Genomic DNA, 193,255 nt, shown 5'->3' with positions numbered 1-193,255 from the left:
CCGATGCGACAAACTCGCCATCTCCTACCAGGCCGCACTCCACCTCGCCGCCATCCTCATCTGGGCACGGCGATGACCAAAGAGACAGAACCTAGGGCCATGATCAGATATCCGACGGTCACGGCGTGGCGGGGCACCTTGGGCGCCACCTGCGCGGTGACGACCGTCGAACACGCCGAGACGATGACGGTGTTGACGACGAACAGCATGCTCGCCGCCGAGGCGGGGAGCTCCAGGGCGCGGGTGGTGTAGACGGCGACGAGGACGGCGAGGGCGGCTTGCGCGAGGACGTAGGGGATGTTGAGGGCCACCAGCAGGAGGTAGCGGCGGGTGTGGTCGGCCCGGGTCACGAGGGCGCTCGGCGGAGTGCCGTCCGGCTGGGGTGGGGTGGTGGTGAGCGCGGCGAAGCAGGCGGCGGCCAAGAGGTAGGTGGCGGCGTCGACCGCGATCATCCAGCGCAGCGAGCCGTTCCCGAACAGGGTCAGGGCGCCGACCGCGGCGGCGGACCCGGCGGCGAGGCCGACGTTGCGCAGCGAGCCGGTGAAGGCGAACCAGGCGCGCCGTTCTTCGGCTCGGGTGACGTGTGTGATCAGGGTGCGCTGTGCGGTGAAGTACATGTTGATGCCGGCCTGGACGAGGACGTACACGCCGGCGACGTGCCACGGCTCACGGGCGAGCAGGAACAGGGCGAACCCGGCGGCGGAGAGGATGTTCGCCCACACCACGACGCGTCGGGGGCCGACGCGGTCCATGAGGCGTCCGGCGAGGAACGTGACGGGCAGGGCGAGGGCCTGACCGATCGTCATCGCCGCGCCCACCCGCGCCAGGGGCAGGCCTTGGACGTCGGTGAAGTACAGCAGCCCCAGGGGCAGGAGCATGCCGTTGCCGACCGAGTCGATCAGGTTGCCGGTGATGAAGAGGCCGTGCCCGCGCATCGCGGGCAGGCCGAGGCGGTCCGCCGCGGTGCGCGTGCGCCGGGTGTCGGTGGCCGCGCTCACCGGGTCAGCAGGGCGGTGATCTTGCCCATGACCTCGGCCGCGGGGAAGCCGGTGGACTCGTGCAGCTCGGTCAGGGTCTTCACGGTCCGCTCTTCCTCACCCTCCGCGAGGGTGATCACGACGATGTCTCCGTGGGAGGCTCCGTCGATGACCAGCTCGTGGGCGGTGACCACCCTCACCCGTCGGCGGAGTTCGGCGACCACCGCCGACGGGATGCCGTCCCCGGCGAGGAACTCGACTGCCCAGCCCACGCGTTGTGCCGTTCCTTCGGGGACAGGGAGGCCGCGGGCCATGCGGGCGAGGGAGGCGAAGGTGTTGGTGTCGGACGCGGCGCAGGAGAGGGTGGTGGCGCCGCCGATGCGCGGGTTGATCTCCAGGACCACGAACCGGCCGTCCGTGTAGATCATGTCGACGTTCACCGATCCGCGCACTCCCAGGTCTCCGCAGAAGTCCGCCAGGGTGCGGGCCACTTCCGCGAACGCCGTGTCCGCCTCCTCGCGGGGGCCGCACCAGCGCAGGTCGGCGAAGGTGAACACCGGTTCTGCCCCGGCGCGTCCGGTCCAGCACAGGGGAAGGACCTGGTAAGAGCCGGGTTGCCCCACGATGTCCACGCTGCACAGGTCGCCTTCGACGACCTCTTCGACCACCGCCGACACCGCCGACACCGCCCCCGGCAGGGTTCCTGGAAGGGTTCCCGGCACAGCCGGGCCGGGTACGCGGTACGCGTCGAGGTAGGCGTCGAGGTCGGCGGGTGAGCGCAGGGTACGGATGCCCATGCTGGTCGAGTCCCACACGGGCTTGGACATCAGCGGATAGCCGATCCGTTCGGCCTGGGCGCGCAGCGCGTCCCGGTAGCCGGGCACCGGGAGGCCCCGCCCCGCCAGCAGGTCGGAGTCGACACGGAACCCGTCGGGCACCGACAGACCGGCCCGCCTGCAGAGTTGCTTGGTCTCCCACTTGTCCACCAGCAGCATCGTCGCCGCGAGCGGGGTCATGACCGTCGGGATGCCCACGGCGTCCAGCAGGGTCTTGGCCGCGGCGTCCCGTAGCGCGTTCTCGCAGGGCAGCGAGATCGACACCGCCGCGTCCGCCCCCCAGGCGGCGACCGCGTCCGCGAGTTCCCGCGGCGTCACCCCCCGATCGAGTCGTTCCCGGTGGCCGGGGAAGTCTTCGTCCCCGACGGTGCCGCTGGTGTGGAACAGCCCGGCCTCGATCCCGTCGGCCGCGAGCGCGCGCACGGCCTGTTGGACGTAGGGGTCGGCGCGCTGGATGCGTACCGAGCGTAAGAAGGCGATCTTCCGCACCGCTTCAGCCCATTTCCACTCGGGACCGGGCGGCCACCCGCTCGGCCAGCCCGCGCGCCTGATCCGCCGTTTCCGCACGGGCCACCACATGCCCGATCCGGCAGCTCGAATCCGCCGGCTCCGGCACCACCGCGCCGGGGCGCAGGTGCACCTCGCTGTGCGTACCGGGCAGGTCCGGGACGAACACCCGGCGCAGTTCTCCGCCGTGCTCGGGCAGCAGGAAACGGATGGAGGCGGCGTCCGTACGGGAGGGAACGGTGTCGGGGACCAGGCCGAGCACGGCCTGGAGGTGGGCCACGGCCTCGCTCACGCCCGTCGCGGCCTCGACGACCTCGCACAGGTTGTCCCCCGGCAGGCGGGCGCCGGTCTCGATCACGTACGGCGTCTGGGTGCCCGGCGGGATCTTCACCTCCGTGTGCGCGATGCCGTTGCGGACGCCGACGGCGAGCGCCGCCCGCGCCGCGATCTGCTGCACCTTCCTGACCAGCGGCGCGGGCAGACCCGACGGGCAGGTGTGCCCGGTCTCGATGCGGTACCGGCCCTCGGTGGTGTCCTTCGCGACGACCGGCAACGGGTAGGCCACCCCGCCGGAGACCACCGTGTCGCAGGAGTACTCCCCCCCTGGGATGTACTCCTGCAGCAGGACCCGCGTGTCGAGCTCCAGGCCGTGCGGGTGGGCGTGCGTGAACCGCTGGGCTGCGCGGACGGCATCGGCGAGCCGGTCCGGTGCCTCCGCGCCCTCCGGACGCTCCGGACCATCCATGCCGTCCGGGCCGTCGACCACGGACACGCCCCACGAGCCGCCCTGTTCCGCGGGCTTCACCACCAACGGCCGGCCCAGGCCGTGCTCCCGCGCCACCCGGTGCGCCTCGGCGGCGTCGTGCGCGACCGCCCAGCGGGGTGCGGGGATCCCGGCCGCCGCGAACGCCTCCCCCATCTCGATCTTGTTCCTGGCCGCCCACGCGAGCCCGGGATCGTTGCCGGGCAGCCCCATCCGGTCGGCGAGCAGCGCGGCGAGCGGGGTGAACAGCTCGAAACAGGCGGCGACACCGGCGATGGAGTGCTGCCGGCAGAAGGCGGCCATGTCCTCCGACGCCCGTGGAACGTCGGTCAGATCCGTCACGCACACCCCCGCCAGGGCGACCCGCAGCCGGTCCGGGTAGCCCTCGTGGACGTCCTTGTGGGTGGCCGCGTACAGGCGCACCCCCAGCCGGTCGGCCGCCTCGACGAGGAACCGTCCCGCGTTCCCCATCGGCTCGATCACCAGCACTCCCGGCCCGCGCGGGCCCGCCCCGTTTTCCATTCCTCAAGCAAAGCCGCCGGGCAGGGGCTGCGGCTATCGGCCTGACCAACGAAAAGAACTCGCCCCACGGCACGGCCCTTTGGAGCAACTGCCAACGAACCGGCCAGTAGGTGCTGGGTATTTGGTGCGCCCGCCCGATGGAACCGGACAGGCGTCCCGTGATCGGATCACCAGGCCGGGGAAACCCGCGCCGACACCCCGTACGGGAAGGCAACACCGTGACCAGCAGCCTGCACCAGGAGCTCGCCGCCCACATCGATCAGGGCGTCATTCCGCCCTACCAGTACTCGTACCCGCCGCGCTCCACGTACCGTCCGCTCCCGGAAGGCAAGTGGACCGTGCCCGACGTGTGGGCGATGGATCTCGCCAACTACCAGGTCCCCGAGCTCAACCTCTACCTGCACGTCCCCTTCTGCGACCGCAAATGCGGCTTCTGCAACCTCTACACGATCATCAGCACGGACGAGGACGTCTTCGACGCCTACACCGACGCGCTCTGTACCCAGATCCGCGATCACGCGGAGATCATCCAGGCCCGCCGGTTACGCACCATCTACATCGGCGGCGGTACCCCGGCGCTGCTCAAGCCCCGCCACTTCGAGCAGATCTTCGCCACCATCGGCGAGGTCTACCCCAACTGGCGTTCCACGGCCGAGGAGGTCGCCGTGGAAGCCACGCCTTCGTCGATCGCCGACGCGCCCGACGAGTTCAAGGCCCTCATCGACATGGGCCTCACCCGCGCCAACGTCGGCATCCAGTCCCTCGTCCCGCGCGAGATCCGCGAGGCCGGCCGCGGCGGTGAGGACGAGGACGTCATCCGCCGCGCCGTCCGCACCGCCCACGAACTCGGTCTGCCGGACCTGTCCACCGACCTGATCATGGGCTTCGCGGGACAGACCCCCGAGAGCTGGCGGCAGAGCGTGGACGAGCTGGCCGCACTGCGACCCACCACCATCAGCACCTACTTCCTCACGGTGCGGCCGGACGCCTGGTTCTCCAGGACCGGCGCCTACCAGTACATGTGGCAGCCCGAGCTGTACGAGCGCTACGACTACGCCCGCCAGGTGTTCCTCGACCACGGCTACGTCCAGGAGGGCTCCGTCCGCTACAAGAAGCCCGGTCGCGGCGGCTACGTCCAGAAGGTGCTCACCTTCCACGGCGTGCCCCTGCTCGGCCTCGGCGTCGGAGCCCGCTCGTACACCAGCGTGCTCGACTACATGTGCGGCAGCGTGAAGCCTTCGGCGGCCGAGGTCGCCGACTACATCACGCGGGCCAAGAACCACGAGCTGGCGCCCGTCACCGGCTTCGAGCTGACCGACGAGGAGATCGTCCGCAAGCGGCTCGTCCTCGACACGTTCGACCTCGACCTCACGGAGCTCGACCGCTTCGGCTACCAGAAGCACGCCGCCGAGTTCGAACCCGTCCTCGAAGCGGCCGAGTCCAACGGGCTGATCCACCGCCTCGGTCGACGCGTCCAGCTGACTCCCAAGGGCTTCAAGTACCGCGACGTGCTGTCCTGGATGTTCTACTCCGGGTCCGTCAAGGACCTCGACCGCGAGTACTACGAGAACCTCCACGCGGCGAACAAGCGCGCCCGGAAGAACATGGGGGCGACCCCGGTACGGATCACCGGGATCGACCTGCGCGAGCGCGAGGGAGTCGCGTGAGCGATCTGTACATCGCGGCGGGCGGCGGTGGGGACCCCCTCGGCACCCTCATCGCCGCCCGCGCCCTCACGGCCGACCGGGCCGAGCACGCCGACCCGGCCGAGCACACCGCCCCGCTCGACGCGACCCGCGACGCCCCGCTGATCGCCACGTACGCGTGGGAGCGCCCCGAGGTCGACCCGGCCGCGGGCGGCCCCCTGGGGGAACGGGACTTCTACGGGCTCGTCCACGAAGGCGAGGGGGTTCGGGGCGGCGGCTTCGCGGCCTTCACACCGGCCACCCTGGCCCGCCCGCCGGCCGGGTCCACCCTGCCCGCCCTCGCCAGGGACCTGCCTGCCCGGCTGCTCCTCCTCGACCCCGCCCGGGGACTCTCCGCCCTGTCCCGGCAGATCGGATCCATGGCCCGAGCCGCGGGCGGTCGGATCCGCATCGTCGACATCGGCGGCGACATCCTGACCCACGGCGACGAGCCCGGCCTGTGCAGCCCGTTCGGGGACGCCCTCACCCTCGCCGCCTGCCACCTCACCGGCATCCCCACCACCGTCCACGTCGCGGGGCCCGGTCTGGACGGCGAGATCGATGAACGGCCCCTGCTCGAACGCCTCGCCGGACACCGGCCCGTCGTCCCCGACCGGGACGCGGCGACCGCGGCCGCCCGCGCGCTGGCCTGGCATCCCTCCGAGGCGTCCGCGCTGTGGGCCGCGGCCATCCACGGCGCCCGCGGCAGCGTCCGTACCGCCCGCACCGTCATCCACCTCACGGACGCCTCCCCGGGCCTCTACTCCCTGCCGCTCCCCGACGCCATCGCCCACAACCCCGTCGCCCGGGCGCTGGTCGCCGAGCACCCGGCAACCCTGGATGCCGCCGCCGACATCTCCCAGCGGCTCACCGGCATTCCCGGGCTGGAGAGCGAACGGACCCGAACGCCCCAACAGGCCTCGCCCACCGGGAGGATCGCCTTCCTCGACCCGGAAACGGCCGTCAAGGCCCTCCGCGAAGCGGCCGACGGAGCCGACCACATCACACTCCGCCACGCCGCCCGCTCGCTCGGCCTCGCCTGGACGGACATCCCCGCCCTCCGAGCGGTCCTGACCACGGACACCCCCGTCCTGCGCCTCACCCCGTAGCGCCTGCCGCCGCCCCCACACGCACGGCGACATCGGCGCCCCGCCCACGTCAGGTGACACCGACCGTGTGATCATGCTCGGCATGAATGCGGTTGGGGGCGGAGTCCCCTTCGGCGGCGCGGTCGACGCCGTTCGGCAGCACGGGAGCTGGGCCGGCGTGAACCGGGAAGCGTATCGGCGTGAGGTGGACTACCTCGTCCGGTACGCGCACGACGACTGGCTCGGCTTCTCGGTCATCAGCGGATCCGTGGGCAGCATGCTCGGACGTGGTGCCTCGTTCGAGGAGCAGCTGGGGCTGCTCCTGCGGATCGTCTGCGACCTGTACGACGCCGGAGTGCGAGCGGGTGACCTGACGGAGTCGCCGACGAAGCCTTTCCTGGCGTGGCCGGCCGGCAGGGCCGAGGCCCTGGCTCGTATCGCGGCAGAGGTAAGGGCGTCCTGCCGCCTGCCGGACTCCGGTGACATCTGCTGGTTCGCGGCGCCGTGAGGCCGGCGGCGGTACTCGGGTGCCCGCGCCGCGCCGGTACGGCGCGCCCCGGATCGGATGCGGACATGAAAAGATCAATGGCGTAAGTGCCGCATGCTGTGGGGAGTACAGATGTCCGAAGGACTGGTCCTGAAGGTCGCGCAGCTCGAACAGATCTGGGCCGACGCCGAGGCGAAGCTCGACCAGAGGCGCCGCGAAGAGATCGCGGACTACATCGCGCGTGCCAAGCAGGCGCTGAAGGACGGCAATGCGCCGGCAGGGTACGCGGCGGCGGACCGGGCCCTCACGGGACTCAAGACGGCGCGCATCTGACGGCCGGCCGCTCGCGGAGGCGGGCTCGGGTGTCGAACGGCGTGCCACCATGCTGGGCATGGATGCTTCCGACCCGACAGGCATGGCTCATCAGGTGCACCGGCGGTGGCGTGGTCGGGAAGCACCTGACGGGGAGTTCATCGTGTTCGCCGACGGCTCCCTCTCCGTGATGCACCTGGTGCGTCTGTCCCCACCTGATCGGGTCGGCGACGTCCGGGCCGAGCGGTGGCAGTGGGTGGAGCTCCTGCGGGCGACCGAGTGGAGTGCCGGCAACTGGGTGGAGGTCGGCTCCGTGCTCTCCTCGCACCGCCATGCCGGAAGCCGTGCCTGGGCAGGCGAGTCGGCGGATCACGGCAGCATCGGCTGGGTCGCCCTGACCCGCGACGACGACGAAGGCACCTTGGATTGGATCGCGATCTCCAACCGGTCCAATCCCTTCTCCGAGGTCACCTTGGACGAGACGACCGTGACCGCCGTCAGCACCGCGGGCCGTGTCTGGGCCTTCCCCCGACACGCGCCGCAGCAGGTCGAGATCACCGCGGATCCCGCCCACCCGTGGCGTCGTTGACGGACGCGTCGTCCTGGAGGGGCCTGGTCAGGCGCCACCGGCCGTGGCCGTCTCCTCCTCCAGCAGACGGGTCGCCATCGCGCGCATCTCGATCTTGCGAATCTTTCCGGTGACGGTCATCGGGAACTCCTCCACGACATGGACGTAGCGGGGGATCTTGAAGTGGGCGAGCCGCCCCGCGCAGTACGCGCGGACGGCCTGGGCGGTCAGCGGCTCGGCCCCCTCCCGCATCCGGACCCACGCCATCAGCTCCTCCCCGTACTTCGGGTCGGGCACCCCGATGACCTGGACGTCCAGGACGTCGGGGTGGGCGTGCAGGAACTCCTCGATCTCGCGGGGATAGAGGTTCTCGCCTCCCCGGATCACCATGTCCTTGATCCGGCCGGTGATGCTCAGGTAGCCGTCACCGTCCATGACGGCCAGGTCGCCGGTGTGCATCCAGCCTTCCAGGTCGACGGCCTCGGCGGTCTTCTCGGGCTCGCCCCAGTAGCCGAGCATGACCGAGTAGCCCCGGGTGCACAGTTCGCCCGGGGTCCCGCGCGGGACGGTCCGGCCCGACTGCGGATCGACCACCTTGACCTCCAGGTGCGGGCCGACCCGGCCCACCGTGGAGACCCGGCGCTCGACCGAGTCGTCCACACGGGTCTGCGTGGACACGGGCGAGGTCTCCGTCATGCCGTAACAGATGGAGACCTCGGTCATCCCCATCCGTTCGATGACCTCGGTCATCACCTCCACCGGGCAGGGCGAACCCGCCATGATCCCGGTGCGCAGGCTCGACAGGTCGTACCCGTCGAAGCCGGAGTCGGCCAGCTCGGCGATGAACATGGTGGGGACCCCGTACAGGGAGGTGCAGGCCTCCGCCTCCACCGCGGCCAGCGTCGCCGTCGGGTCGAAGGCGGGCGCGGGGATCACCATCGCCGCTCCGTGGCTGGTGCAGGCGAGGTTGCCCATCACCATCCCGAAACAGTGGTAGAAGGGGACGGGGATGCACACCCGGTCCCGCTCGTCGTATCCGCACAGCTCGCCCACGAAGAAGCCGTTGTTGAGGATGTTGTGGTGCGAGAGGGTGGCTCCCTTGGGGAAGCCCGTCGTGCCCGAGGTGTACTGGATGTTGATCGGGTCGTCCGGGCCGAGCGCGGCCCGGGCCCGCGCCAGCGCGGCCGGATCGGCCCCGCGGCCGCGTTCCAGCAGCTCCTCCCACCGCGGCCCGTCGAACAGGACGGTGAACTCCAGCTCCGGGCAGCGCGGCCGGACCTCCTCGATCATCGCCGCGTAGTCGGAGGTCTTGAAGCGCTCGGCCGCGACCAGCAGCCGGATGCCCGACTGCCCGAGCACGTACTCCAGCTCGTGCGAGCGGTACGCCGGGTTCACGGTGACCAGGATCGCCCCGATCTTCGCGGTGGCGTACTGCACGAGCGTCCATTCGGCGCGGTTGGGCGCCCAGATGCCGACCCGGTCGCCCTTGCCGATCCCGAGGTCCAGCAGTCCGAGGGCCAGCGCGTCCACCTCGACGGCCAGCTCCGCGTACGTCCAACGGCGGCCGGCGGCCACGTCCACGAGGGCGTCCCGGTCGGGGAAGCGCCCTACGGTCCGGTCGAGGTTGTCCCCGATCGTCTCGCGGAGCAGCGGGACCTCACGACTCCCGGACGCACGACTCGACGCTGTGGACACACGTACCTCCTGCACTCGCTGCGGCGATGACGGCCAACGCGCGCCACCCATGATCCCCTCCCGGTGGGCCGCGGCACCAGATGCGCGGGGAGCACGGACCGGATACCGCAGGAGGTGAAGGGGACCGAGGAGCCGGACGGGGCGAGGTCCTACTGCGGCTTCGGCCCCTTCATCAGCTTGCTGAGCTGTTCCAGAGCGCCTTCCCGCATGCCCCGGACGTAGTCCCAACCGTTGTGGTCACCGCCCTGGATCTCGTGGATCGAGACCTTGATCGGGCCCTTGGCGAACTGCTGCTGGAACTTCTCCATCCGGTCGCGGCCGCCCTCCTTGGTGCCGTACTGGAAGAGGACGTCCACCTCGGGGCCCTTGGCGGCGATCAGCTTCGGTGCGAGCTTCTCGGGGTTGTTCGCGTCCATCTCCGCCTGGTGGCCCTTCCAGAGCGGGGAGTCCGGGACGATCTCGCCGCCGTTGGCTATGACGGCCCGGAAGCGGTCCGGCTTCTGCAGGAGCTGCTTGAGTCCGACGAAGGCGCCGGAGGAGTTGCCCATGAAGGCCCAGCCGTCGCGGGACTTGTAGGTACGGAAATTGGCGCGGGCGAGGTCGGGTACGTCCTCGCCGATCCAGGTACCCATCTTGGCCTGGCCGGGGATGTCGGAGCCGTCGTAGTAGTACTTGGCGTCCGGGTTGAGGATCGGCATGACCACGATGAACGGGAGGCTCTTACCGGCCGCGGCGCCCTCGGCGATGGCCTTGTGGAGGCCCAGCTTCGGCAGGGTCGCCCAGTAGTTGTCGGCGTTCCCGTTGCCTCCGGGCAGCGCGATCATGACCGGGAAGGCGCTCTTCGCGTACTCCGGGCGGTCGTACTCCTTGGGCGTCCACACCCAGACGCTGCCCTCGAAGCCGGACTTGGCTCCCTTCACCCGGGCCTTGGATATGCGGGTGCCGTCCTCCAGCTTGACCGTCTGCTTGAATTCGGTGAACGGACCGGCGGGGAGGGACACGTCCGGGTCCGCACTCGGCGCGGCGTCCTGCTTCGACGCGCCGGTCTCCTTGTCCTTGCCCGATCCCGTCGAGGGCTTCGCGTAACTGACGGACTCCCCGTTCCCGTCGAACCAGTCGGTCGTCCAGAGGATCGCCCCGGCGCCGGCGCCGGCGAGCAGGACCACGGCCACCGCGGAGCCGATCCACACCTTCTTGCGGGATCGACCGGGCTGCTGCGACTGCGGGTACTCGTGCACGAACTTCGCTCCGAACGGTGGGGCTGCCCTTCGAGCGGGCAGTACGGGTCTTCCGCCTCCTTGGATGTATTTCTCGACCCGTCAGGTTGCAAAAATATGCAACAAATTGTCGTTTAGGTTTCAAGCGGCGAGCCGGCCACCGAGTCCGTCACGCGGGGCGGATGCCGTCGCAGGCGAGGGGCAGGTGGCGGGGGCCGCGCAGCACCGCGTTCCGGCGGTACGGGGGCGGGTCCTGCAACAGCCGGGGGTTCTCCAGCCGACGGGCCAGCTCACTCAGGGCCAACTGGGCCTCCATACGGGCCAGCGGGGCGCCGAAGCAGCTGTGGATGCCGCTGCCCAGACCGAGGTGCTGGATGTCCCCCCGGTCGGGGTCGAAGCGGTCCGGGTTCTCGAACCGCTTCGGGTCTCGGTTCCCGGACGCGAGGATCAGCGAAACCGTGGCGCCCTTGGGGATGTTCACCCCGCCCACCTCGATGTCGGCGAGCGTGCTGCGCCGGGGCAGCAGGTGCACGGGCGGCTCGTAGCGCAGCAGCTCCTCGACGATCGGTACGGACAGCTGCGGGTCCTCGCGCAGCCGCTGGAGCACGTCCGGGTGGCGTAGCAGTGTGAGCATGCCGTTGGTGATCAGGTTGACCGTGGTCTCGTGACCCGCGATCAGCAGCAGCGCGGCGGTGCTGATGATCTCCATGGTGCTCATGGACCCGTCCGGTTCCTCGGCCACGGCCGCCAGTTGCGACAGCATGTCCTCGCCCGGGTTCTTGCGGCGTTCCTCGATCAGCTCGGCCAGGTACATGCCGAGCTCGACCTGCGCGTCGGCCGCGGCCTTGGACGTGGTGCCGGGGGCGGCGTCCGGATCGGGGTCCAGGCTGGCGGCGAGGGTGTCGGCCCAGACGTGGAAGCGGGGCTCGTCCTCGTGCGGCACGCCCAGCAGCCGGCAGATCACCGTCACGGGGAAGGGGTAGGAGAACTGCTCGACCAGGTCGATCCGTTCCAGGGAGCCGCCGTCGGCGATGCCGTCGATGAGACCGGAGACGATGCCACCGAGCTCGCCGCGCATGTCGTGGACCCGGTGCGGGGAATGCGGCGGCCCGAAGGGCCGGTTCGTGATGCGGCGGAGCCGGTCGTGGTCCGGCGGGTCGAGCCTGATGAACACCGGCGGCAGCTTCGACTCGTCGCCTTCGTCCTGCGCCAAGGGGTCGCTCGCCGACAGCGTCAGATTGCGCGGGTCGGAACTGATGCGCGGATCGTGCAGCAGGGCCTGGATCTCGTGGTAGGTGCTGACGACGTACGGCCCGTCCTCGTCATGGAACACCGGCGTCCTGCGCAGCTCCTCGTACAGCGGGTACGGGTCGGCGCGGTTGGCGTAGTCGATGATCTTCCGGAGCATGGCTTGGCTCATGGTGCGCCGCCTCCGTCGTCGTCCTCACGGGTCGTCGGCCGACTCCGGACCCGGTTTTCCCCAGCATGCACGGAGGCTCCGGAGGCTGCCTGCCGGGCGTCGGAACCGCAGGTCACGCCCCCGGACGGACAGGTCGCGCGCGGGGCGACGGCCGGGCCGTGGCGGGCGCCGCCGTGCACACCCTCGACAGCCGGTCGGCCTCTGCCCCATCATTCTTGCACTGACAGTGCAAGGAATTCGACGGGCCCGCGGTGGCCCGCGCTCGCCCCGCGGGGCCCGCCGCGTGCCCACCGGTCGACGGATGAAAGGCCTCCGCATGCGCACGTTCCTCCGCACCCTGGCCGTTCTGGTGGCAGCCGCCATGTCACCGCCCCTCACCGCCGTGCACCCGGCCGGAGCGGTGACCCCGGCGGCCCGGCCCGCCCTGTCCATCCCCGGAGATCCTCGCGGGGCCTGGCTGCCCCCGTTCACCGGTCACGCCGCCACCCCCCGACCGGTCATCGTCCCTGCCGTCCCGCAGCACCCGTTCATGGCCGCCAACGGCTCCAGCAATCTGCACGGCGACGCCTACCAGAGCGACACGCACGAGGGCCCCGGCCCGACCGGCCGCGAGCTCGCCGTACGCAGCAGGCTCCAGGGTGGGCTCTGCGGCTCGGTCACCTTCGACTCCCGGGGCCGGATCGTCACGGTCTGCATGACCCCCGGACTGGCTCCCCGGCTGATGTTGCTCGATCCGGACGACCTCGGGGCCATCGCCTCCCTCACGCTGCCCGGGGCGGCGGGCAGCAGCCCGACGGAAGTCTCCGGGGGCGGCTACTTCTACCTCGATGAGCGCGACCGGGCCGTCGTACCGACGAAGGACGGCACCATCCAGGTCGTGGCCGTCCGGCGCGACGCGCTCGTGACCGAGGCGCGGTACGACCTCAAGGCGGTGATCGGCAGCAGCGGCATCGTGTCCGCGCTCCCCGACTGGGCGGGAAGGATGTGGTTCGTGACCGGGAGCGGCGTGGTCGGCGTCCTCGATCCGGCGACGGGCGCGGTCTCCACCCACACGTTGCCCGGGGAGACGATCGCCAACAGCATCGCGGTCGACGAGTCCGGCGGTGTCTTCGTCGTCAGCGACCACGCCCTCTACCGCTTCGACGCGGCAGCCCAAGGCCGACCCGTCGTCACCTGGCGGGCCGCGTACGACCGGGGTTCGCGACAGAAGCCCGGCCAGCTCGGCCAGGGCAGCGGGACCACGCCCACGCTCATCGGCCCGGCGGACGGCCCGGGCGGAGGGTACGTGGCCATCACCGACAACGCCGACCCGCGGATGAGGGTGCTCGTGATGGCGCGCGGGAAGGCCGGCCCCGAGAAGGTGTGCGAACAGCCGGTCTTCGCCCCGGGGAAGGGCGCCGACGAGAACAGCCTCGTCGCCGTGGGCGGTGACCTCGTCGTGGAGAACAACTACGGCTACGTCGTCGGGGACCACGCGCTCCTGAAGGGGATGCTCGGCGGGCGTCAGGTCGACACCGAACCCGGCCTGGCCCGGGTTCACGTCGACTACACCTCCCGTACGTGCTCGCTCGCCTGGTCCGACGACCACGAACGGGTCCCGAGCGTCGTCAGCAAGGTCTCCCTCGCGACGGGCCTGCTCTACACCTTCACCCACCCGAGCGCCGACGAACTGCGGTCCGCAAGCGGTAAGGGTGCCACGGCGATGCCCGACGCCTGGTACCTGACGGCGCTGGACGTACGGACGGGCGAGCGGGTGTGGAGCCGGCTGGTCGGTTCCGGACCCTTCTTCAACAACCACTACGCGCCGGTGACTCTGGGCAGGGACGGCTCCGCCTATGTCGGCGTCGTCGGGGGCCTCGTCAGGATCACGGACTCCTGACCGGTACGGCCGGACCGCCACTCCCTCGCCCGACCCGCCGTCCGGGTCCGCTGCTGGGCCCGGACGTGTGACAGACACGCGCCCGCCGGTACGGGGCGTGAACCGCGCCCTCCGTCGGCGTTCGCGAGCAGGATGGCGAGGGTGACGATGCGCCGCCGCGCAGGCCACCTTCGCCGCCCCGTCGACGTCGATTCCCGCCACGGCACGGGTCCCATCGGCCCGCGATTCGTGGACACGTACGCAACGGGCCGAACAGGCGCGCCACGCGGCTCCCCGGGACGGTCGCGGCCTGCCACCCGTACGGTCGGCATCGGAACGGCGAGGAGGCGCCCAGCCCCGTACCGCTGGACCCCTGCTGCCCCGCACCCGCCCGCAACAGCCCTGTGGACCGGCCCGGAACAGCCGCTGAGCCGCTTCAACTCTTTCGACCGGCCGACGACTTCGCGCGGGTCACGTACGGCGGGTCTCCGCCCGCGCCGACGCGCCCGCCTTCCCGTTCGTTTGCGACAATGACACCCAGTGAGGTGGGGAGGGGCGCCGTGAACCAGCCGGCTCGACGACCGCGGTCCGAGGACCGCGCCACGGACGGCCGCGCCGAGCGCGGTCGGCAATCCCGGGTGAAGATCGCCGAGGCCGTCCTGTCGCTGCTCGACGAGGGGGAATCCACCTTCCCCGCGGAGCGGGTGGCCGAGCGTGCCGGTGTGTCCCGACGCCTCGTGTTCCACCACTTCGCCGACATGTCCGAGCTGGTGGAGACTGCCATCACCCGTCGGCTGGAGCAACTGATCGAGCAGATCATGCCGCTACCGACCACCGGGCCCCGGGCCACTCGGGTCGCGGCCCTGACGGAACAACGCGCACGGATCCTGGAGTGGATCACACCGGCACAGCTGACCCTGATGCGCCTGGCAACGCCGGGTGACCGCGTCACCGAGGTCACCCGAGAGGTACTGGACCTCGCCCGGGCGCGACTGGCCGAGGTCTTCGCGGAGGAACTCGAACATCTGCCCGCCCCGCGCGGATCCGAAGTCCTCCACGGATTGGACGCGGTGACGACCTGGGGCGCCTGGTACCACTGGCGCAGCAGCGGCCTGAGCGCCGAAGCGGCCGCCCGAACGATGGAGACGGCGGTGCACGCCCTGCTCGCCACCACGGACCGGCCTCCGTCCGGCCACGGGCCGACCCCCGCCCACTCCCGGTAGGACCGTTTCACCTTCACCGGTCAAAGGTGAACCAGCTGGTGCAGTCACGCTCCGACAGTTCCCGCTCCTCCTCCTGCGGCTGCGGCACGGCGGCACACGCCCGTGGACGGTGTCATGGGCGCGGGGCCGGAACCCCTGACAGCGCGCGGGCGCCGTACGTGGGCCGCGCTCTGGGCGGGGAGCACCGGGTGGGCCACCCCGCCTGCTTCCAGAGGTCGTCACGCACGGCCGACGGCGTCAGACCTTCCGTACGCCGCCACGTCGCCACCGGGCGGGTCGGTGTCGGCACGGGCGACCGGGTGTGCCAGGCGGCCGTGCAGCGCCGGACCGCCGACGGTCACCACGACGAACAGGAAGCCGGCCGTGATCAGCGCCGGTTCGGCGGACCACAGCCCCACGAGTTGGTCGACGATCAGGGCTACGGCCACGAGGAGCACCTTGCCCGCCACCAGGCCCAAGAACAGCCGGCGGTCGACGGGAGCCCGCCCGGCGCGGGCGAGCCGGCGACCGAGGAACCGTCCGGCCAGGCTGACGCAAAGCACCACGACGAGGACGCGCAGGGCGTGCTCCCAGGCGGGCATGTCCCCGCCGAGCACCCAGATGCCACCCACTGCCGCGCCTACGGCGGCGTAGGCGGCGGTGCGGCCCGTACTGCTCGGCCGGGAACACGCTTGGTCGCTGTAGACGGACATGTCTCACCTTTCGTGACGGACAGCAAGCAACGCTTACGAAAAAGCACAAAACAACTTGCACTTCGAGTGTCATATCTTTCGCTGCGAATCGTCAAGCCCCGACCTCGGCGACGCCGCCGGATCCTTCTCGTTGCGCCTGTCCGTGCCGGGCGCGGCCTTGGTCGACGCGGCCGGGGTGACGATGGTGAGCGTGGCCGCCACGCACCGTAGGCGGGGGCTGATGACCACGATGACGCGCCGCCGGCTGGACGACGTGCACGAGCGGGGCGAACCGCCGGCCGCGCTGCCGGCCTGCGAAGCGGTGTACGCGGGCCAGGTGGCCGACCCGGCCGGGAATGCCGGCCCGTCGGCCCGGGTGGGAGCGCCTGGCCGTGCTGGAACCCCGGGGCGGCGGCCGAGGTGCGCCTGCCGGTGCGGACGCCGGCCTGCGCGGGCCTCGTCGGCCTTCGGCAACGAGACCGCCCCCTGGTTGCCGCACTCCTGCTGAAGGAGCCGCGGCGAAACTGCTCCGCAATTGACAGTCGGGGCCGGACGGCGGCCGGGTGCGGTGATGATGAGCCCGACATGGCCGAAGCCGCTGCGGGGACGCGCCCATGTCCGCGGCCTTCGAGGTGGGGCGGACGGGGGCTGCGGGCTGCCGTGTTCACGCTGCTCAGCGGCATGTTGGCGATCGTCGGCCATCATCTCGCCTCGGAGGAGCCGGTGTCCTGGCGGCGGGCCGCCGCCGGTTCGTCGGTGGTCCTCGCGCTCTCCTGGCTCGCGGCCCGCCCGCGCCGGCCCGGGTGGTACGTGGTCACGGCCACCGGTCTCGCTCAACTGCTGCTGCATCGCGCCCTGTCCGTACCTCCGGCGGCCGGTGCCCGGCACACCGAGACGCACGGCGGCGCGCTGGAGATCGGACGTACGGCACACCACAGCACGGGGACGATGACGGCGGTCCACTGCCTGGCCGCATGCCTGATGGCCCTGCTCATGCACCGCACGGACCAGGTGCTCGGCCGCCTGCCGGAGACGGTGGGCCGATGGATCCAGGCAGCGGTCGCGGCGGCCGTCGCGGCCTTCGGTGTCCGCAGCCGGTCAGGGGTGCGGACGGGTTCGCGGACCGTGGGCGTGGCGCTCGACGGCTCGGCCGTGCGGCCGATGGTGACGACCATGCTGTGTCACGCGGTGGTGCGTCGGGGGCCTCCGGACCGGTGTGCAGGAGACGTTCCCCTGATCCTGACGGGGCCTTCGGCCGCAGGTCGAGTCCCGTCGCTCGTACCGAGAGGGTTCTCCATCATGACCGGAACACACATGCGTCCCCAGCTCCGCCGGCTGGGTATCGCGGCCGTCGGCGCCCTGGTGGTCGTGGGGGTGGCCGCCGGCCCGGCCGCCGCGCACGCCGAAGTCACGGCCTCCGACCCGCGCGCACTCGCCGAGAACGTGACGCTGTCCTTCTCCTCGGAGGCCGAGTCGGAGACGGCGGGCATCTCGGAGTTGCGGGTGGTGCTGCCGAAGGGCATCGCACCGGACGCCGTCACGCTGAAGGACGCGCCGAAGGAATGGAAACTGACGGCCACGCCGGACGGGTACGCGATCGGCGGCCCGGCGCTGGCGACCGGCACGGACGCCGAGTACAGCGTCACCGTGCGCCAGTTGCCCGACGAGAAGTCCCTGGCCTTCAAGACCCTGGAGACCTACGGCGACGGGAAGGTGGCCCGCTGGATCGAGGTGCCCACCGACGGCGAGAAGGTCGACAACCCCGCCCCTGTGCTGAAGCTCGAAGCGGCGGCCCCCGGTGCCGAGCCGCTCGCCCCCTCGCCGTCCGCGTCGCCGAGCGCGGTCCTTCCCTCCGCACAGCCGCCGGCCGCGGCCGCCTCGGCCGCTCCGGTGGCGGCCGCGAGCGAGCGGGCGACCGGCGAGCAGGCTGCGGGCAGCAGCACCGGGGCCGTCGTGGGCGTGATCGCGGCCGTACTCCTGCTCGCCGCCGCCGGCACCTTCTGGTGGGTACGCCGCAACCGTAGCCAGGCCTGACAGGACCGGTCGGGGCCGGTGTGCGGCGTATGCCGTGCACCGACCCCGACCGCAGGTCCGGCAGGTCCGGCAGGTCCGTAGCGGGTCACCCCGCCACCGACGTGATGCGGACGGTCTCGCGCACGGTGACCTGGTCGATGTCGGTGGTGCGGACCGTGATGTTCAGGGTCCACTCGCCGGGCATCGGCAGCCGGAGGTCGTAGGCGGCCCAGTAGCCCTTCTGGTTCTTGAGCTTGGCGTCGAGCGGGCCGATCCCCAGCTCTTCCTGGGTGAGCGTGAGGCGGAGTTCCGGCACGGAGGCGAGACCGCCGTCGGCGCTGAAGACGACGGCCTCGACCGTGTTCTCCCCGACGCGCCCCGGCGCCAGCGTGATCTGCACCGTGCCCTGGTGATTGGCGGTGCCCATGTCGAAGGGCACCGTGAGCACCTTCACCCCCGGATCCGCCGCGGCGGCCACCGCCGCGGCCCGCTCACCGGCGGCTCGGCTGGGCTGCGTGCCGGTGAGCACGGTGGTGACCACGAGGACCACGACACCGAGTACGGCTTCGACGGTCACCATGCGGCGCAGACCGCGCCGGTAGGTATCGGCCTCGGAAGCCGGCGGCTCCGCGGCGCCTGCGTCGTCGCTGTGGTCGCCGTGGTCGCTGCCGCCGCTGTCGTCGCTCGACGCGTCCCCGGCGGGCGCGTCGGGTGCGGTGTCGAGGTCCGCTCCCGCCGCGGCGGTGGGCGCGCCCACGGTCTGGGCGACCCGCACCCGCTCGGCGGCGGCCGCCCTCGCCCTCTTCCTGATCGGCGACGCCTCGTGGACGAGTCGGGCGGTCCAGCGGCGGGAGAACGAGGCCGCCCACAGCACCAGGACCACGACGGCGACCTTCACCAGGAGGGTCCTGCCGTACACCGTGCCGGCCAGCGCTTCCCACGAACCGACCTGCCGCCAGGACTGGTACACCCCGGTGCCGACCAGTACGGCCACGGCCCTGAAGGCCAGGGTGGAGAAGCGGGCGATCGCGGACGCGGGGATGTCCTGGCTGTCGGGTCCCCGGCGGCGCAGGAGGAGCAGCAGCGTGATCAGGCCGCCCAGCCAGACCCCCATGGCCAGCAGGTGCAGAACGGCGGCGGGCATGGCCAGCACCACCTGCCTACCGGCGGCCGCATGTTCCGCGAAGGCCCAGGTCACCGCCAGGGCCACGGCGAGCGCCGCGGCGGCCGGCCGGACCCCGCTCCCGAGTTCCGGCGGCTGTGCGCCGTCAGCACGGTCGAGCCGTCGGGTCGACCGCTTGAACCACACGGCGGCGACCGCCAGCAGTACGAGCCGTGCCACCAGAGCGCCGCCGGATCTGCCGGTGACGGTCCGGCCCAGCTGGGCCGGGTCGAACGCCGAGGTCACCGAGCCGGCCGTCTCGTAGGGAGCTCGCAGCAGCACCAGGGCCACCGTGGCGGCCGTCAGTGCCACCCACCCGACGGTCAGCAGCCTGCGCACCGGACGTGTCGCGCCCGCGGTGGGCCAACACACGAGGACGAAGGCGGCGGCTCCCACGAGGAGGGCCAGTCCGCTGTAGGCGACGTAGCGAAGGACCCCGTACAGGCGGCCGACCGCCGTCTCGTCCGGTGAGTCGGTCGCCACCACGGCGGCGGTCTCGGACGGCTGCCCGATGGAGAAGACGAACGCGCCGGAGATCGGATGGCCGTCGGCGGATACCACCCGCCATGCCACCGTGTAGGTGCCCTGGGGCAGCTTGCCGGACAGGTCCACCCGTGCGGTGTTGTCCTTGCCGTCCACGTGCTGCGCGGGACGCGGGTTCACGCGCTCGTTCTTCGGCGACAGCACTCTCAGCGAGTCGTCGGAGAAGCTGACCGACTCGGTGAAGGTGAGCGTGACGTGTTGCGGCTCGGTCTTCAGGACACTGCCGTCCGCAGGGTCGGAGCCGCTCAGTCCGGCGTGCGCGGAGGCCGTACTCGCCCCGACGAGGAGCAGGGCGAGTACGGCGGCGACCAGGACCAGGACGGTCAACGGCCTCTTGGTGGGAGGCGATCCACTGGGCATGTAGGCACAGTCTCCGAAGTGGCGGTCGTCGGAGGTGACACCGCCGCCCGGAACTCGGTGGTGCGAGGGAGCTTGTCGGACGGCGTGTGTCACCGGGGGCGACAGGGGCGGACTTTGGCGGGCCGGCTGGTGTGGGTGGAGAGATGTGGACGATAGTGCCGCCGGCCGGGTGACCGAGCCGTTTGAGCAACTTCGGCTAAAGACAGCGTGGAAGGCTCGACTCGGGTCGTTTTCCCTGTACGGGGCCCTTGCGACCGTCGAACGATCTGTGCAACCGCCCCCTTCCCCTCAGTTCTCGCGGGTCGGGAGGATCTCCTTCACCTTGGCGATGGCGAAGCCCCATCCCTGCGCCACGGTCGGCTTGCCGGGTACGGCCACTTCCTCCGGGTTGGTCAGCACGTCCAGCAGGACCGGGCCCGGGGTGTCGAGCGCCCGGCGCACACTGTCGTGGAGGTCGGCCGGATCGGTGACGCGGATCCCGGTGAGGCCGAGTGCGGTGGCGACGGCGGCGAAGTCGGGGTTGTCCAGCTCCGTACCGAATTCGGGCAGGCCCGCCTGCTCCTGTTCCAGCTTGACCATGCCGAGCCGGCGGTTGTCGAAGACGACCAACTTCACCGGCAGCCGGTACGTCGCCAAGGTCATCAGGTCGCCGAGCAGCATGCCGAGGCCGCCGTCACCGCAGAAGGCGACGATCTGGCGGTCGGGTGCCCACAGCTGGGCGCCGATCGCCTGGGGCATGGCGTTGGCCATCGAGCCGAGGTTGTACGAGCCGATCAGGCGCCTGGTTCCCCGCATGGCCACGAAACGGGAGAGCCAGACGGTGGCCATACCGGTGTCGGAGGTGAAGACGGCGTCCTCGGCCGCGTACGCGTCGACGGCGGCGGCCAGCGCCTCCGGCCGGATCTCGTGGTCCGGGTTGTCCAGTACCGCGCGCAGCTTGCCGGTCCAGCGGCGCTCGTGGCCCGGGTCGGCCAGCCGGCGCCCGCCCTCCTCCCAGCGCAGGAACCTCTCCCGGGCGTCGTCCAGATGCGCGCGGTCCGGGACCTCCTTCAGCAGCGGGAGCAGGGCGCGCAGGGTGGCGCCCACGTCGCCGGCGAGGCCCACGTCCACGGGGACCCGGCGCCCCAGGTGCTCCTCGCGGGCGTCGATCTGGACCACCTTGCAGTCCTTCGGATACCACTCCCGGTAGGGGAAGTCGGTGCCCAGCATGAGGAGTACGTCGCCGTGGTCGAGGGCGTGGGAGGCGGCGGGGTTGCCGATCAGGCCGGTCTGGCCGACCTGGAAGGGGTTGTCGCCCTCGAAGCCCTCCTTCGCCTTGAGCGTGAGCACCATGGGGGCGGAGAGCAGGTCCGCGGTCCGGAGGACTTCGGTGCGGGCGTCGCGGGCTCCGCGGCCGACGAGCAGGGTGACGCGGGAGGCCGCGTTCAGGAGTTCGGCGGCCTCAGCCAGGGCCGGCTCGTCGGGCCGGGTGACGGCCCGCTCCAGGGTGAAGCGCGCCGGGCGGTCGTCGGTCAGCTCCTGGTCGCCGAGATCGCCGGGCACGGTCAGTACGGCGACGCCGCCCCGGGTCACGGCGGCGCGTACGGCGGTCTCCAGCATCCGCGGCATCTGGTCCGGGGAGGTGACGGTGGCCCGGTGGACGGCGACGTCGCGGAACAGCAGGTCGTTGTCGACCTCCTGGAAGTAGTCGCTGCCCATCTCGGCGAGCGGTACCTGTCCGCAGATGGCGAGGACCGGGGTGCGGCTCTTGGCGGCGTCGTAGAGCCCGTTGAGGAGGTGTACGGATCCGGGTCCGACCGTACCCATGCACACGCCGAGGGTGCCGGAGAGCTGTGACTGCGCCCCCGCCGCGAAGGCGGCGGCCTCTTCGTGCCGACAGCCGACCCAGGTGAGGCCGTCGGTGGTGCGGATCGCGTCGGTCAGGGGGTTCAGTGCGTCGCCGACGACGCCGAAGACGTGCCGGACGCCCAGTTCCTCCAGTGCGTCGACGATCACGCGGGCCACGGTGCGTGCCACGGGAGTGTCCTTCCCTCGGTCTCAGTGGGTGAAGCGGTCGGGGTCGGCCGCCCGCCAGTCGGATGCCCAGGTGTCGGGCACTGATGCGAGCAGTTGTCCGGGGGTGAGCCATTCGTGCAGTTCGGCGTACGAGCGCACGGTGTACGGGTCGACCCGTTGGAGCAGTTGGTGGGGACGCAGCTCGGACGGGCCGTCGACGCCCATCGCCGCCATGATCCGAAGGGCGCTCAGGACGGTGGCCTTCTGGTAGCGCTCGACGCGCCGCGACTTGTCGCCGACGTCGACGGCACGGGCCCGCCGCCGGTCCTGGGCGAAGCCGCCCAGCCGGGCACCGGTGTTGAGGGCACGGACGGCGTTCGCGGACAGCGAGCCGAAGCTCATCGCCGAGACGTTGAGCAGGGCCATGTCGTAGGGCTTGGTGCAGCCGGGGCCGCCGATCCGGACCCGGGGCGGATCGACGCGCACCGGTCGCGGAGCCATGGACGGGGTGAGGTATTCGCTGCCGGCCAGGTCGAGATCGCGTTCGGTACCGAAGGGCTCGTCGTCGTCGGTGCCCTTGGCACGTTCGTAGACGATGCTGCGGGTGTCCCGGTCGAAGGGGCGGCCGTCGAAGTTCCGCTCGATGAAGTACTGCTGTATCTCCGGGCGGAGGGCCTCCAGGGCGAACCGCAGGCGCCCCAGCAGCGGGTAGTTCCGCAGGAGGGAGTGTCGGCGCTGCACGAGGTCGTGGACGGCCACCACCGCGAGCACCCCGAGCAGGACGAGGAGAAGTATGTTCAGCACACCGCACGTGTGTCCCGGCCCCCGACCGTCAACCGCGTCGGGCGATTCACACGGCGGGGGCGGAATGCCGGGTGGGTTCGGCGGGTACGCGAGGAGATCACCTGTTGTCTTGTGGAGGTCCCCTTGCTGTCCTCGCTCTCCGACACGATCTCGACGCACCTCGCCGTGGCCGACAGCCTCCTGCCGGTACCGACGCGGGCCGTCTACGACACGTCCGACCCCTACGCGGTCCGGTTCGACTTCATGCTGGACGACGAAAGTCCCACCCCGTGGCACTTCGAGCGGGACATGCTGGCCGAGGGGGTGCGCCGGCCCGTGGGAGAAGGCGACATCAGCCTCCGCCCCCGGTGGACGGGCGGACAGCACACCCTGGTCATGCAGCTGTGGGGAGACACACCGGCCGGCTACGAGTCGGCGGTGCTGATCGTGGACTGCGCGCAGGTGAGCTGCTTCCTGGAGCAGTCCTACGGGTTGGTGGCCCGGGGATCCGAGTCCTGGGACATCGACGGGTTCCTCGACAGCATCCGATGCCCGGAATGAGGCACGACGCCCGGGTGTCAGGCGTTTGCGGGTGGTCGGGTTTCCGGTGGCGGAGTTCGGGCAGCCGCCGCTCGGGGGATCCCACGCACGGCACAGGAGGTTCGCGCCATGGAAGACCAAGGCGGCGCCGGCGGCGCCCCGCTCCACCACCATGACCACGAGCACGACCACGAGCACGACCGCGACGAGCGGCGACGTCGCGGGGCATCCCCCACCGCACCCGGCCCCAAGGCGTCCGCGGAGGACGAGCGCACCGTACGGGCAGCGGACACGGACGAGGCGAGCCGCTTGGACCGGCCGGGGGCCGGCGACGGGCCCGCACCCGAACGGCGCCGTCCGGGGCGCGAGCACTGACCGCCCGCCACGTCCTCAGAGGATCGCTGCCAGGCCGGTCGGCCTGGCAGCGGCGTCACCGCGGCGGCCTCGGCTCCACTGCCTACACCGCCCGGGTCAGGGCCGAGACCGCCCGGGTCAGCCGGGCCATGTGCCCGTGACGCGCCGCGTCGCCACCGCACCGGAGCGGTCGACGGCAGCCTTGACGGCTGCGAAGATCGCGCCCTGCAGGGCCGCAGCGATCAGGATCTCCCGCCATGAGCGGTCCTCGTCGGTCGCCGCGGGCGCGTCCTCGGCCCCTTCGATCAGCTTCCAGACCTCCTTGAACACCAGTCCGGCGAGCGCGCCGCTGAGGGCGCCCAACGCCAACCCGACCGGCTTGTACGCGATCGCCGACGCCCTCATCGGTGCCTCCTCCGGTTGCCCCGCACCAGCAGGAACACGATCAGCGCGGCGCCGACCGTGATCAGTGCGGCCCGGCCCGCCTTGTCGAGGACAGGGTCGGGTGTCTTCTCCGCCGCCAGGTGCGCCACATGTTCGACCCCGCCCCGAATCCGGCCTGTCACCAGGGTGGCCTTCTCCGTTGCCTGCTCCTTCACGGCGGCCGTCTTCTGCCGGGCCTGGGCCGCTACGTCGGCCTTCGCGGCCAGGGCTTCGACGGTGCGGCCGAGTTGATCGCGGGTGTGCTCGATCCGTTCCCGCAGTTCCTCCGGAGAGGGTTCGTCGGCGGTGCGTCGTGCGTCGTGGGACCGGCCGGTCATCGGTGTGCCTTCTCCCTGATCTCGGCGACGTCGGCCTTCAGGCTCTCCATCGTCTGCTCGGGCGCCGGCGTACCGGCCTTCGCGATCTGCCGCTTGCCCGCCATCGCCACCACGGCGGCGCCCACGGCCAGCACGGCGGTGGCGATCAGCGCCGAGGCCCAGACGGGAAGCACCAGAGCCAGCGCCGCGATTCCCGCCACGACCAGGGCCTGGGCCGCCAGGACGCCGAGGAGCCCGGCTCCGCCGAACAGACCTCCGCCCGTCCCGTACCGCTTCGACTTCCGTGTCATCTCCACCCGCGCGAGCTGCATCTCCTGGTGCACCAGCTCCGAGATCTGCTGGGACGCCCGCGAGACCAGCACGCTCACCGAATCATCGGCGGGACGACTCCTCTGTTCGATCGTGGCCACTGCTCTCCACCTCGTTCTCACGTCGATCGGATGCGTCTCGTACCCCGTCGCCGCACGGGACGGAAGATCCCTCCATGCGGCGACGGTCCTCGTCGCTCCACGCCTTGGTGTCGCGGGGGCGCACATACGGCTCCTCGTGTTCGTCCAGGCCTCCCGCGATCGCCCGTTGGCGGGTCAGTTCCGCGTCGAACTCCAGACCGAGGAGGATGGCGAGGTTGGTGATCCACAGCCACACCAGGAAGACGATCACGCCCGCGACGGTGCCGTACGTCTTGTTGTAGGACGCGAAGTTCGCGACGTAGACGGCGAAGCCGGCCGAGGTGACCATCCAGATCGCCAACGCCAGGAAGCTGCCGGGGGTGACCCACGCGAAGCCGCGCCCCTTGGCGTTCGGAGCGGCCCAGTACAGCAGCGCGATCATGATCGTGACGAGGAGGACCAGGACCGGCCACTTGGCGATCGACCACGCGGTGAGCCCGGCGTCACCCACGCCGAGCGCCTCGCCGGCCCTTCGGGCCAGGCCCCCGCTGAAGACCACGATCAGCGCGCTCGCACACGCCAGGAGCATCAGCGTGACGGTCAGGGCCAGGCGCAGTGGAAGGATCTTCCACACCGAGCGGCCCTCGGGCACGTCGTAGACGGCGTTCGAGGCGCGGATGAAGGCCGCGACGTAGCCGGACGCGGACCACAGGGCGACGATCAGGCCGAAGACGGCCACTAGTGAGCCGAGTCCGCTGCGGCCCTGCAGCTGCGTCAGGGCGTCGCCGATCACGTCCCGGACCGAGCCGGGCGCCAGCTTTCGCAGGTCGTCCAGCACCCGCTGGGTCACCGAGTCGCCGGCGATGCCCAGCAGGGACACGAGGACGAGGAGGGCGGGGAAGAGTGCGAGCACCCCGTAGTAGGTCAGGGCCGCCGCGCGGTCGGCCAGCTCGTCGCTCTGGAACTCCTTCGCCGTGCCGCGCAGCACGGCACGCCAGGATCGTTTCGGCAGATCGGTGGGCCGGTCGGGCGCGCGGTCGCGCACGTGGCTGTCGGGACCGGCGCCGGCACCGGCGTGCACCCCGATGTCCGGACTCTCGTCTTCCGTGCCGGGGTCCGGCGTCGATTTCCGCTTCATGCCCTGCGGGTTTCCGCCTTGGCGGGACTCATGCGCCCGAGGCGCGTCTTTCGGATCCGGTCCGATCCACCCGTCGCCGTCGTCAGCCGTTTCGCGCTCCCATGGCCTCGGAGGGACCGGCGTTCCGCAGACGCGGGTATATCTGGCAGATAAGCTGGCAAATCCTTGTTTCATCGACCAAATGCGCGAGGGATGCAATTCTGGATGATATGCACGCCCGCTCGGCTGGAGGAGGATGAGATGAGCGCACCGAGGGACGAATGAGGCGCTGGACCGGCATGTCCAGGGCCTGCGGCAGTCGGTGAAGGAGGCCGGTCGTGGTCACATCCAAGGCGTCCCGGGTCGAGCCCGGTCCGGAGAGAGTGGCTCCCTCCGAGCCCGGCGGTCTGCTGGACGTGCTGAGCGTGGCCGCGGTGGTGCTGGACGCCAAGGGACGGATCACCTTGTGGAGCCCCCAGGCGCAGGACCTGTTCGGCTGGTCGGCCGAGGAGGCGCTGGGCAGCTACGCGGCCGAGCTGCTGGTCACCGACGAGTACGTCGACCTGGTACTCGATCTGTTCGCCAAGGTCATGGCCGGCGGCGGCGCCTGGGCGGGCGTCTTCCCCGTGCGGCACAAGGACGGCTCCTCGCGCATGGTGGAGTTCCGCAACATGCGGCTGCAGGACGAGCACGGCGGCGTGTACGCCCTGGGGATCGCTTGCGACGAGGCCGTGGTGCGGGGTGTGGAGCGCGACCTGGCCCTGTCGGTGCCCTTGGTGGCCCAGTCCCCGCTCGGGCTGGCGGTGCTGGACACCGACCTGCGGTACGTACTGGTCAACCCGATGCTGGAGCGGATCAACGGGATACCGGCACAGGAGCATCTGGGCCGTACACCCGGGGAGGCGCTGCCGTTCCTGGACACGAAGGTGATCGAGGCGTCCATGCGCCAGGTCCTGGAGAGCGGTGTACCGCTGCTGGACCAGTACGGCATCGGGCGGACACCCTCCGATCCCGGCCGGGAGCGCGCCTGGTCGGGCTCCTACTACCGGCTGGAGGACCCGCGCGGGCGGGTGATCGGGGTCGCCCTGGTGGTGGTGGACGTCACCGACAGCTACCGGGCGGCCGGGGAGGCCGCCGAGGCCCGACGGCGTCTGGACCTGATCGCCCGGGCGTCGGTGACCGTCGGAACCACCCTGGACCTGAAGCGCACGGCCCGCGAACTCGCCGACCTCGTCGTGGCCGACCACGCCGGCCTGGCCGATCTGGCCTCGGTCGACGTCCTCGACTCGGTCCTGGAGGGCGGCGTGGCCACCGCGCCCGGCCCCCGGACGGGGCGTGCGCTGTTCATGGCCCTGGCGGTGTCGGCGGCCTACGAGACGGCCTCCGTACGCGCCGCCGACCCGGTGGGCGAACGCACCACGTATGCGGCCGAACGCCTGGTCACCCGCTGTGTGAGCACCGGGCGTCCCGTCCTGGTCTCGCACATCGGGCGCGCGGACCTGGCGCACATCGCGCGGGACGAAACCGCCGCGACCCTCCTCGCCCGGGAAGGCGCCCACTCCTACCTGGCCGTGCCGCTGACCGCCCGCGGCCAGGTCCTCGGCGCCCTCGGCCTGCTGCGCACCCGCGATCCGCGCCCCTTCGACCACGACGACGTCACCCTGGCCGGTGAGCTGGCCACCCGTGCCGCCATCGCCATCGACAACGCCCGCTGGTACCAGCACGCCACCGACACCGCCCTGACCCTTCAGCGCCATCTGCTCCCGCAACCCCCGCCCCGGTCCGCCGGCCTTCGGATCGCCTACCGCTACCAGCCCGCCGCGGCGGCCAGCGGGATCGGCGGCGACTGGTTCGACGCGATCCCCCAGCCCAAGGACAAGACCGCTCTGGTGGTCGGCGACGTCATGGGGCACGGTGTCCACGCCGCCGCCACCATGGGCCAACTGCGGACGGCCACCCGTACCCTGGCGGACCTCGGTCTCGACCCGGCGCGGGTCCTGCGCCACCTCGACCACATCACCGCCGAGCTGGACCAGACCATCGCGACCTGCGTCTACGCCACGTGGGACCCGCACCGCTCCCGCTGCCGTGTCGCCCTGGCCGGCCACCCACCGCCCGTCCTCATCCGGTCGGGCCAGAGCCCCGAACTGCTGGCCCTTCCCGCCGGTGTGCCGCTCGGCACGGGTGGCCTCGGCGGTGCCGACTTCGAGACTACGGTGCTCGACCTGGTCCCCGGCGACAGGCTGGTGCTGTACACCGACGGCCTCGTCGAAACCCGCGACGATGCCTTGGACGAGCGACTGGATCTGCTCCTCGGTCTCCTCACCGGCCCCGGCCTCCCCCTGGAGGCGACCTGCGACCGGCTTCTGTCGGCCCTCCGGCACCCCGACGCGGCCGACGACGTCGCCCTCGTGATCGCCCACGTACGACCCCACCCACCCCTGTCCGCAGCGGGCCCGGCGACGGCTCCAGCTCGATGGTGACGACCTTCTCGGCGCCGTCCGTATGCGCACCGTGCCCGGCTTCCCGCGGTCGTCATCCGGCCAGGTCTCCGGCGTACAGCGGCCGGCGCCACACGTTGCGGCGGTGTACGGCGTCCAGGTCGCCCTGGAGCGGGCTGGGCGGTACCGCGAGGACGGGGCACGGGGCGTGGGCCAGGCAGTAGCGCGCCACCGACGGGCGCAGGGCCCGGAGCAGCGGTGTGCGTGCACCCGTACCGACGACGAGCAGGTCGCCGGGGTCGCGGACGGTGTCCACCAGGGCCGCGCCCGGCGTGCCCCGTACCGTCAGCCCGGCCAGTGTCACCCCGGGCGGGCCGTCGCCGAAGGCGGTGTCCAGGGTTTCCCGCAGCTGCTCCACGGCGGCTTCCCGGCAGCCCGTGAGCAGGGGCGTACCGCCGGCCGATCCCCTGGAACCGGGGCCGCCGAGCGGCGGTTGCCAGGCCAGGACGACCCACAGTTCCGCGTCGCGCGCCCGGGCCTCGGCCGCGGCCCGGTGCAGGGCCGTCAGACTTCCGAGCGACCCGCACGTACCCGCCACAACTCGTCCTCGCACCGTTGCCCGCCCCTCATGGCTCCTCGTCGGCTCTCGGCCTCCATGCAACGGTGGCGGCGGGCCTCCCGTCCGCTTCGCTGATGCGTCTCTGACGCCGGAACGGGAAACCCGTACGGCTTCCTGATGCCCCGGTCCGGCGTCCGTCAGCGCCGCGTACGGAACGGGCCGCCGCCCGTCAGGGTCGCGTCAAGGGGCCACCCGGACGGCGCGGGAGCGGGGATAGCTTCGAACGGACGCCTTCCGGGTCGCCTCCCCGCGCCGGGGGCGTCACCCATCGTTCGCGGTTTCCCCAGGGAGAGCCCCATGTGTCTGTTTCGGTACGAAGACGACCCCGAGCCCGAGGAACCCGTCCCGGCCGGGCCGCTGTACGTGCCCGTCCGGCCGGGAAACTCAGTCGGCTCGGGGACGGTGATCCGGCTGTTCCGCACTCCGTTGGGCGTGCGCACGGCCGTCGGTTTCACCCGCGTGGAGCGGCTGGCCGCGACCCTCGGCGAGGGCCAGGAGTACATCCGCCTGTCCGAAACCCTGCTGCGGGAACTGTGCGAGACGCTCGGCGCGGAGCTGGTCACCGTCGATCCGACGCTGTCGGCTCCCGCCGCGACGCCGACGACCCACCGGCCCGGCCGGCTCCCGGTCGGCTCCGCATGAGGGGGAATTCCATGACCACGGTCACCATGTCGAAGGTCGCCGCCGACGCGGACGACCTGTCCGTCTGGCCGGCCTCCGCGCGCCGCCTTCCGCACGGCGTGCTCGCCGTCGGCGGGGTGTGCCTCGCCGAGATCGCCGACCGCTTCGACACACCCGTGTACGTACTCGACGAGGGCGAGGTACGGGCCCACTGCCGGGCGTACCGCGACGCGTTCCCCGATGCCGATGTGCTGTACGCCGCCAAGGCCTTCCTGTCCCGGGCCGTGGTCCGCTGGATCGACGAGGAGGGCCTCGGGCTGGACGTCTGCTCGGCCGGCGAGCTCGAACTCGCCGTCACCGCGGGCTTCCCGGCGGACCGCGTCGTCCTGCACGGCAACGCGAAGTCCCCGCACGACATCGAGGCGGCGTTGCGCCTGGGGGTGGGCCGGATCGTCATCGACAGCCCCTCCGAGATCGCCCGGCTGGCCGCCGCCGTGGGCGTGGGCACGGGCGGCGCGCAGAAGGTGATGGTCCGGGTGGTCCCGGGCATCATGGCCGGTGGCCACGAGAAGATCCGTACGGGAACCGAGGAGCAGAAGTTCGGCCTGGCCGTGTCCGACGGCTCCGCCCAGCACGCCATCGCCCGGATCCTGGGCCTGCGCCGGCTCGAACTGACCGGCCTGCACTGCCACATCGGCTCCCAGATCACCGACGTCAAGCCGTACGTCGCCGCCGTGCGCCGCATGGTGGGACTGATGGCCCGCATCCGCGACACCCACGGCGTCGTCCTCCCCGAGCTGGACATGGGCGGCGGCCACGGCATCGCGTACCGCCCCGGCGAACCCGCTCTCGACCTCACCGCACTGGCGCGCCGGCTGCGTGCCGAACTGGCCGCGAGCTGCGCCGCGGCGAAGCTTCCCGTCCCCCGCCTCGCGATCGAGCCCGGCCGGGCCGTCACCGGGCCGGCGGGCGTGGCCCTGTACCGGGTGCTCGCCGTGAAGCGCACCGGCGAGCGCGTGTTCGTCGCCGTGGACGGGGGCATGAGCGACAACCCCCGGCCGGCCCTGTACGGGGTCCGGTACGCGCCCCGCCTGGTCGGCCGCCGAAGCACCGCCGAACCGCGTACGACCACGGTCGTCGGGCGGCACTGCGAAGCGGGCGACATCCTGGCCGCCGACGTGGAACTGCCCGGGGACATCCACCCCGGCGACCTGCTCGCCGTGCCGGTCGCGGGCGCCTATCAGCTCTCGATGGCCTCCGGCTACAACATGGTCGGCCGCCCGCCCGTCGTCGCCGTCCACGACGGCACGGCCCGCCTTCTCGTCCGGCGCGAGACCCTGGCCGACTTCCGCCGCCGGGACATCGGGGAGTAGCCGGGCCGGGACCGTTCCTCCGCTCCTGCCGCCGGTCGTCAGCCGGCGTGGACGTGGGGGCGGCGGCCGCGGTCCGGTTCGGCCTCGCGGATGACCTCGCGGGTGACGGGGGCGACCTCACCTTGGCCGAAGAGGAAGAAGCGCAGGAAGTTGGCCATCGGGTTGCCCTCGGTCCACTCGAAGTAGATGTGGGGCCGGCGGCCCGTCTCGTCCCGGATGTGGAGCAGGAGCGCGGCGAGGGCGTTGGGGACGGTGGAGCTCTCCAGGGTGAGCACCCGGTAGCGGTTGTGCAGCACTTCGCCGCGCACGCGCAGCCCGGATTCGAACTCGGACGGGTCCAGGACGGTGACCTCGACGAACATGAGGTCGTCGCCGGCCGGGATGTCGTTGTCGGCGCGGATCTGCCGGACCTTGTCCTGGTACTCGGCCTGGTCGCGGTTGTCGGGCTCGTTGGCGATGAGCCGTCGGCAACACCGCACGCCTGATCGGCGCCGGCCTGCGGGCACTCCTCGCCCTCACGGTGCTGTGCGGCGTCCTCTACCCGCTCGCCGTGACCGGTATCGCCCAGGTCGCCTTCAGCGGCAACGCGACCGGGTCCGAGATCAAGGACGAGCGCGGCCAGGTCGTCGGATCGTCCCTCATCGGGCAGACCTACAACCTGCCGGCGCGGAACCCCGACGATCCCGAGGAGGCCGCTCGGCCGGACCTGCGGTGGTTCCAGCCGCGGCCCTCCCACGGTCTGGGTTCCAACAGCATCAACACCCGGTACGCGCTGATCCTCTCGGGCGCCACCAACAAGGCCGCCGACAACCCGGACCTCGTCAAGCTGGTCGAGGACGCCAAGGCCGCGGTCGTCACGGACAATTCCACGCCCTCCTACCAGGTCGACCCGCGGGCCGTCCCGGCCGACGCCGTCACCTCGTCCGGCTCCGGCCTCGACCCGAGCATCTCCCCGGAGTACGCGAAGATCCAGGTCCATCGGGTCGCCGAGCGCAACGCCCTCGACGTCGAGCAGGTCGAGAAGCTCGTGAAGCAGCACACGCAGGGCCGCACCCTGGGCTTCCTGGGCGAACCCCGCGTCAACGTCCTCGAACTCAACATCGCCCTCAAGGCCCTGGCCGCACGCTGACCGCCACAGGGGCGCGGATCCGGAGGATCCCCGGCCGGGGCCCCTTGGGGGTGGGCCCCGGCGGCTGGGTGGGGTCGCGTGGTCTCAGTGCTCGCAGAGGGAGAATTCTCGTTCGTAGAGCTGCTCGTTGTGTTCGTTCACGAAGAACTTGCGTTCCCGCATGAGCTGTTCGCGGTAGTTCTTCGCCTGTTCGAGCGTCATGGTCGAGGTCTCGGACCACGGCTGTTGCGGGGGCACGTCGGAGGTCGAGACGATCTTCTCCGACGGGTCGACCAGGAAGAACGCGAGGATCTTGCGATATCCCGGGCGGGTGGCGTCGGCGAGGCGGAAGGAGCCGACGCGGTGTTGCAGGACGTTCGGGAAGGCCAGGCAGCGGCCCGCGGGGGTCGACGCCGATCCCAGTTCCTGGTTCAGCGCGTCCTCGTCCTCCAGGCCGTAGACCTCACGCAGACCGTTGTCGTCGTTCTGTTCGTAATGCGGGTCGTCGAGGGCCGCCCGGAAGCTCAGCCGGCTCTCGGTGATGTTCTCGCTGTCCCAGTAGTAGATGCCGGTCGAGACGATCCGCTCGTTCATCATCCCCTCGACGTGCCAGGAACCGCCGGAGTACTCGGGCTTGTCCGGGGTGAGGTGAATGGTGGCGAGCTTGACGATGACCTGGAGACCCCGGCCGCGCAGGTCGACGCGGGCGGATGCGTCGGGCGACTCGGGCGCGGTGAACTCCGGGGCGTCCGGGATGACCGGGACCCGGTTCTCCCACCACTGGTCGTGGGCCTCTTCCCAGGCGGTCCGAGCCGCCGTGTAGGCCGCGTCATCACTGAAGGCGGACTTGTTCGGGTACTCCGGTTCCGAGTCGTACCACCCATAGGGATCGGCCGCGATCCGCAGGGGCCGGGGGTGGCGCAGATCGGTGAGCACGTTCTCCAGCAGCGGGCGCATGCGCCCGAACAAGTCCGGCAGGACGGCTGCCAGTTCACGATGGTGCTCGGGGTGGATGTTGTTCACGTACGAACGGAAGGTGACGTCTCCGTCGTCGCTGACGTCCACGTCGGTGGGCAGCCACTGGAACTGCTCCGAGAACTCGTACTTCGAGTAGCGGTCCGTCGGGTTCCGCCAGGCCCGCTCGGGCGCGCCGCTCGCCTCTCTCACCAGGCAGAACAGTGAGGGATGCACCAGGTCCAGCACCTGCCCGTCGGAGCCGGGATGCCAGTCCAGTTCCGCTTCGGGGACTTCTTCCAGAACCCGGACCGCCTCACGCAACCGGTCCCTGAGCTTGTCGTCGATCAGCGTGTCCGAGTGCCACACCCCGTCGGCGGCGGACACCTCGATGCCCGTCCGTGCGTCCCGCAGCGCGGCGTAGTGCACGAGCTCGGCGAGTACGTAACGCACCTGCGCCTCGGTGAGGCCCTGGGCGACCGCTTCCTGCGTCCACCTGGCGACGATGGCGGGGTCGTTCATCTTGTCGAACCACCCGGGCTTCGCCCGAATGTGTGCGCTGCACTGCATCATCTGGACTTCCCGCAACGTTCGGGGGGTCGCGAACGATATGGACCGGGCTGTTTGAAAGGGCAGCGGGAAAGCAGACAGGCCAGACAATTCTCTTGGTCCTCCGAGTCGGTGTGCGGTGGCCGGAAGGATACTTCAGCGGACTGACACCGCGGTCGTGCTCCGGTCGTCGTCGAAGGACCCGAGAACCTCTCTGCTCGTGCCTACTGCACCTGGTCCGCGAGGGCTTGTGCCAAGGCCCCGACCCGGGTCGGCTCCAGCGAACTGCGCCCGCTCGCACCGACGCCGATCAGCAGGGCGGCGTCCCCCTCCCCGTCGAGCTTCAACCGGACGGTGGCGACGTTGCCGCTCCCGGTCATGACCGGCTCGCCGGCCTTCGCCTCGCCCGACTTCTTCATGTACGCGATCAGGTCGTCGGTGGACATCCCGGCGAGGTTCTGGGCCACCGGCGCGAGCGGGGCACTGGCCTGAGGCCGCCGTGTCGCGATGGTGTGCACCTCCACGTCCTCCGTGCCGAGGTGGAACGTGCAGCTCACCAGCGCGCCGGGATTCTCGGCCAGCGCCTCCCCCGCCTCGGCCCGCTTGCCGCCCTCACCCGTGGCGGCGGGGCCGTCGGCCTCCTTCACGGACCCCGGCCCACCGGTGGCGGTCACGCCCGCGGTCTTCGCCGCCGCGCCGATGTCGTAGGCCAGCGGGCACTTGTCGGTCCCCTTGGGATCCATGCCGTCGACGGTCTTGGTCAGCCCGCTCAAACTCAGCGGGGCCGCGCCGCCGCTCTGGCAGCCAGCCATCAGAGCGGCTGCTGTCGCGGCGGCGATCGCCAGGCCGTACCGGCGGTGTATCACGTGTGTGTCCTCACTGTTCACAGGGCGGTGGGGCTGCAACCGTGGCAATCGCCAAGGGTGTCGAGGGCGGAGGTGCGGCTCCGATCCAGCTCCGAGGTGAAGTATGTCGGGGCGCCCGAGCGGTCGGTGACACCGCCCGGGCGCTTCAACGGGGTCATGCCTCAGCGGAAAGCGGCGACATGGCGGGCGACCCAGTCGTCGAACGAGGCCGGGGCGCGGCCGAGGACTCGTTCCACGTCCGGGCTGATCCGCAGTTCGGCCGGGTTCGGGGCGGAGATGATGTCCAGGGTGTCGTCGGCGAGTTCGATCGGCACGAACCGGGCCATGCCGGCCTTGGCCTCGTCGCGGGTGAGTTCGTGGAACCGTACGGGTGAGCCGAGCGCGGCCGCGATCGCCTGCGCCTGCCGGCGCGGTGTGATCACCTGCGGCCCGGTCAGCTCGTACACCCCTCCGGCGTGCCGGTCCTCCAGCAGGCAGGCCGCCGCGACCGCGGCGATGTCCGCCGGATCGACGACCGGAACCCCCACATCGCCGAAGGGCGCGGCGACCGTCCCTCGGGCGCGGACGGACTCCGCCCAGGCCAAGGCGTTGGAGGCGAACCCTCCCGGGCGCAGGACGGCCCAGTCCGGGCCGGAGTTCCGCAACGCGTCCTCCACGCCGCGCATCGCGACGCGCGACGGGCCGAACGGCCTGGTCGCCACGCCCTGCGAGGACAGCAGGACGACCCGGCGGACCCCACTGGCCGCGGCCAGGTCGATGATGTCGGTCGGCCTGGCATCGGGGGCGTGCAAGTTGCCGGAGAGCAGGAGGAAGAGCGCCTTCGCCCCGGCCAACGCGGGTGCGAGGAGTGCCGGTTCGGCCAGGTCCGCCGACAGGTGTCGGACCCCGTCCGGCACCTGTCCCCGGTGCCGCGACACCGCCGTCACCTGCTCGCCCGCCGCTGCCAGGGCCTGCGTCAACGGTCGGCCCACATTCCCGGTCGCCCCGGTTACCACGATCATGTCCAGCTCCTGATTCGTTGTGCACTGCGGCCACCGACGCTAGGAGCCGGGCTTACTTTCCGTAAGGACATACCCAGAGGTAAGCTCCTGACATGGGGGAAGGCGCGCAGTTGAAACGGGTCGGGACGAGCCGGGGCCGTGAGGTGTTTCACACCGACTGCCCCGCGCGTGACGTGGTCGACCACGTGACCAGCAGGTGGGGTGTCTGGGTTCTGATCTCCTTGCGGAGCGATGACCTTCGGTTCTACGAACTGCGCGACAGCATCCAGGGCATCAGCGAGAAGATGCTCGCCCAGACCCTGCGCGCGTTGGTCCAGGACGGCCTGGTCCGGCGGGAGGTGGAGCCGACGACGCCGCCTCAGGTCACCTACGGGTTGACCGACTTCGGGCAGGACATCAGCGAGCCCCTGACGGACCTGTTCGACCGGATCACCGAGCGGCTGCCGCCGCGCGGTGACACACCATGACGACAGGTGCCGGTCGGGGAACTGCTCGCCGGGGTGGGAGCGGGGCGGGGCCGAAAATGACGTCCGATCTTCTGGCCGACGACCTACTCTGATCATCACCTCGGACGCAGCACCCGTGCTGCGCGTCCGCCGTGAGCGCCTCTTCCTCGTGCCCACCTGCGCGCGGCGACCCTTCGTTCCACGTGGCCCGGTCCGCCACGCGCACCGAACGCCGCCCGGAGGACGAGAGGGTCGCGCACGACCCCATCACACCTCCTCATGAGGCACCCCATGGACAGCGAGCGCATTCAGAACTGCCTGGACCTGATCCGCCAGGCACGGCAGCTACCCGTGGACGATGCTCGGCGCAGCCTGCTGGAACAGGCGGCCGGTGAACTCGTCCGCGACGGCCGGCTTCGACGCCGTGCCGAGGCACGCGCGGCACGGCGCGCGGCCGACGCGAAGCTGCTCGCCGCCACCGCGATGGGCGCCACCGACCGGGTCATGGACGCCGCGCTGCCCACCCGGACCGAGCAGGAGCCGGCCCTGACGGTCGGCGGCTACGTTCAGCTGCGCCCCGGACCGTCCACCACGCGCCTGCTGCAGGACCGTACGCCGGACGATGACGGGCGATCACGGCAGCTGAACCGCCCCCAACGCTGCTATGTCTGCAAGAACCACTACCGGCAGGTCCACGCCTTCTACCACGTGCTGTGTCCCGCGTGCGCCGAGGAGAATCTCGCGCACCGCACGGCTCGCACCGACCTCACCGGTCGTCGTGCCCTGCTGACCGGCGGGCGCGTCAAGATCGGCCACCAGGTCGGGCTGATGCTCCTTCGGGACGGCGCCGAGCTCACCGTGACCAGTCGCTTCCCGCAGGACACGGTGCGCCGGTTCGCGGCGGCCCCGGACGCCGCAACGTGGTGGCACCGGCTGCGGATCGCCGCCCTGGACCTGCGCGATCCCCGGCAGGTTCTCGCCTTCACGGACCAGATGCTCTCCGAGGGGCTACCGCTGGACGTCCTGATCAACAACGCGGCCCAGACCCTACGCCGCTCTCCCCAGGCCTACTCCGCGCTGGCCGCCGCCGAACCCACGCCTACGCCCACCCCCGTCTCGCTCACCGCGCCGCGGATATGGACCGCGCCAGGATTCTCCGTACCCGGTCCACGCACCACACCGCTGCCGTGGACGGCGGAACTCGCCCCACGATCGGGATCTCCCGACGCCCTCGACGGTGTCGGGCACACGGCCGACACGGCGGTGGCCGTCCCGGTGCCGCAGGGGGCCGTCGACGAGGCGGGTCTGCTGCCCGAGACCGCGGCGACCAACTCATGGACGCTACGCCTGGGACAGGTCGACCCGACCGAGCTGCTGGAGGTGCAGTTGGTCAATGCCATCGCGCCGTTCCTGCTCGCCGACCGTCTGCTGCCTCTTCTCGAAGCCTCCCCGCACCCCCACCGATATCTCGTCAACGTCTCAGCGGTGGAAGGCCAGTTCACCGTGCGCAACAAGAGCGGCGACCACCCGCACACCAACATGGCCAAAGCGGCCCTGAACATGCTCACCCGCACCAGCGCGGCCGACCTGGCCACCCGGGGCATCCACACCTGCAGCGTGGACACCGGCTGGGTCACCGACGAGAAGCCCTTCCCCGCCCGGGAGCGGCACGCCGCCACCGGCTGGCGCCCGCCGCTGGACGTCGTGGACGGCGCCGCCCGCGTCTACCACCCCGTCGTGCAAGGGCAGGCCGGGGCGCCCGTCCACGGCGTCCTCCTCAAGGACTATCGGCAGGTCCCCTGGTGATCGTCACGTCCGCGGCGGCGGATTGCTCCTCCGCCGCCGGGGGCAGGAGGAACTCCGTCCAGACGGTCTTGCCGTCCCGGGTGTAGCGGGTACCCCATCGCTCGGTGAGCTGGGCCACCAGGAAGAGACCGCGCCCGCCCTCGTCGGTGGTGCGCGCCCGTCGTAGATGGGGAGCGGTGCTGCTCCGGTCGGAGACCTCGCAGATCAGACCGCGGTCGCGGATGATGCGCAGGGTGACCGGCCCGCCGCCCCCGTACCGGTAGGCGTTGGTGACCAGTTCGCTGACGACCAGTTCGGCGGTGAACGCCACCTCCTCCAGGCCCCACCCGCTCAGCGTGGCCTGCGTCAGGTGCCGCGCCCGGGCGGCGGCGGTCGGTTCCGCGGCCAGTTCCCAGGAGGCGACCTGCTCCGGCGCCAACACGCGGGTGCGGGCGAGGAGCAGCGCGACGTCGTCCCGTGGGTGATCCGGCAGGAGGGCGTTCTGCACCGCCGTGCAGGTCTCCTCCAGCGAGCGGCCGGGCCGGGAGAGGGCCTCCCGTAGCCGCTCCAGTCCCTCGTCGAGATCGTGGCCACGGGCCTCCACCAGGCCGTTCGTGTACAGCGCCAGCAGGCTTCCCTCGGCGAGTTCCAGTTCGGCGGACTCGAACGGGAGTCCCCCGAGCCCCAGCGGCGGACCTTGGGGAAGGTCGAGGAGGCTCACCGCTCCGTCGGAGGTCACCACGGCGGGCGGCAGGTGGCCCGCTCGGGCCAGGGTGCAGCGTCGGGAGGTGGGATCGTAGACCGCGTAGAGGCACGTCGCCCCGACGATCTGCCGGCCCTGTGCGTGTCCGTCGGCGGGCTCCTGCTCGTCCGCCAGGCGGTTGACCAGGTCGTCCAGGTGGGAGAGGACCTCGTCCGGGGCGTAGTCGAGGCCGGCCAGCGTGTGTACGGCGGTGCGCAGCCGGCCCATGGTGGCCGCGGCGTGCAGGCCGTGACCGACGACATCGCCGACGACGAGGGCGACACGGGCTCCCGACAGGGGGATGACGTCGAACCAGTCGCCGCCGACGCCCGTGGCGGGATCGGCCGGCAGATAGCGGTGCGCGACATCGACGGCGCTGTGTCGGGGCAACTCCCGCGGCAGCAGGCTGCGTTGCAAGGTCAACGCGGCCTGATGCTGCTGGGTGTAACGGCGGGCGTTGTCGATGCACAGGGCGGCGCGCGAAGCGAACTCCTCCGCGAGCGTGAGGTCGTCCTCCTCGAACGGCTCGGGCCGCTCGGCCCGCCACAGGCTGAGGAGGCCGAGGAGCAGACCGCGGGCCGTCAGCGGTACGACGATCATCGAGTGGGCGCCCAGCCCGAAGGCGCGCCGCGTGCGCTCGGGATCCTGGAAGTACCAGCCGGGGCTGCTCAGCAGCACCGGTTCGAGGATGGGCTGCTGCTCGGCGAGGCACCTGGCCTGCGGGGTGCGAGGGTCGAAGTGGAAGACCTCGCCGGTGGGGTGCATCACCCGCAGCGCCTCCGGCACGACCGAGTGGACGGCCATCCGGCGGACCGGTCCACTCGTCCCCTCGGAGGTCTCCTCGCCGCGGGCCACCGTCTCCAGCAGATCAACCGAGACGGCGTCGGCGAGGTCGGGGACGGCCACGTCGGCCAGCTCCCAGGTGGTCCGGCCGAGGTCGAGCGTGGTCCCGATGCGGGCGCTCGTCCGGTTGAGCAGGGCGAGCCGGCGCCGGGCGCGGTAGCGGTCGGTGACGTCCTCGACCAATTGGGTGACGCCGAGGATGTCGCCGGTGGGGTCCTCGATCCGGAACGCCGACACGGACACCACCCGCTCGCGGCCGGGGTCGCTCCTGGTGCGACAGGGCTGCTCGGTGAAGATCAGGGGGTCGCCCGTCTCCAGTACGCCTCGCAGCCGGGTCTCGATGGGCTCCACGTCCGGGCCGAAGAGGAAGTCGCCGATGCGTCGGCCTCGCATCTGCGCCGTGGGAAGTTGTGCGAAGCGGGCCAGCGCCCGGTTGACCCGCAGGATGCTCAGGTCCGGGGCGTGGACGGCCAGACCGATCGGGGAGCGCCGGAACAGACCGTCCAGGACCGACCGGTCCGTCTCCCATCGGAGCACCTCCTCCGCGGGGGCGACGACGAGGAACCACTCCCGGGCCGCGTCGGCGCGGATGACGGCGCGGGCACGGAAGCCCAGCTCCACCCGCCGGCCGCTACGGTGCCGCACGGCCAGGACCCCGGACCGGCCCCCGTCGCGCGCACACGCGGCCGCGGCGGCCAGGACCGTCTCACGATCGCACGGATCGAACAACAATTCGAGCGCGGTGCGGCCCAGCACCTCTTCGGGCGGGTAGCCGAGGTGCTCCCGCGCGCGCTCGCTCCAGCCGACGATCTCTCCGTGGTCGTCCACCACCGCCGAGACCGAGTTGTGCAGCGCGAACGGGTCCTCCGGCACCTCGCCCGATCCCGGCGCTGGTGCGTCCATCGTTGCCACCCTTCGAACCGACCGAACGGACCGCACGGCGGACATTCCTCGCAACGACTACCCAGGGTGATGCGGGACCAGGGCTGAGCAGTCGGCCTCCCTTCAGTATCGCCGCGTCCCCGCACCTCGGCAGAGGGTCGTCCGCCGGCTGCGGTGCGACGGGCCCGGCGGGCGGGCGGTGCCGGACGGTCCGACCTGTCCGCCCCGAGGGATTCGAAGCGCCACCTCGGGGCATCCGTAACGAGTCCCGGCCTTTACCGACCGACAGGAGGCAGCCGTGACCACCTATGTGATCACCGTGCCCGGCACGTTCCTGAGGGACGTCGACGACGCAGCACGCTCCGAGCTGGAGAGGAGGCTGACTCCGCACCACACCGACCTGAGCGAGACCCAGGACGTGGAGCTCCTGACAGTCCACGAGGGCGGGACCTTCTCCGTCCGGCTCGAAGTCGAGGCCCCCGACCGGGCCACGGCCGAGGACGACGCCGTCCGCCTGGTGGCCGGCGCCCTCGAAGAGCTGGGGGTCGGGGCGCAGGACGCACCGCTGGGACCTCCGGCGGTCACGGGCGTCGACGCCGAGTTCTAGGCCCCCGGCGCCTGGCCCGCATCGGGCCGATCGCCCTCGACCGGAGCCGAGTCGAGCCCCGCACGACGGCCGGGCCGGTCACCTGCGAGGTGACCGGCCCGGCCGTCGTGCGGTCCTGCGGGTGCCCTGCCCGTACGGCTACTTGGGCATCAGGACGGTGTCGACGATGTAGACGGTGGCGTTGGCGGTGGGGACGTTGCCGCAGACCACGGTGGAGCTGTCGTTGACCTTGTAGGTCTCTCCGGAGCCGGCCGTGGCGATCCTGCCCTTCTCCAAGGTTTCGAAGGAGCCGTTCTCCAGCTGCTTCGGGGTGAGCTTCTGACCGACGACGTGGTACGTGAGGATCTTGGTGAGCGTGGCCTTGTCGGCGAGGACCTTGTCCAGGTCGGCCTTCGGGATCTTGGCGAAGGCGTCATTGGTCGGGGCGAACACGGTGATGTTCGAGGCGTTGTTCAGGGTGTCGACCAGGCCGGCCTGCTTGACGGCCGCGACGAGGGTCGAGAGGGCCGGGTTGTTCGACGCGGCCGTGGCCACCGGGTCCTTGGCCATGCCGTCGAAGGAGCCCGCCCCCTCCTTGGGCACGCCCGCGCAGGCGGTGCCGAACGGCTTGTCCATGGCCGTCGCGGGCGTGGACGAGGCCGTTGCCGGGTCGGATCCGTCCGCGCTCGCCGAGGCGGCGGGGGCGGCGTCCGAGGACTTGCCGTCCTCGGAGCAGGCGGTCAGCGCGAAGGGCAGCACGGCCGCGGTGGCGACGGCGAGGGCGGTGCGACGGAAACGAAGAGCGTTCATGATTTTCTCCATGGCGAATCGCGGTGTGTCGGGAAAGCGGGAATCAGGAATCAGGAAGGGCGAGAGGGGACTTGGGGCCGCGTAGGTGGATCAGGTGGCGGTGACGAAGACGCTGTGCCACCCGGCGGCTCCGTCCGGGATGGTCCGGGCGCGCTGCTCGGTCTGCACCTGGCCGGTGCCATCGGTCGCGCGCACGGTGAGGTTGTGACCTCCGGGTGTGGCTCTCCAGAGGAAGGACCACTGGCGCCACGTGTCGGTGGTGGCCTGCTCGGCGAGCTCGGCCTCCTGCCAGGGGCCGTCGTCCACACGGACCTCGACCCGCTGGATGCCGCGGTGTTGGGCCCATGCCACCCCGGCGACCGTCACGGTGCCCGCGGCGGTCCGGGCGAACGGCTTGGGGGTGTCGATGCGGGCCTGGGTCTTGATCGGGGCCCTGCGGGCCCAGGCGCGCTCGACCCAGTACGGGTCGTAGGAGTCGAAGGTGGTCAGCTCGATGTCCTGGATCCACTTGCAGGCGGATACGTAGCCGTACAGTCCCGGCACGACCATCCGGACGGGGAACCCGTGGGCGAACGGCAGCGGTTCACCGTTCATGCCCACGGCGAGCAGCGCGTCGCGGCCGTCCATGACGTCCTCGACGGGTGAGCCCAAGGTCATGCCGTCGACGGACCGGGCCACCAGTTGGTCCGCCCGGCCGCCCCGGGACGGGGGCTTGACCCCCGCCTCTTCGAGCAGGTCGGCGAGGCGCACGCCGAGCCACCGGGCGCTGCCGACATATGGGCCTCCCACTTCGTTGGACACGCAGGTCAAGGTGATGTCGCGTTCGATCAGAGGTCGCCCGAGCAGCTCCTGGAAGGTGTAGGTGCGGGGGCGGGTGACCCCCTTGCCGTGGATCCGCAACTGCCAGGTGGCAGCATCCACTTCGGGCACCACGAGCGCGGTGTCCACCCGGTAGAAGTCCTTGTCGGGCGTGGTGAAGGCGCTGATACCGGGGACACGGAGCACCGCGCGGGGCGGGATGTCCGCGGCCGGGGACGCGGGAGCGGGAAGTCTGACGGCCGCCCGGGAGGCGAGCGCCCCTTGGCCGGCGCGACCGGTCAGGGTCCGGCCGAGCACCGCGGCTCCGGTGGCGGCGACGGCCGTGACACCGGCGCCGATCAGGAAGCCGCGCCGGTTCCAGCGGCCCTGGCCCACGGCGGGCTCGCCCTCACCCTGCCCGGTCGCCGGGGCGGCGACGGTCAGGTGTCCGACGAGTACGTGAAGGACGGCCGCTCCGGCCAGGGCTCCGATCAACGAAGGCAGTACGTCGCCCACTCCGGCCGAGTCGGGCCTGGTGAGGGCCGCCGCCGCGCCGACCGCACCGAAGGCGACCACACCGGCCGCTCCCGTACGCCGGTGCCGCAGGGCGAACAGGCCCAGCAGGGCGGCCAGCGCCCCGATGACCGCCAGGATCCCGAGCTGGAGCACCGACTTGTCGTTCTCGCCGAAGGTTCGGATCGCGTAGTCCTTCAGCCACGCGGGGGTCCGGTCGATGGCGGCTCCGCCGACCACGGTGACCGGCCGGGCCTGCGGCCGCACGAGGGAGGCGACCAGCTCGCCCACGGCCAGGGCCGTGTACCCGGCGAGCAGCCCGCTCGTCGCGGCGAGTGCGCCACGTTCGACGGTCCTTCGGTTGATCCTCACGCAGGCCATTCGGCACGCCCGCCGAACCGGATGGGTCATGTCATCCGATCAAGTGAAGATCGGTTGCCGTGCTGACGTGGGAGTCCTGTCAGCACGGCCCGAAGGCCGGTCCTCCGCCGACAAGCGAGGACCGGCCTTCGGGTCGGTGCGGGTCAGGCGTTGACGCAGGTGTTGCCGAAGGACGGGTTGAGCAGCCCGATGACGCTGACGGTGTTCCCGCACGCGTTGACCGGAATGTGGATCGGGACCTGGATCAGGTTGCCCGACAGCACACCCGGCGACCCGATGGCAGCGCCCTGGGCCCCGGCGTCCGCCGAAGCCATCGACGCACCGCCGACCACGACGGCCCCGGCGGCCAGGACGAGGGCTGCGTTCTTCAGAACACGTGACATGGCGAGATCTCCTTGATCGGTACGCGGCTCCCCCGGTGCGGAGGTGCCGTGCGGCCCGGTGACCGGCCCGCACGCCCCATTCGTCGTCGGGCCGGGTCCCGGCTTGGCCTCCCGAGCGGTGTTCCCCCGAAGGGATGACCTCTGCCGCCGTTCGGCCGCACGGCCGGCGCCGAAGATGGACTGCCGGGCTAAGGCGTGTCGTTCGCGGCGTCGCGTGCTCGCCGCTGACGTCGTACCGCTCGCCGCTGCTGTCGAGCCGCCCGTCGGCGTGGCCCCGACGCCCGCCACCAGCGGATCAGGAGGGTCGCCGCCGAGGCGGCGAAGAGGGCGGCGGTGATCAGCAGCCAGCGCCCCAGGAAGACATCGGCCGGAAGTGCGGTGGCCGCCGTGTAGTGGTCGACCCGGCGCAGGACGAGCGGCCACCAGACCAGCAGCAGAAGGCCCGAGACGAAGGCCGGTACCCGCACGTAGTTGACGCTCGGCCTCGGCGCCCCCTGCCCCGGGTCCGCCCTCCCCTCGAACAGGAACTGCGCGGCCCGGTCGGTCAGCGAGTACAGGGGCAGCAGTACGAGATCGTGGAGCAGTGCCGCCCCGACGAACCACAGGGCCACGCCCATGGTGTCGCCCCGCAGCAGTCGTACACCGGCGTAGGCGGCGAGGGCGAAGGAGGCCAGTACGAGGACCAGGTGGAGCGGGGAGGCTCCGTAACGCCGTCGGAACGCCGGCGCGCCGCTCACGTCGCCTCTCCGAAGGTGACGCGGGTGACCCACTTGGTGTTGTGGACGCCGGGCGCGCCGGGGACGATCACGCGGGCCGGGTAGCCGTGGTCGGGCGAGAGGACCGCCCCGTTGACGCGTACGGCCAGCAGCGAGCGGTGGTCACGCACCTGGTTGTCCCGCAGGACGACCGAACTGAACGACCCGCCCCGCTGCACCGATTCCACCAGGGCCTGCGGGGTGTCCGTACCCCGTCCGACGAGGGCGGCCAGGTCGGTGAGCCGTACGCCGCTCCACAGTTGGTCGGGGGTCGACCAGCCCTCCACGCACGCGATGGGCAGGGCCGCCTCGTGCTGTTCCATGGCCAGCAACTCGGCGCGGGTGAGGACGACCTGGCGGCCCGACCCTCGTACGGTCAGCCGCCAGGCGGGGCCGACATCGCTCGGCCGGATACCGACGGATGCCGCGGTCTTGTTGATCTGGAAGCCGTTCGGCCCGGAGCCGGGGTCCTGGCCGTGCGGGGCGAGCAACGCCGTCCGGCGCCACCAGCCGCCCACGCTCTGCCCGGCCGTCACCACGAGCAGCGCCAGGGAGCCGAACCCGACCAGGCCCAGGGCGCCGCGGCGGGAGATGGTCGGCGGCGCCGGCCGGGGCGACACCAGCCCGGCAGCCTCTTGCGTACCGGCCTGCGGCTGCGCCGGCCCGGCTCGTACGGCGCGCAGTGCGCGCGGCAGTCGGAAGGCCACGTGCACGACGAAGGCTCCGATGAACACCCATGCCCCGTAGAAGTGCAGGACGTAGAAGGAGCCCGGGAAGATGTAGTGCAGCTGCACGTTGAGGATGCCGGTGACGAACTCGAAGCCGGCGCCGCCCACCAGCAGGAGCAGGGACAGACGCTCGATGCCGTGGCTGACGGAGCGCACGGGTGGCCATTCGAACAGCTTGGGGATGACCGACCACAGCTTCGCCAGCAGCACCGGCACGAGCACGATGCCCAGAACCACGTGCACGCCCTGTGTGAGCCGGTAGAGCCAGTACGGCGAGGTCGGCCAGGAGAACAGATAGAAGCCGAGCCACCCCTTGTCCGGCGTCTGGTCATTGATCCGCGCCAGGTCCGGGTTGTACGCGGCGTACGACAGCAGGCCGGTGACGAACAGCAGCGTGATCCCGACCAGCAGGACGAGCCCGAACACGGCGGTCAGCCACGGCCCCCGCAGCGGACTGCGCCAGAACTCCGGCCGCGTCGGCCCCGGCGGCGGCCCGGGAGACGGCCCCGGCGGCGGCCCGGGAGGCTCAGTCCGCTCGCCCTCAGTCGCGCCCACCGGGACACCTCCGCACATACAGGCTGTGAACGGACACACTCCGCTGAGGAGAACATGCCGTACCCCGAGGCCGACCGCTCCTGTGACACGCCCTGCCGATCCGTAGCGCGTGGGCTCGTCAGGAAGGCCCGCAACGGGTGCACGACGATAAAATGGGGGTGCTCCCGGGCCCAGGCGGGTCCCGGAAAGGAGGGGGTCTTGAACCGGTTCGCCCGGCTGGCCGCACGTCTGCTGGCCGCACCCCAGGGGCTCGTGTGGCTGGTGCCGTCCGGGGCCGGGGAGTCCGCGGGCGCGGCTCCCGAGTGCTGGCCGGCCGAGGCTCCCGTCGCACCGGACGTTCTGGAGTGCTGCCGGCGCGTGGCGGAACTCGGACGGCCGCTGTTCCTCGGGCACGCGGGGAGCGAACCCGGGTTCGCCTTCGCCGGCGTTCCGCTCGCGGGCAGCTCCGGAGAGCTGCTGGGCCTCCTGGCCGTGGTGGACCACGAGGCTCGCTCGTGGAACGCGGACGAGGTACGGGACCTGTCGGACCTCGCCGCCGCCTGCAGTGCCCAGATCCGGATGCGCGAGCGCACCGAGAGCGTACGCCGGTCCCAGGTGGCGGCGCAGGAGGCGGCCGAGGCGGCCGAGGGAGCGGCCGCGCGCATGCACACCCTGTTGGACCGTTCCCAGCTGCTGCTGCGGGCCGCCGAGGACCTGGCCGACACCAGCGGCCTCGACGACGTACGCCGTCGGGTCTCCGACCTGGTCAGCGGCGACCTCGAGCCTTCCTACATCGGCCTGGTCCTGTTGAGCCGAGGGGCGCTGCACCGCATCGCGGACCCGATCGGCAGTGCCCAGCCCTTCGAGACGGTCCCCGAGTCGTACGCCCTCGACTCGAACTGGCCGAGCGCGCGGGCCGTCCGCGAGAACCGAGTGGTCGTGGTGGACGACCGGTCCGAGATCACCTCCGGCTACGGTCCGGAGGCCGTCGCCGGATTCGACTCCTTGGGCCTGCGCACCGCCGTCTGCCTACCCCTGCGCGGCACGCGCGGCGTCCTCGGCACGCTCGTCCTGGGGTGGGCCGACCCGTACGCCATCGACACGGCCGCACGGGCCGTACTGACCACGCTCGCCGGTTACACCGCGCAGGCCGTCGAACGCGCCCTCCACCTCGACGACCGCGTCGGCGTCGCGCGCCAGCTCCAGGAGGCGATGCTCACCGACCTCCCCTCCGTGCCGGGCCTGGAACTGGCGGCCCTGTACCGGCCTGCCGCGCGGGACGACATGGTCGGGGGCGACTGGTACGACGCCTACCCCCTGCCCGGCGCCGACGGCACGGGCGACATGGGCGCCCTGGCCGTCACCGTGGGCGACATCACCGGCCACGACACGCGGGCGGCCTCGTTGATGGGGCAGGTGCGGAGCATGCTGCGGCAGGCGGACCACGACCACCCGGGAGAGGGCCCGGAGAAGGCTCTCAGCGCCCTGGAGCTGTCCTGCCGGCGCCTGGACCTCCCGGCGAGCGGCACCGTCCTCCATGTCCATCTCCGGCCCGCGCCCGGCGGCCGATGGCACATGAAGTGGAGCAACGCAGGCCATATGCCCCCGCTCCTCGCCACCCCCGACGGCGCGGTCGACCATCTGGCACCGCACGACCTGCTGCTGCATCCGGCGCTGCCCTGCGGCCCGCGCACGTGCGACAGCCGCGTCCTGGACCCGGGGAGCACGCTGCTGCTGTACACCGACGGACTCGTCGAGCAGCGGGGCCGTGACATCGAGGAGAACATCGACCGCCTCGTCCGTCGACTCGCCACCGCGACGTCGCAGGAGCTGCCGCTGGAGACGCTGCTGCGGTCCCTCCTGGACACGGTGGGGACGACCGAGCCCGAGGACGACACGGTCCTGCTGGCCTTGCGCATTCCAGCCGTCTGATGTGACGGCGCCGCCAAAACGCAGGGCGTTCGCGTTCATCGCGCGGCGCGCCCGGGTGCGGAGCCCCGGCCGCATGATGGCGGGGGGGGATGCCATCACGCGGCTCGGGCCCGCTCGGGAGTCCGCGCCGCTCACCGTCGCGGACTCCCGTCGAACCGCTTATGGCCCGTCCCCGGCGTCGTAAACGGTCGGAGCGCACGCTTACTGAATCCGAAGGCCGATCGCCACCGTGTTGCGGGTGAGCGAGAGGTCGGTGGAGCGATGGCGTCGGCAGTGGTACGAACAGGGTCAGCGGCATTGCTTCGACTGGTGAGCTTTACCACGCAGGACGCCGGTCCTGGCGCGACGTAAAGATCCAGCTTGGATTGGTGCTCGCTGCCGTCTCCGGCCGCCACAGCAGGCCCGGCTCGGGTGGGAACTCATCCGTGTCCGGCGCGGCAGTATAGAAACGCCTGTGGCCGGGGAGCGGAACCTCCGTCAGGACGCCCTCCCTCATCATCCACAGCCCGAAGCAGTCGTCCTCCTCGTCGTGGATGAGCACCTGCACGCTCTCCGGGTGCGGCCATGCCAGGGACTCCAGATGCCGAAGCAACCCGGACCGGGGGCGCATCCGCTCGAACTCGATCACCCATCCACCAGCGAACAAGCCGAGCGCCTTGAAGCAGCCCTGCCAGCTGCGCGAGTCGTCCCACCGAGTCAGCGGTTCCATGACCTCGTCCGCATGCGGCGCCAACACGATGACCTGCGCGATTCTGCTCATGCCGCAGTATCGGCGCAGACCATGCGCCGGCAGCAAACGAATTCGGAGACGACCGACGAGGGGATTACGGCCTGGACAGGACGTCCGGGCTCCCGGGCGGGGCGTGAAGCACGGGCCGGCGGGCAGGCGCGTCCTCGAAGGGATCCTCCGTGCTCGGGGACGACGGGGCGGAGGTGCCAGCGTTGCGATCGAAGGAGTTGTTCCGATGACGGAGAACATCTGGGCCTACCGCGTCGATGTCGACTACCTGGCGGCCGATCTCACCGGATACCGGGTCGAGGCGCTCGACGGCAGCATCGGCAAGGTCGACAAGCACTCCGACGAAGTCACCGACGCCTATCTGGTCGTCGATACCGGTGTGTGGATCCTCGGCAAGGAGGTCCTGCTGCCGGCCGGCCTGGTGACCCGTATCGACCATACGGCGGCGGTGGTCCACGTGGACCGCTCCAAGGAACGGATCAAGGCCGCTCCGGAATTCCACCGGGGCGAGCACCTGGGAGACGCGGGCCATCGCGAGTCCCTGGTCACGCATTACCTCTCCGGCATGCCGTTCGGCGTCCCGCCCGCCTGACCGGATACCGGCCCGGCGCCGTCAGGGAGCTGACGACCTGACAGAGCCCGGCCGGGGTGACTACGGGCTCCGGCCGGGCTCTGCGTGTGTGGGGTGGTGCTCAGGTCACATGTCGTCGCGCAGGCCCTCTTCGCGCGGGAGGCCTTCCTCGCGACGACGCGTCTCCTCGCGGCCCGGCTGACGGGACGGCCGGCCGGGCTCGGAGTGTGCCGGGTTCTGGCCGGGACGCTGCGGACGCTGCTGCTCCTCGCGACCCTTGCCAGGCTCCTGACGCTTGTCCTGCATACCGCCCATGACGGCAACTCCTTAGTGAGGGGGAGGTAGGAATTCCTCCTCCATCAAGCTGACACATCTCGTCACATCTCGCACTATTTCGACTACGGAGAGCGACGTTCGTCTCGCGTCGGACGGGGTGTGTAAGGGAGGGGAAGCGGGGCAGGCGACGTCCGTGCGGCACGCAGGAACCGCCGCGCACGACGTACGGAACAAGGAGGACCGACGGTGAATCCCTTCTCCGTCGTCCCCCGTTGACCGAGGAGTTGTTACGCGTGACTGAACATGTGTGGAGCTACCGGCCGACCGCGGGCCACCTGGCCGGTACGGACCTGACCGGTTACAAGGTCGAGGCGACCGACGGGACCATCGGCAAGGTCGACAAGCACTCCGACGAGGTCGGTGACGCCTACCTGGTGGTCGACACCGGTGTGTGGATCTTCGGCAAGGAGGTCCTGCTGCCGGCCGACACGGTCGTCAGGATCGACCCGGAGGAGCGGAAGCTCTTCGTGGACCGCACGAAGGAACAGATCAAGGACGCACCCGAGTTCCACCGGGACAAGCATCTCGGGGATCCCGGTTACCGCTCGGAGCTGGGCACGTACTACGGCATCGGCGGCCCCTTCGGCGGCCCCCTCGCCTGATCGCGCCGCCTCGCATGACGTCGGTCCCGACACCCCGCCCGGGTGTCGGGACCGACGTCATGCGGGCCGATCAGGCCTGCGGCCGCTCCCGCGTCCGGCCTTCTAGAGCCAGCCGTTGCGACGGAAGGCGCGGTGGAGAAGGCCTGACGCCACCACCATGAGGCCGACGGCGAGTGGATAGCCGAAGCTCCAGCCGAGCTCCGGCATGTGCTCGAAGTTCATCCCGTACACGCCGGCGACCATGGTGGGGACCGCGAAGATGGCAGCCCAGGCGGAAATGCGCCGCATGTCGTCGTTCTGCCAGGTGCCCACCCGGGCCTGCTGGGCGTCGAGTACCGAGTTGAGCAGTTCGTCGAGCGTCCGCACCTCGGTGTCGGTGCGGTGCAGGTGGTCGGACACGTCGCGGAAGTAGGGCAGGACCTTTGCCGGACGCTCCTGCTCGGCCAGGCCGCTCAGCAGGCCGGGCAGGACGGGAACCAGCGGCTGGACGGCATCCCGGAACTCGCGGACCTCTCGTTTCAGGGAGTAGATGTCCTCGGTGTGGTCGACGCGGGAGGAGGAGAAGACGCGGTCCTCCAGCCCGTTGAGCGCGGCGCGCACCGTCTCGGCGGCCCCGCTGTAGGCGTCGACGACGACGTCCAGGACGGCGTGCAGAACCGAGAGGGGGCCGAAGCGCAGCATCGACGGGTCGGCATCCAGGCGTCGGGCCGCCTCGGCGACCGGATCCACCTCGCCATGACGGACGGTGAGGACATAGCGGGGCCCGACAAAGACCATCAACTCGCCGGTTTCCACCGCCGCTTCCTCTTCGACGTACCAGAGGGTCTTCAACGCGACGGCCAGGACGTCGCCGAAGCGCTCCCTCTTCGGTCGCTGGCGCGCCTGAACGGCGTCCTCGACCGCCAGGGGGTGCAGGCCCAACTCCGCGGCCAGCTGCACGAACTCCGCCTCGGTCGGATCGACCAGTCGCACCCAACCGAATTCGTCTTCGCCCAGCCCGCGCAACCGCTTCAGCACCAGTCGGCACGCCTCGTCGTCCAGGCCGCACTCGACCGTTTCCGATCGGCCCGACCGCTCTTCGTACACCACGCATTCCATACGCCGCGCCTGCGCCGAAACCCCGATTTCATGCGTCGCTCCGGGCCGGTCACGGCCGGGTCGGACCGGGCCGGACCGGGTCGACTCACCCGGCCCGTGCGGAACTGCCTACGTTTGGAATCGCGAGCAGCGCGCAGAAGCGCATTCGACACCGACCTTACGGCGCACGGCAGGAGACGCATCATGGGCATCATCGCTTGGATCCTCATCGGGCTGCTGGCCGGCCTCATCGCCAAGGCGATCATGCCGGGCAAGGACCCGGGCGGCCTCATCATCACCATGCTCATCGGCATCGCGGGAGGCCTGCTCGGCGGCTGGCTCGGCAAGGTCCTCTTCGGCGTCGACTCCATCGACGGCTTCTTCGACCTGTCCACCTGGATCGCCGCCATCGCCGGCTCCGTCATCCTCCTGGCCCTCTACCGCCTCGTCACCGGGAACCGGCACTCCCACCGACACGCCTGATCCCAGGACGGCGAGCCGCCGCTCCCCTGACGAACGGCTCCTCCCCACACCGTGTGGGGAGGAGCCGTTCGCATGCACGGGGTGCCGATGCCCGGGGCGGAGCGGCGCTCACGGCGCTTCGTCCGTCTCCCGGTCCGACCGGGGCCATACGTACGGGAGGTCGTCCGGCACACCCGGGAAGCGCTCCCGGTAGAACTCCGGGTCCTTGCGCACCAGCGCGGACCGATGGCTGCGGTGGAAGTCCGGTGCGCCCAGCCACGGCGGCAGGTCCCCGTCGGCCGCCAGCTGCGCCTGGGTCCGTGGGATGCCTCCGGGCTGCCATGTCCCGAGGTCCCGGACCAAGGTCGCGGCACAGGTATCGGCGCGTCCCTCGGCGGTCCACACCCCGCAGATCTCCAGTCCGTACCGGACGAGGGCCTCCTCGCACCCGGCCCACATCCGCACCGCCGGGTGCCTGCGCCATCCGTAGCCGGGAACGATCAGGCCACGCAGCACCTGCACGGCCTCGACCCGCTGCTTGCCGAGCCTGCGCGCGTCCAGGGCGGACGCCGAGGCGTCGAACGACGGGAACGGAAGGAACGTCTGCACGGGGCCTCCCTCGGGTGCGGCGGTGCGACCGTACTCGCGACTCGAGCGGCGGGGCACGGTGCGAGCCTCGGCCGCCGTCCGGGGGCACGTCCTCGGACCGGGGCCGGTGTCAGGCGCGGGGCGGGCGCGTCGCGGTGTCCAGGTAGAAGGCGTCGATGCTCCGGACGGCCTGCTCGAACTCCTCCAGGTTGACGGGCTTCGTCACGTAGGCGTTGGCGTGGCCGGCGTAGGCCCCGGCCACGTCGTCGGGGGCGGAGGACGTGGTGAGGACGACGACGGGGATCGTCTGCAGGTCGGCGTCGTTCTTCAGGATGCGGAGCAGGTCGCGGCCGTTCATGCGGGGCATGTTCAGGTCGAGCACGATGAGGTCGGGGCGCGGGCTCTCGGGGTTGCGCAGGTGTTCCAGGGCGGCGACACCGTCGGTGGCCTGGACGAGGTTGCGGGCTCCGCGCTCGGCGAGTGCCTCTTCGATGAGCATGGCGTCGGCCATGTCGTCCTCCACGAGCAGGACATCGAACGGGCGGGCGGGGGCGTTCATCGTCGGTTGCTCCGTGGGTGCTTCGTCGGTGTGGTTGAAGAGCCCCGGCCAACGGCGCCGGGCGCCCTGGCGGGTCATGCCGCATGCGCGGCCGATCTGGGGGTATCCGGCTCCGGCGCGCGCGGCATCGGCGGCCGCCTCGCGTTGCAGGCGTTCCGCGGCCTGTTGAAGGTGGTCCAGCAGGTGCAGGCGGGCCAACGCCGCCACGCGGTCGTCCGCCGTCGGGGTGGAGAGGTCCGTCTGCAGGTGGAGGGCCAGGCGGCGGGCGAGGTCGGCGACAGCCGCGTCGGCGACGGCGGCTGTCTCCTTCGAAGTGGTCCGCAGGTGGAAGTTGATGCCTGGCATACCCGCACCCTAGGCCCCCGCTCCGGCACACGACAACAAATGTTGTCCGCCGCCCTCTACAGTGTGCGCTGCGCCCTGTGTTCAAGGTGGCCGTTTCGGGAGGGGATTCAGGGGATGACCGGCATGATGCGGCCGTCGCGTGCGCGGCGGCCTTCCGCGTGGACGACCCGGCGGTGGCTCCGCGTGGGGGTCGCCGTATCGCTGGCGGTGCTGGCCGTGCTCGGGGTGACCGGGGCATGGGTGTTGGGGCGTACGGCGACGATCAGTGACGAGCTCGTGGACGTGCGGTCCCCCGCGTTGGCCACCTCGTTCCGTCTGGAATCGGCCGTCCTGAACCAGGAAACCGGTATTCGCGGCTACGGCCTCACCGGGACCCCCGACTTCCTGGGTCCCTACCGACGGGGGCTCACGGACGAGAAGACGTACGTCGCGCAGCTCACGCGACTCCTGGAGGGCGACGGCGACACCCACGCGCTCGACGACCTCAGGACCGTCCAGGAGGCGCTCTCCGCGTGGCAGGAGAGGATCGCCGGCCCCGTCGCCGCCTCACCACCCGGGGCGGCCTCCGTGCCGGCCACCGAACGGGCCGCGGAGGCCAAGGCGGCGTTCGACGACGTGCGGGCGGCCATGGTCGAGCAGCAGGAACGGTTGCGCGTGGAGCGGGAGCGGACACGGGCCGACCTCGCCGCCACCATGAGGCTGCGGAACTGGCTGTTCGCGGCGATCGCGGCGGTGATCGCCCTGCTGGCCGCCCTGGTGTTCGAAGGACTGCGCCGCGGCATCAACCGGCCGCTGGAGCAGCTCGCCGCGGACGCCCGTACCGTCGCCGGCGGCGACTTCGACCACCCCATCGCCTCGGCCGGTCCGGCCGACCTGCGGCGGCTGAGCGGCGAGATCGACTTCATGCGCCGCCGGCTCGTACGCGAACTGGCCTTCAGCGAGGAGGCCAGGCGGCGCCTGGACGCGCAGACGACCGACCTGCAACGTTCCAACGCCGAGCTGGAGCAGTTCGCGTACGTGGCCTCCCACGACCTGCAGGAGCCGCTGCGCAAGGTGTCCAGCTTCACGCAGCTCCTGCAACGGCGCTACGGAGGGCAGCTCGACGCCAAGGCCGACCAGTACATCGCCATCGCGGTCGACGGCGCCAACCGTATGCAGACCCTCATCAACGACCTGCTCGAATTCTCCCGGGTGGGCCGTGTCCACCACGATCCCGTACAGGTCGACCTCGGCCTCGTCATGGAACGGACCGTGTCCGAACTGAGCGTCGGGATCGAGGAGGCTGGCGCGACGATCACGCACGATCCGCTGCCGTCGCTCGTCGCCGACCCCACCCAGATGGGCATGCTCTGGCAGAACCTGATCGGCAACGCGGTCAAGTTCCGCCGCCCGGACCGTGCGCCGGTCATCCACGTCACTGCCGCCCGGGAAGGGGAGTTGTGGCGGTTCACGGTGACCGACAACGGCATCGGCATCGGCCCCGAGTACGCCGACAAGGTATTCGTGATCTTCCAGCGGCTGCACACCAAGGACGTCTATCCCGGCAGCGGCATCGGCCTGGCGATGTGCAAGAAGATCGTCGAGTTCCACGGCGGCGCCATCGCCGTCGACCCGGAGTACCGGGACGGGACGCGCATCAGCTTCACCCTCGCTCCCGAACCGCCCCCCGAACCGTCCGCCATCGCCGAAGCTACCCGGGCCACCACGGAGCCGACGCCATGACCGCGACCCTCCCCCACGTCGGCGGCATCGCCGCCGACGAACCGGTCTACCGCATCCTCCTCATAGAGGACGACGACGCCGACGCCCTGCTCGTCGAGGAGCTCCTCCACGACACCGAGCTGCGTTTCGAGCTCACCACGTGCGCGTCGCTGGCCGAAGCCCGCTCGGAACTCACGGCCCGCGACGTCGACTGCATCCTCCTCGACCTCCACCTGCCCGACGTGTCGGGCACCGATGCGGTCACCGCCGTCCGCGCCATGACCGCGCACACCGCCGTGATCGTCCTGACCGGCCTGTCCGAGAAGCAGGCGGGCTCCGAGGCGATGGCCGCCGGCGCCCAGGACTACCTCGTCAAGGGCAAGGTCGAAGCCGAACTGCTGCGCCGCACGGTCCGCTACGCCGTCTACCGGAGCCACTCCGAGCGCGCGGCGGCCGAGGCCCAGTCGGCCCGCCAGCGTGCGGAGGAGAACGCCCGGCTGGAACGCGGGCTGCTGCCGCCGCCCCTCCTCGACACCTCCACCGTCACGGTGACCACCCGCTACCTGCCCGGCGCCGAACAGGCCCTGCTCGGGGGCGACTTCCTCGACGTGGTCGAGGACGACGACGGGCTGCTGCACGCCGTCGTGGGTGACGTCAGCGGACACGGTGCCGACGCCGCCGCCCTCGGCGTCTGCCTGCGCATCGCCTGGCGTTCGCTCGTCCTGGCCGGACACCACGGCACCGAACTGCTGCGTCTCATGGAACGCCTGCTGCTGGCGGAGCGAGGCACCCAGCCGCTGTTCGCCACGTGCACGCTGCTCACCCTCGACCAGCAGGCCGCCACCGCCACCCTCTACCTGGCGGGCCACCACGCACCGCTGCTCACCACCTCGGAGAAGACCCTGGAGGTGAGCGCCGGGCACGGCGTCGCGCTCGGCATCGTCCCCGGCCGCCACGACTGGCCCGCCACGGTCGTCCCCCTCCCGGCCAGCGGAGCGCTCACCCTGTACACCGACGGCCTCACCGAGGGACACAACGGTGACGCCGGCGGCCGGCTCGGCATCGAGGGGCTCCTCCCCCTGATCGACACCACACCGTCCGGGGACCCCGCCGCGCACCTGGACAGCCTCATCCGGCGGACCAGAGCGCTCAACGCCGGCAGACACACCGACGACCTCGCCGTACTCCGCCTCGGCTGGGACTTCCACCCGGGCTGAACCGCGGGGTGCCGGCTCAGCGGGGCCCGGGAGTCGAGTCCCAGGCTCATGCCTCGCCGTCACCCGCGTCGTCGGGTGAGCGTCAACGACCTTGGAGGGACTTGACGTTGTCGCCGAAGGTCCAGCCCTTCGAACCGTCCCAGTTGACCGACCAGGTCATGAGCCCCTTCAGCGAGCCACCGAACGCGTTCCACGACTGACTTACGAGGCTCGGCGCCATGTGGCCACCGCCCGCGCCGGGCTGGGCCGGCAGGCCGGGCACCTGCTTGTCGTAGGGCACCTTGACGGTGGTGCCCTGGATGACCAGACCGTTGTTCAGACAGGTGGTCTGCGCGGTGAAGCCCTGAACGGTACCGGCCTGGTAGGAGTCGCCGGAGCAGCCGTACATGCTGCCGTTGTAGTACTGCATGTTCAGCCACCACAGTCGGCCGTTGTCGGCGTACTTCTTGATGATCGGCAGGTAGGAGCCCCAGATCGAGCCGTACGTGACGCTTCCACCGGTGACGTACGCGGTTTCGGGGGCCATGGTCAGGCCGAAGCCGGCGGGCATCTGGGCCAGCACGCCGTCGATGATGCGCACGAGGTTGGCCTGGGAGGCGGACAGCGTATTGATGTTGCCGCTTCCGGAGAGGCCGGTCTCGATGTCGATGTCGATTCCGTCGAAGTTGTACTTCTTGAGGATCGGGACGACGGTCGCCACGAACCGGTCGGCGACCGTGCTGGAGCTCAGGTCGATCCCCGCGGCCGCGCCGCCGATCGACATCAGGACGGTCGCCCCGGCCGCCTTGGCCTGGCACATCTCGGCGGGGGTCGCGACCTTGACGTTGGCGTCCATGCCGTCCTGCCACAGGACGGTGCCGTCGGAGAGGATCACGGGGAAGGCGGCGCTCAGGACGTTGTAGCCGTGCGCCGCGATCCGACCGTCCGTGATGGGGACCCAGCCCATGCCGGGGTGGACCCCGTTCAGGGCGCCGTCCCAGTTCTCCCAGTATCCCTGCAACACCTTGCCGGGGGGCTTGGGCTTCGTGGGGCAGGTGTCGCCGGGCGGCGGTGTGGTCGTCGGGGTCGGGGTCGGTGTGGACGTCGGCGTCGGGGTCGGGGTCGGAGTGGTCGGCGTCGGTGTAGGTGTGGGTGTCGGTGAGGGGTCGGTGCCGCCGGGGCCCGCGAGCGACACGTCGTCCGCGTGGTACGCGGGCTGCCCGTACCAGCCGTGCAGGTAGACGGTCACCGAGGTGGTGGTCGGCCCGGTGGTGAAGTCGACGCTGAGCCGCCCGTACGACGGGGTGTTCGGCGTCCAGGTGGAGGGAGTACCGGTCAGCCCGGTGCCGGTGGCGCCCAGGTAGACGTAGCTGCCCTGGACGTAGGCGCTCAGCGTGTAGGCGGAGTTGGGCCGCACGCTGACGGTCTGGGCGCACCGGGCGTTGTCCAGGCCCGTCGGCGTGGCCTTGAGCGCTGATGCGCCTGCGTGGACGGGACTCGTGACGGTCGTGCCGGATCCGCCGGAGCAGCTCCAGTCGGAGAGCCCGTTCTCGAATCCGGAGTTGGCCACCGACTCCGCGGTGGCGGCACCGGCGGTGACGGAGCCGGTCACGGCGATACCGGCGCCTATGAGGGCGGCGACGCCCAGCCCGGCGAGGGAACGTATCAGGAGGGGCGCCCCCTGTCCGGTGTGGCGGGCCCGGCCTGTGTCACCGGACGGATGTGGAGTACGTGATCTCCGACGGAACATGCTGTGCTCCCTTCCCGCCGAGCGTCATGGTCGTGACCGGCGCGTGGGGGCGCGACGCTCGGCTCGGGTGAGGTGGGGACATGTGGGGCTGTGCCGGACCGGATCGTAGGAGCGGCGACCAGGCCCGTCAATAGGTCTGGACCAATACCGGGTATCGGGGTTCGGAGTCGGCGCCGATGCCGCCGGCCCAGGAGGGGATCCGCCCCGGACCATGACCCCGCCACCCGTCCGTCCCCGGTTGATCGTCCCCGGGCGGGGTAGCGGAGCGTCATGGCCACCGAGAACGCTTCCGCCCCCGCGACCGGGTACGTACAGCCCGACATCGACGTCCCGGCGCTCACCGAGGTGCTCGACGGCGGGTACGCCGGGATCCGCGACCTTGTCCGCACCAATCTCGCGACGTACTCCGCCATCCTGGAGGAGGCCGACGAGCTCGACATCGACGCGTTCCGTGAACGGGTGCGCGAGGTCGTCGTCGCGATGGCCGCGACGGGCCAGACCGGTATGGGCTTTCCTCCCGAGTACGGCGGGGGCGGTGACATCGGAGCCTCGATCGCCGCGTTCGAGACCCTGGCCTTCGGCGACCTGTCGGTCCTGGTGAAGACCGGCGTGCAGTTCGGACTCTTCGGCGGCGCGATCCTTCACCTGGGCACCGAGCGCCACCACAAGGCGTACCTCCCGGACCTGATCACCGGGAAGCTCATGGGCTGCTTCGCGATGACCGAGACCGGGCACGGCTCCAACGTCCAAGCGCTCGGTACCGTCGCGCGGTACGACGCCACGAGCCGGGAGTTCGTCATCACGACCCCCGACGAGAGCGCGCGCAAGGACTACATCGGCAACGCGGCCCGCCATGGCGAACTGGCCGTCGTCTTCGCCCAGCTGGAGGTGGCCGGCCGGTCCCACGGCGTGCACGCCTTCGTCGTCCCCGTCCGGGTCGACGGAACGCCGGCGCCCGGTGTCCGGATCGAGGACGACGGGCGCAAGATGGGACTCAACGGGGTGGACAACGGCCGCATCCGGTTCGACGGCGTACGGGTGCCGCGCGAGGCGCTGCTCAACAGATTCGCCGACGTCACCCCCGAGGGCCGCTACGAGAGCGCCATCGACGATCCGAACCGGCGCTTCTTCACCATGCTCGGCACCCTGGTGCAGGGCCGGGTCAGCGTCGCGGGCGCCGGGATCAACGTCGCCAAGGTCGCCCTGGCCATCGCCACGAAGTACGCCGTACGGCGGCGCCAGTTCGAGGCGGCCCCGGACGCCGAGGAGCAGCTGCTCCTCGACTACGGTCTGCATCAGCGCCGCCTGCTGCCGCTCATCGCCCGGACCTACGCCTTGCACACCGCGCAGGACGTCGTACGCACGCAGTTGCACGAGGTCTTCTCGGGCACCGACGACGACGCGCGGGCGCGGCGCCGACTCGAATCGAGGGCCGCGGGCATCAAGGCGCTCGGTACCTGGCACGCCACCCGGGTCGTCCAGGAGTGCCGCGAGGCGTGCGGCGGCGCCGGCTATCTCGCCGTCAACCGGTTCGCCGCCCTCAAGGGCGACAGCGACGTCTTCACCACCTTCGAGGGCGACAACCACGTCCTGCTGCAGCTCGTGGCCAAGGGACTGCTCACCGACCACGCGAGCGAGTTCGAGGACCTCGACCAGCTCGGCATGGTCCGCTACGTCACCAACCTCGCCGTGGAGACGGTCATCGAGCGGACGTCCGCCCACAAACTGCTCGAGCGGGTACGCGACCTGCTGCCCGGCGGCGACGAGTGGGATCGGGAGGCCGGGCTGCTCGACTCGGAGTACCAGCTCGCCATGGTCCGCTTCCGGGAGGAACACATGCTGGCCGGCCTGGCCCGGCGGATCAAACGGGGGATCGACCGGAAGCAGGCTGCCGGCGCCGTCTTCTCGCAGGTGCAGGACCATGTCATCGCGCTCGCGCGGGCCCACGTGGAGCGGCTGGTGACGGAGGCTTTCGTCGACAAGGTGCGCACGCTGCCCGAAGGGGGCGAGAAGGCCGCGCTCGCCCTCCTGTGCGACCTGTTCGCCCTGTCCACGATCGAGGCGGACCGGGCGTGGTTCATGGAGCACGGGCGGCTGACCGTCCAGCGTTCCAAGGCGATCAGCCGCGAGGTGAACGATCTCTGCCGCAAGGTACGTCCCCTCGCGGTCGACCTCGTCGACGCCTGGGGTATCCCGTCCGCGGTGCTACGGGCGCCCGATCTCGTGGGCCGAGCGGGGCCGGATCGGCCGTGACGGCGCGCCCAGGGCGCCGGAGCGCGGGCGATGCCCGAGGCTGGACAGTCGAGAGGATATCCATCGGTAACGGACATGAGGGACAGCCGTGGCTGCGAGCGGAGCACCACCCATGCGTCAAGGCGGTTCCGGACCCGGACCCGCACCCGGCGGCGGGCCGCCCGACTCGGCTCCCTCGGCCGGCGGTCACCGTTCGAGCATCGCGCTCCGGGTCAACGGCACGCATCGTGACCTCGATCTGGACCACCGCGTCACCTTGCTCGACGCCCTGCGCGAGACCCTGGAACTGACCGGGACCAAGAAGGGCTGCGACCACGGCCAGTGCGGCGCCTGCACCGTCCTCGTGGACGGCCGGCGCGCCAACAGCTGCCTCCTGCTGGCCGTGGCCCAGGACGGGAGCGAGGTCACCACCGTCGAAGGTCTCGCCGACGCGGACGGAACGCTGCACCCGCTCCAGCGGGCCTTCCTCGCGCACGACGCCTTCCAGTGCGGCTACTGCACACCGGGGCAGCTCTGCTCCGCCGTCGGTGTCCTCGGCGAGGCCGCCGACGGGCACCCCTCGCACGTCACCGACACGACGGCACCGGCCGGTCCCGTCACCCTGACCGCCGAGGAGATCCGCGAGCGGCTCAGCGGAAACCTCTGCCGCTGCGGCGCCTACAACGGGATCGTCGCGGCCGTCGCCGAGGTGGACGCCGGGACGAACGGCGCCCGTGCCTCCGCCGCTTGCCCACCGGCGGCCTCTCCGCGTCCGGATGTGATCGTGTGAAGCCCTTCGCCTACGTCCGGGCCACCAGCCTCCAGGAAGCCGTGGCTGCCCACGCCCGGCGACCGGGCTCCCGCTACCTCGGTGGCGGCACCAACCTCGTCGACCTCATGAAGCACGACGTCGAAACGCCGACCGCCCTCATCGACATCTCCGGGCTCCCGCTGGACCAGGTCGAGGAGCTGCCCGACGGAGGACTCCGTATCGGAGCCACCGTGCCCAACGCCGACCTGGCCGCGCATCCCCTCGTACGGAGCCGCTGTCCCGCGCTCTCCCAGGCCCTGCTCGCCGGTGCGTCCGGGCAGCTGCGCAATGTGGCCACCACCGGCGGGAACCTGCTCCAGCGCACCCGGTGCCCGTACTTCCAGGACGTGTCCAAACCCTGCAACAAGCGCGAGCCGGGCACCGGCTGCGGCGCCCGCGACAGCACGCACCGCGACCTCGCCGTCCTCGGCCACTCCGAGCACTGCGTCGCCACGCACCCCTCCGACATGGCCGTGGCACTCGCCGCGCTGGACGCCGTGATCGAGCTGTACGGCTCGGAGGAGGGGCCCCGGCAGGTCGCGGCGACCGCGTTCCACCGGTTGCCCGGAGCACACCCCGAGCAGGACACCGTCATCCACCCCGGGGAGATCGTCACCGCCGTGGTCCTGCCCCCTGCCGCCCCCGGGACCGTCTCGCTCTACCGCAAGGCCCGAGACCGGGCCTCGTACGCCTTCGCCCTGGCGTCGGTCGCCGCCGTGCTGGAACTCGCCGACGGCCGCGTACGGCACGTCGCCCTCGCCTTCGGCGGACTCGCCCACCGGCCCTGGCGTGCCACCGTCGCCGAACAGCTGCTGGCGGGCGCGCCGCTCACCGACGAGATCGTGGACCGGGCGGTGGACGCCGAGCTGGCGCAGGCGCGGCCGCTGCGCGGCAACGCGTTCAAGGTCGAGCTCGCCCGCAATCTCGCCCGTGACGCGCTCACGGGTCTGGCGCGCGCCGCCGGTGGGCAGCCCTCCGCACGGCTGCCCTAGGTCGTCCCTCGGATCCCGCCGTCCGTCGACCTGCCCCTTCCCCCTCACCCACGCACCCACGCACCATGCCGATCCGCGCCGATTCCACCAGACAGGGAGCGTCATGCCCGCCACGAACGCCCTCGGCAGCCCCGTGCCCCGGCGGGAGGGGCGCGAGAAGGTCACGGGCGTCGCCCGCTACGCCGCCGAGCACAACCCGCCCGGCTGCGCCTACGCCTGGCCGGTGCCCGCGACCGTCGCCGGCGGTCGCGTCAGCGCCGTCGACGACACCGCGGCCCTCGCCCTGCCCGGCGTCATCGGCGTCCTGACCCCGTTCGACGCGCCGCGCCTGGGCGCCTGTGACGATCCGACGCTGCAACAGCTCCAGGACCCCCGGGTCCCCCACCGCGGCTGGTACGTGGCCCTCGCGGTCGCCGACACCCTCGAAGGGGCGCGCGCCGCCGCCTCCGCGGTGCGGATCGCCTATGTGAGCGAACCGCACGACGTCACCCTGCGCGTGGACCACCCCGACGCCTACACCCCCGAGGAGGCCAACGGCGGGCACCCCGGGCACCGGGAGCAGGGTGACCCCGACACGGCCCTGTCCGCCGCCCCCGTCCGGGTCGACTGCGTGTACGCGGTGCCGCCCCTGCACAACCACCCCATGGAACCGCACGCCGCCACCGCCGACTGGGACGCCGGCCGGCGCCACCTGACCGTGCACGACTCCAGCCAGGGGGCGGGGCCCGTCCGCGCCGCTCTGGCCTCCCTGTTCGAGCTCCCGCCGGACGACATCACGGTCGTCTCCGAGCACGTGGGAGGCGGTTTCGGCGCCAAGGGCACCCCGCGCCCCCATGTGGTCCTGGCCGCGATGGCCGCGCTTCACTACGAGCGGCCCGTCAAGCTCGCCCTCCCCCGCGGCCACCTGCCCGCGACCGTCGGCCACCGCGCACCCACCCTGCACCGGATCTCGCTGGGCGCCCGCACCGACGGCACTCTCACCGCCCTCACCCACGAGGTCACCACCCACACCTCACGGGTCCGCGAGTTCGTCGAGCAGGCCGCCGTGCCCGCACGCGTCATGTACGCCGTGCCGGACGTGCGTACCACGCACCGCGCCGTCGCCCTCGACGTGCCGACCCCGTCGTGGATGCGCGCGCCCGGGGAGGCCCCCGGCATGTACGCCCTGGAATCGGCGATGGACGAACTGGCCGGCGCCCTCGGCATGGACCCGATCGAGCTGCGGGTACGCAACGAACCCGCGTCCGAGCCCGACAGCGGCCGCCCCTTCAGCAGCCGCCACCTCGTGGAGTGCCTGCGCGAGGGCGCCGAACGGTTCGGCTGGGCGAACCGCCGCACCGCGCGGCACGAGGGGCCGTACCTCATCGGCTCCGGGGTGGCCTCGGCCACCTACCCCGTACTCGTCGCGCCTTCCACCGCTCGCGCGCACGCCCGTCCCGACGGCGGCTACCTCGTCGAGATCAACGCCACCGACATCGGGACGGGCGCCCGTACCGTCCTGGCCCAAGTGGCCGCCGATGCCCTGCGGGTCCCCGTAGACCGCGTCGCCGTCGCCGTCGGACACACGGGGCTCCCCGCGGCGTCCCTCGCCGGAGGTTCCTCCGGCACGGGGTCCTGGGGATGGGCCGTCCACGACGCCTGCGTGGCCCTGACCGCGCGGCTGGAGAGGCACCACGGGCCGCTGCCGGCCGAAGGCCTGTCCGCGTCGGCGGACACCACGCAGTCGGCCAAGCAGAAGTCCCCGTACGCCCGGCACGCGTTCGGCGCGCACTTCGCCGAGGTCGCGGTCGACACGGTCAGCGGAGAGGTACGCGTGCGACGCCTGCTCGGCGTCTTCGCCGCCGGGCGCATCCTGAACCCGCGGACCGCGCGCTCGCAGTTCCAGGGCGCCATGGTCATGGGTCTCGGCATGGCGCTGACCGAACACAGCACCATGGACCCGGTGTTCGGCGATTTCACCGAGAGCGACCTGGCGGCGTATCACGTTCCCGCGCATGCCGACGTGCCGGACATCGAGACCCACTGGATCGACGAACACGACAAGCACCTCAACCCGATGGGCAGCAAGGGAATCGGGGAGATCGGCATCGTCGGCACGGCCGCCGCCATCGGCAACGCCGTCGCCCACGCCACGGGCCACCGCTTGCGCGAACTGCCCCTGACGCCGGACCGCGTACTGACCGCCCTGCGCGGAAACTCCTGAGCAGGTCACCGCACGGTGTCCGTGGGGCTGCGTCAGGACGGGCGTGACGACAGGGCGTCGAGGGCAGCGCGGAGCGACTGTTCGTACTGAGGGCGGGAGAAGACGAGGACGCCGAGCGAGTCGTGTTTCCAGTCCCGGCTGTTGTTGCGGAAGTCCGACCATGTCACGGTGGTGTCGGTGACCGTGATGTGCGCCAGGAGCGCCCAGCAGTCGTCGATTCCGCACGTGCACGACAACAGCAACGTTTCTCCCCGATCGGCGCCGTGAGGCACCCGGTCGGGTTCGCCGCCGAGCAGGTGCCGGGCGGACAGCGGAGCCGGATATGCGTACGCGCCGGCGAGCAGCGGCGCGGGGTCGGGTGCGAACTCCGCGACCCGCTCCTCCTGTTCCGCGAGCGCGTCGGGAAGCTCCGCCCTGCGGACGAGTTCCAGGAACGGAACGCCATCCACCAGGAATTCCAGAACAGGGGGCCTGTCGCCCCGGCCTTGCCCCCCGAAGAAATGGGGAGCCGCACGAAACTCGATCGCATACATGCCGGTCACATTAGCCGGTGATCGAACCGATTCGCGGGACACTTCAACGGTCGCCGAGAGGAGTAGCGACTACTCATGCGGGCCGCCCGGCAGCCGTGGTCACCTGCGGCGGGGCATCGAATCGCCCCGGACCCGGAAGACGTGGCAGCAGGGGGAAACAGGTCATGCAGGAACTGCCCGCCAAAGTGGGACGCACCCGACCGGTCCAGGTCCATTTCGACGACCTGGATCCACTGGGAATGGTCCACAACTCGCGCTACGCACTCTTCGTCGAACGAGCCATCACGGCCTTTTGGCAAGAAGAGGGATGGAGCATGGACCCCGATCGCTCGCGCTATCGCGACACCCATCTCGTCGTACGCGAATTCCTCATCCGGTACGAGGCTCCGATTCAGGGCACGGCGGGCGTGGACGTGTGGTTCCGGATATCACGGCTCGGCCGGACCAGCGTGGTGTACGAGTTCCAGGTGAGATCCGAGGAGGGCCGTCGTGTTCATGCTCACGGCCATCGGGTGCAGATCCGGGTGGATCCGGAAGCGCTGACGCCCCTCGCCTTCAGCGACGAACTGCGGGAAACCGCGCGTGGCCTCATGGAGGACCCGGCCCGGTAAGTCGGTTGCGACCGCCGCCCGGCTCCTGACACGGTGCGGTTTCCCGCCCCTGCCACGAGGTTCGCATGACGATCTACTTCTACGGCGCCGAGGAGGTTCCCTACGGCTGCTTCTCCAACTTCTCCGCGCACGGCGTGTACCTCGACGGACACCGGTGGCCGACCACGGAACACTATTTCCAGGCACAGAAGTTCACCGGGACGCGTCACGCCGAACTGATCCGCCGGGCCGGCACCCCGCTGCGCGCGGCGGAGCTGGGACGCGACCGGTCGAAGCCGCTGCGGCGTGACTGGGAGCGGGTGAAGGACGATGTGATGCGCCGCGCCGTGGCGGCCAAGTTCCGTACGCACAGCGACATCGGCGCGATCCTGCTGGCCACGGGAGACGAAGAGATCGTCGAGGACACGACGTCCGACCACTACTGGGGGCGCGGCCGGACGGGGACCGGCAAGAACATGCTCGGCCGGATCCTGATGCGTACGCGTGGTCGCCTCCGCGCCGAACTCGGTGAAGCGGGTCGGCGAAGCAGCTGACGGGGGTGCTCGCCGGGCCACGTCATCCGGCCGTGAGCCGCTCGTACAGGTCCTGCCCGAAGCGCGTCCGGTACACGCCGTGGACCAGGGTGCCCGGGGACGCGTAGCCGGTGTGCTCCGGGCGGCGGACCCGCCCGTCCCACTGCGTCACGTCCCGTACGAGGGGTGCAGGGCGTCCCAGGTACGCCTGTGCGGCGTCCGCCGGTGTCCAGGTCCCCTCGATCGTCGAACGCCAGAACGCGCGCCCCTGCCCGACCACCCACATGCAGAGGTCCTCGGTGCTGTCCTCGGACCAGACCGCTCCGTCGACCGTCACCCCCTCCGAGAAGTCGATCAAGGACTCGGCGGCCTCCAGGTAGGCCGCCGCGTACGCCTCCAGACGGTCCCTCGGCTGCGCCTCCAGCCATGACTCCAGGGCGGACAGGCTGGGCCGGGTCGTGTCCAGGACCTCCCAGAACCAGCCGGGAACGTCCTCGGTTCCCGTCGACCCCTCCGGTGGGATCACAGGCGTTCCTGCCATGCGCGTGCCTCCGTCTCCGGCCGGGACCGCGCCCGGCGCTCGTGTCGTGGTTCGGTGTCCGATCCACGCTCAGCCTTCCTGAGTTCCGGTGGAGCTCCGATGGAGTTTCCGGTGGACGAGCCTCTCATGGCCTCGGCCGACTCCGGTCCGCTCGCCGCCGTCCGGGATCCCGACCTCCCCGGGCCACTGAGTAGGCATTGCTCACGACGCCCGGGCTCGTACGCGTAAGACTCCGATCCGTGCGCCTGCCACGAGGCAGTTCGATCACCCGACCCGCGACCGACGATCGCGGGACAAATGCGAGGAGTGCGTTTCCGTCATGCGAAGAGGAAAGTTTCCCGTTGCGGTTCTGGCAGCGGCAGCCCTCTTGGGAGAAATGTGCTCCGCATACGCAGCCTGCTCCCTCTCCTACAGCCCCGACATGGGGTGGACCATCGGATGGATCTTCCTGGTCTTCTCGCTGAGCACGGCTCTCTCGGTGATTCTCTCCCTCCGCGGAGTCACCCTGCTGGGTCCCGCCTCTTTCGCCGCGGCGGGGTCGGGAGTCCTGGTCTCGGGGACGGAACGCGGCGAAACGACCTTCACCCTGATAGGGGTGGTGTTCATCGCCGCCGGACTGTCGTCCGTGTTCCTGATGATGCGCTTCGCTCGTCTTCCTCTCCACGGACTGCTGGGTGCGCGGTTGCTCACCCGCAGGGAGCCGAGGGAGCGTCGCACCAGGTTGTGTCGGTTCACCGATCTCGATCAACGCTTCCTCCCCTTGCTGGAGGAGACGGTGCACAAGTACTCGCTGGGAGAACTCCGCTCCGCGACACGGCTCTGCTGCGAAACGCGCTATGCGGACAATGGCGCACTGCGGCGTGGCACATACGCCGGGCCGGTTCCCGTGATCGAGGCGTGCATACTCACCGAGAAGCTGGTCATCATCGCGATCATGTACACCGAAGGCGCCGGGGTCGCCCTGGTGGGAAGGCTTCAGCAGACCATGCTGAGCGAGGTGTCCCACAGCGAGGGAGAGCACGAGGCGTATGTCAGGTCGGCGTGGCTCGATTCCACCGAGGCGTCGAGCTACCCCTTCCCTCTCGACGACGGTCCCGCCGGCGAGGAATTCGTGGCGGAGTTCCGGGCGATGCTCAGTGCCGCTCGGCACACCTGACGGGCCCTGCTCCCTCAGCGGAGCAGTCGCTCCGTCAACTCCTTGCGCGTGGTGATGCCGAGCTTGTGGTAGATGCGTTGCAGGTGGTTGTCGACGGTGCGCACGGAGATGGTCAGTGCGGCGGCGATGTCCTTGCTGAGCATGCTCCGGGAGGCGAGCAGCGCGATCTCGCGCTCTCTGCCGGTGAGCCGTACGGCGGCCTCACGGGCCATGAGAGCAGGGGTTCTGGCACCCTCGCAGCGGGCCGCGAGAGCCTCGGCGCGCACGGAAGCCGCATTGGCCCGGCGGGACTGCCCGGCCCCCCTCAGGACGGCGGCGGCGGTGCTCGCCGCCTCGGCCGCCGGCAGGTCCGCTCCCATGGCTTCCAGCGCGTCCGCGGCGGCGAGGAGCCCGTCCGGGTCGTGTGCGGCCCATGCGGCGGCCAGATCGGCGCGGGACCGGTGGAGGAGCCCGGTGCACTCCGCCGCGATCTCCGCCAGCCGCCCGGCCGCCTCACCGGCCTCGCCGGCCTCACCGAGCCGGACGAGATCGGTCAGCAGAATCCCTTCGGACGCCGTCTCGCCGCGCTCGAACGCTTCCTGCGCGGCCGCGGTCAGGACCGCGCGTGCGCGGGTGAGCTCACCTCGGGCGACATGCAGCCAGGCCTCGCCCAGTCTCTCCTCGGGGAAGAATCCCGTGGCGGGCAGCCGACCGCGTTCGGCCAGGGCCGCTTCCGCCGCGTCGGCGTCCCCCTGCAACGCGGCGGATGCCGCCAGACCCGCCAACGCCATCGACAGCATCACCGGGGTGTGCGGGCGGGACGATCGGGCGACCTCCGCGAACCAGCGCCGCGCCTGGGGCCGGGTGTCCGGCAGCCCATGCGCCACGCGCCAGGTAGAAGGCCAGCATCCGACGGTCCGCGGTCGCCGTCGCGTCCGGGAGGCCCGCGAAGGCCCGTTCACCCACCTCTCGGGCCTCGGCCAGGCGACCGCTCTCGGCCAGGGCGAGCGCGAGAACCGCCTGGTGGGCCACCTCCTGGGTGGCCGTGGCGCGGGTTTCGCCGGCGGTCGAGCTGAAAGCGATGGCACGTCGGATCCAGCCCTCGGCCTCCTCCCCCCGTCCGGTGACCGCGAGCGCCATGGACCTGGTCATGGCGGCCCACAACCATGTCTGGGCGTCCGGTGCGTGCGTGCCCTCACGTTCGAGGTCCGCGCTCAGGGCGAGGCTGTGCCTGACCTCTCCCACGGTGAGGGCGGCGGCGGCTTCGTTGACGAGCAGGACGCGGCGACCGAGGGGATCGGTGACCCGGCATCGGGCGGACTCGATGACATCGAGAACCTTCGCGTAGGACGTTCCCAGCCCCCACATGAGGTTCTGTGTCCGGACCACCAGCGCGGACAGGACCTCCTGTTCGGTCGCGGCCATGGCGTCGGCCCGGGACAGCACGTCCTCGGCCTGCTGGAAGTCACCGGCCTCGTACAGCGTCTTCCCCGACAGCAGCTCGATCCGGAAACCCCGATGGTCCTGCGGGATCGCCCGCAGGAGATCGAGCGCGCGCGGGTAGGCGTGGGCGTGCGCGGCCAGGACGGCCGCGCGGACGAGCAGGCCCGGGTCGGCCGTGCCCGTGGCCGCCAGCTCGAACGCGGCGAGGTGGATCGCGTCCTCCCGGCGACGTGCCCCCGTCCGCTTCAGCAGACGGACCTGCCGCAGCAAGGTGTCCCTGCGGCACCGGGCCGTCATGTCCGCGCGCAGTACCTCGCCGTGGAGAGGGTGGGCCAGCCGGACCGCTGTTCGTCGTTCCTCCTGGACGACGACGATCAGCCCCGCCCGCTCCAACTGGTCCAGCACCTCCGGTTCGGCGTCCTGTTCCAGGTGGGCCAAGGACAGCGGCTCGTACAGCGACAACACCTGCAATACCTGTCGGCCGGCGTGTGGGGCGACGGCGAGCCGGGAACGGATCAGGTCGGTCAGGCGCCGCGTGCCCGGCAGCCGATCCGCGGTCATGTCCCAGATCTCCCCGTCGCACGTCAGCACTCCGGCGTCCACCGCTCCCACCACCAGCTCCCGCAGGTAGAGCGGGTTGCCCCCACTGGTCGCCAGAAGGTGGTTGACCGCGCTCCTCCCGACGGGCCCCTCCAGGACCCGTTCCAGCGCCGTCGTGACCTGGTCCCGGTCGAACCCGGCGAGGTCCACCTGGCGGACAGCGTCCCCGTGCCCGAGCGCGGACACCGCCGGCGCCGGACCCTCCTCCGACCGAACCGTTCCCAGCAGGAAGATCACTCCGGCGTCCATCAACTGCCGCAACAGCATCGCCGAGGTCGCATCGAGGAGGTGGATGTCGTCGACCAGGATCACCATGCGGGGCCGCGCCGCGCCGGGCCGCGACAGCAGTGCGGCCACATCGGCGAACCCCGAGACCGGGTCGGACAGATCGGCGCCGTCGGGCAGCAGATGAGCGATGGCGCCCAACGGGACCGACGCCGCTGCCGCGGTGGCGACCGCCCGGCCGGCCCGGTACCCGAGCGCGATCGCACGGTCCAGGCACTCCTCGGCCAGCCGGGACTTGCCCACCCCGGCCGGCCCGAAGATCAGGAACCCGGCGCTGCGGGCTTCGGGCAGGACCTCGTCGAAGCCACTCAGCTCGGCCTCGCGCCCCACCAGCGGCCAACGCCGCAGCACACTGTTCCGGTTGTTCCGATGCATTCCTTCGCCCCCACTGAACGAGCACGGCCGAACTCGACGGGGCCGACGTGCGAGCCAGGAGAACACGGCCGCATGGGCTCCGCCAACTTCGTTCCGTACCGGCTACCGCTCCGTCCACCCCCGCGTGCACCGCCGCTCGTACGGGACGCGGCCGACGTCGCCGGTGAGGTGAGTAGCCCTTACTCACGCGCCTCGACACAGGTCACCGGTCCACTTGCCGCAGCAGCCGGCCGGCCGGCTGCCGAAGCGGCGGGGGCACGTTCCCGGGCGCGCAGGCGACAACGGGCATGCGAGGACAGCGATGAACACCGGGGACACGACGGAAACCGCACACCGACCGTGGCAGGTTCCCGGTTACACCCATCGCCGGGAACTGGGCGCCGGTGCCTACGGCAGGGTGGTCGAAGCTCTGGACGAGGCTTCCGGTACCCCGGTGGCGATCAAGTACCTGACCCACGGCGCGCGCACCGACTTCCGCGCCGAGGCCCGGCTGTTGATGGCCTTGCGGTCGCCGCACGTGGTACGGGTCGACGACTACGTGGAGCACCTCGACGGCGCCGCGATCGTCATGGAGTTGGTGGACGGCGTCTCGCTCAGGGCGCTGCTGCGCCAGGAGGGCCCCACGGGGCCCGAGGCGGCCCTCACCGTGCTCAAGGGATCGTTGCTCGGTCTCGCCGCGGCTCACGACGCGGGGTTGGTGCACCGGGACTACAAGCCCGAGAACGTCCTGGTGGACCTGGACGGCCGCTCCAAGCTGGTGGACTTCGGGATCGCGGTGGCCGCGGGGGACGCCTCCGGCATCGCCGGCACGCCGCCCTACATGGCTCCCGAGCAGTGGACCGGATCCCCGGTCGCCCCCGTCACCGATGTCTATGCCGCGACGGCCGTCTTCTTCGAGTGCCTCGTCGGCTCCAAGCCGTACCCGGGCACCACGGCGGTCGAACTGGCGGTACAACACATCGAGGCTCCGATACCCGACGACAGGGTTCCTGAGGCGTTGCGGCCGTTGATCCGCCGTGGCCTGGCCAAACGGGCCGTGGAACGGCCGCCGAGCGCCGCCGCGTTCGTCCGAGAGCTGGATGCGCTGGCGTCCGGCGCGTACGGCGAGGACTGGGAGGCGCGTGGGCGGCGCCGAATGGCCGCGCTCCGCGCCCTGCTGCCGATCCTGGTCCGCTCCCCCGACGACGCCCTGACCACGACGACGTCCCTCGCGGACACCACCCTCGCCACGACAACTGCCGCACCGTCGACGACACATGGCTCGCCGGTGGGATCCGGTCGGCCACGATCCCGGGGCGGTGCGGCGGGCCGAGGCAAGGTGACGGTCGTCGCGGCGTCCGCCGCCCTGCTGCTCGGCGGGGTCCTCACCCTGTCCGCGATCGCCGAACAGGACGATGCGGAGGCCGAGGTCACCGGCTCCGCCCCGCGCTCCCCCGGCGCTCCCGGCGCTCCCGGCGCCGCCGTCGCGACCGACTCACCCGGCGTGCCCGGTCGGCCGGGCTCGGCGGCCGACAGCCGCACCGCGGGGCCGAATTCCACCGTCGCCCCCACGACCGGGCCGTCGGGGACCGCTACGGGTCCCGCTGCCGGCAGTGGCGTAGGAGGTTCCACGGCGGCGGACGGTTCGTCGTCCTCCGCCGGTGCGGCGCCGGCCTCCACGGGACAGGTGGCACAGCCGACGCCCTCCACCACGAACGCGGCCCCCGGCACACCTTCCGTCGCACCGCCCGTCGCACCCCCCACCGTGCGGGTGCTGGCCGTGTCCCTCTCCCAGTACGGCTGCTACGGCAAGTTCGGCGGCCAGACCGTCGCCTCCGTCAAGACCGACGGCGTCGCCACCGGAACGCTGATCCTCACCTGGTTCCACAGCAACACCCAGGGGCCGGGCCCGATCGTCGCGACGGACCGCATCACCATCCCCGCCGGGCAGACCTCGTTCAGCCGGACGTACGCCCACAGCTTCGGAGTCGGCGACCCCTATCCCTACTGGGGTGTCCAGGTGTCGAGCAGCCCGGCGGCGGCGACGGGCAGCGGCACGTACAAGGTGCTCCACGCCGATGACTGCAACCCGATCCTCTGAGCCGGGCATGGAACACGGACCGTACGACGAAGAGGCGACCGTCTCTCTCCCCTTCTCGCTCCCCTTCTCGTCGCCGATCGAGGAGGCGACCAGCGCCACCCTCCTGGACCAGGCTGTCTGGGGCGTGCCGCCGTCCGAGGAGGACCCGCGCTCCCCGGCGCCCGCGATGTCGTCCGGCGGGCCCCCGTCCGGCGTGCCTCGGTCCGGCGTGCCTCGGTCCGGCGACACCGCACGGCTCACGGCGGCCTGGCACGGCACCGCTCCGGGGGGCGCGGGCGGACCGTACGCCGCCGGTGCCCGACGGAGCCGCAGGGCCGTCGGGGGCCGGCTCGCCGTGGCGGGGACCGCGCTCGCGGCCGCGCTGCTCCTCGTACGGCAGCAGACCGGCGATCCGCTGTCGGTGACGGGAGTCACCGTGCGTCCCAGCTCCTCGACCGCCGGTTGCGACAGCACGGTGACCGCGGCGGCGACCATCCGCAGCAACGGGGAAGGTGGCACGCTGCGTTACCGCTGGCGTCGCAGTGACGGCACCGTCTCCGACCCGGTGGGGCAGCGCATCGCCCCGGGAACCCGGCTGACCGAGGTGACGCTGCGCTGGACCTTCCACGGCCCCGGCTCCCTACGAGCCACCGCGGTGCTGGAGGTGCTGTCGCCGAACCGCGCCCGCGCGGAAACCAGCTTCACCTACACCTGCCCGTAGGCCCCGGCCATCACCTCAGGGGGTGGTCAGCGCTTCGACGAGTCGGGCGAAGTCGGAGCGCTGCCGGTCGGTCAGCCGGGCGTAGAGCGGCATCTGCATCTCGTCGGTGATCCGTTCGGCGCGTTGCCGTCGGGGGATCAGCGACGCGTCGAGGGGCTGCGGGTCCTGCCAGCCGTAGTGGGCCGCCTGCTCGACGCCGAGGTTGATGACCATGGCGGCTCGGGCGCTCAACCCGCATCGGCGCACCGCCGCCAGATGGCAGGCGCCACGGTGTTCGCGCAGGACGTGTACGCGCTGCATGGCAGCACCGGCGGGGTCGTCGTCGGGGCACGGTTGCGCGCGCCAGCCGGCGAACAGGGGCAGTGCGTCCGCGTCGGCGGAATCGATCAGCCGCTGCGCCAGGTGGTTGAAGTACTCGACGTCGACGTCGGCGCGGATGTGCGTACGCCCCCAGGCGCGGACGGCCTGCCCGTAGCAGGCGGCGGCCTCTTCCGCCGGCATCACGGGTTGTCCCGCCAGCCAGCCTGTCGTCACCAGCCGGGGGCCGAGGAAACCCTGAACCGCCTGGACCACCGCGACCGGTGCCTCACCGAGCACTCCGAAGCGGCCCCGACAGTAGAAGCCGCGGCCGGGGGCGAACCCGGCGCTCAGACCGATCTCCGCGGTCACCTCGTCGGACATGAACTCGTCGCCGAAATCGTGGAGGGGGCGGGCCACGGCGGCGATGCACGGGGAGATTTCCATGGCCCGACGGTCGCCCATCGTGATCTGTCAGGTCAAGAAGGTCTTTTCTGATGGAAGCCTTTAGATAAACTATCGAGTCATGCTCGATGTCCGACGCCTGCACATGCTCAAGACCGTCGCCGCCCGGGGCTCCATCACCGCGGCCGCCCATTCCCTCGCGCTGACCGCCGGCGCCGTGTCCCAGCAGCTGGCCGCCCTGAGGAACGAGGTGGGAGTCGACCTGCTGCGCCCCGACGGGCGCACCGTCGCCCTGACGGAAGCCGGTCGTGTCCTCCTCGAACACGCCGACCGGATCCTCTCCGCCGTGGAGGAGGCCGAGAGCGCCATCGCGGCCGTCAGGGGCACGGTCGGCGCCGCCGCCACGCTCGCCGCGCTGCCGTCCACCGTGACCAGGATCGTGGCCCCCGCCCTCACCGCACTCGGCGCGTGCCATCCGCAGCTCACCGTGACCTGCTCCATCACCGACCAGGCCCAGCTACGCGAACTCGCACTCGGCACCGTCGATGTGGTGCTGGGCCAGCGCTATCACCACGAGCCGGACGCGACGCCCCGGGGCATCGACGTCTCGCCGCTGCTCGACGATCCGCTGCTCGTCGTCACCGCGGCCGACCGAGACGACGACCGGCCCGTCGCCCTGCGGGATCTGTCCGCGCACGATCTCGTCGTCCCACCGCCGACCACGGACTGCGGGCAAGCCATCGTGCAAGGCTGCCGACGGGCCGGCTTCACACCCGTACCCCGCTACCTCACCGCCGACATCGCCGCCCAGCTCACGCTCGTACGAGCCGGGCTCGCCACCGCACTCGTCCCCCGCACGGCCATCGACCCGGCCGCACCCGGAATCCGTACGGCCGCCGTCACGGACCACCCGATCCGACGCCTCCTGTTCGCCGCGACCCGACACACGGGGAACGCGAACCCGACGACCGCCGCTGTCGTCGAGGCACTGCGGACGGCCGCCGACGAAGGACGGGCCTCCGGTCAGCCGGGCCCCTGGCCGCCAGGCGGGTGAACGGACCCGGCCGGATGTTTCAAGCGGCCGTGAGGGAGCAGGCGCTCATCACAGAATCGGGCAGAGGAGGTCGGTCGCATGTCGGACGCGAACCAGGACAAGGACGTCGTCGCGGTGATCCTCGCGGATCACCGGACCATGGAGGAGCTGTTTCGCCGGATGCGGAGCGTGGAAGCCGACCGCGCCGCGGCACTGGCGGAGTTCTCGACACTGCTCATCGCTCATGGAGAGGCCGAGGAGAGCGAGGTGTACGGCGCTCTGAAGCGATTCCACGACATCGAGAACAAGGAAGTGGATCACGGGGCCGAGGAGCACGCCGACGGCAACGAGGCCCTGCTCAAGCTGCTCGAGGTGGAGGACGTCGGCTCGGACGAGTGGGACGAGCGACTCGAGGAACTGGTCAAGGCGGTCACCCACCACCTCGACGAGGAGGAGCGGACGATCCTCAACGGCGCGCGGGAGAACGTCCCCGACGACCGCCGGGCCGAACTGGGCGCGGCCTTCCTGCAGGAGCGCAAGAAGCAGCTCGCCTCGGACTGCGGCAGCATCGAGAACGTACGCCGCATCGTGGGCGGCTGAGCGCCCCGGGAGGACGGGACTTCCGTCCGCATCTACGTCTGGGCGGTGAGGAGGCCCGCGGTGGGGCCGCTGCGCGTGATGCGGCCGGCTTCGAGGACGTGGGTGGCTTCGGTGTAGCGGGCGACGAGGTGGTGTTCGTGGGAGACCAGCACGAGGGCCATGTGGTGTGCGGCGCGCAGGCGGGTGAGGAGGTCCATGATGCCGGTGGCGGTGTCGGCGTCGAGTGCGGAGGTGACCTCGTCGCAGAGCAGGATGTCGGGCCTTGTGGCGAGTGCGCGGGCGATGGAAGCGCGTTGGCGTTGTCCGCCGGACAGCTCGCTCGGACGGCGGTCGGCGTAGTCGGCGGGGAGGTCCACCTGGGCGAGGAGCTCTGCGACGCGGCCCGCGCGGAGCTTCTTCGGCTGGTCGGCGTGCAGGCGCAGGGGCCGGGCCAGCTGCTCGCCGATGGTGTGGCGGGGGTTGAGGGTGGCGAGCGGGTTCTGCGGGACGAGCTGGATGCGGCGCTGCTGTTCGCGGGTGCGGCGCCGAACATCGGCGGGCAGCGGGCGGCCGTCGAGGGTGAGTTGGCCGGTGTGGGTGGGGTGGAGTCCCGCCAGGACGCGGAGCAGGGTGGTCTTCCCTGATCCGGAGGGTCCGACGATGGCGGTGGCCGTGCCGGGCGCCGCGGTGAACGAGGCCCCGATCAGTACGGGGATCCGCCGCCGGCCGGTGCGGAAGTAGGCGTCGACCGCCGTTGCGGTCATGCCTTCCCCCGGCGGGGTGCCCGGGCCTGAGCCCGGCGGGACGTCGGGGGTCGTGCGAGGGGTGGGAGTGCTCTTCGGGGTGAGGCGGATGGTGTGGTCCGCGCAGGCGGCGACGAGTTCGGGGTCATGGGTGGCGACGACGATCGCGAGGTTCCGGTCGGCGGCGAGGTGGCGCAGCAGGTGGGCGATCTCGTCGCGCAGGGCCGCGTCGAGTCCGGCGGTCGGTTCGTCCAGGAGGAGGACCTCGGGGGTCCGGGCGAGGGCGCGGGCGAGGGCGACGCGGCGTTGCTGTCCGCCGGACAGGGCGGTGGGCCTGCGGTCGGCGATCCCCGTATCGGTGGGCAGCCGGCACTCGGCCAGCAGCGTGCGGACGTTCTCCTCGCTCGGGTCGGCCGCGAGTTCGGGGATCAGGCGGCGGACGGTCATCCGGGGGTTGAGGGCGGATCCGGGGTCCTGGCCGACGTAGGCGACGGATGTGCGTCGCAGGTGGCGCAGTGCGTCGGGGGGCAGCCGGTGCGGGGTGTGGCCGAGGACGTCGAGCGTGCCCGCGGTGACCGTCGCCCCTTGGGGTAGGTGTCCGATCAGGGCGCGCAGGAGGGTGGTCTTGCCGCAGCCCGATGTTCCCATGAGGGCGGTGACCTGCCCGGCGTGGATCCGCGCGGTGGTGGCGGGGAGGAGTACGGGGCCGTCGGGAAGTCGTATCTCCAGGCCGGTGACGGTGATCAGGGGAGCCGCGTCGGTGGTCGCGGGGGCGAGCGTGCGCGCGGGGGCGAGGTCGCTCATCAGCGGGTCACCGCCTTCGTGGTGTCGGGTGCCAGGGAGACGGTGACGAGGTTGACGGTGACGGCCAGGAGGGCGATGGCCAGGCTGGGGGCGATGACGGCCCAGGGGTTGAGGAGGATGCCGGAGGCGTTCTCGCGGACCATGAGCGACCAGTCGGAGGCCGGTGGCTGGGGCCCGATCTGGAGGAATCCGGCCATGGAGATGACGTAGACGGCTTCGACGAACCGGAGCCCGAAGAGCGTCAGGACCGTCGCGCGGAGGTTGGGCAGGATCTCTCGCAGGGCGATGTACGGGGTGGACTCGCCGCGGGCCAGGGCCGCTTCGACGTATCCGGCCGTGGCGAGGGGGGACGCGGCCGCGGCGACGACGCGGACGGCGTACGGCACGCCCAGGGCGGTGGCGGCGGCGATCACGGCCCAGCGACCTCCGCCCGGCCAGGCGAGCGCGATCAACATGATGCCGAGCAGGGGTGGCAGGAGGATGGCGATGTCGGCGCTGCGCTCGACCACTCGGCCCACGGCCGGCCGGAGTACGGCGATACAGCCGATCACGGTGGCGGTGAGGGTGACGGCGACGGCGACCAGCAGCGCGCCCGCGATCAGCAGGGTCCCGCCGTGCAGCACCCGGCTGAGCACGTCCCGGCCGAGCTGGTCCCCACCCAGGAGGGCGCCGTCGCCGGGGGTGGCGAAGGGGGCGGTGACGGGGGTGTCGATGGAGTGCGGTGCGATCAGGGGTCCGGCGAGCGCCAGGAGCAGAGGCACGACGGCGAATACAACGAGGGCGGCGGCCGCCTTACCCCGACGGGCGGGCCGGTGGGCGACCGCGGGGAGGGTGGCGGTCATGCGCGGGCTCCCAGAGTGGCGTGGCGTATGAGGTCGGCGGCCAGGAGGACGAGGCTGATGACCGCGCCCGCGCATACGACGACCCCGGCGATCAGCGGGGTGTCGCGTCCGGCAACGGCTCCGGCCAGGACGGCCCCGATCCCGGGGTAGTTGAACAGGGTCTCCACCACGACCGCGCCGCCGAACAGCAGGCCGGTGGAGGTGGCCATGCCGGTGGCGATGGCCGGTACGGCTCCCGGGAGTTGGTGACGTAGCAGGATGCGGCCGAGGGGCAGGCCGTCCAGGTGGGCGGCTTCCACATGCGGGGTCGCGGACTGGTCGGCCAGTGCGCCGCGCACCACACGGGTGTTCCAGCCGGTCTGCGGGATGACCAGCGCGAGTACCGGCATGATCAGCATGGTCCAGGTGGTGGGGCGGCCGTCGCCGCCGGTCACCGTGACGGCCGGCAGCCAGCCGGTCCACAGGGACAGTACGAGCAGCAGCCCGGCCGAGATCACGAACTCGGGTACGGCGAACGCGACCGTCGAGCCGTGGCCGATGAGCCGGTCGGCCGAACGGCCGGGGCGTGCGGAGGCCCAGCAACCGAGCAGCAGCGACAGCACGACGGTGATCAGGAATGCGCTCAGGGCGAGGACGAGGGTGTTGGGCAGGGGGTCGGCGAGGAGTTCGGTGACCTTCCGGCCGCGGGCGGAGGTTCCGAGGTCGCCGGTGGGCAGCGCGGTCATCCAGTCGGCGAACCGCTCCCACAACGGCCTGTCCAGACCGAGGAGGTGGCGGCGTTCGGCGAGGTCGGCCGCGCTCTCGCCGCGTTCGGCGGACGCGGTCGCGGCGTCTCCCGGCAGGAGCTCGACCGCGGCGAACACCAGCGCGAGCAGGATGAGCAGCATGAGGACCCGCCGGGCGGCCGTCGCCGCGAGGCGGAGGCCGATGGCTGCGGCTCGGCGTGCGGCGGGGGCCGCCCCCGTCGCGGGGGCGGCCACCGGGCCCGTGTCGGCCGGTCGGCTCAACTCAGCCACACGCCTTCGAGTTGGACGCGCCCGTATCCGGCGAGCTTGGGCAGGTTCTGCACCTTCGCCGCGGCCAGGTCGATGCCGTCGGCCATGCCCCACAGCAGGTAGCCGGAGCGTTCGTGCTCGATCTGCTGGACTTCCTTGAGTGCGGCGGCGCGCCGGGTCGGGTCGTCGGTGGCGATGACCTTGCGGTACGAGGCGTCGAATCCGGGGTCGTTCCAGCCGGCCTCGTTCTGGCCCGCCTCGCCGACCATCGTCTTGGAGGCGAAGAAGACCACCGAGTCGTTGGTACCCCAGTAGGTCGTGTAGAAGTCGCCGGTCTTCCAGGTCTTGTCCCAGAAGGCCCCGGATTCCTGCTTGACGACCTCGACCTTGATGCCGGCCTCGCGGGCCTGGTTGGCGAACAGCGTCGCGGATTCGGCGAGGCCCGCGATGTCCTCGGTGGTGACCAGCTGGTAGGTCCTGGACAGGTCGAAGCCCGCGTCGGCCAGGAGCTGCTTGGCCTTGGCGAGGTCGCGCGCCCGCTGGGGGATGTCCTTGGCGAAGGCCGGGTCGCCGGTGCCCAGGATGTCGTTGGCGACGGTGCCGTAGCCGGACAGGACCTGCTTGACCATCGCGTCACGGTCCACGACCAGGCGCATCGCCTCGCGGACGCGGACGTCCTCGAAGGGGCTGCCCTTGGCGGTGCGCATGACGATCGGCATCGCCATGTCGTTCGGGCGTCGCAGCACCTGGACGTCCTTGCGGGACTCCGCGGTGCGGGCGGCGACCGCGCCGGCGTTGGAGGCGAGGTCGATCTGCCCGGCGAGCAGCGCGTTGGCCATCGCCTGCGGGGTCTCGAACATGGTGACCTCGACCGCGTCGAGGTGCACCGGGCCGCCGTGCCACTTGTCGTTGCGCACCAGGCGGGCGTTGCCGCCGCGGAACCAGTCCAGCTTGAACGGGCCGGTGCCGGGTGCCTTGTCGAGTTCGGAGTCCTTGGTGTCCTTCTTCATGACGAAGGAGGCGAACCGGGTCAGCATGGGGAATTCGGCGTTCGCGTAGTCGGATACGACGACGACCGTGTCGGTGCCCTCGGCGCTGATGTTGTCCGCCTGGATGCCGGGCAGACGGGCCGCGCCGGAGGGGGTGTTGCGCAGCCGCTTCAGCGACCACACCACGTCCTCGGCGGTGACCGGGGTGCCGTCGTGGAACGCCGCACCTTGGGCGATCTTGAACTTCCAGGTCTTCAGGTCGGCCGACGGCTCCCATGAGGCCGCGAGCCGCGGAGCGGTGTTCGTCTTGGCCCCGGGAACGGTCAGGGTGTCGAAGGCGAGGGCGAGGATGAGGTAGTCGCTCTCGTTGGCCTGGGTGCCGTGCGGGTCGCGGGTGGTGGCGCTCGCCCGGCCCAGGGCGCCGACGCGCAGGGTGCCACCGGTACGAGGTTTGCCCGCGTCCGCACCAGGGGCCGCGGTGCCCTTGGAATCCCCGCTGCCGCCCGTGCAGGCGGCGAGAATTCCGGCCACTCCGATGCCGGTTCCGGCCCACAGCAGCTGTCGTCTGGTGACGCCCACGTCTGTCCTCGTCTCAGGTTCGCACTCGGTGTTTCTTAGGCTTACCTAACCGAACTCGGCCGGAGTGCGCAAGCGACCCCAGTCGACCCGGACCACCGGAAGGAAGCCTTTCGTTCGACTCAAATCCGCTGGTCAGCAACGTTTTTGAAGTTGCGTCAGAGGTGCCTGAAGGTGACCAAAATTGGACTACGTTGATGTAGTCAAAGTCTTCGATTAGGGTTGCCTTACCGAAGCGACGGGGCTACGTTCCTGGTGTCCGGCAGTGCCCCGACCCGCCCCGGACCCGACCACTTTTCGCGTTCCCCACGCCGTTTTCGAGCCGGTGCGGCGATGCCGCACGCCCGCGCTCGCTCCGCCCTGCCTGGAAGGTGCCACCGTGCCCACCTGCCCTGCCCCGGTACGCCCTCTTGACGATGCCGCCGCAGCCGAACTGACCTCCACCGCGGCCGAGCTCCTCGCCCGACACGGCTCCGCCACGGCGCCCTCGCTCCTCGAAGCCCTGCCCGAGGCGTGCGCCGCGCTCAGCGACAACGTGCGCCATGCTCTGCGGCCCGTGGACACCGCGGACGGGCTGTTCGTCGTACGCGGCCTGCGCCTGGACGACACCGAACTCGGGGCCACCCCCGGCCACTGGTCGACCGTCGCGGACGCCGGCGCGGTGTGGGACGTGGTCCTGCTGCTGGTCTCGGCGCTGATGGGCACCCCGATCGCCTGGGACGGTCAGCAGGACGGCCGGTTCGTGCACAACATCGTGCCCTCGCCCGGACACGAGAGCGAGCAGACCGGAGCCTCCAGCTCCGTACTGCTCACCCCGCACACCGAGGACGCCTTCCACCCCGGCCGCGCCCACCTGCTCCTGCTCGCCTGCATGCGCAATCACGACCGGATCGCCACCACCGCGGCCAGCATCCGCCGGACCGAACTCTCCGACGACGACATCACCCAACTCACTCGGCCGGTCGCACCGATCCTGCCCGACGACGCCTACGAGCAGGCTCAGCAGTTCGCGGGCCGGCCCTCGCCCGTACCGACCCTCTTCGACACCCCCGAGGGCCTGACCATGCGCTTCGACCCCGCCTACACCCCGATGGACGAGGCCGACGAGGCGTGGCGCGAGGCGTACGGGCGGCTGGAGGAGGAACTGGCCCGGGTCTCGGTCGCGGTGAGCCTGGAACCCGGCGACGTCCTGGTCGTCGACAACGACATCGTCGTCCACGGCCGTGTCCCCTTCCGGGCCCGCTACGACGGCACCGACCGCTGGCTCAAGCGTGCCTCGGTCCGCGTCGAAGGACGTCCCACCCGCCCGCTCGCCGAGCACGACGAGCACGGCTACGGCCAGGCGGCCCTCACCGCGTGGACCGACTGACATCCAGCGCGTCCCCACCGCATCACCACTTCGAAAGGGCACACTCATGGACCGCGACGACACCACCCTGCGCGTACTGTCCACCAGTGACCTCGCCGGCCTGGACATCTCCCTCGCCGACGTCGTCGACACCGTCGAGCAGGCCTACCGCACCCTGGCGGCCGGCCGGTCGGACAACCCACGCAAGCTCACGGTCAAGCCGGCCGACGGCCACTCGGTCTCCTACGCCATGCTCGGCCGGGACGGGGTGCGCAACGTCGTCGCGATCAAGACCTCCTACAAGCACGGCCTGCACGAAACCCGCGATCGACAGCACTACTACACGACGCTGAGCATCTACGACGACATCACGGGGCTGCCCGTGGCGATGATGGACTGCTCGCGCATCGGCTCCCTGCGCACCCCGGCCGTCTCCGCGCTCCTCGCCCGCGAATGCGCCACCCCCGACGCCACCACGGCGCTGGTCATCGGCACCGGGACCCAGGGCCGCCTCGCGCTGCCGTTCCTGCTCACCACGCTGCCCCGCCTGGAACGCCTGCTGCTGTCCGGCACGCACCCCGACGGCATAGCCGCCGTACGCGCCGAACTCGCCCGCCACTTCCCCGACCGGGAGGTGGAGCTGGTCACCGATCTCGCGTCCGCCGCCCGCGACGCCGACATCATCATCGCCACCGCCGGTGACCACACGCCCGCCGCCGTCGAAGCGGGATGGCTGAAGCCCGGCGCGACCGCCGTCCTCGTCGGCCACGGCCTGGCCCCCTCCACCCTGCACCGTGCCGACCGGGTGATCGCCACCAGCGAGGCCCAGATGCGCGTGACCGGCACCGACATGGTCGACGCGGACGGCAACCTCCCGGCGGTGGACATCGAACTGCCCGTCGTCATCTCCGGCGTCGCGAAGGCCCGTACCGCCCCCGACCAGCGGATCTTCGCCTACAACAGCGGCCTGGTCGTGACCGACATCGCGCTCGGCCACCGCTTCGCGCAGCTCGCCGCCGAACAGAAGCTCGGAACCGAGGTGGCCCTGTGGCGCTGACCCTGCCCGTCCATCCCGACCCGCTCGCCGAACGTCTGCACAGCAGCGGGATCCTGTTCGAGCTGGCACACGGTCTGGGCGGCCCCTTCCACTACCTGCTCCCCGAGCGGTTCGACGCCAACCTGGCGGCCTTCCGCACCGCCCTGACCGTCGCCGGAGTCGAAGGCCGCGTCTACTACGCCAAGAAGGCGAACAAGGCCGGGGTGTTCATCGACCGCTGCGCCGACCGGGGAGCCGGCGTCGACGTCGCCTCCCTCGGCGAACTGCGCGAAGCCCTGGGCCACGGAGTGCGCGGCAAGGACCTCGTCGTCACCGGCCCCGCCAAGACCCCTGCCCTGCTACGGGTCGCGGCACAGCAGGGCGCACTCATCGCCGTGGACGCCCTCGACGAACTCGACCGCGTCCTGACCCTCGACGGCCCTCGAACCCCCAGGGTGCTGCTGCGCGTTCACCCTCCCGCACAACCGAACAGCCGCTTCGGTCTGGACGCGCACGACCTGGACGAAGCGATGCGCGACTGCGCGCAGGCACCGGACCAGGTCCGCATGGAAGGCTTCAGCTTCCACCTGTCCGGCTACGACACCCAGCAGCGCGCCGACCTCGCGGGCGACCTCATCGACCTCTGCCTCAAGGCACGGGTGCTGGGCCTGCAGGCCGACCGGATCAGCATCGGGGGCGGCTTCGCCGTCGACTACGTCCCCGCCGCCGCATGGGAGACCTTCCTCGACCGGCAGCGGCCCGGCGACTACCACGCCGCGAAAACCTTCACCGCCGCCGACTTCTACCCCTACCACTCCCCCGTCGCCGGAGCCGACGCCCTCGCGGCCGTCCTGGCATCCGGCCCGCACGGAAGGGGGCCGCGCCTGGCCGACCGGCTGCGCGAGGCCGGCGTGATGCTGCTGCTGGAACCCGGCCGGGCACTGCTCGACGGGGCCGGGGCCTCCGTCTTCACCGTGCAGGGCGTCAAGGACCGCGACGGGTACGGGATCGTCACCGTCGACGGCACCAGCCTGAGTCTGTCCGAGCAGTGGTTCAACAGCGAATACCTGCCCGACCCCCGGCTCGTCCCCACCCGGACACCCCCCGCGGCCCTCGACCCGTACCGGGCGTGCGTCGCCGGTGCCAGCTGCCTCGACTCCGACCTGCTCACCTGGCGCAAGATCGCGTTCCGGGCGCGGCCCGCCACCGGCGACCTGCTCGTCTACCCGAACACCGCCGGCTACCAGATGGACTCCAACGAGTCGCCCTTCCACGAACTCCCCCTGCCGCCGAAGGTCGTCATCGACCACCCCGACGACGCGGGCCGGCCCCGCTGGCGCCTCGACCGCTGACACGCCCCGCCCACCCCCCGCCTTCCATGGAGCCGATCGCCATGCCCGACGCCCTCACCCGACCGCCGGTCGTCAGCCGAATATCCGACCTCATCGGCTACACCCCGCTGTTCGAACTCGCCCGAGCCGACAACGGAGCCCGCCTCCTGCTGAAGCTGGAGATGTTCAACCCCACCGGTAGCGCCAAGATCCGCATGGCCCGCCAGATGGTCGACGACGCCGAGGAGCGCGGGGAGCTCCGCGACGGCGGCCACATCATCGAGTCCACCTCCGGCAACACCGGCCTCGGACTCGCCGTCGTCGCCGCGGAGCGCGGCTACCGCTTCACCGCCGTCGTCGACAACCACGCCGCCGCCGACAAGCTCCGCGGCATGAAAGCCATGGGCACCGAACTCGTCCACGTCGACGCCGACAGCGACGGCGACGAGCTCCACACCGCCGCCCGCGAGGAACTCGCCGAGGACATGGCCCGCGGCAAGGACAACACCTTCTTCACGGAACAGCACAACAACCCCAGCAACGCCGTCGGCTACTACGACGTCGGCCGCGAGATCGCCCAGGCGCTCGACAACCGGGTCCACGTCCTCATCGGCGCCGTGGGCACGGGCGGCGGCCTGTGCGGCACCGCCCGCGAGCTGAAGAAGACGGTCCCCGGCCTGTCGGTGATCGGCGTCGAGCCCAAGGGGTCCATCGCCTTCGGCCCGCCCGCCCACGACTACTACCAGTCCGGCACCGGCACTCCGGAAGGCGCCACCATCGGCCTGCTCGTCGACTACGACCTCATCGACGAGGGAGCCAAGGTCGGCGACATCGAAGCCTTCGCCACCGCCCGCGCCGTGGCCCGCCACTGCGGCCTGCTCATCGGCGGCTCCGCCGGCGGCGTCGTCCACGAAGCCCTGGCCCGCTTGTCCGAACTGCCGCCCGACGGTGTGATGGTCGCCTTCATCAACGACGGCGGCGAGAAGTACATGGACACCGTCTTCAACGACGACTGGATGGCCGAGCGCGACCTCCTCAGCCCCGCGACCGAACGCGACGTCGACGAACACCTCACCAAGCTCCGCAGGAACCGGTAACCCCCATGCTGACCACCCTCCTCCGCGACAGCCGCGCGCTCGCCACGCTCGCCGTCCCGCTCGTCCTCACCCAGCTGGCACAGGTCGCCCTGACGACCACCGACACGGTGATGATGGGCCTGCTCGGCACGACCGAACTCGCCGCCGGTGGCCTCGCCATCGTCATCTTCAACCAGATCCGCACCATGGGCGTCGGCCTGGTCACCTCCGTCGGCAACCAGATCGCCGCAGCGGCCGCCCGCGCCGAGCAGGAAGCGGACGGCAGCGGCGACCTCGCGAAGGGGGCGGCACACCACGAGGTCCGGGGCATCGTCCGCGCGAGCCTGGCCGTCGCCACCCTCGCCGGTACGGCCGGCGCCCTCATCATGATCGCCATCGGTCACCTGCTGACCTGGCTCGGCCAGGACGCGGCCGTCGTCGACCTCACCCGGACGATGATCTACGCCCTCGCGCCCGGCCTGCTGCCCTGCCTCTGGTTCCAGGCCGTCCGCCAGTTCACCGTAGGCATGCGCCGCCCCCAGGCCCTCCTGCAGATCACCCTCGCCTCCATCGCCGTCAACGCCGCCCTCAACTGGATGCTCATCCACGGCACCTTCGGGCTGCCCCGTCTCGGGCTGACCGGCGTCGGCATCGCCACCTCCACCGTGTACCTGCTGTCCTTCCTCGCCCTCTACATCGCCGCGAAGAAGGACAAGGAGCTGGCCCCCTACCTCACGCTCGACATCACCCGTGCCGACGCGGCCACCGTCAAGCGGCTGATCGGCCTCGGCGTGCCCATCGCCGCCACCTACGGCTCCGAAGCCGGCTTCTTCTCCGTCACCGCCCTGATGGCAGGCTCCTTCGGCCCCGACGCGCTCGCCGCACACACGGCGGTCAACCAGCTCGTCTACATCGTCTTCCAGGTCGCCGTCGGTCTCTCCCACGCCGCGTCCATCAACGTCAGCCGCGAACTCGCCCTCGGCAACCACGACGACGCCCGCCGCATCAAGAACACCGCCCTGGCCTGCGCCGGCGCCGTCATGACGGTGGTCGGCATCGTCTACCTCACACTGCCCCGCCTCGTCCTGGCCCCGTTCCTCGACACCGGGTCCGAGCAGGCCCTCACCCTCGCCACCCACCTGCTGGTCGTCACCGCATTCCTGCAGTTCTTCGACTGCGCGCAGAACATCGGTGTCGGTCTCCTGCGCGGCCTCGACGACACCAGGAGCGGCTTCCGCATCACCCTCATCGGCTACTGGATCATCGGGCTGCCCGCCGCCTGGCTTCTCGCCTACGCCCTCGACCTGGACACCCTCGGCATCTGGCTCGGACTGCTGACCGGTCTCGCCGCCACCGCCCTGCTCCTCCTGCGCCGTTACAACACAGCCCTGACCGCAGCCCAGCTCCACGCCACCCCGGCCACCGCCTGACCGACCCCGCGCACCGCCCGCTGCACGCGGCCGGTGGAGGGGCTCCGTGTCGGCTACGCGCCGGAACCGAACAGGGCGTGCAACGTGCTCCAGAATCCCGAGCAGCCCGAGGGCACACCCAGCAGTTGCCCCGCCGCGTACTCCACGTACTCGTGCAAGCCGTAGGCCAGTGCGAGGGTTCCCCCGGCGGTGGCGACCACCGTCACGGCGAGTGCGGTGGCGCCCGCCCTACGGGCGCTCCCGCGCGGACCCTGCGGCTGGGGCCCGAGCAGTGCCTCGACACGCCGCGGTACGGGCCCGCTCGTCGCCGACAGCAGCGGATAGCCCCCGCCCCGACCGTGAGGGGATCCTGCCAGCGCGGCACGGGCGACGGCCGCGGCCGCGATCCGCCGGTCGCCCACCACGGCTGCCGCGTCCTCGTCCGCCCAGCGTTCCAGGTGGAAGACCAGAGCGTCGCGCAGGCCGCGCAGGGCGGGATGGAGCACGGCGGCGAGGTCGGCCACGGCCGACAGCAGGTGGTGGCGGCCGGCCAGGTGGGACCGCTCGTGGGCCAGCAGGACCGCGCGCTCGCGCTCCTTCAGGGACCGCACCATCCCCGCCGTGACCACGACCCGGCCGCGGCGCCCCCGGTAGCCGGGAAGCGCGAACGCGTCGACATCGTCTCCCGGGATCACCAGCAGGTCGCCTTCTGCGGTGCCCTCCTGCGCCGAGAGCCATGCCCGCTTGAGCAAGGTGCGGTGCTGGAACCAGCGCCGCACCAGCAGAACCAGCTGGACGAGCATCGCCGCTCCGGCCGCACCGGCCACCGGCACGGCTGCCGGCCACTCCTGAAGTACTCGTGTGAGCGACAACTGTTCGAGCGAGGCGAGGAAGGGGACGTGGAAGAGACCGAACAGCATGGAGACCGTCGCACCGGCGAGCAGGACCGCGGCACCGGTGAGGACCCAGCACGCCCAGCGGGGCGGAAGCACCTGCGCGAGGCGCCGGGCCACGGCCGCCGCGCCCCAGGGGAAGAGCAGAACAAGGACGAGCAGGAGCAGCACGAAGGTCACGCGGGGTCTTCCTCGGCTTCCAGCAGCAGCTTGCGCAGCGTCTCCTCGTCGTCCTCGGACAAGGAGGACACGAACCGCTGCAGCACCAGGTCACGCCTGGGTTCGCTCTCCAGTTCGCGCCGCATCCGGCCGGCGACCAGCCCGGCGGCGTCCTCGACCGGCTCGTAGGCGAAACCGCGCCCCGCAGGTACCCGCCGGAGGGTGCCCTTCTCGTGGAGACGTACGAGGATGGTGGCCATCGTCGTCCTGGCCAGCCCCGTGCCCAGTGCCGCGTTGACCTCGTGTGCGGTCATCGGCTTGCCTGCCTGCCAGAGCACCGCCAGCACGTCCGCGACGAGCTCGCCGTGCGGACGTCTTTCATCCCGGCCCTTGCCCGCCATGTCCACTCCCGTCCCGCCACTTCTGAGGTATGCCTAATCTACCGGCCCGTCATGGCCGGCCGGACCCGTGCACACCTTGCGGGCCCGTTCTCAGGGGTTGTCGCGCTGGATGAGGCGGAACCCGCCCGAAGGCGCGGTATCGCCCGCCCTCCGCCGCAGGTAGGAGGAGGGCGAGGACTTCGACCTGCGCGCGCGAGCTGCGCCGACGAGCACCTCCAGAAGGGGGGATGCCTTGCGCAGCTTGCGGAACTCGTGCGGTTTCAGACCCGCTACCTGCGCGGCGGTGTTCCGGTCCGCACCCCGGCTCACGGCCAGTACGGCGACCCGGATCGCCGCCGGTGTCCTTCGGCCCGGGAGCTGCGCACCGTGTGCTCGGGCCAGGGCCGTCGCTGCTTCGATGGCGGCGGCGAAGGCGGGGTCCTGGGCCAGCCAGCTGTGCACCAGATGCTCGGGTACGTCGGCCCACACCGCGGCGGCCCGCGGGTCGAGGCCTCGTGCGGTGGCCTGCAGGAGGGCGGCCATGCGCGCGAGACGGTCGTCGCGTTCGTTGGGCAGGTCGTCCAGCGACTGCGCGAGTGTCCGCTCGGCTTCCTCGCCTTCGGTCAGCCAGCTGACGGCGTGCTCGGCGCGTCCGGCCGTGCTGTGCGGCGGTGGGGGTGGGCTGGGTTCGGGTGTGTGCGGCTCGTACATCGGAGGTCCCCGTCGTTGGCGGTGTGACGGCTTCGGGTTCCGGCGGGAGGCTGCGAGGGGGCCGGGACCGGGCCTGGTGCTATTCGGCGGCCGGCTGTCCGGCCGGCTCCGGCTCGGGGCGGGCGGCCGGAACAGAGCGTTCGGGTGCCAGGAAGAGGAACATCACCGGGACGACGTACAGGGCCCATACGGTGAGCTGGAGGAGGGTGAGGTCGGGCTGGAAGTTGAAGACGCCCTTGAGCAGCGTGCCGTACCAGGAGTCCGGGGGGATGGTGGCGCTGATGTCGAAGGCGAGGTGGTGCAGGCCGGGCAGGAGGTCTGCTTCCTGGAGGTCGTGGATGCCGTAGGCGAGGACGCCCGCGGCGACGACGACGAGCATCGCGCCGGTCCAGCGGAAGAACTTCGCCAGGTTGATCTTGAGCGCGCCGCGGTAGAAGAGCCAGCCCAGCACGACGGAGGTGGCCAGGCCCAGCAGGGCGCCGACGAGGGGGCGGACGCCGTCGCCGGTGGCCTGGACGGCGGTCCAGATGAACAGGGAGGTCTCCAGGCCCTCGCGGCCCACGGCGAGGAAGGAGGTGACGACCAGGGCGCCGGTGCCGACGGCGAGGGCGGCGTCGAGCCTGCCGTGGAGCTCGGACTTCAGGTGGCGGGCGGTGCGGCGCATCCAGAAGACCATCCAGGTCACCAGGGCGACGGACAGGATGGACAGGCTGCCGCCGAGGGCTTCCTTGGCCTGGAAGGTCAAGGTGGAGGAGCCGAACTGGAGGAGGGCTCCGAAGGCGAGGGAGAGCGCGACCGCGATGCCCACGCCGGCCCAGACGGGCGGTAGGCGGCGGCTGTTGCCGGTCTTGACGAGGTAGGCGACGAGAATGCAGACGACCAGACTGGCCTCCAGTCCCTCGCGCAGTCCGATGAGGTAGTTCCCGAACACGTCGGTTCCCTTCTGAGAGTGCGGTCCCCTTGCTGGGTCCGCGGGGGTCAGGCGAACAGCTCCCGGCCCCACCGGTCGTCCGTGGTGCGGACGACCGGGGGGATCGCGAAGATCGCCGAACCCACGTGCTGGGTGTACTCGTCGAGTGCGTCGTTGCGGGCGAGCGAGGTCCGCACGGGGATGAGGCCGGTACGGTCGTCGCGCTGGTGGGCCAGGAAGAGCAGGCCCGCTTCCAGGCGGCCGAGTCCGTCGCTGCCGTCCCGGGCGCCCTCACCGACCTCGCGGCCCGCGGTCATCCGCTCGGCGGCCCGGGTCCCGTCCCGCCGGAGCTGGATCAGCTCCGCCCGGTCCTTCGTCTTCACATCGAACGCGGCGAAGTGCGGCCGGTCCTGCACGGCGGTGGCGCCTTCGTGGGTGGGCCGGTTCACTTCGTCACGGCGGCGGCGAGCTTGGACAGTGGCTCGGCGAGCGCGTTGACGCCGTCGGAGAGCTCCTTGCGCTCGCTCTCGCCGACCTTGTCGTAGGCGGTGAAGTCGTAGCCGCTCGGGTCGGTGCGGAACTTGTCCAGCAGCGTGTTCAGCGCGGCGAACTGCTTGTCCAGCTCGGCGACCAGCTGCGGGTCGTTCTTCCGGGCGACCGGCTTGAGGAGTTGGAAGGACTTCTCGGCGCCCTCGACGTTGCCCTTGAAGTCGACCAGGTCGGTGCGCGAGTAGCGCTCCTCCTCACCGGTGACCTTGCCGGTGGCGACCTCGTCCAGCAGTTCCTTGGCACCGTTGGCCATGGAGGTCGGGGTGATCTCGGCCTGCCCGACGCGCTTGACCCAGTCCGTGAGGTCCGCGTCGAGCTGGTCGGCGAGCTGCTTCTCCCGGTCGCCGATCTTGTTGTCGGCCCACAGGGCCTTCTCCAGGCGGTGCCAGCCGGTCCAGTCCTTCTCCGGGTCCTGACCGGCCTCCAGGCCGTCCTCGCGGACGTCGACCTTGGGGTCGATGTCACCGAAGGACTCGGCGACCGGCTCGGTGCGCTCCCAGCCGATCCGGGACGGGGCGTAGGCCTTCTTCGCGGCTTCGACGTCGCCGGCGCGGACGGCGTCGGTGAACGCCTTGGCCTTCGGCAGCGTCGCGTCGGCCTGCTCCTGCACGTACGTACGGAAGGCCGCCACGGCCGCGTCCATCTCCGGGGACCGGTGGGCGGATTCACCGCCGGTGGCCTTGACCGGCCGGCGTAGGCCGTCGCCCTTCATACCGGGCTTGCACACGACCGTGTAGTCGCCGGACTTGATCTCTGCCGTGAGGCTCGCCTTGGTGCCGGGGCCGATGTTCTCGCGCTCGGTCACGATCCGGTCGTCCGGGTACAGGACGTAGACCTCGGTGACCTTGGTGCCGCGGTTGTCCACGTTCAGCGTGAGGTGACCGGCGGGGAACTCCTTCGTCGAGACCTCGCAGGCGTCGTCCTTCGCGACCACCTGGACCGTGCCGTCGCCGCCCTTCGTGTCGGTCTTCTGCGCGCAGCCCGCCAGTGAGACAACGGCGGCCATGGCGGTGCTGACGCCGACGATCAGGGGACGGGAGCTGGCGGGCATGGGGCCTCGTTTCGCGTGGCAGGGGGGCGCCCCGGACACGTCTCGCCGGGGGCTGCGGCGGAGTCTACATAAATGTAGTCGCTGAGGAAAGGCTGCCCTAAGTCCGCCGTGGCCAGGGGCCTCAGTCCGAAGGGGCCTCACCTTGGGCGGTCTCGACCCCGCGGTGCAGCCGGACGGCCCCGGACAGCGAGGAGGCGCCGGCAGCCGTGCACACGAGAACCGCCGCTACGAGGGCTGCGGTCAGGTGCCGCACGGGCGCCTGCACCAGCAAGGCCTTGACCCGGGCGGGAACCGGTCCGGTGGTTCCTCCGGCCGCGACTGCCGGGCGCCGAGGTCCGGCCCCGTGCGAGGTCGCGGCGAGCGCGGCCCGGCCGACCGCACGAGCGGCGAGCCTGCGGTCACCACAGCCGCGGGCGGCGGCCTCGTCGGCGGCGCGCTCGGCGGCGAAAGAGACCTCCGTGATCGCGGCGGCGAGGGCCGGATGGCACCAGCCGGCCAGCCGGGCGACGCCCAGAAAGAGGTGGTGACGCGCGGCGAGATGCGCCCGCTCGTGTGCCAGGAGCGCTTCCCGCTCCCGGGCGTCCAAGGCACGGAGCATGCCGGAGGTCACCACGATCCGGTCCGCCCCGCGCCGGGCCCCGGGCAGCGCGAAGGCGTCCGGGCGGTCGTCGTCGACGACGCACAGGCCGCCGGCTTCCGGAAGGCTCGCCACCCGCCGGCGAGCGCGACGCAGACATCTCAGCTCCGAGGCCGCACCTCGCACCGCGGCACACACGCCGACGACGACCGCCCCGGCCGCCAGTACGGAGGCACCGGACACCAGGGCCGGCGGGCCCACATGAAGCGGGTGAAGCAGATGCGCGAGCCCACCGAGAACGGGCACGCGGAGGGCGAGCGGCAGCACCAGGGCGCCGAGGCAGGCGACGACGGCCACGGCGAGAACCGCGCTTGCACCGGTGACCGCACACAGGGCGATGTCGGGGCGCACCCGTGCGACGATCCTGCGCGCCAGTAGCGGCAGGGCCCAGGGCAGCACCAGGGGAAGCAACAGAAGAGCGATCATCCGCTCCCCTCCTCGTCGAGCAGACGGCGCAGTTCGGCTTCGTCGTGCGCGGTGAGCCCCTTGACGAAACGGGCCAGTACGAGGCCACGGTCACCACCGCCCCCGTCGAGCTCCCGATGCATCCGACGGGCCGCCAGGCCGTGGGAGTCCTCGACCGGGAAGTACACGAACCCCCGGCGGCCGGGGCGCCGCCCCACCGCTCCCTTCTCCAACAGCCGGGCCAGCAGGGTCGCCACCGTGGTGCGTGCCAGGTTCTGCGATATCGCCTCCCCGACCTGCGCGGCCGACAACGGTCCGCCGGCCGCCCACAGTGCCGCGAGAACGCCGGCTTCGAGCTCGCCGGCGGGCCTGCGCTCGCCCTCGGTATCCGCCATGGAACGCCTCCACCCACGAATCGTCTACATTGATGTAGACCGACTACTGTCTTGTAGACAGAGTAGGCGGTCCCCGGCGACGGCACCGTCGCACGTCCCATACCTCCACAGCCCAGACCTCCGCAGCCCATTCCTCCGCAGCCCTCACCCCCGCACCAGCCCGGCAACGAAGGGTCACCCGCATGACACTCGCGCATCCGGCCGCCACACAGATGCACCTCGCCGTGAACCTGCTCGACGCGCAGTCGCTGCTCGCCGCCTTCGGCACGATCGGCATCGCCTTCGTCCTGTTCGCCGAAACCGGCCTGCTCATCGGCTTCTTCCTGCCCGGCGACTCCCTCTTGTTCACCGCCGGGCTGCTGTGCGCGGGCTCGACCACCCGGCCGGGTCATCTCTCGCTGCCCTGGGTTCTCACGGCCGCCGCGTGCGGAGCACTGGCCGGCGCGCAGACCGGATATCTCATCGGCAGAAAGGCAGGACCGGCCTTTCTGGCCCGGACCAGGTCCGCCAAGATCCGCGAAGGCGCCGAGCGCGCTGCGGACATCCTCCACCGGTACGGCCACGCCAAGGCGATCGTGCTCGCGCGCTTCCTGCCGATCGTGCGTACGGTGCTGAACCCGCTGGCCGGGGTCCTGGCCGTGCCGGCCCGCGTCTTCACCCTCTGGCAGGTACTCGGCGGCCTCCTCTGGACGGTCGGCCTGGTGCTGGCCGGATACGCCCTGGGCGCCTCGGTACCCGCCGTCGACCGCTACCTCCTGCCGATCATCGCGGCCGTCGTCGCCGTGTCCCTGGTGCCGATCGGCCTTGAGGTGCTCCGCTCCCGCCGGGCCCGGCAGACGGGTGAAAGCGCATGACCGGCCTCCGGCTCGGCGCCGGCTCGTTCGATGCCAACACCTACCTGGACATCGTCGAGACCGCGCACGACGCACCCGCCTGGCTCGACCACCTGATCACCGCCTACTCCGACTACGGACTCGTCGTCTTCGCGATCCTCATGCTGCTCGCCTGGCACCGTGCCCGGCATCTGAGCCCCGCGAAGGCCCTGATGGCCCTGGCGACACCTGTGCTGACGCTGATCGCCTTCGTCGTCAGCTCCGTACTCAAGCCGGTGCTCCACGAAAGCCGCCCCTGCCGATCCCTCCACGTGATCACCCTGGAGGCGTGCCCCGCGCCGTCGGACTGGTCCTTCCCCAGCAACCACGCCACCCTGGCGGCGGCCGCGGCCGTCGCGCTCTGGTTCGCCTCGAAGCGTCTGGGGGCCGTCGCCGTTCCGGCCGCCCTCGCCATGGCGGCCTCCCGCGTCTGGGTGGGCGCGCACTACCCGCACGACATCGCCGCGGGACTGGTCGTCGGATCCGTCGTCGCCGCCTTGACGGCCGTCCCGCTCTCCCGGCACGCGCAGACCTTGGCGGCACGCCTCGACCGAAGCCGCCTGCGGGCCCTCGTAGCCGCATGAACACCGCTCGGGGCCCTCGCGCCTCACCCTCGGACCCAGGCCGCCGGCATCGTCACCCGCTCACGCCGGCGGCGTCGGCGGCGTTCGCCTTCGCCGCTCTGACCGCGGCGCTGACGGCCGGCGGTCTCGCACCGCTTCCCGGTGACAGCTCACTGACGCAGGCCGCCGTGGACCACCGGCCCGGAGCCGTCGTCGCCGCTCTCCAGGTCGTGACCGCCACCGGAACCGGTTTCGCCCCCTACCTCCTCGCCGCCACAGCGGGATTGATCCTCGCGGGTCGGCGGCCGAGGACCAGGACCGCGCAGGTTGTCCTCGCGTGCGTCGGCTGGCTGGCGCTCGGACAGGCGGTGCGCTTCGGCCTCATGACCCTCATCGCCCGCCCACGCCCACCGGAGGCGGACTGGCTCACGCACGCCTCTCGCCACGCCTACCCCTCCGGCCATGCCACCACCTCGGCGATGGCCGCAGGCCTGATCGTGGCCGCCCTGATCAGCAGACGACCCCGCGGACACCGGGCCTGGATCGCGCTGACACTCGCCTGGGCCGCCGCTGTCGGCGCGAGCCGCGTCTGGCTCGGCGTGCACTGGACCACCGATGTCATCGCCGGCTGGCTGCTGGCCCTGACCTGGACGGCCCTGGCCGTCGCGGCAGCAGCCCGCATCCACACCGAGGGCGCGGCGTAACCTTCCGACCACGACGTGGTGCCTTGGCTGCTCTTCCTGCTCGCCACGCTGTTGTGCGCCACCGGTGCGGCCCCCCGGCGGCACTCGGCCCTCGCCGCGAACCACCTGCACGTCGACGGCGCCGCCCTGTTCGGGGGCACCTTCGCCATCAACCTGGCCGCCGCGCTCATCACATGGCCGGTCTTCGGCCGCCGCCGCGGGACGGCGCCCACCCGGGCGCCCGACCCGGTACTCGGTGCCGAACAGGTGGCCACTCCGGTGGCGATGGTGTTGCTGGTCCTCGGCACCACCGTCCTCTCGCTGGACACGGGCCTGTTCGCGCTCACGCCGGCAGCGGCCCTGGCCGTCGTGTTCCGTAGCACGGCCCAGCGGGCCGCGAAGGAGATCTCCCTCGGCGAGACGATCGCCGCGGTCGGTGTCTCGCTGCCGTGCTGCGCTGGGGCGCGGGGGTGTGCGTGATCGCCCCGGGCGCGGTCTGGCTCGCGGTCGCTTTCGGATCTCGCCTGCCGGCCGGCGTCGCCGGTACAGGGCAACGCCGACACCGGCCCGATCCGCACACAGGCGGGTCAGCGCACCCCGGAGCGCTCGGTGCTCGTCGCTTCTCATCCTCGGCCGGAAACAGAGCCCGGACGGTGGGCTCCGTCCGCGGGGCTCACGGCATCCGCACGCCGTGCCCACCCGCTGTTCAGGGGTGAACCCTTCCGGCGCGCCCGGCTCGCGGGAGGGGGCGGAAGCGGAGCGCACGCGGCGGATGTGCAAAGCACGGGATCGCGGGTAGGCGCAGCCCATGATCGCCTCAGTGCCCCTCGCGGCCTCCGCCTTCCCGTCCCTCTACCTGATCCTCGTCGGCGTGATCGTCGTCGTGCTGCTGATCGGCGCGTTCTGGTACGGCACCAGACGCGCGGCGGCCCGCAAGGACCCCGGTACGCACCCGTCGGAGCAGGGTCCCGCGGCCCGGGCCCGACGCGAGTCCTGGCAGACGCCCGACGGCGCCGGCGCCGATCCCGACCCCCGGCAGCGCCCCTGACCTTTCGCGAGCGACCAGGAGGAAGCCGTGCCCGGTACAGCCCTGACGCGCACCGACCCCATGCCACGCCTCATCGCCCTTCCCGGCGTCTACCGGCCCCAGGCCGACACCCTGCTGCTCGCCGACGCCCTCGCCCGCGAGCCCCTACGCCCGGGCGCGGAGGTCATCGAGATCGGGACGGGTACCGGAGCGCTCGCTCTGCGCGCCGCTGCCCGGGGCGCCGAGGTCACCGCGGTCGACATCGCGTGGCCCGCCGTGCTGGCCGCCCGGCTGAACGGATGGCGCCAGCGCCGTAGGCTGCGCATCCTCCACGGCGACTTCGCCACCCGAACCCGTGGCCGCCGCTTCGACCTGGTCCTGGCCAACCCGCCGTACGTCCCGTGCCCCGACGCCCGGCTGCCCACCCGGGGCGGCCGGCGCGCCTGGGACGCGGGCACGGACGGACGGGCCCTCATCGACCGGATCTGTGCGACCGCCCCGGCGCTGCTTCGGCCCGGCGGGGTCCTCCTCATGGTCCACTCGGGGATGTGCGGGGCACAGGAGACCCTTCGGCTGCTCTCCCGGCACGGAATGTCCGCGCGGGTCACCGAACGGGCCTCGGTGCCTTGGGGGCCGGTCCTGCGCTCACGCCGGGTCTGGCTGCAGGAGCAAGGCCTGGCGGAGGACGGCGATGACCAGGAGGAGCTGGTGATCGTCCGTGCGCAGTCCCTCTGAAGGCACTTCTGAACCCGGGCGGGTCCCGCAGGCTCCCGTCGGACGGGCCCCCCGTGCCCGGCGCCCCCGGCGCGTGGCCGTGGACCGCTCCGGGTCCGTGGACCGCTGCGGCCCGGTCCTGGTCGAGGGCCCGGTCGAGATCGTCCTGGAGGACGGGACGACCGCCCGGTCGGACCGGTTCATGGTCGCCGTGTGCACCTGCCGCCGCAGCCGTACGTACCCCTGGTGCGACACCAGCCACCGCCCCCGCGAGCGCGCGACCCCGGCACCCGAGGACAGGAACGAGCCATGACCGCACCCACCCGCACCGCCGTCCCCGCCGCCGGGGCCGCCCCCGCTCCCGTGCTGGTCGAAGGGCGCGGGCCGCTGTCGCGCGCGGTGGTGGACGCCCTGCGCGGCGGCCGGCCCCCCGCCCACACCACCGCGGCGCTCCTCAAGGCCGACCCGTGGGGCGAGGACCTCCAGCTCGCCCTCTACCTGCTGTACGAACTGCACTATCGCGGTTTCGCGGGCGTGGACGAGGCCCTGGAATGGGATCCGGACCTGCTGCGGCTGCGCCGCGCCCTGGAGGACCGGTTCGGCCACGCGCTGCGGTCGGAGACGGCGGATACCCCCGGGACCGTGGCAGAGGCGTTCGGCCCCCTCCTCGTCGAACCCGTGGACCTGAGCGGCAGCTTGAGCCACCACCTGGAGACCGAGGGCGAGCTGTGGCAGCTGCGCGAGTACGCGGCCCTGCGCTCCCTGTATCACCTGAAGGAGGCCGACCCCCACGCCTGGGTGATCCCGCGGCTCGGCGGCCGGGCCAAGGCGGCGATGGTCGCCATCGAGTACGACGAATTCGGCGCCGGGAACCCCGAGCGGATCCATGCCCGCCTCTTCGCCGACCTAATGGACGACCTAGGCCTGGACACGGCGTACGGCCGCTACCTGGACCAAGCACCGGCGCCCCTGCTCGCCACCGTCAACCTGATGTCGTTCCTCGGGCTCCACCGGGCCCTGCGCGGGGCGCTGGTCGGACACTTCGCGTGCGTGGAGGTGACGTCGTCGCCCGGCTCGCGACGGCTGGCCAAGGCCATGCGCAGGTGTGGGGCGGGCCCGGCGGCCGAGCACTTCTACGCCGAGCACGTGGAGGCCGACGCCGTCCACGAGCAGGTCGTACGTCATGAGGTCATCGGCGGGCTGCTGGCGGACGAGCCGCACCTCGAAGCGGACGTCGCGTTCGGTTGCGCCGCGACCGTGCTCCTGGAGGACCGTCTGGCCGCGCACATCCGCAGCGAGTGGAGCCAGGGTCGCTCGGCCCTGCGCACCCCCCTGCCCACCTAGTGCCGTGACCGGCAAGGTTCACCGGGTCGCGACGCCCGGCACGGCACCTCGCTGCGTTGTTGGACCACGCAAGTACGTCCGGTACGAGCCGTGGCCCTCCGCCTTGCGATGCACCGCACCGGACGCCGCAACCCGGCGAACCTTTCCGGCCACGGCACTAGGCCGTCTCTTCCGGATCGTGTCGGGCCCGGCCCGCATCGAGCAGGGGCAATGGAGGTCCGGCAGCCGGCGGGCGACACCACGCACCTCGCTGACCATCCGGTCGGCTGCCAGGGCCCGCACCACGCTGGTGCCCGCGTTGGCCGGTGGCACCGGTGACGGCGACTCTTATGACGCCCACCCGGCCCTTCCCGGCGAGCCGTGGCGTGACGGTCCTGCACGGCCACGGGCAGAGACGGTCGCGGCGCTGGTGAAGGTGCGCCGTACGGCCTCCACCCGCAACGCCTCCAGTACGGACTCCTGTCGCACGGCGCGATCCAGGAGCCGGTCGATGGCGGCCTGGTCCAGGCGGGGTTCGCTGACCGCGAGGACTCCGAGTGACCGCCACAACGACGCCTTGCCCTCGACCCCGAGACGCATGGCTTCGAGCTCGAGGACGTCACTCAGAGGTGAGCGCTTCACCAGGCGACCGTTGAGTTTGAGCCTGCCCGCCTTCTCCGCCAGCCGCCCCGCGACCACCCTGGGCCACTTCGCGGGCACGTCGAGAGCGCTCATGAACTCGCGCAGGCTGTCGCGGTCCTCGGTGATCTCCGCGGCGAGCTCGGCCAGACGCCGACCCGCGGGCGCGTTCCGGTGGGCCCGGGCCATGCGGCGGATCAGGGAGACCCCGCTGCCGGCGCCCGCGAGATGGTCGTTGAGGTAGATCGCCAGGAACCTCTGTGGCTCCGTAGGGGGCCGGGAACCGAGGCCTGCACTGGGGGGTCGAGGGTTCATGGCAATGCCGATCGCTCGGGTGTTCCGGTTGCCTGGCACGGACTCGCGCGACCTGCTCACGCACCGTGCGCAAGACCTGATTCCTGATACCTCACAGCGCGGCCCGTGGCCTCACTCCCCCGACCGGACCGGCGGACCTCGAACCGCACGATTGGCGCGTGCCCCCACCCACCGGACGCAAACCCTGCCGACGGACCCGGACCGGCCAGGGGCTCCTACGGCTGTCCGCGAGCACAAGCGGCGACGAGATGTGACGACCCCGCCTTCGAAGACGCCCGGCGGGAAGCCGAGGACGCTCAGGCCCCGGCCGGGGCGACGGCGAAGCGAGCGACGCACCCTCACAGAACACCGAGGCCGGCCCAGAGGCGTGCGTTCCGGCACAACCCACCGAAGCACTGACGCGGCCCACCGTTTCGTCCGCGTCGGTGGCCGAGCCCAGCCCGAGCCGAGGCTCGGGCTGGCACCGGCATCTGCGGCCCGATCGACCGGCGTCAGCGGCGCGAGCCCGCGGCATGTGTTCGGCCGCAGCCACGGAGCGATCGGTCAGGTCCACCCCACCGCCCCGTCAGGTCCGCGATGCTTGCTTCGTCGGCCGCGGCGGCGACGAGCGCGGCTCCGACGCCTCGCGACGGAGATACCGGGTGACCACCGTGTCCAGAACGGAGCCGCCCCGCCGCGTTCGCCGGACGGGATGCCGGCCCAAGAGAGAGGCCCTGGTCGCGCCCGGCGTGGGCCTTCGGGCGTACGGTCCGGACCCTCACCGTCGGCGCGAAGTGTGTCCTGCGAGCGGCACACGGCGGGATGTCGGCTTCCGGGCGGCGTCCCCACCCTCTTCTCGACACCCACCCAGGAGATCGACCATCTGGTCCAGCACTCTGCCGAAGTCCTTCCACGGCCCCGTCCGGTCCGCGCGGTCGGCGGAGGGGCCCGTACCACTGAGGGTCGATGCGGTCGGCGTCATGGTGCACCTCGTTGTTCCAGCCGGCCCTCGTAGGGCCGGTCGTGCGCGCCGCGGGCGGCGTACGAAGCGTCTTCCCCGGCACCGACGGTTCATGCCGTCACCCGGGTCCGCCCCGCTAGGACCCGTCACACGGCTGTCAGGGCAGGGCAGGGATGCTGCGCCCGAATCCGTCGGCCCCGGAATCGAAATGGAGCGGCGCCGGTGACCGAGGCGACCGACATGCGCACGACCTCGCGCGGATGCTGGGCCGGGTGGGTTCGGCGGGTCTGTTCGGCCGGTTCCGTTCTCGTGCGGCGCGGCCTCTTTCGGACATTCTGCGCTCGCTGTCCGCGGGGCGGAGCATGTGGGGCTTTTGCGGGCAGGCGAAGGCTGACCACAACCGTGCACCGCCTCCGGGCGCCCGGCTCCGGCCGAACGCCCGTACAACCAGGCGGTGTTCTCTTCAAGGAGGTTCCACACCATGCTGATCACCGTCACACGCACCGGTGGATTCGCAGGCGGGGAGAAGACGGGTTCCCTGGAGACGGAGTGCCGCGCGGACGGGCCCGAGTTGGAGCGGCTGGCCGAGCGCGTGCTCACCGCTGAGGGTCCCGTGGGGCAGGAACCCATTCCCGACGGCTTCCGCTACGTCGTCCGCGTCGACAGCAAGCTGGTCGAGTTACAGGATCCGCACCTCACCGAGGACCAACGGCAACTGATCGACGCCGTTCTGGCCACGGCCGCCTGAGCGGTCGCCCGCCCGGAGGCATCGGGCGGGCGGTGCCGTACCGGCCCCGATCGGGGGCGGTACGGCACCCGCGGCCTATCCGGCCGCACGATGCGAGGAGCGGCCGGACCGTGCCATCGCCTCCGCGTCATTCACTTCACCGAGCCATGCGGTACTCAGCCGCTCTCGCGCCACGGCCAGCGCTGCGTCTATGTCCTGTGTCCCGGTCGACACGCACAGCGTGTAGACCACGTCCTCCATCTGCTGCCGCACCGGACGGCGGGACCCCGCGGTACGGAGCTCGGACTCCGTCTCGTACTCCGCCACCAGACCTGCCAACACGGTGGGGTGAGTCATCATCACGATCTCGCTCCTTCACACACGTCGCCGTCACGGGCGGCCCGCCGCCCCCGACGCGTCGACTGCCCCGGCACGGGCGTCCCATGCACCACAGGCGTCCCTGCGCGGCGCGCAGGACAGTCCTCGGCAGGACGGCTCGGACGGCGTCCGCCCCAGCACCGGGCCGAAGTAGGGTGGAATCTCATGTCCCGCGAACGTGCCGAGCGCAAGGAGGCGGAATGCTCGCCAACCCGTTGGCGCTGGCGGCCGGAAGGCGTCATTCGGTCGGACGGCGCCGGGATGGAACCGTTCTCGCCGTGGGCAATACCGCGGCCGGTGAATGTCGCGTCGAGCGATGGGAGGACGTCGTCGCGGTGGCGGCCGGGCTGGTCCACGCTGCGACGAACACCGGCAGGTCTCATACGGTGGGACTCCGGTCGGACGGCACGGTGCTGGCAACCGGGTGGAACGGCGATGGGCAATGTGACGTCGCCGGATGGCGAGGCGTCACGGCCGTGGCCGCAGGTTGGCGCCGCACGCTCGGTCTCCTCGCGAACGGCCGCGTTCTGGCAGTCGGCCGGAGTTCGGAAGGACAGTGCGACGTGCAGCCCTGGCGCGAGATGGTCGCTCTCTCGTGTGGTGACTGGCACTCGGTCGGCGTCCGGTCGGACGGCTCCGCGCTGGCGGCGGGGAACAACCGACGACGGCAGTGTGACGTCGAAGGGTGGCGTGACCTGGCCGCCATTTCGGCCGGGTATCTCCATACCGTCGGCCTCCGAGCCGATGGGCGGGCAGTGGCGACCGGCGACCGGGCCACCGGGGCGTGCGAGGTCGATGGGTGGGAAGACCTGGTGGCGGTCGGCGCGGGCAGCTACCACACCATCGGGGTCACTGCGTCCGGACGGGTCCTCGCAGCGGGGGACAACAGCTACGGACAGTGCGACGTCGGCGGTTGGCGCGACATCGTCGCCGTGGCGGCCGGTTCCACGCACACCCTTGGCCTGCGTGCCGACGGCACCGTCGTGAGCGCGGGGAACAATGCCGACGGACAGTGCGAAGTCGATGCCTGGTCCGGAATCCAGCTTCCATGAACCTTCTTCCGCACCCGTCAACTGGGCCGGCGCGCCCCCGCGGTGGTCGATCGTGCCCGGAGTGGTGGAGAGGGTCCGCAGCATCCGGTTGGCGGTCACGCAGCGAGCCGACCGTCTACGCCGAGCGCTGCGAGGACCCGGGAAGGGACCCGGGACAAGGTCCTGTTCGGCGCGAAGACCGTGATCGCGGCGATGACGGCACGGGTCTTGGCGCGCCGGCTGCTTCGCACCGTTCACCGCGCTGGTCGCCCCGTTCCGCGGGCGCGGCAGAAGGCACGCATGCCAGGTGACGGGGCCCAGGAGGGTCATGGCGGTGCCGGCCGCCGGATCGGGGTCAAGACGGCCGGCACCGCCGGGGGTCAGCCCGGCCAGGTGCCGGTCAGGCGCCGTACGGCCACGGCGCCCGATCGATCGACCGAGGCCTTGACCACCGCGAAGATCGCTCCCTGGAGCGCCGCGGCAATCAGGATCTGCTTCCACGTGCGGTCTTCGTCCGTGGCATTCGGGGCGTCACCCTCCCCCTCGATGATCTTCCACGCCTGTTTGAACACGGCGCCGGCGACCATGCCGCTCGCCGCCCCCAGGGCGAGCCCGACGGGCTTGTAGGCGACCTTGGAGGCGTTCATCGGCGACGTCCACGGCTGCGACGGACCAGTACCAGCGTGATGATCACAGCGCCCGCGACCAGGAGCGGAGTGCGGTTGACGCGTGCGACCGTCGCGACCCGACCGGCCTTCTCCAGCAGTGGGTCAGGGGACTTGTCCGCCGCGTACCGGCCGGCGCGGGTCGCACTGTCGTACACCTGCGCGGCGGCCTGGGCGGTCTTCTCCAGGACCGGGTCGGGGGTCCTGTCCCGCACCAGGTGGGCGGCTCGTCCTGCCTTCTCACGGATCTGATCGGCGATCAGCGAGGCCTTCTCTGCGGTTTCATGCTTCATGACAGCGGTCTTCTCCTTCGTATGGGCCTTGATGCCGACCGTGGCGGCGGCCGGAGCAGCGACGGTCCGGCCGAGTTCGGCGCGCGTGCGTTCGAGGTCTCGCGCCGCGGTGCGGGGGGCGGGGCAGCTCGGGAGCGGAAGGACCGAGGTCGCCCACCGAGCCGTCCACCTCGGGCTCCGCCGCTCGCTTCACGCTCCCTCCTCGATGAGATGTGCGTGCCGTGGTAGAGGGGCGCCTACCCCGCCATCGCCTCCACACCCGCCCACGAGCCGGAGCTCCGCGCAGGGCGGCAGGGGAACACGTCGGAGGACCGACCGGATCAGAACGACGGTGGAGAACCTGGCTCCCCCATGTGGAGGGCCTGTTCGGGTGCAGTCGAGGCCAGGGCGGGACGGCGGCACGGCGGCGGGTAGGCGTGGTGTATGCACTCACGCACTCTCGACACCTCGCCCGCGGCCGGGCCGACCGCGGCTCTCGACACGGCCTCGGCCTGCTGGCTGAAGACCCTGGACCGGCTCGAACGGACCACGATGGCCGATCCGGCCATCCGGGCGCTGCAGCGGGGAATCCGCGCACTCCCCCTGGGGGGCCTGCGCGATCTGCTGCGCGGCAGACCGCTGGGCCACCCTGTGCACCCCGTGCTCGTGCAGGTTCCCATCGGATGCTGGCTGTCGGCCTCGGTACTCGACGTCGTACCCGGAACACAGCACGCGTCGACCACCCTGACCGCCGTCGGACTGGCCGGAGTCGCCCCCGCGGCGGTGGCCGGCTGGGTGGACTGGGCGGACCTACCACCCGAGCAGGCCCGGGTCGGCCTGGCCCACGCGGCTTCCAACGCCGCCGCGGTGGTCTGCTACGCGACATCCCTGACAGCACGCCTCCGCGGCCGCTCCGCGAAAGGCCGACTGTGGGCCCTGGCCGGAATGACGGCCGTAGCCGTCACCGGTGCGCTGGGCGGGCACATGGCCTACCGCCAGGCCCTCGGAGCGCATGCCGCCGGATGAGGGAGCTGCGCTCCCACTCCGACCCCTCACGCTTGGGGACGGGTCCGATCGGCGCAACGAGTCCTTTTCCAGCTGGATCGACCCCGACACAGCTCCGCCATATCGCAGGAGAATGCAGGCGGAATCTGCTGCCCAACCATCAGGACGAGAAACGAACGAAAATCGAGCGCATGCCCTCGGTGCGGTCGGGCACACGGTGCTTCGGAGGTTGATAACTATGGTTCCCCTGCTTCTTGTTCTTCTGCTGGTCCTTCTCCTCTTCGGCGCGGGTTTCGCGGTGAAGATTCTTTGGTGGGTGGCGATCGCAGTCCTGATCCTGTGGCTGATCGGTTTCGTCGCCCGACCCAAGGGAGGTAGCGGCCGCTGGTACCGCTGGTAGCCGTAGGACGGAGCGCAGTTCAGACACTGCATGGCGGTGGCCGGTCATCCCTTCCGGGAGCGACCGGCCGCCGCCATGTCGTCGTCGCCGGGACCCTCGCAAACCCGTGACGCGGCACAGGGCCTACCGACCATCCAACGATCGGCGGCCGCTCCGGTGCCATATGTCGATCCGGGTGCGTGAAGTCGCAAAGGCGGGGAAGGCGAAATCCAGGCGGATTGCAGCAGAACCGCCGAACACGATGTACGGAACAGGGAGGGTCGGGTGGAGCGTTCGCCTTTTCGCCGTCTCCCGTTGACCGGAGGAGTTGTTTTCGCGTGACTGAGCATGTGTGGAGTTACCAGCCGACTTCCGGCCATCTGGCCGGCACCGATCTGACCGGTTACAAGGTCGAGGCGACCGACGGCAGCATCGGCAAGGTCGACAAGCACTCCGACGAGGTCGGTGACGCCTACCTGGTGGTCGACACCGGCGTATGGATCTTCGGCAAGGAGGTCCTGCTGCCGGCCGGCACCGTCGTCAGGATCGACCCGGAGGAGCGGAAGCTCTTCGTCGACCGCACCAAGGAACAGATCAAGGACGCACCCGAGTTCCACCGGGACAAGCACCTCGGCGACGCCGGCTACCGGGCGGACCTGGGAACGTACTACGGCACCGGCACGCCCTTCGGCGGCCGACCCGCCTGATCGCCGTCCTGCGCGACGACGCCGGTCCCGACAACCAGAAGGGTGTCGGGACCGGCGTCGTCGCGCCGTTTCGAAGTCGATGGGGACCCGCGTCCGATCCTTCGACACCGACCAGGCCGGAGGGGATTCGACGGTTCCCGCCGTCAGCCGGGTGACCATGGCGTGGGGGTGGTGGTGGCCGTACGCCGGATGTTGCTCTCACTCGCGTACGCGATGCCGTCCGCGTCGACCAGCCCGTCGAGCCCGAAGGGCCCGCTGTAACCGTGGTCGACGAGGTGGCGGCCGAGCCCCCCCTTGCCCACCCGCTGACGGCCGAACGATCAGCCTGAGACGAGCACGGAGTCGTCGAGGGCACCCGTGCCCGGCAGGCGGTGGCGGGTGGCTATGAGGGCGGCGTGCACGTCCGTCGTACCGGTGGCCACGCAGAGCGCCCGCTCGACGTCCTCGATCTCCTTGCGCACGGGCGATTCGCCTTCCGCGGCGTCGATTACGGACAGTGCCCAGTAGCGGTTGACGAGGCCGGGGAGCACGGCCGGGTGTGCCATCAACATCGGTGCTTGCCTTTCGCCGCGGATTCGAATCGTGGCCGTCGCCTACCCTCCCGATCACCCTTGAACCGTTGAACCGGTCCACGGCGAGGCCGGGCGCCTCGGGCCGCTCGCGAGGGTCGATACGCCAAACCGACAGGCGTTACCCCAGGCGGGTGTCCAGGTACCGGAACCATGACGGGCTCTTGCGGCCGCCGAGGTTCACCGACCGGATTTCGTACAGGTGCAAACGGGTAGATTACGTACGAGTAGGGCGGACCGTGTCCGTATCACCCCGGGCCGCTCCGTGCGGAGGAGGCTTCGTGGAGCCGTGGCTGATGTGGCTGATCGCCGCAGCGGGGTTGGCCCTCGCGGAGGTGTTCACTCTCACCGCCTCCTTGGGATTGCTCGCCATGGCTGCGGCGGTCACCGCAGCGGCCGCCGCCCTCGGGCTCCCCGTGACGTGGCAGTTCTTGGTGTTCGCCCTCCTCGCCACGCTCAGCGTGCTCTTCGTCCGCCCCTTGGCGCTGCAACGTCTTTCACCGCGCGAGGAGGCACGGTTCGGCGTGGAAGCGCTGGTGGGGAAGCCCGCCTATGTGATCAGTGAGGTGTCCTCGCAGGGCGGCACGGTCCGCATCGGGGGCGAGGTGTGGACCGCTCGGGCCTACGACGAGACGTCGGTCATCCCTCCGGGAGCGGTTGCCGACGTGGTGGAGATCAGTGGCAGTACCGCATTCGTCTACCCCAGGGAGTGACGATGGAAGGCTGGGCCGTCGCCGGCGTCATTGTCGCGATCTTCGCCGTCTTCACCGTGGTTCGGGCCGTGCGTATCGTGCCTCAGGCGCGCGCCCGCAATGTGGAGCGGCTCGGCCGCTACCACCGCACGCTGAGACCGGGTCTCAACATCGTCATCCCCTACATCGACCGCGTCTATCCCGTGATCGATCTGCGGGAGCAGGTCGTCTCCTTCAAACCGCAACCGGTCATCACCGAGGACAACCTTGTGGTGGAGATCGATACCGTCCTGTACTTCCAGGTCACCGACCCGCGGGCGGCCGCCTACGAGATCGCGAACTTCCTCCAGGCCGTCGAACAGCTCACGGTCACCACCCTGCGCAATGTCGTGGGATCGATGGACCTGGAACGAACCCTGACCTCCCGCGACACCATCAACAGCCAACTCCGGGGCGTGCTGGACGAAGCAACCGGCAAATGGGGCCTGAGGGTCAACCGCGTCGAGATCAAAGCCATCGATCCGCCCCAGTCGATCAAGGACGCGATGGAGAAGCAGATGCGAGCGGAGCGGGACAAGCGCGCCGCGATCTTGGGAGCCGAAGGACAACGACAGTCGCAGATCCTCACCGCCGAAGGGGACAAGCAATCTGCCGTCCTGCGCGCCGAGGGGGCCCGAACGGCCGAGATCCTCCGGGCCGAGGGTCAGTCCCGTGCCATCGACGAAGTGTTCCAGGCTGTGCACCGCAACGACCCCGACCCCAAACTGCTCGCCTACCAGTATCTTCAGGCACTGCCCCAGCTCGCCCAAGGACCGGGCAGCACGTTGTGGGTCATTCCCGGGGAGGTCACCTCCGCGCTCCAAGCCGTCAGCCGAGCCTTCAGCGAAGTGCTCCCCGCGTCACCGGTCACCCACTCCACCCCTACGGAGGACAGAGCGAACCAGGCCGCCGCCGACGCCGCTCAAGCAGCCGAAGCCGCCGCACAGGCCCTTGCGGATGCCGCCGAAGCCGATCCCACGTCCGGGCCGCTGCCGTAGGCGGGACGACGTCGGGAGCGGATGCGTGGCAACAAGGCGCTGCCGGGCCTCGGGCACGGGCGCGGAGTGTGGACCGCGACCGGGTCTCGCTGCGGTGTGCGGGTGTGCGGGCAGCAGGTGCGCTCAGGTCGGGTTTCAGTCGGGCGTGGTGGTGCCGGTGATCAGGTCGATCAATCCTGTCAGCCCGCCGTCGGCCAGGGCTCGGCGCTGACGATCGGCGGGGGTACCGTCCCGGAGCAGTCGGTGGACCAGCGCGTCCACTTCACGCAGGTCGCCGGCCTCCTCCAGCGCGGGAGTGATGTGCTGGAGCAGCGAGCACAGGGCGTCGCCGCTACTGCGCGGGAGCCCGTCTCGGCCGACCAGGGTGCTGTTCAGGCCGTGCCGGGCAGCGTGCCAGTTGGCGGCGTGCAGAATCTCGGGCTCCCACGGAGTCAGTTCCACGCCGGCCTTCTCCTCGGCGATCGCGGTGGCGACCAGCGCCCGGACGACAGCGGCGAGCATGACGGCGTCATCGGCCCGAAGCTGCACGTCCAGGCACCGCACCTCGACCGTGGGATAGCGATCGGACAGCCGCGCCTGCCAGTAGACCTGGGCCCTGTCCGCAATCACTCCTGACGTCACCAACGCGTCCAGGCGGCGTTCGTAGTCGGGGTATCCGTCGAAATGCGGGGGTGGACCGCTCACGGGCCACCGGCCGAACACGATGGTTCGCCAACTCGCGAAGCCGGTGTCCAGCCCGTCCCACAGGGGCGAGTTGACGGACATGGCCAGCAGCGTCGGGAGCCACGCCCGGGTCCGGTTCAGTACGGCGACTGCGGTCTCCGGGTCGGGAACTCCCACGTGGACGTGCATGCCGCAGATCAGCTGCTCGTCCACCAGCTGCCCGGCCTCGACCTCCATCCGCAGATATCGCCGCGTCGGGGTCACCGGCACCGGCTGCGTCCCGCGCACCGGGGCCACTCCCGTGGCGGCGATGCGACAGCCGTTCTGCTCGGCGGCCGACGCCAGCGCATGCCGAAGACGCAGGAGATGACCACCGACCTCCTCCAGGCTCCAGCACACCGGTGTCGCCACCTCGACCTGGGCCTGGAGCAGCTCGTCCTGAACCTCGCCGCGCTCCGCGAAAGCTCCGAGACCGGCCGCGCGGCTCACGTCCTCCACCAGCGGTACCGGCACCCCCGTGACCGGATCCACCAGCAAATACTCTTCTTCCACGCCCAGACTGATCACGTCCTGCGGATACCCTGCCTCTCCATGATCACCCCCCGAGGCTTTCACAGGAGCGGTCCACTCGCGCCGCGCCGGCCGATGGGCACCGACTCGGGCGAGGCGCATGACGTAGGTCTGCGCGATCCCCGCACGGGCAGGCCACAGGGTCGCCGCTCCCGCGCCGTCAGGGGGTCGGGTTGCTGCCGAGGTACCGCTCCAGCCAGTCCGCGGCGGCCCGGCGGTAGAGCCTCCTGTTGTCCGCCCGCAGGAATTCATGGCCCTCGTCGCGCAGCGTCAGCTGTCGTGCCGGCACCCCGCGGCCGCGTGCCGCGCGGATGAATTGTTCCGACTCCGTCGGCGGCACGTTGGTGTCGTGTTCTCCGTGGACAGCCAGCACGGGCGCGCGCAGTTGATCGATGCGGCTCATCGGGGAAAGGGCGCGCAGCAGGTCCCGGTCGCGTGCGGGGTGGCCGTATTTGGCGATGGCCGACTGGGCGATCCACGGTTCGGTTCCGGCGAAGAAGGTGGCGAAGTCCGACATCCCGCAGACCGCGACCCCGGCGCGGAAGAGGTCCGGATGCCGGACGAGGGAGGCCATGGTGAGGTAGCCCCCGTACGAGCGGCCCATCACTCCCAGGCGTACGGGATCGGCGTAGCCGAGCGCCACCACGTGTGCGGCGCAGTCGGCGACGTCGTCGATCGCCGCGAACCGGCCGGCGCCGAGGTCGGCGTCCACGAAGGACCGGCCCCAGCCGGAGGAGCCGCGGACGTCCGGGGCGAACACGTCCAGGCCCCTGCCCAGGAGCTCGTGGTAGAGCGGGCTGAACACCGGTCGTTCCTGTTCCTCGGGTCCGCCGTGGAGGTGGATGACGCAAGGGGCCGGCCGGCCGGGATCCCGGTCGGGCGCGCGGTAGTACCAGCCTCCCAACGTCAGCCCGTCCCGCGCTCGGCAGCGCAGGGGCACCGGGCGGACCGGAGGCCGCCCGGGGGGTACGGCGTCCTCGTCGCGGGCCGACCAGCCGGCCCGCGCGGGCATGAGGCCTTGGTCCAGTTCCCAGATGCCGGGCCTGCGCCGGGACCCGGCGAGCGCGGCGAACAGGCCGCCGCGCTCCAACGGCGCCATGCGGGTCACCACCTCGTGCGGCAGGACCGGCCGGTGCCGTGGTTCCGCGCCGCCGTCCGCGTCGGTGACGGGGAGGCCCGTGCTCTCCAGTTCGGTGGCGCCGTGCACGTTCCAGGCCAGAAGCGCCCACCTGCCGTGGTCGGGCACGCTCAGCAGGTCGAGGGCGGTCTCCTCGCGTTCGACCGCTACGGAGACGCCCCTGCTCGCTCCCTGCTCGTCCAGCCGGACCCGCAGGAGGGCCGCGAACTCGCGGTCCGCGTCGCTGCGCAGCCACACCGTCCGCGCGTCGGCGGAGAACCGCCCGATCCAGGGATCCCCGTCGGCGACGTGCAGGGAGAAGGTGGTGCGGCCGGAGGCGGTGTCGAGCACGAGGGCCTCGCGTCGGCCGCGCGGCCCTCGGCGGACGAGTGCGAAGCGGCCGTCCGGGCTCGTGTCGCACACGCGCAGCGATGCCGCGCCCTCCTCGCCGTAGAGGAGTACGGGCGCGTGCGCGCCCTCCGGGTCGACCAGGTAGGCGGCCAGCCCACCGCCGCGGACCTGGACGAGGTCCGGGACCGGGCCGAGCGCCGCGGACGCCGACGGTGCCCGGTCGCGTCGCGGGAGGGCCCGGTGCGCCGCCGTGCCTTGGAGGAGGGTCGCCGTGGCGCCGCGTTCGGCCCGGTCCGCGCCGGGGCCCCGCACGCCGGCCGCCGGCGCACCGTCGACGTCGGACGGGAGGTGTCCCGCCCCGGTGTGCTCCGCCCCCGACACGGAAGGCCGGGCGACCGTGACCGCCAAGGCTGTGCCGTCGCGGGTCCAGCACCCGAGGTGTGCGGAGCTTCCGGGCTCGGCTCCGGCAAGCACCTGTCGTCCGGTTCCGTCCGGGCGCACCACCAGGACGCGGGTGTGCTCGCCGCCGCCCGGCGCCGATGTGTAGGCGATCCAGCGCCCGTCGGGGGACCAGGAGACCTCGGTCACCGGATCGGGGTCACCGTCCAGTGTGTGGGCTTCGGTCCCCCGGGCGGGCCCGCTCCACAGCTGGGGGACGCCGGCCCGGTCGCAGATGAAGGCCACGTGCTCACCGGTGGGGTCCGCCGAGGGATACCAGCATCCGTGGGCGGTGAGCAGGGTGGGTGGGTCGGCGCTGAGATGGTCGGGCATCCGCACCGGTACGGGCGCCGGCGCGGGCACCGGTACGGGCGCGGGCACGGGCGCGGGCGCCGGCGCCGGCGCGAGGGGCGCGGCGTCGGTGCCCCTTGTGTCAGGGGCCGCCGCGGTCCCGCCCGCCGTACCGGGCGCGTGATGCACGAGGTTCGTCCGCTCCAGGGGCATGGCCACCTCTCCCAGGCTTCCGCTTACCGGGTGTTCCCACCACTCGGTCCCGTCATTTCACCGGATGCCGTGCGCCTGGAGCCAGATCTCCAGTGTCGCCACCTGCCACAGGGTGTTGGCCCCGCGCCGGGCGCGGTGACGGTTGGGGGCCGCGAGCAGCTCGTCCACGAGCCGCTCGTCGAAGATCCCGCGTCGGCGCGCTTCGGGGGCCGTGAGGGCGTGCCGCACCCGGGCCAGCACGGGCCGGGCCATGTTGCGCACCGCCGGGACGGGGAAGTATCCCTTGGGGCGGTCGACGACCTCGCGGGGCAGTACCGTGCGTCCGACGTCCTTGAGCACGGCCTTGCCGCCCTGCGCGAGCTTCAGGCCCGGCGGACATGCCGCCGCCAGCTCCACGAGGTCCTGGTCCAGGAACGGCACCCTGGCCTCCAGTCCCCACGCCATCGTCATGTTGTCCACGCGCTTGACCGGGTCGTCGGGCATCAGCGCGTGCACGTCCATGCGTAGGGCGGCGTCGAGAGCGGTATCGGCTCCGGGGGTGGCCATGTGACGTCGGACGAAGTCCCTGGAAGCGTCGTGGTCGACGGCGAGGTCCGGGTGGATCATCGCGGTGAGGTCGGCGTGCGTCCGGTCGAAGTATGCGCGGGCGTAGGCCTCGTCCGCTCCGGATCGGGTGGCGGAGGCGATCTGCGGGTACCAGTGATACCCGGCGAAGACCTCGTCAGCGCCCTGGCCGCACAGGACGACCTTGACCTCCTTCGAGACCTGCTCGGAGAGCAGGTGGAACGCCACGGCGTCATGGCTGACCATGGGCTCGCTCATGGCCCCGATCGCGGCCTCCAAGGCTGTGGGCAGCCGGTCGGAGGTGATCAGGAACTGGTGATGGTCGGTCGAGAACCGCCGAGCGACGAGGTCCGAGTACAGGAACTCGTCGCCGTCCTCGCCGTTCTCCTCCTCGAAGCCCATGGCGAAGGTCGGAACGTCGTCGCGTCCCTCCTCCGCGAGCATGGCCACGATCAGGCTGGAGTCCAGTCCGCCGGACAGGAGCACGCCCACGGGAACGTCGGCGACCGTACGCCTGCGCACCGCCGTACGCAGCGCCTCGTGCACGGCCTCCCGCCAGAGGAACGGATCGTCCCCGAGTTCGGAACGCCTGGTGTACGAAGGCTGCCAGTAGCAGTGGTCGTGGCTGGTGCCGTCGGGCTCGACGACCCGGACGGTGGCCGGCGGGACCTTCCGTACGCCCGCCAGTACGGTGCGGGGTGCGACCACCGTGCCGTGCCAGCTGAGGTACTGGTGGAGGGCCACCGGGTCGATGGACGTGTCCACTCCCCCGCCCGCCAGCAGGGCGGGCAGCGAGGAGGCGAAGCGTAGGCGGTCGGCGTCCTCGGTGACGTAGAGCGGCTTGATGCCCAGCCGGTCACGGCCCAGGACGACACGGCCGGTTTGGTGCTCGGCGACGGCGAAGGCGAACATGCCGACGAGGAGCTCGACGCACTCCTTGCCCCATTCTGCGTACGCCTTGACGACGACCTCGGTGTCGGAGTCCGAGAAGAAGCGGTAGCCGAGCCTTTCGAGTCGGGCGCGCAGCTCGCGATGGTTGTAGACGCAGCCGTTGAAGACCATGGTGAGGCCCAGCTCCGGGTCGACCATGGGCTGGCCGCCGCGCTCCGACAGATCGATGATCTTCAACCGTCGGTGGCCGAAGGCGACCGCCGCCTGGGACCAGGAACCTCTACCGTCGGGGCCCCGCGGCTCCATCGCATCGGTCATACGTTCGACAGCGGCAAGATCGGGGCGCGCGCCGTCGAACCGTATCTCTCCGCTCAGGCCGCACATGAGGCACCTCCCCGGGCCTCGGCGCCTCGGGATGCCCGGGAGACTCCGCTCTTCTCGGAGGGCCAGGTCGCGTACACCATACGTCTGCACTCCTGTGCCGGTTCGGCCGGCACGTACGAGCCGGTCCGAACGGGCGATCGACATGTCCCGCACCTGCCCGCACCTGGGTCTTTCAAGCCCGGCGCCGGCGCGATCGGCGTGGCGGGCGCCGCCGCCGCGCCCCTGCCGCAGGGGCCTGCGTCCTGCCCGCCAGAACCGGCCGGGGCACGGGTTCCGAGGCCGGGGAGCGGATCTCGACGCGGCGGATCCAAGGGACACGGCCCCGCCTGACCGCTGTCCCGCAGGACGACGCCTTCCAAGCCGTCGTCGCGGTCGCGGTCGTCGCGGATGTCCCGGCCCTGGGAGCTGCTCGCTCCGCAGACCCGTGAGCGGCTGGTGCGGCAACGGGAGGCAGCGGATGAATCCATCATCTCACTGTGGGCATCAGAGGCATCATGACCCTTTTACTGCTGTTCCTGCTTCCTGTTGCGCTGTCCCTCGTCCTGTTGACGACAGCGAGCCATCACCATCGTGGTCGCCACCGCGACACCCGCTGACATCCGGAGCCACCACCCACCGTCCGCCGCCGCCGACCGTGCGCCTCCGACGGCTGCGGGTCGTTTCGGGCTCGGGCTCAGCGTTCGCACACGAGTTACGTCGCTTCCACACCTTCGCGCCCTATCCGGCGGGTGAGCGCGCTGGGCCGGGCCGGGGTGGGGTGGGGTGGGTGGGGCCGAGGGATGTGGATATGTCCGCGGTCATGGTCAGCAGCAGCCCTTCTCGATGTGCCGGCGCGGTCGCCGGTGCCCGGCAGGTCCCTGGCGAGGCGGCCTGCGAGTGCGTTCACCGGGCATCGACCGGGTGAGGACGCCGAGTGTGAGCAGAGCGAGCGCCGGCAGCACGGCGACGATGATTCCCATCGGCAAGGCGTCGGTGGCGCCACCCGCGCCGGCCAGCGGAGCAACTGCCCCGCCGATCATGAACTGGCTGAAGCCGAGCAGAGCGGCGGCCGACCCGGCGTGTGCGCCGTGGTCGGCCAGGGCCAGGGCCGCGGCGTTCGGCATGACGAGGCCCACGCTGGAGACCAGGACGAACAGGCCGATCAGGAGCGCGGGCAGGGGTGCCCCTGTCAGCACCGCGCCCAGGACCGCGGCGCCACCGGCTGCCGCGCCCAGCAGACCGGCGAGCAGCAGCACGCGGGCGCCGGCCCGGGCCACCAGCAGGCCGCTGATCTGGGCGGCCGCAACGAGTCCGGCGGCGTTGACGGCGAACACGGCGCTGTACTGCTGCGGTGACAGGCCGTGGATTTCCTGCAGGACGAACGGCGAGCCGGAGATGTAGGCGAACATCGCCGCGAAGACCAGGCCGTTGGCCAGGACGTACCCGGTGAAGACCCGGTCGCCGAGCAGCTGCCCGACGACAGCCGGCAGCGGCCGGCGTGACGCGGAGGACCGGGTCTCCGGCAGTCCTGCGGCGGAGGCCGCCAGCATCACGGCGCCGAGTACGGCCAGGGCCACGAAGATTCCGGGCCAGGCCGTGACGCGCAGGAGCTGGCCGCCGAGGACCGGTGCGAACACCGGCGCCAGGCCGGTGATCAAGGTCAGTGCGGAGAAGAGACGTGCGGTGCGGGTTCCGGAGGTGCGGTCGCGGACCATGGCGTTGGCGATGACGATGCCGAACGCCCCGCCGATGCCCTGGACCAGGCGTAGGCCGACCAAGGTCCGGACGTCGGGCGCCACCGCGCAGAGCGCGCTGGCGATCGTGTAGAGGGCGAGGCCCGCCAGCAACGGACGCCGCCGGCCGTAGGTGTCGCTCAGCGGCCCGGCGATCAGCTGCCCGATGGCCAGCCCGGCCAGGCAGGCGGTGATGGTGAGCTGGGTGGCCGCGGCGCCGGCGCGCAGGTCGCCGGCGAGGTCCGGCAGTCCGGGCAGGTAGCCGTCGATGGACAGTGGTCCCAGGGCCACGAGCGCTGCGAGCAGGACGATGAATCGGGTGTGCCGGCCGGCGGCGTCGTTGCTCATGGCTCAGTACGCCACGGTGATGCGGCGGCGGATCGCGGTGCCGCTCTCGATCGTGTCGGCCAAGGCGATCGCGTAATCGGCGTACGAGATGCGGCTGTTGCCGTCGTCGTCGGTGAGCAGGGTGTCCCCGGCGCTGCGGTAAGACCCGGTCCGCTCGCCCGCTCCGATGACTGCGGCGGGCGACACGTACGTCCAGTCGAGGTCGTGCACGCCGCGGTAGAGGTCGAGCGCTTCGGACTGGGCCTCGGCGTTGGCCTTCCACATCGCGGGGAAGCCCGGGTCGTCCATGACCCGGGCGCCGGTCGGCGTGCGAAGGCTACCGGCACCGCCGATGGTGACCAGGCGGGTCACGCCGGCTCGGCGGAGTCCGTCGATCAGCGCACGGGCGGCACCGACGATCGTGGCGCGGTCGTTCTCCTGGCCGATCCGGGGGCCGACGGCCGACAGTACGGCGTCGTGGGAGGCGGCGAGGCCAGCGACCGCGGCGGCGTCGGTGACGTCACCGGTGGTCACGGTCAGGGCCTTGTGCCCCAGTCCGTCGATGTGGCCGGCTCGGGTGACCGCGGTGACGGTGTGGCCGCGGCGCAGTAGTTCCTCGGTGGTGGGCCGGCCGATGTTGCCGCTGGCTCCGAACAGGACGATCTTCATGTGTTGCTCCTTGTTTCTGCTGGTCACAGGACGGGCTGGCCGTCGGCGACGATGGCCGCGGTGATGCCGCGCTCGTCGGCGGCGTGCTGGAAGCGCTGCTCGATGTCGGGTTGTTCGGTGTAGAACGGCGGGTTGTGGAACAGGCCGTAGTGCATGGCGCAGACGGTGCCGGCGCCGAGTGCGACGGCGGCCTCGACGCCCTGCTCGGGGGTCATGGTCGCCGGGACGTTGGCCGCGTAGCCCTCGAAGTGGGCGATGACGCCGTTGACCGGGACGAACGCGACGTCGAACGGGCCGTGGTCGCGGGCGATCTGCCACCAGCTGCCGTGCCACTGGGTGTCGCCGCAGTGGATGACCCGCCGGCCGGCGCCTTCGACGACCCAGGCGACCTGGTCACAGTCGTTGCCGCGCCAGTCGAGCGAGGTCACCGGGGTGACGGTCAGCTCTCCGATGCGGCGTGACCGGCCCAGGTCCTGGGCGACGGGGGCGATGCCCGCCTCGTGCAGCGCTGCCGCGCTCGGGGTGTGGCAGCCGATCGTGCCGGTGGCCGCGATCCGGGCGATCAGGTCGTGGTCGAAGTGGTCGGGGTGCAGGTGGGTGATGAGGGCGTGGGTGCCGGGCGGGGTGTCGACCGGGTCGACCGGCCGGTGCGGCGGCCCCATCACCGGCGCCAGCGGAGCGACGTTCTCGAGCGGGTCGATCAGCATGCGGGTGTCGCCGAGACGGATCTCGACGCCGGCCCAGGCCAACCGACGCACGGAAAGGGTGGGAGTCATGGGCAGCGACGCTAGACCGACCTTGTTGAGAAAGTCAACAAGAGAGTTTTGAATCTCAACACTGCGATGTAGAGTGGTGGCATGCGCACCTACGGGCAGTACTGCGGCATCGCGAAATCACTGGACACCATCGGCGACCGATGGACCTTGCTGATCGTCCGTGAACTGCTCGCCCTGGGTCCTTGCCGGCACACCGACCTGCGCAACGGGCTGCCCGGGATCGCCAGCAACCTGCTGGTCGACCGGCTCCGCGAGCTCGAGGAAGCCGGCCTGATCCTCCGCGAGGCCGCCCCGCCGCCGGTGGCCACCACCCTGTTCTCCCTCACCGAGCGTGGCCGCGAGCTGGAGCCGGTGCTGCGGGAGCTGAGCCGGTGGGGCGTGCCGCTGTTGCGCGAGCCGGGCGGCAACGACACCTTCCGCACCCACTGGCTGGACATGCCCGCCCGGGCACTGACCGACCACCGCCCCGACCAGCCGGCAATCGCCCTGCAACTGCACGCCGACGGCAACGAGGACCTGGTCATCGAAGTCAAGGACGGCTCGGTGCACACACATGCCGGCCGGGTCGACCACCCCACCGCGTCACTGACCGGACCGCCGCACCTGCTGGCCGCCACCCTGCTCGGCGACCTCGATCTGAGCGCCGCGGTACAGCAGGGCCTGCGGCTCAGCGGCGATCACGAGGCAGTGCTGCGCATCCTGCCCCGCTGATCGACCGGCCGCCCGCGAGCCTGCGATCTCAACCCCCTGGGGTCAGCGAGAAGACCGTGGCCGCGCTGGGCGCATTGACCAAAGCACCGGAGACGACCGAGCGGGCGCGAGGGCACCTCTACGGATTCCATCAGCTGACGGGGACCGCCGACTTCCAGCTCGACGATGCCGTCAGGCTGCTGCGAGAGGCGGACCACCAGACGCAGGCCCGCCAGGTCGAGTGGGAGGTCTTCGGTAGGAACGGCATCCCGGAACACTGGGCCTTCCAGAACGTCGAGGCGTACAACAACTCCTACTACCGGCCCTTCGCCGGTATCGAGCAGGACATCGTCGCCCAGCCGGCCGGCGGCCGCGACCACCTTCACGAGGCACGCCTGAAGGAGCTGCGCCGCACCAACGGGCACCCCGACCACACCTGGTAGCGCCACGGCGCGGGCGAGACACCGCAGGGGTGCGCCCGAAGCATGCAATGCGCCCCGAAACATGTGGCACCCATGGGTCGGACCCGCCGTGGCGGCGTGGCGGCCACGTGGAGGAGGTGACGCTCGGGCCCGCAGGGCGCCGAAAGGGGAGGGTGGGAGCGCCGCTGCGGGCTGTCAGGCGGCGAGGCCGCTCGGCTGCCGCCTGTCTCCAACCGTACGGCGAGACCAGATCAGCCGCCGGGTTGTCCCGGGGCGGCCGACTTCGATCCCCGCGTCACCGTCCTCGGTGCGGGGCATCAGCGAGGACCAGGTCAGCGCAGCCCACACCCCCGGCTGCCGGTCTCCTCGATGCGGTGGTCGCCGGCGGAGTGATCGATGTCGACGGCCAGGACGGGGATGTCGTGGTGGCGGGCGTCGGAGACGATGACGGCTCTGCCTCGCGCCGGCATGAAGACCGCCGAGCCGTGATCTTCTCCGCCCGCCCGATCCTGACGGTCCCCTGCCCTTTTCGCCGTGCGGGAGGCATCCCGGCAGGTGTGACCGCGCCCGCGACGGCCGGAGCGGTGGCCCAGCCGGTGGGCGGGCTCAGAGGTCGGGTCGGTGGCGGGGGTCCAGGACGAGGAGCTACTGGCCGCCTCGGGTTTCGACGGCGAATCCGGCGTAGCGGAAGGCTGCGGCGAGGGCGAGGCCGAAAGCGTGGCGGAGCCCTGGCATGTCCTATCCGTTGCCGGGCCGGCCGCGGCGGGGCCCGCGTCGCCGGGCGCGGACGCGGACGCGGACGCGGGGAAGCTGTTGGGGCATCCGGCCGACCATCACGCCGCGCGCGTGCCGCACCATGTGCACACCCTCGTGCCCCGCAGCCGGTCCGACGAACCCGGCTTCGGTGAGGACAGCGCGCACTGCGCTCAGGAACTCGCTGTCTGATCTTCGTCCACGCTCCGCACCGTAGGGGGCCCGCGGTCGGCCTGACCAGCGACAGTCCGTGCTTGATGCGGATGGCGAACGGGATCCGATTCGGCCCGGCCACACGGCTTGCCAGGCGCCGTGGGACCTTCGTCCACGCCAGGTTCACCACACCCAGGACTCGCCCCCGTGCGACTGAGCGCAGCACTTGATTCCTGCAACTTAGGTCTGGCGAAACCGGAATCTCGCGTCCTATAATTCAGGGCATGGAATCGGTCGAGTCACGGACCAGCTGGACTTTCGTCACCAACCACGCCCGGATCCTCGCGATGCTCCTGCGAGATCCGGAGGTGCGGATGCGCGAGATGGCGGCGGCCTGCCAGATCACCGAACGCGCTGTCCGCGCCGTGATCACCGATCTGGAGAGCGCCGGCTATCTCACCCGCGCCCGCCATGGTCGCCGCAACCACTACCAGGTCACCGACGGCACCCTCTTTCGCCACCCCGCCGAAGGACCGCACGAGATCGGCCACCTGATCAGGCTCCTCGCCGATCTGGAGCCCTCGCCGCCGCCGGCCACCGGGCAACCCGGCCCGGAGACCGCCCCGGACACCTTCCCGCGCCCCTGACCCCACGACACTCGCCGGCGCCCTGCGGTCGGCCCTCACGAGTCGACCCGATCGCTGAAGGGAGCGAAGCCATGACCCAGTCCGACCGCGAGCGCGATCCCCGCGAAGCCCTGCCCACAGTCGTCGTCGCCGTCCACCCCGGGCCACGACGAACCCGGGCCCAGGTCACCGGCGAGCTCGACGCGGACAACCATCACGATGTGCAGGCCACTCTCGACGAGGCCCTCGATGCCAGCACGACCGGCCTCGACCTCGACCTGTCGGCCCTGACCTTCTGCGACAGCGCCGGCCTCCACCTCCTCCTCAACCTCCACCACACCGCAACCACCACCGGCAAGACCCTCGTCCTGCACACACCCCGCCCCCAGCTCACCCGCCTGCTCGACGTCACCGGCACCACCGTCGTCTTCACCATCCACACCCCACCCGCACACCCCTCCGATCCCCATGACGGGCGTCACTCCGCCAAAGGCAGCGATGGGACAGGGCCTTCCCACCGCCGGCCCCACGCCGTCGACCCCGCCATCGCCTACGACGACGAACCCTGACGGTGAGTTGAGGTGGCGAGTGTGCGCGTCGAGCGCGGGGTGAAGAATGCACCCGCTCGGTGCAGGGCAGGGACTGTTCCGCTGCTCGGAGGGCGGCATCGACGGCCGCCATGCGCCGGGCGTGTCAGCCGTGGCCGATCGCCGCCGTTCTCACCAAGGGCTCCGCACCCGAACCCCGAGGGCCCGGACGCGGTCCTGGGCCTGCTGGTCGAGCTTCAGCAGCAGGTCCTCGCCGACCACCCCGTCGCGCCGCCAGATGGTGCAGAGGGTCTCCAGACCCGCTTCGGCGACCTCCGGCTCCGCGTCGGCCGCGGTCTGCACCAAGGCTTCGACGACCGGCCTGCCCCGCAGTCCCGCGACCGCCCGCGCCATCCGGGCCCGCTGCTCCGCGGGGACGGCCGGGTCGGCGAGCGAGCGCAGCAAGTCCGCCGTGTCGCGAGCGTCCTGGCAGGGCAGCACCCACACCACGTACACAAGCTGAGCGCCGAGCACGATCAGGTACTGGAGCGGCACGAGCAGGGCCACGGGCAGCAGCAGGACCAAGGGCAGCACGATCCACCCGCCGCCCTGGATCCGCGAGGCACCACCGGTCGGCGGCTCGAACCGCCGACCGGCCAGCAGAACGAGTACGAACATGGTCAGGAGCGTCAGGAGCGGCACCACGACCAGCCCCACTCCCAGCCCCGTGCCGAACGACGACCAGAAGGGATCGTCGCCCAGAACGGGCAGCACCAGGGCCGCGACCACCCAGCCGAGGGCGGCCGTCATGACGTAGCGCCGCAGGCAGACCAAGAGCCATCTTCCCGTGCTCATCGCAGCCTCTTCATCTCAGCAGCTCTTCGCACGGGCAGACATGATCCCCCATCACCCACGTGCCGCAGGTATCCCACACTGCCACGCCGACGCTTGATCCAGATATTCAAGGCGCAAACGTAAGTGGCACTTCAACGGTGAGACAAGTAGCTCCCGTCGGCTCATCTCCGACCGGCGGCAACCTGCCAGGTCTCAGTCGGGGCCAAGGGTGCCATGCCACGACATGCCCTGCCATGCCATGCGATACCGAGTCGGGTCCGCGTGCCTGCGGCGGGGCAACGCCCCGTGCGTGGGCTCCCGCTGGGACTACCGGGCGTCGCGCCGCCGGCGCGCGCGCTCGAACTCGGCGACATCGGACATCCAGGGACCGTGCTGTTCGAGTGCGGCGTAGCCGCCGCGGACGAAGGCGCTCACCAGATTGCGGTACCCGCCGATCCCGTCGACCAGTCCGTACTCGACCCGGTACTCCGGATCCGCCCCGCCCTCTCCCTGGCGCAGGGTCGTGATCCGAGCGATGGAGTCCGCATAGAAGTGGAGCTGGATCCCTTCGCCCATCTCCTCGTCCTCGATGGTGAACACCTCGTTGTCCGCGGCGGAGCGTTCGCCGACGAACTCCCAGAACTCCGCAGTGGCGGTGCGGGGACCGTCCCGTAGCCACTTCTTCTCGGCGCCCTTGTCATCGGTGAACGACAGGGCCGTCCTGCTCGTGCTCCCACCGGAGTCGGGGTGGTGGCCGGCAGCCTCCTCGTCATCCTCCAGGGGTGTGTTCCTGGAGCGGTGCGCGGCCTCCGAGCACATCAGGAAGCCCACGGTACGCACCGCGTCGTCGACGAGTTCGGGGTGTGCACGGCGCACGGCCGCTTCGACCGTCGCCTCCATCCGGCTCCAGTCGCGCTTGTCCGTGGCGCGCCTTCCCCGTCGCGGATCGCGGCCGATCCGCATCCCGGCGCACGCCTGCTCCGCGGTGGCGATCACCCGCATGACCTCGGGCAGCAGTGCGGGGTCCACGGCATCGGGCGTCCGCCTCGGAACCGTCGCGCCGTGCAGATACTGGCCCGTGTACTTCAGAATCGCGGCGTCGAGTGGACCGAGTACGGTTCCTCGCTCGGCGCGACGGCGGTCCGCGTAGTACTCCTGAGCTCGCTGCCCGTTCGACGTCTCCGTCGCCGCGCGCATCGCCGCGCATACCTGACCGCGCTCGAGCAGACCGGTGTCGGCCCCGTGGGCGACGAGCCGGCTGCTGTTCCACCGGATGCGCCGGAAGAGCGCGTCGACGTCGGCGGGTTCGGCAAGGAGGATCGGGTCCAGGAGCGCGACGGCCGCGTCCTCGTCGAGCCGGCCCCGGGTTCCGGCGGCATCGCACAGCGGAAGGACCGCACTCCACAGCAGCAGGTGCCTGGCGAGGTCCTCCCGGATCACCGCAAGATGGGCTTCGCCGATCGGGAACGTGAAGGTGCGGGGCTCGTGGTTGGCGTCGGCCCCGGCACCGAGCATGAGCTTCAGTTCGCCGTCCTCGCGGATCACGTTGGGTATCCAGCCGCTCATGCGCGTGAAAACTATGTCTTTCATGGACTCAGCCTTCTTCGGAACGGGACCGGCCGGCACCGTGATGTTGCGGCTGCTCCACCTCGCACGACCTGTTCACGAGTTCACGACCACCGCACGAATTCGGCGTCGAGGCGTGGGTCGGTGCGCACCCAGACTTCGCCGCCGGAGGCGGCGGCCTCGGCCGGAGCGTCGACCCGTTCGATACCTAGGAACTCGATCAACTTGAGCAATTCGGCCCGGTCGGCTCGGTCATCGTCGACACCATGCGAGTCGAAGAAGACGTAGTACCGGTCACTCGGGTCCACGCAGCCCGAATCTGCCCAGATCCGAGCGACTTCTTCGATCGCCGCGGCTTCCGTCGTGAACGTGGCGGCGCGGGCGGCACCGCGAGTCTCCGGTGAGGCGTCGAGATCGGCCAGGTCGGCGAACCACTGGCCGAAGCGGTCGAGACCGGCATATCCGTTCTCGAAGAACAGCATTGCGCTCGGAAGGTAGCGATTGCCCCTGTCGACCCGGAGGTATTCCGAGCGAGGCTGGTCCGCGTCCTGGATCCGGGAAATCACACCTTTCCCGGGCATGAGTACCAGACTCTGCCCCGACGCTTCGTCATTGATGGTGTAGGTGTCGGAATCTCGATCGCGGAAGAACGCCGAGAACGCTACGTAGGCCTCCTGAGGGTCACCCACGGAGACCTGTTGGTCGTTGCCGTCGCCGACAGCGAAGACGAACGGTTTCGGTCCGGGGTGGTAGGGGCGAGCCATATGCGTCCTTCGCTCACGTGTGACAGCTCCACCAGGGTAGTCGAAGCAGAACGGACGGATCTGCCGTCCATCGCCGGCGAACGGCCGGGAGAACCGGCAGGCCCGCCTCATAGCCGCGGGCCACGGGCAGGCCCTTGGATACGCACGCTGTATCCGACCTGACGGGCGCCGTGAGTACGCGGGGTTGCGCTGCTGCGGCAGATGAATCCGCCCGGCGTCACAGGGAGTGGTAGTAGTTGCCGACCGCGGACAGATAGCGGTGGTCGGCGGTCTCGCTGTCCGTGGTGAACCGGGGAGCGGCTTTGATCTGCTCCCGGCCCGGTGCGACCTTGACCGTCCGCGCGTCGGTGTCGATAGCGGTGACGACACCGGCGGGAATCAGGACACTCCGGCCGAACACCCACACGCCCGTGTCGACCACCAAGTGCTGCGTGCCGGGCTGGTCCTGCTGGCGGTCCACGTGGCCGACGACGCCGTCAGCGGCCTCCACGGTGAAACCCACCAACGACTGCCGGGACGTATAGCCGCTGTCCTGCCTGTACATCCACACGCTGCTCACAGATCTGTCCTCTCACCCTCGAACATCAGGCCTCGGGAGCCTCCTCGGCTCGTGTCTCTCCCCCTCGTTCCCTGGCAGGCCCCCGGCAATCGAGAGCTGCGGTGACAGTCGTCATCGAGACGGCCGTACGAGCCACGTGCTGTTGCCGGACCTGTTTACGAGAGTCTTCAGCGGCCATACGGGGTTTCGTAAGGCGTTGGCACCCAAGAGGGAGTGATCAGCTGTGTCTGGTGAGCAGAAGACCGAGGCGAAGGTCGAGCAGGCCAAGGGCAAGCTCAAGGAGGCCGCCGGCCGCCTGACGGGCAACGAGCGGCTGACGGCCGAGGGCCGCGCCGAGCAGGCCACGGGCGACGCCCGTGAGGCCAAGGAGAAGGTCAAGGACGTCTTCAAGCACTGATCGTCACGCGGCAGGGCCGGGACCGCAGGAACGGGGTCCCGGCCCTGCCGCTGCTGCGCGTACTGCCCCCGCGCAGGTCGAGCGGTGGGATCACGCCGGAGCGGCCCAGGTGCAGCAGGTGGGCGAGGCGCGCGGCGGCCCTTTCACCCACACATCACGTTGAGGCTGCGCCGACGCAGAACTCGTTGCCCTCCGGGTCGGCCATCAGGACGTGGTGTCCGTCGAACTTCTCCAGGATGGTCCCACCCGCCTCCACCAGGCGTTCGGACTCCGACGTGATCCGCACCCACCGTTCGTCGGAACTGCCGTGTCCTGGCACTCGGACGTCGATGTGCAGCCGGTCCTTTGCCGTCTTGGGCTCGGGGACCTTGAGGATGCAGAGGCGCGGGCCCAGGGCCGTCTTCCAGAAGACGGCAAGAACCTGCGTATCCGCACCATCCAGCGTCAGATCGATCGTGGCTGCCATGGAGGGACGGTACTGCGTACCTCTGACGGTCGGGCAGGGCCGAAGGAGCGGCTGTCAGCGAGGTGCCGGACGGGCCCCGGCCCGGCGGATCACGGGCCGGACCGGATCGCGGCGAGGGTGACGGTGCCGTGGAAGACGTAGGCACGCGGGCGGAGCGGCCTACGGAAGGTGCAGGGCGCCGGAGCGCCACGCACCGACCAGCACCACGGCCGCGCGTACTGGCGTGTTCGGCGGACTCGGTCGGCGCCGGTGTCAGAGTTGAGGGACGTACGGGGCGAGGCCGACGATGAGGATGGACCGTTCGCCCGGCCCGGGCTCGGAACCCGCGCGGACCGGGCCGACGTAGTGGCTGACTCTGTGGTCGTGGACGGCGTAGCCATCCAGTGGGTCGGTCAACGTGAAGTCGGCGTGGATGTCCGCCCACGGGTCCTCGGGCTGCAGACCTGCGCTGCCCGGTGTGGCGATGACGTTCTGCCCACCGGTGACGTTCGTCCGGTTGATCAGGTGGGCGAAAGTGAACGTACTTGCCGAGCCTCCGTCCTGGTGCAGGCAGTCGGGGGAGGAAACGGCGGCCTGGTCGGGACCGTCGACGCCGAGCTTGATCAGGTGGACACCGGCCCACAGCGGCCGTCTCCCCAAATTCTTCAGCGACAGGACCTGCTCGATGTCCCAGCGCAGGAGTCGCAGCAGCAGAGCGTTGCCGCGCAGCTCCTCGGGGATGTCGGGGAGCACACGCCGCGTGCGCGGGTACTCAGGGTTCTCCTCGCCCTGGGAGAAGTCGGTGACCGTACCGTGCACGGGGTCGGGGATTCCGGGAATCCAGGACAGTTCGTCCTTCCACGGCAGGTAGACGGCGTGGGAGTACCGGCGGAACCGATGCGTTCCGGGGGCGTACGGGTCGGGCGGCAGAGCCGCGAAGACCTCCCGCATCCGGGCAAGGTCACCGTGGGCGGAGCCGGCCGGGATACCGAGTCGCTCGGCGCCGTAGCGGGCGAACCCACGCTCCCGGAGACCGTCCAGGCCCTCCCCCGGACCCCCCGCGTCGGAGTGCGATCGCCGCCGGGTCTCAGCCTTTTCCACGTGTTCCTCCCACCGGTCCCCACACGGGGCATCCCGTCGCGCGACGGGCTCGACGCCGCCCTGCAATACGAGCCACAGGTCCTTACGGCGCACCCCTCGCATGCTCGAGGCTACGGGCAGTAGGGGTGCGAGCCTCCTACGGGTGGCCGAAGGTCAGAGGTGAGCAGCCTCTCGCCCCAGAACGTCACGATAGGCACCACCTGAAGCCAAGACGAGGCGGGTGCGGACCTGTCCGGGCCGATCGCGGACTGCAAGATCCACGTATCGGAGATCCGGGATCTCTCCCCCTGCTGGCTACGGCGACGGGTTGCGTCGCACGAGGGAGAGGTTGAGGGCCGTGGCGAACAGGCACCAAGCCGCGTACGGGACGAGCGCCGTTGCGGCCGAACGGTCGGTAGCAGCCAGACGGCGGACCAGGTGAGCGTTGCTCACGTCCAGTAGCAGGGTGCAGGTAAGGCCGGCCCGCGGGCTGCGACGGCGGAAGAAGAGATGGTTCCATGCCGCGTTCAGCACGAGGTTGGCCGCCAGGTCGGCTGCCAGAAGTGCGCGCTCACGGCCGCGCGTGCGGTGAAGTCCTCGGCCGGCGGACCAGGCGATCGCCGCGTAGAGCGGCGGCCACACCACCCCGAACGCCCAGGACGGCGGCTGCCACGACGGCTTGTCCAGGGCCCGGTACCAGGTGGCGTCCGCGTCGACCGCACGAGCGCCGGCAACCGCTGTCGCGGCCACGGCACTGACCGCATAGCTCCTCCACCCGTTGGAGGTGCCTGGTTGCCGGCGTTCGCTGATGATCCTCACGACGGTACGTATGCCCACGACGAACCGAGGTTCACGCGCCTCCCCGCCGGTTGCCGTGCGCAGCGCAGGTGGCTCAGGCGGGTGGCGCAGGAGCACCGTGTCCGACCGCGAGGGATGGTGTCGGGGCGCCGGTTCAGGAGCGTGCCTTGCTGTCGGCGTCTGGGTGCGGGCGGGAGAGGGAGCTGGGCCACCAGCTGCGGGGCCCGATGTCGATCACGAGGGCGGGAACGAGGAGGGAGCGTACGACGAGGGTGTCGAGGAGGACGCCGAAGGCGACGATGAAGGCGATCTGGACGAGGAAGGCGAGCGGGATGACCATGAGGGCGGCGAAGGTGGCGGCGAGTACGACGCCGGCTGAGGTGATGACACCGCCGGTGGTGGTGAGGCCGCGCAGGACGCCCTGTCGGACACCGTGGGTGAGCGCTTCCTCGCGGACCCGGGACATGAGGAAGATGTTGTAGTCGACGCCGAGGGCGACCAGGAACACGAAGCCGTAGAGGGGGACGGAGGCGTCCGTGCCGCTGAACCCGAGCAGGTGCTGGAAGACGAGCGCGGAGACGCCGAGCGTGGCCAGGAAGTTCAGGGCGACGCTGGCCACCAGCAGGACGGGGATCAGGACGGAGCGCAGGAGCAGGACGAGGATGAGCAGGATGATGACCAGGACCACGGGGACGATGAGGGTGCGGTCCCGGGCTGCGGTCTGTTCGGTGTCGTACTGCTGGGCGGTGTAGCCGCCGACCAGGGCTTCGGCTCCGGGGACGGCGTGGACGCGTTCGCGCAGTTCGCGAACGGTGTTCTTCGCCTCGTCGCTGTCGGCGGCGCTGGTGAGGGTGGCGTCGATGCGGATCCGACCGTCGACGAGCAGGGGCTCGCCGCCGGGGCGCCCGGAGGCGGAGGCGGTGACGGGGGTGGCGGAGGCGACGCCGTCGACCGCCCGGGCGGCCGCCTGCACCTCCTGGGCCTTGTCGGCATCGGCGATGATCACCGCGGGTTGGCCGGAGCCGCCGGGGAAGTGCCGGCTGAGGGTTGCCTGGGCGGCGACGGAGGGCGCGTCCTTGACGAAGATCTCGTTGAGGGGAACGCCCTGGGAGGACAGGGTGGGCGCGAAGGCCGCCAGGGCCAGCATGAGCAGGGTCGTCGATGCCCAGACCCGGCGTGGTGCCCGGTCGATGAGGGCGGCGACGCGGCGCCAGATCCGGTGGCCTTCCGTCGTGGCGTCGGCCGGTTTGGGCGTGGCGGGCCAGAACGCGGCGCGACCGAGGAGGGCCAGGACGGCGGGCAGGAACGTCAGGGTGGCCAGGAGCGCGCAGAGGATGCCGATCGCGCCGACGGGGCCGAGGGCCCTGTTGTTGGTCAGGTCGCTGGCGAGGAGCGCGAGAAGGCCGAGGGCCACGGTCGCGGCGCTGGCGGTGATCGCCCCGGCGGAGCGCCGAACCGAGGCGACGGCTGCGGCCATGCGGTCGCCCCGGATCGCGAGTTCCTCCCGGAACCGGGCGGCCAGCAGCAGCGCGTAGTCCGTCGCCGCTCCGATGACCAGGATGGACAGGATGCCCTGGACCTGGCCGTCGACGCGTACGACACCGCGGTCGGCCAAGGCGTAGACGACGGCGCAGGCGAGGCCGAGGGCGAAGACGGCGCTGATGATGATCACGAAGGGCAGCAGGAGGCTGCGGTAGACCAGGAGCAGGATCAGCAGGACCGCGCCGAGCGCGACGCCCAGCAGGAGGCCGTCGATGCCGGCGAAGGCGTCCGCGAGGTCTGCCTGGGTGGCTGCGGGGCCTGCGATCTGGGCGGTCATGCGCGGTACGGCCTGGGCTGCCGCGCGTACCTCGTCCAGGACGGCGGGCAGTTCCTCGCCGAGGTCGGGAGCCAGGGGCACGATGGCCTGGAGGGCCGTGCCGTCCTTCGAGCGCAGAGCGGGTGACGGCTGTCCCGTGATGCCGGTCGTACCGGCCAGCGTGGCGACGGCCGTGGTCGCTTCCTGCTGCTGCGTGTCGCTGACGGCGCCGCCGTCGGACGCCTGCCAGACGATGATCGCGGGCACCGACTCGGAGCGCTCGAATGCCTTGCGAGCCTTGAGGACCTGGGTGGACTCGGCGCTCTGCGGGAGGAACGCCGCCTGGTCGTTGGTGGCGACCTCGCCGAGCTTTCCCGCGTAGGGGCCCAGCGTTCCCCCGATGCCCAGCCAGACCACCAGCAGCAGTACGGGCACCAGCCGGCGGACCCAGCGTGGTGTGCGTGTCACGGACCATCACTCCAATCACTCAATGACAAAGTATCTCAATCATCGAGAGATTATATGCTGGTGCCATGCGCAGTGCAGACCAGCCCCACTCCCCGCACGAACTTCCGCTCGAGGACCCGATCGGGTTGCAGAGTTTCGCCGTGCTGCTGCGCGCGATGAATGCCGATTTCAACCGCATTGCTCAGGAATTCGCCCATGCGCAGGGCCTGCATCTGACGGATGTACAGGCGCTGATCGCCCTGCTGGACGCCGATCGTGACGAAACGGCGGGGCCGATGACGCCCGGACGTCTGGGCGCCCAGATGAACCTGACGTCCGGCGCGGTCACCGCGTGCCTGGACCGGCTGGAGAAGGCGGGCCACGTGCGCCGAGTTCGCGCGGTCGACGACCGGCGGGTGGTCCACCTCCACTACACCCAGGCGGGCCGGGAGGCCGCGCGCGAGTACTTCCGCCCGCTGGCCCGTTCCACCGACGCCACTCGTGCACGGTTCAACGCCGATGAATTGCACGTCGTGGTGCGGTTCATGGCCGAGATGAACCGCCAGCTCGCCTGCGTACGCAACTGACCGTCGGCGAGCCGGGGCAACCCGGACAAGGAGTCGCCTCAGCTCCCGCCGATTCGCCGTGCCGGAAGCAGGCAGGCCCCGGGCGCGGAGACGGACACGGCGGGCTCCGTGCCGGGGCGTCGCCTTCCGCGCGGGGTTCTCGACCGATGGGCGGCGAACGTGGGGCCGCCCACCAGGGGGCGATTACGTCGACACCGCGGTTGCCCGGCTCCGCGCCGAGCGCAGCTCCACCCCCTCCACCCGGCCTCGACGCCCTGCGCCCACAGCGCGATCCGGATGCGGCCGGGTTGGGGCTCGGCGAGGGCGCTCAGGAGGCAAGACCTCTGGGTGTCCCCCGCCAGGAGCGGGTCGCGGTCCGCGGTGAGGCGCCTCAGCCTGTGGGGGTCGAGAGTCGGGCAGCGTTCCGGTATGCGGCGTTGATGCGCTGAGCCTCTTCGAGCTGGTCTTCCAGGATGATGATGCGGCAGGCGGCCTCGATGGGGGTGCCTTGGTCGACGAGTTCGCGGGCGCGGGCGGCGATGCGCAGCTGGTAGCGGGAGTAGCGGCGGTGGCCGCCGACCGACCTCAGCGGGGTGATGAGGCGGGCTTCGCCGATGGCGCGCAGGAAGCCCTGGGTGGTGCCGAGCATTTCGGCGGCCCGGCCCATGGTGTAGGCGGGGTAGTCGTCGTCGTCGAGACGGTCGAAGGAGTCGTCTGCTGTCATTGCACCTCTCTGTGGAACGCGTGGAGGGGCCCGGGAGCATGTGGCTCCCGGGCCCCGAAGGAACTGCTACACCATCTGCCGGCCCTGGTTCTGCGCCGGCCTTCTGTTTCCGCCTGCCCGACCTGAGCTTCGTCGGGTGTGCGGGGATCGCGGTTGCTCGACCGGAGACCACCTCACTATCGATGTCCTGCGGTACCCGGACTCGCGTGGCGTCCGGGCGATCCTGATGGCGCCTCGTCCCTCCGTTCTTCCCTCGGTGATCAACTGCTTACCCAACGGGGGACTGCGTGCTGCCGATACTGCGTACTGCTGATACTGCGCACCGCGGGTGCTGCCCCTGCTGGTACTGCTCACTGCCGCGGCGGCCCCTGATCACTGCGGGCCACCCGGTCCGGTCACCAGTCCCGTCGCCGTCCTGCAAACCATCCTGGCTTCGCGACTCCGTCACCGCACCGTCCTACGCACTGCAACTGCGGGTAATGACGTACTGCTGCCCGGCAGTTCGTCTCTGCCGAGCCCTTCGACCTCTTCGGGCTACGAGAGAAACCATAACCACACCACCGGCGAATGTCTACTTCGGCGAGCATAGATTTCCCTGCGTGATGTCGAGAGGTAATCGGCTGCGGACAGGAGGGGCTACTACGAGCGCCGCAGGGCTGTCCCGGTCGGCGCTGCGTACGAGAGCGGGGCCGGCCCCGGACGGACGATCAGAGACGAGGTGCCCCGACGGCCACGGAGTACGTCGCAACCCCACTCGGCGGCAGCAGACCCGCGCTTCCCTCGACGGTCACGCCCTCCCCGTCGTCGGCGATGCCGCACGGAGCGTGGTCCTGGTGGTCTCGGAGCTCAAGCAGCGGCGGGCTCAGGACGGCGCAGTTCGGCCTGGCCGAAGAGGAGCGCGTAGCCCTCGGGGAGCTGGTGCAGGATGCGGGCGAGGAGCTCGGGTCCGGCGATGCGAGTGACAGCGGCGAGGACGGCGCCGGTGTCCCAACGGACTGTTGCCGGGGTGGCGCCGGTTCGGGCGGCCAGGTCCTTGACGAAGCCCCAGCCCGTGAGCGGCTGCCCGTCCGGCACGGAGGAGGTGAGAGCGAGGGCGGCTTCGACGGGCAGGCACTGCGCCAGGTCGATGCGTTCGTCACCGGTCAGCCGACGGCCGAGCGCGCCCAGAACGGTGCGGACGGCTTCCTCCGCGCGTTCACGGGTCGGGTAGGCGCCCTCGTAGCGGACGCGTTCCAGCATCTGGTCGAAGGTCGTGACGGGGGCGGACCGGTCCGGTCGAGGCTGGTCGTACATAGTGCTGCGGTCACCTTTCTCGTCGAGGTCTCAGGTGTTCGGCCCGTTCAGGTGGGCTGGGGGTGGCCGAAGAGGAGGTCGTAGCCGGGTGGGAGCTGGAGGATGACCTCGCGGGTGAGGACATCGCCCGCAGCGGCGGCCGCGGTGGACAGGACGGCGCCGATGTCCCACAGGGCGGTCTTCTCGGTGGCGCCCTCGATCCAGGCCGCGGTCGCACGGACGAACCGTTCCGGTGAGAGCGGCTCCGCCGCCTGCAGCGGGTTGAGGAGGATCAGGGCGTACGTCTCCGGGAGTCGGGCGGCCAGCTCGGCCCGCACCGTGCCGACCAGGTGTGCGCCGAGCAGGGCCAGCACGACGCGGGCGACCCGGTCGGCTTCCTCCACGGTTTCGTACTCGCCTCGTTCCTGGACGTGGGCCAGGAACGACTCCCTACGTATCGACATCGCAGCACCTCCGAGAAGGGGTGGAGAGGTCAAAGGGTGTGCGGAGGGCGGGTGCCGGAGGGGGATCAGCTCTCCCGCCCTCCGCGACCGGCCGAGGGGGCGGTTCAGCCGGAGATCTGCTTGCGGCCGGATCCGGCGCCGATGCTGACCTTGCGAGGCTTGGCGCGCTCGGCGATCGGGATGCGCAGGGTCAGGACACCCGCGTCGTAATCGGCCTGGATGCGCTCGGTGTCCAGGGTGTCGGCCAGCATGATCTGGCGGGAGAAGACCCCCAGGGGCCGCTCGGAGAGTTCCATCTTCACGGAGTCGGCCTTGGCGACCGGGCGGCGCTCCGCCTTCACGGTCAGCATGTTCCGCTCGACGTCGATGTCGATCGCCTCGGCGCTCACACCGGGCAGGTCGAAGGCGATCACATACTCGTCGCCGTCGCGGTAGGCGTCCATCGGCATCACCGACGGCTTCGACCAGGTCCCCGACGCACCCGACAACTGCTGGACGATCCGGTCCATCTCGCGGAACGGGTCGGTGCGCATCAACATCGCGAAACACCTCCAGTTGGTTCAGGCAGAAACTGCCAATGCGCTTCAACGTGCCTCCGTTGTAGCATGTCATCGAAACGATGACAAGCAAGGCGTCATCTGGAGGATGACAGAGCGACGGAGAGCCCCATGAACGAAGCCACCGCAGCCGCCGAAGCCGCCACATCGGCCGCACCGGTCCCCTTCCTCGCCGCCGCTGCGGCGCTGGAAGCCATCAACCGGTCCGTGAAGGACGCCCAGCGAGCCCCCGCCTCGACGCCGATCACCGCAGAGCCGCTCCCGGCCGACTCGGATCCGCACCCGGCGCTGGCCGCCCTGCTGATGCTGCGTGAGGTGCGAGAGCAGCTCGCCGGCTGGGAGAGCGGGCTGATCGAAACGGCCCGCGGACAGGGTGCGAGCTGGGCCGACCTCGCCGGCCCTCTCGGCGTCGCCAGCCGACAGGCCGCCGAACGCCGATACCTGCGGCTACGCCCCGGGGCGGCCGGGAGCACCGGCGAGGAGCGTGTCCAGGCCACCCGCGACGCGCGGGCCGCCGACCGCACCGTCACCACCTGGGCCCGCGACAACGCAGCCGACCTGCGCCGCCTCGCCGGCCAGGTCACCTCCCTCACCGGCCTGCCGGCGGGCGCCGAGGGAGCCGTGGGCGCCCTCAACCAGGCACTCGGCGGCGACGACGCCGCCGGTCTGATCGGACCCCTGGCCGGCACCCGACCCCATCTGGGAGCCGGCGACGCCGAGCTCGCCGATCGCATCGACGCCATGACCCGCCACACCGACCGCCTCCGCCAGGACAGCAACGACCAGCGCAACCCCTGAACCCGCCCGCGCCGCCCCTACGGCGTACGGACCGCCGCCCGAGGAGGTAATCCGTGCCCGAGGCAGACTCGTCCGATCCGGCCCGACCAGCAGCCCGCAACACCGCCCGGTGTCGGTCGGGCGGCCGTCGTACGACCGGTCGGCGAGATCGGCATGGACCGCGCCGCGGGCAGGGTCGGTGCGGAGCTTGATGAGGATCCGCCAGTTCTTGAGATGGGCGAAGCCGTGCTTGACCGGTGCCTGTCCGATCTTGACCGGTGCCTGTCCGATCGCGAGGACGCGATCGGCTTCCTTCTGGTCCGGGGTGAGCTTGTGAGTGCGGCCGGCCGGCCGGGGTAGACGGCTGACCGGTCCGCCATCGGCGCGGCCAAAACTCAGGAGAGGACACGATCAGCGTGAGCGACGCCGAGCACCGGAAGCAGACCCCCGACGGAGCGGCCGAACTCCTGGTTCGCTGCCTGGAGAACGAGGGCGTCGAGGTGGTGTTCGGCGTACCCGGCGAGGAGAACATCCGTTTCACCAACGCCCTCGCCCGCTCGGAGAAGATCCGCTACGTCCTCACCCGGCACGAGCAGGCCGCGTCTTTCATGGCGGAGATGCACGGCCGACTCACCGGCTCGGCGGGTGTGATGTCCGCGACGCTGGGGCCCGGCGCGATCAACCTGATGCTGGGCGTCGCCGACGCCATGACGAACAGCACGCCCGTCGTCGCGATCACCGCGCAGGTCGGCAAGGAGCGCAACTACAAGGAGTCCCACCAGTTCGTGGACCTGGTGAGTATGTTCGCCCCGGTCACGAAGTGGTCGGCGGAGGTCCCGGCCACCCAGGCCATCCCCGAGATGGTGAGGCGCGCGTTCAAGACCGCGGAGTCCGAGCGGCCCGGCGCCGTCTATCTCGCCGTACCCGAGGACGTCGACACGGCGACGGACGGCTCGAACCTGCGCCCGCTGCGCAGGAACGTCGTGCAGCCCGAGGCACCGTCCCCGCAGCAGATCAAGCGAGCGGTGGAGCTGCTGCGGGAGGCCCGCCGGCCGGTGATCCTCGCCGGACACGGCGCGGCCCGCGGCGGCGCCGCGGAGTCGCTGGCGGCGTTCGCCACCGCACTCGACGTGTCGACGGCGACCACCTTCCACGGCAAGGGCGTACTGCCCGACGACCACCCGTGCGCGACCGGCACGTTCGGCTTCATGCGGCGCGACTACACCAACTTCGGGTTCGAGGAGGCCGACGTCGTCATCGCCGTCGGCTACGAGCTGCAGGAGTTCGACCCGTCCCGGATAAACCCGGACGGTGACAAGAAGATCGTCCACATCCACCGCGTCCCGGCGGAGGTGGACGACAGCTACTCGGTCGACGTCGGCATCATCGGCGACATCTCGGCCTCCCTCGACGCCCTCGTCACCGAACTCGACGGCCTGCGCTGGGCCATCGACGACGAGGACACCATGGCCACCCGCGCGCTGCTGGCCAAGGAACTCGAGCGGGGCGCCGCGGACGAGCGCTACCCGCTCGCCCCGCAGCGCGTCGTCGCCGACACCCGCGCCGCGCTCGGTCGCGACGACATCGTGCTGGTCGACACCGGCGCGCTGAAGATGTGGATGGCCCGGCTCTACCCGACGTACGCGCCGAACACTTGCCTCATCTCCAACGGCTTGTCCACCATGGGCTTCTCGCTGCCCGGCGCGCTCGCGGTTCAGCTCGCCAGGCCGCAGACGAAGGTGCTGGCGGCGGTCGGCGACGGCTCGTTCCTCATGCACTCCCAGGAGATCGAGACGGCGGTCCGCGAGAACATTCCGCTGACCGTGCTGATCTGGGAGGACAACGGCTACGGGCTCATCAAGTGGAAGATGGACCTGGAGATCGGGGAAAACTCCAACACCGAGTTCGGCAACCCGGACATCGTCGAGTACGCCCGCAGCTTCGGCGCGAAGGGCTACCGCATCGAGTCCGCCGGGGACCTGCTGCCGACGCTCCGTGAGGCACTGGCGGACCCGGGCGTGTCGATCATCAACTGCCCGGTGGACTACGCCGAGAACATGAACCTCATCGAGCACCTCGGGCACCTCGACTCGGCGCTCTGACCCGCCCGCGGCGCGGCCCGACCCCCGTACGGGCCGCGCGGCGGCCCTGCCGCAGGGGCGGGGCCCCTCGGGTCTCCGGCATCGCGTGGCATTTCCGCGGCGCGGGGTAGATGGGCAGCGTGAGGTTCGGCCGGTCGAGGAGAGGAACGATTGTGATGCGTGCTCGGAGCATAGGTGCGGCAGCCGCCACGGGGTTGGCGCTGGTGGCCGCCCGCGACCTGGTGCAGAAGAAGCACGCGCTGCTGAGGAACTTCCCCCTGGTGGGACACGCCCGGTATGTGCTGGAGACGATCGGCCCCGAGCTACGGCAGTACATCGTGACGTCCAACGACGAGGAGCGTCCCTTCAGCCGTGACCAGCGCAGCTGGATCTACGCGTCGGCGAAGGGGGAGAGCAACTACTTCGGGTTCGGTACCGACAACGACATCGAGCACGTGCAGGGTCATGCATACGTGAAGCAGCGTACGTTCGCCGGTGCGCTGCCCGATCTGAGCGACCCGCAAGCGGCGTTGCCCTCGGCCAAGGTGCTCGGCGGACCGCGCGGCCGTGCGAAGGCGTTCCGCCCGGCGAGCGTCATCAACATCTCGGCGATGAGCTTCGGCTCGCTGTCCGGCGCGGCCGTCACGGCGCTCAACAAGGGCGCGGCGCTGGCCGGGACGATGCAGAACACCGGCGAGGGCGGCCTGTCGCCCTACCACCTCAACGGCGGGGACCTTGTCCTCCAGATCGGTACGTCGTACTTCGGCTGCCGCAACGAGGACGGGACGTTCAACCTCGACAAGCTCAAGTCACTGGTCGCGGGCGCGCCCGTCAGGGCGATCGAGATCAAGCTCTCGCAGGGTGCGAAGCCGGGGCTCGGCGGCATGCTGCCGGGCGCGAAGGTGACCGACGAGATTGCCGGGATCCGCGGCATTCCTGCGGGGAAGGACTGCGCTTCGCCGTCGCGGCACACCGCGTTCCGCGACGTGGACTCGATGCTCGACTTCGTGGAACTGTTGGCCACGGAGACCGGATTGCCGGTCGGGATCAAGAGCGCCATCGGGGAGATGGACTTCTGGGAGGAACTCGCCACGCTGATGGAGCGGGGTGAGCGAGGGGTCGACTTCGTGACCGTCGACGGTGGCGAGGGCGGCACTGGGGCGGCTCCCCTGATCTTCGCCGACTCGGTGTCCCTGCCGTTCCGCGTGGGCTTCTCCCGCGTCTACGGCGTGTTCGCCGAGCGGGGCCTGACCGACGACATCACCTTCATCGGCTCCGGCAAGCTCGGCCTGCCCGAGAACGCCGTCGTCGCGTTCGCCCTAGGCGTCGACATGATCAACGTGGGCCGTGAGGCGATGTTGTCCATCGGCTGCATCCAGGCCCAGAAGTGCCACACCGACAAGTGCCCCACCGGCATCGCCACCCAGAATCCGTGGCTGGCGCGCGGTATCGACGCGCCCTCGAAGGGCATCCGGGCCGCGATGTACCTGCGCACCCTGCGCAGGGAGTTGCTGAAGGTCTCGGGCGCCGTCGGTGTCCCCCACCCGTCGCTCATCACCCCCACCGACATAGAAATCCTGAACGGCGACTACGACGCCCGCACCCTGGGGAGTGTGTACGGCTACAAGGACGGCTGGGGCTCGCTCGGGCCGGAGCTCGCCCATGAGATAGCCGAGCTGCTTACCACCTGAGATAGCTACTCGGCCACCTGTCTTCAACCGTCATGCCCTGCGCAGCACGCCCACCGAGTGGAGCGCACCGAGTGGACGGTGGTGCGCACCGACCTGGTGCGGTGGTGCGGGCAGTGGAGTCCACCGGGTGGAGCGCACCGGGTGCGGTGCCGGACATCGCGGTGTCCACCGCACCCCCACGCCCACCCGATGCAGCCCGTCGGGTGGGCTCCACTCGATGGAGCCCACCGGTGTGCGGTCCCCTCGGGAGTGGTCACCACAGCCAGGCGTTGGAGTGGCGCACCCGGGACAGTGCACGGGCGTCGCGGCGCGCGGCCGCGTTGCCGATCCGGTTCTGCCGGGACCGGGGCCGGAGGGACTGCCCGGCGGCCAGGTGGCGCTTCCCGGCGGGCTGGGGTGTCCGGCGGAATGCGACCGCGACCGCGCGTCGCCCGGCCGGGGGCGAGCTCGCCAGGGCGGCACGTGAAGCCGGCGCGGTAGCCGCGCACACGCAGGCCGGATCGAAGGGCTCGGGGTTCTTCAAGAAGATCTCAAAGCCTTGCAGGAGCAAGATCTGCAAGGGCGACCCTGTCGATGTCGCCACGGGTGACATGGTCCTGCAGCACACCGATCTGTCACTTCCTGGAGTGCTGCCGCTGACTCTGACGCGCACGCAGCTGTCGGGATATCGGTGGGGTCATTGGTTCGGTCGTAGTTGGGCTTCGACCCTCGACGAACGCATCGAAGTCGGCCCGGATGGCGTCGGGGCCGTATGGGCGCGCGAGGAAGGTTCGCTGGTCACAGGCCTGCGGTGAACTTCCCGTCGGGCAGCTTGCGCAGCCAGCCCCGCCCGGCCAGTTTCGCCGGCTTTCCACGCAGCGGCTCCAGTTTGCCCCGCACGCCGGTGTCCAGGCCGATCACCTCGCCGACCTCCCGGACCATGACCGGGCCGCCTGCTCTCCGGACTATGGCGAGGATGCGCCGGTACTCCGGCGGGAGCGCCGAATCCTCCACACCCGGTCCGCGGTGCGGGACCAGCAGTACCGCCTGCCCGCCGACCTGCGCGGTTGGCGGCATGGCCGCCGCGCGCTCGTCAGCGATCTGAGCGCTGAGCCGAGTAAAGACCCGTTCGGCCGCCGACAGCTCCTCCCGCTCGGTCCGCACCTCCGCCAACTGCTTGGCCAGCTGTTCTTCGAGCGCATCAAGCTCAGCGCGCCGCGCGGCGATCCGTCCCAGCACCTCGGAGTCCGACATGAACCGGATCGTAGGGCGCTTCCCCGCGGCGCCGGACAGGAACCGGCAAACCGCAGCGCCAGACGATCTACGCAGCAGACTGCCACCCGCCACCAGCACGGGCCCCCGCAACGGAGCCACACCAGCCCCCCTCCCACCAGCGAACTTCAAGATGGTGCAGGCTCAATGATCGAAGGCAGCGCGGACGCATTCTTCGGCTCCTTCCTCGACGCCTGGGCCAACGACCCGACCGCCATGCCGGAGGAGGTGCGTGCCGAGTACCTGCGGGCGAGCGCCGCGGCGGCGACGTCGATCGTCGCGGACTACCGCGCCTCGGCGGGCATCGACGTCCTGCACGACCAAGCGGACCTGGACGCCGGGTCGCAGCTGGCCATGCCCGTGACGGTCGTCCAGCAGGACTGGGGCGCGCAGCTCGACTACGACGCTGCTGCGGTCTGGAAGGCGTGGGCGCCGGACCTGAACCACCGGCTGACCCGCGCCGGGCACTTCATGGCCGAAGAGGCAACCGACGAGATCGCCGAGGCGATCCAGGACCTGCCGGCCCGCTGAACCTCCTGCTCCCGACTGGCCGGCCCGCCACAAATCCGGTTCGCCCGCCTCACCCCGTGGATGTCGGGCGTCCGCTCCAAAGCGATCTCCTGCCCCTGCCCCGACACATCCCGCGGTCCCTTGCGCCACCCCTCCAGCGCAGACCTGGAGGCTCCCTCCGGGACGTCGAGGAGCTCCAGCAGCCCCCGGCGGAACCCCGGATCCACCAGGGCGTCCACCACCGAGTGGACAGCGCATGCTCGCCGGTACGAACCTTGCCGACGAGTCGTGCCGGGTGCGTAGGGGACACACAATTTTTCGAACCCCCTGGTCGGTTCGGCCCCCAGCACGTCACCCGTGGAGCAGCGCTCCGGGAGCAGCCCGGGTTCAGGGGCGGATGGGGTCCAGGAGGTGCCGGGCGAACCCGGAGAGGGCCTGGGCGATGCGCTCGTGGGGGATGCCCAAGGTGTTGTGCTGATGGTGGTAGAGCTGCGGGGCCAAGGGGCCGAGGGCGATGTCGGCGAGCGCGTCGGGGTCCGCGGATCCGCCGGCGATGAGCAGGGTGCGCACATGGAGGCGCCAGAAGCCGTAGGCGCCGGTGGTGTAGCGGGCTGGCCCGGATTCCGCGCCCAACGCCAGGGGCAGGTGCCGCCGGATCAGGTCCAGGTAGGCGATGTAGAACGCGGCCAGCCGTTCGGCGGGGGGTGCCCCCGGCCCCAGCGGCGGGGGGCCGTAGATCATCTGCGCCTGTAGCCGGCGTTCGTGCTCGTCCAGGAGGGCGGTGGCGACGGAGGGCGGGTCGGGGAACGAGCGGTACAGGGTCGCGCGGCCGACACCCGCGGCCTTCGCGATCTGCTCCATCGTCACGGTGCTCGGATCGTGTGCGGTGAAGAGCACTTCAGCGGCGGAGAGGATCTGTGCGCGATTGCGCACCGCGTCGGCGCGCTGCCGGGGTGCGGCGGCGCCTCGGGGTGCCGCCTGGAGGTCACCGCGGAGGACCACCTGCGGGGCGGGAAGCTCATCGCCGTTACTCATGCAGGTCACCTTACTTCGCACCAATTTAAGTGGACAACTTGTCCGCTTAGCAGCCGCTGGGCTACATTAAATGAGACGAGTGTCCGTTTAATGTGGGGGAGAACGAGATGAACGCTGCGCTGCTCGCGGCAGCCCTCCTGGTGGGGTGCCTCCTGGCCGTCCAGGCGTCGGTCAACCTGCAACTGAACCAGGCCGTGGGAACCCCTTACGGCGCCTCCGCGGTCCAACTGGGCGTGGCCGCCGGACTCCTGGTCGTCCTGGCGGCAGTGACCGGGGCACTCGGCGCACTCGGGAAGCTCCCAGGCGTCGAGTGGTGGCATCTGCTGGGCGGCCTGGCGAGCCCCCTCTACATCACCAGCGGCATTCTGCTCTTCCCCCGGCTGGGGGCCCTGGCCTCGGTCGGGCTGTTCGTCACGGGGCAGATGTTCTCCTCCTTGGTCCTCGACCTGGGCGGCCTCCTCGGGCTGGAGAAGAAGGGCCTGAGCGCGGGCGTCGCGCTCGGCGCCCTCGCGGTCCTCGCGGGCATCATCGTGATCATCCGGGGGCAGCAGGCGACCGCCCCGCCGGGAACCCCGACGATGTCGGGCCCGGGCCGGATCGGATGGATCGTCCTCGGCATAGTCGCCGGCGGTGTGCTCCCGGTTCAGGGCGCGGTCAACGCCGAGCTCCGGCATGGTCTGGGCGCCCCGATCACGGTGGCGGCTTTCAGCTTCACGGTGGCCACGCTCACCATCACCGCCGTCCTGCTGGTGCTGCGCCTGACGGGCAAGACCCCCAGGCCGCGGCTGGCCCCGCTGAAGGCGATGCCCTGGTGGGGCTGGCTCGGCGGAGCCTGCGCCGCGGGCTATGTCACCGGCACGTTCCTGCTGATCCCCGAGATCGGCGCCGCGGTGACCGTCGGGCTGACCGTGACCGGCCAGCAGCTGACCTCCGCCCTGATCGACCACCGGGGCATGTTCCGGCTGCCGACCCGCGTGCTGAGCGTGCCACGCTTGGCGGGACTCGGCCTGCTGCTCGCCGGATCGCTGGCCATCCAACTCGTCTGAGCTCGCACTCGTACGACCCTGACAGAGAAGGCTGTTCCTCTTGGAGACCTACGCCGTTGGGCCCGAACTGCACGCCCTGCCCTCTGCGCTGCCGATACCCGACTCGGGCTTGCAACCGGTCAACGCCTACCTGCTGCGCGGTGAGCAGCCGATGCTGGTGGACGCGGGCATGCCCGTGGACCGGGACGCGTTCGAAGAGGCCCTGTGGTCCCTGGTGGACCCCGCCGATCTGCGGTGGATCGCCATCACTCATGACGACCGGGACCACACCGGGAGCCTGGCGCGGATACTCGACCGCGCTCCTGGCGCCAAGGTCGTCACGAACGGGATATCACTCACCCGACTGTCCGAGGAATTCGAGATCCCGCGTGGGCGGGTCGTGACGGTGAACTCCGGGAGCCGGATGTCGATCGGTGACCGGACCCTCAGCTTCCATCGGCCGCCCACGTTCGACTCACCGGGCACGCTCGCGGTGTTCGACCACGACGCCGGCACGCTTTTCAGCTCGGACAGTTTCGGCACCGTCCTACCTGAAACGGTGCAGCACGTCGGTGACGCCGACGCCAAGGAATTCTTCTAGGGCTTCGATGTCCTGAACCGGGCGATCGCCCCGTGGACGGCCCTCGTCGACGCGGAGATGTTCCTCCGCACGGTCCAGTCGGTGTCCTCCCTCTCCCCGGCCCGGCTGCTGTCCGCCCACGGGCCGACGGTGGAGGGCCGGATGGTCACCTCCCTGATGGAGGCCATGGCCCGCATCCCGTTCCTGCCGGCATGGCTCCCGGGCGCGGACGTCGACCTCGAAGCCGCCTTGGACGCGCACGGTGCCCGGGCCGGCCACTGACTGTCCGAGCACTTGACGCTCAGCCGCCGTTGAGCTCTTGAACCTCAGCAACTGCTGAGCCCTGAACCACCACTCCATCGCTACCCCACTTCCTCGAAAGCCCTCGGAGTCACCGTTGACCACCGCATCCCTGACACCGCCGCCGGGCATCATCACCGTCTTCTCGGACATCTGGTGCTCGTTCGCACACATAGCCATCCACCGTCTGCACGCCACGCGCAAGCGGCTCGGACTCGAAACCCAAGTCAGCTTCGACCTGCGGGCCTTCCCTCTTGAGCTCCTCAACGACGCGCCCAGCCCCCGCCCCGGAACCGACAGCGAGGTGGGCCGGATGGCCAGTCTGGAGCCGGCGGCCGGCTGGCAGCTCTGGCAGGCCAAGGACTGGCTCTACCCCTCCACCATGCTGCCCGCACTGGAGGCGGTCCAGGCCGCCAAGGAGCAGTCCCTCGTGGCGTCCGAACAGCTCGACCTCGGCCTGCGGAAGGCGTTCTGGGCCGAATCGCGGTCCGTCAGTCACCGCAAGGTCATCCTGGACGTGGCCGCGGAGACCGGCGTCGTCGACGTGACGGCGCTGGCGGAGGCCCTGGACGACGGCCGTGCCCGCAGCAACCTCTCCGGCCAGACCGCGGTCGCCCGTACCGAGGCGGTCGGTTGCAGCCCGCACCTGTTCCTGCCCGACGGCAGCGACTGGGCCAACCCCGGGATCGCCGTGCGCTGGGAAGGCCCCTACGGCGTAGGCTTCCCGGTGATCGAATCCGACGACCCGGCGATCTACGAGGGCCTTCTCCTGGCGGCTGCCACGGGCTGATGCTGCTGCCGGAGTTCAGAACTCCCCCTGCGGCCCGGAGTCCATTTCGCCGGAGTGAAGACCAGGCGTCGGATACGGAACTTGGTGAAGGAGACCTTCACCTCTGCCGGGGTCTGACGCCAGTACTCCGGCGCTGCTGGGCGAACCGAGAACTGCCGGATCTGCGTCCTCGCCGCCTACGCCACCGTGCGCGACCACCCTCTGGTCGACCGCGAGTTCTACCTGCCGGGGCCCTGGGCCGAAGACCGTGAGCGCCGTCGCGTCGCCGCGTCGCCGGATCCCCGAAGGGCCGACTCCGGCGATGTCGCCGCGCAGTCCCCCTACGGCATCGACGGGCCTGCTCGAGATCCTCGCCGACAAGACCACCCGATCCGTCAGGCAGAACCCGGCCGCTTCGCCGAATGCGGCGCGAGGCACGCCCCGCCGCACCACCGCTTGCCCCACCGACCCTTGAGCAGGCCGCCGACCACGGCAACACCAACTTTCTGTACCGCTCGGACGAGAAGCCGGCGCTCTTCACCAGACTGTGGCCGTACGGCTTGGACCACGGAGGTGCGGCGCCGGGGCTCCGCAAGATGGACGTTGATGTAGCGGACGAAAATCAGCGGATCGTGGGGGCGTTGGCCTAGTTTTCCCCACCCAGGAGGGAGGTAAGCCCCTGTCGCCACCTGGGACTCACAGCCCCGCCAACTCACACACTCACTCGCCAGCCTGAAGCACTCAGTGCACAGCGTTTGTGGCTGAGTTCCTCAGTTGGCGAGTTACGCCGACTGAAGCGCTTGGAACCGAAGCTGTGCTTCCACCCCCTGGGGAGGCGGCCCAGACATCGCATTCTCCAGGCCGACTAAGCTCCAACGTGCCTGTCTCGCTATGTGACGGGCCGGTGGAGTGGGGACGGGAGACAGGGTCATAGATTCACTCATAACGGCGGTGCGGAGCGGGAACGCGCGGTTGGTGCATGCGTTGCTGAGTGCGGGTGCCGACCCCGACAGCGTGGACGAGCACGGCACTCCCGCGCTGTGCCTGGCGGTGGACGCCTTCGACCTTCCGACCATCGAAGTTCTGATGTCCTTCGCCGGGTTGGACCGTGCGAGCCCCGACGGGCGTACCCCTCTGCTTCGCGCGATCGAGCTGGGCGACCCCGTCATCGTGGAGCGACTCGTCGTCCAGGGAGCCCGTCTGAGTGCCACGGACGCCGAAGGCCGTGACGCCCTGGCCCTGGCCCGGTACTGGCACGAGAAGGATGTCGCGGCCGAGGTGCGCCGCAGAAGCGGCAGGCCGGGACCTGTCGAACGCACGACCATCCGGAACTGGTCCGAATCGACGTGCGAGGAGTTGTCGCTGGGGCATATCAGGGTCAGGACCGGACACACCGCGATCCTCACGGCCCTGGAGCCGCGATACGGCATCGTTGCGTCCTTCGATGAGCTGCTCTCCCGCGCGATGGCCGAGCCGGACGTCGATCACGAGGTGTGGTGGGCGACGACCTGGGCACTCCAGCAGCGTCACGACGCCGCCGTTTGGGACGCGGCCGCCGCCCTTCGTGATCGCTCGAATCCGCTGGCACGGTACTTCGCCGCGCAGGTTCTCCGCGTGATCGTGCTCTTCGACGAGAGCGACGAGGCGCCGTTCGAAGGACCGCTCGTCGATCTGTTTCTGCCCTGGGTTGCAGGCGAACCGGATCCTCGCGTGGCCTGGTCGCTCACGGCCGGACTCACGGATTCCCCGGATCCGCGAGCTGAAGTCGTACTTCCCGAACTCACTCGCCACGCCGACGGCAAAGTCCGGGCGAGGGCGGTCAGCGGGCTTTATCAGGCGATCGAGACGGGCGATCCGGCAGTACTCGACACCGTCATGGAGCGCACAAGGGACGAAGAGCCAGAGGTCCGCCGGACCGCCTGCTACGTCCTCGCCGCCGCGCCGGCACATGCCCAGAAGGCCTCGGACTCGCTCGCTTCCTGCCTCGCCGACACGGATGAAGTCGTGCGAGTGCAGGCGGCGGCGCGGCTCGCGCTGCGCGACGATCCGCGGGGCGACGACATCCTTCGAGGCCTCGACGCCACGGACGAGGACTCCCCCTACCACTGGCTGCTCTACGAGGTGTCCCGGCACCGCCACGGCCATTGAGAACGCTGCGGTGACGGAGCGTTTCACTCGCCGCCATCCACCAACCCAAGAGCCCAGCCCCGACAAATCGACAGCTCACCCGCCAAGTGCACCGCTCAGCCACAGCGCACCTCGACCTGGGGCGGCTCCCAGATCGAACGATCGAAACCCCCGATCGAGGCTCTGACCTGCGGAACGCTCAATCCGTCAGGTCGGACGCTCAACCGCCCGGTAGGACGCTCAGTCACAGCGCTCACCGGCGCCTTCCCCGCAGCTCCGAAGCTAGTAGTGAACGTCAGCGAGGCCCGGTGGTCAGCCGCGTACCGGTGTCCTCGACGCCGAAGCGGAGATCGTCGAACACGGTCACCGTCCTGTTCTCACCGGCGAACACCAGCCGCGCGCGTTCGCGCACGTCCAGCCGGCACTCCAGGTCGGTCGTACGGCCCCGGAAGGCCGACGTGTTGCGCCAGCGGGCACCCTGCCGCACCGGGCCGCTGTCTAGGCTTACGCACGACACCGTGCCAGGGTCCCATTCGGGACGGCCGGTGCAACGATGAACGCACGGGGGCGCGGATCGAGGTGGGCGATGAAGGCTCCTTCCGACAACCGGACCGGGCGTGGTGGCGGGGGCCTGTTCAGCGGGCGTGACAGGGCGGTCATCACGGCGGCGGCGCTGTCCATGCTCCTCGTGCAGATGGACTGGTTCGCGCTCAACCTCACGCTTCCCGTGATCGCCCGGGATTTCGGCGTACCGACCACCGACCTGCAGTGGCTGGTCAGCGGCTACATGTCCACGGCCGACAGCGCACGCTCGTGTGCGGGCTGATCGGGTTCGGCGCCGTATCGGTCTGCGCAAGGGCCTGGCGGTGGAACGCTGCATCGGGGAGGCCGACGCTTTCGCCGAATGGCGCAGGTAGGAAGCGGTGCCGTGCCCCGCGACGAGCGGCGCATCCGTCGAGGAGTTCGTCCGCAAGGCCACCGGCCCCTACTTCCATTGCACGGGCACCTGCCGCATGGGAACCGACGCCGATGCCGTCGTCGCCCCCGGGAATCTTCGCGGACACGGGATCAGCGGACTGCGGGTCGCCGATGCCTCCATGATGCCGTCCATCCCCTCGGCCGACAGCAGCGGGACCGTCTACGCAATCGCCGATCGGGCTGCCGAACTGCTCGACTGAGCCTTCCCCCGCGCCCACGGGCCTTCCACAACGCGCTTCAATTGCATGTTAGTAATCCTTGAAGTTCTTCACATGCATTTGAAGTTAATGATGGGGCTCTATACCTTCGAGACGAAAGCACAGGAAGCACAGCGCAGTTCGGCCCCGACCGGCCTCATCACCCCTCCTCAGACAGGAGCACCACCATGTCCGAAACCCTTCAGACCACTGACAGCGCCACCTCCGACACCGACCTGCTCGAACGCACCGAGGCCGCCGTGCGCGCCGCCGGTGCTGCGCTGCGCGAGCGCTTCGGCGACGTGGTCCGCTACGAGACCCGCGAAGAGCTGATGCAGGCGCTCGCCGTCAACGACGACACGGCCCTCGACATCCTGCGCCCCCGCCTCACGAGCCTTCGCCCCGGGGCGGGTTGGGTGGAGGACGAGCTGGACGGCGGGGCGCTGCCGCCCGGCGAGTGGTGGGTCGTGGACCCGGCCGAAGGCAACGTCAACCACCTGCACGCGCTGCAGGAGTGGGCGGTGACCGCCACCCTGGTGCGGGAGAACCAGCCGGTGCTCACCGTGGTCCACCTGCCGCTCACCGGCGAGACCTACACCGCCCTCAGCGGCGCGGGCGCCCACCTCGACGGCCGGCCGCTGCACGTCTCCGGGACCGCCGACCTCGGCCTCGGCATCGTGGCCACCAGCCAGGCCCGGCCGGACGAAGACGAGAAGGTCGTACGGCGCGTCGGCTCCTCGATCACCGCGATGCTCTTCGACGCGCTCGTCGTCCGCACCTCCGTGCCCGCGACCCTGCACCTGGCGAACGTGGCCGCCGGCCGAATGGACGCCTTCTGGCAGTTCGCCGGCGCCCGCGCGGACCTGCTGCCCGGCGCACTGCTCGTCACCGAGGCCGGCGGACGGATCTCCGACGCCGAGGGCCGCCCCTGGACCCCGCAGAGCGACAGCTTCCTGGCCGCCGCGCCCGGCGTCCATGCCGCGGCCGTCGCCACGCTCTCCCGCTGACCCCGTACACCGCAACCGCAACCGCACCTACGTAAGGACCACATCGCCATGACCCCGATCGCAGTTCTCGGAAACGGCCGCGTCGGCGGCAATTTGGCCGCGGCCCTCACCCGGGCCGGGCACGAGGTGACCGTGGCGGACCGCGCGCCGGGGGCAGCCGCCGACGCCGCCCGGAGGGCCCGGATCGTCATCAACGCCACTCCGGGTGCCGGATCCCTGGAACGTCTCGTAGCCCTGCGCGAAGAGCTGCGCGGCAAGATCCTCGTGGACGTCTCCAACGCCACCACCGACGGCCCGGACGGACTGCCCGCCGACCTCATCCACCCCGGCTCGAGCCTCGCCGAACGGCTCCAGGAAGCACTGCCCGAAACGCACGTCGTCAAGACGCTCAACACCATGCTCTTCCCGGTGATGACCGCGCCGGACACGCTCACCCAGCCGCCGACCGCCTTCCTCTCCGGCGAGGACCCGCAGGCCAAACAGACCGTCCGTGAACTGCTCACCGACCTCGGCTGGCACAAGGAATGGATCACCGACCTCGGCGGGATCCGGACCGCCCGCGCCACGGAGGCCGCGATCCTGTTCGTACCGCACGTCATCCGGACCACCGGATTCACTCCCTTCGCCATCTCGATCGCCCGCTGACCGCCGAGCGCTGCCGGCTGAAAACCAGCGCAGGGTGTTCGCAGTGAACTCGACCGCCCCGCCCGCCGCACCGCAGGGGCTCGACGTCTTTCGGCGTGGGGAGGGACGCAAGTCGGCGACGACTGCTGGCTTTCAGCCCGGACACGATCGGTGACTTCCGGGTCAAGGGCAACGTGGCCAGGGTGCACGGCGCGGCGATCGCCGATCTCCACGGCGCGTCGCCGACCCGGACCGCGGCCGTCCCGGGCGGCGATCAGGACCTGGTTGCAATGTATGTCGTGCGGCGCGGCGCATGGGCTTCTGGGCTGCCCGCCCGGTTGTGGCGACCAGACCGTGTCGGCCGGGCAGTTCCTCGTCCGGCACCTCGGGCCTTCGAGACGACGGCGCATCTCACGGCGAAGTTCCTCGTTCTGCCACCCGGCGAGCTCAAGCCCCTGCTCGGGACCCGAGCCATCACCGGGCCGGCGGACTCGGCCGGAGGCGCTTGCTGACGACCCTCACCGACATGATTCACGCCGCACCGGCCGACCTGGGCCCGGCCGGTGTAGCAGCTGCCCGAGGCGCCCTGGTCGAGCTGACCAAGGCGGTGGCGAAGGGCCGGTTCGACGACGTGGAACCCGGTTGGCTCCCGCGCTCACCCAGGTAGCCAGGGACCTCGCGAACCGTCGGCTCGCCGACCCCGATCCTTCTCCGGCGATGCTCGCCCGCGAACTCAACGTCTCCGTACGTACGCGGCACGGGGCATTCGCCGCGGTGGGTGAGCAGGTGACCACGTACATCCGCCACCGGCGACTGCATGAGGTCCGGCTCACCCTGGTCGCACCGTCAGGGCGCTTGAGTACTCCGGAGCGTGGCGCCATCCTGGCAGTTCGCGGACGCCAGTCACTTCACCCGAGCCTTCAAGAAGCACCACGGTCGCCTTCGACGACGCCGAGATCGACCATTACGCGGCCGAGGGAGGACTTTCGGCGTCTCTCGCCTACCACCGCGACGCTGTGGAGGCAGCGCGTAAGAACCATGCCGCTTTCGAACAGGGGCACTTGACCGTCCCGGTCCTGGGAATCTCCAGCTCCCACGGCTCGATCCCCGACATGGCCGCCTCCGTCGGTCCGTGGGCGGAGAACGCGACCGGCGTCGTCATCCCACGAGCCGGACACTTCATTCCCGACGAGCCGCCCGACGCAACGGTGGACGTGCTGACCGCGTTCATCAAACACGCGCGGGTCGAGCAGTTTGCGACGCGCCGGCCGGTCCGGTGACGTCGGCGAGATCGGCCGGCAGCCCTGCCGGGCTGGGGTTCCACGCGACGGACCTCCCGGCCGACGCGATGACGGCGCGGATCGCGCTGCCCGAGCAGAAACCGGATCCGGACGAGGTGTTCCGGCCGCGGCGGGCGGATGCGGCCGCGGTGATCGGGGCCGGGCTGGAGATGGCCGCCTTGGGCAGGGGACACCGCCAGGTCGCCGCTCACTCGGGTTTCCCTCTCACTGCACGCGCCGCTTTCACCGGGTGTTCGGGGTGGGGCCTGTGGTCAGTCGGCCACGGCCTCGATCAGGGAGTACGGGGCGGCGTCCGCGAGCGGGGTGACCGACACGACGCGCAGGCCCGCCCGGTGGCACGCCTCCTCGAAGTCCGCGCGGGTGCGTTCCCTGCCGCCGACGTTCACCATCATGTTGAGGTCGCTCAGGTAGGTGCCCTCGTCCTGCGCGCCGACGACCTCGGGCAGCACGGGTTCCACGATCAGAACCACACCACCGGGCCGCAGTGCCTGGCGGCAGTGGCGCAGGATCGTGACCGCTTGGGCGTCGGTCCAGTCGTGCAGGATGCTCTTCACGAGGTACGCGTCCGAGCCCTGCGGGACCGCCCGGAAGAAGTCCCCGGCGACGAGTGAGCAGCGGTCCTCCAGTCCGTGCCGTGCCAGTGTCTTCGCAGCCTCTACCAGACCGTCGGCGGTGTCGAAGACCACGCCGGTGAGGGCCGGGTGTGCTTCGAGGACGGCGGTCATAAGGGTGCCGTTGCCTCCACCGACGTCCGTGACCGAGGTGAACCGGCTGAAGTCGAAGGCTCGTGGCAGGGTGGCGGCGGTCTCTGCGGTGGCCTGGCTCATGGCCGTGTTGAAGTCCGCGGAGAGCTCGGGGTGTCGGGCGAGATGGCTGAAGAAGTCCGTGCCGAAGACGGCGTCGAAGGCGATCCCTCCCGTGCGGACGCTGCTCTCCAGGTGCTCCCAGGCGCGCACGATCGCCGGATCGGTGAACATGCGGACGAACGACGCGAGGGAGTCGGGGTGGCCTGGGCCCAGGAGTGCGCCTGCCGGGGTCACCGAGAACGTGTCGGGGGCGTCTTCCGCGAGCAGGCCGAGGGCGGTCAGGGCACGCAGCAGGCGTGTCATGGGCTGGTGCGCGGCCCCGGCTGCGACAGCCACGTCGGCGGCTGTGCGCGGTGCGTCGCCGATCAGGTTCACGATCTCCAGGTGGACCGCCGCGCGCAGGGTGTGCGCGGCCATGGTCCCGAACGCGAGCCGGACGACGAGCTCTCGGCCTGCCGCCGTCTGTGCTGCTCGAACTTCGGTGTTCGTCACGGGCATTGGTTCCTTCCTTCGGGTCGACCGATCGCCGGTCGGCCGGGATGCGGGTGGTCAGGTCTCGGTGGACGTGGTCATGCCGGCCAGTGCGCCGGGCGTGCAACCGGCGAGGGCCTGGATGTCTCGGTGAAGATGGGGCTGGTCGACGTATCCGCACGCCGCGGCGACGTCGCCGGCGCGCTCGCCGGCGAGGAGCGCGCGAGCGGCGTGGTCGAAGCGGACCAACATGGCGGCGCGTTTGGGGGTCAGACCGATCTGGGCGCTGAACCTGGCCCACAGTCGTTTGCGGCTCCATCCGCAGGAGGCGGCCAGGTCGCCGATCCGCACTCGGCCGCGGCCGGCCACGATGGCGTCCCAGGCGGCGGCGACCTCGACGGCCATGGGTGGTGCCCCGGCGGCCCTGCGTCTGAGGAAGCCGTTCGTGAGCGCGAGGCGTTCCTGCCAGGATGCGGTGTCGGCCAACTGCTCGCGCAGCATCCGAGCGTGCCGCCCCCAGAGGTCCTCGAGTCCGGTGACGGAGCCGTCCAACTCGAGCGGGGAAACGCCCAGCACGGCGTAGGCGGCCCGGGGTGACAAGGCCACCTCGACGCATTCGACGCCCTCGCCGCGGATGCGGGCCGGACCTGGCGACAGGGAGGCGACCAGACCGCTCAGTGGCCGGAGCCCGGAGGCACTCTCCACCGTGACCGGGCCGGCTCCGAGCCCGATGACGACGATCACGGCGGGCTGCGGCAGCACCCGCATGTCCAACTCACTGCCCGTACGATCCCGGAACCCGGCCATCCGTACACCGTCGAGAGGGGCTCCGCCCGGGGGGCGAGCCACCTCCCAGCGGTGGTCAGCAGTGCGCTCCGGGGGCGTGTCCCCCGCATCGTCTCTGGGCATGCCTCCAGGCTCGCTGAAGACGCCGGCCGTTGTCTTGGACGAAAATTCCGCGCCGTTCCGCGGTCCTGCCGTGCGGGGGGTGCGGGTGGCCGTGACCCGGCGGCGGGTACTCCCGGTCCGGCTGCTCGGCGACGCGCTAGGTGTATTGACCCGCAGGGTTGTTGACGCGGGTGATGGGTGGGTGTCCGCCGAGTGCGGTGTGGCAGCGGTGGTGGTTGTAGGTGTGGAGGAAGTCTGCCAGGGTTGCGGTCCGCTCGTCGTTCGAGGTGTAGGGCCGTTGGTAGGCCCACTCGTCGAGGAGGGTGCGGTTGAAGCGTTCGACCTTGCCTTTGGTCTGCGGTCGGTAGGCACGGGTGAGGTCGAGGCGGGCAGGCCCATGACGGGGCCGATCCGGGCGGGGCCGAGTTTGCGGTCCTGCCGCAGCTCACACACCCTGGCCTCGATCTCCGAGGGCGTGCGGTGCGGGGTTGCCCGAGGACGGGAGGACCGGTCGGCCAGGCCGGCGTCGCCCTCGGTCCGCCACCGCCGGACCCATTTATGGGCGGTGGCCCGCGATATACCCATCTCGGCGGCCACATGGGCGATCGGGCGGCCCGATGCGACACGTTCGACCAGCAGTCGCCTACCGAAGACGGTCAGCCGGGCATTACGGTGGGACACGAAGACCTCCGTCGTGCAATGGGTTCCTAGACAGCTCCCACCACACCGGAGGTCTTCGCCATGTTCAAGACCTGCCGAGTGTCGACAACGCTCGTGATCAATACAACTAGGCAGTGCCGCCCAACTCCTTGATCTGGAGGCTTGAAGGACTTCGCCGTGCTCGTAGACTTATGACGTGGCATTCATGAGCACCCCGCACTGCTGCTTCGTGTGATCGGAAGAGGCTGAGGGCGATGCCGGACGGCGTCGCCCTCCTTGGTGTGCCTGCTGCGTGAATGACGTCCCGATGCTGCCCGTTCCCGCCTGAGGCAGTGACGCTCTGATCCCGCAGGCACGATCCCCTCCCCTCACCCCTTGCAAGGAGTGCCTCGTGCCCGTGCCGCTTCCCCCTGCCCTCGATCTGTCCCTCGACCTTCTGCGTTGCCCGACGTGCCGAACGCGCCGCCTTCACCCCGACCACGGTGCACTGCGTTGCCCGGTGGGCCACACCTTCGACATCGCCCGCCACGGCTACGCCGGCCTGCTGACGGGCACCCGTGCCACCAGCGGCGACGACGCAGCCATGGTCCAGGCTCGGGACCGGTTCCTGTCCACCGGCATCTACGCGCCCATCCGCGAAGTCGGGGCCCGCCTGGCGGCCCACGCCGTGTCCGAGCAGGGCACGGTGGTGGACGTGGGGTGCGGCACGGGCTACTACCTGGCCGGCGTACTTGACCGGATGCCCGGCGCCCGTGGTCTGGGGCTGGACACATCCGTGCGCGCACTGCGTGCAGCAGCCCGTGCCCACGACCGAGCCGCCGCGGCAGCTTGGGACGTCTTCCGTCCCTTCCCGCTGGCCGACGCGGCGGCCGATGTCGTGCTGGACGTGTTCGCCCCACGCAACCCGGCCGAGTTCCATCGCGTACTGCGCCCGACCGGCCGCCTGATCGTGATCCGGCCCACCGAGCGACACCTGTCCGAGCTGCGCGCCCGGTTGCCTTCGATAGTGGCGATCGACCCGGTCAAGGAACAGCGCCTGCACCAGGTGCTCAACCCGTTCTTCGAGGCTGCCGTTACCGAACAGGTGGAGTACTCGGCGTCCTTGACCAGGCTGGATGCCCTCGACCTGGTGGCGATGACGCCGAGTGCACGCCATGTGAGTCGTGCTGACCTGAACGACGGCGGCGTCCTGCCCGACCAGGTCACCGTCTCCGCGCTGGCCACCGCCTATCAGCCTCGGTGACCACGAGCGGGCGCATGCGCCTGCTGACCGACGAGCAACGGGCACGCTTGGCGCCCTGCCTTCCCCGGAGCGCGGGGAAGGCAGGACGCCCGTTCGCCGACCACCGTCGCATCATCGAAGGGATCATCTACCGATACCGCACGGGCATTCTCGAATCCACGGTGCACGCCGCCCCGTCCTGTCGGTTCGACACCCGGCTGGACGACGTCTCGGGTGGCACCCCTACGCTGTGGAGATGTAGGCAGGCGGACGGCGGACATGTCGACGCGCCAGTGATCAACAGCGTGCTCGGGGGCGTCCTGGCCGTCGTGACCGTCGCGCACGGACGGCAGGGCCTACACCGCCCGGTACCGGGCCGAAGGCCGGCCGTCCTTCGGCCTGTTCGCCATCGCCCTCTGTCTGGCCGTGAACCCTCCGGAGCCGGCAGTACCTGGAGAGCAGCCGATGGAGCCCGGCGAGCCCGCCCCTCCTGATGAGCCACCGTCGTCCCCGGACACGCAGGACGACCGACGGCAGACCGTGGTGGCTGTGTCACCCCCGCAGACGACACAGCTCGTCGTCAGCCGTCCCCGGCCGCGAGTTCGGGCTCTTCGCCCTGGCGGAGTCTCTGGGCGGCGCGGCGCGGCGTAGGGCGTCGGATTCGGTGAACACGATCGCGCTCGCGGGGCATGGCCCAACCGGTGCCGGATCCCGATCCAGCAGCATTGCCCGGCCGCCCGCGGCCGGATCCCCGATCGGAGTGCTCTGCGCCGCCGCCCCGCGCGTCCGGCCGGGGCGACACTCCGTCGCGCCCTAGCGTGGACCCGCAACGATTCGGGCGTACCGCCACCGCGCACCCTCGGAGGCACCTTCACCATGGCCATCAACCGATCCGAGCACCCGGTCGCAAGGGCGTGGTCCAGGTGAACCGGCTGTCCTCCGCGAGGAAGCGTCTGAGGTGGCGATGCCACTCCCGTCCTCCACTGCCTGCCCAAGGCCGGCGCCGGAAACCCGGTGTCCGGACCGGTTCGACCTCCGTTGCACACCACGTGGGACGTACCGGGCCGAGGGCGCCGCGTCGGCGTCCCCGGTTCACGCGCCACAGGTGCACCGTGGTCGATACCGCAGTCGGTCGACTCCGCAGACGTCTCTACGCCACAGGTGGATCAGTACGACGTCCGGACGGAGCTGGCGGGTGAGGGGGACGAAGCCGCCGCCGGAGCTCGCGGACCTTTCCCGGCGGAGACGGCACCTTCTCCTGCTGCGCGCACTGCTTCGGCCGGTACTGACCGCCACGGCCCTTGTGGTGGCCTACTACGTGCTGCCCATGGACCAGCCCTTCAGCGCACGCACGGTCATCACGCTGGTGATCGGTCTGCTCGCCGTGTCCGGACTCGTCGCCTGGCAGACCCGCACAATCACCCGTTCCCCGTATCCCCGGCTGAAAGGCATCGAGGCACTCGCGACCGTCTTCCCGCTGTTCCTCCTGCTCTTCGCAGCGGCCTACTTCCTCATGGCGAGGAGCCAGGCCGACTTCTTCAGTGAGCCGCTCACGCGAACTGATGCCCTGTATTTCACGGTCACCGTGTTCTCCACCGTCGGCTTCGGCGACATCACGCCCAAGACGCAGGGAGCCAGATGCGCCGTGATGGTGCAGATGTTCGGAGGCATGGTCATGCTCGGCGTCGCCGTACGCGTCATCGTCGGTGCCGTCGGCATGGGGCTCAGCAAGCAGGGACAGCCCCCGGCCGGCGGGCACCGAGTGGCCCGCCCACGCCACAGACTCCATCGGAGGAACCGCTCGGTCCGGTCTTCTCTCCGCCAGAAGTAGTGGAAACTCCGTCTCCTCGGATCGTCGGTGAGCCCGCACGACGCCGGCCGTGGCACGTGGTATCGACGCAGCAGACCGATCAGTTGAGCAATCTTGGTAACCAGGATGTCGGCAACCAGGCCGGCGAGCCTACCCGGCAGGCGCCGGTCGCCGTCCTTGACGACGTCCATCGTGACGGCCCGCAGTCCGAGCACCAGCTCGACGACCGCGCGGCAGCCGTTTCGGCCCTCGGCCGCCGGCAGGGTGCCTGCACCCGGGTGCCGCCGCCCCCGGTGTGCGGTCCGTGGGCGGCCCCCGAGCGCGCCGCGGAATCTGCGGTGCGTCGGGGGGCGCGCACGTGTGGCGGTCGGCCGGTACCGGAGAGCCAAGCGCCGAGCGCCGAGCGCCACGACGATGCCAAGGGCGATGGCGGTTCGTCAGTATCGGCGGCGTCGGAGCCGACATCGTGCTCACCGTTCCGCAGGTCGAATGGCGACGAGCACTGCGTCCAGAAGTCGGCCGGCAGTGGGGGAACCGGGTGACTTGGCGCACGTGCGTCCGCGAGCCTGGCGGGTTGGACCGTTGCCTACGCGTCATCGACCGGTAGCGTGCCGGTGGCCGGCGGGCTCGCAGGGGCTGAGTCCATCTGTGTTGCTGCGGAATCCGGCCTCGGGAGCAGACAGAGATCGTGGGCGGCTCGTCGTTCGGGCAGCACTGTCATCTTGGTGAGGGGCGATGATCGTATCGGTGGTGTCGATGCCGGAAGGTGTCGTCGCTCGGACAGCATTGCCCGAGGCCAGGGAGCGTCTGGAAGCACCCGACTTCGTGATCGTCGACATCGACCAGGGAGAAGATTCCTCGTCCGACGAGAAATCACTCGCCCGTCTGCTGGGCATGGATGAGAAAACATGGGGGTGGCTCGGCGGACGAAATGAACCTGTGCGCGCCGACTACCACGCAGGAGTGGTCGGATGTGTCGTGCCGGTGATCGACGGCAGCCAGGTCAAGCAGATCCACGTCTTCGCCGGCGAATCCCACCTCGTCACGATTCACCACGGGCCCGTGGGACTGATCGAGACCTTCACCGCACGGCTGCCGGAGGACCGGCCCTCGGACGGGGCGACGGCGGTCTTCCTCTTTCTGCAGGGTGTGTTGGAAGTCTTTCGCAGGGAGGCAGCTCGAGCACTTCTGGAGGTAGCGGAGGTCGAGGAGGCGATGTTCGAGGGGCGGGCGTCGCAGCACGTCCATCGACTGGCCGACCTGCGACGGCGCGCGGCTCAGCTGCACCGTGGATTCCTTCCCTACGCGGCGATCGCTCAGGAGTTCCTCACCCATCGCAGGATCGCGAATCCTGGCCTGTCGGAGGAGAGGCAAGCGCTGAACCGCATGCATGAGCGCACCGTGCAGCTGGTGATGATGGAGATCGACTCGCTGCGGGACGAAACCCGACGGGCCGCCGACACCTACGCCTCCCTCGTCGCCGACCAGCAGAACCTCGTGATCAACAAACTTGCGATCGCCTCGGTCATCTTCCTGCCGCTGTCCTTCCTGACCGGCTTCTTCGGCATGAACTTCAGCTACCTCAGCAACAACTTGGCCAGCGAGAAGACCTTCCTGTGGCTGGGCATCGGCATGCAAGTCTGCGCCCTGGTCGTCGCCATGTACGTCGTGCTGTACCGGACGCACTGGCACCAACTCCGGGACGGCCGGTCCCACGATGCCGCCGTCCGACCAGCAGACCAAACTTGATCTTGTCGGTCGACGTGATCAGGTGACGCGGCGAGCCGCCGTTCACAAGATCACCTGTTGGCTATGACGACTCGACCGGAGGAGTCGGTACATGCACGTTGCCAGGATTCTCACGATCGTCGGTACAACCGTCGCTCCGACAGCGGTAACCGAGTACGCGACGGAGATCGGCGAGCTGCGGAACGAAGTGGAGGCCGCGGTGAAGAAGGCGGTACGGCATCCGGAGCCGACGCCCGAGTAGCGTGCGGCCCTTCAGTGCCCCTGACCTCACAGTGGTCAGGGGCACTGGCGTGCGCGGTCTAGTTCTGGAGCGGGTTGCCGGGCTTGGGCAGGATGTGTTGGGCGTACGTGATCCAGTCGTCCAGTTCGATACTGGTGGGGATCTTGCTCGGGGGGTGGCCGATCATCGAGTCGCGGCGCTCGACGACGGTCCTGGCCTCGGGCCCGTACAGGGTCTGCCATCGCGTGAGGGCATCCTGGTCGAGGGCGGTGTGCTCGGGGCTGGTGGCGAGGAGTCGTTCGACCTGGCCGGCGAGGCCGAGATACTGGTGGTGGAGCTGGTTGCGCTGGTCTGCTGTCATGGCGGCAGGCTAGGTACTCGGCGGCTGGCCGCGTGTGGGCCGAACGGGTGACGTGCCGTCCGCGGCCGCCGAGGGGCACAGCGCGGCGGCCGCCGCCCCGAGGCGTGGGCCCCGGAGCCGCCGTAGCCGTCAGTACCGCCAGGCAGCGACCACCAGGACGGCGCCGAGCGCCACCCACATGGTCAGTCCCCCAGCAGGCGTCGGCGGTCGCGTTGCCCTTCTCGCTGGAGACGCTGGTACAGCTCGTCGCGGGGGTCGCTCATGGCGCGATCACGCCGCGTTCGGTCCACAGGGCCCTGCAGCCGGTGCAGCGCGCGCACGTGTCGCCCCGCCACCGCTGTACATCTCGATCGTCCCGCCGCACGCGCAGCTGTGCTCAGGCCCGAGTTCTGTCCGCCGGTCGCCATCGGTGTCGAGCGCGGCCTCCGCGCGGCGGAGCGCCTCATGGGCGACGGTCCGGATGTGCCGCTCCTGAATCGTGTTCCCCGCCGACGCGGGCCCCAGCAGGACAGCGCCAAGGCTCCAAAACCAGGCCGCGTAGTGCAGAACCCCGACCGCCAGGGCCACCAGGGCCACCGGGGCCGATGCACCCGCCGACCGAGCGGACTGCTACCGGCGCGCCAACACGGCGGAGAACGCATCCTGTGCGTCTCGTCCCAAGCGAGCACGGCGGAGAGGGTCGGTTCCTGCCGCACCCGACGCCGAACACCGAATAGAACGGATGTCGGACACCGCTTCTACCCATTCTCCGTCCGGGCACTTCCCGGCCCGAATCCGGTTTCCTCTCATGTAACCCGAAGGCCCGAACGGCGGCGCCCAACCCCGCACGCGGACCCCGCGAGGCGGGCCCCGGCGTCGGCGGAGCAGGCTGGAGACCTCCATCGTTATCTGGGGTTGTCAAGAGAACGTACAGGTCAGCGCGGGTTCGGCCGTTCAGGCAAGTGAGTCAGATAGCGCGGTCTGATCGGTGGTCCGGTCTGGTGTGAAGGGTCGGCGGAGGCTTAGGGCGGCGGGCCGTGATGTGGGGTTGCGTGGTCACGGGACGTCCCGGCGTCGGCGGTCCGGGGGTGGGCGGCCGGCGCCGGGGCGTTCGTCATGCCGGCGTGCGGTTACCGGGGGCCGGGGCGGTGGCCGTGGTCGGGCCGGTCGTGGCCCGGCTTCCCGTGGCTTGGGCGGTCGTGGTGCGGGGGCTTGGGCTGCTGCTTCCTGTCGACGGTGGTAGTTGCGGTGCCGGTGCCGGTGCCGGTGGCGCCGCCGCCGGTGACGGTGGCGGTGTTGGTGACCTGCTTCGGCGCGTTGGGGGCGATCCGGACGGTGAGAGTGAGGGGCGGGTAGCCGGCGCCGGGGGCGAGGATGTCGCTGCGGGTGCAGGACAGCGGGATGCGGGTGCAGGTCCATCCGGTGCCGGAGAAGCTGACCGCGGTCAGGCCGGTGGGGAGGGTGTCGGTGAGGGTGACGGTGCTGCCGTCGGTGGGCAGGTCGCCGGTGTTGGTGACGGTGAGGGTGTAGGTGCCCCGCCCGCCCTGGGTGAACGTCCCGCCGGCGGTGAGCTTGATCAGCGTCAGCGCCGGCGCCGGCCGGGGCACGGCCCCGATCGCCACCCCGAACGGGAGGTCGCCGACGGGGACGGTGGCCACGACGGTGTTGGTGGCGGTGTCGATCACGGACACCGTGTCGTCGTTGGCGTTGGTGACGTAGGCGCGGGTGCCGTCCGGCGACACCGCCACCTCTCGAGGCGCATCACCGACGGGGATGGTGGCGACGACCGTGTTCGTCGCCGTGTCGATCACGGACACCGTGTCGCCGCCGGCGTTGATGACGTAGGCGCTGGTGCCGTCCCGCGACACCGCCACCCCCTGGGGCGCATCACCGACGGGGATGGTGGCGACGACCGTGTTCGTCGCCGTGTTGATCACGGACACCGTGTCGCCGCCGAAGTTGGTGACGTAGACGCGGGTGCCGTCCCGCGACACCGCCACCCCGAACGGGAAGTCGCCGACGGGGACGGTGGCGACGACCGTGTTCGTGTTCGCTTTGATCACGGACACCGTGTCGTCGTCGGAATTGGTGACGTAGGCGCGGGTGCCGTTCGGCGACACCGCCACCCCGATGGGCGCATCACCGACGGGGATGGTGGCGACGACCGTGTTCGTCGCCGTGTTGATCACGGACACCGTGTTGGCGCCGAAGTTGGTGACGTAGGCGCGGGTGCCGTTCGGCGACACCGCCACCCCCAGGGGCTCAAGGCCGACGGGGACGGTGGCGACGACCGTGTCGCTCGCGGTGTTGATCACGGACACCGTGGCATCTTCGCGGTTGGTGACGTAGGCGCGGGTACCGGCCGGCGATACAGCCACTCCCCACGGCGCATTGCCGACGGGAACCGTGACCACTACCGCGTTCGTCGCTGTGTCGATCACCGACACCGTGTCATCGTTGAAGTTGGCGACGTAGGCGTAGGTGCCGGGCGGCACGGCCTGGGCGGGTTGCGGGGCCACCATGGGCAGGGCCAGGCCGACCACCAGGACGAGACCTGCCACCAGCGCCCGCAGCATCCCACCCCACCACGAGCGACGCACTCGAAGACCAGGCGGCACCGACGACGGGAGGGCCTCCTGTGCGCCCGCCCCCCTCACGGCTTGACAGATAGTCACAGCAATCCTCCCGACCGGGCTGACAGAACGGGACGGATTATGACAGTTCGCCACATTCGGTATGGCGGGGACACGCGTCCGCCCCGGTCAGGGGCCGGGGCGGACGCGGGGACGTTCGTGCGCCCCACGGAGACCGCACCCACAACGCTTACGCACATGCCGTACGTGCCTGACGATCCCTCGGATGCCCGTAAGGCACGTACGAAACGGCCGCTTGCCCTACATGCCCGCTGCCTCGCCGGCACCCGAGACAACTGCGTGGGTTGCTGTGTATGCGTGCTCCCGGCCGACGGGGGGGGTGGTCCGCGCCGCCATCGCGCGGAGCATTCGCGCGTCACAGGACAGTCACAGCCACCCCGCGCCCACCCTGTCCCGGCCACCATGTCCTGATGCGCACACACCACACCGCTGCTCTCCTGGCGACCACCGCCCTGCTCGCCCTCACAGGCTGCGCCGGCGACCCGGCACCCGCCAAGACCGGCGCCGCCCCAGCCCCGGCCAGCAGCACCCCGCCGAAGGCCGACCCGGTCCGCGCCGGCCTGGAGAAGGCCGTACGCGCTTACTCCGCCGCCTACTTCAAGCCCGACGGCGCCGCCGCCTACGCCACCCTCTCCAAGCGGTGCGCCACGAAGGCTGGTGACGCCGAGCTGTTCGCCGGGATCGTCGACACCGCCGCCAAGGCCTACGGCGCCCAGGAGATCCAGACCCTGACCATCGACCAGCTGGCCGGCGACATGGCCCGCGTGTCCTACACGTACTCCGTGCCCAAGCTGAACCAGACGTCGCAGCCCTGGGCGCGGGAGGGCGGGGCCTGGAAGTACGACGGCTGCTGACCGCCGGCCGCAGCCTCGCCTGACAGGGCGCAGTACAGGCCGGGGCCGCAGCCAGCATCCAGGATGTCGAGACCGTTTACGTCTCCCAGGAGGCCAAGGACGGTGGGCCGGTCGTAGTGAGCGTTGTGGGCGTGCTCCCCGCCGACGCGGGGGTGGAGTGTTCCCCGCCGACGCGGGGGTGGAGTGTTCCCCGCCGACGCGGGGGTGGACCGTCGACGCACATAGCCTCGCCCCTACGGCGTACGACAAGAAGGCCTACGTCAGCCACATCAAGGCCTATCTGAAGCGCGTCTCCGAGACGATGCCGAAAAACGAGCGGCCCGGTTGGCAGCAGCAGGTACAGGACTGGGTCAAGACGGTCGGCGCCGACTTCGACAGCTACACGCTCCACTGGGGCGAGCGTGGATCCCGAGGCGATGGCCGTCCTCCTGAAGACCGGCGAAGACAACAAGACCCCGTTCCTCTACGACTTCCGCCACGGGCTGAGGACCGAGGTCCTCTGACACCACCGTCGCGCGGCCCGTGGCGGCTCCGTGCAGAGCCCCACGGGGCGTAGGAGAGGCACCCGGCAGGCGCCGACACCCGCTGTCAGGTCAACGACGCCCAACCCCCGGTGCTCAGGTACTCAGGTGCGCCAGGAGGGCGGGGTGGTCGGCGAGGGCGCTCTGGAGCAGCTGCCGGGCGAAGGGCGCGTATTGGCCGCTGTCGGCAGCTGTCCAGTCGATCGGGCCGAAGGGCGGCTCGGGGTCGTACTCGATGAACAGCTGCACCATGCGCGCGACGTCGTGGCCGGCGAGACGGCCGACCAGGTGCAGTGCCATGTCGATGCCGGCCGAGACCCCGGCGGCGGTGATGAAGTGCCCGTCCTCGACCCAGCGCTGAGTGACCGGCGTTGCCCCGAAGCGGGCGAGCAGGTCGCGGTACATCCAGTGCGTGGTGGCCCGGCGGCCTTCCAGGAGCCCCGCTGCTGCGAGCAGCAGCGAGCCGGTGCACACCGAGCCGACGACCTGGGACCGCGCCGCGGTACGGCGCAGGTTCTGCAGCAGGCTCTCGTCGGCCATGGCGGCCAGGGTGGGGACGAGGCCGCCGGGCACGATCACTGCGTACGGATCCGCTATCTCATCGAAGGTGTGGCTGGGCACCAGGGACAGCGGGGTGTCGCTCGGCATCGGCTCGATCCTCTCGCCGACCACGATCGTGCGGTAGCCGGGAGCAAGATCGCCCAACGCTGCGAAGACCTGCAAGGGGCCGACGATGTCCAGTGGGGTGAGTCCCGGGTACAACACGAAGGCGATGGTCTTCACCGGGTCGACGGACGGCTTGGACGAAATTTCGGTCATGACATGTCTCCTGAAGTCGGTGGATGACGAATGGCCTGGCAGCGGCTGCTGCCCTGACAAACCTCACGCACCGCCCCCACCACGGATGGAAATCTTCGGATCTTATGTCCATAATCCTGGGATACCTGTCCATCGGACGGAATCGGTACTGTCGTAGGCATGACGACAGCTGTCCCCCACCGTGTGGTGGTCGTGGCCTACGACGATGCGGAACTCGTGGAGATCGCCTGCGTGACAAGCGCCTTCGACGGGGCGAACCGCCTCGGTGCGAGCCCGCCCTACGACGTCCGTCTGGTCACCCCGCAGGGTCACCCGGTGCGCTGCTCATCTGGACTGGTTCTGGCTGCTCAGGCCGCGCTGGAGCGTACGCGCGGCCCCGTCGGCACGCTGCTGGTCGTCGGTGGGCCGGGCCACGCCGCGGCGGCGCAGAACACCCGGCTGGTCGAGCACGTGCGCCGCCTGGCAGCTATCGGCCGCCGGATCGCGTCGGTATGCACGGGCGCGAGTGTGCTGGCGGCGACCGGGCTGCTCGACGGACGGCGTGCCACGACCCACTGGGCATACGCGAGCGACCTCGCGCAGCGCCACCCGGCCGTCAGCGTCGACGCCGCTCCCCTGTACGTCCGCGACGAGAACATCTGCACGTCAGCCGGGGTTACCGGAGCGCTCGACCTCACTCTCGCGTTCGTCGAGGAGGACCACGGCCCGGCCCTCGCCCGGACATTGGCCCGGATGATGGTGACCTACCTCCAACGACCGGGCAATCAGGCCCAGATCAGCATGTTCGTCGACGCGCCGGCCCCGGAGCACCGGACCGTGCGGCAGACCGTCGAACACATCACCGGACACCTCGACAGCAACCTTGCCACCACCGCGCTCGCCGCGTACGCGGGAGTCAGCGGGCGCCATCTGTCCCGGCTGTTCCTTGACCAGCTCGGCCAGACACCGGCCCAGTTCGTACGGGCCGCCCGAGCCGAGGCAGCCTCACACCTCCTCGTCGCCACAGCACTGCCAATGGCCTCGATCGCGAGGCGCTGCGGATTCAGCTCCGCCGAGACAATGAGGCAGGTCTTCCTGGACCACTACGGAACGACGCCCAGCCAGCACCGCACAGTCCACAGCACTCCTCAGCCCACGCCCTGATTCCTCCTGCGGATGGGCCAGAACGCCACCCCGCCGTCGGCTGGTTTCGATTGGAGGGCCTCCCGCAGCCCGCGCCGGACAGGGGTCACCCTGGACGGCCGGGCGCCGTGACGCTGTGACGCCGTGACGCCGTGACGCCGCAAAGACTGCGGGTGTTTGATCTTGATCGCGTCGTCGTCGAGGGCGAGGACGGCGAACTTGGCGGCGGCCTTGACCACCTTGCATCTGGTGGGGAAGATCGGAAAATTCGTCATCCCACCGCAGAACGTCGTCGAGGGCAGGCCCGAGGATCTCAAGGAGCTCGGCGACGGCAAGTACGCGGGCTAGGTGTATTGACCCGCAGGGTTGTTGACGCGGGTGATGGGTGGGTGTCCGCCGAGTGCGGTGTGGCAGCGGTGGTGGTTGTAGGTGTGGAGGAAGTCTGCCAGGGCTGCGGTCCGCTCGTCGTTCGAGGTGTAGGGCCGTTGGTAGGCCCACTCGTCGAGGAGGGTTCGGTTGAAGCGTTCGACCTTGCCGTTGGTCTGCGGTCGGTAGGCACGGGTGAGCTTGCCGGCGGCGCCGAGGTCGGTCAGGACGGCCTTCCGGGCCAGGCCCTTGCGGTAGGCCCACGCGTTGTCGGTGAGGACGCGTTCGATGCGGGTGATGCCTTGTGCGTGGAAGAACACGGCGGCGCGGGCGAGGAAGTCCGCGCAGGTGGCGACCTTCTCGTCGGGGTGGATCTCGCTGTAGGCCAGGCGGCTGTGGTCGTCGACCGCCGAGTGGACGTAGTCGAATCCCACGCCGGACCTGGTCCTGCGGCCGGCTTCGCGGCCCAGGGCCTTGTGGCCGCCGCCGGCGGGTGTCAGTTAACGGCCCGGCCCGGCTGGCCGTGGAGGCCGAAGTTGGCACCCACCGGCCACGGCCGTGGCCGGTGGGTGTGCATCAGTAGATGAGCGAAAGTTCGTCCACTGTCGCAAGGATCACGCTCAAGGCTGCCAGCCACTCGTGCCTGACCCTAATTTCGTTTTGAACCCCACGTTTTACGCGGTGAATGCCACCTGGGTCCTGGGCGCCATCCGTCAGGCGCTGCCTAAAGGTGTCCAGCGCGAGCGGGCGGCTCGGGTTGCCGGTCCGCAGATTCAGCCACACTCTCCGCATCTCTACTGAGCGAGTAGGCGTAAGCCATGGCTGACCCGTGTCGGCAACCTGAGGGCGGAGATCCTGATCAATGGCCTCCCAATGATCCTGGATCTCGTCGAGCCACACGCCCCAATGGCGGCCGCCGATCGTGGCCATCATCTCAGCGAGCGCCTGGTTGTACGCATCAGCAGGGTCCCGGAGCTGGTCGAGCCACTCCAGCAGTGTGAGCGCCGGCGCGTCAGCAGTCCCCGCGCTGGGCTGCCGCAGAGGTGCCTCGGCCATCTCCTGAATGGCCCTGTCCGCTCCGGCTTTGTGGGCACGCAACGTCGTCACGTCTTCTGCGCTGAACACCCGCAGGAGAACCCCCCGAAAGGCTTCGACTTCGCGCTGAGCACGACGGCGAACCTGCCGCCTCTGTAGCGCCTCGGCCTGCGCGTTGCCCAGATGCGAAAGCACTAGAAGAGCGGTGGGAATCCCGAACATCGCGCTAGCCAGACTGGATGTCAGGTTAGTCAAGAAGCCCCGGTCCTCCCACCACCCATGGGCATCGCCGTACACGCCAAGTACTGTTCCGCACACCCCCATCGGCACACAGATATAGGCCACAAAGCGGATGGTCCTTGGTGTGTCAGTCCACCATTGCCTTGCGCGTATCAGCCGGTTGTTTGCCAACGCCTCACCCCCATGATCTTTACCGCAGTCCGTGACGTTATCGGTTCGAGCCGCCACCGAGTGCGTCACGACTACCAAGAAGACCGCCACATTGAGGCTCGCCCGGGCCCGCACACTCGGCAGCCGGCCCCAACTCCACGACCTGAACGGCGCTCGCGCACGCTCCCCACTCGGTTCAGAGCACTCGCTGGACCCATTCTCGACGTACTCACCAGCTGGATCGGGGAGGCCCTCGGCGGCCTGACCGTCGCGGTAGCGCTCTCCCTCTGGACATGGGCCCCGTCGGCGTCGCACCGCCAGCGCCCCTGCCGTGGGCAGCCTGCGGATCTACACCCTGCTCGGGAGCCAGGGAGGCCGACGGCCAGCCGGTCCACCTGCCCTCCAAGCGCCCCGCCAGCAACCCGCCTCACCTGGAACGGCCCCGTAGGCAAGCAGGAGGAGTTCGAGCTGACCAACGGAGTGCTGGTGGACTGCATGTACGCGGCGGAGCGGGTGGCGCTGTGTTGGGCGTGACCCGTCGCTGACACCCGGATGTGGCACGTGAGGAATACCGGACTGCGGAACAGCGCCGCAATGTGCGGCTTTCGCGGTTCACACCTTTTGTCGCGTCGGATAAGGAGAGCTTATCCGACGCGATGTCTCTCACCGCTACGGTTCCGTCATGACGACGACGCCTCGCCCGCGGTTCTCCGTCCGCGCCGGACTCACTGCCGCACCCGAACACGATGGCCCCTTCGAGGACGTGCCCGACCACCTGCGTGATCCCCTGCAGACCTGGGTGGGCCTCGCCTTTACGACTAGTGCCGGCAGCACGAACGAGGCCGAGGCGCTCTCCGTATGCCTGCGCATGCGCATAGCCGCGAGGGACTCCCGGTATGCGGCCACCCTGGCCAGCAGGGAGGGACTCCTGCTGCTCGACGTCATCGACAGCACTCTGGAGTGGCGCCCGGACTCGATGACGTCCCAGGACATCGATACGCTCAGCTACCTACTCGACCAGGGCGGTTCCGCCTACCGGGTCAACGAAGAACGGGACGGGCTCGAGGAGCGCGTCGCCCCGGGTGTGCGCGACGCCGTCCGCCGGACCGTCGCGGACGCGGCGACCGTATCTGCTGCGGGGTCGGCCGCCGACCACCTGGCCACGGCGTGGCAGGCGGCCTACGGGCGCAGCCCGGATCCGGTGCGCGCGTACAGCGAGGCCATCAAGGCGGTGGAGGCCGCGGCGCAGGCCGTCATCGAGCCGAACAACGCCAACGCCACGCTCGGCTCGATGCTCGGCGAGATCAGGAACGCCCGGCACAAGTTCAGCACCGTGCTGTCCACGCCCACGGGCGGCGACCCCATCGCGCCGGTGGAGGCAATGATGCAGGCCCTATGGAAGGGGCAGACCGCACGGCACGGCGGACAGAACGCCACCGTGCTCGAGACTCTCGAAGCAGCCAGAGCGGGAGTCCACCTTGCTGCGGCCTTGGTGCAGTGGTTCGTTTCCGGGGTAGTAACCCGCACCACCTAATTGATTCGTCGCATGCTCGCGAGGGGCGCTTCGAGCTCAAGACCTCGGTGACTGGGCTCGACTCCAGCATCCTCCGTGCCCACCAGCACGCGGCCGGAGCCCGAAAAGGGGGCTCCGAAGCCCGGCCCTCGGCCGGTCCCGGGGCGGGCTGACCAGCAAGATTCACCTGGCTTGCGACGGCTCTGGCCGACCGCTCGCCTTCGTGCTGACGGGCGGGAACACCAACGACTGCACCCAGTTCACCGCCGTGATGGAGGCGATACGGGTGCCGCGGATCGGACATGGCCGACCTCGGACCAGGCCCGACCGTGTCATCGGCGACAAGGGCTACAGTTCGAAGGCGATCCGCGTCTGGCTGCGGCGCCGGGGCATCGCGCACACCATCCCGGAGCGGTCGGACCAGGTCCGCAACCGGGCCCGGCGCGGCAGCCGGGGTGGCCGCCCGCCGGCCTTTGAGAAGCAGGTCTACAAGCACCGCAACGTGGTGGAGCGGTGTTTCAACCGCCTCAAGCAATGGCGCGGGATCGCCACCAGGTACGACAAGACGGCCCAGGCCTACCGAGCAGCCGTCACTCTCGCATCGCTCCTGATGTGGGCGTGACACTTTGACGACAACTCCTAGCCCAGATCTCCCCGTACCTGACCGAGCACATCATGCGTTTCGGCGAGTACTCCACCCACGAACTCGGCATCACCCCGGACGACTACGATGCCCACCTCGACGTCGACTTCAGTACGCTCGGCAAAGACGTGGCGGAGGCCACCCGCTGAGCCGGGCTCAGACATCCCGGCGCCGCACGACAATCACGGCGACGGCTACCGAGACGAGCGCCCAGGCCGCGAGCGCCGTCCAGGAGCCCGTGATCGTAGCCGGATACTCGCCCAGGCTGGTGTTGGAGTCCGGGTTCAGTGCCAGCCGGCCCTCGGCGGCCAGCGGCAGGTGGTTGCCGATCTCCTTCAAGAACCTGTACCTCTCGCCACCGAAGAGCATGGGCAGGATGAAGAGCAGTCCTACGACCGCGACGATCGAGGCCGTGGCGTGTCTCAGGACGGCGCCGAGCGCCATGCCGATGAGCGCGCAGACCGGGATGACCAGAGCGTATGCCGTGACGGCCCGCAGGCAGCCGGGGTCATGGATGGAGAGTCCGACGTGGCGCGAGGCCAGCATCGCGTTGGTGGTGAAGAACGACGTCACGGAGACGATCACACCGAGGGCGAGCGTGATCGCCGTGACAAGGGTCACCTTGGCGGTGATCACCGCGCGCCGGTCGGGGGTGGCGGCGAGCGTGGTGCGGATCATTCCGGTGGCGTACTCGCCGAAGACCGTGATGGCGCCGAAGCTGGCCGCGGCCAGTGCCATGACGTCGGCGGCGATGCTGCCCAGGCCGTGGAACAGCGGGTCGTACTTGTAGGGCGGGAGGCCGGGTAGTGGGGGATGCGGCTGGTCGATGTACGTCAGGTCGGAGTGGACAGCGTTCACGTTGATCGCGATGGCGACCACGGCGCTGAGGGCGAGCACCCAGTAGGTCGACCGTAGGGACCGCATCTTGATCCACTCAGCGGCGAGCAGGTCGACGAACCTGCCCACCGGTTCGGCGGCGCGCTCGGACGGCCGGGTGCCGGAGAACGTCATGGTGCTCATCGGGCTTCTCCTGCGAGGTATTCGACGCTGTCGGCGGTGAGGGACATGAACGCCGACTCCAGGGACGAGGTGTGGGTGGCGAGCTCGTGCAGCACGATGCGGTGCCGGTGGGCGAGGTCGCCGATCCGGGCTGCGGTCAGGCCGGTGACCCGGCCCGCCTGGTCGCTCTCGCGGCGCACCGACGCACCCTCGGCGATCAGCAGGGCCTCCAGGGCCGCCAGGTCGGGCGTGTGCACGGTCACGCCCAAGGAGGCGTTGCGGGCTGAGAAGTCCTCCAGGCTCTCGTCGGCGATCAGCCGGCCCTGGCCGATGACGATGAGCCGGTCGGCGGTGTGCTCCATCTCGGCCATCATGTGACTGGAGACGAACACGGTGCGACCCTCGGACGCCAGACGGCGGAAGAGGCCACGCACCCACAGCACGCCCTCGGGATCCAGACCATTCAGGGGCTCGTCGAACAGGAGCACCGGCGGATCGCCGAGCAGGGCGCCCGCGATGCCCAGACGCTGCTTCATCCCGAGGGAGAACCCTCCGATCCGGCGCCGCGCCGCCTTGGCCAGCCCGACCTCCTGGAGGACCTCGTCCACGCGGGCCGACGGGATGCGGTTGCTGCGGGCCAGGGCCGACAGGTGTGCCTGTGCGCTGCGTCCGCCGTGGACATCCTGGGCGTCCAACAGCGCGCCGACGTGACGCAGTCCGCGCGGGCGGTGCGAGAAGGGAACCCCGCCCACGGTGACGGACCCACTGGTGGGCGCGTTCAGGCCCAGGATCATCCGCAGTGTGGTGGACTTGCCGGCGCCGTTCGGGCCGAGGAAGCCGGTGACCTTGCCCGGTTCCACAGTGAAGGTCAGGTTGTCGACGGCGACGGTGTCGCCGTACCGCTTGGTCAGCCGGGTGGATTCGATCATGGGTCCAAGCTGCCGGGGAGAGCAAGGAGCCGACATCGGCTGGTGGTTCACACCTGTGAGCCCTGCTGGTAGCCCGGGGGATTACGCCCGTGGGCCAATGCCCCGGTGAGAGCGCGTCGATAGGATCGGCCGATGATCGCCACTCCCCATCCACCCCTACTCAAACGCGTGCCACCGGGTGTGTGGGTGGCGGCCTTCTGGTCGACCCTCATCCTGCTACGCACGTTCCAGCGGCCGGACGAACTGCAGCGTCTGCTCCGGTACAACGGCAACATCGAGGACGCACCGCTCCTGGTCACCGCCGTCGTCACGACCCTGGGCGCGTCGCTCCTGGTCCGCGCGCCGCTGGCGGCCGTGGCCATCGCGCTCGCGGGCGCCGTGTTCACGCTCGGGATGCCCGTGCGGGCGACGCCGGTCGTGCTCTTCCTGCTGGCCGACGCGGCCGTGGGCTACACCGCGGCGACCCGCTCACGGCGGGTCTCGGTCCTCGCCGCCGTGCTCCCGGTCGGCGTCCTGGCCGTGTACACGGTCTGGCGTCTGGGACGCGGGTACTTCTTCAACCTCTCGGTGCCGGCCGCCCTCGCGTCGACCGTCGTCATCGCCTGGCTGATCGGCAACACGATCCATCAGAACCGGGCACACGCGGACACGGTACGCGCCCAAGCCACGCAGCAGGCGGTCACGGCCGAGCGGCTGCGGATCGCCCGGGAGCTGCACGACATGGTCGCCCACAACATCGGCATCATCGCCATCCAGGCCGGCGTGGGCAGCCTGGTCATGGACACCCAGCCCGCCGAGACGCGTAACGCGCTGGATGCCATCGAGGCCACCAGCAGAGAAACCCTCGCCGGCCTGCGGCGGATGCTCGGCGCACTGCGCCGCAGTGACCCGGAGTCCGCGCCGCTGGATCCGCTCCCTGGTCTGGCCGCCATCGGTCAGCTGGTCGGGAAGACCGCGGCCGCCGGGGTCCGGGTCGACGTCCGGTGGCGGGGGGAACGTCGCGACCTGCCCTCCGACGTCGACCTGGCGGCCTTCCGCATCGTCCAAGAGGCGGTTACCAACGTCGTGCGGCATTCCGGCACCCGGGACTGCAGCGTCACGATCGACTACCGCCCCGACGAACTGGCCGTCGATATCGTCGACCTCGGCTCGGGCGGCACCGTCGCAGAATCTGGATACGGCATCGCCGGAATGCGCGAACGGGTCAGTCTGCTGCACGGCGAGTTCGACGCCGGGCCGCGTCCTGAAGGCGGCTTCCGTGTGGCAGCTCGGCTTCCGGTGCCTGTGGAGGCAGGCCGGTGATCCGTGTCGTTCTGGTCGACGACCAGCCCCTGATCCGTTCCGGCCTGCGCGTCCTCATCGCCGACATCCCCGACCTGGAGGTAGCAGGGGAGGCCGGGAACGGTGCCGAGGCGGTGGAACTGGTCCAACAGCTACGGCCGGACGTCGCCATCATGGACATCCGCATGCCCGGCATGGATGGCATCGAGGCCACCCGCCGGATCAACGCGGATCCGGAGGCGAAGACCCGCGTACTCGTCCTCACCACTTTCGACGAAGACGAGTACGTCTATGGCGCGCTTCGTGCCGGAGCGAGCGGCTTCCTCGTCAAGGACATGCCGCTGAAGACCATCCTCGACGGGATCAGGGTCGTCGCCGCCGGAGATGCCCTCATCGCTCCGAGCGTCACCCGCCGTCTCATCGAGGAGTTCGCGGCACGGCCCGAACCCGCCGCCACTACCCGCCGGGCCGTGGTCGACGGCATCACCGACCGGGAACGCGAGGTCCTGACCCTCGTCGGCCGCGGCCTGTCCAACACCGAGATCGCCGAAGAGCTGACCATCAGCGTGGCCACCGCCAAAGCCCACCTCGCACGGCTCTTCACCAAACTCGACGCACGCGACCGGGTACACCTCGTCATCCTCGCCTACGAGATCGGCCTGGTCGCGCCCCCACGGTGAGGTTCACCGGCGGATGATCAGGCCGCCGACGGACCATCCGCAGCAGCAATGAAGATCGCGATAGCAGCTGGCTTCGCTCTCCACGCTTCAGAAAACCAACGTTTATTGAAGATTGCCGGGCGGGCCGCCAAGACGCCTCCAGAGCCTTCAAAAACCAAGGCCGTTCAACAACACCCGACCACCGTTTTCTGACAGGATTCCGGGCGCGAGCACGCCACTTGAACCTGACGCTTTCGAACTTCTGGTCGCCGAGCCCGCCGTACGCACCGAGATCCGCATCGGATACGCACGGGTGTCCACCGGCGGACAGAAGCTCGACCGCCAGCTCGACGCCCTCACCGCGGTCGGCTGCCGCCGGATCTTCGCCGACAAGAAGTCCGGGAAGAACGACCTGCGGCCCGAGCTGAAGGCGTGCCACGCCTTCCTCGCCGCCGGCGACACCCTGGTGGTGCCCGCCCTCGACCGCTACGGCCGTTCGTTGCAGGACCTGATCACGATGGTCGGCGAGCTGCGCAAGCGGGAGATCGGTTTCGCCTCGCTGCACGAGCGGCTCGACACCACCACCCCCGGCGGCCGGCTGGTGTTCCACGTCTTCGCCGCGCTGGCGGAGTTCATCCGTGAGCTGGTCGTCTCCGGCACCCGCGAGGGCCTGGCCGCCGCCCGTGCCCGGGGGAAGGTCGGCGGCCGGCCCAGCGTCGTCAATGCGGACATCATCCGGGCTGCCCGCGACATGCTGCCCAACCCCGACCACTCGATCACCTCGATCGCCAAGCTCCTCGGGGTCAGCCCCGGCACGCTCTACAACCACATCCCGGACCTGCAGAAGCTGAGGGCCAGCCGCATTCCGGCCCAGCTCGAAGCGGGCAGCCGATGATCCCCGGCGAGCACCAGCTCAAGAGCGGGCCCTCTCCTGCTCGGCGCGGACGAGCCCGGCCTGTCTGAGCCCTTCGGAGCCTGGACCGATCAGGACGGCCAGGAAGACGAGCACGACCCGGCCGAGGACGCTTTCGTCGAACCGCACTGCTGATTCGCCAAGATCATCCCACTGCCCCTTTGGGCTCACCTTGGTTGGACCCCAACAGCAGGCGGCCGGCTGACCGGTGTCTGCGCTGATCGAAAAGACCCACAGCTACACCGGATAGCCGATCTGAGCAATTTCCTCGGCGAGGTCCTCAAGCCGAACTGCGGGGTTCAAGGCCGAGACGATGTCTTGCGTCAGCGGCTTGAGGTCATAGACGTGCTGGACTACTTCCAGGGCCGGCGCCACCTCGTAGTACTCCTCGGCGAACTCCAGATAGGCCTCAGCCCTGCCCTCCAGCAAGAGCCCGAACAGCCACTCAGCACCGTCTGCGTCACCCTCGTCCTGATCCGGGACCTGAACGTTGCCGCACTTCCACTCGGAGTCCGTGCGCTCACGCCACAAGCACACGGTGGCCCGCTGAACGCCGTTGTGGTCGAGGAACGCGACCTCCTGGGCGAAGGGCCGGAAGGCCTGCGGAAGCGAGTCGAACAGACCTGGCCACGGCGCCGGGGGCGACACCCGGTAGGCGTTGATCGGCGACTCGTGGTAGGTCGCCTGGGCATAGATTCCAGACTCCGAGAAGACGACGACGTAGTCATTGCCGCTTCCGTCCTTCATCGACGCCAACTCCTCAGACGGCGCCCACTGCGTGTCATACGAGTAGTACCGAAATTCCCACTCCGGACTCAAGACAGCGTCCAACATCGCCATTGCCTGCGAGCGGGCACGGACGATCTCAGGGGCAGGCAGCCGCTCGATCACTTCATAGACAGTCACAGGGGCAATACAAGCGCAAGCCACTGACACCGCCGCCAGCGCCCCCGACCCGGCCACGGCGGTCTCGGTTCTCGGCAACATTCGCCGGCCCACCCACCGTCAACTGCTCTCCGAGCCCGGCAACAAACGCTCTCAGCTCATACCTACGCAGCCATCGGCGCGCTTTCCCTTGACACGCACTCTCGACAACAGAGTCGCTATGCCGCCCGCCCCTAGGGTGCAGCCATGACCCGCCAACCTCGCAGAAGGTCACACCTTCGCAGGAATTCACGTCTTGGCAGCCACCCAACGCCAAGGCCTGAGCACGAGTGTCCGCACCTGCTCGCTCCCCCACCCCCAGAGGATCAACGGAAAGAACTACTCATCTCATCATCGACCTGCACCGTGCCGGGACCGGCCTTTTCCATGATCGCGGCGTACGTCTTCTCGCCCCGCCACTTCTCCGTGCCGGTGGCCAGGTCGACGCCGACCGGGAACGGGGTGAGGGGCTCGCCGTCCAGAAGGCCGGTGGCCATCCCGGTGCCCACCGCGACGGTCTTCAGTCCGGAATGGGTCCAGCGCAGGGTGTGCGAGGCGGTGTCGATCCCGTACGACACGGAGTCGTCTCCGGCGACCACGGTGACCACCGCCGTGCCGTCCTGCGCTCCGACGACCGCCACCGTGGCCTTGGCCGAAGCCACCGTGGCCTTGGTGGAGCGGAGCGCCCACTCGGGCAGCTTGATCGTCGTCCGCCAGGCAGCCTTGTACGGGGCCGTCGTGCCGACGGCAACGAGCTCGACGGCCCCGCCCGCCGCGTACGTGCCCGAGGCGGGCGTCGTCGTCAGGAACGGGACCAACATCTCCGTCCCGGCCAGGACCGGCGGCAGCGTGTAGCCCTCGGCATCGCTGCGCAGCGCTTCGCCCTGGGCCGTCTCCTCGCCCACGATGCGGCCGGTGGCGAGGTCGACCACCTGCACTCCGGTGGGGGACGCCACGAAGGCCTGCGCGTCGTGCAGCAGGACGGGCGGCTCCGTACCGCCGCCGCGGACCTGCCCCACCAGGTTGGTCCGGCCCTTCGTCGCCGCTTCGGGCAGTGCCAACTTGCCGCGGGCGTCGAACCAGGACGGGGGGTCGTGCGCCACCAACGTCGGTACGGACGGTACCGGTGCACTTGCCGCCGACGGGGCCGTGGTGCCCGGCTTGGCGTCATCGGCGGCCGGACCGCACCCGGCGACCAGACAGGCGGTCAGGGACAGGACGAGCACCAACGGCCGCACAGGAAGCCGCACATGGACCTCACTGGCAGTCGAGCAGACGGGTGATGATCACGGAACGCGCCACACGTCGCGAGCCCGACACGACTGGGTGATCCGCCCGGAGACGGCCGAGGCCGGTGTCAGGGGTCGGCGCGGATCCGGTCGCACGGTCGCCGGTGATGGTCAGCAGCTGCCGGTGGTCACCGGCGACGAATTCCCGAACACCGCACGCGGCACCGAGTCCGAGCGGACGGTGGCGGACGCCTTCCGATCGACGATCGGAGTGCCCGTGGCGGGGCGGCCCTCTGCCGGGTGGGGTGGTAGATCAGTGGTGGAGGCCGGTGGTCCCGGGGGCCTGCAGTTGCCTTGGAGCTGCGGGGATCATTGCCCCGTCTGTGACGGAGTGGAGGCGCGGGCCAGCGGGTCAGGCACGCTCCGTACCATCCATAGGTGATCAACCCGTTCTTCCACACACCCGGACGCCGCTTCATCACCCTGGCCATGCTGGCTGCCGTTGTCGCCTTCGGGTGGTACGCCGTTCAGCCGGTCTATCCGCGATGCACGATCCACTCAGCGGTCGGCTCGGGGGCCCTCGTGTCCGCTGGCACCTCGGCGGAAGAGATGGAAGCCATAGCCAGGCAGGCTTACGAGGATGCCTTGGCCGACGGCGCGTGCGGACCATCACGCGCCCGATTCCGAGACTGGATTGGCTGACCTGATCCCGCAGCCCCGACGAGCTGCGGCCCTTGGCGCCGTCGTGGAGGGCCTCGGGCTGCCAGAGGCCGCCACTACCCTCGCCAAGTCCCGAGCCGAGGGACCGACCGTCATTCTCGGTCCCTCGGCACCTAATCCGTAGGCGGTGACGGGGCTCGGGTTCCCCTGAGTACCGGTCTTCCGGCTCGGCGGTTGCTCCTCGGCTTCGTGGTCTGGTTGTGGGCCCAGCGGCCGGGTTGGACCGGGTCCTCAGGACGGGCCAGCGGTTCGGCTTCTTGATCGCACGGGGGCACTCCCGGCCGCGCCGGGCCGGGAGGAGGCGTGCACGCGCCTGCCGGCCGTCCAGCCGCAGCCCCTGAAGGCGTGCGCGGACTCCGCCGGCCTGCCGCGCCCAACCGGGTAGCCCACCCTGCAGTGCGACGCCCGGCCCTGCCGAAGGGCACGGTTGCGGAAGCGGCCTGCGCGGCCGCGTGCCGGACGATCGTCCGGCGAAGGTCCGGCGGAGAGGGGCTCCGGGTCGTTCGCCGCTCCAGCGCCGCTGGAGGCTTCAGCCTCTGGCGGTCGGCCGTGGCGCGTAGGGCAGCGTCGCGGGCCGGGGAAGAGCCAGCCGCGCGGAGCGCGTCCCCCACACACTCCCGTCCCTACACACCTGACCAGTACGAACACCCGAACACCCTCCCACGCCCCACCGACAACAGCACGGCCCCGCACCCCTACGGGCACGCCGGCGAGAAACCTAGGGGAAGAACGGCGCCGGGTACGTCTTCCACCCTGACGTCACCTCCGACTGGCAGCTGTTCCAGCAACTGACCGCCACCGGCTTGGCCGCAGGCCCGCAGCACGGACTCGCTGATCTGGAAGACGCGATGGCGCTGGTGCGGGGCAGGCCGTTCGACGGCCGGACCCTGCCTTGGGCCGAACCAGTGATCCAGGAAATGCTGTCCCGAATCACCGACACCGCCCACACCCTCGCCCGCCGGCACACCGACGGCGACACCTCTGACCTCGACGCCGCCCGCCGGACCGTCCTGCAGGCACTCGACATCGAGGAGACCTGCGAGGTCCTCTACCGCGACCTCCTCCACATCGAATGGGCGGCAGGAAACCCGGCAGTAGTCCGCCGCACCGTCGCACGACTTCAGCAGATGGCCCGAACGTACGACATCACCCTGCACACCCTCACCGAAACCACCATCAACCTGGTCCTCTCCGACCAGCCCACCGGGTCACCGAGGTCCGCTGACCCGAGCTCCTCCTGACCGCGACGTCTGTGCCGCCGTGCGGTCGTCGGGGCAGGGCCTGCCCTGACGACCGCACGGGAACCGCCAGTGGGACCCGGAACGGGACCTTCACCTGCAACCGCTGCCCCACCGCTCGCTGCTCGGTCTCACAGGAGAAGCCGCACACCGCTACGCGGACGGGTGGATGGTCTCCATCACCGACATCACCACACTTGCGCACGCGCTTCACGACACGTACGGGACGGGGACCTGACTTCAGCGACGCGTCCTACCCGTAGAGCATTCCTATCCAGTGCCCAAAGGCCGCTTAGACCACTAGCGATGTGACGTTCGACGACTGCGGACTCCGGTCAGAGTCAGGGTCAGCGATCACCGCATCGCGGTCGCGGTCGCGGTCGGCGAGGGTGCCTTGGCGGGTGCAGGCCGGTGGTCGGCGTGGGCTCGACGTAGGCTGTCGGGGCCGCGGAGGGCAGGTAGCGCAGAGGTCGTCGCACCTTCTTGCCAAGAGGGATGACGCCGGTTCGAATCCGGCCCAGCCCTCCGCGTGCTTTCAGTCGGCCACGCGGAACGGATAAGGCAAGCGGCCCGGCCTGCCTCCGGGTTCTGCCGAGTCTCGCGCAGACAGTCCGTCGTAGGTCAGCCGCCCTGAGGTCGCCGGGCACGCCTTCGCGGGGAGGCGGGCTCGGCCGCGCCACCTTCAGATGCGCCGCAGGTGTTCCGTGAACAGGGCGCGGGCCTTCTCGACGTCCTCGGGCGAGGCCGCGCCGCGCTTCGGGAGTACGAAGAAGTAGCCCATGCTGCCGGTGAGCACGAACAGTTCCGCGGTCTCGAACCACCAGGGATGACCGCGCCACTCGTCGGTCTCGCCCTGATCGCCGTCGGCGGCGCCGCGCGTGCGCATACCGTCGTCCGTCAGCGTGGTGCGGATGGTGCCGAGGGCGGCATCGTTCTCGTACAGCTCCTTCATCCGAAACCTGCGGTGCCACTGCCGGACGCCGAGCGAGGCGATGACGACGGTGACTCCCACGAGGACGACTCCGCCCCAGCCCAGGTGCCACACCCACACACGCAGCAGCCCGGCCGCGGCCGCGATCAGCGCGGGCAGCCAGAGCATCGCGGTGCGCCCCGGCCAGGTCCCCAAGGTGAACCGGCGCAGGGCCGCGTCGTAGTCCGGGGCCTGCGCGGCGTACTCGAAGTGGGCGGTGCGCAAGGCCGTGGTTCCGGCCTCCCCGGCTTGATCCGTGTTCATGACAGCGGAGGGTACGACACGCTCCCGCGGACGACTCCGCGGGCCCCGGCCGGTGCCACAGCGGTCGCCCACACGCGGACGGCCGGGTCCTCGGGTGTGGGCCGCCGTCGTGCCGGTGAAGTCCGGAAAATCGGAGGCGTCGCTGCCCGCGCGTCTCGTACCCTCCCCCGCACCGACCCATCGATATCAGCAAGGATTCTGTGAATCACTCCGATCTCCTCACCAAGGCCCCCTCGCTCGCGGCCGGCATGGCGGCCGCCGATCACAGCCCGGACGTCCAGCTGTCCCAGACTCGCCACCGCGCCGCGCTCGTGGCCGGCTGGCACATCGCACCGGGCTCGACCGTCCTCGAACTGGGCTGCGGTCAGGGCGACATGACCGCCGTCCTCGCAGAGGCGGTCGGGCCCGAAGGGCACGTGGTGGCCGTCGACGTGGCCGCACCCTCCTACGGGGCGCCGGTCACGATCGGAGAATCGGCAGCCCGGCTCGCGGCGGGCCCGCTCGGGGCCCGCATCGACTTCCGCTTCGGCACCGACGTCCTCGACCCGTCGGTCGACTTCCCGGAAAGCACCTTCGACCATGTGGTGCTCGCACATTGCTCCTGGTACTTCGCATCGCTCGGCCAACTGCGGGACACACTGGCCCGGGTACGGCCGTGGGCGCGGCGACTCTGTTTCACCGAATGGGACTTGACGCCTGCCTCGGACGACCAGCTGGCGCACCTGCTCGCCGTACTGATCCAGGGACAGATCGAGGCGGCAGGGTCGCGTGGCCAGGGCAACGTCCGCACGCCTTTCTCCCGTGAGAGCCTGCTGCGGCTCCTGGCCGAGGCCGGCTGGACGGCCGACGCCGGCGAGCCGGTCGATACCGGAGAACTTCAGGACGGCGACTGGGAAATCGCTGCTTGCCTCGATCTGATCGGAAGCCATCAGCCTCTGGCCGCGCTGCCCGAGCCGGTGCGACAGCTCGTCCTGAGCCAGGCCGACGTTCTCCGGGCCGTTGCCAAGCCGCGCGGCAACCGCGCGCTCGCCGCGTATTCGGTCACCGCGCGCCGCCATACGACCCCGGCGGCCGGCCCGGTCGAAGGTCGGTGAGATCGGACTCGGACCCGTTCTCGGCCTCCCGCACACGCGGGCGCTGCCGGCCCGGGTGACGTCACGCCGTCGTACGCCTCCGTACGTCCCGTGTCGGGCGTTCAGGCCTGGGGGCCGTGCCAGTCCAGGCACAGGACTGTGGCGTCGTCCCGTGGCGGACGGCCCTGGTAGGCGTCGCTGACCGCTGCGACCAGGGTGCGGACGACCTCGCGCGGGTGCTCGGCGGCGGTCTTGCGCAGGAGGCCCGGGAGATCGACCTCTTCGGCTTCGCGATCCTGCATGCCGTCGGTGTGGAGCAGAAGTCGGTCGCCGGGGCGCAGGTCGAGATGTTGGATCCGGTAGGCGCCTTGCCGGCTGAAGCCGAAGGGCATGTCCACCGCCAGTCGCAGTTCCTCGACGGCGCCGCCGCGCAGGAGCAGGGGCCGGGGGTGGCCGGCATTGACGAGCTGGGCGCTGCAACCGTCGAGGGTGATGCGCAGGAGCTGGCCGGTGGCGAAGGTGCTCGGGCCGTGGTCGAGGAGGGCCTGGTGGGTTCGGCGGGCCTGCTCGGCGAGGTCTTCGCCGGCGCGGCGGGCGCCGCGGGAGGCGTTGACCAGGAGGGTGGCCATGAGCGAGGCGTTGACGTCGTGGCCCATGGCGTCGGTGATGGACAGGTGCAGTGTGTCGTGGTCGAGGCTGTAGTCGTAGGTGTCTCCGGCGATGTCGGAGGCGGGGACCAGAGCTCCGGCAAGGCTGAACTGGGGGGCTTCGCAGGAAGAGGCGGAGGGGAGGAGCTGGCGCTGGATCTCCGCCGCCAGGCTGACCGCGGTGGTGCGGTTGCCCCAGTGGTAGAGGTCGGTGAAGCGGCGGTCGGTGACGATGATGTACGCCAGCGCGTGCGCGGCTTCCTCGACCTGTGAAAGTACGTCCGGAGTGACACCTTCGAGGAAGAGTTCCAGGACGCCGATGGTGTCACCGCGGTTGGTGACAGGGGCCAACACCCGCTGCCCATGGCCGACATCGGCAGCCGCGAGGACAGGTCTTTGGGTACGTAGGACCTCGTCGTAGGCGCTGCTGCGGGCGAGCGGGACGTGTTCGAGGCGATCATGGGTGGACGTGGCCCCGGTGTCGTTGACCCGCAGCAGACGACGTCCGACGACATCGACGAAGAGGAAGGACACATACTTCGCCGCGAACCGGTCGCGTAGGTTCCGCGCCACGACATCGAGAGAATCCACCGGGGCGGCAGCATCCGCCGCCGCCAGTACGTCAGCCAGTCCGAGCCGCTCGCGCGCCACATTTACCTCCCAGGGTCACCGGAACACCTGCCCGCAAAATCACGCGATCATCCGCACCCGTCCAGCGCCGCAGAGGCGTCCCAGGGGCGTCCCAGGGGCGTGAGTGGCGTGTGGATCAGCTCAGGCGCACGACGGCCTCGATGATCTTTCCGTCGGGACGCGGGGTGATGCTGATGTGTTCGCTCAGGCGCTGGATGAGAGGCCAGCCATGGCCGCCGGGCAGGTCGGGGCTGTGGGGGCGAACGAAGGGGGCACGCGGGCTGGCGTCGCCGACGGACAGGTGTAACGCGTTGTCCGTGACGGCCGGGAGGAACAGGGTCAGGCCGCCGCCGTGTCGGATCGCGTTGGTGATGAGTTCCGTGGTGACGATGAGTGCGTCTGCTGCGATGACGCTGTCGAGGCTGACACCGACGCGCAGAAGAAGCTCCCCGACGCGGCGGCGGGCCCCGGCCGCCGAGGCGTCGATCGGCCGGCCACCGGTGGGTGGGCGGCCGAACCCGGGGGTGTTGTCGGCTGCGGGCAGGTCCTCCATAGGAGGATCTCCTGCCCGCACCCCGGATCCTCATGCCATGGCAGGTCCAAGCAGCCGTGGCTACATGATCAGCAGGCCGGCGCACACCCCCTGATTCGGGGGGTGTGGGGTGCGCAGGTGGCCCGCACCTCGACGGTGGGCCCACCCTTGCTGATGCCCCGCGGCCACGGCTGCGCGGTCACGGAGTCCGGCCCCGGCGTGGAACCGGGACCGGACCATGGGTGCGATGGCCGCGGGCCGCGCCGTACGGAGTCCAGAGGTTGGGCTGTAGGCGCTTCGCGCAGGCCGGGCACGAAGTCCGGATCCCGCCGCTTCCGCACCCGGACGCTTCACCCGGCCGGCACGGTCCGCCCGGGGCGACCACCGGCGCCGGGCACGCTCGTCGATGACCTGGCCATGTCGCGGTGCGTCAGTGCTCGCAGGACTGCCGGACGCGGCGCAGCTCGGTCCGCAGCACGGGGGTGCCGTCGACGGGCGCCGGCTCCTCGGCGGTCGGCTCGATGCCGCCGGCGGCGACCTTGTCGAGTGTCGTCAGACCGTCGGCGCCCACCGTGCCGAACACCGTGTAGTTCGGTCGCAGTGCGGAGTCGCCGTAGACGACGAAGAACTGTGAACCGTTCGTGTCCGGACCGGCGTTGGCCATCGCCAGCAGGCCGCGCCCGTAGAGGCGGCGCGCGCCGGTCGGATCGGTCGGTGCCGGCGGCAGGTCCACCGGCAGCTCGTCCTTGTACTTGTACCCGGGCCCGCCCTCCCCGGTACCGGTCGGGTCACCGCACTGCAGGACCTGCAGCGTCGGATACGCCGTCAGACGGTGGCACACCGTGCGGTCGTAGAACCCGTGCCGTGCCAGGTGCAGGAAACTCTGGACCGTGCACGGCGCCTTGGCCCGGTCCAAGTGCAGCGGGAGAGGGCCCTGGCTGGTCGGAACAGCCATGTCGACCGTGCCCCGAGCGGGGGTGCGCCGCGGATCGGGCGGCAGCGGAACCCGGCGCGCCGGCGGCTCGTCCGGGGTCTGTGTGTACTGGCAAGGGCCGTGCGTGGTCCGCGGCGGAGCGCCGTCGGAGGCGGTGGCGACACTCCCCCCGGACACGACTAACGCCACGGCCGCGAATGCGCTGATCAGTGCTCGTTTCATCCTGCACGCCCTCCCGATGATCGCCAGGTTTTGAAGCGGTCGCAGTCTAGGGCGTGGCGTGGTCGGCGGGAGTGGGACTTCCGGCCGATCAGTGGCCACATCCCGGTCACACGGCGGGGCGCCACCCGGCCCCGGGTCTTCACTCTCCGCTCTATCGCGAGCACGCTCCGTGCGTCATAGTGAAGCCAAGGGGAGCCCGAATGTGGGGGGTTGGTTCATGATCGAGCAGGCGTACGTCCAAGCCGACGACGAGACCGCACCGACGGTCAAGAACATCAGGGAGCGCATCTCGACGGCGGTGGACGCGACGACGGGCACCGCCCTCGAACGCCTCAAGTGCTGGCTGCAGATGCCGGTCGATTCCACGTTCGCGAAAATGTCGGACAGCGACTGCCAGGTGCGCGCCAAGAGGATCGGCGGTCTGCTGAGCCCCGGGGAGGGCGGGCTGTACGAGCCCAGCGACCTGTCTGTGGCGATCGGCGTCCCGGCCAAGTGGACCGCCATCGACAAGGCCGTGAAGGCCGAGCGCGCCGTGTACGTCAACGGTTCGACCGGACACGTGGGCGGGGCGCAGAGCAAGTTCAACAACGAGCGCAACGCCGGATTCCATGTGATCGTCTTCCTGGCCGTCGGGCAGGAGTCCGAAGGACGCGGCTACTACCTGGGCTTCGACCCGGACGTCAGCGCCACTACGGAGTCTCGGGCGGCGTGGAAGGCGTTGGTCACCGGCGACCCCGAGACGAAGCCGCAGGACTTCACCGCCACGAAGAGCCTGGAGGTCATCAAATCGATGATCCTCGGCAGCTCGGAAGGGGGCTTCGGCCCGCTGGTCCGCAAGTACTACGTCGACACCGGCAAGGCCTTCCCCAAGATCATTCGCGCCTGAGCACCCACCCGCCGGTGCCCCGCCCTCACGTGTGGGCCGACAGCCGTCCGGCGGCCCGGTCCCGGGACCGGGAATCAGGCCGCGGCGAGCTCCCGCTCGCGGTCCGGTGTCGTGACCTTGGGCTTCTTGTTCGGCAGCGAGAGCCGGAAGACCTTGTGCCACGCCGAGTACACCTGCTTGGGCAGCGGCCCGGTGACGTAATCCAGCTCGTACTTCTCGAACAGGGCGCGCACCTTCACCGCGACCTCGGCATACCGGTTGCTCGGCAGGTCCGGGAACAGGTGGTGCTCGATCTGGTGCGACAGGTTGCCGGTCATGAAGTGCATGGCCTTGCTGCCGCTGATGTTCGCCGAGCCCATCATCTGGCGCAGGTACCACTGGCCGCGCGTCTCGCCCTTGATCGACCGGCGTTCGAAGACCTGCACGCCCTCGGGGAAGTGCCCGCACATGATCACCGAGTGGGTCCAGAGGTTGCGGACCAGGTTCGCGGTGAAGGTGGCGGCGAGCGTGGTCAGGAACGACGGGCCCGAGAGGAGCGGGTGGATCACGTAGTCCTTGAGCACCTGCTTGCGGATCTTGCGGCCCACGGCCCTGGCCCGCGCGCGGAACTCCGGGTTCTTGCGGCGGCGCTTGTGCAGGTTCTTGCCGAGTTCCAGGTCGTAGGCGGCGATGCCGTACTCGAAGAAGCAGGCGTTGAGGAAGTTCCACAGCGGCTGGCCGAGGTGGAACGGGTGCCACTTCTGGTCCTCGTCGACGCGCATGATGCCGTAGCCGAGGTCGTTGTCCTTGCCGATCACGTTGGTGTAGGTGTGGTGCAGCTGGTTGTGCGAGTGCTTCCACTGGTCGGCGGGCGAGACGTGGTCCCAGTCCCAAGTGGTGGAGTGGATCTTCGGGTCGCGCATCCAGTCCCACTGGCCGTGCAAGATGTTGTGGCCGATCTCCATGTTGTCCATGATCTTGGCCACGGACAGCCCGGCGGTTCCGATGAGCCACGCGGGCGGGAAGATCGAGAACAGCAGGACTCCCCTGCTGACCAGCTCGAGCGTGCGCTGCGCCTTGATGACCTTGCGGATGTAGGCGGCGTCCTTCTCTCCGCGGCCGGCGATCACCTCGTCGCGGATCGCGTCCAGCTCGCGCCCGAGCTCCTCGATCTGCTCCGCGGTGAGGTGGGCGGTGGGGTCGATGGCGGTCAAGGTGCTCCTACCGTTCGATGTCGCAGGGGCCCGCCGCGGCGGACACGCAGGTCTGGATGAGGACGTCCGGTCCGGCCTCGGTGATCTCGCCGGTGCGCAGGTCGCGGACGGCGCCGGCCGTGAGCGGCGTGACGCAGCCGAAGCAGATGCCCATGCGGCACCCGGACGGCATGAGTACGCCGGCCTCCTCGCCGACGTCCAGCAGCGGCGTGGCGCCGTCCGCCTCGACGGTCTTGTCGGTGGCGACGAACGTGACCTGGCCACCGTCTCCGGTGACGACGACGGTGGGGCGGAAGCGTTCGGTGTGCAGGCGCTCCGGGACGCCGTGCTCGGTCCAGTGGGCCTCGGCGGCGTCGAGCAGGCCCGCGGGTCCGCACGCCCAGGTCTCGCGCTCGGCCCAGTCGGGGACGAGTTCGCCCAGGCGGGCGATGTCGAGCATGCCGTCCGTGTCGGTGTGCAGCTCGGTGAGGCGCAGCTTCTTGTCCGCGACCAGGTCGTGCAGGTCGGTGCGGAAGATCACGTCGTGCGGCTTCGGTGCGGAGTGGACCATGACGACGTCGTCGAACTCGGTGTCGCGCAGCATGCCCATCGCCGGCGTGATGCCGCTGCCGGCCGTCAGGTAGAGCACCTTGGCGGGCTTGGCCTCCGGCAGCACGAAGTCACCGGTCGCCTGGTCGAGCTGGATCAGCGTGCCCGGTTGCACCCTGCGGACCAGGTGGTTGCTGACCTTGCCGTCCGGGATGGCCTTCACGGTGATCGTGATCCGGCCGTCGCTGCGGTTCGTCGGCGAGGTGACCGAGTAGGCACGCCACAGGCGCACCCCGTCGACGTCGACCCCGATCCGCACGTACTGACCGGCCGTGTGGCCGCGCCAGCCCCGTCCCGGCCTGATCACGATGGTCGCGGCGTCACCCGTCTCGGGGTGCACGGCCTCGATGCGCCCCCGCAGGTCGCCGCCCGCACGCAGCGGGCTGACCAGGTCGAGGTAGTCCGACGGCAGCACCGGCGTCGTGACCATCTCCAGCAGTTTCCACGCCCTACTGCGGAGGGCTGCACTCGTCATGCCCCCAGCTTGATGTGCTTCAGGGGATAGAGTCCTGTCCGTAGGACGTGAATCTGATCGGTTGAATTGTTCGCAAGGAACAAAAATTGAGCCATGCAGCTCGGAGGGCCAGCGAACTGGTCCTGGATGAGACGACGGTCACCGCGCTGCGGGCCGTACTGAGGACCACTGCGGACGAGGTGGTCCAGGCGATCATCGACGAGGTGCCGCCCTACGCCAACGCACTTTCGGGCCGCATGGGCGCCACCATCCGCCGGGCCGTCCGCACCGCCCTGGGCCTCTACCTCGACCTCGCGAGCGGGAACACCACGGGCGGCGACGCCGGCGAGGCGGCCTACGAGCTGGGCCGCGGCGAGGTCCGCGACGGCCGTTCGATGGACGCCCTGCTCAGCGCCTACCGGGTCGGCGCCCGCGTCGCCTGGCGAGGCCTGGCCTCGGGTGCCGTACCCGCGGGTCTGCCCGCCGCCCAGGTCGCCAAGTTCGCCGAGCTGACCTTCGCCTACATCGACGAGCTCTCCGCCGCGAGCGCCGCGGGCCACGCCGACGAACTGGCCGCGCGTGGCCGGGCCCACGAGCGCCACCTGGAACAACTGGCCCGTGACCTCCTCTCCGGCGCGAGCCCGGACGTGCTCCTCGCCGCTGCCGGGCGGGCCGGGTGGCAGCCGCCGGTTTCGCTGACCGCGGTCCTGCTGCCCGCCGCCCAGGCCCGGCCGGCCTACCGCACGCTCGACCCGAACACCCTGGTCCTCGACGATCTGCCGGACGCCTCCGGCGTGCTGCTCGTCCCCGACGCCGACCGGGCACATCTCCTGAGGCGGCTGCCCGACCGCACCGCCGTGGTCGGCCCGGCCCGGCCGTGGACGCGTGCGTCCGCCTCGTACGCACGAGCCGTACGCGCGCGCTCCCTCTCCTGCGACATCCGCGACACCGAGGACCACCTGCCCGAGCTGGTACTGAGCGCCGATGCGGACGCGTTCGCCGACCTGCGTGCCCGAGCCCTCGCACCGCTGGGGACCTTGCCGGGCGCGACCGCGCGGCGGCTCGAGGAGACCTTGCGGGCGTGGCTGCTGCACCAGGGCAGGCGGGACGAGGTGGCGGCCGCGCTGTTCGTCCATCCCCAGACCGTCCGGTACCGGATGTCGCAGCTGCGGGAGCTGTTTCCGGATCTCGGGGCGCCGCACCGGGTTCTCGAACTGACGCTGGCGGTCGGACTCCGAGCGGGCTGACGTGCCCTTCGACCGTCGCCCGGTCAGGCCGTCGCCGGGCAGATCAAGGTCGCCGTCCTCATCGACTCGGTCACCGCCGCCGCCCTCGCCGCCCTCTTCCTGCTCCGCCGCGACAAGGTGTACAGGCGCCTGTACGAGGAAGAGACTGTGAACGATGACGCCGACGGCATCCCCGACATCTACCGGCGGGCGAACGCCGCGGAACGCTGATCGGAGCGCCCATGCGCCAGGCTCTGTTGACCGTCGCGGTGATCCTCGCGGCCTGGATCATCAAGACGGCCGTGACCGAACTCAGGCACCCGGGCTCGGCGTCCCGCGAATGGGCGTTCTTCCAGGACTCCCGCGCGCTGAGCTGCGGAGCGGTGACGGCTGGACTCCTCGGCCTCGTCGGGTGGCTGCACGCCGGTGGCGAAGGGCTCGTGTGGGCGCTGCTCGCCGCTGCCCTCGCGGCCTACGCCCTATCGAAGGTCCGCTCCGGGTAGACGCGCGGTCCTGCGCCGCAAAGACGTATCCGGGGTGCGGTGAATCGGTGGTAGTCACCCCCTCGGCGTATCCGCCGCGCCGTGGTCGACCGGTGAAGTCGAAGGGCCGGGTGCCGGGGCGGGCCATGTCGCCCATGCGCAGGAAGGCGACCTCATCGACGGCGCCGTTCGGTCCTCAGGATCATTCGGTGGGAACGGCCGGACGTAGTTCTCGTTCGAGGACGGACAGGGCGAACGCGTGCGGGGAGGCGTGCTGCCAGCGGGACCGCCCGAGCATCACGTCCTCGGAGAGCCCGCTGAGCATGGCCACGGCCCGGATGGTGAACTCGGGGAGATCCACGTCGGCGAACTGTCCCAGGTCCCGCCCCTCGCGGAGGATGGCGTCCAGGCGCTCGTCCCAGCCGTCCAGCAACTCGGTGAGGATGCGTCGGCCCGCTTCGTCGTGACGCTGGGCCAGTACCCGCGTCCACAGTGCGTAGCGTTCGTCGCCCTGGTGCCGGGGCAGGTAGAAGCGGACGAACAGGTCCAGCTTTTCGGCGGGGGACGCGGCCTCGTCGGCTGCCTGCTGGAATCGGGTCCAGAGGTCCGCCTGGCTCCAGGCGAGGACTTCGAGCAGGAGCCGGTCCTTCTTGCCGAAGTGGTAGAGGATGTGCCCGGTGCTCATGCCGGCCCGCTCGGCGATGTCCGACATCCGCACGGCCGCTGAGCCCTTCTCGGCGATGACGGCGATGGCCGCCCGCATCGCCCGCCCCCGCGCCTCGTCCCCACTGGGCTGACGCTTCCTGTCGGCCGAGGCCGGGGCCACCGACCGGGAGGCGGCGTCGGCCCCGGCGTCCGCATCGGCCGACCCGATCGCGCCCTCCGGCAGGAGGTGGGTGGAGGGCGAGGGCCCCGTCTCTGGCGTCGGCATGAGCTCACTTTCGGTTACGGAGATCCAGGCCCCAAGTCTAGGTTCCAAAAATCTAGACTTCTGATCTAGACTAAAAATCTAGTCAGGACGATGGGGAGTGTGAAGGCCGGCATGCGCGGCCGCCCCGACGGCCGGCAGCCCGCCTGTCCTACTCAGCCAACCGGGAGAACCCGCATGACGCGCCGTTTCGATGTCTTCGATGTCGTGGAGACCTGTATCGCCGACCTGCGCGCGGCGCTGGAGACGGGCGAGGTGACCGCCGTCGGCCTCCTCGACGCCTACCTCGCGCGGATCGACGCGTACGACCGGCCCGGCACGGCCACCGCGCTGAACGCGATGGTCGTGATGAACCCCGACGCACGCGCGGAGGCGGAGGCCTCCGACGCCCGCCGCGCCCGCGGCGAGACGCTCGGCCCCTTGGACGGCATCCCGTACACCGCGAAGGACAGCTACCTCGCGAAGGGGCTCACGGCGGCGTCCGGCTCCCCCGCCTTCGAGCACCTCGTGGCCCAGCGCGACGCCTTCGCCGTCGAACGGCTGCGGGCGGGCGGAGCCGTCCTCATCGGCCTGACCAACATGCCGCCGATGGCGAACGGGGGCATGCAGCGCGGCGTGTACGGCCGCGCGGAGAGCCCGTACAGCGCCGACTGGCTCACCAGCGCCTACGGCTCCGGCTCCTCCAACGGCTCCGGCACGGCGACGGCGGCGTCCTTCGGCGCGTTCGGCCTGGGCGAGGAGACCTGGTCCTCGGGCCGCGCCCCCGCCTCGAACAACGCGCTGTGCGCCTACACCCCCAGCCGGGGCGTGATCTCGGTGCGCGGCAACTGGCCGCTGGTGCCGACCATGGATGTCGTCGTCCCGCACACCCGCACCATGGCCGACCTGCTCGAACTCCTCGACGTCATCGTCGCCGACGACCCGCACACGCGCGGGGACCTGTGGCGCGCCCAGCCGTGGATCCCGCTGCCGTCCCCCTCGCAGGTACGGCCCACCTCCTACCCGGCCCTCGCACCCACCGACACCGAGGCCGCTTCCGGCGCGCTCGCGGGCAAGCGGGTCGGCGTACCCCGGATGTACATCAACGCCGACCCCGACGCCGGAACGAACCCCGACGGGGGCATCGGCGGCCAGACCGGGCAGCGCATCGACACGCGGCCCTCGGTGATCACCCTGTGGGAAGCCGCACGCCGCGACCTTCAGGCCGCCGGCGCCGAGGTCGTCGAGGTCGACTTCCCCGTCGTCTCCAACTACGAGTCCGACCGCCCCGGTGCTCCCTCGCTGCTCACCCGCGGACTGGTCAGCCGCGAGTACCTCACCTTCGAGATCGAGGACCTGTCCGCCTGGGCCTGGGACGACTTCCTGCGCGCCAACGGTGACCCGGCGCTGTCCACCCTGGCCGACGTCGACGGCTCCCGTATCTGGCCCAAGCAGGACGGCGAGCTGCCCGACCGCTACGACGGCTTCGACGACACGATCGGCGACTACCCGCGCTTCGTGCGGGAGCGCCCGTACGCGTCCCCGGCCGACATGCCGCACCTGGAGCAGGGGCTGCGCGGTCTGGAGGAGACGCGCCGCGTCGACCTGGAGGAGTGGATGGACGGGCTGGGCCTGGACGCGGTGGTCTTCCCCGCGGTCGCCGACGTGGGTCCCGCGGACATGGACGTCGACGCGGCGTCCGCCGACCTCGGCTGGCGCAACGGCGTCTGGGTCGCCAACGGCAACCTGGTCCCCCGCCACCTCGGCATCCCGACGGTGACCGTGCCGATGGGCACCATGGCGGACACCGGCATGCCCGTCGGCCTGACCTTCGCGGGCCGCGCCTACGACGACAACGCCCTGCTGACTCTCGCCGCGGCCTTCGAGCGGACCGGCAGCCGGCGCACGGCACCGCCGCGTACGCCGCACCTGCCGGCGCGGTGACCTGACGTCGGCGGCCACCCGGGCCGACGGCCGGCCCGCCGTGGGGAGGGTGCGACATCCGACCACGCCCTCCCCACGCGACAACTCACGGCCGGGCGAGCGGTTCGGTGCCGGACACCCGGCGTACCGCTGCGACGCTCACGCCGCTCTCACCGCCGGCCGGGCGACGGGGTGCAGGGCGGCGTACTCCAGGGGCGCGGACGGGTCGATGGACATGTCGAGTTGGGCGGGGTCCGAGCCGGCCCGGACCAGCAGGTCGCCGACGGCGGCGATCATGGCACCGTTGTCGGTGCACAGGGTCAGGGGCGGCACCCTCAGCTCGACCCCCGCGGCCGCGCACCGCTCCTCGGCCAGGGCCCGCACCCGTGAGTTCGCGGCCACGCCGCCCACCACCACGAGCGTGCGCACGTCGTACTCCCGGCAGGCGGCGAGCGCCTTACGGGTCAGAACGTCGGCGACGGCCTCCTGCAGCGAGGCGGCGCCGTCGGCCACAGGAAGTTCCTCTCCGCTCTGGCGGTGCTGCTCGGCCCAGCGGGCAGCGGCCGTCTTCAGCCCGGAGAAGGAGAAGCCGTAGGGGTGCGCCTTGGAACCCAGGAGTGGGCGGGGGAAAGCAACGGAGCAGGGGTTGCCACCGCGGGCGGCGCGGTCGATGGCCGGCCCGCCCGGGTAGGGCAGACCGAAGACCCGGGCGACCTTGTCGAAGCACTCCCCGGCCGCGTCGTCGATGGTGTCGCCCAGGTGCAGGATCGGATCGCGGACCAGGTCGCGTACGAGCAGCAGCGAGGTGTGGCCGCCGGAGACGATGAGCACCATGCAGGGGTTCGGCAGCGGCCCGTGCTCCAGGGTGTCGGCGGCCACGTGCCCGGCGAGGTGGTGCACGCCGTACAGCGGTACACCGGCCGCGTACGCGAGGGTCTTCGCCCCGGCCAGACCGACCTGGAGGGCACCGGACAGGCCAGGTCCGGTGGTGACGGCAACCGCGTCGAGGTCACATAGACGCAGCCCGGCCTGGTCGAGTGCCTCTTGGACAACCGGGTTGAAGGCTTGGAGGTGTGCGCGGGCAGCGATCTCCGGCACCACGCCTCCGAAGCGCGCGTGCTCGTCCATGCTGGACGCCACCACATGGGCCAGCAGTCTCCCGCCGGAGACGATGCCCGCGCCCGTCTCGTCGCACGACGACTCGATCCCGAGCACCACCGGAGCTGCCACGGCTACCTCTTTCACACTTCACACGCAGTTGCACAGTATGCGCAATAAGGTACTCCCTCGGCGTGGCCAGGGTGGACGCGCTTGTTCGGCCGTAGCGGCTGCCCGTGCGGTCCGGCCCCGGACCAGCACTGCGCCGGCAGGCCCCCGACCGCGCCGTCTCCGGGGGTCGGAACACCGCGATGGGCCAGGGCTCTTCGGACCTCCCGCGCCTGAGTGACGCCAGGGACCGGCAGCCGGAACCATGTTGCCGTGCCGCTGTGCCGCGGCCGTGCGTGTCAGGCTCCGCCCAGTGCCTCTGCGTACGTGGTGAGCGAGTCCACCTGGTCCGTAGTCAGGTGGCGGACCTCCCAGACGAGGGAGGCGGTGTCGAGCGTCTCGGGAGTAGGGATCCGGGGAGCGGCCGGTGCCGGGTGGCCGGTCAGGGCGGCCAGCACCACGACGGGTACCCCGAGGACGGCCGCGAAGCCCTGGAGCAGTTCCGCGTCGAGCGGTACCGCGCCCCGTCCTACGGCTCCGATGGTGGAGCCGGCTTTGCAGACTCCGGACATCAGGCACATGGCCTTGGCCACTCCCGACCAGTTCAGGTTGCGGAGTTCGAGCATCCGGACGAGGAGCGAACCGAAGCTCGGGGGGTACTGCTCGTACGGGCGTCGCTGCAGCGGAACGAGGAGTTCCGCTGCCACTGTCATGGAGCGGGCCCGGTTGCACAGCAGTTGTCTCTCGTGGGCGGGCAGGCCGAGGCAGCGGAACACCAGGGAGCTGGAGGCCCCGGCCATCGCGTCGAAGTGCCAGGCGGTCTCGGGCAGCGGGAGGTCGGCGGCGAGCAGCAGGTCGTGAGGACGCAGTCCGGTCCGTTCCGCGAGGTCCTGGAGGTGGTCCTCGGTGGGTGGCCAACCGGCGGAGAGGCCGACGGCGCCCGCCAAGCGTGCCAGGCGCACGGCGGGGGCCGGGTAGGCCGCGGCGGGAGGTTCAGGGGACGGGGAGGGCTTCATGGTTACCGTGTTCCTGCTAGGGGCGATGCGGGAGATCCCGCTCGGGACAGCCTCCACGAGACCGTCCCCGATGATCATGCTCCCGGCCGGACCCAAGTAGACAGCCTGCCCCCTGAGGTACTGCGCCCGTACTCCTTCGGCGCCGGCGCCGGCAGGAACTGCCCGTCCAGCCACGATGCTTCGGGGTTTGTGTTGCGCCACGCGTGACCTCCCGTCGCCGGGCCCACGCATGAGCCCATGGGTTCACGGCCGGTCGTGGGCCGGCGCCCCTGAGGACGCCGGCCCACGACCGGTTTCATCAGGACCCGTCGGTCGCGAGTTCCGTACGGATCTCTCGGGCGGCGGTGACCAGGTTCTCCAGGGAGGCGCGGGTCTCCGTCCAGCCGCGGGTCTTCAGGCCGCAGTCGGGGTTGACCCACAAGCGCTCGGCCGGGATGGCCTTGAGGCCGATGCGGAGCAGGTCCGCGGCTTCCTCGGCGGAGGGGACGCGCGGGGAGTGGATGTCCCAGACGCCCGGCCCGGCCTCCCGGGGGTAGCCGTGTGCGGCGAGTTCGCGCGCCACCTGCATGTGGGAGCGGGTGGCCTCCAGGCTGATGACGTCGGCGTCGAGGTCGTCGATGGCCTGGACGATGTCCCCGAACTCGGCGTAGCACATGTGGGTGTGGATCTGGGTGTCCGGCCGGACACCGCTGGTGGTGAGCCGGAAGGACTCGGTGGCCCAGGCCAGGTATGCCGCGTGGTCGGCGGCGCGCAGCGGCAGAGTTTCACGCAGGGCGGGCTCGTCGACCTGGATCACCGAGGTACCGGCCGCCTCCAGGTCGCCCACCTCGTCGCGCAGGGCGAGCGCGACCTGGCGGGCGGTGTCGCCGAGGGGCTGGTCGTCGCGGACGAAGGACCAGGCGAGCATGGTGACCGGGCCGGTGAGCATCCCCTTGACCGGCTTGGAGGTCAGGGACTGGGCGTACGAGGTCCAGCGGACGGTCATCGGTTCGGGGCGGGAGATGTCCCCGGCCAGCACCGGCGGGCGGACGTAGCGGGTGCCGTAGGACTGGACCCAGCCGTGCTGGGTGGCGAGGTACCCGGTGAGCTGTTCGGCGAAGTACTGGACCATGTCGTTGCGTTCGGCCTCTCCGTGCACCAGGACGTCGATGCCGGTCTTCTCCTGGAAGGAGATCACCTCCTCGATCTCGCCCTTGATGCGCGCCTCGTAGCCGGCCGTGTCGATCCGGCCGGCCCGCAGATCGGCGCGAGCCACGCGCAGCTCGTCGGTCTGCGGGAACGAGCCGATGGTGGTCGTCGGCAGCAGCGGCAGGCCCAGGTGTGCCCGCTGGGCGGCGGTCCGCTCCGGGTAGGGCTGCGCGCGCCGTCCGTCGGCATCCGTGACGGCCGCGGTGCGGGCCCGGACCGCGGGGTCGTGGGTGATGGCAGAACTCGCGCGGGAGGCCAGATCGGCCCGGTTGGCGGCGAGTTCGGCGGCGATGGCGTCGGTGCCCTGGGCGAGACCGCGGGCGAGGGTGGCGATCTCGGCGGTCTTCTGACGGGCGAAGGCCAGCCAGCGCCGGATCTGCGGGTCGATGTCCCGCTCGGCGGCGGCGTCCAGCGGAACGTGGAGGAGGGAGCACGACGCCGCGACGTCCACCTGGTCGGCGAGGCCGAGGAGGGTGCCGAGGGTGGTCAGGGACTTCTGGTGGTCGTTGATCCAGATGTTGCGGCCGTTGACCACACCGGCCACCAGGCGCTTGCCGGGGAGCCCGCCGACGGCGGCGAGGTCGTCCAGGTTCGCCGCGCCGGCCTCGGTGAAGTCGAGGGCCAGGCCTTCGACGGGCGAGGCGGCCAGAACCTGGAGGGCCTGGCCGAGGCGGCCGAAGTAGGAGGCGATCAGCAGCTTGGGCCGGTCGGTGAGGGCGCCGAGGTCGCGGTAGGCGCGGGCGGCGGCGTTCAGGTCTGCCGGGGTGCGGTCCTGGACCAGGGCGGGCTCGTCGAGCTGCACCCAGTCGGCGCCGGCCGCCCGCAGGGAGGCGAGGACCTCGGCGTACACGGGGAGCAGCCGGTCCAGGAGCGTCAGCGGCTCGAAGTCGGCGGCCACACCCGGGGCGGGCTTGGCCAGGAGCAGGTACGTGATCGGGCCGACCAGGACCGGGCGTGCGGTGTGCCCGAGGGCGAGGGCTTCGCGAAGTTCCGCGACCTGCTTGGCGGGGTCCGCGGTGAAGACGGTATCGGGGCCGAGCTCAGGGACGAGGTAGTGGTAGTTGGTGTCGAACCACTTGGTCATCTCCAGCGGCGCCACGTCCTGGGTGCCGCGCGCCATGGCGAAGTAGCCGTCGAGTGCGTCGGCCGCGACCGCGGCCCGGTGCCGGGCGGGGACAGCGCCGACCATGACGCTGGTGTCCAGGACGTGGTCGTAGTACGAGAAATCACCGGTCGGCACTTCGTCGATGCCGGCGTCGGCGAGCTGCTGCCAGTTGGAACGGCGCAATTCGGCTGCGGTGGCCTGAAGGGCGTCGGCGGTGACGCGGCCCTTCCAGTAACCCTCGACAGCCTTCTTCAGTTCGCGGTTCCGGCCCTGGCGGGGGTAGCCGTACACGGTGGCTCGTGCTGCCGCGGCTGCGGGCTTCGCTGTCACGGAACTCTCCTTCGCGAGATGTATCCAGGAACATCCCGGCGACGGGACGCGGACGCGAAGGGAACGACGGAGCGGGCGGACCACGCCGCGGGGACGATGCCGCAACTGCCGCTCGCTGTGTACGCCGACCCGCCCACGAGGTCACCGGGATATCCGCACACGGAATCGTCCGCGTGCGGGCAACGGGCAGGTCTTCGGACTCGCGGGCACGCCTGCCGGTCTCCCGGCGGGCACCTACTGGCCGTCGCTTCCCAGGACCGTTGTCCGGTCCCAGTGCGTATGACGGCGGTCGTTCCCGCTCACCGCTGCGGGGCAGTCCCGGATTCCCACCGGGTTCCCTCTTACGACGCATCCCATCTGGCGGACGGGGCGAACCAGCTGCACCGGCCACCCTAGGCCGTTTCACCAGACTGCGAGAACGATGGTCCACATGTCGGACGTCGGAAATGAGACGGTACGCCGCCTCGCCCGCGCGTCCACGGCCCGGTACGGCCGGTACGGCCGGTACGGGACATGTGGTCGTGGTCGAGGCAGGACGTGAAGCGTGCGCCGGCCCCAGGAGGCTCTGAGCGGTACGTCGCGGTGGTCGGGGCCGTCGTAGGAAGCGAAGGGACGGATGCGGGAGTTGTGGGGCGAGCTGTTCGGTGATGTGGGAGGTCCAGCCGGTGATGCGGCTCATCACGAAGATCGAGGTGAAGGCGGGGATGTCGAAGCCCATGCCGGTGAGTTCACCGGTGGCGAGTTCCCCCAGCCGACCTGCGGTACGAACGAACCGGTCCTGGTCCTCCGGGGCGACGATGCCTTCGCGCGGCACGGCCGTCGACGACCCTGCCAACGCCACCCTCATCGGTCTGGGCTGCCGGATGTGCGAGATCCGCGACTGCGCGCAGCGCGCCCGTCCCACGATCGGCGGCCGCTTGGCGGTCGACCCGGACCGCAGCAGCCAGGTCCCCCTATCCGGTCGACGACGGCAGTCGACGGGACTGAAGGGGCCCCGGGCGGGCAACGGACAGAACCCTGTCGCTCCGGAACGTCCGGGGCGACAGGGCTCTGTAGGTGGTGCTGTGCGCGGATCAGCCGAGGGCCGACGCCGGCTGGGGCGCGGCCGTCTCCGTACCCGCCGGATCGGCGCGCGCGGCCAGGAGCTTCTGGGCGAGGACGCCGAAGACGATGGCGAACACCGCCCACAGGACGAGCTGGACGGCGAGCGAGGCGACCCGGAACTCCCACAGCAGGGCGGCGGGGAAACCGGGCTGGACGGCGTCGCTGTTGTCCGG

Annotated in this window: 188 protein-coding genes, 1 tRNA gene, 16 pseudogenes and 1 riboswitch; of the genes and pseudogenes, 103 read left to right on the top strand and 102 right to left on the bottom strand. The window is 70.8% G+C overall.

Annotation, left to right across the window (positions count from 1 at the left end):
- Positions 1 to 56: 56 nt before the first annotated feature.
- The 3 genes from BCL76_RS33440 to BCL76_RS33430 are packed head-to-tail and all read right to left on the bottom strand — an operon-like array spanning position 57 to position 3,566.
- Entirely contained in the window at positions 57 to 998 is a 942-nt protein-coding gene (locus BCL76_RS33440; protein WP_109783104.1) for an MFS transporter, read from the bottom strand.
- A complete protein-coding gene (locus BCL76_RS33435) occupies positions 995 to 2,302 on the bottom strand; it encodes an ATP-grasp domain-containing protein (RefSeq protein ID WP_181382844.1) in 1,308 nt (435 codons plus the stop codon). The genes BCL76_RS33440 and BCL76_RS33435 overlap by 4 nt, the downstream gene beginning before the upstream one ends.
- A 4-nt stretch (positions 2,303 to 2,306) precedes the next feature.
- A complete protein-coding gene (locus tag BCL76_RS33430) occupies positions 2,307 to 3,566 on the bottom strand; it encodes an ATP-grasp domain-containing protein (protein ID WP_181382843.1) in 1,260 nt (419 codons plus the stop codon).
- A gap of 257 nt (positions 3,567 to 3,823) precedes the next feature.
- On the opposite strand from BCL76_RS33430, the gene BCL76_RS33425 reads away from it, so the two are divergent.
- The 5 genes from BCL76_RS33425 (at position 3,824) to BCL76_RS33405 (ending at position 7,766) form a co-directional block, all read left to right on the top strand.
- On the top strand, positions 3,824 to 5,272 hold the full coding sequence (locus BCL76_RS33425; RefSeq protein ID WP_258310054.1) for a coproporphyrinogen-III oxidase family protein: 1,449 nt from the start codon (positions 3,824 to 3,826) through the stop codon (positions 5,270 to 5,272).
- Positions 5,269 to 6,399 carry a DUF1152 domain-containing protein gene (locus BCL76_RS33420; RefSeq protein ID WP_109783100.1) on the top strand — a complete coding sequence of 377 codons (1,131 nt, stop codon included), beginning with the start codon at positions 5,269 to 5,271 and terminating at the stop codon, positions 6,397 to 6,399. The genes BCL76_RS33425 and BCL76_RS33420 overlap by 4 nt, the downstream gene beginning before the upstream one ends.
- Before the next feature lie 82 nt (positions 6,400 to 6,481).
- Positions 6,482 to 6,886 (top strand): hypothetical protein, encoded by a 405-nt coding sequence (locus tag BCL76_RS33415; RefSeq protein ID WP_146228478.1) that lies wholly within the window; start codon positions 6,482 to 6,484, stop codon positions 6,884 to 6,886.
- A gap of 111 nt (positions 6,887 to 6,997) precedes the next feature.
- On the top strand, positions 6,998 to 7,198 hold the full coding sequence (locus BCL76_RS33410) for a hypothetical protein (protein ID WP_030759957.1): 201 nt from the start codon (positions 6,998 to 7,000) through the stop codon (positions 7,196 to 7,198).
- A gap of 58 nt (positions 7,199 to 7,256) precedes the next feature.
- A complete protein-coding gene (locus BCL76_RS33405; RefSeq protein ID WP_109783130.1) occupies positions 7,257 to 7,766 on the top strand; it encodes a hypothetical protein in 510 nt (169 codons plus the stop codon).
- Positions 7,767 to 7,793: 27 nt separating this feature from the next.
- Here the strand turns inward: BCL76_RS33405 and BCL76_RS33400 are convergent, their stop codons facing one another.
- The 3 genes from BCL76_RS33400 to BCL76_RS33390 all read right to left on the bottom strand — a co-directional run bounded on the left by BCL76_RS33400 (position 7,794) and on the right by BCL76_RS33390 (position 12,077).
- A complete protein-coding gene (locus BCL76_RS33400; protein ID WP_109783098.1) occupies positions 7,794 to 9,491 on the bottom strand; it encodes an AMP-binding protein in 1,698 nt (565 codons plus the stop codon).
- 98 nt (positions 9,492 to 9,589) lie between these two features.
- Positions 9,590 to 10,678 (bottom strand): alpha/beta hydrolase, encoded by a 1,089-nt coding sequence (locus BCL76_RS33395; protein ID WP_181382842.1) that lies wholly within the window; start codon positions 10,676 to 10,678, stop codon positions 9,590 to 9,592.
- Positions 10,679 to 10,826: 148 nt separating this feature from the next.
- On the bottom strand, positions 10,827 to 12,077 hold the full coding sequence (locus BCL76_RS33390; protein ID WP_109783096.1) for a cytochrome P450: 1,251 nt from the start codon (positions 12,075 to 12,077) through the stop codon (positions 10,827 to 10,829).
- 316 nt (positions 12,078 to 12,393) lie between these two features.
- On the opposite strand from BCL76_RS33390, the gene BCL76_RS33385 reads away from it, so the two are divergent.
- Together BCL76_RS33385 and BCL76_RS33380 are read left to right on the top strand one after the other, a co-directional pair.
- A complete protein-coding gene (locus BCL76_RS33385; protein WP_219934005.1) occupies positions 12,394 to 13,956 on the top strand; it encodes a hypothetical protein in 1,563 nt (520 codons plus the stop codon).
- Positions 13,957 to 14,495: 539 nt separating this feature from the next.
- The gene (locus BCL76_RS33380; protein WP_258310053.1) at positions 14,496 to 15,158 is read left to right on the top strand and encodes a TetR/AcrR family transcriptional regulator; all 663 of its coding nucleotides are present in this window, start codon (positions 14,496 to 14,498) and stop codon (positions 15,156 to 15,158) included.
- A 218-nt stretch (positions 15,159 to 15,376) separates the two neighbouring features.
- On the opposite strand, the gene BCL76_RS33375 is transcribed toward BCL76_RS33380, so the two are convergent.
- Positions 15,377 to 15,850 carry a hypothetical protein gene (locus BCL76_RS33375; protein ID WP_109783094.1) on the bottom strand — a complete coding sequence of 158 codons (474 nt, stop codon included), beginning with the start codon at positions 15,848 to 15,850 and terminating at the stop codon, positions 15,377 to 15,379.
- Positions 15,851 to 15,965: 115 nt separating this feature from the next.
- Between BCL76_RS33375 and BCL76_RS40150 the strand changes: the two are divergent.
- Both BCL76_RS40150 and BCL76_RS40145 read left to right on the top strand, forming a co-directional pair.
- Positions 15,966 to 16,254 (top strand): annotated as a pseudogene (locus BCL76_RS40150) (GNAT family N-acetyltransferase); the annotation flags it as partial.
- A 235-nt stretch (positions 16,255 to 16,489) separates the two neighbouring features.
- On the top strand, positions 16,490 to 17,863 hold the full coding sequence (locus BCL76_RS40145) for a YcnI family protein (RefSeq protein ID WP_258310052.1): 1,374 nt from the start codon (positions 16,490 to 16,492) through the stop codon (positions 17,861 to 17,863).
- An 85-nt stretch (positions 17,864 to 17,948) separates the two neighbouring features.
- On the opposite strand, the gene BCL76_RS33360 is transcribed toward BCL76_RS40145, so the two are convergent.
- The 3 genes from BCL76_RS33360 to BCL76_RS33350 all read right to left on the bottom strand — a co-directional run bounded on the left by BCL76_RS33360 (position 17,949) and on the right by BCL76_RS33350 (position 22,706).
- On the bottom strand, positions 17,949 to 19,907 hold the full coding sequence (locus tag BCL76_RS33360) for a copper resistance CopC/CopD family protein (protein WP_109783093.1): 1,959 nt from the start codon (positions 19,905 to 19,907) through the stop codon (positions 17,949 to 17,951).
- Between the two features lie 288 nt (positions 19,908 to 20,195).
- Positions 20,196 to 21,923 carry a thiamine pyrophosphate-dependent enzyme gene (locus tag BCL76_RS33355; RefSeq protein WP_109783092.1) on the bottom strand — a complete coding sequence of 576 codons (1,728 nt, stop codon included), beginning with the start codon at positions 21,921 to 21,923 and terminating at the stop codon, positions 20,196 to 20,198.
- 21 nt (positions 21,924 to 21,944) lie between these two features.
- Entirely contained in the window at positions 21,945 to 22,706 is a 762-nt protein-coding gene (locus BCL76_RS33350; protein ID WP_109783091.1) for a hypothetical protein, read from the bottom strand.
- A 123-nt stretch (positions 22,707 to 22,829) separates the two neighbouring features.
- On the opposite strand from BCL76_RS33350, the gene BCL76_RS33345 reads away from it, so the two are divergent.
- Both BCL76_RS33345 and BCL76_RS33340 read left to right on the top strand, forming a co-directional pair.
- The gene (locus tag BCL76_RS33345) at positions 22,830 to 23,246 is read left to right on the top strand and encodes an SsgA family sporulation/cell division regulator (RefSeq protein WP_181382841.1); all 417 of its coding nucleotides are present in this window, start codon (positions 22,830 to 22,832) and stop codon (positions 23,244 to 23,246) included.
- 108 nt (positions 23,247 to 23,354) lie between these two features.
- A complete protein-coding gene (locus BCL76_RS33340) occupies positions 23,355 to 23,600 on the top strand; it encodes a hypothetical protein (RefSeq protein ID WP_109783090.1) in 246 nt (81 codons plus the stop codon).
- A 117-nt stretch (positions 23,601 to 23,717) separates the two neighbouring features.
- Here BCL76_RS33340 and BCL76_RS33335 read toward each other — a convergent pair whose 3' ends face one another.
- Genes BCL76_RS33335 through BCL76_RS33320 form a run of 4 tightly spaced genes read right to left on the bottom strand, consistent with a single transcriptional unit; the run spans position 23,718 to position 25,867 of the window.
- On the bottom strand, positions 23,718 to 23,984 hold the full coding sequence (locus tag BCL76_RS33335; RefSeq protein ID WP_109783089.1) for a DUF4235 domain-containing protein: 267 nt from the start codon (positions 23,982 to 23,984) through the stop codon (positions 23,718 to 23,720).
- Positions 23,981 to 24,340 carry a DUF3618 domain-containing protein gene (locus BCL76_RS33330; protein WP_109783088.1) on the bottom strand — a complete coding sequence of 120 codons (360 nt, stop codon included), beginning with the start codon at positions 24,338 to 24,340 and terminating at the stop codon, positions 23,981 to 23,983. Before BCL76_RS33330 ends, BCL76_RS33335 begins: the two co-directional genes overlap by 4 nt.
- Entirely contained in the window at positions 24,337 to 24,708 is a 372-nt protein-coding gene (locus BCL76_RS33325) for a phage holin family protein (RefSeq protein ID WP_181382846.1), read from the bottom strand. The genes BCL76_RS33330 and BCL76_RS33325 overlap by 4 nt, the downstream gene beginning before the upstream one ends.
- A gap of 4 nt (positions 24,709 to 24,712) precedes the next feature.
- Entirely contained in the window at positions 24,713 to 25,867 is a 1,155-nt protein-coding gene (locus tag BCL76_RS33320) for a YihY/virulence factor BrkB family protein (protein WP_109783086.1), read from the bottom strand.
- Between the two features lie 317 nt (positions 25,868 to 26,184).
- Between BCL76_RS33320 and BCL76_RS33315 the strand changes: the two genes are divergently transcribed.
- The gene (locus BCL76_RS33315) at positions 26,185 to 28,329 is read left to right on the top strand and encodes a SpoIIE family protein phosphatase (RefSeq protein ID WP_109783085.1); all 2,145 of its coding nucleotides are present in this window, start codon (positions 26,185 to 26,187) and stop codon (positions 28,327 to 28,329) included.
- A gap of 52 nt (positions 28,330 to 28,381) precedes the next feature.
- Here BCL76_RS33315 and BCL76_RS33310 read toward each other — a convergent pair whose 3' ends face one another.
- Complete coding sequence (locus BCL76_RS33310) at positions 28,382 to 28,885, bottom strand: universal stress protein (protein ID WP_258310051.1); 504 nt, start codon at positions 28,883 to 28,885, stop codon at positions 28,382 to 28,384.
- Positions 28,886 to 29,203: 318 nt separating this feature from the next.
- Here BCL76_RS33310 and BCL76_RS33305 point away from each other — a divergent pair, with 318 nt between their 5' ends.
- Entirely contained in the window at positions 29,204 to 29,548 is a 345-nt protein-coding gene (locus BCL76_RS33305) for an SAV_915 family protein (RefSeq protein ID WP_109783083.1), read from the top strand.
- Between the two features lie 11 nt (positions 29,549 to 29,559).
- Positions 29,560 to 30,900, top strand: coding sequence for a diaminopimelate decarboxylase (lysA, locus tag BCL76_RS33300; protein WP_109783082.1), 1,341 nt, complete (start codon positions 29,560 to 29,562; stop codon positions 30,898 to 30,900).
- 38 nt (positions 30,901 to 30,938) lie between these two features.
- On the opposite strand, the pseudogene BCL76_RS33295 reads toward lysA, so the two are convergent.
- A pseudogene (locus BCL76_RS33295) lies at positions 30,939 to 31,364 on the bottom strand (amino acid transporter); the annotation flags it as partial.
- Between the two features lie 17 nt (positions 31,365 to 31,381).
- On the opposite strand from BCL76_RS33295, the gene BCL76_RS33290 reads away from it, so the two are divergent.
- Positions 31,382 to 32,029 carry a potassium-transporting ATPase subunit C gene (locus tag BCL76_RS33290; protein ID WP_109783081.1) on the top strand — a complete coding sequence of 216 codons (648 nt, stop codon included), beginning with the start codon at positions 31,382 to 31,384 and terminating at the stop codon, positions 32,027 to 32,029.
- An 84-nt stretch (positions 32,030 to 32,113) separates the two neighbouring features.
- Here BCL76_RS33290 and BCL76_RS33285 read toward each other — a convergent pair whose 3' ends face one another.
- From BCL76_RS33285 to BCL76_RS33275, 3 genes are all read right to left on the bottom strand, one after another.
- Positions 32,114 to 33,622, bottom strand: a complete 1,509-nt coding sequence (locus BCL76_RS33285; RefSeq protein WP_109783080.1) for a DUF4246 domain-containing protein — start codon at positions 33,620 to 33,622, stop codon at positions 32,114 to 32,116.
- Between the two features lie 113 nt (positions 33,623 to 33,735).
- Positions 33,736 to 34,377, bottom strand: a complete 642-nt coding sequence (locus BCL76_RS33280) for a hypothetical protein (protein WP_109783079.1) — start codon at positions 34,375 to 34,377, stop codon at positions 33,736 to 33,738.
- 161 nt (positions 34,378 to 34,538) lie between these two features.
- Positions 34,539 to 35,378: an SDR family oxidoreductase gene (locus tag BCL76_RS33275; RefSeq protein WP_109783078.1), complete on the bottom strand. Its 840-nt coding sequence runs from the start codon at positions 35,376 to 35,378 to the stop codon at positions 34,539 to 34,541.
- 92 nt (positions 35,379 to 35,470) lie between these two features.
- Between BCL76_RS33275 and BCL76_RS33270 the strand changes: the two genes are divergently transcribed.
- Together BCL76_RS33270 and BCL76_RS33265 are read left to right on the top strand one after the other, a co-directional pair.
- Positions 35,471 to 35,845, top strand: coding sequence for a winged helix-turn-helix transcriptional regulator (locus BCL76_RS33270; protein ID WP_109783077.1), 375 nt, complete (start codon positions 35,471 to 35,473; stop codon positions 35,843 to 35,845).
- Between the two features lie 270 nt (positions 35,846 to 36,115).
- A complete protein-coding gene (locus tag BCL76_RS33265; RefSeq protein ID WP_109783076.1) occupies positions 36,116 to 37,630 on the top strand; it encodes an SDR family NAD(P)-dependent oxidoreductase in 1,515 nt (504 codons plus the stop codon).
- On the opposite strand, the gene BCL76_RS33260 is transcribed toward BCL76_RS33265, so the two are convergent.
- Positions 37,602 to 40,097, bottom strand: coding sequence for a SpoIIE family protein phosphatase (locus BCL76_RS33260; RefSeq protein ID WP_109783075.1), 2,496 nt, complete (start codon positions 40,095 to 40,097; stop codon positions 37,602 to 37,604). The two genes, BCL76_RS33265 and BCL76_RS33260, sit on opposite strands and share 29 nt — an antisense overlap.
- A 277-nt stretch (positions 40,098 to 40,374) precedes the next feature.
- Here BCL76_RS33260 and BCL76_RS33255 point away from each other — a divergent pair, with 277 nt between their 5' ends.
- A complete protein-coding gene (locus BCL76_RS33255) occupies positions 40,375 to 40,683 on the top strand; it encodes a hypothetical protein (RefSeq protein WP_109783074.1) in 309 nt (102 codons plus the stop codon).
- 138 nt (positions 40,684 to 40,821) lie between these two features.
- Here the strand turns inward: BCL76_RS33255 and BCL76_RS33250 are convergent, their stop codons facing one another.
- The 5 genes from BCL76_RS33250 to BCL76_RS33230 form a co-directional block, all read right to left on the bottom strand.
- Positions 40,822 to 41,472: a fasciclin domain-containing protein gene (locus tag BCL76_RS33250; RefSeq protein WP_109783073.1), complete on the bottom strand. Its 651-nt coding sequence runs from the start codon at positions 41,470 to 41,472 to the stop codon at positions 40,822 to 40,824.
- A gap of 90 nt (positions 41,473 to 41,562) precedes the next feature.
- The gene (locus BCL76_RS33245) at positions 41,563 to 43,164 is read right to left on the bottom strand and encodes a molybdopterin-dependent oxidoreductase (RefSeq protein ID WP_109783072.1); all 1,602 of its coding nucleotides are present in this window, start codon (positions 43,162 to 43,164) and stop codon (positions 41,563 to 41,565) included.
- A 143-nt stretch (positions 43,165 to 43,307) separates the two neighbouring features.
- Positions 43,308 to 43,547 carry a chaplin gene (locus BCL76_RS33240; protein ID WP_030760401.1) on the bottom strand — a complete coding sequence of 80 codons (240 nt, stop codon included), beginning with the start codon at positions 43,545 to 43,547 and terminating at the stop codon, positions 43,308 to 43,310.
- A 188-nt stretch (positions 43,548 to 43,735) separates the two neighbouring features.
- The gene (locus BCL76_RS33235) at positions 43,736 to 44,284 is read right to left on the bottom strand and encodes a hypothetical protein (RefSeq protein ID WP_258310050.1); all 549 of its coding nucleotides are present in this window, start codon (positions 44,282 to 44,284) and stop codon (positions 43,736 to 43,738) included.
- On the bottom strand, positions 44,281 to 45,603 hold the full coding sequence (locus BCL76_RS33230) for a molybdopterin-dependent oxidoreductase (protein ID WP_109783071.1): 1,323 nt from the start codon (positions 45,601 to 45,603) through the stop codon (positions 44,281 to 44,283). Before BCL76_RS33230 ends, BCL76_RS33235 begins: the two co-directional genes overlap by 4 nt.
- Before the next feature lie 180 nt (positions 45,604 to 45,783).
- Here BCL76_RS33230 and BCL76_RS33225 point away from each other — a divergent pair, with 180 nt between their 5' ends.
- The gene (locus BCL76_RS33225) at positions 45,784 to 47,496 is read left to right on the top strand and encodes a SpoIIE family protein phosphatase (protein WP_181382840.1); all 1,713 of its coding nucleotides are present in this window, start codon (positions 45,784 to 45,786) and stop codon (positions 47,494 to 47,496) included.
- Positions 47,497 to 47,812: 316 nt separating this feature from the next.
- Here the strand turns inward: BCL76_RS33225 and BCL76_RS33220 are convergent, their stop codons facing one another.
- Positions 47,813 to 48,256, bottom strand: coding sequence for a hypothetical protein (locus BCL76_RS33220; RefSeq protein ID WP_181382839.1), 444 nt, complete (start codon positions 48,254 to 48,256; stop codon positions 47,813 to 47,815).
- A gap of 205 nt (positions 48,257 to 48,461) precedes the next feature.
- Here BCL76_RS33220 and BCL76_RS33215 point away from each other — a divergent pair, with 205 nt between their 5' ends.
- The gene (locus BCL76_RS33215; RefSeq protein WP_109783069.1) at positions 48,462 to 48,827 is read left to right on the top strand and encodes a PRC domain containing protein; all 366 of its coding nucleotides are present in this window, start codon (positions 48,462 to 48,464) and stop codon (positions 48,825 to 48,827) included.
- 105 nt (positions 48,828 to 48,932) lie between these two features.
- Here the strand turns inward: BCL76_RS33215 and BCL76_RS33210 are convergent, their stop codons facing one another.
- Positions 48,933 to 49,121: a hypothetical protein gene (locus BCL76_RS33210; protein WP_109783068.1), complete on the bottom strand. Its 189-nt coding sequence runs from the start codon at positions 49,119 to 49,121 to the stop codon at positions 48,933 to 48,935.
- Positions 49,122 to 49,375: 254 nt separating this feature from the next.
- Between BCL76_RS33210 and BCL76_RS33205 the strand changes: the two genes are divergently transcribed.
- A complete protein-coding gene (locus BCL76_RS33205; protein WP_109783067.1) occupies positions 49,376 to 49,744 on the top strand; it encodes a PRC-barrel domain-containing protein in 369 nt (122 codons plus the stop codon).
- 102 nt (positions 49,745 to 49,846) lie between these two features.
- On the opposite strand, the gene BCL76_RS33200 is transcribed toward BCL76_RS33205, so the two are convergent.
- On the bottom strand, positions 49,847 to 50,830 hold the full coding sequence (locus BCL76_RS33200; RefSeq protein WP_258310049.1) for a magnesium and cobalt transport protein CorA: 984 nt from the start codon (positions 50,828 to 50,830) through the stop codon (positions 49,847 to 49,849).
- A 195-nt stretch (positions 50,831 to 51,025) separates the two neighbouring features.
- Between BCL76_RS33200 and BCL76_RS33195 the strand changes: the two genes are divergently transcribed.
- Complete coding sequence (locus BCL76_RS33195; protein WP_109783065.1) at positions 51,026 to 51,304, top strand: GlsB/YeaQ/YmgE family stress response membrane protein; 279 nt, start codon at positions 51,026 to 51,028, stop codon at positions 51,302 to 51,304.
- Positions 51,305 to 51,412: 108 nt separating this feature from the next.
- On the opposite strand, the gene BCL76_RS33190 is transcribed toward BCL76_RS33195, so the two are convergent.
- Both BCL76_RS33190 and BCL76_RS33185 read right to left on the bottom strand, forming a co-directional pair.
- Complete coding sequence (locus tag BCL76_RS33190) at positions 51,413 to 51,892, bottom strand: MSMEG_6728 family protein (protein ID WP_109783064.1); 480 nt, start codon at positions 51,890 to 51,892, stop codon at positions 51,413 to 51,415.
- Between the two features lie 109 nt (positions 51,893 to 52,001).
- On the bottom strand, positions 52,002 to 52,775 hold the full coding sequence (locus tag BCL76_RS33185; RefSeq protein ID WP_109783063.1) for a response regulator: 774 nt from the start codon (positions 52,773 to 52,775) through the stop codon (positions 52,002 to 52,004).
- A 114-nt stretch (positions 52,776 to 52,889) separates the two neighbouring features.
- On the opposite strand from BCL76_RS33185, the gene BCL76_RS33180 reads away from it, so the two are divergent.
- A complete protein-coding gene (locus BCL76_RS33180; protein ID WP_109783062.1) occupies positions 52,890 to 54,497 on the top strand; it encodes a sensor histidine kinase in 1,608 nt (535 codons plus the stop codon).
- On the top strand, positions 54,494 to 55,693 hold the full coding sequence (locus BCL76_RS33175; protein WP_109783061.1) for a PP2C family protein-serine/threonine phosphatase: 1,200 nt from the start codon (positions 54,494 to 54,496) through the stop codon (positions 55,691 to 55,693). The genes BCL76_RS33180 and BCL76_RS33175 overlap by 4 nt, the downstream gene beginning before the upstream one ends.
- Before the next feature lie 82 nt (positions 55,694 to 55,775).
- Here BCL76_RS33175 and BCL76_RS40650 read toward each other — a convergent pair whose 3' ends face one another.
- On the bottom strand, positions 55,776 to 57,422 hold the full coding sequence (locus tag BCL76_RS40650) for a carbohydrate binding domain-containing protein (RefSeq protein ID WP_109783060.1): 1,647 nt from the start codon (positions 57,420 to 57,422) through the stop codon (positions 55,776 to 55,778).
- A 270-nt stretch (positions 57,423 to 57,692) separates the two neighbouring features.
- Between BCL76_RS40650 and BCL76_RS33165 the strand changes: the two genes are divergently transcribed.
- The 4 genes from BCL76_RS33165 (at position 57,693) to BCL76_RS33150 (ending at position 63,660) form a co-directional block, all read left to right on the top strand.
- Positions 57,693 to 59,675 (top strand): acyl-CoA dehydrogenase family protein, encoded by a 1,983-nt coding sequence (locus tag BCL76_RS33165; protein WP_109783059.1) that lies wholly within the window; start codon positions 57,693 to 57,695, stop codon positions 59,673 to 59,675.
- 112 nt (positions 59,676 to 59,787) lie between these two features.
- A complete protein-coding gene (locus BCL76_RS33160) occupies positions 59,788 to 60,444 on the top strand; it encodes a 2Fe-2S iron-sulfur cluster-binding protein (RefSeq protein WP_109783058.1) in 657 nt (218 codons plus the stop codon).
- A complete protein-coding gene (locus tag BCL76_RS33155) occupies positions 60,441 to 61,457 on the top strand; it encodes an FAD binding domain-containing protein (protein WP_109783057.1) in 1,017 nt (338 codons plus the stop codon). Before BCL76_RS33160 ends, BCL76_RS33155 begins: the two co-directional genes overlap by 4 nt.
- A 103-nt stretch (positions 61,458 to 61,560) precedes the next feature.
- Positions 61,561 to 63,660, top strand: coding sequence for a xanthine dehydrogenase family protein molybdopterin-binding subunit (locus BCL76_RS33150; protein WP_109783056.1), 2,100 nt, complete (start codon positions 61,561 to 61,563; stop codon positions 63,658 to 63,660).
- Between the two features lie 32 nt (positions 63,661 to 63,692).
- On the opposite strand, the gene BCL76_RS33145 is transcribed toward BCL76_RS33150, so the two are convergent.
- Positions 63,693 to 64,109: a hypothetical protein gene (locus BCL76_RS33145; RefSeq protein WP_109783055.1), complete on the bottom strand. Its 417-nt coding sequence runs from the start codon at positions 64,107 to 64,109 to the stop codon at positions 63,693 to 63,695.
- Between the two features lie 248 nt (positions 64,110 to 64,357).
- Here BCL76_RS33145 and BCL76_RS33140 point away from each other — a divergent pair, with 248 nt between their 5' ends.
- Both BCL76_RS33140 and BCL76_RS33135 read left to right on the top strand, forming a co-directional pair.
- On the top strand, positions 64,358 to 64,804 hold the full coding sequence (locus BCL76_RS33140) for an acyl-CoA thioesterase (protein WP_109783054.1): 447 nt from the start codon (positions 64,358 to 64,360) through the stop codon (positions 64,802 to 64,804).
- Positions 64,805 to 64,869: 65 nt separating this feature from the next.
- Positions 64,870 to 65,337 (top strand): NADAR family protein, encoded by a 468-nt coding sequence (locus BCL76_RS33135; RefSeq protein ID WP_109783053.1) that lies wholly within the window; start codon positions 64,870 to 64,872, stop codon positions 65,335 to 65,337.
- Between the two features lie 22 nt (positions 65,338 to 65,359).
- Here BCL76_RS33135 and BCL76_RS33130 read toward each other — a convergent pair whose 3' ends face one another.
- On the bottom strand, positions 65,360 to 65,857 hold the full coding sequence (locus tag BCL76_RS33130; protein WP_109783052.1) for a hypothetical protein: 498 nt from the start codon (positions 65,855 to 65,857) through the stop codon (positions 65,360 to 65,362).
- A 421-nt stretch (positions 65,858 to 66,278) separates the two neighbouring features.
- Between BCL76_RS33130 and BCL76_RS33125 the strand changes: the two genes are divergently transcribed.
- A complete protein-coding gene (locus tag BCL76_RS33125; RefSeq protein ID WP_146228477.1) occupies positions 66,279 to 67,013 on the top strand; it encodes a hypothetical protein in 735 nt (244 codons plus the stop codon).
- Between the two features lie 14 nt (positions 67,014 to 67,027).
- Here the strand turns inward: BCL76_RS33125 and BCL76_RS40140 are convergent, their stop codons facing one another.
- Complete coding sequence (locus tag BCL76_RS40140; protein ID WP_258310048.1) at positions 67,028 to 67,750, bottom strand: helix-turn-helix transcriptional regulator; 723 nt, start codon at positions 67,748 to 67,750, stop codon at positions 67,028 to 67,030.
- On the bottom strand, positions 67,632 to 69,695 hold the full coding sequence (locus BCL76_RS33120; RefSeq protein WP_258310047.1) for an AAA family ATPase: 2,064 nt from the start codon (positions 69,693 to 69,695) through the stop codon (positions 67,632 to 67,634). Before BCL76_RS33120 ends, BCL76_RS40140 begins: the two co-directional genes overlap by 119 nt.
- A 301-nt stretch (positions 69,696 to 69,996) precedes the next feature.
- On the opposite strand from BCL76_RS33120, the gene BCL76_RS33115 reads away from it, so the two are divergent.
- Positions 69,997 to 71,775, top strand: a complete 1,779-nt coding sequence (locus BCL76_RS33115) for a serine/threonine-protein kinase (protein ID WP_109783050.1) — start codon at positions 69,997 to 69,999, stop codon at positions 71,773 to 71,775.
- Positions 71,753 to 72,475 carry a hypothetical protein gene (locus BCL76_RS33110; RefSeq protein WP_146228476.1) on the top strand — a complete coding sequence of 241 codons (723 nt, stop codon included), beginning with the start codon at positions 71,753 to 71,755 and terminating at the stop codon, positions 72,473 to 72,475. Before BCL76_RS33115 ends, BCL76_RS33110 begins: the two co-directional genes overlap by 23 nt.
- 15 nt (positions 72,476 to 72,490) lie before the next feature.
- Here BCL76_RS33110 and BCL76_RS33105 read toward each other — a convergent pair whose 3' ends face one another.
- A complete protein-coding gene (locus BCL76_RS33105) occupies positions 72,491 to 73,219 on the bottom strand; it encodes an SCO6745 family protein (protein ID WP_109783048.1) in 729 nt (242 codons plus the stop codon).
- Positions 73,220 to 73,298: 79 nt separating this feature from the next.
- Here BCL76_RS33105 and BCL76_RS33100 point away from each other — a divergent pair, with 79 nt between their 5' ends.
- On the top strand, positions 73,299 to 74,231 hold the full coding sequence (locus BCL76_RS33100; protein ID WP_109783047.1) for a LysR family transcriptional regulator: 933 nt from the start codon (positions 73,299 to 73,301) through the stop codon (positions 74,229 to 74,231).
- A 78-nt stretch (positions 74,232 to 74,309) separates the two neighbouring features.
- Positions 74,310 to 74,810, top strand: coding sequence for a hemerythrin domain-containing protein (locus BCL76_RS33095; protein ID WP_109783046.1), 501 nt, complete (start codon positions 74,310 to 74,312; stop codon positions 74,808 to 74,810).
- A 32-nt stretch (positions 74,811 to 74,842) separates the two neighbouring features.
- Here the strand turns inward: BCL76_RS33095 and BCL76_RS33090 are convergent, their stop codons facing one another.
- The 4 genes from BCL76_RS33090 to BCL76_RS33075 are packed head-to-tail and all read right to left on the bottom strand — an operon-like array spanning position 74,843 to position 79,741.
- Positions 74,843 to 76,336 (bottom strand): ABC transporter ATP-binding protein, encoded by a 1,494-nt coding sequence (locus BCL76_RS33090; RefSeq protein WP_109783045.1) that lies wholly within the window; start codon positions 76,334 to 76,336, stop codon positions 74,843 to 74,845.
- Complete coding sequence (locus BCL76_RS33085) at positions 76,336 to 77,178, bottom strand: ABC transporter permease (RefSeq protein ID WP_109783044.1); 843 nt, start codon at positions 77,176 to 77,178, stop codon at positions 76,336 to 76,338. The genes BCL76_RS33090 and BCL76_RS33085 overlap by 1 nt, the downstream gene beginning before the upstream one ends.
- Entirely contained in the window at positions 77,175 to 78,185 is a 1,011-nt protein-coding gene (locus BCL76_RS33080; protein ID WP_375137992.1) for an ABC transporter permease, read from the bottom strand. Before BCL76_RS33080 ends, BCL76_RS33085 begins: the two co-directional genes overlap by 4 nt.
- Positions 78,182 to 79,741: an ABC transporter substrate-binding protein gene (locus BCL76_RS33075; protein ID WP_109783043.1), complete on the bottom strand. Its 1,560-nt coding sequence runs from the start codon at positions 79,739 to 79,741 to the stop codon at positions 78,182 to 78,184. Before BCL76_RS33075 ends, BCL76_RS33080 begins: the two co-directional genes overlap by 4 nt.
- Positions 79,742 to 80,117: 376 nt before the next feature.
- Here BCL76_RS33075 and BCL76_RS33070 point away from each other — a divergent pair, with 376 nt between their 5' ends.
- The 5 genes from BCL76_RS33070 to BCL76_RS33050 are packed head-to-tail and all read left to right on the top strand — an operon-like array spanning position 80,118 to position 85,959.
- Positions 80,118 to 81,107: a TauD/TfdA family dioxygenase gene (locus BCL76_RS33070; RefSeq protein ID WP_109783042.1), complete on the top strand. Its 990-nt coding sequence runs from the start codon at positions 80,118 to 80,120 to the stop codon at positions 81,105 to 81,107.
- Between the two features lie 46 nt (positions 81,108 to 81,153).
- The gene (locus BCL76_RS33065) at positions 81,154 to 82,143 is read left to right on the top strand and encodes an ornithine cyclodeaminase (protein WP_109783041.1); all 990 of its coding nucleotides are present in this window, start codon (positions 81,154 to 81,156) and stop codon (positions 82,141 to 82,143) included.
- Positions 82,134 to 83,474: an amino acid decarboxylase gene (locus tag BCL76_RS33060; protein ID WP_109783040.1), complete on the top strand. Its 1,341-nt coding sequence runs from the start codon at positions 82,134 to 82,136 to the stop codon at positions 83,472 to 83,474. The genes BCL76_RS33065 and BCL76_RS33060 overlap by 10 nt, the downstream gene beginning before the upstream one ends.
- Before the next feature lie 41 nt (positions 83,475 to 83,515).
- The gene (locus BCL76_RS33055) at positions 83,516 to 84,550 is read left to right on the top strand and encodes a cysteine synthase family protein (protein WP_109783039.1); all 1,035 of its coding nucleotides are present in this window, start codon (positions 83,516 to 83,518) and stop codon (positions 84,548 to 84,550) included.
- A 5-nt stretch (positions 84,551 to 84,555) separates the two neighbouring features.
- Positions 84,556 to 85,959, top strand: coding sequence for an MATE family efflux transporter (locus BCL76_RS33050; protein ID WP_109783038.1), 1,404 nt, complete (start codon positions 84,556 to 84,558; stop codon positions 85,957 to 85,959).
- Positions 85,960 to 86,012: 53 nt separating this feature from the next.
- Here the strand turns inward: BCL76_RS33050 and BCL76_RS33045 are convergent, their stop codons facing one another.
- The 8 genes and pseudogenes from BCL76_RS33045 to BCL76_RS33010 form a co-directional block, all read right to left on the bottom strand.
- Positions 86,013 to 87,011, bottom strand: coding sequence for a M56 family metallopeptidase (locus tag BCL76_RS33045; RefSeq protein WP_109783037.1), 999 nt, complete (start codon positions 87,009 to 87,011; stop codon positions 86,013 to 86,015).
- On the bottom strand, positions 87,008 to 87,391 hold the full coding sequence (locus BCL76_RS33040; protein ID WP_109783036.1) for a BlaI/MecI/CopY family transcriptional regulator: 384 nt from the start codon (positions 87,389 to 87,391) through the stop codon (positions 87,008 to 87,010). The genes BCL76_RS33045 and BCL76_RS33040 overlap by 4 nt, the downstream gene beginning before the upstream one ends.
- A gap of 90 nt (positions 87,392 to 87,481) precedes the next feature.
- On the bottom strand, positions 87,482 to 88,081 hold the full coding sequence (locus BCL76_RS33035) for a hypothetical protein (RefSeq protein WP_109783035.1): 600 nt from the start codon (positions 88,079 to 88,081) through the stop codon (positions 87,482 to 87,484).
- A gap of 79 nt (positions 88,082 to 88,160) precedes the next feature.
- Positions 88,161 to 89,012 carry an iron uptake transporter permease EfeU gene (efeU, locus tag BCL76_RS33030; RefSeq protein ID WP_109783034.1) on the bottom strand — a complete coding sequence of 284 codons (852 nt, stop codon included), beginning with the start codon at positions 89,010 to 89,012 and terminating at the stop codon, positions 88,161 to 88,163.
- Positions 89,013 to 89,059: 47 nt separating this feature from the next.
- A pseudogene (locus BCL76_RS33025) lies at positions 89,060 to 89,272 on the bottom strand (deferrochelatase/peroxidase EfeB); the annotation flags it as partial.
- Between the two features lie 164 nt (positions 89,273 to 89,436).
- Positions 89,437 to 90,546: an iron uptake system protein EfeO gene (gene efeO / locus BCL76_RS33020; protein WP_375137991.1), complete on the bottom strand. Its 1,110-nt coding sequence runs from the start codon at positions 90,544 to 90,546 to the stop codon at positions 89,437 to 89,439.
- Between the two features lie 166 nt (positions 90,547 to 90,712).
- The gene (locus tag BCL76_RS33015) at positions 90,713 to 91,654 is read right to left on the bottom strand and encodes a M48 family metalloprotease (protein WP_109783032.1); all 942 of its coding nucleotides are present in this window, start codon (positions 91,652 to 91,654) and stop codon (positions 90,713 to 90,715) included.
- On the bottom strand, positions 91,651 to 92,028 hold the full coding sequence (locus tag BCL76_RS33010) for a BlaI/MecI/CopY family transcriptional regulator (RefSeq protein WP_109783031.1): 378 nt from the start codon (positions 92,026 to 92,028) through the stop codon (positions 91,651 to 91,653). Before BCL76_RS33010 ends, BCL76_RS33015 begins: the two co-directional genes overlap by 4 nt.
- A 182-nt stretch (positions 92,029 to 92,210) precedes the next feature.
- Here BCL76_RS33010 and BCL76_RS33005 point away from each other — a divergent pair, with 182 nt between their 5' ends.
- The 8 genes from BCL76_RS33005 to BCL76_RS32970 all read left to right on the top strand — a co-directional run bounded on the left by BCL76_RS33005 (position 92,211) and on the right by BCL76_RS32970 (position 97,231).
- On the top strand, positions 92,211 to 92,882 hold the full coding sequence (locus BCL76_RS33005) for a DedA family protein (RefSeq protein WP_109783030.1): 672 nt from the start codon (positions 92,211 to 92,213) through the stop codon (positions 92,880 to 92,882).
- Positions 92,879 to 93,484, top strand: a complete 606-nt coding sequence (locus BCL76_RS33000; protein WP_109783029.1) for a phosphatase PAP2 family protein — start codon at positions 92,879 to 92,881, stop codon at positions 93,482 to 93,484. The genes BCL76_RS33005 and BCL76_RS33000 overlap by 4 nt, the downstream gene beginning before the upstream one ends.
- Entirely contained in the window at positions 93,481 to 94,167 is a 687-nt protein-coding gene (locus tag BCL76_RS32995) for a phosphatase PAP2 family protein (RefSeq protein WP_109783028.1), read from the top strand. The genes BCL76_RS33000 and BCL76_RS32995 overlap by 4 nt, the downstream gene beginning before the upstream one ends.
- A gap of 15 nt (positions 94,168 to 94,182) precedes the next feature.
- Positions 94,183 to 94,626, top strand: a complete 444-nt coding sequence (locus BCL76_RS32990; RefSeq protein ID WP_109783027.1) for a hypothetical protein — start codon at positions 94,183 to 94,185, stop codon at positions 94,624 to 94,626.
- A gap of 328 nt (positions 94,627 to 94,954) precedes the next feature.
- The gene (locus tag BCL76_RS32985; protein WP_109783026.1) at positions 94,955 to 95,194 is read left to right on the top strand and encodes a DUF6479 family protein; all 240 of its coding nucleotides are present in this window, start codon (positions 94,955 to 94,957) and stop codon (positions 95,192 to 95,194) included.
- A gap of 60 nt (positions 95,195 to 95,254) precedes the next feature.
- On the top strand, positions 95,255 to 95,908 hold the full coding sequence (locus BCL76_RS32980; RefSeq protein ID WP_109783124.1) for a HemK2/MTQ2 family protein methyltransferase: 654 nt from the start codon (positions 95,255 to 95,257) through the stop codon (positions 95,906 to 95,908).
- A complete protein-coding gene (locus BCL76_RS39280; RefSeq protein ID WP_109783025.1) occupies positions 95,892 to 96,200 on the top strand; it encodes a CDGSH iron-sulfur domain-containing protein in 309 nt (102 codons plus the stop codon). The genes BCL76_RS32980 and BCL76_RS39280 overlap by 17 nt, the downstream gene beginning before the upstream one ends.
- On the top strand, positions 96,197 to 97,231 hold the full coding sequence (locus BCL76_RS32970; RefSeq protein WP_109783024.1) for an iron-containing redox enzyme family protein: 1,035 nt from the start codon (positions 96,197 to 96,199) through the stop codon (positions 97,229 to 97,231). The genes BCL76_RS39280 and BCL76_RS32970 overlap by 4 nt, the downstream gene beginning before the upstream one ends.
- Before the next feature lie 327 nt (positions 97,232 to 97,558).
- Here BCL76_RS32970 and BCL76_RS32960 read toward each other — a convergent pair whose 3' ends face one another.
- Entirely contained in the window at positions 97,559 to 98,164 is a 606-nt protein-coding gene (locus BCL76_RS32960) for a hypothetical protein (RefSeq protein WP_258310045.1), read from the bottom strand.
- Positions 98,165 to 99,585: 1,421 nt separating this feature from the next.
- Between BCL76_RS32960 and BCL76_RS32955 the strand changes: the two genes are divergently transcribed.
- Positions 99,586 to 99,852, top strand: coding sequence for a protealysin inhibitor emfourin (locus BCL76_RS32955; RefSeq protein WP_109783023.1), 267 nt, complete (start codon positions 99,586 to 99,588; stop codon positions 99,850 to 99,852).
- A 75-nt stretch (positions 99,853 to 99,927) separates the two neighbouring features.
- Here the strand turns inward: BCL76_RS32955 and BCL76_RS32950 are convergent, their stop codons facing one another.
- A complete protein-coding gene (locus BCL76_RS32950) occupies positions 99,928 to 100,191 on the bottom strand; it encodes a DUF5133 domain-containing protein (protein WP_309136876.1) in 264 nt (87 codons plus the stop codon).
- A 218-nt stretch (positions 100,192 to 100,409) separates the two neighbouring features.
- Here BCL76_RS32950 and BCL76_RS32945 point away from each other — a divergent pair, with 218 nt between their 5' ends.
- A complete protein-coding gene (locus tag BCL76_RS32945; RefSeq protein WP_109783021.1) occupies positions 100,410 to 101,261 on the top strand; it encodes an RCC1 domain-containing protein in 852 nt (283 codons plus the stop codon).
- Between the two features lie 359 nt (positions 101,262 to 101,620).
- Here the strand turns inward: BCL76_RS32945 and BCL76_RS32940 are convergent, their stop codons facing one another.
- Positions 101,621 to 101,887: a DUF4235 domain-containing protein gene (locus BCL76_RS32940; RefSeq protein ID WP_109783020.1), complete on the bottom strand. Its 267-nt coding sequence runs from the start codon at positions 101,885 to 101,887 to the stop codon at positions 101,621 to 101,623.
- The gene (locus BCL76_RS32935; protein WP_109783019.1) at positions 101,884 to 102,198 is read right to left on the bottom strand and encodes a hypothetical protein; all 315 of its coding nucleotides are present in this window, start codon (positions 102,196 to 102,198) and stop codon (positions 101,884 to 101,886) included. The genes BCL76_RS32940 and BCL76_RS32935 overlap by 4 nt, the downstream gene beginning before the upstream one ends.
- Before the next feature lie 423 nt (positions 102,199 to 102,621).
- On the opposite strand from BCL76_RS32935, the gene BCL76_RS32930 reads away from it, so the two are divergent.
- The 3 genes from BCL76_RS32930 to BCL76_RS32920 all read left to right on the top strand — a co-directional run bounded on the left by BCL76_RS32930 (position 102,622) and on the right by BCL76_RS32920 (position 104,268).
- Entirely contained in the window at positions 102,622 to 103,203 is a 582-nt protein-coding gene (locus BCL76_RS32930) for a DUF2231 domain-containing protein (RefSeq protein ID WP_109783018.1), read from the top strand.
- 217 nt (positions 103,204 to 103,420) lie between these two features.
- Positions 103,421 to 103,582 carry a hypothetical protein gene (locus BCL76_RS32925; protein WP_037789996.1) on the top strand — a complete coding sequence of 54 codons (162 nt, stop codon included), beginning with the start codon at positions 103,421 to 103,423 and terminating at the stop codon, positions 103,580 to 103,582.
- 317 nt (positions 103,583 to 103,899) lie between these two features.
- Positions 103,900 to 104,268, top strand: a complete 369-nt coding sequence (locus BCL76_RS32920; RefSeq protein ID WP_109783017.1) for a PRC-barrel domain-containing protein — start codon at positions 103,900 to 103,902, stop codon at positions 104,266 to 104,268.
- Between the two features lie 143 nt (positions 104,269 to 104,411).
- Here the strand turns inward: BCL76_RS32920 and BCL76_RS39275 are convergent, their stop codons facing one another.
- Both BCL76_RS39275 and BCL76_RS32915 read right to left on the bottom strand, forming a co-directional pair.
- Positions 104,412 to 104,570, bottom strand: coding sequence for a hypothetical protein (locus BCL76_RS39275; protein WP_181382838.1), 159 nt, complete (start codon positions 104,568 to 104,570; stop codon positions 104,412 to 104,414).
- An 18-nt stretch (positions 104,571 to 104,588) separates the two neighbouring features.
- Positions 104,589 to 104,819: a DUF5133 domain-containing protein gene (locus tag BCL76_RS32915; RefSeq protein ID WP_109783016.1), complete on the bottom strand. Its 231-nt coding sequence runs from the start codon at positions 104,817 to 104,819 to the stop codon at positions 104,589 to 104,591.
- Positions 104,820 to 105,118: 299 nt separating this feature from the next.
- On the opposite strand from BCL76_RS32915, the gene BCL76_RS32910 reads away from it, so the two are divergent.
- Positions 105,119 to 105,550: an NfeD family protein gene (locus BCL76_RS32910; protein WP_109783015.1), complete on the top strand. Its 432-nt coding sequence runs from the start codon at positions 105,119 to 105,121 to the stop codon at positions 105,548 to 105,550.
- A 2-nt stretch (positions 105,551 to 105,552) separates the two neighbouring features.
- Positions 105,553 to 106,566, top strand: coding sequence for an SPFH domain-containing protein (locus BCL76_RS32905; RefSeq protein WP_181382837.1), 1,014 nt, complete (start codon positions 105,553 to 105,555; stop codon positions 106,564 to 106,566).
- A 135-nt stretch (positions 106,567 to 106,701) separates the two neighbouring features.
- Here BCL76_RS32905 and BCL76_RS32900 read toward each other — a convergent pair whose 3' ends face one another.
- The 6 genes from BCL76_RS32900 to BCL76_RS32875 all read right to left on the bottom strand — a co-directional run bounded on the left by BCL76_RS32900 (position 106,702) and on the right by BCL76_RS32875 (position 115,532).
- Positions 106,702 to 107,796, bottom strand: a complete 1,095-nt coding sequence (locus BCL76_RS32900; protein WP_109783013.1) for a carboxylate-amine ligase — start codon at positions 107,794 to 107,796, stop codon at positions 106,702 to 106,704.
- Between the two features lie 163 nt (positions 107,797 to 107,959).
- Entirely contained in the window at positions 107,960 to 110,209 is a 2,250-nt protein-coding gene (locus BCL76_RS32895) for a prolyl oligopeptidase family serine peptidase (RefSeq protein ID WP_109783123.1), read from the bottom strand.
- A 57-nt stretch (positions 110,210 to 110,266) separates the two neighbouring features.
- Complete coding sequence (locus BCL76_RS32890) at positions 110,267 to 112,048, bottom strand: N-acetylglutaminylglutamine amidotransferase (RefSeq protein ID WP_109783012.1); 1,782 nt, start codon at positions 112,046 to 112,048, stop codon at positions 110,267 to 110,269.
- A gap of 803 nt (positions 112,049 to 112,851) precedes the next feature.
- Positions 112,852 to 114,108 (bottom strand): multidrug effflux MFS transporter, encoded by a 1,257-nt coding sequence (locus tag BCL76_RS32885; protein ID WP_109783011.1) that lies wholly within the window; start codon positions 114,106 to 114,108, stop codon positions 112,852 to 112,854.
- A gap of 3 nt (positions 114,109 to 114,111) precedes the next feature.
- Entirely contained in the window at positions 114,112 to 114,756 is a 645-nt protein-coding gene (locus tag BCL76_RS32880) for an NAD(P)-dependent oxidoreductase (protein WP_109783010.1), read from the bottom strand.
- A gap of 23 nt (positions 114,757 to 114,779) precedes the next feature.
- Positions 114,780 to 115,532 (bottom strand): MBL fold metallo-hydrolase, encoded by a 753-nt coding sequence (locus BCL76_RS32875; protein WP_109783009.1) that lies wholly within the window; start codon positions 115,530 to 115,532, stop codon positions 114,780 to 114,782.
- 81 nt (positions 115,533 to 115,613) lie between these two features.
- On the opposite strand from BCL76_RS32875, the gene BCL76_RS32870 reads away from it, so the two are divergent.
- Both BCL76_RS32870 and BCL76_RS32865 read left to right on the top strand, forming a co-directional pair.
- Positions 115,614 to 116,243 (top strand): winged helix-turn-helix transcriptional regulator, encoded by a 630-nt coding sequence (locus tag BCL76_RS32870; protein WP_109783008.1) that lies wholly within the window; start codon positions 115,614 to 115,616, stop codon positions 116,241 to 116,243.
- Entirely contained in the window at positions 116,240 to 116,665 is a 426-nt protein-coding gene (locus BCL76_RS32865) for a hypothetical protein (RefSeq protein WP_109783122.1), read from the top strand. Before BCL76_RS32870 ends, BCL76_RS32865 begins: the two co-directional genes overlap by 4 nt.
- Before the next feature lie 311 nt (positions 116,666 to 116,976).
- Here BCL76_RS32865 and BCL76_RS39270 read toward each other — a convergent pair whose 3' ends face one another.
- Complete coding sequence (locus BCL76_RS39270; RefSeq protein WP_181382836.1) at positions 116,977 to 117,114, bottom strand: hypothetical protein; 138 nt, start codon at positions 117,112 to 117,114, stop codon at positions 116,977 to 116,979.
- A 151-nt stretch (positions 117,115 to 117,265) separates the two neighbouring features.
- Here BCL76_RS39270 and BCL76_RS32860 point away from each other — a divergent pair, with 151 nt between their 5' ends.
- From BCL76_RS32860 to BCL76_RS32850, 3 genes are all read left to right on the top strand, one after another.
- The gene (locus BCL76_RS32860) at positions 117,266 to 117,589 is read left to right on the top strand and encodes a hypothetical protein (protein ID WP_109783007.1); all 324 of its coding nucleotides are present in this window, start codon (positions 117,266 to 117,268) and stop codon (positions 117,587 to 117,589) included.
- A gap of 245 nt (positions 117,590 to 117,834) precedes the next feature.
- On the top strand, positions 117,835 to 118,197 hold the full coding sequence (locus tag BCL76_RS32855) for a helix-turn-helix transcriptional regulator (RefSeq protein ID WP_109783006.1): 363 nt from the start codon (positions 117,835 to 117,837) through the stop codon (positions 118,195 to 118,197).
- Between the two features lie 71 nt (positions 118,198 to 118,268).
- Positions 118,269 to 118,745, top strand: coding sequence for an STAS domain-containing protein (locus BCL76_RS32850; RefSeq protein ID WP_109783005.1), 477 nt, complete (start codon positions 118,269 to 118,271; stop codon positions 118,743 to 118,745).
- A 150-nt stretch (positions 118,746 to 118,895) separates the two neighbouring features.
- Here the strand turns inward: BCL76_RS32850 and BCL76_RS32845 are convergent, their stop codons facing one another.
- From BCL76_RS32845 to BCL76_RS32830, 4 genes are all read right to left on the bottom strand, one after another.
- Positions 118,896 to 119,558 (bottom strand): hypothetical protein, encoded by a 663-nt coding sequence (locus BCL76_RS32845; RefSeq protein WP_146228475.1) that lies wholly within the window; start codon positions 119,556 to 119,558, stop codon positions 118,896 to 118,898.
- Between the two features lie 306 nt (positions 119,559 to 119,864).
- Entirely contained in the window at positions 119,865 to 121,127 is a 1,263-nt protein-coding gene (locus BCL76_RS32840; RefSeq protein ID WP_109783003.1) for a DUF6357 family protein, read from the bottom strand.
- An 80-nt stretch (positions 121,128 to 121,207) separates the two neighbouring features.
- The gene (locus BCL76_RS32835; RefSeq protein WP_109783002.1) at positions 121,208 to 121,867 is read right to left on the bottom strand and encodes a DUF6357 family protein; all 660 of its coding nucleotides are present in this window, start codon (positions 121,865 to 121,867) and stop codon (positions 121,208 to 121,210) included.
- 217 nt (positions 121,868 to 122,084) lie between these two features.
- Positions 122,085 to 122,426: a hypothetical protein gene (locus BCL76_RS32830; RefSeq protein WP_109783001.1), complete on the bottom strand. Its 342-nt coding sequence runs from the start codon at positions 122,424 to 122,426 to the stop codon at positions 122,085 to 122,087.
- A 223-nt stretch (positions 122,427 to 122,649) separates the two neighbouring features.
- On the opposite strand from BCL76_RS32830, the gene BCL76_RS32825 reads away from it, so the two are divergent.
- Positions 122,650 to 122,823 (top strand): CsbD family protein, encoded by a 174-nt coding sequence (locus BCL76_RS32825; protein ID WP_109783000.1) that lies wholly within the window; start codon positions 122,650 to 122,652, stop codon positions 122,821 to 122,823.
- A gap of 154 nt (positions 122,824 to 122,977) precedes the next feature.
- Here BCL76_RS32825 and BCL76_RS32820 read toward each other — a convergent pair whose 3' ends face one another.
- From BCL76_RS32820 to BCL76_RS32805, 4 genes are all read right to left on the bottom strand, one after another.
- Positions 122,978 to 123,289: a VOC family protein gene (locus BCL76_RS32820; protein WP_109782999.1), complete on the bottom strand. Its 312-nt coding sequence runs from the start codon at positions 123,287 to 123,289 to the stop codon at positions 122,978 to 122,980.
- A gap of 252 nt (positions 123,290 to 123,541) precedes the next feature.
- A complete protein-coding gene (locus BCL76_RS32815) occupies positions 123,542 to 124,369 on the bottom strand; it encodes a 2OG-Fe dioxygenase family protein (RefSeq protein WP_258310044.1) in 828 nt (275 codons plus the stop codon).
- Between the two features lie 294 nt (positions 124,370 to 124,663).
- A complete protein-coding gene (locus BCL76_RS32810; protein WP_109783121.1) occupies positions 124,664 to 125,167 on the bottom strand; it encodes a TspO/MBR family protein in 504 nt (167 codons plus the stop codon).
- Positions 125,168 to 125,300: 133 nt separating this feature from the next.
- On the bottom strand, positions 125,301 to 127,412 hold the full coding sequence (locus BCL76_RS32805) for an MMPL family transporter (RefSeq protein WP_109782997.1): 2,112 nt from the start codon (positions 127,410 to 127,412) through the stop codon (positions 125,301 to 125,303).
- A 65-nt stretch (positions 127,413 to 127,477) separates the two neighbouring features.
- Between BCL76_RS32805 and BCL76_RS32800 the strand changes: the two genes are divergently transcribed.
- On the top strand, positions 127,478 to 127,978 hold the full coding sequence (locus BCL76_RS32800) for a MarR family winged helix-turn-helix transcriptional regulator (protein ID WP_181382835.1): 501 nt from the start codon (positions 127,478 to 127,480) through the stop codon (positions 127,976 to 127,978).
- 370 nt (positions 127,979 to 128,348) lie between these two features.
- Here BCL76_RS32800 and BCL76_RS32795 read toward each other — a convergent pair whose 3' ends face one another.
- The 4 genes from BCL76_RS32795 to BCL76_RS32780 form a co-directional block, all read right to left on the bottom strand.
- Entirely contained in the window at positions 128,349 to 128,681 is a 333-nt protein-coding gene (locus BCL76_RS32795; protein WP_109782996.1) for a MerR family transcriptional regulator, read from the bottom strand.
- Between the two features lie 846 nt (positions 128,682 to 129,527).
- The gene (locus tag BCL76_RS32790; RefSeq protein ID WP_109782995.1) at positions 129,528 to 129,974 is read right to left on the bottom strand and encodes a DUF2267 domain-containing protein; all 447 of its coding nucleotides are present in this window, start codon (positions 129,972 to 129,974) and stop codon (positions 129,528 to 129,530) included.
- Between the two features lie 47 nt (positions 129,975 to 130,021).
- The gene (locus BCL76_RS32785) at positions 130,022 to 130,417 is read right to left on the bottom strand and encodes a DUF2267 domain-containing protein (RefSeq protein ID WP_109782994.1); all 396 of its coding nucleotides are present in this window, start codon (positions 130,415 to 130,417) and stop codon (positions 130,022 to 130,024) included.
- Positions 130,418 to 130,521: 104 nt separating this feature from the next.
- Positions 130,522 to 130,956: an Hsp20/alpha crystallin family protein gene (locus BCL76_RS32780; protein ID WP_109782993.1), complete on the bottom strand. Its 435-nt coding sequence runs from the start codon at positions 130,954 to 130,956 to the stop codon at positions 130,522 to 130,524.
- A 129-nt stretch (positions 130,957 to 131,085) separates the two neighbouring features.
- Here BCL76_RS32780 and BCL76_RS32775 point away from each other — a divergent pair, with 129 nt between their 5' ends.
- The 3 genes from BCL76_RS32775 to BCL76_RS32760 all read left to right on the top strand — a co-directional run bounded on the left by BCL76_RS32775 (position 131,086) and on the right by BCL76_RS32760 (position 135,523).
- Positions 131,086 to 131,772 (top strand): HSP18 transcriptional regulator, encoded by a 687-nt coding sequence (locus tag BCL76_RS32775; RefSeq protein ID WP_109782992.1) that lies wholly within the window; start codon positions 131,086 to 131,088, stop codon positions 131,770 to 131,772.
- A 395-nt stretch (positions 131,773 to 132,167) separates the two neighbouring features.
- Positions 132,168 to 133,853 (top strand): acetolactate synthase large subunit, encoded by a 1,686-nt coding sequence (locus BCL76_RS32765; protein WP_109782991.1) that lies wholly within the window; start codon positions 132,168 to 132,170, stop codon positions 133,851 to 133,853.
- A gap of 155 nt (positions 133,854 to 134,008) precedes the next feature.
- Positions 134,009 to 135,523: an FMN-binding glutamate synthase family protein gene (locus BCL76_RS32760; protein ID WP_109782990.1), complete on the top strand. Its 1,515-nt coding sequence runs from the start codon at positions 134,009 to 134,011 to the stop codon at positions 135,521 to 135,523.
- 253 nt (positions 135,524 to 135,776) lie between these two features.
- Here the strand turns inward: BCL76_RS32760 and BCL76_RS32755 are convergent, their stop codons facing one another.
- Complete coding sequence (locus BCL76_RS32755) at positions 135,777 to 136,046, bottom strand: hypothetical protein (RefSeq protein WP_375137990.1); 270 nt, start codon at positions 136,044 to 136,046, stop codon at positions 135,777 to 135,779.
- On the opposite strand from BCL76_RS32755, the pseudogene BCL76_RS39435 reads away from it, so the two are divergent.
- Positions 136,025 to 136,302 (top strand): annotated as a pseudogene (locus BCL76_RS39435) (DUF6531 domain-containing protein); the annotation flags it as partial. The gene BCL76_RS32755 and the pseudogene BCL76_RS39435 sit on opposite strands and share 22 nt — an antisense overlap.
- Here BCL76_RS39435 and BCL76_RS39265 read toward each other — a convergent pair.
- A complete protein-coding gene (locus BCL76_RS39265) occupies positions 136,301 to 136,756 on the bottom strand; it encodes a hypothetical protein (RefSeq protein WP_181382834.1) in 456 nt (151 codons plus the stop codon). The pseudogene BCL76_RS39435 and the gene BCL76_RS39265 overlap by 2 nt on opposite strands.
- A 162-nt stretch (positions 136,757 to 136,918) precedes the next feature.
- On the opposite strand from BCL76_RS39265, the pseudogene BCL76_RS32740 reads away from it, so the two are divergent.
- Positions 136,919 to 137,305, top strand: a pseudogene (locus BCL76_RS32740) (alpha/beta hydrolase); the annotation flags it as partial.
- Between the two features lie 366 nt (positions 137,306 to 137,671).
- Here the strand turns inward: BCL76_RS32740 and BCL76_RS32735 are convergent.
- The gene (locus tag BCL76_RS32735) at positions 137,672 to 138,319 is read right to left on the bottom strand and encodes a TetR/AcrR family transcriptional regulator (protein ID WP_109782988.1); all 648 of its coding nucleotides are present in this window, start codon (positions 138,317 to 138,319) and stop codon (positions 137,672 to 137,674) included.
- 107 nt (positions 138,320 to 138,426) lie between these two features.
- Between BCL76_RS32735 and BCL76_RS32730 the strand changes: the two genes are divergently transcribed.
- From BCL76_RS32730 to BCL76_RS32710, 6 genes and pseudogenes are all read left to right on the top strand, one after another.
- Positions 138,427 to 139,365, top strand: a complete 939-nt coding sequence (locus BCL76_RS32730) for a DMT family transporter (RefSeq protein WP_109783118.1) — start codon at positions 138,427 to 138,429, stop codon at positions 139,363 to 139,365.
- A 40-nt stretch (positions 139,366 to 139,405) separates the two neighbouring features.
- Positions 139,406 to 139,945 (top strand): MBL fold metallo-hydrolase, encoded by a 540-nt coding sequence (locus BCL76_RS32725; protein WP_258310043.1) that lies wholly within the window; start codon positions 139,406 to 139,408, stop codon positions 139,943 to 139,945.
- A gap of 57 nt (positions 139,946 to 140,002) precedes the next feature.
- The gene (locus tag BCL76_RS40130) at positions 140,003 to 140,206 is read left to right on the top strand and encodes a hypothetical protein (RefSeq protein ID WP_258310042.1); all 204 of its coding nucleotides are present in this window, start codon (positions 140,003 to 140,005) and stop codon (positions 140,204 to 140,206) included.
- A 115-nt stretch (positions 140,207 to 140,321) separates the two neighbouring features.
- Positions 140,322 to 141,014, top strand: a complete 693-nt coding sequence (locus tag BCL76_RS32720) for a DsbA family oxidoreductase (protein WP_258310041.1) — start codon at positions 140,322 to 140,324, stop codon at positions 141,012 to 141,014.
- Positions 141,015 to 141,098: 84 nt separating this feature from the next.
- Positions 141,099 to 141,299 (top strand): annotated as a pseudogene (locus tag BCL76_RS40645) (transposase); the annotation flags it as partial.
- A 603-nt stretch (positions 141,300 to 141,902) separates the two neighbouring features.
- Complete coding sequence (locus BCL76_RS32710; RefSeq protein WP_109782986.1) at positions 141,903 to 143,141, top strand: HEAT repeat domain-containing protein; 1,239 nt, start codon at positions 141,903 to 141,905, stop codon at positions 143,139 to 143,141.
- 274 nt (positions 143,142 to 143,415) lie between these two features.
- Here the strand turns inward: BCL76_RS32710 and BCL76_RS32705 are convergent, their stop codons facing one another.
- Positions 143,416 to 143,607 carry a hypothetical protein gene (locus BCL76_RS32705; protein WP_109782985.1) on the bottom strand — a complete coding sequence of 64 codons (192 nt, stop codon included), beginning with the start codon at positions 143,605 to 143,607 and terminating at the stop codon, positions 143,416 to 143,418.
- Positions 143,608 to 143,706: 99 nt separating this feature from the next.
- Between BCL76_RS32705 and BCL76_RS32700 the strand changes: the two genes are divergently transcribed.
- From BCL76_RS32700 to BCL76_RS32675, 6 genes and pseudogenes are all read left to right on the top strand, one after another.
- Entirely contained in the window at positions 143,707 to 143,946 is a 240-nt protein-coding gene (locus BCL76_RS32700; RefSeq protein WP_109782984.1) for a hypothetical protein, read from the top strand.
- Positions 143,947 to 144,043: 97 nt separating this feature from the next.
- Entirely contained in the window at positions 144,044 to 144,298 is a 255-nt protein-coding gene (locus BCL76_RS32695; RefSeq protein WP_109782983.1) for a GMC oxidoreductase, read from the top strand.
- A gap of 185 nt (positions 144,299 to 144,483) precedes the next feature.
- Positions 144,484 to 145,302 (top strand): inositol monophosphatase family protein, encoded by an 819-nt coding sequence (locus tag BCL76_RS32690; protein WP_109782982.1) that lies wholly within the window; start codon positions 144,484 to 144,486, stop codon positions 145,300 to 145,302.
- A gap of 48 nt (positions 145,303 to 145,350) precedes the next feature.
- The gene (locus tag BCL76_RS32685; protein WP_109782981.1) at positions 145,351 to 145,947 is read left to right on the top strand and encodes an NADPH-dependent F420 reductase; all 597 of its coding nucleotides are present in this window, start codon (positions 145,351 to 145,353) and stop codon (positions 145,945 to 145,947) included.
- Positions 145,948 to 146,452: 505 nt separating this feature from the next.
- Positions 146,453 to 146,593 (top strand): hypothetical protein, encoded by a 141-nt coding sequence (locus BCL76_RS39260; RefSeq protein WP_181382832.1) that lies wholly within the window; start codon positions 146,453 to 146,455, stop codon positions 146,591 to 146,593.
- A gap of 274 nt (positions 146,594 to 146,867) precedes the next feature.
- A pseudogene (locus BCL76_RS32675) lies at positions 146,868 to 147,206 on the top strand (alpha/beta fold hydrolase); the annotation flags it as partial.
- Between the two features lie 272 nt (positions 147,207 to 147,478).
- Here BCL76_RS32675 and BCL76_RS32670 read toward each other — a convergent pair.
- From BCL76_RS32670 to BCL76_RS40635, 4 genes and pseudogenes are all read right to left on the bottom strand, one after another.
- The gene (locus BCL76_RS32670; RefSeq protein WP_219934002.1) at positions 147,479 to 148,531 is read right to left on the bottom strand and encodes a methyltransferase; all 1,053 of its coding nucleotides are present in this window, start codon (positions 148,529 to 148,531) and stop codon (positions 147,479 to 147,481) included.
- Between the two features lie 51 nt (positions 148,532 to 148,582).
- Positions 148,583 to 149,413: a helix-turn-helix domain-containing protein gene (locus BCL76_RS32665; protein WP_109782980.1), complete on the bottom strand. Its 831-nt coding sequence runs from the start codon at positions 149,411 to 149,413 to the stop codon at positions 148,583 to 148,585.
- Between the two features lie 136 nt (positions 149,414 to 149,549).
- Positions 149,550 to 149,768: pseudogene (locus BCL76_RS40640) on the bottom strand (integrase core domain-containing protein); the annotation flags it as partial.
- Between the two features lie 92 nt (positions 149,769 to 149,860).
- Positions 149,861 to 150,073: pseudogene (locus BCL76_RS40635) on the bottom strand (helix-turn-helix domain-containing protein); the annotation flags it as partial.
- 370 nt (positions 150,074 to 150,443) lie between these two features.
- Between BCL76_RS40635 and BCL76_RS32655 the strand changes: the two are divergent.
- The 5 genes and pseudogenes from BCL76_RS32655 (at position 150,444) to BCL76_RS39255 (ending at position 155,074) form a co-directional block, all read left to right on the top strand.
- The gene (locus tag BCL76_RS32655; RefSeq protein ID WP_181382831.1) at positions 150,444 to 151,295 is read left to right on the top strand and encodes a methyltransferase domain-containing protein; all 852 of its coding nucleotides are present in this window, start codon (positions 150,444 to 150,446) and stop codon (positions 151,293 to 151,295) included.
- Positions 151,292 to 151,444 (top strand): annotated as a pseudogene (locus BCL76_RS32650) (transposase); the annotation flags it as partial. The gene BCL76_RS32655 and the pseudogene BCL76_RS32650, both read left to right, overlap by 4 nt.
- 1,157 nt (positions 151,445 to 152,601) lie before the next feature.
- The gene (locus BCL76_RS32640) at positions 152,602 to 153,105 is read left to right on the top strand and encodes a potassium channel family protein (RefSeq protein WP_181382830.1); all 504 of its coding nucleotides are present in this window, start codon (positions 152,602 to 152,604) and stop codon (positions 153,103 to 153,105) included.
- A 714-nt stretch (positions 153,106 to 153,819) separates the two neighbouring features.
- A complete protein-coding gene (locus BCL76_RS32635; protein WP_181382829.1) occupies positions 153,820 to 154,833 on the top strand; it encodes a magnesium transporter CorA family protein in 1,014 nt (337 codons plus the stop codon).
- A 91-nt stretch (positions 154,834 to 154,924) separates the two neighbouring features.
- Entirely contained in the window at positions 154,925 to 155,074 is a 150-nt protein-coding gene (locus BCL76_RS39255) for a hypothetical protein (protein ID WP_181382828.1), read from the top strand.
- Positions 155,075 to 155,132: 58 nt separating this feature from the next.
- Here BCL76_RS39255 and BCL76_RS32630 read toward each other — a convergent pair whose 3' ends face one another.
- Positions 155,133 to 155,414, bottom strand: a complete 282-nt coding sequence (locus BCL76_RS32630; protein WP_109782978.1) for a hypothetical protein — start codon at positions 155,412 to 155,414, stop codon at positions 155,133 to 155,135.
- Between the two features lie 1,109 nt (positions 155,415 to 156,523).
- Positions 156,524 to 157,969 carry a beta-propeller fold lactonase family protein gene (locus BCL76_RS32620; RefSeq protein WP_181382827.1) on the bottom strand — a complete coding sequence of 482 codons (1,446 nt, stop codon included), beginning with the start codon at positions 157,967 to 157,969 and terminating at the stop codon, positions 156,524 to 156,526.
- A 488-nt stretch (positions 157,970 to 158,457) separates the two neighbouring features.
- Here BCL76_RS32620 and BCL76_RS32615 point away from each other — a divergent pair, with 488 nt between their 5' ends.
- The 3 genes and pseudogenes from BCL76_RS32615 to BCL76_RS40120 all read left to right on the top strand — a co-directional run bounded on the left by BCL76_RS32615 (position 158,458) and on the right by BCL76_RS40120 (position 159,404).
- Positions 158,458 to 158,901 carry a hypothetical protein gene (locus tag BCL76_RS32615; protein ID WP_219934001.1) on the top strand — a complete coding sequence of 148 codons (444 nt, stop codon included), beginning with the start codon at positions 158,458 to 158,460 and terminating at the stop codon, positions 158,899 to 158,901.
- 157 nt (positions 158,902 to 159,058) lie between these two features.
- Positions 159,059 to 159,244, top strand: a pseudogene (locus BCL76_RS40570) (hypothetical protein); the annotation flags it as partial.
- Between the two features lie 58 nt (positions 159,245 to 159,302).
- On the top strand, positions 159,303 to 159,404 hold the full coding sequence (locus BCL76_RS40120; protein ID WP_258310039.1) for a translationally-controlled tumor protein: 102 nt from the start codon (positions 159,303 to 159,305) through the stop codon (positions 159,402 to 159,404).
- A gap of 114 nt (positions 159,405 to 159,518) precedes the next feature.
- Here the strand turns inward: BCL76_RS40120 and BCL76_RS32600 are convergent, their stop codons facing one another.
- On the bottom strand, positions 159,519 to 160,241 hold the full coding sequence (locus tag BCL76_RS32600) for a DJ-1/PfpI family protein (RefSeq protein WP_109782975.1): 723 nt from the start codon (positions 160,239 to 160,241) through the stop codon (positions 159,519 to 159,521).
- 159 nt (positions 160,242 to 160,400) lie between these two features.
- Between BCL76_RS32600 and BCL76_RS32595 the strand changes: the two genes are divergently transcribed.
- Positions 160,401 to 161,384 (top strand): GlxA family transcriptional regulator, encoded by a 984-nt coding sequence (locus BCL76_RS32595; RefSeq protein ID WP_109782974.1) that lies wholly within the window; start codon positions 160,401 to 160,403, stop codon positions 161,382 to 161,384.
- Positions 161,385 to 161,707: 323 nt separating this feature from the next.
- Here BCL76_RS32595 and BCL76_RS32585 read toward each other — a convergent pair.
- Together BCL76_RS32585 and BCL76_RS32580 are read right to left on the bottom strand one after the other, a co-directional pair.
- Positions 161,708 to 162,223, bottom strand: a pseudogene (locus tag BCL76_RS32585) (integrase core domain-containing protein); the annotation flags it as partial.
- A gap of 82 nt (positions 162,224 to 162,305) precedes the next feature.
- On the bottom strand, positions 162,306 to 163,265 hold the full coding sequence (locus tag BCL76_RS32580; RefSeq protein ID WP_146228473.1) for a hypothetical protein: 960 nt from the start codon (positions 163,263 to 163,265) through the stop codon (positions 162,306 to 162,308).
- Between the two features lie 571 nt (positions 163,266 to 163,836).
- Between BCL76_RS32580 and BCL76_RS40115 the strand changes: the two genes are divergently transcribed.
- Together BCL76_RS40115 and BCL76_RS32570 are read left to right on the top strand one after the other, a co-directional pair.
- Positions 163,837 to 164,688, top strand: coding sequence for a hypothetical protein (locus BCL76_RS40115; RefSeq protein ID WP_258310038.1), 852 nt, complete (start codon positions 163,837 to 163,839; stop codon positions 164,686 to 164,688).
- A 59-nt stretch (positions 164,689 to 164,747) separates the two neighbouring features.
- Positions 164,748 to 165,289 (top strand): annotated as a pseudogene (locus tag BCL76_RS32570) (IS5 family transposase); the annotation flags it as partial.
- Positions 165,290 to 165,466: 177 nt separating this feature from the next.
- Here the strand turns inward: BCL76_RS32570 and BCL76_RS32565 are convergent.
- Entirely contained in the window at positions 165,467 to 166,330 is an 864-nt protein-coding gene (locus tag BCL76_RS32565) for an ABC transporter permease subunit (protein ID WP_109782970.1), read from the bottom strand.
- Positions 166,327 to 167,238, bottom strand: a complete 912-nt coding sequence (locus BCL76_RS32560) for an ABC transporter ATP-binding protein (protein ID WP_109782969.1) — start codon at positions 167,236 to 167,238, stop codon at positions 166,327 to 166,329. Before BCL76_RS32560 ends, BCL76_RS32565 begins: the two co-directional genes overlap by 4 nt.
- A gap of 132 nt (positions 167,239 to 167,370) precedes the next feature.
- Here BCL76_RS32560 and BCL76_RS32555 point away from each other — a divergent pair, with 132 nt between their 5' ends.
- The 3 genes from BCL76_RS32555 (at position 167,371) to BCL76_RS32545 (ending at position 170,073) form a co-directional block, all read left to right on the top strand.
- Positions 167,371 to 168,540 (top strand): sensor histidine kinase, encoded by a 1,170-nt coding sequence (locus BCL76_RS32555; RefSeq protein WP_109782968.1) that lies wholly within the window; start codon positions 167,371 to 167,373, stop codon positions 168,538 to 168,540.
- Positions 168,537 to 169,199 carry a response regulator gene (locus BCL76_RS32550; RefSeq protein ID WP_109782967.1) on the top strand — a complete coding sequence of 221 codons (663 nt, stop codon included), beginning with the start codon at positions 168,537 to 168,539 and terminating at the stop codon, positions 169,197 to 169,199. The genes BCL76_RS32555 and BCL76_RS32550 overlap by 4 nt, the downstream gene beginning before the upstream one ends.
- Positions 169,200 to 169,395: 196 nt before the next feature.
- Positions 169,396 to 170,073, top strand: a complete 678-nt coding sequence (locus tag BCL76_RS32545) for a recombinase family protein (RefSeq protein ID WP_109783109.1) — start codon at positions 169,396 to 169,398, stop codon at positions 170,071 to 170,073.
- Positions 170,074 to 170,328: 255 nt separating this feature from the next.
- Here the strand turns inward: BCL76_RS32545 and BCL76_RS32540 are convergent, their stop codons facing one another.
- Both BCL76_RS32540 and BCL76_RS32535 read right to left on the bottom strand, forming a co-directional pair.
- On the bottom strand, positions 170,329 to 170,997 hold the full coding sequence (locus BCL76_RS32540; protein ID WP_109783108.1) for a hypothetical protein: 669 nt from the start codon (positions 170,995 to 170,997) through the stop codon (positions 170,329 to 170,331).
- Between the two features lie 344 nt (positions 170,998 to 171,341).
- Positions 171,342 to 172,265 (bottom strand): hypothetical protein, encoded by a 924-nt coding sequence (locus tag BCL76_RS32535; protein WP_146228472.1) that lies wholly within the window; start codon positions 172,263 to 172,265, stop codon positions 171,342 to 171,344.
- A 417-nt stretch (positions 172,266 to 172,682) separates the two neighbouring features.
- Between BCL76_RS32535 and BCL76_RS38665 the strand changes: the two genes are divergently transcribed.
- The 4 genes and pseudogenes from BCL76_RS38665 (at position 172,683) to BCL76_RS32520 (ending at position 174,727) form a co-directional block, all read left to right on the top strand.
- Complete coding sequence (locus BCL76_RS38665; protein ID WP_146228471.1) at positions 172,683 to 172,946, top strand: hypothetical protein; 264 nt, start codon at positions 172,683 to 172,685, stop codon at positions 172,944 to 172,946.
- A gap of 935 nt (positions 172,947 to 173,881) precedes the next feature.
- A complete protein-coding gene (locus BCL76_RS32530; RefSeq protein WP_146228470.1) occupies positions 173,882 to 174,205 on the top strand; it encodes a hypothetical protein in 324 nt (107 codons plus the stop codon).
- 67 nt (positions 174,206 to 174,272) lie between these two features.
- Positions 174,273 to 174,506: pseudogene (locus BCL76_RS40565) on the top strand (DUF4291 family protein); the annotation flags it as partial.
- 148 nt (positions 174,507 to 174,654) lie between these two features.
- Positions 174,655 to 174,727 (top strand) — tRNA-Gly (locus tag BCL76_RS32520).
- 157 nt (positions 174,728 to 174,884) lie between these two features.
- Here the strand turns inward: BCL76_RS32520 and BCL76_RS32515 are convergent.
- On the bottom strand, positions 174,885 to 175,436 hold the full coding sequence (locus BCL76_RS32515) for a hypothetical protein (protein ID WP_109782964.1): 552 nt from the start codon (positions 175,434 to 175,436) through the stop codon (positions 174,885 to 174,887).
- 200 nt (positions 175,437 to 175,636) lie between these two features.
- Here BCL76_RS32515 and BCL76_RS32510 point away from each other — a divergent pair, with 200 nt between their 5' ends.
- The gene (locus tag BCL76_RS32510; protein WP_109782963.1) at positions 175,637 to 176,530 is read left to right on the top strand and encodes a methyltransferase domain-containing protein; all 894 of its coding nucleotides are present in this window, start codon (positions 175,637 to 175,639) and stop codon (positions 176,528 to 176,530) included.
- 101 nt (positions 176,531 to 176,631) lie between these two features.
- Here the strand turns inward: BCL76_RS32510 and BCL76_RS32505 are convergent, their stop codons facing one another.
- The 3 genes from BCL76_RS32505 to BCL76_RS32495 form a co-directional block, all read right to left on the bottom strand.
- Complete coding sequence (locus BCL76_RS32505; RefSeq protein ID WP_109782962.1) at positions 176,632 to 177,807, bottom strand: PP2C family protein-serine/threonine phosphatase; 1,176 nt, start codon at positions 177,805 to 177,807, stop codon at positions 176,632 to 176,634.
- Positions 177,808 to 177,922: 115 nt separating this feature from the next.
- On the bottom strand, positions 177,923 to 178,339 hold the full coding sequence (locus tag BCL76_RS32500; RefSeq protein WP_258310037.1) for an ATP-binding protein: 417 nt from the start codon (positions 178,337 to 178,339) through the stop codon (positions 177,923 to 177,925).
- A 409-nt stretch (positions 178,340 to 178,748) separates the two neighbouring features.
- Positions 178,749 to 179,273: a peptidylprolyl isomerase gene (locus BCL76_RS32495; RefSeq protein ID WP_258310036.1), complete on the bottom strand. Its 525-nt coding sequence runs from the start codon at positions 179,271 to 179,273 to the stop codon at positions 178,749 to 178,751.
- A 418-nt stretch (positions 179,274 to 179,691) separates the two neighbouring features.
- Between BCL76_RS32495 and BCL76_RS32490 the strand changes: the two genes are divergently transcribed.
- Complete coding sequence (locus BCL76_RS32490) at positions 179,692 to 180,360, top strand: hypothetical protein (protein WP_109782960.1); 669 nt, start codon at positions 179,692 to 179,694, stop codon at positions 180,358 to 180,360.
- 74 nt (positions 180,361 to 180,434) lie between these two features.
- Here the strand turns inward: BCL76_RS32490 and BCL76_RS32485 are convergent, their stop codons facing one another.
- Entirely contained in the window at positions 180,435 to 181,553 is a 1,119-nt protein-coding gene (locus BCL76_RS32485) for a fatty acid desaturase family protein (protein ID WP_109782959.1), read from the bottom strand.
- Between the two features lie 7 nt (positions 181,554 to 181,560).
- Complete coding sequence (locus BCL76_RS32480) at positions 181,561 to 182,616, bottom strand: ferredoxin reductase (protein WP_109782958.1); 1,056 nt, start codon at positions 182,614 to 182,616, stop codon at positions 181,561 to 181,563.
- Positions 182,617 to 182,702: 86 nt separating this feature from the next.
- Between BCL76_RS32480 and BCL76_RS32475 the strand changes: the two genes are divergently transcribed.
- Both BCL76_RS32475 and BCL76_RS32470 read left to right on the top strand, forming a co-directional pair.
- On the top strand, positions 182,703 to 183,842 hold the full coding sequence (locus tag BCL76_RS32475; RefSeq protein ID WP_109782957.1) for a PucR family transcriptional regulator: 1,140 nt from the start codon (positions 182,703 to 182,705) through the stop codon (positions 183,840 to 183,842).
- Positions 183,843 to 184,063: 221 nt separating this feature from the next.
- Complete coding sequence (locus tag BCL76_RS32470; protein ID WP_109782956.1) at positions 184,064 to 184,324, top strand: hypothetical protein; 261 nt, start codon at positions 184,064 to 184,066, stop codon at positions 184,322 to 184,324.
- Between the two features lie 181 nt (positions 184,325 to 184,505).
- Here BCL76_RS32470 and BCL76_RS32465 read toward each other — a convergent pair whose 3' ends face one another.
- On the bottom strand, positions 184,506 to 185,234 hold the full coding sequence (locus BCL76_RS32465; RefSeq protein ID WP_258310035.1) for a TetR/AcrR family transcriptional regulator: 729 nt from the start codon (positions 185,232 to 185,234) through the stop codon (positions 184,506 to 184,508).
- Between the two features lie 174 nt (positions 185,235 to 185,408).
- On the opposite strand from BCL76_RS32465, the gene BCL76_RS32460 reads away from it, so the two are divergent.
- On the top strand, positions 185,409 to 187,154 hold the full coding sequence (locus BCL76_RS32460) for an amidase (protein ID WP_109782955.1): 1,746 nt from the start codon (positions 185,409 to 185,411) through the stop codon (positions 187,152 to 187,154).
- Between the two features lie 138 nt (positions 187,155 to 187,292).
- Here BCL76_RS32460 and tsaD read toward each other — a convergent pair whose 3' ends face one another.
- From tsaD to BCL76_RS40110, 4 genes and pseudogenes are all read right to left on the bottom strand, one after another.
- Positions 187,293 to 188,351 (bottom strand): tRNA (adenosine(37)-N6)-threonylcarbamoyltransferase complex transferase subunit TsaD, encoded by a 1,059-nt coding sequence (gene tsaD / locus BCL76_RS32455; protein ID WP_109782954.1) that lies wholly within the window; start codon positions 188,349 to 188,351, stop codon positions 187,293 to 187,295.
- A 287-nt stretch (positions 188,352 to 188,638) separates the two neighbouring features.
- On the bottom strand, positions 188,639 to 189,355 hold the full coding sequence (locus tag BCL76_RS32450) for a hypothetical protein (RefSeq protein ID WP_109782953.1): 717 nt from the start codon (positions 189,353 to 189,355) through the stop codon (positions 188,639 to 188,641).
- Positions 189,356 to 189,653: 298 nt separating this feature from the next.
- The gene (gene metE, locus BCL76_RS32445; protein ID WP_109782952.1) at positions 189,654 to 191,978 is read right to left on the bottom strand and encodes a 5-methyltetrahydropteroyltriglutamate--homocysteine S-methyltransferase; all 2,325 of its coding nucleotides are present in this window, start codon (positions 191,976 to 191,978) and stop codon (positions 189,654 to 189,656) included.
- 180 nt (positions 191,979 to 192,158) lie between these two features.
- Positions 192,159 to 192,359: riboswitch (cobalamin riboswitch) on the bottom strand.
- Positions 192,360 to 192,548: 189 nt separating this feature from the next.
- Positions 192,549 to 192,696, bottom strand: a pseudogene (locus tag BCL76_RS40110) (citrate/2-methylcitrate synthase); the annotation flags it as partial.
- On the opposite strand from BCL76_RS40110, the pseudogene BCL76_RS40560 reads away from it, so the two are divergent.
- A pseudogene (locus BCL76_RS40560) lies at positions 192,626 to 192,871 on the top strand (short-chain fatty acyl-CoA regulator family protein); the annotation flags it as partial. The pseudogenes BCL76_RS40110 and BCL76_RS40560 overlap by 71 nt on opposite strands.
- Before the next feature lie 180 nt (positions 192,872 to 193,051).
- Here the strand turns inward: BCL76_RS40560 and BCL76_RS32430 are convergent.
- Positions 193,052 to 193,255, bottom strand: a 204-nt coding sequence (locus BCL76_RS32430; RefSeq protein ID WP_146228469.1) for a CbtA family protein, incomplete at its 5' end; no start/stop codon positions are given.

The sequence above is a fragment of the Streptomyces sp. CG 926 genome, assembly GCF_003148825.1.
GTDB lineage: Bacteria > Actinomycetota > Actinomycetes > Streptomycetales > Streptomycetaceae > Streptomyces.
This window is presented reverse-complemented; position numbering and strand designations above follow the sequence as displayed.

Bases quoted from the DNA above. Each gene is read 5' to 3' on its own strand.
- BCL76_RS33415 (WP_146228478.1), top strand. From the start codon at position 6,482: ATGAATGCGGTTGGGGGCGGAGTCCCCTTCGGCGGCGCGGTCGACGCC.
- BCL76_RS33410 (WP_030759957.1), top strand. From the start codon at position 6,998: ATGTCCGAAGGACTGGTCCTGAAGGTCGCGCAGCTCGAACAGATCTGG.
- BCL76_RS33405 (WP_109783130.1), top strand. From the start codon at position 7,257: ATGGATGCTTCCGACCCGACAGGCATGGCTCATCAGGTGCACCGGCGG.
- BCL76_RS33400 (WP_109783098.1), bottom strand. From the start codon at position 9,491: ATGGGTGGCGCGCGTTGGCCGTCATCGCCGCAGCGAGTGCAGGAGGTA.
- BCL76_RS33390 (WP_109783096.1), bottom strand. From the start codon at position 12,077: ATGAGCCAAGCCATGCTCCGGAAGATCATCGACTACGCCAACCGCGCC.
- BCL76_RS33385 (WP_219934005.1), top strand. From the start codon at position 12,394: ATGCGCACGTTCCTCCGCACCCTGGCCGTTCTGGTGGCAGCCGCCATG.
- BCL76_RS33375 (WP_109783094.1), bottom strand. From the start codon at position 15,850: ATGTCCGTCTACAGCGACCAAGCGTGTTCCCGGCCGAGCAGTACGGGC.
- BCL76_RS33360 (WP_109783093.1), bottom strand. From the start codon at position 19,907: ATGCCCAGTGGATCGCCTCCCACCAAGAGGCCGTTGACCGTCCTGGTC.
- BCL76_RS33340 (WP_109783090.1), top strand. From the start codon at position 23,355: ATGGAAGACCAAGGCGGCGCCGGCGGCGCCCCGCTCCACCACCATGAC.
- BCL76_RS33335 (WP_109783089.1), bottom strand. From the start codon at position 23,984: ATGAGGGCGTCGGCGATCGCGTACAAGCCGGTCGGGTTGGCGTTGGGC.
- BCL76_RS33330 (WP_109783088.1), bottom strand. From the start codon at position 24,340: ATGACCGGCCGGTCCCACGACGCACGACGCACCGCCGACGAACCCTCT.
- BCL76_RS33320 (WP_109783086.1), bottom strand. From the start codon at position 25,867: ATGAAGCGGAAATCGACGCCGGACCCCGGCACGGAAGACGAGAGTCCG.
- BCL76_RS33305 (WP_109783083.1), top strand. From the start codon at position 29,204: ATGTGTCTGTTTCGGTACGAAGACGACCCCGAGCCCGAGGAACCCGTC.
- lysA (WP_109783082.1), top strand. From the start codon at position 29,560: ATGACCACGGTCACCATGTCGAAGGTCGCCGCCGACGCGGACGACCTG.
- BCL76_RS33275 (WP_109783078.1), bottom strand. From the start codon at position 35,378: ATGATCGTGGTAACCGGGGCGACCGGGAATGTGGGCCGACCGTTGACG.
- BCL76_RS33270 (WP_109783077.1), top strand. From the start codon at position 35,471: ATGGGGGAAGGCGCGCAGTTGAAACGGGTCGGGACGAGCCGGGGCCGT.
- BCL76_RS33265 (WP_109783076.1), top strand. From the start codon at position 36,116: ATGGACAGCGAGCGCATTCAGAACTGCCTGGACCTGATCCGCCAGGCA.
- BCL76_RS33260 (WP_109783075.1), bottom strand. From the start codon at position 40,097: ATGGACGCACCAGCGCCGGGATCGGGCGAGGTGCCGGAGGACCCGTTC.
- BCL76_RS33250 (WP_109783073.1), bottom strand. From the start codon at position 41,472: ATGAACGCTCTTCGTTTCCGTCGCACCGCCCTCGCCGTCGCCACCGCG.
- BCL76_RS33245 (WP_109783072.1), bottom strand. From the start codon at position 43,164: ATGGCCTGCGTGAGGATCAACCGAAGGACCGTCGAACGTGGCGCACTC.
- BCL76_RS33240 (WP_030760401.1), bottom strand. From the start codon at position 43,547: ATGTCACGTGTTCTGAAGAACGCAGCCCTCGTCCTGGCCGCCGGGGCC.
- BCL76_RS33230 (WP_109783071.1), bottom strand. From the start codon at position 45,603: ATGTGCGGAGGTGTCCCGGTGGGCGCGACTGAGGGCGAGCGGACTGAG.
- BCL76_RS33220 (WP_181382839.1), bottom strand. From the start codon at position 48,256: ATGAGCAGAATCGCGCAGGTCATCGTGTTGGCGCCGCATGCGGACGAG.
- BCL76_RS33215 (WP_109783069.1), top strand. From the start codon at position 48,462: ATGACGGAGAACATCTGGGCCTACCGCGTCGATGTCGACTACCTGGCG.
- BCL76_RS33210 (WP_109783068.1), bottom strand. From the start codon at position 49,121: ATGGGCGGTATGCAGGACAAGCGTCAGGAGCCTGGCAAGGGTCGCGAG.
- BCL76_RS33195 (WP_109783065.1), top strand. From the start codon at position 51,026: ATGGGCATCATCGCTTGGATCCTCATCGGGCTGCTGGCCGGCCTCATC.
- BCL76_RS33185 (WP_109783063.1), bottom strand. From the start codon at position 52,775: ATGCCAGGCATCAACTTCCACCTGCGGACCACTTCGAAGGAGACAGCC.
- BCL76_RS33180 (WP_109783062.1), top strand. From the start codon at position 52,890: ATGACCGGCATGATGCGGCCGTCGCGTGCGCGGCGGCCTTCCGCGTGG.
- BCL76_RS33175 (WP_109783061.1), top strand. From the start codon at position 54,494: ATGACCGCGACCCTCCCCCACGTCGGCGGCATCGCCGCCGACGAACCG.
- BCL76_RS40650 (WP_109783060.1), bottom strand. From the start codon at position 57,422: ATGTTCCGTCGGAGATCACGTACTCCACATCCGTCCGGTGACACAGGC.
- BCL76_RS33165 (WP_109783059.1), top strand. From the start codon at position 57,693: ATGGCCACCGAGAACGCTTCCGCCCCCGCGACCGGGTACGTACAGCCC.
- BCL76_RS33160 (WP_109783058.1), top strand. From the start codon at position 59,788: ATGCGTCAAGGCGGTTCCGGACCCGGACCCGCACCCGGCGGCGGGCCG.
- BCL76_RS33150 (WP_109783056.1), top strand. From the start codon at position 61,561: ATGCCCGCCACGAACGCCCTCGGCAGCCCCGTGCCCCGGCGGGAGGGG.
- BCL76_RS33140 (WP_109783054.1), top strand. From the start codon at position 64,358: ATGCAGGAACTGCCCGCCAAAGTGGGACGCACCCGACCGGTCCAGGTC.
- BCL76_RS33135 (WP_109783053.1), top strand. From the start codon at position 64,870: ATGACGATCTACTTCTACGGCGCCGAGGAGGTTCCCTACGGCTGCTTC.
- BCL76_RS33130 (WP_109783052.1), bottom strand. From the start codon at position 65,857: ATGGCAGGAACGCCTGTGATCCCACCGGAGGGGTCGACGGGAACCGAG.
- BCL76_RS33125 (WP_146228477.1), top strand. From the start codon at position 66,279: ATGGGGTGGACCATCGGATGGATCTTCCTGGTCTTCTCGCTGAGCACG.
- BCL76_RS33120 (WP_258310047.1), bottom strand. From the start codon at position 69,695: ATGCATCGGAACAACCGGAACAGTGTGCTGCGGCGTTGGCCGCTGGTG.
- BCL76_RS33115 (WP_109783050.1), top strand. From the start codon at position 69,997: ATGAACACCGGGGACACGACGGAAACCGCACACCGACCGTGGCAGGTT.
- BCL76_RS33110 (WP_146228476.1), top strand. From the start codon at position 71,753: ATGACTGCAACCCGATCCTCTGAGCCGGGCATGGAACACGGACCGTAC.
- BCL76_RS33105 (WP_109783048.1), bottom strand. From the start codon at position 73,219: ATGGAAATCTCCCCGTGCATCGCCGCCGTGGCCCGCCCCCTCCACGAT.
- BCL76_RS33100 (WP_109783047.1), top strand. From the start codon at position 73,299: ATGCTCGATGTCCGACGCCTGCACATGCTCAAGACCGTCGCCGCCCGG.
- BCL76_RS33095 (WP_109783046.1), top strand. From the start codon at position 74,310: ATGTCGGACGCGAACCAGGACAAGGACGTCGTCGCGGTGATCCTCGCG.
- BCL76_RS33090 (WP_109783045.1), bottom strand. From the start codon at position 76,336: ATGAGCGACCTCGCCCCCGCGCGCACGCTCGCCCCCGCGACCACCGAC.
- BCL76_RS33085 (WP_109783044.1), bottom strand. From the start codon at position 77,178: ATGACCGCCACCCTCCCCGCGGTCGCCCACCGGCCCGCCCGTCGGGGT.
- BCL76_RS33065 (WP_109783041.1), top strand. From the start codon at position 81,154: ATGGACCGCGACGACACCACCCTGCGCGTACTGTCCACCAGTGACCTC.
- BCL76_RS33055 (WP_109783039.1), top strand. From the start codon at position 83,516: ATGCCCGACGCCCTCACCCGACCGCCGGTCGTCAGCCGAATATCCGAC.
- BCL76_RS33050 (WP_109783038.1), top strand. From the start codon at position 84,556: ATGCTGACCACCCTCCTCCGCGACAGCCGCGCGCTCGCCACGCTCGCC.
- BCL76_RS33040 (WP_109783036.1), bottom strand. From the start codon at position 87,391: ATGGCGGGCAAGGGCCGGGATGAAAGACGTCCGCACGGCGAGCTCGTC.
- BCL76_RS33035 (WP_109783035.1), bottom strand. From the start codon at position 88,081: ATGTACGAGCCGCACACACCCGAACCCAGCCCACCCCCACCGCCGCAC.
- efeO (WP_375137991.1), bottom strand. From the start codon at position 90,546: ATGGCCGCCGTTGTCTCACTGGCGGGCTGCGCGCAGAAGACCGACACG.
- BCL76_RS33015 (WP_109783032.1), bottom strand. From the start codon at position 91,654: ATGATCGCTCTTCTGTTGCTTCCCCTGGTGCTGCCCTGGGCCCTGCCG.
- BCL76_RS33010 (WP_109783031.1), bottom strand. From the start codon at position 92,028: ATGGCGGATACCGAGGGCGAGCGCAGGCCCGCCGGCGAGCTCGAAGCC.
- BCL76_RS33005 (WP_109783030.1), top strand. From the start codon at position 92,211: ATGACACTCGCGCATCCGGCCGCCACACAGATGCACCTCGCCGTGAAC.
- BCL76_RS33000 (WP_109783029.1), top strand. From the start codon at position 92,879: ATGACCGGCCTCCGGCTCGGCGCCGGCTCGTTCGATGCCAACACCTAC.
- BCL76_RS32995 (WP_109783028.1), top strand. From the start codon at position 93,481: ATGAACACCGCTCGGGGCCCTCGCGCCTCACCCTCGGACCCAGGCCGC.
- BCL76_RS32985 (WP_109783026.1), top strand. From the start codon at position 94,955: ATGATCGCCTCAGTGCCCCTCGCGGCCTCCGCCTTCCCGTCCCTCTAC.
- BCL76_RS32980 (WP_109783124.1), top strand. From the start codon at position 95,255: ATGCCACGCCTCATCGCCCTTCCCGGCGTCTACCGGCCCCAGGCCGAC.
- BCL76_RS32970 (WP_109783024.1), top strand. From the start codon at position 96,197: ATGACCGCACCCACCCGCACCGCCGTCCCCGCCGCCGGGGCCGCCCCC.
- BCL76_RS32960 (WP_258310045.1), bottom strand. From the start codon at position 98,164: ATGAACCCTCGACCCCCCAGTGCAGGCCTCGGTTCCCGGCCCCCTACG.
- BCL76_RS32955 (WP_109783023.1), top strand. From the start codon at position 99,586: ATGCTGATCACCGTCACACGCACCGGTGGATTCGCAGGCGGGGAGAAG.
- BCL76_RS32950 (WP_309136876.1), bottom strand. From the start codon at position 100,191: ATGATGACTCACCCCACCGTGTTGGCAGGTCTGGTGGCGGAGTACGAG.
- BCL76_RS32945 (WP_109783021.1), top strand. From the start codon at position 100,410: ATGCTCGCCAACCCGTTGGCGCTGGCGGCCGGAAGGCGTCATTCGGTC.
- BCL76_RS32940 (WP_109783020.1), bottom strand. From the start codon at position 101,887: ATGAACGCCTCCAAGGTCGCCTACAAGCCCGTCGGGCTCGCCCTGGGG.
- BCL76_RS32935 (WP_109783019.1), bottom strand. From the start codon at position 102,198: ATGAAGCATGAAACCGCAGAGAAGGCCTCGCTGATCGCCGATCAGATC.
- BCL76_RS32930 (WP_109783018.1), top strand. From the start codon at position 102,622: ATGCACTCACGCACTCTCGACACCTCGCCCGCGGCCGGGCCGACCGCG.
- BCL76_RS32925 (WP_037789996.1), top strand. From the start codon at position 103,421: ATGGTTCCCCTGCTTCTTGTTCTTCTGCTGGTCCTTCTCCTCTTCGGC.
- BCL76_RS32915 (WP_109783016.1), bottom strand. From the start codon at position 104,819: ATGTTGATGGCACACCCGGCCGTGCTCCCCGGCCTCGTCAACCGCTAC.
- BCL76_RS32905 (WP_181382837.1), top strand. From the start codon at position 105,553: ATGGAAGGCTGGGCCGTCGCCGGCGTCATTGTCGCGATCTTCGCCGTC.
- BCL76_RS32895 (WP_109783123.1), bottom strand. From the start codon at position 110,209: ATGCCCCTGGAGCGGACGAACCTCGTGCATCACGCGCCCGGTACGGCG.
- BCL76_RS32890 (WP_109783012.1), bottom strand. From the start codon at position 112,048: ATGTGCGGCCTGAGCGGAGAGATACGGTTCGACGGCGCGCGCCCCGAT.
- BCL76_RS32885 (WP_109783011.1), bottom strand. From the start codon at position 114,108: ATGAGCAACGACGCCGCCGGCCGGCACACCCGATTCATCGTCCTGCTC.
- BCL76_RS32880 (WP_109783010.1), bottom strand. From the start codon at position 114,756: ATGAAGATCGTCCTGTTCGGAGCCAGCGGCAACATCGGCCGGCCCACC.
- BCL76_RS32875 (WP_109783009.1), bottom strand. From the start codon at position 115,532: ATGACTCCCACCCTTTCCGTGCGTCGGTTGGCCTGGGCCGGCGTCGAG.
- BCL76_RS32870 (WP_109783008.1), top strand. From the start codon at position 115,614: ATGCGCACCTACGGGCAGTACTGCGGCATCGCGAAATCACTGGACACC.
- BCL76_RS39270 (WP_181382836.1), bottom strand. From the start codon at position 117,114: ATGCCGGCGCGAGGCAGAGCCGTCATCGTCTCCGACGCCCGCCACCAC.
- BCL76_RS32855 (WP_109783006.1), top strand. From the start codon at position 117,835: ATGGAATCGGTCGAGTCACGGACCAGCTGGACTTTCGTCACCAACCAC.
- BCL76_RS32850 (WP_109783005.1), top strand. From the start codon at position 118,269: ATGACCCAGTCCGACCGCGAGCGCGATCCCCGCGAAGCCCTGCCCACA.
- BCL76_RS32845 (WP_146228475.1), bottom strand. From the start codon at position 119,558: ATGAGCACGGGAAGATGGCTCTTGGTCTGCCTGCGGCGCTACGTCATG.
- BCL76_RS32840 (WP_109783003.1), bottom strand. From the start codon at position 121,127: ATGAAAGACATAGTTTTCACGCGCATGAGCGGCTGGATACCCAACGTG.
- BCL76_RS32835 (WP_109783002.1), bottom strand. From the start codon at position 121,867: ATGGCTCGCCCCTACCACCCCGGACCGAAACCGTTCGTCTTCGCTGTC.
- BCL76_RS32820 (WP_109782999.1), bottom strand. From the start codon at position 123,289: ATGGCAGCCACGATCGATCTGACGCTGGATGGTGCGGATACGCAGGTT.
- BCL76_RS32800 (WP_181382835.1), top strand. From the start codon at position 127,478: ATGCGCAGTGCAGACCAGCCCCACTCCCCGCACGAACTTCCGCTCGAG.
- BCL76_RS32795 (WP_109782996.1), bottom strand. From the start codon at position 128,681: ATGACAGCAGACGACTCCTTCGACCGTCTCGACGACGACGACTACCCC.
- BCL76_RS32790 (WP_109782995.1), bottom strand. From the start codon at position 129,974: ATGTACGACCAGCCTCGACCGGACCGGTCCGCCCCCGTCACGACCTTC.
- BCL76_RS32785 (WP_109782994.1), bottom strand. From the start codon at position 130,417: ATGTCGATACGTAGGGAGTCGTTCCTGGCCCACGTCCAGGAACGAGGC.
- BCL76_RS32780 (WP_109782993.1), bottom strand. From the start codon at position 130,956: ATGTTGATGCGCACCGACCCGTTCCGCGAGATGGACCGGATCGTCCAG.
- BCL76_RS32775 (WP_109782992.1), top strand. From the start codon at position 131,086: ATGAACGAAGCCACCGCAGCCGCCGAAGCCGCCACATCGGCCGCACCG.
- BCL76_RS32760 (WP_109782990.1), top strand. From the start codon at position 134,009: ATGCGTGCTCGGAGCATAGGTGCGGCAGCCGCCACGGGGTTGGCGCTG.
- BCL76_RS39265 (WP_181382834.1), bottom strand. From the start codon at position 136,756: ATGTCGGACTCCGAGGTGCTGGGACGGATCGCCGCGCGGCGCGCTGAG.
- BCL76_RS32735 (WP_109782988.1), bottom strand. From the start codon at position 138,319: ATGAGTAACGGCGATGAGCTTCCCGCCCCGCAGGTGGTCCTCCGCGGT.
- BCL76_RS32730 (WP_109783118.1), top strand. From the start codon at position 138,427: ATGAACGCTGCGCTGCTCGCGGCAGCCCTCCTGGTGGGGTGCCTCCTG.
- BCL76_RS40130 (WP_258310042.1), top strand. From the start codon at position 140,003: ATGTTCCTCCGCACGGTCCAGTCGGTGTCCTCCCTCTCCCCGGCCCGG.
- BCL76_RS32700 (WP_109782984.1), top strand. From the start codon at position 143,707: ATGAAGGCTCCTTCCGACAACCGGACCGGGCGTGGTGGCGGGGGCCTG.
- BCL76_RS32690 (WP_109782982.1), top strand. From the start codon at position 144,484: ATGTCCGAAACCCTTCAGACCACTGACAGCGCCACCTCCGACACCGAC.
- BCL76_RS32685 (WP_109782981.1), top strand. From the start codon at position 145,351: ATGACCCCGATCGCAGTTCTCGGAAACGGCCGCGTCGGCGGCAATTTG.
- BCL76_RS39260 (WP_181382832.1), top strand. From the start codon at position 146,453: ATGATTCACGCCGCACCGGCCGACCTGGGCCCGGCCGGTGTAGCAGCT.
- BCL76_RS32670 (WP_219934002.1), bottom strand. From the start codon at position 148,531: ATGCCCGTGACGAACACCGAAGTTCGAGCAGCACAGACGGCGGCAGGC.
- BCL76_RS32665 (WP_109782980.1), bottom strand. From the start codon at position 149,413: ATGCCCAGAGACGATGCGGGGGACACGCCCCCGGAGCGCACTGCTGAC.
- BCL76_RS32640 (WP_181382830.1), top strand. From the start codon at position 152,602: ATGGACCAGCCCTTCAGCGCACGCACGGTCATCACGCTGGTGATCGGT.
- BCL76_RS32635 (WP_181382829.1), top strand. From the start codon at position 153,820: ATGATCGTATCGGTGGTGTCGATGCCGGAAGGTGTCGTCGCTCGGACA.
- BCL76_RS39255 (WP_181382828.1), top strand. From the start codon at position 154,925: ATGCACGTTGCCAGGATTCTCACGATCGTCGGTACAACCGTCGCTCCG.
- BCL76_RS32630 (WP_109782978.1), bottom strand. From the start codon at position 155,414: ATGACAGCAGACCAGCGCAACCAGCTCCACCACCAGTATCTCGGCCTC.
- BCL76_RS32620 (WP_181382827.1), bottom strand. From the start codon at position 157,969: ATGCTGCGGGCGCTGGTGGCAGGTCTCGTCCTGGTGGTCGGCCTGGCC.
- BCL76_RS32615 (WP_219934001.1), top strand. From the start codon at position 158,458: ATGCGCACACACCACACCGCTGCTCTCCTGGCGACCACCGCCCTGCTC.
- BCL76_RS32600 (WP_109782975.1), bottom strand. From the start codon at position 160,241: ATGACCGAAATTTCGTCCAAGCCGTCCGTCGACCCGGTGAAGACCATC.
- BCL76_RS32595 (WP_109782974.1), top strand. From the start codon at position 160,401: ATGACGACAGCTGTCCCCCACCGTGTGGTGGTCGTGGCCTACGACGAT.
- BCL76_RS40115 (WP_258310038.1), top strand. From the start codon at position 163,837: ATGACGACGACGCCTCGCCCGCGGTTCTCCGTCCGCGCCGGACTCACT.
- BCL76_RS32565 (WP_109782970.1), bottom strand. From the start codon at position 166,330: ATGAGCACCATGACGTTCTCCGGCACCCGGCCGTCCGAGCGCGCCGCC.
- BCL76_RS32560 (WP_109782969.1), bottom strand. From the start codon at position 167,238: ATGATCGAATCCACCCGGCTGACCAAGCGGTACGGCGACACCGTCGCC.
- BCL76_RS32555 (WP_109782968.1), top strand. From the start codon at position 167,371: ATGATCGCCACTCCCCATCCACCCCTACTCAAACGCGTGCCACCGGGT.
- BCL76_RS32530 (WP_146228470.1), top strand. From the start codon at position 173,882: ATGCTGTCCCGAATCACCGACACCGCCCACACCCTCGCCCGCCGGCAC.
- BCL76_RS32515 (WP_109782964.1), bottom strand. From the start codon at position 175,436: ATGAACACGGATCAAGCCGGGGAGGCCGGAACCACGGCCTTGCGCACC.
- BCL76_RS32500 (WP_258310037.1), bottom strand. From the start codon at position 178,339: ATGGAGGACCTGCCCGCAGCCGACAACACCCCCGGGTTCGGCCGCCCA.
- BCL76_RS32495 (WP_258310036.1), bottom strand. From the start codon at position 179,273: ATGGCTGTTCCGACCAGCCAGGGCCCTCTCCCGCTGCACTTGGACCGG.
- BCL76_RS32490 (WP_109782960.1), top strand. From the start codon at position 179,692: ATGATCGAGCAGGCGTACGTCCAAGCCGACGACGAGACCGCACCGACG.
- BCL76_RS32480 (WP_109782958.1), bottom strand. From the start codon at position 182,616: ATGACGAGTGCAGCCCTCCGCAGTAGGGCGTGGAAACTGCTGGAGATG.
- BCL76_RS32470 (WP_109782956.1), top strand. From the start codon at position 184,064: ATGCGCCAGGCTCTGTTGACCGTCGCGGTGATCCTCGCGGCCTGGATC.
- BCL76_RS32465 (WP_258310035.1), bottom strand. From the start codon at position 185,234: ATGCCGACGCCAGAGACGGGGCCCTCGCCCTCCACCCACCTCCTGCCG.
- BCL76_RS32460 (WP_109782955.1), top strand. From the start codon at position 185,409: ATGACGCGCCGTTTCGATGTCTTCGATGTCGTGGAGACCTGTATCGCC.
- BCL76_RS32450 (WP_109782953.1), bottom strand. From the start codon at position 189,355: ATGAAGCCCTCCCCGTCCCCTGAACCTCCCGCCGCGGCCTACCCGGCC.